Consider the following 227,851-nt stretch of genomic DNA (forward strand, 5'->3'; position numbering starts at 1 on the left):
TCCGCACTCACCGGGACGAGGTCCGTCAGCCCGCCGAGGATGGCGGTACCCGCCAGGAGCGTCCCGAGCAGCATCAGGCGGAACCAGAGCTTCGTCGTCCACTCGCTGGCGACGGGCGTATCGAGGCTGTCGGTCACCGCCCAGAGGAACAACCCGGCGATGAAGAACGTCGTGAACACCAGCACCAGGAGCACGCCGTGGCCGGTGAGGATGGTGTAGTAGTCCTGGTTGGCGATGAAGCCGCGGTAGATGCCGGTCCGGTGGAGCGCCTGGATGACGCCGAACAGACCGCCCGCGCCGAGTGCGAGGAACGCCACCGCGAAGCAGTAGCGGACCATCCGCGACTCGAAGGGGTAGCGCTCGACGAACGCCAGTCGCCCCTCGGTGTCCGTGGCGGTCTCGGTCCCGGTTCGCGTCGGAGTCTCGTCGGCGTACGCCATCAGTTCTCACCCCCGTCGGCGTCGGCGTCCTCGTCGGTCAGGTCCGCGACGCCGCTATCGGTCCCCTCGATGGAGAACTCGGACTGGGGCACCACCTCGATGGTGCCGGCCATCTCGTGGTGGGCGGCCCCGCAGTACTCGTGACAGACCAGCCCGTAGGTCTGCGGGTCGTCGAACTCGACGGTGATCTTCGAGACCTGTCCGGGGATGGCCATCGTGTTCACGTTCGTCCCGGTGATGCTGAACCCGTGGATGACGTCGGCCGAGGCGACGTGGAACGTCACGGTGCTGTCGGCCGGGAGCGTGATGGGTTCGTTCGTCCCCGGTCGGAAGATGAACTGCTGGGCGACGACGTAGACGTCGTACTCGTTCTCTCCGACCTGGCGGACGCCGGGGTCGGAGAACTGTTCGTGCTCGCCGAGCGCGCTCGAGTCGATGGTGCCGCCACTGTCGCTGATCATCGCCACACCGGGGCCGACGGCGCCGTAGGTGATGGTGGCGATGAGGCCGACGATGAGCAGCAGTGCGAAGCCGAGCCACGCTTTCTCGAATCTGTGTATCTCCATTGTATATCAGCCGATGACGGTAGGACCGTTGTTCAGGAACTCGACGAAGTACATGAACACCCACATCACCACGAGGATGAGGAAGTACCCCGCGATGAGCGTCGCCGTGCCCACCGGGTCGTACTCGTCGTGCGTCAGTTCGTGTGCCGACGTCTCGAAGCCGGTCTCGGTCGCCGGGTCCGCCTCCGGGGCCCGGTAGGACCGGCGGTTGGCGTAGACGTAGAGCAGACCGGCGACGACCGGGAGGGTCATCAGTCCGAGGACCGCGCCGAACGCGCCGAACACGCGGTTGGCGAACGCCTCGTCGACACCTCCCTCCTCGGCCGCGGGGCCACCGACGTTCCCGACGGCGACGGCACCCTTCATGCCGAGCGCGCGGTGTGGTTGGCAGTAGTAGGTCGTCACACCCTCCTCCTCGAAGGTGTGTTCGAAGGTGAAGCCGGCCTCGGCGGTCAGTTCCGAGCCGAGTTCCTCACCCTCCTCGGTGAGGACGTTGTGTTGACCGCCCTCGCCGGTCCACTCGAAGACGACGGTGGTGCCGGGGTCGACGCGGATGGCGGCCGGGCCGAACGCGAACGCGCCACCGTTGCCCTGCGCGCCGACGTCGACGGTGACCTCGCTCTGTCCCCGCAGGTCGACGGTCCCGTCGTAGTTGTCGACGTCCGAGAACCAGTCGCCGTAGTCGGGTTCACCCAGCTGGACGGGACCGGCTCCCTGGTCGCCGACGACGACGGCACCCTTCATCCCGAGCGAGCGGTGGGGTGCGCAGTAGTACGTCGTGATACCCTCCTCCTCGAAGGTGTGTTCGAAGGTGAAGCCAGCCTCGGCGGTCAGCTCCGATTCGAGCGAGACGCCCTCCTCGGTGAGGACGTTGTGTTGACCGCCCTCGCCGGTCCACTCGAAGACGACGGTGGTGCCGGGGTCGACGCGGATGGCGGCCGGGCCGAACGCGAACGCGCCACCGTTGCCCTGCGCGCCGACGTCGACGGTGACCTCGCTCTGGCCGCGCGCGTCGACGACGCCGTCGTAGTTGTCGACGTCGTCGAACCAGCCGCCGAAGTCGACGCCGTCCTCCTGTGCGCTCGCGGTTCCCGCGGCGGCCAGCCCCGCTGCAGCCACGGTGCCGCCGAGGAAGGCCCGCCTCGTCGGGCCGGTCCGTCCGGTCGGTTCGCCCGACCGGCGCTCCGTCACGGTCGCCACCTCCGCCAGTGAGCGGTGGCAATCACCGTCACGGCTCCGGATTTTCGAGAGTCCATGTCCGGTCACCCGGAACAAGAGGAGAAAAAATGGGCAACACGTTCCCAGTTACTGGGAATGAACGCTGTAGTCGTCCCACCCGGTGACAGAGTTCTCCCATGGACTCCCTCGAGACGACACTCGTCCAGGAGGAGGGGGCCGTCGAGGAGTTCGACGGCGACCCGACCGTGGTGTTCGACGCGCTCGCCGACGACACCTGTCGGCGACTGCTGATCGCCACGGAGTCACCACGGACGGCCGCCGAACTCCGCGACGACCTGTCCCTGCCCTCCTCGACCCTGTACCGGAAGTTGAACCGACTGCTCGACGCCGGCCTCGTCCGCGAGGTGGAGCAGACCCCGACCGGCGGGAACCCCGCCCACCGGTACCAGCGGACCGTCGCCAGCGTCGACGTCCGCCTCTCGCCCGGTGACCTGCCGAAACTCTGGGTCCGGTACGGCTAGCCCGCCGCTCGTTCCCAGACTCTGGGACGAAGTGCGCGCTCTTTAGTCGGTCAGGTCACACCGTTCACGTATGCGCATTAGTCCGGCCGCCCTCGCCGTCGTCTCGCTGCTCGCGCTCCCCTCGGCGGCGGTGTTCCTGCTCGATCGCATGGAACTGTTCGTCGCCGTGGCGCTCCTGAACGTCGTGCTCATCACCGCCAGCGTCTACCTGATGTTCGGCGGCCGCGAGGCGGAGACGGAGACCCACTCGCACGCCGAGCACGCCTGAACACGCGATGGTCACCGGCATCGCGAGTGATCCCGGACTCATCGTCTTCCTCGCCATCGGCGTCCTCGGCGGTGCCCACTGTCTCGGGATGTGTGGGCCACTGGTGACGCTCTACGCCGACCGGATGGGTGGGGCGGCGACCGACGGGGGCCACCCGACCGCCACCCGGACCGCCGACCGGGGGATGACGTTCCGCGAACTCCGCCAGCACCTGCTGTTCAACCTCGGGCGCACCCTCTCGTACGCCACCATCGGCGCCCTGCTCGGGGCCGTCGGGATGGTGGTCTACGACGCGGCCGCCCTCGCGGCCGTCGCCCGTCCCGTCCGCGGCGTCGCGGGCGTCCTCACCGGCGTCGCTATCGCCGTCGCCGGCGTCGCCTACGTCCGGGGCGGCACCGCCGCCGGCCACCTCCCCGTCGGCAGCGTGTTCGGTCGCGTGACCGGTGCCCTGACCGAGCGGGTCGACCGCTGGGTCCGTGGCCCCCGTATCCTCGCGCTGGGCGCCGTCCACGGCCTGCTCCCGTGTCCCATCCTCTACCCCGCGTTCCTCTACGCGCTGGCGGTGGGGTCGCCGCTCCGCGGTGGCCTCTCGCTCGCCGTGCTCGGGCTCGGCACCGTGCCCACCCTGCTGGCCTACGGGACGGTGTTCCAGTCGCTCGACGCGGGGACCCGCCAGTCGCTCCACCGCGTCCTCGGCGCCCTGTTCCTCGTCCTCGCGTACGTCCCGCTCTCGATGGGACTGAACCACCTCGGGATCCCCGCGCCGATGTTCGGCATCCCGGTCTACCAGCCGCTATGACCGCGACGCCCGCCACCGCCGACCCGGCGACCGACCCGGACGAGGGGTGTTCGCTCTGTGGCCTCCCCACGCCGGACCCGCCCGTCACCGAAGCCGACGTGGACGGGGCGTTCTGCTGCCGGGGCTGTCTGGAGGTGGCCCGGACCCTCGACGACGCCGAGTCAGTCGAGGACGTGGACCGCGGCCCGGACGCCGAGTCCGTCGAGGGCGACGAGGCGTTCCTCGCCGTCGACGGGATGCACTGTGCCACCTGCGAGGCGTTCGTCGAGCACCGCGCGACCCGCCACGAGGGGGTCCGGGCGGTCGAGGCCTCCTACGCCTCCGGCCTCGTGCGGGTGGTCTACGACGAGGCCGAGCTCGCGGCCGACGCGCTCACCGACCTGCTCTCGGGGACGGGCTACACCGCCCGTTCCGTGGAGGACGGCCCCGGTACCGACCGGACCGAGGAGGTGGGCCGCCTGCTCGTCGGCGGCTTCTTCGGGATGATGGTGATGTGCTGGTACGTGCTGTTCCTCTACCCGACGTACCTCGGCTTCGACTCGGTGCTGTTCGACGTCCGGAGCACCTCCGGGCAGTACCTGCTCTGGAACGTCGCGGTGTTCGCGGGGGTCGTCTTCGGCTACACCGGCTACCCCATCCTGCGCGGGGCGTACGTCTCGCTCAGCGCCGGCCGACCGAACATGGACCTGCTCGTCGCGCTCGCGGCGACGACGGCGTTCGTCTACTCGACGGGCGTCCTGCTGACCGGGGGCGCCGACGTCTACTACGACGTGACCGTCGCCATCGTGCTGGTCGTCTCCATCGGGGGCTACTACGAGTCGAAGGTGCGCGAGCGCGCGGCGGGCCACCTCACCGACCTGACCGAGGAACGGGTGCGCGAGGCGCGCCGCCGGACCGCCTCGGGGGTGGAGACGGTCGACGTCGACGCCCTCGAACCGGGTGACGAGGTGCTCGTCCGCGCCGGCGAACGGGTCCCCGTCGACGGCACCGTGGTGGAGGGGCCGGCGGCCGTCGACGAGTCGCTCGTCACCGGCGAGTCGCTCCCGGTCCGCAAGCGCCCGGGCGACGACGTGGTCGGCGGCGGACGGGTCAGCGACGGTGCGCTCGTCGTCGCGGTCGGTCCCGAGGCCACCTCGACGGCCGACCGGCTCGTCTCGACGCTCTGGTCGGTCCAGTCCTCACGGCCGGGCGCCCAGCGCCTCGCCGACCGCCTCGCGGCCGTGTTCGTCCCCCTCGTCCTCGTGGTGGCCGCGGGGACGTTCGCCGGTGGCCTCCTCCTCGGTGCCGGGCCGACCGAGGCGTTCCTCTCGGCGCTCGCCGTGCTGGTCGTCTCCTGTCCGTGTGCGCTCGGGCTCGCCACGCCGCTCGCCGTCGCCAGCGGCGTCCGCGAGGCGCTCGAACGCGGGGTCGTCGTCACGAACGGCGAGGTGTTCGAGCGGGCGGCCGAGACGGACACGGTGGTCCTCGACAAGACGGGGACGCTCACGACGGGCGCGATGGCTGTCACCGACGTGGTGGCTCCCGACACGCCCCGCGAGGCGGTACTGGCCCGCGCGGCGGCCGTCGAGCAGTTCGCCGACCACCCCGTCGCCGGGGCCGTCCTCGCCGCTGCGCCCGCCCCCGAGACTGCCGGGGCGGCGAGCGAGTTCGAGACCCACCCCGGCCGCGGCGTGAGCGCGACCGTCGACGGCGAGCGGATCGTCGTCGGTCGCGGCTCCCTGTTCGACGAGCGGGGCTGGTCGGTCCCCGACGCGCTCGCCCGGCGGGCCGCGGCCGCGAGCGAGGCGGGACAGGTCCCCTCGCTCGTCGGCTGGGACGGCACCGCCCGCGGCCTCGTCGTCGCTGGCGACCGGGCCCGTGAGGGGTGGGGGTCGACCGTCTCGGAACTCGCCAGCGAGGGCCGGCGCGTCGTGGTCCTGACCGGCGACGGCGAGGCGGCCGCCCGCCCCTTCCGCGAGCACCCCGACGTGAGCGAGGTGTTCGCGGGCGTCCCGCCCGAGGGGAAGGCCGCCGTGGTCGAGCGTCTCCGGGCCGACGGGACCGTGGCGATGGTCGGCGACGGGTCGAACGACGCGCCTGCGCTCGCGGCGGCGGACCTCGGTATCGCGCTGGAGTCGGGCACCCGGCTCGCCGCGGACGCGGCCGACGTGGTGGTGACGACGGGCGACCTCGGGACGGTCCCCTCGGTGTTCGAGTTGACCCGAGCGGCCCGGCGCCGGGTCCGTGAGAACCTCGCGTGGGCGTTCGTCTACAACGCGGTCGCGGTGCCGCTGGCGGTGCTCGGTCTCATCAACCCCCTGTTCGCCGCCGTCGCGATGGCGGCCTCGTCGCTGCTCGTGGTGGCGAACTCGGCCCGGTCGATGGGTGACGGCGAGCGACCGGCCCCCGTGGGGCGCCCGGAGGTGACCGGCGCGTGACGACGACCGAACCGGTCCGCGTCGGTCCCCTCTCGCTCCCCCGGCGCGCGGTGCTGGTGGTCGGGGTGCTCCTCGCGCTCGAACTCCTCCTCCTCGCGTGGTACCTCGGGACGACGACGGCGACGGTGTTCGCGCCGCGTTACCTGCTCTACCCGTTCGTCTGGGTGAACGTCGGGGTGCTGGCGGTGCTCGGCACGGCGCCCGTGACCGGCCCCTCACGCCGACGACTGCTCGCGGGCGTCGCCGCGACCGGCTACGCCGGCCTCCTGTTCGTCATCGACGGGAGTCTGGCGCTCGCGGCACGACCCCCCGCGACCGGGTTCCACGTGATGCCGCTCCCGCCGGGGTGGGGCCCGGCGCTGGCCTACGACGGGGCGACGCTCACGGTGACGCTGTTCCCCTACCGGGTGGTGGGGTACGCCGCGCTGGCGTACCTGCTCTACGCGACGCTCGTCGAGGCCTCGCGCGCGGCGCTCGGTGGCCTCCTCGGCCTCGCCTCCTGTGTCTCCTGTACGCTCCCCGTCCTCGCGGCGTTCGTCTCGGGCGTCGCCGGCGGGTCGGTGACGGCCGTCGCCACCGGTCTCTCCTACGACCTCTCGACGCTCGTGTTCGTCGCGAGCGTGGCGCTGCTGTCCTGGCGGCCGTTCGGACGGTAGAGGCAGTGAGGGGGCCGAGAAGCGGGGTCAGTCCTCGGTCGCGGTCGGTGCGCGCTCGCGGTCCGGGTCCCACTCGAACGCGGGGAGCGCCGCCTCGATCTCCGCGCGCTCGTCCTCGAGCCACTCGGGCAGCGTCAGGCGCTCGCCAAGCGACTCGGGGTCCTCGTCGACCGTGAAGCCGGGTTCCGGGGTGGCGAACTCGAACAGCACCCCGCCGGGTTCGCGGGCGTAGATGGCGGTGAAGTACTTTCGGTCGATGGGGTCGGTGGCGTTCAGCCCCGCTTCGCGCAGTTCGTCACGCAGGGCTTCCTGCTCGTCCGTGGCCACCTCGAACGCGACGTGGTGGACGGTGCCGACGCCCATCTGTCCGCGCGGGAGCGACGTCTCGACGAGGTCGACGACGGTGCCGAGGCGGTCGGCGCCGGTGTCGTAGCGGGTCCGGTCGCCCTCGCTGTCGACGCGGTCGAAGCCGACCAGTTCCAGTATCTCGGCGGTCGGGGCGGCGCCGGAGACGGCCAGCGTGACGCCGTAGAACCCACGGATCTGGTGTTCCATCGGGACCGGCCCCTCCATCCACGGCTCGCCGGGGCGCTCCCCGTCGTGGAAGACCAGTTCGGGACCGATGCCGTCTGGGTCGGCGAACTGGAGGACCGGCTGGGAGAACCGCTCGTGCTCGGAGTAGCGCACGCTCCGCGATTCGAGGCGGTCGCGCCAGTAGTCGTAGGAACTCTCGGGGACCGAGAAGGCCGTGAACTGGGTCTGGCCCGCCCCGAACTCGCCCCGTCGGCCGGTGTCGGTCCACGGGAAGAACGTCACGTTCGTCCCCGGCGTCCCGACGCCGTCGCCGTAGTAGAGGTGGTAGGTGTCCGTGTCGTCGTGGTTGACGGTCCGCTTGACGAGTCGCAAGCCGAGCGTGTCGACGTAGAACCCCGCGTTCCGCTCCGGGTCGCCACCGATGGCCGTGACGTGGTGGAGACCGGGTGTCGTGGTCATACTGGCACTGTACGCTACCCGACGGGATATACGTTCGGCGCGACCCACGACGGTGAAGCGGCTCGAGGCGGCCTACGAGAGCCCCAGTATCTCGCGGGCCTCCGCCGTCGTCGCCACCGGCCGGCCCAGCTCCTCGGCGACGCGGACGGTCCGCTCGACCAGCTGGGCGTTCGACTCGGCCGGCTCCCCGGACCGGTAGTAGACGTTGTCCTCCAGCCCCACGCGGACGTGCCCGCCCAGCAGGACGGCCATCGTCGTCAGCGGGAGCTGGTGGGGCCCGAACCCGAGGACGTTCCACGGGCTCCCCTCGGGCAACTGGTCCACGAGGTTCAGGAGGTTCCGGGGGTCCGGCGGGGTGAGCGTTCCGCCCCCGAAGATGAGGTTGACGTACGGCGCCTCGCTCACGAGGCCCGCCTCCACCAGCCGGAACGTCTCGTTGAGGTGGCCGTTGTTGAACACCTCCAGTTCTGGGACGATGCCCCGTTCGTCCATCTCGCGGGCGAGTTCGTCGATGGTGTGGCGGGTGTTCTCGCTCGTGAGGCGGTCGTACCGGTTGAGCGGACCCATATCGAGACTCGCCATCTCCGGGGCGGGGTCGGTCCGCAGCGAGTTCCGGCGCACCTCGAGCGGCGCGCCCGTCCCGCCCGTCGAGTTCTGGAGTATCACGTCGTCGGTGGCCTCGCGCACCGCGTCGTTGACCGCCTGGAAGCGGGCGGTGTCGAACGATCGCTCGCCGTTCGGCCGGCGCGCGTGGAGGTGCAGGACGCTCGCGCCCGCCGCCTCGCACGCGGCGGCCTGCTCGGCGATCTCCGCGGGCGACTCGGGGATGGCGGGGTTCGCCTCCTTCCCGTGGACGCCGCCGGTGAGCGCCGCCGTGACGACCACCGGGTCGCCCGCGAGGTACGACTCGTAGCCCGTGGCGCTCATTCGTACCACTCGCAGTCGCGTTCCGGGTCGAGGCCGTAGCGCGCGTTGCAGACGTCTGCCCGCATCGGCTGGACGAACGCGTCGACCACCGTGCAGTAGGCTCGCGCCGTCTCGAAGGCCCGCTCGCCCGCCTCGGTCCGGTACTCGAGGTGGCGGCAGGTGTCCCCGCCATCGGCGTCGTCGGTGTCGTCGGTCACACGCCCGCTTCGACGCGCGGTGTCGTAAGGCTAGCCCGCCGGCGTCGGCTCAGGGCGCCGGGAACGCCCGCTGGAGCGCCACCTCGGCGACGTTGCCCCCGTAGTCGGCGACCCGGGAGAGCGAGTCGACGGCGAGGCCGAGCGGCCCCGCGAGGTCGGGGTCGACGTCGCGAACCGCCGCGTCGAGGTCGCGCGCGAGTTCGCCGGTCCGGTCGTTGGCCGCACGGGCCTCGTTGGCGAGGCGGACCGCCCGGTCGGCGTCCGTCTCGAAGAACGCCCCCGTCGCCCCGTCAACGACGCCAGCGGCCGACTCGTGGAGTGCGGCCAGCGACTCGTCCACGGCGTCGGGCACCCACGTCGCGTCCTCGGTCAGGTGGGCCAGTTTCTCGGCGTGGTCGGCCACCCGCTCGTACTGGCGGACACACCGATGGTGGTCGAAACACGCCGTCTGGGTGAGGCCGGCCTCGGCGGCCACCTGCGGGTCGCGAAGCGAGGTGCGGAACGCCCGCTCGACCAGCGCCCGCAGGCGGTCCACGTCGTCGTCACGCTCTATCACGTCCTCGGCCAGCGGTCGGTCGCCCTCGCGGAGCGCCTCGACGGCGTCCGCGAGCATCGCCGTCGAGAGCCGGTGTGCCCGGACGGTGGCGTCCCGGACCGAGAGTTCGGACTGGTCGAGCAGGTCACGCAGGCGGATGGCCCCGCCCGTCTCCTCGACCACCTCGAACCCGACGAGGCGACGGGTCGCCCGGCGCACCGTCCGCCGGCGTTCGGCGGTCACGCGCGGCGCCTCGAGTGTCACCACGTCGAACCCGCCCACGTAGAGGGTGGTCACCGCCCGGACGAGCGCCTCGCCCTCCAGCCCCCGGACGTCGAGGACCACCTCGCTCGGGTCCCCCCCGGTCCGTGGCCGGACCAGGAGCGTGTCGTCCTCCTCGAACAGGGCCACGACGGTGCCGCCGCTCACGCCGTGCTCCGTCGCCCACCCCTTCGGTATCGACACCGTGTACGTGGACCCACCGGTCACCTGCACCTTCCGCGTCTCCATACGCGGCGTGGCGCGGGAGAGGCCCATAAAACGCGATACGAGGCGGTACGGAGCCGTCTCTCCGGCTCCCCACCTCTCCGGAGCGCTACCCGTGGCTCGTGTCCGCGGCCGGGGCACACCGGGAGTCTACGCGGCTCCAGCGCAGTGGAGCGAGGATCGTTTCGGCCCGAGCGCGGCCGCGTCGCTACCGCGCGAACTGCAAAAAGTGACGGGGCGAAGCGTGGTCGTCAGTGCGCGTACAGCCCGTGGACCTCCCGCGCGTGGGCGAGAAGCTCCTCCGTGGTGTCGAAACTCTCGCCGCAACTGCACTGGTGATGCGCCGATGGCGCGGGTTGGCGTGTCGCCATATCGATACCGTACAATTCATAGAATATAAGGATTTCCCGTCGTGGTTCGGACGGCTCTGTTCTGCTACGGACGTAGGCATGATCTCAGTTTTCGAGACGAGTGTTCACACGGATGGTGGGTGGGTGTGACGAACGTCCACACGGGTCAGATGTCGGCGAGGGCCGCCATCGTCTTGCGCTTGTCCGACTCGTCCATCCCCGAGACGAACCCGGCGCGCACCGCGTCTACCCCCTCCACGTCGAGGAACGAGCGGACCGTCTCGCGGACGTCCGCCGGCGTGCCGTAGGCGGCGACGGCGTCCAGCAGCTCGTCCGGGCAGGCGGCCGCCATCGCTGCGGTGTCGCGGTCCGCCCACGCGGCCCGGATGTCGTCGACGGCCTCCTCGAACCCCTGCTCGGCCACGTTCTTCCCGTAGAACGGGCCGTACGCGCCGACGAGGAACGCTACCATCGCGCGCGTGCTCTCTCTCGCTCGCGCCGGGTCGTCGCTGGCGAAACACCGGACGAGCGGCGACACGCGGATCTCGCTCGGGTCGCGACCACCCAGCTCCGCGCCGCGTTCGAGGTCGGTGAGGCGGTCACGCAGCCCGTCGGCGGTGAACAGCTGCGGGACCCAGCCGTCGGCGAACCGGCCGGTCATCTCCACCGCCTTCGGCCCGAGCGTGGCGAGGTCGATGCCCGGCGGGTCGTCCGGGACTGGACGGTCGTACGAGAGGCCGCCGTCGAACTGGAAGAACTCGCCGTTGTACTCGAGTCGCTCCCCGGTGAACACCTGTCGGATCACGTCGATGGTCTCGCGCGTCCGGCGCAGGGGGCGCTCGAACGGGAAGCCGTGCCAGTCCTCCGTGATGGCGGGCGAACTCGGGCCGAGGCCGAGGCGGTAGCGCCCGCCCGAGAGGTCGTGGAGCGTGAGCGCGGTCTGTGCGAGCAGGGCGGGCGAGCGCCCCCACGGCGAGAACACGTCGTTGGCGATGCCGACGGTGTCGGTGCGCTCGGCCACGACCGACAGGAGGCTGGCGACGTTCCAGCCGGTCGCCTCGCCCATCGAGACGTAGGCGAAGCCGTGGTCCTCGGCCTGCACGGCCCGGTCGGCGACGCCGCCGGGGTGGTCGTGTTCGCGCGTCTGGACGACGACGTCGAGGGGGAGCGTCATACCTCGGTGCTGGCGGGGCCGGGGCTTGAGTCTTGGCCGCAGTTTCGGGCACTGGAGCGCCGATTAGCAAGTGCGATACTCACGTCAGTGTATGCATAACGAAAACCGTCTGTCCCCTCGTCGTGAGCATGATTTGTGTCCACGGGCTGGGGTACGTCGGCCTCGCGACGGCTTCGCTGTTCGCCAACGCCGGCCACGAGGTGGTCGGCTACGACCCCAGTGACTGCGTCCGAGCCGCCCTCGAGGCGCGCCGTCCCCGCGTCACCGAGCCCGAACTCCGGGAGTTCGTCTGCCGCGCCCTCGACGCCGAGGAGGAGGGCCGGCTCACGGTGAGCGACACGCCCGTCGCCGCCGACTTCCACCTCGTCTGCGTCCCCACGCCGTTCGACGAGTCGACCGGCCACGCCGACCTCCGGTTCGTGGACAGCGCCGCGCGCAACGTCGGCCGCGTCCTCCGCGCGGGTGACGTGGTCGTCCTCGAGTCGACCGTCCCGCCGGGGACCACGGAGGGCACCTTCCGCGAGACGCTCGAGGCCGAGTCCGGCCTCGTCGCCGGCACCGACTTCGGCCTCGCGTTCACGCCCGAGACGGTCCTGCCGGGCAACACCGTGGCCGAACTCCGGACGAACGCCCGCATCGTCGGTGGCATCGACGCCGGCTCCCGGGAGGCGGTCCGCGCGCTCTACGGCACCGCCATCGAGGCCGAGCGGCTCTCGGCACCCGACTGCACCACCGCGGAGTTCGTCAAACTCGCACAGAACGCCTCCCGTGACGTGCAGATCGCGTTCGCCAACGAGATGGCCCGCATCGCCGGCGACTACGGCGTCGACGCTCGTGCCGCCATCGGCCTCGCGAACCACCACCCCCGCGTGAACATCCTCTCGCCCGGCCCCGGCGTCGGTGGCCACTGCCTCCCGGTCGACCCGCACTTCCTCAAGGAGGCCTCCGACAGCGTCCACCTCGTCGAGACGGCCCGCCGGGTCAACGACTCGATGCCCGAGTACGTCATCGAACTGCTGGAGGGGACCGTCGGCTCCCTGGAGGGGAAGACGGTGGCCGTCCTCGGCGTCGCCTACAAGGGGAACGTCGACGACGCGCGCAACAGCCCCGGCCTCGCCATCGCCGACCTCCTCGGGGTGGCGCTCCCCGAGGGTATCGAACTCCACGGCCGGGCGATGACGCTGGCCTCCGACGGTGGCGGCACCGTCACCCACGGCGAGGGCGTCACCGTCCGCCTGACGGACCCGTACGTCACCGACGACTCGCTGGACCTCGTCCCGCTGACGGCGGCGCTCGACGGTGCCGACGCCGCCATCCTCGCCTCGCCTCACGCCGAGTACGCCGACCTCGACCCGGCCCGCGTGGCCGCGCTCGGCCCGGACGTCGTGGTCGACCCGTTCGGCATCCTCGTGCCCGAGCGGTGGGCCGAGGCGGGCATCGAGGTCGTGACGTACTGAGCGGTCGAGCGCGCACTGTCGGTTCTCGCTGGTCTGGTCTCCGCCCCGTAGCCCACGGCTCGCCTCGCTCGCCGTCCGCCATCCCTCGTGCTACTCGAACGCCGCCACCAGCACGTCCACGATCCGCTCGGCCGCCTTCCCGTCCCCGAACGGCACGTCCCAGTCCCCCGTCTTCCCGTCCATCGTCTCCGCCCCCTCCAGTATCTCCTCGGGGGCGACCCCGGCGACGCAGTTCGCGCCGACGAACGCCGTCTCCGGGCGCTCCGTGTTGTACCGCAGGGTGACACAGGGGGTCCCGAGGATGCACGTCTCCTCCTGTACGCCGCCCGAGTCCGTGAACACGAGCGCCGCCTCGCTCTCCAGCCGGAGGAAGTCGAGGAAGTCGGTGGGTTCGACCAGTCGGACGCCGTCGGGCACCTCGATGCCGGCCTCGTCGAGGGCGGCCTCGGCCCGCGGGTGGATGGGATAGACGACCGGGCGCCCGGAGCGCTCGGCCCACTCGCCGACGCCCCGCAGGAGACCGGCGAACCGCTCGTGGTCGTCGGTGTTCTCCGCGCGGTGGGCCGTCAGCAGGTCGAACGCGCCGGGTTCGAGGCCGAACTCGTCGAGCACCGTCGAGTGCTCGGCCGCGAGGTCACGGAACGCGTACACCGAGTCGACGATGGTGTTCCCGGTGACGTGGCTCCGGTCGTCGAGGCCCTCGCGGGCGAGTTCCGCGGCCGCGTCCTCGGTCGGGGCGAACAGGAACTCGGCGGCGTGGTCGGTGAGGACGCGGTTGACCTCCTCGGGCATCGACCGATCGTAGCTCCGGAGCCCGGCCTCGACGTGGCCCAGCAGGGGGGCCAGTTTCGCCGTCGCCAGCGCCCCCCCGAGCGTGGAGTTCGTGTCGCCGTGGACCAGCACCACGTCCGGCGACTCGGCCTCGAGGACGTCCTCCACACCCTCGAGGATGGCCGCGGTCTGCTCGCCGTGGCTGGCGCTCCCGACGCCGAGCTGGTGGTCCGGCTCGCGGACCGACAGCTGGTCGAAGAAGACGGCGTCGAGCTCCTCCGAGTAGTGCTGGCCGGTGTGGACGAGCGTCACGGGGAGGGCACGCCGCTCGAGTTCGGCGAGCACCGGTGCCATCTTGATTATCTCCGGGCGGGTGCCGAGGACGACGGCGACGTGTGGTGCCTCGCTCACCGTCCCTCGCCGGGATCAGGGGCCGGTGACGTGGTCGACTCAGTGGGCATCTCTGTCGGAGCGTCGCCCCCGTGGCTCTTGTAACTTCGCGACGTGACTGGTATCGTCGTGCCCTCGTCGCCGCCCTCGGAGCCGGGGAGCGAGAGCGACTCCCACCACGCGTCGTGGGCGTGGAGCCGCGGGATGCGGTGTGGGTCGACGTTCGAGCCGAGCGGCTCGTCCTCGGCGGTGACGGCCAGCGAGTGGGTCTCGCGGACGAGCGCGAGCGCGGCCGCCGAGTACCGGCCGTACGGGTAACAGAAGCGGTCGACCGTCACGCCGAACTCGCGTTCGAGCCGCCGTCTCGCCTCCCTGACCTCCGTCGCGAGCGCCTCGGGCGCGACGGTGGCGAGGTCCGGGTGCGTCATCGTGTGGTTGCCCAGCGTCACCAGGCCCGTCTCCAGGGCGGCCCGGACCTGCTCGCTCGTCATCAGCGGGGCGGGCGTCGTCTCGCCGTGGTCGGGGTCGTTGAACCGGGGGTCGCCGTCGGGCGACCGCTCCAGCCGCGAGGCGAACTCCGGGTGCTCGCCGTCGAGCAGCCCGACGGGCACGAACAGCGTCACCGGGACGCCGAACTCCTCGACGATCGGGAGTGCGTGGTCGTGGAAGTTGGCGTACGCGTCGTCGACGGTGATGGCGACACGCGGGCGGTCACCGTCGCCCTCGTCCGCGAGCAGGGCCGCGAGGTCGACCACCTCGTAGGCGTCGACGAGTCGCGCGAGGTCCTCGCGGAACCGTTCGACGGAGACGTTGCCGTACCGCTCGCGCTCGCCGACGGAGTGGTACATCAACACCGCGTCACGGCTCCGCGGCGTGTCGCCCACGAGGGCGCTTGCGACCTCTCCGACCCGGAGCGCCGCCGCCGTCAGGCGGTCGATGGTCTCGCCCAGCACGTACAGGAGGACGTCGGTCAGCCGGACCTGGAGCGTCGGGTTCGCGGGGAGCGTGTACTCCCGGTAGAGGTCGAGCGCCGACTCGTGGTCGCCGAGTTCGCGGGCGGCGCGTGCGTGTCTGACCCGGATGTCGACCAGTTCGGCGAGGCTGCACGCGTAGTCGTGGTAGACGACGGGCCGCGGGTCGTACCGGACCACCTCGCGGTCGACCAGTTCGAGCAACCGCTCCGTGAGAACCAGCCCCTCGTGACCCCACGGCACGTCGCCGAACCCGCCCACGTCGAGGTACGTCTCGCGGTCGATGGCGGTGTTCCCCTCGATGTCCAGCAGGTAGGGGAGGTCGTCGTCGCCGAGGTCGTAGTTCGTCGCCAGCCGGTTGTAGACGCTCCGGGTCAGCGGCAGGACCCGCCCCCGGACCGCCATCGCCCCCTCGCGGTAGGCCTCGAGGTGCGAGGCGACGAAGTCGTCGGCCGGGACGGCGTCGTCGTCGAGGAAGACGAGGAGGTCACCGTCGGCACGCTCGGCGGCGAAGTCCCGTGCGAGGTTCGGCCCGACGTTCCGCTCCAGCCCGTACCACGTCCCCGAGAGGCCGGTCCGTCGCAGGAGCGGCTCGGGGTCGTGGCCCGTGCCGTTGTCGACAACCAGCAGCTCGAAGGCGGGGTCGGTCTGTCGGCCGAGCGCCGCGAAGGTCCGCGCGAGTTCCGCCGCTGGCGTCTCGTAGGTGACCACGACGACGCTGGCGGCGGGTGCCCCAGTCCGTGCCCCGAACACGTCGGTCGTGGCGAGGCTGGGGCGAGCGCGATTCATCACCCTGATATCCACCGTCACGGTGGAAAGTTATTGACGAGGTTACCCGCACGGGTGGCCGCATTCGACCGTTTGGGAGGGTTAGCCGACCCATACTGATACTCTCGGAAGCCGGAGCGTCACCGATGACTCACACCACCCGCGTCGGCTTCATCGGTACCGGGCCGGACCCGGACCGTCCGGACACGACCGGCTACGCGATGGCGTACCGCCACGCCAGCGGCTACGAACGACTCGATGACTGCGAACTCGTCGCCTGTGCCGACATCGTCCCGGAGAACGCCGCCGCGTTCGCCGAAAAGCACGGTATCGACGACGAGCACGTCTACACCGACTACCGCGAGATGCTCGCCGAGTGCGACCTCGACGTCGTGAGCGTCTGCACGCCGCCGGGGACCCACCACGAACTCGTCCTCGGGGCGGCCCGGTCGGGGCAGGTCGGCGCCATCCACTGCGAGAAACCGCTCGCGAAGACGCTGCCCGACGCCCGCGAGATGGTCGAGGTCTGCGAGGCCGAGGGCGTCCAGCTGACCGTCAACCACCAGTACCGCTACGGCAAGCCGTTCGCGAAGGCGAAGACGCTCCTCGACGGCGGCGCTATCGGCGAGTTACGACGGTTCGAGTTCGGCCACACCACCCTCTACGACACCGGGTCGCACTACTTCGACCTCTGTAACTGGTACAACGACTACGCCGACGTGGAGTGGGTCCTCGCCGGCCTCGACTACCGCGAGGAGAACCGGATGTTCGGCGCGCACAACGAGAACCAGGGGCTGGCCCAGTGGCGCTACGAGAACGGCGTCTTCGGCCTCGCCTCGACGGGGTGGGGCGACGAGTTCGTCGACTGCCTCCTCCGCATCCGCGGCAGCGAGGGCGAGATCGAGATCGGGTCGTCCAGTGGCGACCTGCGCTACCGGAACGCCCACACGGACGGCCGCTGGAAGGTCGTCGACACCGACGGTGACACGGTCTGGGGGCCGACCGCCGGCCGCGTCGGGGCCGGCCTGAAACGCGTCCTCCCGCGCATCGCCGACCGCCTCGTCGCCCGGCTGGAAGGGCCTTCGTTCATCGACCGGGCCATCGAGGGCGTCGTGACGGCGTACCGCGAGGGGCGGACCCCGGAGCTCGACGCACGGCGGGCGCTGGCCTCGCAGGAACTCGCGTTCGCGGCGTGGGAGTCGGTGCGCCGCCGTGGCCGCGTCGACCTGCCGCTCGACGTCGAGGACAACCCCCTCGAGGCGATGGTCGAGGCCGGCGAGCTGGACCCGGCGCCCGCCGAAGACCCCGAGACACAGCGGTCGCCATCGAGCTGAGTCGGGGGTCTTCCCCGTCCCGTCAGTCGTTCGTACAGCGCTGAACAGTCTGGTATTCGGACCATAACTTACTCCTTTGATTGCGTACGCGACGGCGTGAACGCTCCAAACTCGAACGGTGGCGACGACCCCCAAGTGGGAACGCCGTCCGGTGGCACCTCCGACACCGGGTCCGGCGTCGGCCGCCGTGATGTTCTCACTCTCCTCGGCGCGGTCGGTCTCGGGTCGCTCGCTGGCTGTAACCAGTTGACCGGTGAGAACCCCGCCGTCGACACGCCGAACGGTGGTGGGCCCGAGATCCCCGACCTCTCCGACGTGGGGTCGGTCTACGTCGGCGAGCGCGCGAGCGACCTCCCGACGCCCGAGAGGACGCCCGCGGTCGGCATCACCGGCGAGGGGAACTACGTCAACGACGGGCGCGACTGGCTCGGCCCCATCGGGATGGGCACGAGCGAGCACCCGGCGAACCCGAGCCACTTCGAGGGCGCCACGGTCCACGGCCAGCTGGCCGCACAGTCGCTCCTGCTCGACGGCGACGTGTTCGACATCCGGGCCTACGGTGCGGCTGTCGACGGCGAGACAGACGACCTCGAGGCCGTCCAGACGGCCCTCGAGAAGGCCGCCGAGGTGGGTGGGACCGTCCTCGTGCCGAAGGGGACGACGGTCATCTCGAACGCCATCGACCTCGGGCCGCGACACTCGGGCGTGACCCTGCGTGGCGTGGGCTACGACTCGCACGTCCGCCTCGCCGGCGGCCACCGAGACAACCACTACGGCATCCTCGTCGACAGCGAGGGCGGCGACTCCATCGTCAACCTCACCATCGAGGGGCTACGCCTCGACGGCAACCGCGACAACCAGGTCCGCGAACACGGGCTGGGCATCCAGATCGCCCGCGGCAACGGCAACGAGGTCGACCGAGGTATCGTCGTCCGGAACGTCTGGTCGCACGACTGGATGCTCGAGGGGCTCGGCGTGCGCCGTGGCGGCGTGATGGTCCGCGACGTGCGGGTCTGGAACAACCGCCTGCACGGCATCGGCGTCAACCACGAGAGCGAGGCGACGAACGTCATCAGCGGCGTATACGCCTGGAACAACGGCCTCTACGGCATCGACGTGGGCGGGAGCGGTCGGAACATCGTCACCGACTTCGTCCTCGTCAACAACGGCTGGGGGTTCAAGACCGGGGGTGGGAAGCCGGACATGACCATCTTCGCCAACGGGTCGGCCGTCGGCAACAAGCACTTCGGCTTCCAGATGACCGACGACGTCGGTGTCCTCGTCCTCGACAACATCGAGTGTCGGGCGAACGGCAACAGCGGTTTCCGATTCGACAAGAGCGGCGTCGTCGTCGCGGGCACGCTCGTCGCCACCGACAACGGCGGCCGCGCCAACGTCCACGTCGCCGACGGCCAGCTCGACGTCGACACGCTCGTCCTCCAGGATGCCAAGAGCGACGGCCTCGTCGTCGAGGGCGTGGCCAACGTGGGTCGGGTGGTCACCTCCGGCAACGGCGGCGTCGACGTCCGGGTGCCGTCGTGGGGTCGCCTCCACGTCGACCACCTCCGGGACGCCTCCAGGGCCATCGAGGGCACGCTCGTGGAGGGCCGGGTCGCCAGCACGGCGCTCGGCGGGAGCAGCCCCGACGCCCGCCAGTACGAGACGGGCACGTTCGTCCACGACACCGACCGCGACGGCCGGGTGTGGCTGGTCGTCGACGCCTCGAAACGCGACGGCGTGGTGAAGATGTCGTGACCGACGCGACCGGACGGAACGGCGCGAACCACCGCGGCCGGCCGCTGGTGAGCGTCGTCATCCCGAGCTACGACCGGCCGGCGTTCGTCCGCCGTGCGGTCCAGTGCGTGCTTGACCAGACGTACCCGAACGTGGAGTGCATCGTCGTCGACGACCACTCGCCGTACCCGGTCGAACCGATGGTCGCGGACCTCCCGACCCACCGGCTGTCGCGGTTCCGCGTCCTCCGGCACGCGGAGAACCGGGGGGGAAACGCCGCGCGGAACACCGGTATCGAGGCAGCACGCGGCGAGTTCGTCGCGTTCCTCGACGACGACGACCGCTGGCTCCCCGAGAAACTCGAGAAGCAGGTCGCCGCCTTCGACCGGGCCGGGCCCGGGGTCGGCGTGGTCTACACCGGGGCGGTGGTGGTCGACGGCGACGACGAGGTGGTGGCGACGTACGTCCGGCAGGCTCGCGGCGACGTCCTCCCGGCGCTCGTCCGCGGCCTCACCGTCGGGTCGTTCTCGCGGGTGCTGGTGCGTCGCGATGCCATCGAGGCGGCCGGCCTCCCCGACGAGCGGTTCCCCAACTGGCAGGACCGGGAGTGGTACATCCGCCTCGCCGCGGTCTCCGACTTCGAACCGGTCCCCGAACTGCTGACGGTACACACCGCCGCCGACCACGTCCAGATCACCGACGGGTTCGAGCAGAAACGCGACGTGGCGCTCCCCCTCTTCCTCGAGAAACACCGCGAGACGGCGGCGGCGCACGGCACCATCGCCGAGCGACAGTTCGTCTCGGTCCTCCTGTGGTCGACGGCGTGGACGGGGTTCACGAGCGGCCAGCGCTGGGCGGCCGTGAAGATGCTGCTCCGTTCGCTCCGGGTGTGGCCGCTCTCGACGACGGCGTACCTCCTGCTGGGGCTGGCGCTGGCCGGTCCGCGTGTGTACCAGACGCTCCGGGGGCTGAAGGGGAACCGGGCGGTCGCCAGGGAGGGGCTGCACCCCGAGATAGAGCGGCTCCCCGACCTGACCACGCCGCCGGAACTGGAGCGCGAGTCCGTGGCGGCCGACGGGGGGAGCGAGAGCGAGGACGAGGACTGACGGACCGCCCCGACTGGAGGGGCCGTGAGGACTGTGCGGAGAGCGCGAACGAGGAGAGGGACCGAGACGAGACTGACCTACGGAGGACTACGCGTCGCTCTGTTTGTTGCGGCGCCGCTGGAAGTAGCCGGCCATGAGGTTGCCGAGCTGTTCGGTGATGCGGTTGGCGACGTAGACGAGCCGTCCCTCCCAGCGCCCGCCTGTGTAGGCCCCCTCGGGGAGCGGGAACTCGCTGTAGACGGCGAACGTCTCGGGGTCGCGCTCCCGCAGGACGCGCTTGGCCCGCTGGTGGCGCGCCTTCTTCTCCAGCACCTCCCAGAAACTGACGGCGTAGTCGTGGTAGACGACCGGGCCGGGGACGTAGCGTATCTCCTCGCGGTCGGCCACCTCGAGCAGGCGTTTCGTGAGTTCGGCGCCCTCGTGGCCCCAGATGTCCTCGTCGAAGCCGCCCACCTCGAGGTAGGTCTCGCGGTCCACGCTCGCGTTGGCCTCGTGGTCGAGCAGGTAGGGGAACGACCGCTCGCCGAAGTCGTAGATGGCCTGCAGGCGGTTGTAGACGCTCGCTGTCTTCACGAACAGGCGACCACGGACGGCGACCACGTCGCGTTCCTCGTGGGCGAGCAGGTGCTCCTCGACGAACGTCTCGGCTGGGATGGCGTCGTGGTCGAGGAAGACGACGACGTCGCCACGGCCGAGCGCGGCGCCGATGTTGCGGGCGGCGTTCGCGCCGTAGTCGACGGTCATCTCGACGAACCGGCAGGTGATACCCACGTCACGGAGGAGCCGTCGGAGGTCCTCGGAGCGGGTGCTCACCACGACCAGCTCGAACTCGTCGGTGGTCTGTGCTTTCAGGCCCTCGAACGTGTCCCGGAGGTCGGCCTCGCCGACGGGCGTGTGTGTGACGACGTCGTGGGTGACGACGACGACGGTGGCTTTCGGGTCGGCCGGTTGCTCGCCGAGCCACTCGTCCGTGCGGAGGCGCGTCTCGTCGAGAACGAATCTATCCATCGTAAGATGAGTCGACGTATCCAGTAATAATTATACGGCGACTATCCGTCCCGTAGGAGGCTAAACCGGCCGTTTCGCCGTCACCGGGCCACCCCCACCGCCCGAGCCGTCGGCCGCCCCCGACGCCCCCCGACGGGCGAACGGTCGACGCCGTCACACCCCCGGGCGTGGGGGATAGCGGCGGAATAACTTAGTCCGCCAGCCGTGTGTCTCGGGACGGATGTACGCCGTTCTCGCCGCCGCGGTCAATCACCCCAACGCCGTCGCGCCGCAGAACTCGCTGTTCAACGAGCGGATCTGTCGGGCGCTGGCCGACACCGGGGCGCTCTCGGACGCGGTGTCCCCCCGGCCGGTGGCCCCCCCGGTCGGTCCCTTCTCGGAGTACAGTGACCTGCCCCGCGTCGAGCCGTGGGGCCCCTACACGGTCCACCGCCCGTCGTTCTACTACCTCCTGCCCAAGCGGCTGTTCTACGCGGCCTCGGGCGACAGCTACGCCCGCCGGGTGCCGGCCTACGTCGAGGAACACCTCGAGGTGCCGGACGTGGTCCACGCCTGCCACGCCTACATGGACGGCTACGGGATGCTCCCCTACTGCCGCGAGCACGAGGTGCCGCTGTTCTCGGTGGTCCACGGCACCGTCGTCAACGGCTACGAGTCGCTCCCGCCCGGGGTCGCCCCGAAGGTGAAGGAGACGCTCGAGGCGAGCACGGTCTGCTGCGTGAGCGACGCGCTGAACGAGAAGGTCCGGAGCATCGTCGACCACGACCGGGTCCACACCGTGGCGCTGGGGGCCGACCCGGCCCGGTTCCCGACCGACCGGCGCGAGGAACTCCGGACCGGGTTCGGCGTCCCCGCGGACGCCCCCCTCCTCCTGTTCGTCGGCGCGTACACGGAGGCGAAGGGGGTCGACGACCTGCTGGCGGCGCTCTCCGGCCTCCCCGAGACGGACGGCCCGGACCCGTACGTCGCCTTCGTCGGCCACGGCGGCGACCGGCGCGAGCGACTGGAGCGCTGGCTGGCCGACAGCCGGTTCGAGGGCCGCGTGCACTGGAAACTCGACCCGGAGACGGTGGCCGAGTGGTTCGCCGCGGCGGATCTGCTCGTCCTGCCGAGTCATGGCGAGGGGCGCCCGACCGTCGTCTACGAGGCGATGGCCTCGGAGACGGCCGTCCTCGCCACGACGGTGGGTGGGATCCCGGAACAGGTGGCCGACCACGAGACGGGTCGGCTGGTCCCACCCCGCGACCCGCGGACGCTCCGTGACACGCTGGCGGCGATGCTGGCCGACCCCGAGGCGCTCGCAGAGATGGGTCACGAGGGGCGTGCACGGCTCGAACGCGAGGGGTGGACGTGGGCCGGTCACGCCGCCCGACTCCGAGAACTCCACGAGGCGGTGTTGTGAGCGTGCTGCGCGACCGCGAGACGGACCGGGACCGCGCCCCCGAGAGCCTGCCGCGGGTCCTCGCCGTGACGACGACGTTCCGGGCCGCCGAGGTGACCGGGCCGATGGCGTACGTCCCCGGCGAGACGGTGGTGCTCGACGCCGACGCCTCGGCGCTCGACCGGGTCGTGGAGGCCGCTCGCGAGACCAGGCGGGCGATACGGCGGACCGACCCGGACGTCCTCCTGCTGAACGGGGCGGGGTTGAGCGGACTCGTCGTGGCGCTGGTGGCGTGGCGCTACGGCGTCCCGCTGGTCGCCCGGCTCGTGGGTGACCCGGCCGCCGTCTCCGACGCCGAGGGGGTCGCTCGCGCCCAGCGCCGGGGGCCACTCGCCGTCGCCGTCGAGTACGCCTACGTCTACCTGAGCCGGGCCGTGTTCGCGCTGGCGACGGGGTTCGTCGCCGTCTCCACGGACCTCGCGGCGCGGACCCGCGAGCGAACCGGCCTCGCCGCCGACCGGGTCCAGGCGGTACCGGTGCCCCTGAACCGCGACCCGAGTGGCGACCCCGGGTGGGTCCGTGACTCGTTCGGCGTCGACGACCCGACGGTGGTGCTGACGGTGACGAACCTGGACTTCCGGGGGAAGTACCGCGGCGTCCTCGACACGCTGGCCGGCCTCGAACCGCTGCTCTCGGCCCGAGACGACCTCGTCTACGTCGTCGCGGGCGACGGCGCGTATCGCGACGACCTCGCGGCAGCCGTCGACGAGCGGTTCGGTGACTCGCCGGCTCGCGACCGGGTCCACCTGCTCGGCTACGTCGACCGGGTGTTCGACTACGTCGCCGCCGCCGACGTGTTCTGCTACGTCTCGTACATCGACGGCTACCCGAACGCCGTCCTCGAGGCCCAGTCGATGGGTCGGCCCGTGGTCGCCAACCCCGCGTTCGGGATGCTCGACATGGTGCGCGACGGCGAGACGGGCCTGCTCGTCGACCCCGCGGACCCGACGAGCGTCCACGACGCCGTCGCGCGACTGCTCGACGACCCGGCCGAGCGCCGGCGCCTCGGGCGGGCCGCCCGCCGGCGCGTCGCCGAGGAGAACACCCCCGAGGTGGTGGGCCGGCGCCTCCACGACGCGCTGGGGACCGTCCTCGCGGCCGCCGCGCGCGACCGCTGAACGCCCGCCGGGACGGCCCTCGACCGGGTATCCGGCGACTAACTATGCCTTATTCCCACCATCTCCCGGCAATGCAAGAGAGTATCCAGACGGACGTGCAGACGACCGAACAGACGTACCTGACCGTCCAGGGGGCCGAGGTGCCGGCGCTCGGCTTCGGTACCTACCACCTCCCCGACGACCAGGTGTACGACGCCGTCTCCACCGCCCTCGACGTGGGCTACCGCCACATCGACACCGCGATGGGGTACGACAACGAGATCGACGTCGGCCGGGCCATCCGCGACTCCGGCGTCCCCCGCGAGGACCTCTGGGTCACGACGAAGCTCCTCGGCTACCGCGAGGTCCTGTTCCACGACAACATGATGGACGCGACCCGGAACCGCCTCGAACAGCTCGACCTCGAGTACCTCGACCTCCTGCTCATCCACTGGTGGGACGGCGCCAGCGACATGGCGACGGTGCTCGAGTACATGAGCGAGCTCGTCGAGGAGGGGCTCGTCCGCCACATCGGCGTGAGCAACTTCTCGCTGGAGGAGCTCCAGGAGGCGGTCCGGGTCTCCCCGGTCCCGATCTTCACGAACCAGATCGAGTACCACGCGTACCTCGACCGCTCGGAGATGCTGGCGTTCTGCCGCGCCAACGACGTGCTCCTCACCGCGTACAGCCCGCTCGGACAGGGGCTGGTCGTGGGCGACGCCGTGCTGAGCGAGATCGGGGCGCGCTACGGCAAGACCGCCGCGCAGGTCGCCATCCGCTGGCTGCTCCAGCAGGAGGGCGTCTCGACCATCCCGAGGTCGGCGAACCCGAAGCATATCCGTGCGAACTTCGACGTGATGGACTTCGAGCTGACCCGCGACGAGATACGCCGCATCGACGAGCTGGAGGGGCCGCTCATGTACCGCCTCAACCGCGAGGGTGGCGCCATCTACGAGCTCCGCGGCGCGCTCGGCCCGGTCGTCCCGGACTTCCTCCGCGAGCGCCTCGTCTCCGTCGGCGGCCGCGTGGCGCGACTCGTCGGCTGACGGCGCCGCCGCTCCCCGTCGCGTGTCACACGTCGCGCCGAGAGAACCCCGCCCCCCACCGTGGTGCATCCGCCACCGCCCCCCGCCGCCGATTCGACCCGACGTTACTCTTTGACGATGTTGTCGAGGAACGTCGTCGCACCCGAACCGAAGCGGTTCGTGTGCATCCCGACGCCGACGGCGTCGGCGTGGGTGGCGTCGTTGAAACTGTAGGACCAGAGCGTGCTGTCGGCCGCCGGGTCCCGCAGTTCGAGGCGGATGTCGTCGTCCGCCCCGCCCAGCGTCCCGTCGTCGCGGACGACACGGAGCTGGTACCAGCGGTTCGTGTCGCCGACGCCCGAGAGCCAGCTCTCCTGCTGGACGTTGGTGAAGCTCCCGCCGGACTTGTTGTAGACGACCACACCGTCCAGGTCCCAGACGATGTTGAACGAGTAGAAGTTCCGGTCGTCCGCCGCGCCGAAGATGGCGCCCGTGTAGCCGACCTTGGTGTCGGCCCGGACGTAGTAGTTCGCCACCTCCCCCTTCTCGAAGAACTGCGGGAGGGGGTCGCTAGCGCTCGGCGTGGCGACGATCTCGTCGTAGCCGCCGTCGGAGCCGCCGACGGCGAGCGACTGGCTGCCGCCGTCCTCGTAGTTGGCGGCGGTGCTGAGGAACGCGCGGTCGCCGTAGTCGAACGTCGCCCCGAGGTCCGCGATGGACTCGAAGTCGGTGACGAGGTTCCCGGCACTGCCGCCGGTCCCCGGAGTGACCGAGGCGCCGGCGGTGACGGCGTACCCGCTCGCCGTGACGGCGTACCCACCGGTCGTGGTGAGCGCCATCGGCGAGGCGGGTTCGACGTCGCTCGTCGTGGTGTCGTCGGTCGTGTCGGTGGTGTCGGAGCCCCACGCCTCGGCCCCGACCTCGGAGAGCGCGGGGTAGCTGACCGCGCCGACGGACGAGACCTGCCGCGCGGACTCGATGTTCGTCCCGCTTGAGGTGTTCTCGCGGACGGGCGTGCCCACGTTCGCGTACTCGACGAGGTCGACACTGCCGGAACTGCTGTCGTTGACGGCGACACCGGTGTTGCCGTTGGTGTCCTCGACACGCATCACCGCGGTGGTGCCGGACTCGTCGACCACGTTGACGCCGTTCTGACCGCCGATGCGGATGCCGCCCTCGCTGCCGCGCGTGAGGCCGGTGTTGACGGTCTTGATGCCGTTACCGCGGATGTAGTAGTTCCCGCCCTCCGAGAGCCGGAACCCCCAGCCGCCGCCGTCGGCCACCTCGACGTCCTCGAGGTAGAGCTCCTCGACGGGGTGGGTGAGCTGGAAGCCGAAGATGTCCCAGCCCTCGAACTTCGAGTTGCGGCAGGTGTGGACGTGGCCGGTGCCGGCGCCGTAGACGTCGAAGTCGTTCGAGGACTTGAACCCGTAGCCGTCGTTCTCGCCACGGTGGTTCGATACCTCGGCCTTCCCGTGCATGTCGACGCCGTAGTACGTGTTCCCGTAGGTGTGACAGTGGTCGATGCGGTTGACCTCGCCACTCGCCATGTTCCGGGCGTACGTCGTCGAGATGCCGTGCTTGTCGCCGTTGGCGACGGTACAGTAGCTGACCGTCGTCGCGCGGGCGACCTGGATGCCGGCGGTCAGGGCGTCCTCGACCCAGCAGCCACGGACCTGGATGTTGCGGTCCTGCGGCTGGGAGGCGTCGGACTTCATGACGATGATGCCCCAGCCGTTGTTGGCGCCGCCGTTGTTGCGGGCGTTGCCGTCGACCCGCAGGTTCTCGATGGTCAGGTCGGTGATGGCGCTGGAGCCGGCGTCCACACGGACGGTGAACATGTTGCCCGACCGCCCGCCGGCCTGCCGGAGGACGGAGTCGTACCCCTCGCCGGCGAGGGTGACGCCGCTCTCGCTGGCGCCGAGACTGACACCGACCTCGCTACCGGGGTCGATGCTGTAGTAGTCCGTGTCCGGGTTCGGGACTGCCGGAATCAGGACCGTGTCGCCGCTGGACGCGTCGTCCAGCGCCGCGTTGATGGCGCCGGAGTCGTCACCGCCGCTGGTGGGGTCCGCGCCGTAGTCCTGGACGTTGAGCGTCGCCATGTTACCAGCGCTCGTACTCGAGCGAGAGGGCCAGTGTGACGTCCTCGCTCGCCCCCGAGGTGTCGAGGGTGAGGACGAGGTCCTGCCCGCTGTCGAGTGTGGTGTAGACGTCGTAGTCGGCCTCGTTGCCGTTCACCTTCGAGACGGGGCTGTTGCTCGTCGAGTCGGCGTACACCCGCGCGGTGACCGACGAGTCGGCCGAGCCGCCGCCGAGCATCGCCGCGCTCAGGCCGGTCACGCGGTAGGTGGAGCCGTCGCCGGGCAGGCGGAAGAGCTCGTACTCCGCGAGGCCGCCGCCGTAGGTGGTCATCTGCGTGCTGAACGCGTCCGAGTCGGCGATGGAACCGGCCAGTTGCCAGTTCGAGCCGTCGCCGATGTAGACGGTGCCGGTGTCGGTCGCGAGGAACTTCGCGCCCGCGGCGGGGTCGTAGTTGCCGCGGTTCGCGTCGAGGTCGCGCAGTTCCACGTCGCGTTCGAGCGCGAGGAAGTTCTCGTTCAGCGGGACGTGCCAGTCGAGTGTGCCCTGGTCGGGCGTGTCGTATCGTGCCATGTGTGCCAGTTGGTTGTATCGTGTTCGGGGAGGTGGTCGTCAGGCGGTGCCGCCGTAGCCGAGCTCGCCGTAGCCCTGCTCGCCGTAGTCGTCCTCGGGGAGCGGGGTGCCGGTCGGCGTCGGCGTGGCCGTCGGCGTCGGTGTGGCCGTCTCCGTGGGAGTCGGGGTCGCCGTGTCGCCGCCATCCGGCGGCGAGCCACCCTCTGCGAGGAGGGTGTAGCTTCCCTCGGCGTCGCCGATGTCGACGGTCTGGACGAAGTACGTCCCGTCGGTCGGGGCGGTCTTCTCGACCGTGATCGGCTTGCCCTTGCCCACGTACTCGACGTGGAGGTTCGACCCGTCGGGGGCGTAGATGACCAGCGCTGCCGTCCCCTTCCCCGTCTTCCGGTCGAAGGTGACGGTCATGGTGTCCCCGGCCGTGTAGCCGAGCGAGAACCAGTCCACCTCGGAGGTGGTGAGTTCGGCGCTCAGTTCGACCCCGCGCGTGAGCGGCGTCGCCGTCGCGCGTTCGTCGTTCGGTTCGGACTCGGCCGTGGTGGCGACGCTGGCGCCCATCGCGAGCACCGGTGCGCCGCCGTAGCCGTACGCGGCCGACCCGGACGTGATGCCATCGCTGGGCGGCGAGTCGTCGCCGCCGATGCACCCGGCGAGCGCCGCCGCCGTGGCGGCTCCCGCGAGCCCACCGAGGTAGGCTCGACGACCGAACGGGTCCAGTCCGGACCCCTCGTCGTCGTCGGGGTCCGTCGCCCGTTCGTCTCCGGCTGCCAGTTCGCGTGCCATTGCGACCTTCCCTACCGAAGAGACGGCGATAAAACTCCCAATACTCTCGGTTATCAGAGTCGGGAGCAAGCCTTTAGTAAAGAACGTCTTGGAACCCAGAACGTCTTGATAACCTTTCTGGCCGGCTCGGAGTTAAGCCGGCCGCTGTCTGGCGATTTCGCCGTCGAAACCGAGCGACTGCGGCTCAGTTCTCGATAGCTCCGACACCCGAAAATTCACGAATTCGTGAGTGTCTCGAACCTATGACTGTCACAAATAACCAACGGACGGAGGCGGGTGTGGGGGGCCGAAGTTGTCACTCGGCAATCGTGTCAGGCGCTGCACGGTCGAGGCGGGCCGCGCCGGTAGGTGGCGCGAGGTCGGCGTCGGCGTCAGCGTCGGCGTCGAGCGTCCCGGTCACCCGGTACGTGTCGAGCTCGCCGTTGTCGTAGACGTGCGCGACGGTGGGGTCGTGTTCGAGTCGGGCGAAGTCCTCCGGGGTGTAGCGCCACTGGCTCCGGTAGTCCGGGAACTTCTCGGGGTAGGAGATACGCCCGAGTTCGCTGACGACGAAGTACCGGTCGGCCTCGAGGCTGGCACCGAACGTCGGGCGTTCGGTGTAGTTGAAGTGAGCGGGGATGCCCGGGTCCTCGAACGCTCCGACCGGGAGGTCGGTCCAGACGCCGAACTGGGCGTGGTGGTGTCGCTCCATGCCCACGCCGAGCGTGCTGATGGCGAGGTCGGGGTCCCGGTGTTCGAACACCCACCCGGTGCCCTCGAGCTCCTGCTGGGTCACCTGGTGGTTCTCCAGCGACGCCAGCGGGGAGTAGAACAGGGCGAACACGGTGACGAACGTCAGCGAGACGACGGCGACGACCACCACGACCCGACCGACCGTCGGCCGGAGCCAGTCCGACTCGGGCGGCTGCGGCCTCCCCCGCCGACCCCACCCCTGGCGGTCGTCCCGGCCCAGTCGGTCAGTCCAGTCCGCGCCGTGCCAGAGGTGGCCCACCACGATCCCGGCCGGCACCAGTCCGAGGTAGACCCCGAACAGCAGCGGGCGGCTGTAGTCGAGCGGGAGGCTGAACACGAACAGCAGGGCCGAGAGCCCGGTGAACAGCACCGTCCCGGCGACGAGCGTGAGTCCCGCGCGGGTGAACCCCCGGCGCCCACGGAGCTCCCCGACCAGCAGGTAGAGCACGTAGAGTCCCGTCAGCCCGACGACGACGAGCGGGATGACGTACCTGAGCGCGGCGACCCGGAGCAGGTCGAGTAGCGCCGGCTGGCTCGACTCCACCGTGGAGGTGTACGAGTCGAGCGTCGAGGGACCGCCGCCGACGCCCAGCAGGCGGTTCACCGTGTCGCGGAACTTGAAGACGATGCCGGCGAACTGGAGGTACCAGGTGGCGAACGCGCTGACCGTGACGTAGCCGGCGAGGGCGGGACTCCGCGCGTCGGCCGCGAACCCGAGGCTTCCGGTGACCGCGTACGCTCCGAAGACGAACAGGACGAAGAACGCCGTCAGCGGGTGGTAGAGCACCAGCGAGACGAGCGCGACGACGAGCGCTATGCGCGGGCCGATGGAGCCGGTCCGCTGGCCGTAGAAGAACAGGTACAGCACCAGCGGCACCAGCAACAGGCTCTGGGCGTACGGCGAGGTGTTGACGTGGGCGGTGGTGCCGATCGGGACGGCGAGGATGGCCGTCGCGGCGATGGCCTGCCGACGGTCCCCGGACACCTCCGCCAGCAGCAGGTAGAGCCCGGCGATGGAGGTGAACGTCACGAACGGCGTGATGCCGTTGATGACGTGCATCGGGTCGACGCCGGTTGCGTAGGCGAACGCCAGCACCAGCATGTGGATGTTCGGGTAGATGTTCGTCGGGTAGAACTCCCGGTTGCTGGCGGTCCCGAAGATGTCGATGCTGCGGACGAACCCGACGTGGCTGAGCACGTCTGCCCGGCCGTAGACGGGGTAGCCCCGGACGTACGGCAGCACCAGCAGCGTCACGATGGTGAGCAACAGGACGGCCAGCAGGACGACCCAGGCCCCGGTGCGGGCCTCGGGGTCGAACGCACGGGCGAGGAGGCCGGCCTGCGCGACGAGGATGGCGCCCACCACGAAGACCCAGAAGGCCGTCGGGAGGGCCTCGTAGAGCGATATCTCGTAGCCGGGCGCGGGACCGACGAACAGCAGCGTGAGGACGGCGGCCACGAGGAGCCAGAGGCTCACGGCCGCCAGCACCTTCACCCGTCGGTCACCGGTCACGTCCATCTCGCACCACCGTAGATTCGGATACTGCATAGTAAACTCCAGGCTAAACGGGGGTGAAACGCGGCCACGCGAGCCCCGTCGCTCGGGACGCGCCCACCCACCCCCCAGCTCGGCCGACAACCACAAATCACGGGGGTGTGTACCCCCCGGACGTGTCCACCGACCTCGACACCGTCCGGAGCCCGCGTGAGCAGACGCTCCGCTGGTCCGGGGTCTGGGTGCTGTTCGCCGTCGTGTTGCTCGCCGCGTTGCAACTGCTGACGCTCGAACTGTTCTTCGTCGTCGCGTACATCGGCGTCCTCGCCATCAGCGGCGTCTACGCCCCACGGCCCCCTGCGCCGCGCTGGTGGCGACGGCTCAGGCTCCTGCTGGCGGCGGGGTTCGTCGTCCTCGCGTACGTCGTCGTCGAACAGGCCCTGCAGTTCCTCTGACCGGGAGACGGCGCTCACGTCGCCACTCCGTCGTCCCCGTCTACGTCCACCCAGATGTGGGCCGCGCGATGCGCGGTCTCCGTCGACGGTGACGGGGGCGCGTCCCCGACGTACAGGAGGTACGTCAGCCGGAGGTCCTCGCCGGTCAGCGCGCCGGTCGGTGTCACGTCGTGGGGGCCCTGCCAGTCCTCGCCGGCGGCGAGCGACCGCTGGAACCGGTCGAGTTCGGCCGACTCGACGACGCGGCCGTCGTCGTCCAGCCGCTGGAGTTCGACGACCACGGTGTACTCGGCGGCGCGCTCCTCGTGGTTCGCGATCTCGACGTAGAGCGTCTCTGACTCCTCGGCGACCAGCGTCTCGGGGTAGTCACGTGCCACCAGGTCGCCGTCCGGGCTCTGGGTCAGCAGGCCGAAGCCGGTGAAGCGCTCGCCGTTCGTGGGGACGCCCACCGCGGCGGCCAGCCCCACTGTCGCCACCACCAACCCGGCCACGAGGGCGACGTTCAGGGCGATGTCGAAGCGGTCCGTGCCGTCCACGGCCGTCGGGTCGTCGCTCGCCCGGCCGTCGGTCCGGAGCCACGTCCAGAGGGTCCCGAGCCAGGTGCCGACTCGGAGCCCGAACCGGCGGGCAGCCGGTCGCTGCAGGCGACGGTACGCGGCCACTGCGGCCGCGAGGACGGTGAAAGCGGCGAGCGTCGGCAGCACAGTCCCGACCTGGATGCCCGCGGGCGAGAAACTGTGGAGGATGCCGGCCAGCGGCGTGACGAACAGGCTCAATCCGACCGTCAGTACGAGGCGTGCCCCCGGCTCGATGTTGTACAGCCCGTCGACGGCCCCCTCGGTGTGGTCCTCGAGGGACCGCTCGGGGAACAGCGCCGCGACGAGGGCGTACCCGGGGAGGACGAAGACGAACAGGGCACCGAGGACCACCCGGAGCGGCGAGGGAGCCCCCCCGCCGAGCGCGAGGGTCAGGAGCGCGAGGGCAACCACCGCCACGAGGTCGACGGGCAGTCGCTGGGAGAGCGTCGCGTCCACCGCTGTGTTCGTCGTTCGGGTCACTGGAATCAGTACGGAGGTGATGCACATAAGGTCGGAGTTGGTGTGCGCTCACGGGAGAAGGTATATGTCCGCCACCGCTCAAAAAGGAGGAGAAGCAGTCCGTGTCACCGACGAGAAAGGGTGTACAAGAGTGAGTGGGAACGATACCGAGACAGACCCGGTCGACGAGCGCGCGACGGCGGCGACGCAACTCCTCGCCGGTGAGGCAGTGAAGACGAGCGGTCCCGACACCGAGCGGTCCCGGCGCCGTGGCCAGCGACGCGAGCGGGAATCCGGACGGACCGTCGCGGGTCAGGACCGCCGGTCGGTCGGCTGGGCCGTCGCGTTCGCCGTCCTCGGCCTCGCGGCGGCCGCCGTGTCGGCCGCCGGCCTCGTCGCTCCCGAGACGCAGGGTATCGTCGCCGCGCTGGGTGGGGCCGGCGTGTTCCTCTCGTTGCTGACGCTCGCGCTCTCGCCGACGACACACGACGGCCGCGAGACGGCGCTGTTCGAGCGTGTCGCAGGCAACTACGAACGGGCCGCGGCCGACCTCGGCCTCGCCACGGCGCACTACTACGTCCCGACCGGCGGCGAGCCGCCGGTCAGGCTGTTCCGTCCGCGCGAGGCCGACGCGCCGGTCCCGTCGGTCGACAAACTGTCCGCGACGTTCGTGGGCCGGCGCGACGCGGGTGGGCTGCTCGGGCTGGCGCTGGACCCGAGCGGGCTCGCCCTGCTGGATGAGGTGGACGCGGACCTGCCCGACGAGCCACTGACGCTCGCCGGCGAGCTCTGCGGGGCGGCGGTCGACCGGATGGAGGTTGCCGAGATCGCCCAGCCGAACGTGGACGTCGACACCGGCCGGGCGACGGTGGCGTTCCGCGGGACGGCCTACGGCTCCATCGAGCGGTTCGACCACCCCGTCCGCTCGTTCGTCGGCGTCGGTCTCGCACTCGGGTTGGACCGGCCGGTCCGGACGGAGGTCGTCGAGACGCCGGACGGGGAGTTCCGCATCCGGTACACCTGGCAGACGAGGTGAGGTGAGCGCGCTCGCTGCGCTCGACGGTACTCAGACCCCCAGCGACTGCACCCGGCGTGCGAGCCGGTGGGTGGTCGTCCCGCCCGCGGCCGCGAAGAGGTACGGGTAGAACCGCGACTCCAGCGGGTAGGCCAGCACCGCCCGGAGGAAGTAACGCCGGGCCTCGGGGTAGTGACCGGTGGCGAACGCGTCGGTGCCGGCGCGGAACGCGGCCCAGCCCCGGAGGCGCCGGGCGGCCCGCCCCGAGAACTCGGGGGCGTGTTTCTCGACGAACCGCCGGTGGCTCTCGTCGGTCCGGTCGAAGCTCTCCGAGAGGCGGTCTGCCGAGGTGAAGTCGTACTCGACGAGCGGCTCAGGTAGGCGGACGAACCTGGTCACCCGCGAGAGCCGCAGGAACCAGTCGAGGTCCTCCCACGCCGGCATCGCTGCGTCGAACGGGTGCTCGCGGGCGAGGGCGGTCCGCACGCAGACGACCGACATCGAGCCGACGACGTTCCGGCAGGCGAGTTCACCCGTCAGGTCCGCGTCGGCCACGTCGGGCGGGACGTGCTCGCGCCGGCCGTCGGGCCGGAGTTCGACCGTGCCGGTGTAACAGAGGCCGGCGTCCGGGGCGGCCTCGAGAGCCGTGACCTGCCGGCCCACCTTCTCGGGGCGCCACGCGTCGTCGTCGTCGAGGAAGGCGACGTACGCCCCGCGGGCCGCCTCGACCCCCGTGTTCCGGGCCGCGCCGGCCCCCGAGTGGCCCCCCTCGCGGCGGTAGACGACTCGCTCGAGGGTGTCGGTGTCGAGGTGGGCGAGCAGGTCCACCGCGCGCTCGGCGGGGTTGTCGTCCACGACGACGAGTTCGAGCGGGCGGTAGGTCTGCGCGAGGACGCTCTCGACGGCTCGGACCAGCCCCTCGGGGCGGGAGTGGGTGGGGACGACGCAGGTGACGAGCGGTCGCTCGCCGCCGTCTCCGTCTCCGGCCCCGCTCTCGCCGTCCCGAGCGGCCCCGACCATCTCAGCGCGCCTCGTTGTACCAGACGTCGACGTGCTGGTCCGGCTCGTAGGACTTGCCGAGGATGTCGAGTCGGCCGTCGCCGTCGACGTCGACCAGTTTCGCCTCGTGGGTGGCGACACCACGGGCGACCGTCCGCTCGTCGAACGTCCCGTCGCCGTTGCCGAAGAAGACGACGTGCTCGGGGTCCGCGTTCGTCCCCAGACCCATCTCCGCGACGTAGATGTCGAGGTTGCCGTCGCCGTCCACGTCGGCGACCTGGACCGTGTGGGGACAGAACATCTCCTCGCGCAGCGTGTGCATCTCCCACTCGCCGTCGACCCGGTCGAACCACGCGACACGGCCGGGGCGGTGCGGTTCGAGGTGCGGGCTGTCGCCCTCCGTGAGGACGATCTCCGGTTCGTCGTCGCCGTCGACGTCACCGACGGCGACGCGGGCCCAGTACCACTCCTCGACGAGGGTCTCGCGCTCCCAGTGGCCGTCGACCTGCTGGTAGACGTGCGGGCCGGCGACGAGCTCGTTCTCGCCGTCGCCGTCGAGGTCGGCGATGGCGAGGCCCTCCAGTCGCTCGCCCTCGTCGATGACGTGGCGGCACTCGGCGGGCCAGGGTTGCTGGGTCGGGTCCTCCGGGAGGTCGAGGTAGAACAGGATCTTCGACTCCTGTGAGGCGGCGACCAGCTCCATTTCGCCGTCGTTGTCGACGTCACCGAACGCGATGTCGTGGTAGACCATGAACTCGTCGTGGATGGTGCGCCGAGTCCAGGTGTCGCGGGGGTCGGCCGGCTGTTCGTACCAGTAGAGGTTCCGGCCCCCCCAGCCCTGCGCGACGACGAGGTCGAGTCGGCCGTCGCCGTTCACGTCGAACAGGGCGTTGGCGAACACGCGCTCGTCGAGGCCACGGGAGATGGTGTGGCGCTTCCACTCGCCTCCGGTCGGGCCGGGGTTCTCGTACCAGAAGACGTAGTCCTCGAGGAACCAGAGCGCCCGCTGGAGGACGGGGAGGTTCCGCGAGACGCGGTCGCCGATGCCGGGGAGCGAGACGGGCAACCGGACCTCCTCGGCACCCATCCCGCCGACGACGAGGTCGGGGTAGCCGTTGCCGGTGAGGTCGGCCGGGAGACAGACCGACAGCCGACCGGAGGGCGGCGCGTCGTCGATGGTCTCGTGTCGGAACCGGAGGGGTATCTCCACGCTCGGTTCGGTGGGTGTCTGCATCATCGGTTTCAGGTTCCCCGTGTACGGACATTAGTAGGCACCGACAAACGGGGGTCGGACGCGGACGCGATCTCCGCCGGTGTCGACCGTCTCGGGGCCGTTACCCTCTGGATTCCGTGATTATTCGGCCTATATCTAATACCCTCGGTGCCCCTCTGTAGAGCGTGAACTCCCCGTCCCGTCGTCAGCCCACCGCCCCGTCCAGCGGAGACCGGCGATGAGTCCCCGTCGGTGGCTCCGAGCGCTACGGTCCGCGCTCACCCCCGGCGGGAGCGTGACCCGGCTCTCGCTGACGAGCGGCGTCTGGATGGGGCTGACGAAGTTCGGCACCCGCGGCGTCCAGCTGGCGATGGTCGTCATCCTCGCGAACCTGCTGACGCCGACGGCGTTCGGTATCGCGGGCGTGGCGTTCATCGTCGCCAGCCTGCTGAACCGGTTCTCGCAACTCGGCATCGACGCCGCGCTCGTCCAGAACGTCGAGGAAGACGTCGACCGCTACCTCGATACGGTGTTCGCGCTGAACGTGGCCCGCGGCGTGGTGCTCGCGGGCCTGCTCGTACTGGTGGCGCCGCTGGCCGCCCGCCTGTTCGACACGCCGATGGTCGCCGCCCTGCTGCCCGTGATGGCCATCAGTCCGCTCGCGGCCGGCCTGCGCAACCCCGGCCTGGTCTACTTCACGAAGGACCTGCAGTACCACAAGCGGTTCCTCTACGAGACGAGTTCCAGCGTGATGCAGTTCGTCGTCGCCGTCGGCGTCGCGCTATACGAGCCGACGGTGTGGGCGCTCATCTACGGGTTCGTCACCACGGGCGTCGTCTCGATGGTCGCCTCGTACCTCCTGCACGACTACCGGCCGAGCCTCGGTTTCGAGCGCGACCTCGCGGTCGAACTCGTCGGCTACGGCAAGTGGATGCTCGGCGCGCACGTCCTCAACTTCCTGATGGACGAGGGCGACGACGCACTCGTCGGCATCCTGCTGGCGCCGGCGGCGCTGGGGTTCTACCAGATGGCCCACCGCATCGGCAACACGCCCGCCACCGAGGTAACCCACGTCGTCTCCGACGTGACCTTCCCGGTCTACTCGAAGATACAGTCGGACCTCTCGGCGATCCGGACGGGACTGATGCGGGCGGTGCAGGTGTCGATGCTCGTGGCCGCGCCGCTCGCGCTCGGGATGGTCGCCATCGCGCCGACGTTCGTCGAGGCGTTCCTCGGCGAGTCGTGGCTGCCGATGATCGTGCCGATGCAACTGCTGGCGCTCTATGGACTGCTCCACGCCTACTCCGCCTCGTTCGGCTCGGTCTGGAAGGCGCTCGCCCGGCCCGACTTCCTCACCAAGGTCCCGCTGGTCGTCCTCGTGTTCACGTTCGCCGGCATCTGGCCGGTGACGGAGGCCTACGGCATCGCCGGGACCGCGGCGTGGGTGCTCCTCGTCCGACTGCTGGTGGCGACGCCGCTCGACACCTACGTCACGGTTCGGATGCTCGACATGGGCGTGTTCCCGCTGCTCCGGGCCGCGGCGTACCCGACGACGGCGGCGGGGACGATGGCCGCGGCCGTCCTGCTCGTGCAGGACCGACTCGTGCTCGGGTCGTCGATGCTCGAGTTCGCCGTCCTCCTCGCGGTGGGCGTCCTGACGTACGCGGCGGCGGTCGCGCTACTGGAGACGCAACTCGGCTGGGGGCTCCGCGCGGAGGTACGCGAGGTCCGCCGGGCCATCTGAGTGACGTGCTCTCGCCCCGTCGTGTCGGCTTTCCCTCGGCTAACCGCTCCATAACTTTACTCGGTTCTCGCCTCTCGAATCACGATGATCACCGACGCCACCACGGAGCGAGCGCGGAACGTCGTCCTCGTCACGTTCGACAGCGTCCGCGCCGACCACTGTGGGTTCGTCGACCCGGCGTCGTCGCTGACGCCGGAACTCGACGCCATGGCCGAGCAGGGCACCGCTTTCAGTCGGGCGGTGGCCTCCTCCTCACGGACCCCGACCTCCGTCCCGGAGCTGCTGACGGGCGTCCCGATGCCCCACCGCGACGCCGACTCGCAGACCGGCGAGATGGCCCGCATCCGCGAGCACGTCACCAGTTACGAGACGGTGGCAGCCCGGTTCGCCGAGCGCGGCTACACCACCGCCGGCTTCTCCGCGAACCCGTGGACCGGCGACGGGACGGGCTTTCCCGACGCGTTCGAGCGGTTCGACCAACTCGACCAGGGTGGCGAGTACACCCGCCTCTACCGGACGCTGATGCCGTTCGTCACCGGCACCGCCGCGGGCGTCGTCGTCTACTACCTCGACTCGTGGCTCCGCAAGACCGGGAGCTTCTCGCAGTGGGAGGCGTTCGCCGAGGACCTGTTCGCCACCATCGACCGCCTGCCCGAACCGTACTTCGTCTGGGTGTTCCTGATGGACGCGCACAACCCCTACATCGTCCCGAAGCGCGACCGGGTGGAGAACTCCACGCTCGACATGTACTACGGGATGCTGCGCGGGAACTCGCAGTTGCGTCACTCCTCGGGCGAGAGCTACCTCGCCGACGACCTCCCGCCGAGCGTCGAGAAGCGCGTGGTCCGGGCCTACCGTGACTCGGTCCGGTCGGTCGACCGCTTCGCCGGGGAACTCCGCCAGCGGGTCGACACGAGCGACACGAGCGTCGTCTTCCACGCCGACCACGGCGAGGCGTTCAAGGAACACGGCACCTACGGCCACCAGAACGCCCTCTATCAGGAGAACGTCCACGTCCCGCTGCTGGTCTACGGGGCCGACGCCGAGGCGGGTCGGGTCGTCGAGGACCCCGTCTCGCTCCGGTCGATGCCGGACCTCCTGCTCTCGCTCGGGGCCGGCGAGGGGGTCCCCGTCGACGAACTGACGGCGGGGCCCGTCGTCTCGCGGACCGCCTCGGGCGACACGCTCGCGGTGTCGACGCGCCGCTGGAAGTACATCGTCGGCCCCGACGGCGCCGAACTGTACGACCTCGAGGCGGACCCCGAGGAGCGACGGAACGTCGCGGACGAGCACCCCGAGGTGTGTGCCGACCTCGACCGCGACCTCGGGGCGTACCGCGCGACGGTGCCGGAACTCGACGCGGCGGCCGAGGCGGCGGCCGCGCGCGAGGACGACGACATCGGCGACGAACTCCGGAGCCACCTCCAGACGCTCGGATACGTCGACTGACGGCCGCCCCGGGCCGCCGAGCCGGGTGGCCGCGCTCGCCGGAACGTCGCGGATTTATGAGGGCCGGGCCTCGCATTGACGGTATGACTGAGGACACGGACCCGGTCGTGGTCGAGGCCATCCGGACACCGCAGGGCAAGCGCGACGGCGTGTTCGCCGACGTGACCAGCGAGCAGCTGTCGGTGCCGCTCGTGGACGAGATACTGGCCCGGACCGGGTTGACCGGCGAGGACGTCGACGACGTGAAGTGGGGCTGTGCGCGCCCCGAGGGCGAGCAGGGCTCGAACATCGCCCGCGTCATCGCGCTCACCTCCGAACTCGGCGAGACCGTGCCGGGGACGACCGTCGACCGACTCTGTGCCTCCTCCGCGGAGGCCATCATGAGCGCGGCCGACTCCATCCGCGCCGGCTCGCGCGACTGCATCGTCGCCGGCGGCGTCGAGAACATGACCCGCGTCCAGCGGAAGGAGGAGATCGACGTCTACGAGGGCGTCCAGGCGCGCTACGACGTGGACGACCTCTGGATGGGGTCGACGGCCGAGGCCGTCGCCGAGCGCTACGACATCAGCCGCGAGGAGCAGGACGCCTACGGGGCACGCTCCCAGCAGCGTGCCGTCGCCGCCACCGAGGAGGAGAGGTTCGACGACGAGATACTCCCCATCCACAACGGCGAGGAACTCGTCGAGGTCGACGAGGGCCTGCGCCCCGGCACGACGAAGGAGTCAATCTCGGGGCTCCCGCCCGCGTTCCAGGAGGACGGCACGGTCACGGCGGCCACGTCGTCGCAGATAAGCGACGGCGCGAGCGCCCTGCTGGTCACCTCGCGGGCGTTCGCCGACGAGCACGACCTCGACGTGCTCGCCGAGATCGGTGCGCACAACGTCGCCGGCGTGGACCCCGAGGTCATGGGTATCGGACCGGTTCCGGCCGTGGAGGGACTGATGGAACGCGCCGGCACCACCATCGAGGACTACGACCTCGTCGAGCTGAACGAGGCGTTCGCCTCGCAGACGCTCTACTGCCAGCGCGAACTCGGCATCCCGGACGACATCTTCAACGTGAACGGCGGGGCCATCGCCATCGGGCACCCGCTGGGCGCGAGCGGCGCGCGCCTGCCCGTGACGCTCGTCCACGAGATGCACGAGCGCGGCGCGGAACGTGGCCTCTCGACGCAGTGTGTCGGCTACGGACAGGGCGGCGCTATCGAGTTCTTCCTGCCGTAACGCCCCGGCCGTCAGGCCGCGTCGGCGCCGAACGCCGCCCGCGTCTCGTCGACGGCGTCCCGCTCGACGGCGACGGTCACGCGCCGCCCCGGCTCGAGGGTGGTCTCGCCGTCGGCCCGGTGGGTCCCGTCGACGGTGACGACCAGACACCCCTGCGGGAGCGCCGCGTCCGCGAGCGACCGGCCGACGACGGGGGCCTCCTCGCCCACGACGAGTTCGAGGACGTCCATCCCGCCGACGTGCTCGCGGACGGCGCTCCCCACGTCCGCCCCGAGCGCGTTCGCCGAGGCGGCGACGCTGGACGCGGTGACCAGTCGGACGTTCTCGAAGGACTCGCGGAACCCCTCGGGTTCGGTGCGCACCCGCGCGGCGAACCGGGCCTCCGGGACGAGCTCGCGGGCGACCACGAGCGCCTGCATGTTCGCCTCCCCGTCGGCGGTCAGCGCGCCGAACGCCGCCACGTCGCCCTCCAGCGCCCGCTCCAGTACCGGCGGGCTGGTCCCGTCGCCAGCCACCACCGTCAGTTCCACGTCCGACCGCTCGCGCAACCGCTCGCACTTCTCGGCGTCGCGTTCGACCAGTCGGACCTCGCGGCCCCGTGCGGCGAACAGTTCCGCCGTCCGGAAGCCGACCCGTCCGGCACCCACGATGACTATGGCTCCATCCATGTGTGGGGGTAACACGCGCAGGTGACTAATAGGTAACACGTCCGAAACCGGGCGGAGCGGGCCGGTGAGGAGCGAGTCGGGGGAGCGGGTCCAGACGCCGCCGCGGTCACTCGGTGAGGACGAGTTCGAGCGGGTGGTTCTGCTCGACGTCGAAGGCGATTCCGACCGAGAGGACGGTGCCGGCGGCGACGAACAGCACCGTCGTCAGCACGGCCGCGAAGAACCCCTCCACCAGCGTGAGCGGCAGGGCGACCGCGGCCACCGTCGCCAGCAGCGTCGCCAGCAGGCCGACGGTCCCGAACAGGTAACAGAGGACGGCGGGGTGGAAGTCGAGCACGAGGTAGCGGGCCTTCAGCCGGCGGACGAAGTTCCGCGCCAGCAGTGCCGACACCCGGGGGACGAACCGACGCAGGCGGATGCTGCTGCGTTCCTCGCCGTACACCGCCCGGTGGGGGACGTTCGCGACGCGCATCCCGTGGATGTTGAGCGTCGTGAGCGTGTCGTTGAGGAAGCCGTACTCGTCGTACAGCGACTCGTAGGGGATGCGCTCCAGCGTCTCCAGCGAGACGGCGGTGTAGCCGTTCTGCGAGTCGTTCATCTTCCAGTAGCCGCTGGCGAACTTCGTCATGATGGTGAGCGCGGCGTTGCCGACGAAGCGGAACCCGCTCATCCCCTCGCGGGTGTCGCGGGTGCGCATCCGGTCGCCCTTCGCGTAGTCCGCCCGGCCGTCGACGACCGGGTCGATGATACGGTGGAGCTCCTCGGGCGCCATCTGCCCGTCACCGTTCATGACGGCGACGACGTCCATGCGGTCGCCGTGGGCGTGTCGGTAGCCGGTCTTGACCGTCGCGCCGTAGCCGCGGTTCCGGGCGTGCTTGATGCCGAGGACGAACGGCACGCTCGTCGCGTAGCCGCTCCCGTCGGTGACCATCCCCTCGCCCGTGGTGGGGACGGGGACGGGGTCGTCTGTGGAGGGGGTCTCCACCCCCTCGACCTCCACGTCGTCGGCGTGTTCGAGGATCTCGTTCCAGGTCCCGTCGGTCGACCCGTCGTCGATGGCGTACACCCGGTCGACGAACTCGGGCATCGTCTCGATGACCCGCCCGACGAGACCCTCCTCGTTGTACGCCGTCACGACGACCCCGACTGTCTGGCCCTCGTACATCGCTCACCGACCTCCCGCCCGTGCCGGGCGGCGCGCACCGGCGTGGGCACTCGCTCCGCCCGCCCCGACCCCGTCGTCGCTCCTGTACGTGTTCATGATTGGAACCTTTCCCGACGACGTAGAGGTCGTCTCGGGGTTTCGTTATGGAGTGTCTGCCGCCCGGTCCCCCACACGGCGGCGGGCGTCACCGAACGCGACCAGATGCAACCACCGCGTCGCCCCGCTCACCGTCGCTGCGTACCGACGACGGCGTCTCCGTGTAGTTAACGCCGCGTTTAGTCCCGAACTAACAAACTCTGCTCCCGCGCATCTCCGTAACCAATGAGCGTCCCCCTGACGAGTCGGAACGAGACCGGCGGTGTGCACGCGGGTGAGCCGCGCGGAGCGACGCGATGACCGACGGCCGCCGGCTGGTCGTCGTCTCGCAGCACTTCCCTCCGGACAACAGCGGCCACGCCTCCCGCGTCGGCGACACGACGACGTATCTGGCCGAGGCTGGCTGGGACGTGGAGGTACTGGCACCGCCGCCGAGTTTCCCACACGGCGAGCACGAGCGCCGCTGGTACCGGACCGAACGCGACAGCCACGGCGACGTCGGCGTCCGACGGCTCTGGGCGTGGCAACCGGCCGAGGCCGACCCGTCGACGCTGTCGCGGCTGGCCTACTACCTCACGTTCGCCGTCCACGCGGCGCTCTGGCTCGCGCTCAACTTCCGCCGGTACGACGTGGTGCTGACGACCGACCCGCCCATCTTCACCGGGCTGGCGGGGTTCGTCCCCTCGTGGTTCGGCCGCAAGTGGGTCGTCGAGGTGCGCGACCTCTGGATCGACGCCTCCGTCTCGCTGGGGTTCCTCCGCGAGGGGAGCGTCTTCGAGCGGCTGAGCCGCGCCTTCCAGCGGGCGACGCTCCACCGCGCCGACCTCGTCGGGGTGACGACCGAGACGCTCGGTGAACGGCTGGCCGAGACGTACGGCGAGGGACTGGCGGCGAAGACCCGCGTCGTCCCGAACGGTGCCGACGTCGCCCGCCTCGGGACGCCGACCGAGCCGCGCCCCCACGACGACGGCTCGCGGCCGACCCTCGTCTACGTCGGCAACATCGGCCACGCGCAGGACCTCGAGTCGTGCATCAGGGCGATGGCCCACCTCGAACACGACGCCGTCCTGCGGCTGGTCGGCGGCGGCGACGCGGTCCCGCACCTCCGCGAGGTGGTCGCCGAGACGGGGCTCGAGGACCGCGTGGAGTTCGTCGGGCAGGTCCCCCGCGAGGCGGTGCCGGACATCGTCCGGTCGGCGGACGTGGGGCTGGCCCCGCTCGTGAAGGACGAGGGACTCGCCTACGCGATGCCGACGAAGGTGTACGAGTACCTCGGTTGCGCCCGGCCGGCCGTCGTCACCGGCTGTGGCGAACTCGAGCGGTTCGTCGAGGCCTCGGGCGGGGGCCTGCTGGCCGAGAACACCCCAGAGGACATCGCGCGGGCCGTCGACGAACTGCTCGGTGACCACGAACGCCGGGTCCGGATGGGTCGCGAGGGGTACGCGTACGTCTGGGAGCACTACGACCGGCGCAACATCGCGCTGAACTTCGACCGCCACCTCTCGGCGCTCGTCGGGGTGGAGCCCTCCGCACCCGTCTCCGAGCGGTCGGCCCCGGAGGTACTGCCGGCGGCGACGGCCGACGAGACGGCGACCGAGAGCACGGCGTCGGAACTCCGGGCTCGATGAGTCGCCAGTCACCCTCGCACGCCCGGAACGGCTATCCGCGTCGCTCGTGTCGACACGCGGTAGTGAGATGACCGACGACGCACGCCTCTCGGGGCTCGTCGACCCGGCGAAACTCCCCCTGCTCTACCACACGGCCCGGAACATGCACGTCCGGCAGTTGACCGGGGTCGCCGAGCGCAAGCTCAGACACGCCGTCGTCCCGCGCCTCCCCGTGGACTTCGACGCCCGCTACGAGCGGCAGGTGCCGGCCGAGACGACGGCGACGCCGGCGCCGCTCGCGGCGAACACGGCCACGCTCCGTGCGGCGCTCCCCGACTCGCTCCGCGCGACGTACCGCGAGCGGGCGACCGAGGTGGCCGCTGGCGCGGTGACGTTCGCCGGGCACACGGTCCAGGTCGAGGACGACGCGGGGGGCGTCGACTGGTTCGGCTCCGGCGTGACCGAGCCACCGGCGCTCTACGCGCTGAAACTCAGGGGCTTCGAGTTCCTCCGGTACCTGTACCTCGGTCACGACGCCCCCGACGAGTGCCCCGACGCCGTCGAGGCGGCCCGGCGCTGGACCGAGTCGTGGGCCGAGAGCGAGGCCACCCGCGTCGGCGAACCGGGCTACCTCCGGGGAGCGTGGACACCCCACTCGGTGTCGTTGCGTCTGCTGAACTGGGCGCGGTTCTACGCGTGGGCCGACCTCGAGACGCACGACCGGGAGTTCGCGGCGCTCGTCCGCCACCAGCTGTGGAAGAACGCCCGCGTGCTCGAGAACCACGTCGAGTACGACCTCGGGGGGAACCACCTGATAGAGAACGGCGCCGGCCTCGCCGTGGCAGGCGCGTTCCTCGACGACGACGACCTGTGGGACCACGGGGTCCGCGTGCTCGTCGACGCCGCCGACCAGTTCCTCGCGGACGGCGGCCACTTCGAACTGAGTCCGATGTACCACGTCCTGACGCTGACGCGGTACCTCACCGTCCTCGACCTGTGTCGCGAGACGGGCCGCGAGGTCACCGGTGCGGTCCGGCGCGTCGCCACCGAGGGGACCCGCTTCCTCGCGGCCGTCGCCGGCCCGGACGGCCGCATCCCGCTGCTGAACGACTCGGTGTACGGGGAGGCGCTGCCGGCCGACGCCTGCCGCCGGTACGCCGAGGCGGTCGGCGTCGACCCGGACGTGGTCGCCGGCCGCGAGAGCGACCCCGCCGCGCTGGAGCCGTCGGGGCTCTACTGGCTCGGCTCGGACGAGGACCGCCTGCTGTTCGACGGGGGTCCCGTCGGCCCGCCGCACCTCCCCGCCCACTCGCACGACGACCTCCTCGCCGTGTCGCTCTGGGTCGACGGCCGGCCCGTCCTCACCGACACCGGGACGAAGTCGTACGTCGCGGGGCCGGCCCGGCAGCACGCCCGGAGCGTCGCGGCGCACAACACCGTCCAGTACGGCGACGTCGAACCCATCCCGGTCGGGGGGTCGTTCCTGATGGGCCGACGGGTCACGCCGACGGTCCGGGCGGGGGGTGACGAGGGTGTGGACTGGGTCGAGGGGACCTACCGGCGCGAAGGGGACGCTGGCGAGGGCTACCGGCACCGCCGGCGGGTGTTCTGCGGCGGCGAGTCCGACGCGTCGTGGTGGCTCGTCTGGGACCGCGTGACCGCCGAGGCGGCCCGGCCGGTCCGGAGTCGCCTCCACGTCGCGCCCGGTCTCGAGGTCTCGGCCGACACGGCCGGAGACGCACCCGAGGGGGCGCTGGTGGTCCGCCCGGTGGACGCGGCCGCGGACACGGCGCTGGCACACCTCGTCCCGGTCGGGGCCGAGGACGTACACGTCGGGTGGAGCCCCTCCTACCCCGCGTTCGGCCGGGAGCGCGAGCGGCCGTCGGTCACGCTCCGGGCCGACGGGCGGGACGTCTCGATGGGCGTCCTCGTCTCGACGCGGCCGCTCCACTCGGTCGGCGTCGGCCGCGAGCGGGGGACGGCGAGCGAACTCCGCGTGGACGGGTCGGTCACCCGACTCCCGCGGGTGGGGCCGGCCGGCGAGTGAGTCCGGATTACCGAGCACACAGTCACCTGAAGTTTCAAGACCGTCTCTCCCCGAGTGCCACTAGACATGGGGGGCCACGAACCGGACGTAGGGCCACGTTCGTGGCCGGCGGGCCCCCTCGACGAGCGACGGGCGTGGTGGGAACTCGACGTGGAGGCGTCGTCGCTCGAACTCCAGCAGGACACGAGTGCACCGACGCTGCTCGGCTACGACGTCGGCCGGTTCGACGCCGACAGTCCGTACCTCGAGCTGGTCCACCCCGACGACCGGACGCTCGTCGAGGAGGCCATCGCCGCGCACATCCGGGGGGAACGCGAGAACTACGAGGCACGCTACCGGGTCCGGGCCGCCGACGGAGAGTACCGACACGTCCACGCGGTCGGCCGGGCGACCGGCTGGGACGCTGACGGCCGGGTGACCCGCGTGGCCGGCGTCCTCACGGACGTGACACCGCGGGTCGAGCACGAGCGGAAACTGGAGTTGCTCCGCGAGCGCTCGCAGAGGCTGATGCGGACGCGGTCGCGGGAGGAGGCGGCGAAGGTGGCCGTCGACACCGCCGACGAGGTCATCGGCGCGCCGCTGAGCAGCGTCCACCTGCGGTCGGCGTCCGGCGACCGACTGGCTGCGACGGCCGTCGTCGACGCCGTCGACGAGATATTCGGCGAACCTCCCGTCTACGAGCGCGACGCCCCGTCGGGGAGCCGGAGCCGGGTCGTCTGGGACGTCTTCGAGTCCGGCGACCCGCTGTTCCTCCCGGACGTCTCGGCCCACGAGCCGCTGGAGGAGGGCACGCCCGCCGGCTGTGTCCTCATCCACCCGCTCGGTGACCACGGGGTGTTCATCGTCTCCGCGCCGGAGCCCGATGCGTTCGACGAGACCGAGCGGACGCTCGTGGACCTGCTGGCCTCCTCGCTCACGACGTCGCTCGACCGGGCGGAACGCGAGGAGCGGCTCCGCGACCGCGAGCGGCGCCTCGAACGCCTCCACGAGGCCACGCGCGACCTGATACGCGCGGAGTCGAGCGACGCCGTCGCCGAGCGGGTGGCGATGGCGGCCCGCGACGTCATCGGGTTCGAGATCGCGATGGTCCGGTTCTACGACGAGTCGGCGGGCGGCCTGGTCCCCGTCGCGGGCACGGCGTCGGTCGCGGAGCTACTCCCGGAGCGGCCGGTGTTCACCCCCGAGAGCGGGAGCCTCAACTGGGAGGCCTACGAGAGCGGTGAGACGCGGGTCCACGACGACATCAGCGACCTCGACGTCGCCGTGGACTCGGAGACGGGCATCCGGAGTCTCGTCATCGTCCCGCTCGGAGAGTACGGGACGCTCGCGGCGGCCGACCCGGCCCCGGCGGCGTTCGACGAGACCGACCTGTTCCTCGCACGGATCCTCGCCACGTCGGGCGAGGCGGCGCTCGAGGCGGCCGAGCGAGCGGGTGAACTCCGCGCCCGACGCGACGAACTGGAGCGACAGAACGAGCGTCTGGACGAGTTCGCGAGCGTCGTCAGCCACGACCTGCGCAACCCGCTGTCCGTGCTGAAGGGGTCGCTCGAGATCGCCGCCGAGACGGGGGGGCAGGCTCACGTCGACCGGGCGCTGGACGCCGTCGGCCGGATGGAGGGCCTCATCGACGACCTGCTGACGCTCTCGCGGGCGGGCGAGAGCGTCGACGAGCGCGAACGCGTCGCCCTCGCGCCGCTCGTCGAGCGCTCCATCGAGTCGGTCCCCGGCCCGCTGACGGCCGACGTGACCGTCGACGAGGACCGCGTGTTGCTGGCCGACACCGGCCGGCTCGGGCAGTTGCTGGAGAACCTCCTCCGCAACGCCGCGGAGCACGGCTCGACGAACGCTGCCGGCGCCGACCCCGTCCGGGTCACGGTCGGTCTCCTGCCCGGCGGCGACGGGTTCTACGTCGCCGACGACGGTCCCGGTATCCAGCCCCGCGAGCGAGACCTCGTGTTCGAACACGGCTACTCGACGACCGACGGCGGGACCGGGTTCGGCCTCCACATCGTCCAGCGCATCGCCGAGGCCCACGGCTGGACCGTCTCGGTCACCGAGAGCGAGCCCGGGGGCGCCCGCTTCGAGGTGCGTGGCGTCGACTCGCTGGAGTGACGTGACGACGCGACCGTCGACTCGGGTTCAGAACGCCGCGTCGGGGTCCCCGCCCTCCAGCATCGCCATCGTCACCGCGTGGAACCCCTCGGCGTCGGCCGCCTCTATCACCGTCGTCCGCGCGCGGCCGTCGGTCACCCCCTCCACGTCCACGCTCGTGTAGCCACGGGTGAGCCCCTCGCGTTCGTCCACGTCGACGTGGTAGGTGCCGGTCGCCTCGCGGAGTTCGGGGTACGCGAGCAGGGCGGCCGCCAGCGAGTCGGGCTGAGTGACCCCCTCGAGCCCCTGCTGGTCGCGGGTGAACTCGAGCACGGACTCGCTCATCGTCGTGAAGAACTCGGCGAGGTCGGTGTCCACCGTCGCGACCCGCTCGACCGTCTCGTGGTCCAGTACCGAGGCCTCCAGACACAGCCCCCAGTCGACGAGCGTCAGGTCGAACGCGTCGAACACGCGTTTCGCGGCGTCCGGGTCGACCCAGATGTTGTACTCCGCAGCGGGCGTGACGTTCCCACGGCAGTTCACGGCGCCACCCATCACCCACACCTCGTCGACGAGGTCGGGGAGGTCCGGTTCGCGGGCGTGCGCCAGCGCGAGGTTCGTCAGGGGGCCGATACAGAGCAGGGTGAGTTCGCCGGGGGACGCCCGACAGCGCCGCGCTATCTCGTCCGGCCCGAAGCCGTCGGCGCTCTCGATACCGGTGTCGGGGAACAGCTCGCCGCCGAGGCCGCCCTCGCCGTGGACGTAGGTGGCGTACTCCCACTCCTTGAGCAGGGGTTCGCGGGCGCCCTCGTAGACGGGGACGTCCTCGCTGTCGGCCAGCGACAGGGTGTACTTCGCGTTCTCTACCTCGTACTCGAACGGGACGTTCCCGGCGACGACGGTGACGGCCTCGACGTCGAGGCGGTCGGTGAGGCAGGCCAGCAGGAGGGCCTGCGTGTCGTCGCCCGCTGTGTCGGTGTCGACGATGACGCGACGGGTCATACCGGGGGGTCGGTGGGGGCGGGGTAAGCCGTTCGGGTCGCGGCTGGCGCGGCGAGCGACAACGGAGGGTTCAGGGCGTGGGGTCTCGAAGCCCGGGCGATGACCGAACCGCGGGTCGCCAGTTTCGGGAGCGTGAACGTCGACCGGGTGTGCCGGGTCGACGAGGAGACGCTCGCGGCGCTCGCGGCGCGTTACGACTGGTTCCCGGCGGCCGGGGAGACGCGACCCGTCGACGCGGTGCCGGCCGCCCTCGACGCCCACGTCACGCGCACCCTGCTCGGGGGGAAGGGGGCCAACCAGGCCGTGGCCGCGGCCCGTGCCGAGACCGACGCGGTGTTCTACGGCAAGGTCGGCGACGGAGACGCGACGGACCCGCGCGCGGAACTGGCCGACCGGGGGGTGGGGACGGCCGCCGTCGAGGCCGTCGACGGGCCGACCGGGACTGCCTACGTGTTCGTCGGGCCCGACGGCGAGAACCACATCGCACTCCTCGAGGGCGCGAACGGGACCGTCGACGCGGGCTACGCCCACGCGGCCGTGCCGGAGGTACGCGAGGCGGACGTGCTCCTCCTGCAGAACGAGGTGCCGCTCGCGGCCACCGAGGCGCTCCTGCTCGCGCTGACGGGCCAGCATGACCGACCGACCGTGGTCGTCGACCCGGCACCGGCCGAGGGCGCCGCGGCGCTGCTCGACTACGCCTGCGTGGACGTGGTCACGCCGAACGAGGCCGAGGCGGCCGCACTCGCCGACGAACTCGCGGCGTTCGACGGCGTCGTCTGCTACAAGCACGGCCCGGCCCCCGTCGAGGTGGTCGCCCCCGGAGACGAGCGGTTCACCGTCGCGCCACCGCCCGCCGACCCGGTGGACACGACGGGGGCCGGCGACGTGTTCGCGGGCTACCTCGGGGCCGAACTCGCCCGCGGCACCGACCTCCACGGGGCTGTCGAACTGGCCTGCGTCGCGGCCGCCTGCTCCGTCGAGCGCGAGGGCGTCCAGCGGGCGGTACCGGCCCGCGAGGCGGTGGTGGCCCGGCACCGCGAGACGGCTGGCGACCGGGGGTAGACTGCTCGCCCGTCGTCCGTGACCCGCCGGGTGGACCCGGCCGACCGTGGTGGCGCTTCCCGCTGGCCGTCGAGGGCTACGACCCGTCCTCGCCGTCGTACTCGTACTCTCGCAGCGTCTCGACCGAGAGCGAGTCGAGGACGGCCTCGCTCGTCGCCTCGAGGACCACCGGGGGCGCGACCCCCGCCCCGCGGGCCTCCTCCCAGCGGGGGAGACAGAGACACCAGCGGTCGCCCGCCTCGAGGCCGGGGAACTCGAGTTCCGGACGCGGCGTCACGAGGTCGTTCCCCCGGGCCTTCGAGAACTGCAGGAACTCGTCGGTGAGGACGGCACAGACCTCGTGACGGCCGGGGTCACGTCGGAGGTGCCGGCAGTGGCCGTCGCGCAGGTAGCCCGTCACGGGGTCGGTGCCGCACGGTTCGAGGGGGCCGCCGAGGACGTTCCGGTCGGCGTCGGTCCCGTCGGCGTCGGGCGTCTCGCTCACGATCATGTGTTCGACCGGCCGACCCAAAGGTGTGCGGGCGACCCGCCCGCGGTGCCGGCACCGAAACCCACGAGAGGCGCAGGCCCCTCCGTCCACCCATGCAGACGCTCGAACTCCCCTCCGGCGAGACGGTCACTCCCGAGGACGTCTTCATGTACGAGGGGTACCCGTACCGTTTCCGGCCCGCTGGCGACGGCGAGACGGCGGCGTTCTACCTCACGCCGCTGTACTGGGGTGGCGGGGAGATGGACGTCCCCTTCCCGGACCGCGGGGTCCTGAAGGGACAGTGGGGCGAGGAGTCACGCGGCGTCCTGACCACGGAGGAGTGGGCCGAGTGGCTCCGGGCGGTGCGCGACGACGACCGGTTCGACGCGGCGGAACTCGACGCGCTGGCCGAGGAACTCGGCGTCGAGGAACCGGGGCTCGTGACCCGTATCCGTCGTTCGCTGGGGTTCTGAACGTTCCCGAACTTTCGTTAGGATCACCATTGCTATGCCGGCTCGTGTCGTGAGACGGCCATGGAACGACGACTGACGCTCGACCGGTGCCGGCAGGTGTTCGACCTGCTCTCGTACCCTATCACCCGGGAGGACGCGGGCCGGGTCCTCGGACACGTCACGCTCCAGTACGCCGACGGCGAGGAGCCGTTCCCGGCCGCCGTCGAACGCACGCCGAGCGACCGGTTCGAGTCGGCCGACGACCTCGAACTGGAGCTGTTCATGAGCCTGCCCATCGCCGCGGTGGGCGAACCGGGGCAGTCCGAAGGGGACGCCTGACCCCGGCGACCGTCAGGCACGGGTGAGCCTCTGGGTCGGGGGAGGGCGTCAGACGCCTGCCTGACGCGGCTTTTTGTAGCAGGACGACCGACCTGACGTCCTGAAGCGACACCCACGAACCATGTCCGACCGCCACGTCCCCATCGAGATAAGCGTCGCCGAGGAGGGCGACGAACGCCCCGCCGTCGAGTCGGGTACCCGGCTGGACGTCGCGGTGCGCGGGGGGCTGTACCCCACCGCTCGCCTCGACGACGGCCGCTACGCCGCCTGGTGGTTCGAGGCCGAGAACAACCCCGCGCTGGACGACGAGGCCACGACCGAGTGGGTGGCGGCGCCCACCCGGTTCCTCGCGGCGGCCACGCTCTCCGAACTCTGGGACGACCCCACCGCCTTCGACCGGGTGGTGACGGACGGGGGCGAGGGGAACGCGGACGCGCGACCGGCGGCCCCGGACGGTCCGGAGACGCCGGACGGTCCGGAGACGCCGGACGGCCCGGATGTATAAACGGCCTTCCACGGGCGACCGGAACCGGACGATGGCGGCGCGGTGCCCGGACTGATAACGGGCGACTTCTTATATCCGGTCGGCTGTTATCCGGTACCATGGACGGGAACGTCGAGGCGGGCCGTCGCCCCCCGCGGCCGGGACCGGACGCCCTCTACGGGGAGAACCCGACCCCTCCGCAGCTCGAGAACGGGCCGGGGTGGGACGCCGACCCCCTGCTCGTCGCGGGCAGCGCGGCCTACGTGGAGGGAGAGTACCTCTACCAGGACTACGTCTACGACGACCACGGCGCGGACACGCGGTCGCTGCTGAGCCTCGCCCCCAGCGGTGCCGAGGGCATCTGGGGGCCGTTCGCCCAGCCGACGGGTGACCTCCACTACCCGAACGACCCGGAGCGGTACGGCTACAACGCGGCGGACCTGCTGGAGTTCCGCGCCCGCCCGACCGAGGACGGGGTGGCCTACCGGGTCACGCTGAACACGATGCTCGAGTCGGACGCCGCGGCCGTGGCCATCGGCATCGACACCACCGCTGGCGACCCCGGGCCGGACCACCGCACGGACTGGGGGTACGGCCTCGGCGAGTTGGGCGCGCCGGCCGACCACGTCCTCGTGACGTGGGGGACGGGCGCGGAACTGGACGGTGAACCGCTGGACGACGACCGAGTGTCGGTGGACCTCGAGCGGAACCAGCTGGAGGTGGAGGTGCCGCTCGCCCCCGCCGGTGAGACGTGGCGCCACTACCTCGCCGTCGGCCTCTGGAACCCCGAGTGGAGGTCGTTCAAGGCGGTCGCCGTCGAGCCGACCGAGAACGTCCCCGGCGGTCGCGGCCGGCAGGAGGACGTCCCGCCGGTGTTCAACGTCGGCTTCCGCTTCGACGAGCCGTGCGAGTGGGACCGCGGCGACCTCGTCACCGGGGCCCTCGACGTGCTCACCGGGCACGCGCCGAGTTCGATCGGCGAGGGGAACTGGCGCGAACACGGCCAGGCGATGGCGCTCGCGGCGCGGGACATCTCTGGGTTCTACGCCGACGTGGCGTTCGCGAGACTCGAGTCGGGCGAGACGGACCACTCGGGGGTGCCGGAGACCGGCTACCTCAACTTCCTCTACCCGTCGCGCTACGACTTCGGCGAGGGCGTCGACCCCGTGGAGAACGTGCTCCGCGGGACCATCCAGCCCTACGCCGCGTACGTCCCCGAGACGTACGAGGGTGACCCGGTCCCGCTCACCGTCCTCCTGCACTCGCTGGGCAACTGCTACAACCAGTACGCCGTCTACACGCCCGGGCTCCTCTCGTCGCTCGCGGAGACGACGGGCGGTATCGTCCTGATACCGCAGTCCCGCGGGCCGGGGCGCTGGTACCAGCGCGAGGGGGAGATCGACGTGTTCGAGGCGTGGCGCGACCTCGAGTCCCGGTACGAGATCGACCGGGACCGGGTCTCGGTCGCCGGGTACTCGATGGGCGGGTTCGGCACGCTGATGCTCGCCGGGCAGTACCCCGACCTGTTCGCCCGCGGCTTCTCCGTCGTCGGGCCGCCGACCGAGGACCCCATCGAGGGCGCGACGGCGGGCCTGTGCAGCGCCCCCGACCTGCTGACCGGGACGCTGCTCGGCGGTCAGAACGGCGGCTGGCTCCTCAGCATCTTCAACGAGAACCCCGAGAGCGCGCTCCACGTCACCGACAACCTCCGGCACGTCCCGCTGCTGGTGTGGAACGGTGCGGCGGACGTCCTCGTGCCGGTCCAGGGGCCGCTGAGCTTCGCCCGCTACCTCCGGCGACACGGCTACCGCCACGAGATCGACGTGTTCCCGGTGGACACGCACCTCTCGTTCGCGATCCGGGACAAGTGGCACCGGGGGCCGGAGTTCCTCGCCTCGGGCCGCGTCGAGCGCATGCCCGACCGGGTCACCTACCGGCACGTCCCCGAACTCGACCACCCGGACGTCGACCTGATCCACGACGGGGCCTACTGGGTCCACGACGTCCACACCCGCGGCTGTCAGAGCGGGCGCATCGACGTCACCTCCTACGCCCGGGGGTACGTCGAACCGGAGCGCCGGCGCTACCGGCGGGTCGGGCGCCGCCCGCGACAGCACTACGCGAAGGGTGTCGAGTGGGTGACGCCAGCGACGGACGGGAGCGGCGACCCCGAGGGGCGCAACGCCATCGGCGTCCGGATGGACTGCGTCGAGCACGCCACGCTCTACGTCGAGGAGGTGGGTATCCGGCCGGACGAGCCGCTCACGGTGCGTGTCGCGAGCGACGGCCCGGCGACGCTGACGCTGGTGGGGTCGTTCGGCGCCTACGAACTCGCGGTGGAGGGGGGCGACCACACGGTTCGAGTCGACTCCATCGCGGCCGGTGCGGTCACCGACTGAGCGCGCTCAGACCGCCGTGGGTGCCTCCACGTCGGCGAGGTAGGCCGCGAGGTCCGTCGTCGTCACCATCCCGATGAGCCCCTCCGTCTCGTCGACGATGGGGAGGTGGTGGATGCCGTAGGTGACGAGTCGGTCGGCCACCTCGCGGATGGAGTCCTGCGCGGAGCCGGTGAGCACGCTCTCGCTCATGTACGCGGAGACGGGGGTCTCGTCCTTCGGTTTGCGCTCGGCGACGATGCGGACGAAGTCCGTCGTCGTCAGGATACCCTGTGGCTGGTGCTCCTCGTCGACGACCACGACCGACCCGATCTCGTTGGCGAGCATCTCGTTGGCGGCGTCCTCGACCAGCGTCTCCGGCGAGACGGTGTGGAGGTCGGTCGTCATGATCCGGGCTGCGAAGATATCCTGCATGTGTCCAGTTCGCGTGCTACGGCCTCTTATATCCGCCGCCCGTTCGTCACTCTCCGCCGAGCGCCCGCGAGACGTACTGCTCGCGGGTCAACTCGCCGTCGACGAACCGCTGGGCGAGCGACCGCTCGACGACGACGCGGGCGCCCCGGCCGTCCTCGCGGACGGCAGTGATCTGCAGGCGGGCGGCGTCACCACCCTGCTCGACGTACTCGGCGTAGGTCACCGCGATGTCGCCGAGTTCCGCGCCGAGCGCGCCGCCCGAGTCGGCGCTCGTCGCGTACCGGAGTTCGAGTGTGCGCCCCGACCACGAGACGCCCTGCACGTCGTGGTCCTCGGCGACGAGGCCGGCGAACTCCCCGGCCGTGAGGGTGCCGTCGCCGTCCGGCTGGACCGCCTCGACCGCCCCGTACCGGAACCCGAGGCCGAACGGGTCCGCGAGGACGAACACGCCCGCGTTCGCGAGGACGGCCAGCGCCGCGACGGAGACGACGAGGAAGGCGACGACGGCGAGCGCGGCGTTCTCGCGCAGGATGTCGAGGTAGGACGCGCCGCTGCCGGGAGCGAACTCGTCCGGGTCCGTCTCGACCAGTTCGAACTGCATGTTCCCGCAGCGGTCACAGGGGGGGTTGTTCTTCGGGTGGCCGTGGCCACACTCCGTGCAGCGCCACTCCGAGAACTTCGTCCCGACCTCGCCGGGACCCGTCACCTCTCCCGACCCCGCCCCCGACGACTCGCTCATTGTCCCCCGTAGGCCGTGCCCCCCAATCAGGTTTCGGAAGGCGGCGCGCCCGTAGCCCGCTGGATTTAGGGTGGTCACCCGAGACGAGCGACCGATGGCGACGCTGCGACGCGAACTCGGCCTGCGCGAGACGGTGGTGTACGGCGTCGGGCTCATCCTCGGGGCCGGTATCTACGCCATCCTCGGGGAGGCCGCCGGCCTCACCGGCGAGTCCGTGGTCGTCTCGTTCCTGCTGGCCGCGCTGGTCGCCTCGCTCACGGGGCTGAGCTACGCCGAACTCGCCTCGATGTACCCGAAGGGGGAGGGCGACTACGTCTACGTCCGGGCGGCGTTCGGCCCGGCGCCGGCGGCGTTCACGGCGCTCTGTCGGCTGCTCGTGGGCGCCGTCTCCGCCGCGGCCGTCGCCCTCGCGTTCTCGGGCTACCTCGCCGGCGTGTTCGCGGTCCCAGCGGTCCCCGTCGCCGTCGGCCTCGTCGCTCTGCTCACGCTGGTCAACTACTTGGGCATCGACCTCTCCGTCCGGGTGAACGTGCTGTTCACCGCGCTGGAGGTGCTCGGCCTCCTGATCGTCGTCGTCATCGGCGTCGGGTCGTGGGGGCAGGTGGACCCGACGGCGACGACGAACGGCGCGTTCGGCGTCGTCGAAGCCATCTTCCTCGTGTTCTTCGCCTACCTCGGGTTCGGCTCCATCGTCAACGTGGCCGAGGAGACGCGCGACCCCGAGCGGACCATCCCGCGGGCCGTCGTCCTCGCCATCGTCGTGACGACGGTGCTCTACGTGGCCGTCGCCCTGTCGGCCGTCGCACTCGTCGACCCCGCCGCCCTCGGTGCCTCGGGGTCACCGCTCGCGGACGTGGCGCTCGTCGGGTGGGGACCGCTCGGCGCGCAGGTGGTCGGCGCCATCGCGCTGTTCTCGACGACCAACACCGTCCTCATCCTGCTGGTGTCCACCTCACGGCTGTTCTACGGCGTCTCGAAGACGGAGTACCGGGCGTTCCCGTCGGTGTTCTCGCGGGTCCACCCGACGCGACGGACGCCACACTACGCGGTGTTCGCGGTCGGCGCCCTGACGGTGCCGTTCGTCCTCCTCGGCGACGTGGGCCGGGTGGCCGGGGTGGCGAACCTGCTGCTGCTCGTCGTCTTCTTCCTCGTCAACGCCGCGCAGCTGCGCCTGCGCTACACGGCACCCGACGCCGAACGGGGGTTCCGTGTCCCGCTCGACGTCGGGCGACTCTCGCTGCCGGCGCTCGGCGGCCTGCTCTCGTCGGTGCTGCTCGTTGCGTTCTACCTGAACACGCTGGTGTCCTGAGTCGGTCGCCGCGACTCAGACGGTCACCTCGAACGGGCGGAGCGCACGGGCGATCTCGCGGGCCCGTCGCGTCGGCGTCGCCGCCGGCGGAGCGGTCCGGTAGTGGAAGTCGACGGCCGCGGTCCCGGTCCCCGACGGCCGGAGGATGGCGACCAGCGTGCCGTCGGTGGTCCGGAACTTCCGCCCCTCGGGGGTGTCCGTGGCGGTGACGTTACCGACGGTGTCGTGGACGAGCGCAGTCGCTCGCTCGGCGTCGATGGCGAGGTGTTCGCAGGCGAACTCGGGGTGGACGGGGCGCTCGGCCGGGACGAGCGCGTCGTCTGTCTGGTGCATGGCGGTGGCCTCCACTCCGAGTCGGCGTCCGGGGGAGGTAGACCCCGGTGGCGGTTCCCGCGCCGTGAGAACGAGTGTCGTGGTCGGGGGCGGTGTGGCCCCGTCTCCGGTTCAGGAGACGACGGTGACCGGGACGGGGGACTGTTCGACGAGCCGCTTGGCGGTGCTGCCGAGTAGCCGCTCCATGCGCTCGCTGAGGCCACGGTGGCCGACGAACAGGCCGTCGAACTCGCCCGCCTCGGCGAACTCGGCGATGCTCTCGGCCGGGTCGCCGTACAGCAACTCGGCGTCGACCTCGTGGCCACGGTCGGCCGCGAACTCCACCGCCCGGTCCAGCAGTTTCTGTCCGCGATCCTCGGCGTCTTCCGGTCCCTCGATGACGAGGAGGCGGTCGGCGTCGGTCACGTCGGCGTCCGCCGGGACGCCCGCCTCGCTCTCGACCTCGGGGTCCACGGAGTGGACGACGGTCACCGACGCGGGCGTCTCCATCGCCCCGGCCAGCTCCAGCGCGTGTTCGAGTGCCGACTCGCTCTCCGACGAACCGTCGACTGCGACTAGATAGTTCATACTCGGGAGTGTGTCGAGGAGAAAGATATACCGTCACTCTCGGTGCCACGAGGTGGGAATCAGGCGGCGGCTTCGTCCGCGTGCCGCCGGTCGGCTCAGTCGTCGCCCGGGATGGGGGACGAGGCCGTCCGGACGTTCGGTTCCACGTCGTGTGGGAGTCGGAACAGGTTCCACACTGGCGAACGCCGTGCCCCCGCCTCCAGGAGTTCCCGTTCCGCCTCGCCGAGGCCGTCGCCGGACACCTCTATCTCGATGTCGACGTTCTCGAACGTGTGCTCCGAGTTCTCGACCTCGTCGAGGAACAGGACGATGCGAGGGTCGAAGTCGAGTCGGACCGTCGTCTCCAGCCCCTCCACGTCGATCCCCTCGTGGAGCGCGGTGAACGAGACGGCCACGTTCAGACACCCCGTGAGCGCCGCGAGCGCCACCTCTACCGGCTCCGGTCGGTCCGTGGGGCCGACGAATCCAGCGGCCTCCTCGACCTCGCGCCACGCCCCCATCGGGAACGTGTACTCCCTGGTCTCCCGGTCGATCTCCTCGCCGCCCAGGGAGAACTGTTCGACCTTGGTCAGCGAGTGGCCCGCACGCCCCTCGTAGACGCCACGCGCCTCCAGCTCGAACTGTATCTCCTCCGGGTGCTCGGCCGCGTGCTCCGAGAACGCGCCGAACGCCTCCAGATCTACGCCGTGCTTGACAGGCATGACAGCCCCCAGTCTGTGTGTACGATAGGTATAGTTATTCGATGATCATCTCTCGGGCCGTGGACCTCGTCCGGACCGTGGACGGCGTTCACACCGCGAACGTCCCCGGTGGGGGTCGGGTGGCCTCCGTCCGGAACGCCTCGGCCGTGGTCCGCGCCCACGACCGGACGGCGTCGTCCTCGCTGGTGACCGCGGCGTGTGGAGCGCCCTCGTCGTCCGAGAGGATGATGGTGACCCGGTCGTCCGTGACGAGGAGCGGGTACGGGACCGTCCCGTCGTAGCGGAACAGTTCGGTCCGGCCCGCCGTCAGCATCTCGTGGAGCGTCGCGGAGAGGGCGGCATCCGCGCGCAGGGCGTCGACGACGGCCGCCGTGACGATGGCCACGATGTGCTGGTCGCCGTCGACCGTCGGGTCCCGGCACGCCTCGATGGCGCTCGGGAGGACGGCGGGCGAGACGACGGTCACCTCGGTGGCCTGCCGGAGCTCGCGCACCGCGTGTGTGGTCGGCGCGACGGCGTTCGTCGGCGTCGCCGTCACCACCTCCGCCGTGGCGAGTCGGTCCAGTTCGAACTCGAACCCCTCGCGGGGGAACCAGCGAGCGACGTCGTCGAGGAGCGCCACGGGCCGCACCCGCTCGACGAACGCCTCGAACTCGCTGGCGAGGAACCGCCCCAGCGCGGTGGCGTGGTACGTTCGGCCGTCGCGGGTGACCCACCCTCGCTCGACGAGTTCGTCGAGGATCCGGCTCAGCGTCGGCCGGGTGATGCCCGTCTCCTCGGCGAGTTCCCGCCGCTCCCGCGGCGACTCCGAGAGCCCACTGAGCACCCGGACCCGGTTCGGTGACCGAGTGAGGTAGTCCACGTCGGCCAGCGCGGACCCGTATCGGTCGAGCGAGAACATGGTCGCCGAGACGGTTGTGTGTCCTCGGTTATAGTCGCAGTCGTCGGTCTCAAGCCGGTATCCCCCGGATTTTTGTCGTTCGCGTGGTTCCGACCCGCATGAGCGACGACCGCGACCCGGAGGCGACCCTGTGGGAGTGGAAAGAGGGGATGCAGGCCGAGCACGAGCGGGCCATCGCGGACCCGGACCCGGCCGATGACCACCGAATCGAGGCCGTCTCGCAGGTGAGTTTCCGACTCGCCTACGCGTACGAGGACGGCGAACTCGTCCAGACCGAGCGGGCGCAGGTGGACGAACCCACCCAGCCCGAACTGTTCTCCTGTGTCTGTGGCGTGCGCGGGATGACCCGCGAGGAGGCCGAACGGCACGCCGAGGCGGCGGCCGAGACGCCGAGCGACGGCGCCTGAGCGGGGCCGAACGGTGCCGCCTCGGAAAGCGCTAAACGACTCGCGACCCTAGTACCGACGATGTCCACGTCGCTCCCGACGGGGCTGGGGCCGGACGCGCTGGACGAGGCGTTCCACGTCTACGAGGTCGAGGTCGCGGACGGCGACGTCCGCTACTACGGCGAGCCGCTCGTCGAGCGCGAGAACGTCGTCCAGCGACTCGCCCCACAGTTCCGCGAGCGGGGCTACCGCGTGATGCTCAACTACGAGACGGGCGAGTACGTCCTCGTCGCCACCGAGCGGTCGGTGGGCGTCGACGGGGTGCCGTGGACGAACGTCGCCCTGTTCCTCGCCACCGTCCTGACGACGCTGTTCGCCGGGTCGCGCTGGTACGGTGTCGACCCGCTGGCCGACCCGGCCCGGCTCGTCGAGGCGTGGCCGTTCGCGGCAGCCGTCCTCGGCGTGCTGGCGGTCCACGAGTTCGGCCACTACGCGCTCTCACGGCACCACGACGTGGCCGCGAGTCTGCCGTACTTCATCCCGCTGCCGAACCTGCTCGGGACGCTCGGGGCCGTCATCTCGATGAACGACCACATCCCGGACCGGGACGCCCTGTTCGACATCGGCGTGGCCGGGCCGCTCGCCGGGCTGGTCGCCACCGTCGTCGTCACGGCCATCGGCGTCTCGCTCCCGCCCGTCGAGGTGGCGCAGGTCGCGGGCGGGGTGACGCTCGGCTACCCGCTCCTGATACAGGGCGTGGCCGCGCTCCTCGGTGAGCCACTCGTCTACGGCGAGGGCCTCTCGGTCAACCCCGTCGTCGTCGGCGGCTGGGTGGGGGCGTTCGTCACGTTCCTGAACCTCCTCCCCGTGGGCCAGCTCGACGGAGCCCACGTCACGAAGGCGCTCGTCGGCGACTACCTCGGGGCGGTCCAGCGTGCCGTCCCGGTGGCCCTGTTCGGCCTCGCGGGCTACCTCTACCTGTTCGAGGGCGGCCGCTCGGCCGGCGTCTGGGCGGTCTGGGGGTTCCTCACGCTCCTGCTCGGGCGTGCCGGGAGCGCCGAACCGCTCGACGACACGCCGGTCGGCACCGGCCGGAAGCTCGTGGGAGCGCTGACGCTCGTCCTCGGCGTGCTCTGCTTCACGCCGATGCCCGTCGTGCTCGGCTGACGGCGGGCGAACGGCAGCCGCCTGCCTCGCACACGCCCGCCGCCTCGGCCGCCCGACCCGTCGCCGTTGGGGCGACCCGGACCGCCGGCCGGCGTCCGGGTTGCCCCCTCCGAAACCTTGTGGTTCGTGCGCCCGCAACGTGCGGTATGGTCTGGCACGTGTACACGGAGGACTGGGAAGAGACGCGCGCGGCATTCCTCGAGTTCGTCGAGGAGCGTCGGGCGGCCGAGGCCGGTGAGACGACGCCCGGGCACCTCTCCGACGAGCCGACGGACGACGACGACTACGACCTCGTCACCGACGGCGGCGAGGCGAGCGGCGCGAGGTGAGTCTCGCCGGGGCCGTGCCCCGACGGCAGTGAGGGCGCGGCCAGCCCCGGCCGCAGTCCTACTCCGGCCGGCTCTCTCGGCCGTGTGAGTGTTCCACCGAAACCTTGTCGTCTGTCGAGGCCCATGTCGTGGTGTACCATGTGCCACGGACATCGCGCCGACTGGGAACAGGCGTACGAGGACCGACTCGCGGAGCACGAGGAGTCGGACGAGGACGAGGCCCCGTCGTTCCTGCGGGAGGAGGACGCCGAGGACGAGGTGGAACTGCTGACCGACGGCGGGGACGAGTAGCGACGAGTCATCCCCCGCGCACGATCCTCCGGGACGACTGGCTAGCGCGCTCAACCGACCACCGGCACCAGGAAGGTGAACTCGCGGCGCCCCTCCTCGCTCGTCACGGTCACGTCGTAGGCGACGGTCAGCACCGTCGTCTCGCCGGCGCGCTCCTGGACGACGACGCCGTCCACCGCCCGACAGGTCCCGAACGCTCGGCCCGCCCCGCGCGGACACTCGTTCGCCGCCCACTCGGCCGCCACCTCGGGCGCGTACGCCACCCGGAAGACGGTCCCCCATTCGACTCGGGAGGTCTCCAGCGTCCGGAGTCGGGGGGCGAGCGACTCGCGCACCTCGGCCACGGCCAGTCGTCGGTCCGACCACGCGTCCCCCGTCACCTCGCTCCCCGCCTCGTGGGTCGCGCGCTCGAGGAACCGCTCGGCCGACGCGCCCGGCTCCGGTGCCGGCGCCCGCACGTCCGGGTGGGCGCCGAGCTGGAGGTACGCCAGCACCACCGGCGCGAGCGCGACGGCGACGACCGCGGCGGCGGCCAACACGAGTTGCGCCCGCTCCCGTCGCTCGCCGCCGCCTCCCGTCCGGTCCGCCCCACCGAGTCGCATAGTTACGCTGGCCACGCTACCGAATTTAAATCTACCGTCGTCGCCACGCAAGAATGCCCCCACTGTTGCGGGTGGGGGGCGAGGAGCGTCCCGTCCGTATCGACGAGTATGCAGGACACGACACTCGACTCGGAATCCGTGGTCGTGGTTGGTGCGGGGTTCGGCGGCCTCTCGGCTGCCTGTCACCTCGCCGACGCCGGCGCCGACGTGACCGTCCTCGAGCGGCGCGAGCAACTCGGTGGTGTCGCCGGCCGCATCGAACGCGACGGGTTCCGGTTCGACACCGGCCCCTCGTGGTACCTGATGCCAGATACGTTCGAGCGGTTCTTCGCTCGCTTCGGCCGCCGGCCGGAGACGTACTACTCGCTGGAGCGACTCGACCCGAACTACCGCGTGTTCTGGAAGGACGGCGACAGCGCCAGCGTTCCGGCGGACCGACAGGGTCAGCGGGACCTGTTCGAGTCGTACGAGACAGGTGCGGCCGACGCCCTCGACGAGTATCTCGCGGGTGCCAGCGAGGCATACGAGGTCGGGATGGAGGAGTTCGTCTACGAGGACCGGCCCCGGTGGCGTGACTGGGTCGACCCGGACCTCCTGCGGGCCGCCCGTGGGCTCACGCTGCTCGGGTCGATGGACGACCACGTCTCGGCGCACGTCGACCACCCGAAACTCCGGCAGCTGCTGGAGTACACCCTCGTCTTCCTCGGCGGGTCGCCGTACAACACGCCCGCGCTCTACTCGCTGATGAGCCACGTCGACCTGAACCTCGGCGTCTACTACCCCGAGGGCGGCGTCCGGGCGGTGGTCGACGGCATCGCCCAGGTGGCGCGCGAACTCGGCGTCACGTTCGAGACGGGGTCCGAGGTGACGGGTCTCGAACGCCTGCCCGACGGCCTCCTCGTCTCGACGGCCGACGGCGAACGCGAGGCCGACCGTGTCGTGGCGAACGCCCCGCCGGCCCACGTCGAGCGGGACCTCCTCCCGCCGTCCCGCCACGACCACGGTACCGACTACTGGAACGACCGGACCTACGCGCCCAGCGCGTTCATGCTCTACCTCGGTGTCGAGGGCGAGCTGCCGGAGCTCGAGCACCACACGCTCGTCCTGCCGACGGACTGGCGTGGGCACTTCGAGTCCATCTTCGAGACCTCGGCGTGGCCCGAGGACCCGTCCTACTACGTCAACGTCCCGTCCCGGACCGACGACACCGTCGCGCCCGACGGCCACGAGACGGTGGTCGTCCTCGTGCCCGTCGCCCCCGGCCTCGACGACCCGCCCACGGTCCGGGCCCGCTTCCGCGAGCAGGTCCTCGACGACCTCGCCGAACACACCGGCGTGGACCTCCGCGACCGGATCGTCGTCGAGGAGTCGGCCTGCGTCACGGAGTTCGCCGAGTTCGGCTACCCGCAGGGGTCGGCACTCGGCCTCGCGCACACCCTCCGACAGACCGGCCCCTTCCGCCCGGACCACCGCTCTGACGCGATGCCCGGACTCTACTACACCGGGTCGTTCACCGCGCCCGGTATCGGGATGCCGATGACGCTGGTGAGCGGTGAACACGCCGCGCAGGCCGTCGTCGAGGACGCCGCGAACGAGGGCGGCGCGCTGGCGTCGCTCGGGCTGCGCTCGGACTGACTCCTCACGGCCTGCACCGTCACGCTCGGCTGACGGTTCTCGGCCCGCAGGAGTCGGCCCCCGGGGCTTTGTCCTCCCGTCGCGTCCCGGCGGCCATGCTCGACTGGACGACGACCGACGGTGCAGACACGAACCCTGCCGTCGTGTTCTTCCACCCCGCCGGGTGGACGCGACACGCGTGGACCCCACACGCCGAGCGACTGGCCCACGACTACCGGGTGGTGCGCGTGGACCTGCCGGGCCACGGTACCCACCCGGACGCGACGTTCACGATGGAGCGGGCGGTGGCCGACGTCGCCGCCGTCCTCGAAGCGGTGGACGGTGCGGTCCTCGTCGGCCACTCGCTCGGCGGGTACGTCGCCGGCCGGGTCGCCGCCGAACACGGCGACCGGGTCGAGGGACTGGTGCTCGCCGGATCGGCGTTCAACTGGCGCACGCCGGTCGGACTGGTGTTCAGCGCGATCCAGTACGTCGTCAACTACGTCTACGACGCCGCCGCACGGGTGCCTCCGCTCGCCCGCCGCCTCGAGCGCGCGCCGGTCCACGAGTCGCAGGTCCCGCCGGCAGAGGAGGCCCCCCACCCCTACCTCCCGGCGTACGCGAGCGCGCTCCGGGCGCTGGTGTTCGCCCAGTCGTGGCCGGACGTCGAGGCGTACGACGGGCCGACGCTCCTCGTCCAGGGGACCGACGACCCCCTCCCGAGTCACGCCGGGCGACTCGCCGGCCGGGCCAGGGCGGACCTCCGGTGGCTGCCCGGTGACCACTACGTCCCCGTCGACGACCCCGAGACGTTCACGGCGGTGGTGGCGCGGTTCTGCGCCGACGTGTACGGTGACCCGGCCGTCCCCGTGGAGGCGCCCGCCGAACGTCGGGAGCGGCGGCTCCGGGCGGCCGTCCAGTCGGTACGGTGACGTGAGGCCCCGGCTCGCCCGGCCCCGCTACGGGACGTGCCAGATACCCCGTCCCCGGTCCAGCACGCTCCCGACCACGACGTGTGGGAGCGCCACCACGCTGATGAAGACGCTCCAGAACGCCACGAGGCCGAGGCGGAGGTTCGGGCCGGGAATCGGGGACGGGACGAGGGTCCAGAACGCCACCGCGACGGCGGCCGTCGCCATCGCACCGGCCACCAGCACCCCCCACGCCCGGAGCGCCACGCCGCCGGCGTCGGCGTCGGGGCCACCGAGTAGATCCGCCCCGCCGAGGTCGGGTTCCTCGACGGCGAGCTCCCGGCTCACCTGCCGGAGCGAGTACCAGAGCGGGAAGTAGAGGCCGACGGCGACGACGACGGGGACGACCGCGAAGTACGTCACGAGCAGGGTCGTCTCGGCGGCGTCGGCCCCCCACGCGCCGTCCCCCGTGCGGTTCCGGAACCCCCAGCCGAGGTGCGCGAGGACGACGGCGGCGTAGCCGACGGCGACCAGCGGCCGCGTGACCGAGAAGTACGACGAGACCCCGCCGAGCCCCGCCGGGTCGACCATGCTCACCATCAGCGCGGAGAACGTGTGGAACGTGTTCGGGAACGCGACGATGGGGACGGCCATGACGGCGCCGCCGCGGGCCGCCACCGCGAGCAGTCGCTGGGGGCGCGAGCGGAGGTGGCTGGTCCCCGTCGTCGCCCGGAGGACGTGCAGGTCGCCACCGCCGCCTTTCAGCACCGCCACCCCGATGGCCAGTGCGAGGCCGGCGACGGGTGCGAGGAGGAACAGGCCGACGAACGCGCCCGCGAGCAGGAGGTAGCCGGCGACGTACGTGCCCCTGAACGTCGTCGCGCGGCGACGGAGGTTGGCGAAGTGCTCGTAGCCGCCGTGCGGGAGGTTCAGCGCGACCATCCCGAGGAGGTAGACGGCCGCCTGCGCGGTGAGCGGCACCTCGACGGCGGCGAGGTGGAGCCCGGCGAACAGGACGACCAGCCCCGCCAGCGCCGCCCGCGACGCCGTCAGCACCGTCGACTCGACACCGACCGACTCCCTGAGGTGTGTGACGCTCATCGACAGTAGATAGGGCCGGAACCGGGTTCGCACCCGACCCGAAACAGTACGGCCCTTCTTGAGGGGGGTATCGCTGATTCCCACGCCGTAGTACTGCGGGCAGGTGGTAAGGGGGGTACGGGTGGAACCGCACGGTATGTACACCCACGCGGACAGCGAGGTGGCACGGGAACTGGCCGAACGCGCCGAGCGACTGATGGAGGAGGTCGTCCTCCCGAAGGAGCGCGAACTCGCGGCGGGCACCGCCGTCTCTCGCGGGACCGTCCGGGAACTCCGCGAGGCGGCCCGCGAGTACGAGGTCTACGCGCCACAGGTGAGCGAGGAGTGGGGTGGGATGGGCTACTCGTTCCGCGACGTGCTGCCCACGTTCGAGGAGGCGGGCCGCTCGCCGCTCGGTGCCACCGCGATGCACGTCGCGGCGCCCGACGAGGGGAACATGCACCTGCTGGAACTCGTGGGGACCGAGCTCCAGAAGGAGCAGTACCTCGCGCCGCTCGTCGAGGACAAGCTCCGCTCGGGCTTCTCGATGACCGAGCCGACGCCCGGTGCCGGGTCGGACCCGAAGATGGTCCGGACCACCGCCGAGAAGGACGGCGACGAGTGGGTCATCGACGGCCACAAGTGGTGGACCACGCAGGGCGTCGAGGCGGACGTGCTGGTCGTCCTCGCGCGCACGGACCCGGACGTCCACCCCTACGAGGGGTGTTCGCTGTTCCTCGTCCCCGCCGAGGCACCGGGTGTCGACGTGGAGCGGAACATCCCGCACATCGGCGGGACCACGCGCGGCGTGAGTCACGCCGAGATCGTCTACGACGGGGTGCGGGTGCCCGAGGAGCACCTGCTCGGCGAGGAGGGAGAGGGGTTCAGCCACGTCCAGCAGCGACTCGGCCCGGCCCGCCTGACGCACTGCATGCGCTACACGGGGATGGCCCAGCGCGCGCTCGACATCGCCACCGCGTACACCAGCGAGCGCGAGGCGTTCGACTCCACCATCGCGGAGAAGCAGGGGCCGCGCTTCGCCATCGCGGAGGCTGCGACGGACCTCCGGGCGGCCCGCGCGATGGTCCGGCAGACGGCCGACCGCATCGCCGCCGGCGAGGAGGCCCGTGTCGACGTCTCGAAGTCGAAGGTGTTCACCGCGCGGGCCGTGAACGAGGCCGTCGACGCGGCGATGCAACTGGTCGGGGGTAACGGCATCGCCCACGACCTGCCGCTGGCGGAGTTCTACACCAGCGCCCGGCAGTTCCGCTACGTCGACGGGGCCGACGAGGTGCACAAGCGGGTCATCGCCCGCGACGAGTTCGCCGACCCGGCGACCGAGGAGTTGTCGCCCATCACGCGCTACCGGGGCTGAATCCGGGCCGGCCGGGGCCGTGGGTGACCGGACGACGGTCCCCGCAGTAGTGGGGGCCGGTCGGTACGGGCGTCGGCCCCCGAGTGTCTGGCATGACCGACTGGTACGAGTTCGACTGTCCGGCCTGCGAGGCCGCGTTCGAGGTGGACGCGCCGGCCCGCACGGAACTCTGTGCGGTCGGGTGTCCGGAGTGTGGGGCGGCGGTGACGGACGGGGCGTTCGACGCGCTCGGTGACCCCCCGGACCTCCTCGTCTGAGCCGGGTTCCGGAAGCATCCCCCGCCGAGCGTGGTTTTTCGGGTCGGAGAGCCGTAGGTGCGTGTATGTCGGGTGTGCGTGCCGAAATCGCCGTGAGCGGGCCGTCGAACTGTCCAGTCGCCGCGCTCTCCGCCGAGACGGCGACCCCCGTCACCGACGTGACGTGGTCCCGGGCGGACGAGACGTTCACCGAGGAGTTCCGCGTCGACAGCGACGTCGCCGCCGAGAACACGACCGCGCTGGCCGACGCCGACCCGGTGCTCGAGGTGGGCGACGAGCGCGTCTACCAGTTCAGTCGCGAGGCCGGCCCGGACGCCACCTGCGCTTGCGAGGTGGTGGAGTCACTGGGCCACCCACTGGCCGACGTCCGCGTCGAGGGGGGTGACCTCGTGTTGACGCTCCACCTGCCGGGTGTCGAGCGACTGCAGGAGGTGGTCTCGGACCTCGAGGCCGTCGCCGACGACGTCGAGATGCGCTACCTCGTCCACGCCGCCGCCGACGGCGAGGGGCGAGGCGACCGTACCGTCGTCGACCGGGGGCGGCTCACTGAACGTCAGCGTGAGGTGCTCGCGACGGCCTACGAGCTGGGGTACTTCGAGTACCCGCGTGAGGCCAACGCCACCGAGGTGGCCGAGGCGCTCGACGTGGGGCTCTCGACGTTCGCCGAACACCTCGCGGCCGCCCAGGGGAAGCTCCTGTCCGAGACGCTGGCGGTCTGACCGCCCGACCCCTACTGTTGGGGGTCGAGACGGACGGGACTCCGGTCCTTCTGTCCGGTATGGCGACTGGCCAGCACGCAGACCGAACCGGCACGGAGACACTCCCAGACGTGGTCGGCGTCCGCACGCGCGTCGTCGACCGTGGTCGCGAGACGGTGGTCGTCGAGTTCGAGAACGGCGCGGAACTCCGCTACCGCGCGCCCGCCGAGGACGGAGCGCCCGTCGAGGAGGCGTGGGTCGCCCCCGGTGCCGACCCGGCGGACCCGACGGTGGTGAACGAGCGCGGGGCCGACGCTGGCGAGGAGGCGCTGGCGCTCCGCGCCGTCGGCGAGTACCTCTCGTTCGACGACCGTCGGCGCGCCGCGTTCGTCTGGGGCGAGCGGAACCTGAGCGCACTCCTCGGGGAGTGACTCCCCCCAGACCCGCAGTGTTTCGGGTCGGGTCCTATGCACCCTCGGCCACTACCGTACGGTGTCGGCCGCGAGGGAAGGCGGCCGATGGTGTGGAAACGGAACGGAAGGGTACGAGATAGAACGGCTCACGACGAAGCGTCAGAGTACTGGTGCCTGCAGTTCGGTACGACGAGGGTGTCGGTGCCACGACCCCTCGCGACCGGCGCCGGCCGGAGGATTTAGTCTACGGCGCCCCCTCCGGCCGGTATGCGCGCTGCGCTCCTCCGCTCGTACGGCGACCCGCTGGACGTGACAGACGTGTCCGTCCCGACGCCCGACCCGGACGGGGCCGTCGTCGCCGTCGAGGCCTGCGGTATCTGCCGCTCGGACTGGCACGCCTGGAAGGGCCACGGCGAGTGGGCGGACGACCAGGTACCGCTCGACTCGGTGCTGGGCCACGAACCCGCCGGCCGGGTGGTCGCGGTGGGCGACGAGGTCGAGACGTTCGCCGAGGGCGACCGGGTCGTCGTCCCGTTCGACCTCGGCTGTGGTGCCTGCGGACGGTGCACCGCTGGTCACGGCAACGTCTGTCGCGACGGCCACGCCCTCGGCTTCGAGTCGAGCGCGCCCGGCGCGTTCGCCGAACGGGTGGCGGTCCCCCACGCGGCGTTCAACCTCCAGCGACTCCCCGACTCGGTCGGGTTCGTCGCCGCCGCCTCGATGGGATGTCGGTTCGCCACCGCGTTCCACGCCCTGTCGAACCGGGCCGCGGTCGAGGCGGGCGAGTGGGTCGCCGTCCACGGCTGCGGTGGGGTGGGCCTCTCAGCCGTCCAGGTCGCCCGCTCGCGCGGGGCCGAGGTCGTCGCGGTGGACGTGGCCGACGAACCGCTGGCGATGGCGGCCGACCTCGGGGCCCACACCGTCGACGCCTCCGAGGCGGACCCGGTCGACGAGGTCGAGGACCTGACCGACGGCGGCGCGGACGTCTCGCTCGACGCCCTGGGGCGCGCGGAGACGGCCCGGAACTCCGTGCGCTGTCTCCGCGAACTCGGCCGGCACGTGCAGGTGGGCCTCACCACGGACGCCGAACGCGGCCAGGTGAGCCTGCCGACGGACTGGATGACCCGCTGGGAGGTGGACTGGCTGGGTGCGCGCGGCTGTCCGCCGAGCCGGTACGGCGACCTGCTGGACGCGGTCGCAGGGGGGGCACTCGACCCCGGTGCGCTGGTGACGCGGGAGGTGTCGCTGGCCGAACTGCCCGAGCGACTGGCCGCGATGGACGAGTACGGGACGGTCGGGGTGGAGGTGCTGGTCCTGTAGCCCGGTTCAGACGTCCGTCTCGGCGATGGTGTAGTAGTGCCCCGAGGGCACGTCGTCCCCCTCGACGATTCGACTCTCGAGGAACCCCTCGCGTTCGAGCCGCTGCAGGATGAGTTCGGCCTTCGTCATCGTGTCGAACAGCGTCGCCAGCCTGAACGTAGCCTGCTCCCCGGTCTCGCCGAGGTCCTCCGGGCCGACGTCGCCGGCCACGAGGTCGTCGAGCAGCGCCGTCCCGAGCGCGGCGTCGCAGATCTCCTGGACGTTGTACGCCTCGCCGGGGTGTTCAGAGAGGAACGCGAGGACGAGGTTCCGTTCGGAGGCTGGCGACTCGCCGCCCGCCCACGCGTCGGAGTCGGTCGGTATCGGCATACGCCTCTCTCGCCGTCCCGAGGGGATAAGTCCCGGTCTCCCGCTCCGGGCGACCGAGGCGCCGCTCAGCGCTCCGTCTTCGCCGGAGCCTCCACCGAACCGGACGGTCCGCCGACCGTCGTCGAAACTGTCGGGGAATCGGGAGACAGGACGACCCTACCGAGGGTCGGTCCCCTCCACGTGAGCGGTACTCGGCGTCCGAGCACGGGGTTCGCTACGACGAACCTACCGTGAATGTTCGTCGACTGAGATATCAGATAGAAGAAATATAACGAAGCCCGAGCCTGTCGAGTCACCACGTGCTATGTCGACAAACCCGGTAGCGACAGTGGCGGTCGTACTCGCCGTCGTCGTCGGTTCGATCGCGCTCGTCGGGTCGACCGGCGCGCTGTTCGCGGAGCACGAACACGAGGACGAGGAACCGGCGGCCCTGACGTCACAGGAGACCACGTACGTCCGTGTGGCTCACGCGTCGCCAGACGCGCCAGCCGTGGACGTCCTCGTCGAGAACGAGACGGTGGTCGCGAACGCCTCGTTCGGTGACGTGACCGACTATCTGGAGCTGGCTGCGGGGACGTACAACGTCACCATCACCGCCGCGGACGACCCTGACACGGTCGTGTTCGACGACCAGGTGACGTTCGAGCCGCGGTCGGCGACCACCGTGGCCGCCAGCGGTGAGATCAGTGAGACTGCCAACACCACGTTCGCGCCGGTCGCGTTCAGTGACGACGCGCTCGCGGTCGGGGAGAACGAGTCGGCCCTCCGAGTCGTCCACCTCTCGCCCGACGCGCCCGCGGTCGACGTGACCGTCGGGGAGGGTAACGAGACGGTCGTGCTCGCCGACAACGTCACGTTCCAGAACGCCTCGTCGTACGTGACCGTTCCCGCCGGCAACTACACCGTGGACATCCGCGCGGCGACAGCGGCGAACAACGGCACGGTGGTCACCTCGGTTGATGTCCCGCTCGAAGGTGAGACTGTCTACTCCGCGATGGCCGTCGGCTACCTTGACCCCGCCTCGGCCCCGGCCGACACGCCGTTCGAGGTGCTGCTGACCGAGGACGCCGAGACGACGATCACCATCCCGTCGGATGAGACGCCGACGCCGACGGAGACACCGACGGCAACGGCAACGAAGACGGCGACCCCGACGGCAACGGCGACGCCGACCAGAGCCCCGACGACGGCGGCGACGCCCGTCCCGATACCACCCAGCCCGACCCCGACGGCCACGGAGAGTCCGACCCCGACGCCGACGCCGACGAGCACACCGACGCCGACGCCCTCGCCGACCGACAGTCCGACGCCGACGCCCAGCGAGAGTCCCACGCCGACGCCGACCGACAGTCCGACGCCGACCGAGACTGAGACTGAGACTGAGACCGAGACTGAGACCGGGACCGGGACTCCCTCCGAGACCACCACGGAGACTGTCGAGGTGACGTAGGCCGAGCGGACGTCGCTGGAACGGGGAGCCTACCGCTCGTCTGCCGTCGACACCTCCCCGTAAGAGCTCGGGAGTCATCAGCGGAGGCCCCCACCGCCAGCCGCACCTCCCGAGCGAGGACGCTTCGCGCCCGCTACAGCGTCAGCGCCAGTCGCTCGCCCGTCTCCAGCCCGTTCCGCAGTGCCGCGTGCATGCGGGCCTCTCCGGCCACCCAGTCGCCGATGCAGTAGAGATCCGCCTCCTCCGCACTCCGGACCGGCCCTGACCGTACGCCTCCCTCGGTGAGCGCGTAGCGCCACCCCTGGTGGTCGGTCCACTGCGGCTCGGCGAGTCGCTCGTCACCGACGACGGCGGCGGCCATCTCGGCGAGGGCGGCGACGTTCTCGGCCGGGTCGCCGTCGTAGTGCTCGACGGACCACTCGTGGTTGGCCTGCACGACGAGCAGGCTCTCGCCGTCGGGGACGTGGCCCGCCTTGCACTCTTCGCGCGATATCCAGCCCACGTCGTGGGCCTTGTCCACGTTGACGAGGCCGTAGTACGGCCGGTCGAGTTCGAACGGGTAGTGGAGGACGGCGGTCCAGATGGAGCGGTAGTCGACGGCCTCGACCGCCTCGAGCAGGGGCTCGCGGTGGTCACTCTCCCACTCGGCCGAGCGGAGCAACTCGGCCGTCTGCGGTGCGGGCGGGTTGAGCACGAGCACGTCGAACGGACCCCACTCGTCGCCGTCGGTGTCGGTGAGGTGCCACTCGTCGGCCGCGTCGTCCCGCGCGATGGTCTCGACGCGCGTGCGACGCTCCACCCGCGCGTCGGTCCCGCCGAACAGCCGCTTCGCGACCTGCGTGAGCCCGGTCTCGTAGGACCACTTGTGCTCGTCGGCCTCGCGGCCCTCGCTCACTTCGCCGTCCGCGTCGAAGACGTAGACGGGCTCGCGGGCGTCGACGAGGCCGTCCTCGCCGAGCGTCTCGCGGACGAGCTCGTTCACGCGCTCGTCGTCTGACTTCAGGTAGTTCGCGCCGTAGTCGTAGGTCAGGTCCCCGTGCCGACGGGTCGCGCCGCGGCCGTTGAGACCGCCGGACTTCTCGAGGACCGTGACGTCGGCGTCGGTCGTCCCGCAGAGGACGTGCGTCAGCGCGGCGCTGGCGGCACCGGCGCCGACGATACCGATTCGTGTCACGACCCACAGTTGGGCTCCGGTCCCCGAGAACCCTCCGACAGCGGCGATTCGGACGGCGCGCGAGATTCCAGTGAGCACACACCAACCGCAAAGTTACCGCGACCGAGGGCCGAGTCAGTCGGTGAGTAGCCATGACATCGGTGCTCGTCGCGTACGGCACAGGTGAGGGACAGACCGGGAAGATCGCCGCGTTCGTCGGGTCGGTCCTCGAGGCGTACGGTCACGACGCCACGGTCGTCGACCTGACAGCGACGCCCGAGCAGTCCGTCGAGGGGTTCGACGCCGTGCTGGTCGGGTCGCCGGTCCACAACCGTCGGCACCACCCGGCCGTCCTGGCGTTCGTGGAGCGTGAGCGGGCGGCGCTCGCCGAGCGGCCGTCCGGGTTCTTCCAGGTGTCGCTGGCCTCGATCATGCCCCTCCGGTGGGCCCAGCGGGGGGCCCAGGAGTTCGTCGACCACTTCGTCGAGGAGACCGGGTGGGAACCCGACCGGGTCGGTACGTTCGCGGGCGCGGTCAAGTACAGCCAGTACGACCGCTGGACGCGGTTCACGTTCCGCCTCGTCTCCGCGGTGACGACGGGAGACACTGACACCTCGCGGGACTACGAGTACACCGACTGGGACGAGGTGGAGGAGTTCACGCTGGCGTTCGTCGCGGACACGACCTACCGCGTCGGCCCGCCGTCGTCCGAGGTTCCCCGGCCGGCACCGGTCGCGCTACTCGGGCTCGGGTTCGCGCTGGGGTACTGGTGGGCCCGGCGGCGCGAGGCCGGGCGGACGGTGCCGACGGCCATCGGCGCCGACGACTCGACGCCGGCGGTACGGACGCTAGCCGACTGAGTCGGCGGGCGGGTCAGTCGTCGGCCATCGTCGTCGTCCCGCCCAGCGGGTCGGCCCCGCCGACGGACCGCTCGTTGGCGGCCACCCAGCGCAGGAGCAGGAACGCGAACACGTACTTCGCGAGGATGTCGAGCGCGGAGTAGCCCCACGAGGTGACGCCCACGTCGAGCAGGGCGAACCCCTCGACGCCGAGTGCCCAGAGGATGGGGTAGCCCAGCCAGAGCACGACGGTCAGGTTCCGGAGCGTGCCGAATATCTCGCTCGTCCCGGCGGCCTGCGCGTCGGCCGGCCACTCCACGAGGAGGACGTACAGCACCGCGACGAAGAACGCGCAGCTGATGACGAAGAACACCCAGCGGAGCAGGTACGACGAGGTGACGAGCGCCGCCGCCAGCCCGGTCACGCACATCCCCACGTCCATCGTCACGGCGGTGAACAGTTTCGCGCGGTCGGTGCCGGCCAGCAGGCCGAGCGCGAGCAGTATCATCGGTGTCGACAACGTCCACGTGAGGTAGCGGCCCCACGGCTGGAGCACCTCCTGGCCGGCCAGCGGGTGGCCGGGTGGCATCGTCAGGACGCCGACGGTCAGCCCGGAGACGAGGCCGACGTAACTGGCGATGGAGACGAGCGGGACGAGCAGGGTGGCGACCCAGATGAGCTTCGCCCGCTCGGACTGGAGGCTCCGGCCCATCGCGACGAACAGCAGTATCGAGAAGCCGGCGAGCGCGACGTTGGCCCAGAGCGAGGAACTGAGCACCACGTCGCTCGCGATGCGGTCGAACACCTCCGCCTGTGTCGCCTGGAGGGGAGCGAGGGACGGTACGAGCGCGGCCGCAGTCTTGTAGGGTATCATGGTGGTGTCCCGGCGACGAGCCGACCGCCCGGTCGACGACCGTCGCGCTACTGAACGTTCGTCACGAGCCGTCTTATATCCGCGTGAATATGTCCCCCTTTGCCCGCTCTTCCCACCCGGTTCTCGCTCGATGTGCGCGGAAATCTCGTGTTCAGACGAGTGGCCCGCCCCCGTCCGCCAGTTCGGTGTCGAGGAGGTCTGTTCAGGCCGCGAGCCGCCGGACCGACACCTCGCCCAGTTCACTGTACACGCGGAGGCGGTGGCCCCCACGGTTCAGGCGGCCGGCGACGAGTCGGCCGCCGCCGGTCCGACTCGTCAGCGGCAGGTCGCAGTCGACTGCGCCGTTGGCCTCCGCCAGCACGTCCACGTCGAGGTCCTCGTGGACGGCGACGGTGGCCTCGCCCCACTCCGTGCCCACCTCGGCGTCGGTGCGCAGGTCACGAACCTCCACCGTCACCTCTCCCACGTCGGTGACCGCGCGGTCGATGCCGGTCACGTCGGTGGCCTCGACGCGGCCCAGCCCGCTCGAGAGCGTGAGGAAGCCGTCGACGCGCTCGGCCAGCACCGCTCCGACGCCGGCGTGGAGGGTGGCGTCGCCGCGGGCGTCCCGGAGTGTCACCTCGCCGGCGCGGGTGGTGAGCGACTCGACGACGGGACCGGGCGCCGGGAAGGTGACCCACACGTCGACGCGCGGGGTCTCGTCGACGCTGGTGAGCCGACGGGCCGGCGTCCGCGTCCGGACGGTGAGCGAACCGTCGACCAGTTCGACGTCGGCGACGATGTCGCGGAGGGTCGCCCGCTCCTCGGCTCGCTCGACGACGGTCACCTCGACGCGGTCGGTCGCGGCCGTCCCGACGACGACGTTCCCGACCGCGCTGTCGACGGCGAGCGTCGCCACCTCGCTCGCGGGGAACGAGTGGCGCTCCTCCTCGGCGTAGTCGGCCACTCCGAACGGGAGGCCGCGGGCGGTGCAGCCGGCGAGCGCGGCGAGTGCGACGGCACCGCCGGCGGTGAGGAGTGTTCGGCGTCCGATGGTGGGGTTCTGGTCCATGCCACCGGCAGGTCGTATCCCGGCATAACTGCGCGCAGAACTGGATTTCTGTACGTCACGACGGGGCACGACACCGGCTGTCGCTCAGTCCCGCTCGAGCGACCGGACCGTCGCATCCGGACCGAGGACGGCAGTCAGCGACGAGCGCTCGTCGCCGAAGGTGACGGCGACCTCGGGTGGGTCCGTCGAGCGGAGCGTCGTCTCCGGGAGGCCGAGCGCGTCGTGACGCCACGACGGGTCGGTCCGGACGTCGTGGCCCCGCTCGTAGAGGAACCCCTGGACGGCCGGGTGGAACGTCGCGGGGCCGTGCGGGCCGACGCGGGCCACCGAGCCACACCGGGCGCACTCGTACTCGACGTGGGCGGGGAGCGACGCGATCTGCTCCTCGGGTGGATCGACGACGAGTCGGCCGTCCATCCGTCCGGCACAGAGGTGACAGAACCCGGCGACCACGCCGTCGAGGACGTGGCGCATCCAGCGGTCGAACGCGCCCGGCAGCGCGTCCGGTTCGAACTGGTCGAGCGACCCCGGCGGGAACGCGAACTCGTTTCGGAACGCGTCGCACGCCGAACAGCGGATACGGCCGACCTCGTCGGCGTACTCGGCGACGAGGCCGCCACCACAGAGCGGACACGGGTCGTCGATGGGGACGTTCTCGACGGTCGCGTCGGCCGTGAAGGTGCCGGCGTACATCGCGCCGACGACCTGCCGGCCCGCGTGCGTGAGTTCGTACCCGGCGTCCGTACGGCGGACGAACACGTCACGGAGCTTGCCGAGGTGGTAGTTGAACTGGCCGGAGTCACGCACCCCGACCCGGCGGTGGAGTTCGGCGAACGGGACGGCCTCGTCTGGCGTCTCGCCGAGCGCCCGGACGATGCCGACGCGGATGTCGTCGCCCAGTAAGGCGAACACCGCCTCTGGCGAGCGGCGCTCGACGGCGACGCCGTCGGCAGGTTGCGAGCTGTCGAACATACCCGACTCGGGGCGAGGCGTGGGGAGAAACGTAGCGTTGGCGCAGGACAGGTCGCCCCCGACTCAGAGGTCGGCGCGGGCGAACGCGCGGTAACCGAGGGCGAGCGGGCCGACCAGCCACGCCAGCAGGACGGCGACACTGGCCCAGCCGGTGAGGTAGAACGGGACCGGACCGCCGAGCGCGCCACCGAGGGCGAGCGCGGCGGCGGAGCCGTCGCCGAGGAACCAGGCCAGTGCGTTCGTGTACGCTGCCGTCGGCGTGACGACGTTGAGGAACGCCACCCAGCCGGGGAGCGTCTCGGGGCTGGCGAACGAGAAGCCGTTGACGACGAACAGCGCCGTCGTCGGGAGCAGGTCCGCGAGGAGTTCGAGCGCGACGAACGCGCCGATGCCGTAGGCCATGGCACGCCCGCCGGATCCGGTGGTGGCCGACAGCGCCACCATGATGCCGACGTACACGAGGACGAGCAGCAGCGTCACGAGCGTGAACAGTGCGTAGTCGACGGGCGAGAACGAGTCGAACAGCACGAGGACGACGACGAGCGTCGCGGCGAGCCCGACGAGCAGCGCCACGCCGAGGACGGCGGTGCGGCCGAGGAGCTTGCCGAGCACCACGTCGCGCCGGCTGTGCGGGAAGCCGAGCAGGAGCTTCGCGGACCCGCTGTCGCGCTCGCGGGCGATGGACCCCGCCGCGACGACGATGGCCGCGATGGAGACGAACAGCGAGGTGGCCGCGAGTAGCAGGGTGAGGTAGCCGAGCGTACTCGTCTCGCCGACGTCGACGCGGACCGCTGGCACCGTGGCGTACAGTAGCGCCATCCCGACCGAGAGCAGGACGAACAGCGCGGTGGTACCCCAGAGCGCCTTCGAGCGCCGGGCGTCCGCGAAGTCCTTCCGGGCGACGACGACCCAGGTCATCGGCCCACCTCCGGGGTCGCCGCCCCGGCGTCGACGGCTCCGTCCTCCTCTTCGGTCTCCGTGTAGGCCGCGAACAGCTCCTCCAGCGATACCTCCTCGGTGTCGAAGTCGACCAGCGCGACGCCGACGGCGCTGACGGCGCCGAGGACGGCCGCCTTCGTGTCGTCCTCGCAGGTGACCGAGACGGTCCGGCTGCCGTCGACCCGGACACTGGAGACGCCCTCGACGGCCTCGATGGCGTCGACCAGTCGGTCGTCCACGGCGTCGACGGTCAGGGTGAGGCGGGCCTCCGTGCCGAGCGCGCCACGGAGCGCGTCGATGGTGTCGACGGCGACGAGACGGCCCTCGCGGAGGATGCCGACGCGGTCACACACGGCCTCGACCTGCTCGAGGACGTGCGAGGAGAAGAACACCGTCGCGCCGCGGTCGCGTTCCGCGCGGATGATCTCCCGGAGTTCGCGGGCCCCGTTCGGGTCCAGCCCGGTCGTCGGTTCGTCGAGGACGAGGACGTCGGGCGTGCCGACGAGCGCCATCGCCAGCACCAGACGCTGTCGCATCCCCTTCGAGAAGCCGCCGGCCTTGCGGTCGGCGGCGTCGGCGATGCCGACCCGCTCGAGCAGGGCGTCCACGTCGTCGTCGCTCCGCTTCGAGGCGACGGCGAACTCGACGTGTTCGCGCGCCGTGAGCCGGTCGTACAGGTGGTAGCCGTCGGGGAGGACGCCGACGCGCTGGCGGACGGCCAGCGACGCCTCGCGGCAGTCGTGGCCGAGCACCGACGCCTCGCCGTCGGTGGGGCGGACGAAGTCGAGCAGGACGTCGATGGTCGTCGACTTGCCGGCGCCGTTCGGCCCGAGGAAACCGAAGATTTCCCCCTCGCGCACGTCGAGGGTCACGTCGTCGAGCGCGGTCACGTCACCGAAACGCTTCGTGAGTCCGCGGAGTTCTATCGCGTTCATCGACAGGTCGGATGACGAACGTGGAGATAAAGACTCTCAGAAGCGCGCTTCTGTCTGCTATAGCACACCCCGTGCGACGAGGTGACGAACAGAAGGACAGTTCTGCAAGCGACTATGTCCCCGTGCGGCCTCCCCGGTGGCTACGAGTCTCCAGACCGACACGACGACCCGCCTGCCCGACCGCTTCGCCGGAACCCCACTCGCCAGCCGACTCCGCGCGCTCGGCGCCGCGGCCGCACTGCTCGTGCTCGGGACGCTCGCCGCCCCGCTCGTCTCGGGTGGGGTCGGCCTGCTCGCCGACGCGCTCGGCCACGGTGACGACCTCGTCCGCACGTACGCCGTGAGCGGCACGCTCGCCACGCTCTCGCTGGCCGCAATCGCGCTCGCGTACCGGCGCGTCCGCCCCCTCCCGATGCCCGTCCGCGTCCCCGACGGCCGGGAGTGGCCGTGGGTCGTCGTCGGCATCCTCGCCCCACTCCTCGGGGCCGTCGTCCTGCAACTCGGCGCCGCCGCGCTCGGCGTGGGAGCCGGCGAGACGGCGACCAGCGGCATCGGCCGGTTCGCCGCCACGAACCCGGTGCTGTTCTACTCGCTGGCCATCCTGTCTGCGCTGTTCGTCGTCGCACCCGCCGAGGAACTGCTCTACCGGGGGGTCGTCCAGGGCCGCCTCCGCGAGGAGTTCGGCCCAGCCGTCGCCATCGGGCTGACCTCGCTCGGCTTCGGCGCCGGCCACGTCTTCAGCTACGTCGTCGGTGGCTCGGACCCGCTCTCGGGGGCCGTGGCCATCGCCCTCGCCACCATCGTCCTCGGCGGTGTCGTCCTCGGCGTGCTCTACGAGCGGACCGGGAACCTCGGCGTCACCATCGTCGCCCACGGTCTGTCCAACGCGCTGGTGCTCACGGTGTCGCTCGCCGCGGTACTCTAGTGCTCGTTCTCACTCGACTCAGAGCGCACACCCGACGTTCCCCGTCGAGACGCCCGCCTCGTGGACCGTCAGGTCGAGTCGCGTCACGTCGCCGTCGCCACAGGTCACGACGTCCCAGTCGTGGACCCGGCCGTCGACGGTGACGACGTAGACCACGTCGCTCGCCGCCGTGGGGATGCCGAGACTGAACCTGCCGCCGGTGGCGTCGTCGCCCGCCCGCACCGCTCGCTCGACGGGCACCTCGAGGACGAGCGCCACCGCGTCGACCAGTGCGCCCTCGGGGAGGTCACCCCGGGTGCTCGCCGCGTAGGTCCGTTCCGTGCCGTCCTGGTACCGGACCGTCACCCGCTCGACCGGGTCGTCGACGAACAGGACGGTCACCTCGAAGGCGGTGCCGTCCGTCGCGCCCACCTCGACCCGCAGGTCACGGCGTTCGGGGGCCGGGGTCGCGGTCGGCGTCGGTGTCGGGGACGGCGTGGGCGTCGCCGTCGGGTCCGGGGTTGGGGTCGGCGTCGCCGAAGGCGAGGGGGTGCCGCGGTCACCCGGTCCGGCGTCCAGTCCCCCACAACCGGCGAGGAGAAGGAGGAGCGCCAGCAGCGCCGAGACGAACGGTCGGGAGTGTCGATTCACGCACGCGTACAGTCCCGTTCAGCGGATAACGATTCGCTGACAGGTGTGTGCACGCAGCGTGCTACCGCGGACAGAATCCCGTTTCTGCGAGCGGTTATCTCCGAACCTGTCCTCCCGACTGGACATGGCTCAGCTACCACGCCTTCCACTGCTGGCCGTCGTCTGCCTCGTCCTGACCGCGGGGTGTTTCGGCGCGGTCGGTGACGGGAACGACGCCCCGCGAACGCCAGCCGGGACGCCCGTCCAGGGGACCACTCCGACCGGCGACTGGGACCCCGACGACTCGGTCGCCGTCCAGCGGTTCACCAGCGGAGCGGCCGTCTGCGAGCGGTCGAACGTCCCGACGCGGATGGCGCTCTCCCAGAACGCCACTGCCGAGGTGGTCACCGTCACCGTCGACGGGAACCTCTCGGTGGACGACGTGGCCCGGTTCGCGCCGCCGGCCGCACTCGTCGAGGACGCGCCCGGTCGCTACACGATCTGGGTGTCGACGCGCGAGGACACCCGCCGGACGCCACGGGCCTGTGACGGCCACGTCCCCTACGAGGCCGTCTTCGACCTGCCGCACGACGGGCTCGACGGATTCCACCTCACCGTCATGCACGACGGCGAACGGGTCGCCACCTGGGGGAACGATTCGGTGTGAGCGCCCTCGTCCGCTCCCGGACCGTCCCAGTCCGGCCCCGCCTGGCGCTCGCCGGCCTCCTCGCCCTCGTCGGCGTCTTCGCCGCCACGCTCGCGGCGGGGAACGCCGCCCGGATGGGACAGCCTCCGGCGACGGTCCTCCCGTTCGCCGGGGTCGTCGCCGCGTGGGGGCTCCCGGCACTCGTCGCCTACCGACTCGTCGCGACGGCTACCGTCTGGGCCGCCGTGGCCCGCGTCGCCCCCCGCCGTCGGACCGCCGCCCTCGCCGGCCTCGGCGTCGGCTGGCTCTGCTGGACCGCCTGGCAGCTGTGGCTGTTGCTCGCGCTGACCTGACACCCCCATCACGACCGTGACACGACACCCCCCGTCCGACCGCCTCGCCCGCAGACCGTTCCTCGCCGCCGGCGCCGCCGGGATGGCCGCGCTCGCCGGCTGTGCCGACGGCCCCGGCACCGCCAGCCTCGACTGGGTGGGCGAGGCCGTCGACGCCGACGGCCGGGAACACCACCACTGGTTCGGCCCGGCCCGCGACGTGACGGCCACCGTCCGGCAGACGGCGTCCGTCGTGGATGCCGACGCCCCGGTTCCGCTCCTCGTCCTCCTCCATCACCGCGAGGGATTGCGGACGGAGCGCCTCCGGCTCCGACTGCTGGCCCCGCCACGCTCCGGGAGCGCGTTCGTCGCCCCCATCTGGGTCCAGTCGCCCGCCAGCACCGCCGTCGCCCAGACCGTCGCCCGCGACTCCGACGGGTGGACGATGGTCGACCTCGGGCCGGCAGACGGGGCGGCGCGGCGGTTCGGCGCCGGCAACCTCGCCCTCGAGTTCGCGGTCCACCCGACGTCGGCGCCCGTCGACACCCTGTTCGTCGACGTGGTCGCGACGCTCCGCGAGACGGCCACGTTCGGGCGCCGGCTGACCTGCCGGCGGACGCTCGACTACGCGTTCGTGCGGTGACCGCCCCACGCCCGACGGTGCGGGCGTACCTGCTTCCGGCGTGGGGTATTATCACCGTGGCACCCGCGAGTCGAGGGCATGAGTGCCGACGACGTGGCGTTCCTGGTCCGCTCGCCCCACCGCGGCGCGGTGCTGGCGGCGCTGGCCGAGACGCCGGCCGACCGGAGCACGCTCCGGGAGCGCGTCGGCGCCTCACGGGTGACCATCGGCCGCATCACCACCGACCTCGAGGAGCGGGGCTGGGTCGAACGCCGGGGGAACGAGTACGCGGTGACGAACGCCGGGGAGGCGGTGGCGGGGGCGTTCGAGCGGTTCCTCGACACGGTGGAGACGACGCGCCGGCTCGAACCGCTCCTCGAGTACCTGCCAGTCGGGGCGTTCGGGTTCGACCTGGCGGCGCTCGGCGACGCGGAGGTGGTCCGCCCGACGCCGACCGACCCCGGCCGACACCTCTCGCGACTCCGCGAGCTGTTCGAGACGTCGAGCGAGGTGCTGATGGTCGTCCACGCCGTGGCGCCGCGGGTGGTCGCCTCCGCATACGAGGCCGCGATGGCCGGCGGCCACCACACCCACGGGGTGTTCACGCCGGCGGTGACCGCGGCTATCCGCGCCAACCCCGAGGTCCGGCGGAAGGTCCGAGCGATGCTCGAACGCGGGACGATGGACATCTACGAGCGACCGTCGGTGCCGTATCAGATCGCCACCTTCGACGAGACGGCCATCGTGTCGGCGGACGACGAGACGGGCGTCCCGCGCGGCATCGTCGTCAGCGAGTCGCCGGTGGTCCGCGAGTGGGTGGCCGAGGAGTTCGACCGACTCCGGGCCGACGCGACGGCCCTCTCGGCCGAGGCGTTCCGCGTGCCCGACGGGGCCGACGGGGCGGACACCGCCCCCGGCCCCTGAGGCGGCGCTCGCGGCGCTCGCGACTCGAACGTCCGTTCACGTCGTGAACTGGTGTACACGCGGTAACCTAACACCTCTCTGCTCCGGACCGTTCGTATGTACGGACTCTCTCGACGACGGGTACTTCTGGGTGCAGCAGCCGCGGCCACGACCGGGCTGGCCGGCTGTACGGGTGGCGACGAACCGGCGGGTACGGGCGACGGTGGCGGTGGGGGGAGCACGCCGACGGCCACGGCCGCGAGCGGTGGCGGCGGTGACGCCGGGACGCTCGAGGCGACACCGATGCCCAGCGCGGACCCGGACTGCTCCAGGCTGACCGGGAGTCCGACCCCATACGACGCGGCGGGGACGCCGTTCGTCTTCACGTTCGAGTACGTCGGCAGCTGGGAACTGCAGGACCCGCTCGAGGGGCCGGGTGGCATGATACAGGGCATCAGCAGCCCGGTCGTGACCGTCGACGGCGAGACGGAGAGCGCGGGACTCACCGTCGGTCAGAAGTTCGAGGCGCTGACCGAGGCCGAGGTTCAGGACGCCGTCAGCGGTGCGACGGACGGGGAGTACGCCCGGTCGGTCGTCGTCGCCGAGCCGTCGTTCGGCGGCGAGACGATACAGATAATCGGGTTCGAGGACGTGGAGTTGCCGACCTACCAGACGTGGCTGCCACACGGCGACGACGAGGCACGCTACTACGAGCTCACGATGATGCTCAACTCCAGCATCCTCCGGCAGGACGACGAGGGCGAGTCACAGACGCTCTGTCTGGAGTCGACCGTGGTGGGTGTCGAGACGGTGCGCCAGAGCCTCGCACCCAACCCGGAGACGACCATCGCGGAGGTGCGCGAGCAGTGAGCGGCGGCGACCTCTCGCGCCGGCGGGTCCTGCTCGCGTCGGCGGCCGCAGCGACCGGGTTGGCCGGGTGTACCGGCGGTGGCGCACCGAGCGGTGGGGGGACGTCGAGTCCGACGGCGACGCCGACCGCCACCGCGACGAGCACTCCCACTGCCACCGACAGCCCAACGCCCACGGAGTCGGCCACGGCCAGCCCCGGCCCCGCGGACTCGTTCTGTGCGCCGCTCGACGGGTCGCCGACGCCGTTCGACGTGGCCGGGACCCCCTACGTGTTCGCGTTCGACTACGTCGACAGCTGGTCGGTCGGCGAGCCGATCGAGCAGTCCAACGGCCGGTACGAGCGCCTCGAGAGTCCCGTACTGCGCAGCGAGAACGGGGAGTCGAGCGCGACGATCCGCGTCGGCCAGTCGTTCGACGCGCTCACGGCCGCGGAGGCCGAGTCGTTCGTCCAGGACCAGATCGACCGCGAGGACAGCACCGGCGTCGCCTACGAGGAGTCGTTCGGCGGCGAGACGGTCCGGTTCGTCGAGTTCCCGAACGTGGACGTGAACAGTTACGTCTTCGTCCTCCCGTACGGCGACGGCGAGGCGCGCTACTACCCGACCTCCATCGTGACCTTCCTCGACGGCGGGGGACCCGGACAGACGGTGAGCCGGTGTCCCGACGCGGTGGACGCCGCCACGCAGACGGTCCGCGCGAGTCTGACAGTCAACGCCGAGTCGACTACCTAGCCGGCCTGCGGCCCGACCCGGCCCGCGATGCTCGACGGCTCCGCTCGGGAACGTGATGGTTCGGCAGAAGGTTCAAGTGGGCGGCAGTGTATCGGAGAATCGATAGCCGGCTCTCGGTCGCGTGACTCGGTTTCTTCCAAAACGGTCTCGCGAGAGTTTTATTCACTAATTTCGTACCAGAACTGTTCAAATAAATATAATATCGCGTGCCACTCAGTGCGGGCTGTAATGTCCGACAGCACCCTCGCGATGTACCTCAAGGAGAACCCGCGGATGACCGGCGTCCTGTTCACGATCACGCTGCTGCTCGCGCAGGCCGGCAACGCGGCGGCCGCGGCGGGCTGCTCGAACCCCGGTCCCTGAACGGCCCCGCTACAGCGAGTCTAGGTCGAAATTCCGGCTCCAGCACAACTGCCCCCCGACGCGCATCGGCACGTCCTCGCGACCGAGGAACTCCCGACACGCCGCCTCGTCGAGGCGGAACGTCCCCACCTCCCCGGAGTTGAGGTAGGTGTCCGCGGAGTCGTCGATGAACGGCATGAACGCGGTCCCCATCCCGAACTGGCCGGTCGGGAACGCGTGCAGTTCGACGTCGTAGCCACCCGTCTCCGCCGCCCGCACCTCGTAGAGGAGCGGCGTCCCACTCTCTGCCTGCGTGATGGCGAGGCCGCCGTCGCCGACGACCGTGTACTGACTGCCGACGAGCGACTCGTCGCGCGCGACGTCGAGCGCGGCGTTCAGCGGGAACCCGCGGTTGAGGAGCCGCGCGACGGTCCGTCCGATGCGGACCGCCCCGGAGTTGACGACGTCCGAGAGGGTGACGATGCCGCCGATGCTCCCGGCGTCGACGAGCGCCATCCCCTGCTCGTACGAGGAACAGGCGTTCAGGAAGAACGCGTCGATGCCGACGTCTCCGAGGTCGCGCGCGTCGAGGTAGCCGTCCGGACAGCGGAACCCCTCGGCGTCGATGTGTCCGATGTAGTGGAGGAGGTCGCGGTCCTCCCGGAGCGTCTCCCGGAGCTCGGCCACGTCGAGGCCACGCTTCAGCGTCACGTCGAACGGGAGTTCCTCGCGGTCGCCGTACGCGTCCTCCACGACGCCCTCCTCGCTGGCCATCGCGGCGTCGTTGCAGACGACCGTGATGTCGATGTCGCCCCGCTTGGCCGAGCGGCCGAGGCGGTTCCGGTAGGCCTGCACGGTCGCCTTGCTCGCGCCGAACGGGGCGTCGTCGCCGACCCACGCCTGCTCGAGCGAGTCGGCGGCCGCCGGCGAGACGACGCTGCCGACGGTGGCGCTCTCCGTCTCGCTCCGGGTGAAGCCGTCACCCGCCCGGAGGAACTCCTCGACGGCGCGTGACTGCTCGACCGGGGCGGCGGCCGACCCCGTCTGAGGCGACCGGACGACCGCGAGGTCGTCGACGAGGAACGGGAGCGTCTCCGCGCTCGCCGGGGTCGGCGCGACGTGCGTCGTCAACTTCCACTCGGGGAGGTGCGGTTCGACGATCTCGAACGGGACCTCGAGGTAGGCGGCGACCTGCTCGGTGAGCGAGGCACCGTACAGCGCCGCGAAGTCGAGGTCGACGGTGCCCTCGAGCGCCCGGCGCTCGTGCAGGTCGGACCCGTAGCCCCCCTCCGTCCGGGTGAGACAGTCGAGGAAGAACACCTGCTTGAGCACGCGTTCGACGGTCCGCTCGAACCCGAGCGGGCGGTCGAGCGCGTAGTCGAGCGTCCCGTCGTCGGTGACGAGTCGCGGGATGGGGCCGGGTTCGACGCGCGCGCCGAGGTAGTACGCCAGCGGCGCGACGACGTAGACGGCCCCGCGTTCCGGGGGCACCTCGATGCGGAGGCCCGTCTCCGGCGGTTCGAGGCCGGCCGGCACGTCGAGTTCCTCGCCCACCTCGATGGCCGGCGGGTGGCCCCGCAGCGTGGGGTACGAACGCTCGGGGCCGGTCGTCTTGAGCGCCGACCCGAACGTCGAGACGGCCCGCATCAGGTCCTCTGGGTCACCGGTGGTCGTCACCGTCGCGGCGGGGCGCTCGTGGAACGAGCGAGCGCCGACACGGACCGTGGTCGGCGCCTCGAACGCGAGTCGCGTCGCCGCGAACCCCGTCGTGACCGTGAACGGCCCCTCGACCTGCAGGTACAGTTTGATGGGCGTGAACAGCTCGACGCTGTAGCGGCCGGGCTCGAACGCCTCGTCGGAGGTGTGGTCGAAGCCACGGGGCTCTCCCGGGCCCCCGTCGAGGGGGCGGACGTTCCCGCCGACGACCGTCGCGAGGTCGACGCCGGTCGTCTCGAACTCGACGGCGGCGTCGACGGGGTACTCGAACCCGGCGGTGTCGACACCGGCCGGCGTCACCGGGTCGTCGGTGTAGAGCGTGTAGCGGTGCCGGTCGATGGGGTCGACCACCTCGACGCCCGTGAACTCCGCGAGCGGGTCGAACCGGACGTCGACGCAGTCGGCCGGGTCCCGCTCGGGCGAGTCGACCGGGTCGGGCGCACGACCGCTCCGACTCATCGGTCACCCACCCCGATGGGGAGCCAGTCGCTGACGATGCCCGCCTCGTGGAGGAACCACCGCTGACGCGGCTTGCCACCGAACAGGTCCAGTTCGACGGTCACGTCGAACAGCGCGCCGAGAATCGCGGCCCGTTCTGCTTCGCGAGCCACAGGCAGGTGGACGTGTCCGAGCCCCTCGGCCGCCCGGACCGTCGCGTTCAACTGGTGACAGAAGCGGAACACGGAGCGCTCGGACGTGGCCTCGACGAGCGGTCCGAGGGAGTCGATACAGACCCGGAGTTCGCCCGGCGCCGTGTCCGCTGCCGCCCGGTCGACGGCCGCCGCGGTCGCCTCACCCAGCTCCGAGAGGGTGGTCGCCTCGGTCACGGTGCCGTGGTCGGTGCCAGTGTGGTCGCCGGCCGTCGTGGCCGCCCCACGGGCTCGGTCCGCCCACCGGACCGTCCGCGTGTGCGACGGGTCGCGACCCACACCGCCGCAGGTGCAGCCACCGCCCGTCTCGACGGTCACGAGTTCGCGCTCGGGGCCGCCGGCGAGTGCTGCACACGCCTCGCGGGACACCTCGGCCGGCACCTCACCGACGACGAGGATGGTACACCCCGACTCGCGGAGTGCCTGCAACTCCTCGCGGAGTCGCTCGGCCGTCTCCCGTGGGTCTCTCGGGTCGCTCCCGCGACCCGGCCTGTCGCTCGCCGCCGGTCGTGCGTCGCCGTCTCTCATGTCGTATCGTCCTCCGTCCCCGCCGCTGCTCCGGTGCCCATCGGCTCCCCGACGAACAGTCGTTCCCGGTCCTCCGTCCGGACCTCTGTGAGCGCCGCGTCCGCCGCCGCTCGCGCGGCGAGCACCGCCCCGTCGACGGCGTCGAACCCACCGTCACCCACCGGGGGTGCGGCGTCGTCGCGTCGACCCTGCCGGCGGGCCAGCTCGTACAGCCGGTCCACCCGCGTGTCGTACTCCTCCAGCGAGACCAGCCGGTCGACGGCCCGCGAGAGGGCCGCGGCCGTCACCGGTCGGTCCACGCGCACGTCGAACGTCGGGAACGCGCCCGCCGTCGGCGGCGCGAGCACGCCAGCACGGACACGCACGCCGCGCTCGCGGAGCGTCTCGAGGAGCGCCTCGCCCGAGCGGTCTGGCAGGTACGCCGCGGTCACCAGCAGGTCCACATCGTGGCCAGCGTCGTCGCTCACCCCCAGCGCGGTCAGCGCTTCGTCGGCCGAGCGCGCCGTCTCCACGCGGTACGCACCGCCCATCCCATCGGCGGCGGTGAGGGCGTCGCTCGAGTCGGCGACGACCAGCACGGTCCGCGGTCCCTCACCCCCCATGGTTCTCTCGACCTACGTTACACCCTGACGTACTTGAATACTTCGCGCGATAACGCGGCGTGAAAAAGTGAGCGGCGGCCGTGCAGCCTCACTCGCCGCCCGGCAGCGAGAGTTCGTCGACGTCTCGCAGGTGGAGCACGCTGAGCGTGGCCACGGCCAGCAGGACCCCGCCGAGAACGACCTGCGTCGCCAGCGCGCCGATACCGAGGCTGGCGACGAACAGCAGTCCACCGACCAGCACGGCGGCCGCGTAGTACCGTGGCCAGGGGCGGGTCGAGGCCGGCTCGTCCGTGGTGTCGTCTCCGTCCCCACGCCACGGCCGCGCCGTCCGGAGTTCCTTGGCGTCCTCCAGGTACCGGTTCAGTGCAGCCGCGTTCCGGCCCAGCTCGATGACGCCGCGTGGCTTGTTGAACTCGATGACCTCCACGTCGTCCATCCGCGGGAGGTGACACTGGTAGAGCGCGACGTAGACCCGCTTTCGCTCGCTCGCGGAGAGCTCCTCGACCGGTTTCCCCGTCTCCCACGACGCGAGCGCCTCCGCCAGTTCGCTCATCTCCGCGCGCCCACCGTTCTCGACGAGGAACCGGAGCGCCCGTCGCCGGCGCTCGTTGCGCAGCACGTCGAACACCTGGTCGAGCGGGAGCGGGCCGAAGCCGGCTGACTCCGGCTCCCCGGCCTCCTCGGGTGTCCCTTCGGTCGGCGGCTCCTCGATCTCTGGGACGGCGTTACTCATCCTTCGACGCCCCCAGTGGCAACCACCGCGCTGGGTGCGTGACTGTCCGTCTCGGTGCTCGACTGACCGCGTACGTGGTGTGGAATCTGCATAGACTCTCGTACCTCCACCCGCCCCACCGGTGCCACCGTCGCGCACCGGGCTACGCCGAGCGGGGATAGTGGATTATTGACAATTGGACGCATAGGTAGTTATCCATTATTTGATGAGTGTTCCGTCATCGTATCAGGTAATATCTCTGTTACGAGATGATGCCCGACAAAACCACACTACTGGGGTCCATCTTCAAGAACGGGAGAGTGTGTCAGGGTAGTGATTAAAGATGCAGAACTCGGGGGCGGAGCGCCTTTCTCCCGTCTGGTGGACGAGGATAGACTGTCGATAACTCGCGGGGTTAACGGCGGTAAGGAGAGTCTACTGTCCTCCACGAGCGGTCCACCGACCAGGCACCCGGAGACGTCGGGGGAAGTTCGAGGGTCCTAACAATAGGTGTGGGACGGGCAGTGTAGCGGAATGCGTACGACGACCCGCACCGCCGACTGGCAGGAACTGTGGTGGGACCCATGACCGACGGGCGGCCGAACGTGGTTCTCGTCTCCATCGACAGTCTCAGGGCCGACCACTGCGGCTACGTGGGTGCCAGCCCGGAGTCCGGACTGACCCAGACGCTCGACTGTCTCGCCGCCGACGGTGTCGCGTTCCGGAACGCCATCGCGCCGGGGCCACAGACCTTCTCGTCGATGCCAGCCACGTTCACCGGGGTCCCGCGAGCGCCGGCCGCGGTCGAACGCCACGGGGACGCCTACGGCTGGGAACGCCGACTCACCACCATCGCGACGCACCTCGAGCGGTACCCCTCGCTCGCCGAGCGGTTGCACGATCGGGGGTACACGACCGCGGCGCTCACCCCGAATCCGTGGACGTCGACCGCCGCTCAGTTCGAAGCCGGGTTCGACCGGTTCCTCGACCGATCGGCGACCGGCCAGCATAGCCGTCTCTCGAACTTCATATCACGAATCCCACAGGTCGACGTCGACACCAAGCCGCTGGAACTGGGGCTGAACATGTTGACCAACCAGTCGTTCTTCTCGAACTGGGAGTCGTTCTACGACGACCTGCTGGACCTTCGCGCGGGGCTCCGAGAGCCGTACTTCCTCTGGGTGTTCCTCATGGACACGCACATCCCGTATATCACCAGGCGAGCCCATCGCCAGGAGAACTCGGTGCTCGAGATGTACTACGGCGTTCTCAGGTCGGAGGGAGCGATGCGCGGCCGTGCCGAGTCGGTCCCTCCCTCCGCGGTCGGACCGCTCGAACGGAGCTACCGGGACACCGTCCGTGCCGTCGACGCGTTTCTGGCTCGCCTCCGGTCGGACCTCGCGGCGGATGACCCGGTCTGGGTCGTCCACTCAGACCATGGTGAGTCGCTCGGGGAGCACGGCAACTGGGGCCACCACCACCGAAATGTCTACGAGGAGAATCTACACGTCCCCTTCGTCGTCGCCAACGCTGGCGTCCAAGAGGTGGTGGACGAACCTGTATCGCTGACGGCTGTCCCGGACCTCGTCGAGACGCTCGCCCGCGGCCGCCAGTTCGTGCCGAGAGCGATGACGTCGCCGTTCGTGTTCGCGAGTAGCGAGTGTGGACGCTTCCGAACGGTTCGCGGGCGTCGGTTCAAGTACGTGGACGGGGACGGCGACGCGGCCCTCTACGACCTGTCGAACGACCCCGACGAACGCCGGGACGTCGCTCCCTCGTTCCCGGCAGTCGCCCGCGAACTCCGCCGTCACCTGGACGGGGTCGAGCGCCACCGGTCCGAACAGGACCGCATCGAGCGCGCGGCGGCCGTCGCGGCGGCGGAAGACCCGACCGCGTGACGCTACACGCTACCGGCGAACGGTGGTCGCGAGACGCCTAGCGGCCCGCATCAACAGCGTTCCGGACTCCATCTCGGCGTACGGCTCGAGGTGGGGGGCGAACTTGGCCTTGTATCGGCTGATGCTGCGTTCGTTCGCCCCCACGAGGTCGTAGCGGGTCAATCCCCGCTCGGCCGCGTCGCGGATGATGCGCCAGTCCACGAGGTCGTTGACCGGCAGGTCGCTCTCCGGTTTGGCACCCCCTTGCCACCGGTAGACGGTGTCGCCCGACTCCAGCGTGATCATCCCGCCGGCGAACTCGCCGTCGACGGTACAGGCGTAGGGGCGGACCGTCCCCTCGGGGAGCGCCCGCCACAGGTCCGTCACGAACGCCGTGGAGACCGGATACGGCTCGTCCTGTGCCTCGTGGCGCGCTCGCACCTGCTCGACGATGCGCTCGACGGTCTCGGCGCCGCCCTCGGAGATCTCGTACCTGTCGTCGTGGCCGTTCCGGACGTTCCGGCGCGCGTCGCTGCTGAACTCGTCGATGAGCGCGTCCGGTCCGGGCGTCAGGTCCACGACGTAGGTGTACCGCGAGCGCACGTCGAAACCGTTCCACGCGAACGCCCGTGTGTCGATGTACCGTGAGCCACATCGGACGTGGGTGTAGTTCGGCGAGAGGTCCTCCTCTAGCGTCTCCAGACAGCCGTCGACGAACCGCGTCGTCCGGCCCTCCCGCTTCCGTCGCTTCAGCTTCTCGAGGTTGACCAGCACCGGCCCCTGGTAGCTCACCTTCAGGCGCGGTGGTGGCGAGAACAGCGCGGTCAGGCCTCCCTTCGAGAGTTCGAACACCGGCAGCAAACCGACCGGTTCCTGGCCCTTGTAGCCGACGAGCGGGTGCAGGGTCGTCCCCGAGTGTTCGGCCATGACGTCCAGCGCGGCCCGCCGGTGGAACGGGGTCCCCTGCGGTGAGCGCGTCACGATGTCGTCCCAGCGTTCCATGTCGTCGTCGTCCGCGAATCTCACGTCTACCATGGTGTCACTCCAGATACCCGAGGTCGGTCAGCCGTCGCGCGACGGCGTCGGTTCCCGTCGACGCCTCTGCCGCTCCTGCCTCGAACTGACCGTAGGGGGCCGTCCCCACCGGGTCTACGACCGGGAGCGCCCGGCCGTCCATCCGCTCGGTCGCCGGGAGTCCGAGCGTCGCCAGCACGGTCGGTGCCACGTCGAAGATGTGGGCACCGTCGAGCGACGCCGTCTCGTCGACGGCCGCTCCAGCGGCGGCGACGATACCGAATCGCTTGTGCTCCCACGGTTCGGCCGGTGGGCCGAACTCCGAACCCAGCAGCGACGCCGCCGGCAGGTGGTCGAACCCGTCGGGGACCGTGACGATGTCGGGGCCGTGGTGGCGGTACGGGCCCTCGAACACCGCCTCGTTCGGGAGGACGGCCTCGAAAACGGGATCGCCGTCCGGGGTGCGGGCGGCCGAGAGCAACTCGATCAGGTCGCTCCGGACCGTCTCGTACTGGTCTCGGGGGACCACCCCGTCCGGTTCGCGGCCGGCGAGGTTCAGCCTGACACCGAGTTCCAGCCTTGAGCGCATGTAGGCCGCCGAGGCGGTGAAGTCCACCTGTTCGGTCCCGGTGCGGATGACGCTGGTCGGAACGTGGCTGACGACGAACTCGTCCAGCCCCACGTGGGCAAGGAGTCGTTCGAGGCGCTGACTCGTCAACCCGCCACGGGCCGCGAGTGCGACCACCTTCTCCAGCCACGCCGCGGACCGGCGCTCGGACGTCTCCTCGCTGCCGTTCTCGCTCCGTATCGCGGCCGTCCACGAGGGAGTCCCCCCGCCGTGCGGCGTGGTCTCGACGTAGCCGTGGTTCCGGAGGTACTCGTTCACCCGGAAGCCGTAGCCGTCGATAGGACCGATGCCGTGGTCGCTCACGAGGACGACGTTCTTGGGTCGACACTGCTCGAGAACCCGCTCGAGTTCGTCGTCGACGGCCTCGTACACCGCCCTGATGGCCGTCTCGTTCTCCGGTATCTCGTGGAACACCGTGTCCGTCTGCTGGAACTGGACGAAGCCGAAAGAGGGGTCGAACCGGTCGACGAGATAGCGGAACGCCTCGCCGCGCATCCGGATCAGTTCCCGGTACTCCGAGATGCGCTCGCGGTCGCTCGGATCCGCCGGTGTCGAACCGTAGACCCGGTACGCACCGAGTTCTGCCTCGATGTCCTCGAGCAGTCCCAGCGGGTGACAAGTCGGGCGGTCGGGGGCGACGTAGCCTGGTACGAGCGCCCCGTCGAATGGACGGGGCGGGTGTGTCACCGGTACGTTCACGACGACGCTCGACAGTCCTCGCTCCGAGAGGAGCTCCCAGAGCGCGTACTCGCGGACGTGGCTCCGGTTGACTACGTCCCAGTCGTAGCCGTCGAACATCAGAAAGTCGAACACACCGTGTTTACCGGGGTTCACGCCGGTGTAGATGGAGGGCCACGCGCTCGCGGTCCACGGCGGCAGTTGCGACTCCAGCACCCCGCCGACGCCGCCCTCGAACACATCCCTGATTGTCGGGGCGACACCGGCGTCGAACAGCGATTCTAGGAGGTCCGGACTGGTCCCGTCCAGGCCGACCAGCAGCGTCCGGAGGCCACCTGCGCTCGCGTCGTCGCTCGTCATCACGCCGATACTCTGATTGTTGGCATATTGTTATTAGTCGGTTTACACGAACGCGCCCTCGATCTCGGTTTCGGCTGTGTCCGCCGCGCGAACGTACGCCCGGACTAGCGCCGCAGTGTTACGGTGCTCGGCTCACCGGTCGTCCCTCCGAATCAGCCTCGCGAGCCAGGGGAAGAGTGACGTACGACCGACAGGACGTTCCTACTCCCTTCGAGGAGTCGAGGATTCGGTCTCCGGACCGTGGTGGTTTTCACGGGGTTCCCCCGTTCCTGTCCGAATCTCCGACGGCCGGTCGGCACCCAGGTCGAGGCGGTCGTAGAGGTCGCCCGGCGGCCCGACCCACGCGCCCATCTCGATGGCGCGCTCGACGAGTCGGCGATAGGTCTCGCCGTAGCCGGGGTAGTCCCGCTCGCTGAAGCAGCTCTGGTGCCACAGCACCGTCATTACGGCTCCGTGCTCGGCCGCTTCCGCGAGCAGGCTCTCACACTCCTCCCAGACCCGTCGCTCGTCTCGCCCTTCGACGAGCGCGTTCTCCATGACCGTCAGTGGGAAGACGAGGAACTCGTCGTCGAAGGGTCGGAGTGGCCGGTAACCGTGGTGGAATCCGTAGCGAGTCGACGAGCCGAGGCTCGTGTCGTACCGCAGTCCGATTCGTGCGTGGTAGCGCCACGTCTCCGGGATCTCTAGGTTCAGGTAGTGCTGTCGGCCCCCGACGACAGGGTGGCCGAGCACCGACTCGAGGGCCGTCTTCTCGTCGCGGAGCCGTTCGACCGAGGTGTACGACTCGAACGAGCCGTGGAGTCCGACCTCCCAGCCGCCGTCGTCGAGCGCACGCACCACGTCGACGACGGCCGGGTCGCTCAGGCGGTATCGGCCGGCGTAGCGTCGCCACGTCCGGGGGCTGAGCCACGTTCGGAGTGGCCGGTCACGGAGACGGTCCTCCCGCAGGAAGTAGAACGCCGACCGGACACCGAGCTCTTCCTCGAGGGCCATGACGTCCTCGAACCGCCAGTAGGGGTTCTGTCCGGGTAGCGCGGTGCGCAGGTGGTAGGGGCTCCGCTCGGTCACCGCGCGGTAGAGCCCACGGTAGTTCTTGTACGGCCGGTCGACGTCGTGTGTGAGACACAGCGCGAACGGGTGGCCGTCAAGCATCCTCGAGGACCCTCACGATTCGGTCGGCGGCGTCCCCGTCTCCGAAGGGGGTGGGCTTGCGGTCCGGATCGAGGTCGAACGGGCGCGACAGCGCCTCCCGAATGGCCGACCCGTCTGCGCCGACGAGCACGTTCCACCCGCAGTCGACCGTCTCCGTCCACTCCGTCTCCTCGCGCAGTGTCACGCAGGGGACGTCGAGGAAGAACGCCTCCTTCTGGACGCCGCCGGAGTCGGTCACCACCCGCTCGGCCCCGGTGAGCAGTCGGACGAAGTCGAGGTAGCCGACGGGGTCGACGAGGCTGATTGCGTCGGCCACCTTCCCGAATCGGCCCAGTTCGTGCAACCGCTCGACGGTCCGTGGGTGGGCCGGGAACACGACGGGCAGGGGACTCTCCGCGAGAGCGGAGACGATCGTCTCGAGGCGACTCCCGTCCTCCGTGTTCCGCTGGCGGTGGACCGTCGCCAGAACGTACTGCCCGTCCTCGAGCCCCAGTTCGTCGAGGATGCCGGACCGATCCGTGGCTCGCTCCCGTGCCCAGCACATCGCGTCGTACATCACGTCGCCCACGTCGTGGACGCCCGTGGTGATGCCCTCTCGCCGGAGGTTCCGGACCGCGCTCGCAGTCGGAGCGAACAGGAGGTCCGAGACGTGGTCGGTGACGATGCGGTTGACCTCCTCCGGGATGGAGCGGTCGCCGGCCCGGAGGCCGGCCTCGACGTGTGCGAGACGTGGCGGGAGTTTCGCCGTCGCCATCGCTGCCGCGACGGTCGAGTTCGTGTCGCCGTAGGTGAGCACCACGTCGGGCTCCTCAGCCGCGATGGGCTCTTCCAGCGCGGCCAGCATCCTCGCTGTCTGCTCGGCGTGTGAGTGTGAGCCCACACCGAGGTTGTAGTCGGGGGTGGGGAGGTCGAGTTCCGCGAAGAAGTGTCCCGAGAGCTCCTCGTCGTAGTGCTGGCCGGTGTGGACCAGCACCTCCTCGTGTGTCGACCGGAGCACGCGGGAGACGGTGAACCCCTTGACGAACTGCGGTCTGGCGCCGACGACTGTCAGGACCTTCACTCCACCCACCTCCCGAGCAGGTCACGGACCCACCCTGCGACGCCACGCTTCCCGGCCGGCCGCCGGCGTGCGCGCTCGCCCTCCCGTTCGAGCACAGACACGACGTGGCCGGCCACGTCTATCTTGTCGGCCAGCAACGCCTCGCGCCGGCGGCGCCACTCCGCCTTCGAGGACGGGTCAGCGGCGAGTTCGAGCGCCCGGTCGACCGCGGCGCCCTCGTCCGGGATAGAGTGGAGCAGGCCGTACTCCTCCTCGAGTTCGACGAAGTTCGACATGTCCCCGTCCCCAGCGAAGGAGTTCGAGCGGACGGCGGGGGTCCCGAGTATGGCAGCCTCCGTCGCCATCGTCTGTGAGTCGCCGACGTAGAGGTCGGCGTAGTAGAGCAGGTCCTGGAGGAGGTGTGGCGGGACGGGGAGTCGGTACTGCTCGAACTCGTCCGGGAGGTCGGCCTCGGTGGAGACGTAGACGTTCCCGCGACGCTCCAGCTCCGCGACCAGCCGCCGTTTGGCCGCTGGTGAGAATCCGGCCTGCCCGACGTCGTGGTGTGCGTTCCAGGCGACGAACCGGAGGACGAAGTACCGGTCGTCCGGGTCGACGCCGGCCGCTCTGAGGCGGTCGGGGTCCGGCTCGAACCGGTCCGGGTGGAGGTACGACAGTTCGTGGTAGCCGTCGTAGTACCGCTGGTGTGTCCCTCGGTCTGCGGCGAAGGCGCGGGGAGTCCAGACGGCGTCGAGTGACGGTAGCGTGATGCGACGGGAGGGCGTCCACTCGCTGTCGTCGAAGGCGACACTCCGGGCACCGACCAGCGGTGCCACGTGCGATATCTCGAGGCCGCCGACGGACGTCATGACGTGTGGCCGGAACCGCCAGGCCTCCCGGAGCAGGCGGTACTCGTACCGGAGCTGCATCAGCGGGAGGCCGCCGACGGAGTTCGGACTCCGGGCGAGGACCCGGTAGGGGATGTCGAACGCGTCGAGCAGGTCCGTGGTGACGTCCTTGTCCCTGACGAGGACACGTACATCGTGTCCCCGGTCACGCAACTCGCTGACGGGGTGTCTGTAGAACTGCGCCTGTGCCGGGTGCTGGATGGTGACCAGATACTTCACGGCACCCACCCCCAGTCTCTGGCCGCGGTGGCGCCGACTCGTCCGGTCCGGGTCACGCACATCGTGCCAACGCTGGTCGATGGAGTGTGTTTGTAATGTCACCTCTACTCCGGGTGGCGGCGACGGGACGGCCGCTGCTCCCGACGGATCGCGGGGACCCACCACGCCGGCCGTCGAGGAACCCGACGGCGGCCACCGGGATCAATCGACTCGGGAACGATTCACCTACCGAACGCTAGGTAGTGTCTACGGGCTGGCCCAGCCGCTCCAGCAGGTCCGGGAGGGTGGCGAGGCGGTGTATCTCGTGGTCGGGGGCGGCCGCCGCGCTCCCCGGTTCGAGGTCCGTGTACCGACCCCGCCGGACCCTGACCGTCCGCATCCCGAGGTCGTTCGGGACCCGGAAGTCGACGCGCGGGTCGTCGCCGACGTAGACGGCCCGGCCGGGCCCCACCCCGAGGTCGTCGAGCACGCGCTCGAACGGCTCGACCTCGTGTTTCGACGAGCCGATGGTCGGTGTCACGAGCACCGCGTCGAACCGCCCGTCGAGACCGAGTCTCGTCAGTTTCTGGCGCCCGTTCCGGCCGTCCGTGACGAGTCCGAGGTCGTGTGTCCGGCCGACCCGCTCGAGGACCGCGGGGGTCTCGTCGTAGGGCGAGAGGTCGGCGGTCGCACCGTGGTACGCCTCGACCAGTTCGTCGACCAGCTCGGCCGATAGGCCGTGACGCTCTAGTAGTCGGTCGAACGTCCCTTCGGTCACGTCGGCCTCGAAGTAGAGCCACTCCAGCTCGGTGTGGAGGCCACGCCCAGTCCGGGCGGCGAGGCGGTCGGCGGCCGCTCGGAGCCCGGTCCGGGCGTACTCGGCGTAGGGGTAGAGCGTGTCGTCGAGGTCGAAACACACCGCCTGCAGCGGGTCGGTCCCACTCATCGCGTCACCGGGAGCAGGTCCCGACCGTCGGGTCCGACGTGGAACGGCCGACCGTCGGGCGTCCGGAACACCTCCTGCCAGTAGCGGGTCATCCGGGTGCCCCACGCCACGTCGACCGGCGGCGGTTGCTCGCCGAGCGCGTACTTCACGCCGCGGTACGGGAGGTTCACGCCGGCGCCGACGCAGGCGACGATGGTGCCGGAGACACGGGGGTTGATCTCGATACACTTCGGTTCGCCCTCCTCGTCGTAGCGGAACTGGAGGTTGAGGTTGTACTCGAGGCCCAGTCCACGACAGATCTCGGCCGCCTCGCGGATCAGGTCCTCGCGCTCCTCTACCACCGCCTCGAAGGAGATGCCGGCACGGGTCCGAGCGCGCTCGCGCGGCACCACCGGTCCGACCTCCTCACCCATCCCCAGCACGTCCACGCTGTACTCCGGACCGGGGAGGTACTCCATCACGACGAGTTCGGGGAACTCGTCTGCCGAGGCCAGCACCGGTCGGACCTCCTCGAGGGTGGTGACGGCGTTCGTCGGCTTCTCCGAGAGCAGCCGCGTCAGGCGGTCGGTGTTCGGGTCGAGCACCCGGAACCCGCGCATCCCGCTGGCGACGGGCCGCTTGAAGCAGACCGGCACGTCCGGGTACCCCAGCGACTCGACGGCCGCGACGAACTCGTCCTCGGTCGAGACCCGCTCGAACGCGGGCGCCGAGGCGAACTCGCCGTTCGCGAGGAACTCGTACAGGCGACCCTTGTCGTTGGCGACGGCGAGCGCCGGCGCCTCCGAGACCATCACCGTGGCGTCGAACGCCTCGCGGTTCGCCGCCAGCGGTTCCAGTTCGGCGGTCGTCAGCGGGAGGACCACGTCGGCCCGCTCCCGCTCGGCGACGTCTACCATCCGAGAGAGGTAGTCGTCGTCGGTCCCGTGGGGGACCGTCTCGTGGTCGTCGACGAGCGCGAAGCCGTAGGCGTCGGGGTCGGCGTCGACGCCGACGATGTGGACCGGCCGCTCGTCGTTCGCGCGCAGGCTCTCGACGATGCCCGATGCACCGGGTGCGCCCGCGCCGGTCAACAGCACGGTCACCGCTCGATCCGTCGTCCGTCCGCGTGGGTCGTGGCTCATGTCAGTCCTCTCTAGTGGTCACGCTGTCAGTCAGTTCTGGTCGGTCACCGTTCCGCTCGACGTGCGCCCCGGTGTGCGGGGCTGTCGTGGCCTGCGCCTCGCGATCCGCCGCTCGCTCCTCGTGGCTCTCAGAGTCGACGTCCCCGGCGTCGAGGTGCGCCTCGAGGTGGCGGTTCGCGGCCGCGTCGAGGTCGACGGCCAGCATCCAGCACACCACCCCCGCGAGGACGCGCCGCAGCCACCGGTCGACGCTGTCGCCCTGCTCGCGGAGCGACGTGAGGAGTCCGAGGAGTCCCTGTCCGACCAGTGCGCTCCCCAGCAGGTAGCCCGCGGGGACCGGGTACGAGCCGTCGTGGAGGTAGGTGCCCCGGAGACGTCGCAGGAATCCACGGAGCAACATCAGCGAGACGCGCGGGACGTACTCGCCGTAGTCGATGTGGCTCTTCCACTCGCCGCTGTAGGCGTACTCGGCCGACCGGGGGACGTCTGCGATACGAATGTCGGCCTCGTTGAGACGCACGAGCAGGTCGTTGCAGTAGCCGTAGTACTCGTACATCCCCTCGACGTCGGTCCGCTCGAGCGCCGCCAGCGAGATGGCCGTGTAGCCGTTCTGCGAGTCCATCGACCCCCAGTAGCCGCTGGCGAGTTTCGTCAGCCACGACAGGAGGAGGTTGCCGAGCAGCCGGAACCGTGGCATCCCGGCGCGGTCCTCGGGCCGAGCGAAGCGGTTCCCCTTCGTGTAGTCGGCGACGCCGTCGACGACGGGGTCGAGGTACCGGGTGAGCTCGTCCGGGTCCATCTGGTTGTCGCCACCGAGAACGGCCGTCACGTCGATACGCTCCTCGCGGGCGCGGAGGTACGCCGTCTTGATGGCGCCGCCGACCCCCCGGTTCTCGTCGTGCTGGATGGGGACGACGAGGCGGTCGAACGCACCCTCGCTGTCCTCGCTCGGGTCGTGGCGCGCGTTCCGCCGCTCGGCGTGCCGCCGTATCTCGCTCCACGTCCCGTCGGTCGACCCGTCGTCGACCACGTACACCCGGTCGGCGTAGTCGGGGACGGCGTCGATTACCTCGCCGACGTACCCTTCCTCGTTGTACGCGGGGACGGCGATGGCCACCGTGTGGTCCCTATACATCGGCGCCCACCCGGCGGGGTCGCCCGTCGTCTCGCGACGCCTCGGCCACCGTGGTCATCAGCCGTCTCCCTCCTCGAGGTACTGGTCGACTGCCCACTGGCCGAGTGAGACACACGCCTCGGTGACGGCGCTCTCGACTCGCGAACGGAACGAGGCGTCCGTCTCCCCCCAGAGACCGGGGTGGACGAGGACCTGTGCGGCCGCGGTGTCGCCGTCGGCCAGCGGCGGAGCCGAGCGCCACCGCTGGCCCGAGTCCGCCGCGTAGGTGGGCGTCTCGAAGTACGCCGGTTCGTACGTGCTCGTGAGGCCGTCGAACGACTCGCCGAGCACCCAGTCGGGTGGGACGTGGAACGATACGGGCGAGAGCGGGGCCTCAGCGAGCGTCGCGAGGACGGACTGTTCCTCACGGACCCGCTCGGCCACCGCCTCGTCTCCCGGCCGCGTCGCTCCCGACCAGTACTGGTGCGTGCTGAAGTGGAGCCCGACCGCGTGGCCGAGCGACTCCAGTTCCCCTATCACCTCCCGACACGCCTCGTTCAGCGGGTTGTAGAGTGGCGACCCCAGCAGGAAGAAGTACGCCGACCGCACGTCGTGGTCGGCCTCGACGCACCCCATCCGGAGGGCCGCCGACGGAGAGAGGTCGACGTCGTGCCGGAGTATCACCTCGCCTTCGGTCGGCGGAGTCGCGATGCTCCCGAACTCGTACCCCGACGAGCGGAGTCGATTCAGGAATCCCTCGTACCACTCGTAGGTGAACTCCACCGCGTGCTGTCGGCGAGCACTCGTCTCCTCCATCTCGACCGGCAGAGGCCACCACACACCATTTGTAAATCGCCACGTACCGGGCCCTCTCCCGAAGTAGTACACGCTTACGTCCTCGAGGGCTATCGGACGCGACCACGGGATGTCCTACCGCTCGGTCCCACGCCGGGGGTAGACGACCCTCACCAGCACGCCCGGGCCTGGCGCCCCGTCGGCCACCCACAGCAGCATCGCCGGGAGCGGCACCAGCAGGTAGAGCAGTTCGGGACTCGACGGGTCGAGCGTCGCCACGTCGCCGGGGAACCGCGCGAGGTAGACCAGCACCCGGCGGAGGCCGATGTCGCTGCCGTACGGGTCGCCCTCGACGAGCGGCCAGAGCACCCGACCGAGTTCGGGCGTGTAGCCGGCACGCAGCGGGTTCAGCACGTCACCAGCGAGGTGTGACCAGTAGCCGAGGACGAACGCGCCTCCAGCGACGGGGTGCCCGGCACGACGTGCCCCCCACAGGAGGAGCGTACCGACCGGGAGCGCGACCAGCGCGCTGTGACCCACCGCGTAGCCGGTCGGGAACACGCCGAGCCCCCACGAGAGCGGCTTGTCGACGAGGTCCGGGAACTGTGTCCCGGCCCCGAGGACGATCGCTTCGGGGCCGGTCGGTGGGCGCTCGCGGAGTGCGCGGACGCCGATCGAGAGACACAGGTAGCCGACGGCGAGGTGTTCCCAGGGCCACATTCGTCCATCGGTGCGTGCTCCGGCCCCCTCGTTATGTAGCTCGTACTCGGGTTGCGGAGTGGTGGGACGGCTGCGGAGCGGCCCGCTGGCGGCACCGTCCACAGACCATCCTGTCCGGTGCACTCTCGTATCTTAGTCGGTATATTATCATTACGTTGTCCGCCCACGTTCGACTGTATGTCGGGGCGAACGACGGAGACGGAACTGGCACGCATCGGCCTCTCGGAGAGCGACCTCGACCGCATCGCGACGTTCGCGTCGACGCCGCGCTACGCGCGTGACCCAGAGATGCTGCTCCCGGACGACCACGAGAAACCGTCGAGTGAGCGCTAGACGAGCCCTTCGGACACGAGCTTCTCCCAGAGCAGCCGACCCGTGTCGGTGATGCCGTAGACGCGGCCCTTCCGCCGGTCCTCGGAGACGAGCAGGTCGACCAGTCCCCGGTCGCGGAGCTGTCGGAGCGCGCGCGAGACGTTGGCGATGGCGTGGCCGGTGTCGTCGGCGAGCTGCGAGGGGGTGGCCGGCCCGGCGTAGAGCTGGCCGAGGACCATCCGTCGGTACTGGGAGCTGATGACGTAACTGACGTCGTCCCAGTCCGGCTCCTCGGGCGTGATCGTGTCCCCGTCGGACTGGTCCTCTGGTGGTGGCATCGGTCTGGTGTGGTCAGGGCTGGTCGGTGGCTCGCGCGCTGGGGTGGGTACCGACGCCGTGGTGTCGGCTCGCCCGACGCCACGACCGGCCGTCGAAGGGGGGTACCGCACACGGCGGTTTTGTTAGAGTGTACTTGTGTACAGACAGGTGACACGTACCCTCACGTAGACGGGGCGTACTCAACTCACTATCGCTCGCCAGACGGGGCCGGCGAGTGGTCGTCGCTCTCCGCGAGTTCGACAACGAGAGGCTACCGCCGACAGACGACGTATAACAAAATTCACACGATTGGCAGGAGTCACCCATGTCCGAGACGGAAGTCCGACCGACAGACGAGGTGTCGAGCGCCGGCACCGGAGCCGGTGACCCTGTGCGGTGGTCGTGCCGATGATCGACGTCGCTTCCCCCTCGGTCGGCGAGCGGGAACTGGCCGCCGTCCGCGAGGTCCTGGAGAGCGGGTACCTCGCCGACGGCCCGGAGGTCCGTGCTTTCGAGCGTGAGTTCGCCGACACCGTCGGTGCGGGTCACGCCGTCGCGACGAGCAACGGGACGACCGCGCTCCACGCGGCGCTCCACGCCCTCGGCATCGGCGACGGTGACCGCGTCGTGACGACGCCGTTCTCGTTCGTCGCGACGGCCAACGCCATCCGCTTCTGCGGTGCCGAACCCGTGTTCGCCGACGTGGACCCGCGGACGTGTAACCTCGACCCGGCCGCGGTCGAACGGGTCGTCCAGCGCGAGCCCGTCGACGCCATCCTCGCGGTCCACCTCTACGGCCTGCCGGCCGGGATGGACCGCCTGCGTCGGCTGGCCGACCGCCACTCGCTGCTCCTCGTGGAGGACGCTGCGCAGGCCCACGGCGCGACCTACCGCGGCGAGTCGGTCGGCGCTCTGGGCGACGCAGCGGCGTTCTCGTTCTACCCCACGAAGAACATGACCACGGGCGAGGGCGGGATGGTGACGACGGACGACGAGGCGGTCGCCGAGCGGGCCGCCCGCTTCGTCAATCACGGCCGGAGCGACGCCTCGACTCACGAGGCGCTCGGGCACAACTTCCGGCTGACGAGCGTCGCGGCCGCCATCGGCCGGGTCCAGCTGGAGCGGCTCCCCGAGTTCGTCGAGGCGCGGCGTGCGAACGCCCGTCGGCTCGACGAGGCCGTCGCGGAGACGGCGCTCGTCGGTCCGCCGGACCCACCCGGAGTCCGACACGCCTACCACCAGTACACGGTCCGCTCGGACGACCGCGAGCGGCTCGAGCGGCACCTCGAAGACGCCGGCGTCGGGACGGGCGTCTACTACCCGAGGCCCATCCACGAACAGCCGGCGTACGACCACGTCGACGCCTCGCTCCCGGTCGCCGAGCGCCTCGCCGAGGAGGTGCTCTCGGTGCCGGTCCACCCGGCGCTCGACGAGCACGAACTCGAGACCGTGGCCGACGCACTCGGGGGGTACGACCATGCCTGAGCCGGTGCGTGTCGGCGTCGTCGGCGTCGGGAGCATGGGTGCCAACCACGTGCGGGTCTACCGTGAACTCCCCGAGGCCGACCTCCGGGGGGTCGCCGACGCCGACGCCGACCGGGCGGCCGAGGTGGGCGACCAGTACGGGACGAGGGCTGTGGCACGCGAGGCGCTGCTCGAGCAGGTCGACGCGGTGTCGATCGCGGCCCCAACGCGATACCACTACCCCCTGACGCGGGCGGCCATCGACGAGGGGGTCGGCGTCCTCGTCGAGAAGCCGTTCGTCGAGGACCCACACGAGGGGCAGCGACTCGTCGCGCGGGCGGCGGCCGCCGGGGTGCCCCTACAGGTGGGGCACATCGAGCGGTTCAACCCGGCCGTCGAGGTGCTCGGCGAGGTGGTCTCGGGGCGGGACCTCATCGCGGTCGAGGCCCGCAGACTCGGCCCGCCCGTGGGCCGCAACATCGGCGACGGCGTCGTCCTCGACCTGATGGTCCACGACCTCGACGTGTTGCTCTCGCTGGTCGACAGCGAGGTGTGTCACGTCGACGCCGCCGGCACCCGCGACAACCAGTACGTCGCGGCGAACGTCGGCTTCGAGGACGGCACCGTCGGCACCCTCACGGCGAGTCGTCTCACGCAGCAGAAGGTCCGCGAACTCTCGGTCACCACCGAGGACTCGCAGGTGAACCTCGACTACATCGACCAGTCGGTCCACATCCACCGGAACTCGGCGCCCGCGTACGTCGAGTCGGACGAGAGCGTCCGCTACCGGAACGAGAGCGTCGTCGAGCGGCCGATGGTCGAGAGCGGGGAGCCGCTGCGGCGTGAGCTGGCCGCGTTCGTCGAGTGTGTCCGCACCGGCGAGCGTCCGGCCGTGACCGGAGAGGACGGCCTCGCCGTGCTCGAACTCGCCCGTGAGATAGACGGCCTGGCCGCGGAGAACGCGGTCGACCCCATGGTGAGGACCGCATGAGTCACGAACGCCCACGCGAGGTGCGCTCGCTCTACGGCAGCGACGCCCCGCCGGCGGTCCAGCGGGCGTCACTCACGTCGGGGGCGGTCCCGGTCGCCGTCTACGGCCTCGGGAAGATGGGCCTGCCGCTGGCGGCCGTGCTCGCCGAGACGACCGGGAACGTCACGGGCGTCGACATCGACCCGGCCGTCGTCGAGCGCGTGTCGGCTGGTGAGTCACCAGTCGACGGGGAGCCGGGACTCCCGGAGCTCGTCTCGGAACTGGTCGCCGCGGGCGACCTCCGCGCGACGAGTGACCCGGTCGCGGCCGCCAGCGACGCGAGCGTCCACGTGGTCATCGTCCCGACGGTGCTCCGCGGGACCGACCCGGACCTCTCGAGCCTCGCGGCCGCCGTCGAGAGCATCGGCGCCGGCCTCGACCCCGGTGACCTCGTCCTCGTGGAGTCGACGGTCCCGCCCGGTACCTGTGCGGACGTGGTCGAGCCGACGCTCGCCGCGGAGAGCGGGCTGTCGACCGACGCGTTCGGCCTGGCGTTCTGCCCGGAGCGGACCAAGAGCGGGCGCGCGCTGGCCGACATCCGCGGGACCCACCCGAAGATCGTCGGCGGGCGGGACATCGAGAGCACGCGGGCCGCCCGCGTCGTCTACGAACCCGTCACGAGCAACGACGTCCTCGTGGCCCCCGACGTCACCACCGCCGAGTGCGTGAAGGTGTTCGAGGGGGTCTACCGTGACGTGAACATCGCGCTGGCGAACGAACTGGCGCGGCTCGCCGACGAACTCGCCGTGGACGTGAACCGGGCCATCGATCTCGCGAACACCCAGCCGTTCTGTGACATCCACGACCCCGGCGTCGGCGTCGGTGGGCACTGCATCCCGTACTACCCGTTCTTCCTCCTCTCGAGGCTGGAGACGCCGCTCCCCCTCACTCGGCGCGCTCGGGGCATCAACGACGCGATGCCGTCGTTCGCCGCCCGGACCCTCGTCCAGGAACTCGACGAGCGGGGCGTCCCGGCCGACGAGGCGCGTGTCCTCCTCCTCGGGCTGGCCTACCGGCCGGGCGTCGCCGAGACGCGCAAGTCGCCAGCGGGACCGCTCGCGACGGTGCTCTCGGAACTCGGCACCACGGTGTACGGGACCGACCCGGTGCTCGACGAGTCGACCGCCGGCGAGTTCGACCTCACGCCGGTCGCGCTCGAGGACGTGCCCGAACTGGACCTCGACGGCGTCGTCCTCGTCACCGCGCACCCGGAGTTCGACGGCCTCGACTGGGGGGCACTCGAGGAACTGGTCGTGGTCGACGGTCGGGACGCGCTCGACCTCTCCGGTACCGACCACTGGGTCTACACCATCGGCTCGGGCGTGACGAACGGGTAGGCACGCTCACCCTCCTCCCCGGTCCTACCGCTGGTTCGGCGCGTCGAGCGACTCCGGGAGCGGCTCGTGTCGCGCCGGCGCGCCCACCGCAAGCGTCTCGGCCGGCACGTCCGTGGTGACCACTGCTCCCGCCGCGACGAACGCCCCCTCGCCCACGGTGACACCGGGGAGGAGCGTCGCGTTCGCGCCGACGGAGACGCCGTCGGCGAGGGTCGGCCCGACGAGGTCGACCTCGCGTCGGAGCGGGTAGGGGTCGTTCGTCAGGACCGCGCGCGGCCCGACGAACACCCGGTCGCCGATGGTCGTCTCGCGCGGGACGTAGACGCCGGTCTGGAGGCTCACCTCGCTGCCGACCTCGGTGGCCCCGTCGATGACCGTCTGGGTCCCGACGAGCACGTCGTCGCCGATGGTGGTCTCCTCGCGGACGAGCACGTCGTGCCCGGTGACGAACCGGTCGCCGCCGACGACGTCCGGGTAGATGATCGTGCCCGAGCGGACGACGGCGTCGTCGCCGAGCACCGGGGGGACCTGCCCGTCTCCGGGTTCGCGGAAGGTCACGCCCGTGTCAACCGAACAGCCGTCGCCGAGTCGGGGGGTGCTCATCGGCGCCCCGCGTGTCCGTTTGATCGCATGGTCTAATCCGTAGTAGGAGGTGACCGGCTTTGTTAGAAGAGTGATAAACCCGGTCGGCATCTCCTACCGGCTGGTCGCGACTCCTCGTCGAGCCCCGTCGAGCATCACGGTAGCCACCTGTTCTCCGTGGCCAGCGTGCCCCGACGGTACTACCGTTCGGCGGTCACGTCGCTCGCGGATCCAGCAGCGAGAAGGGATACGTCGGTCTCCCGACCCGACGTTCCACTTTCGGATCCTCCCCTCGTGGCCCTCCGTCCGGGGGTACGCCGAGCCGCGGCTCCCTGGGGGCGGTACCGGCTCCAGGGTCCCCACGGCGCGACCGGTGAGTAGTAGCGGTATAACAATGTGCGGACTCCGCATGACTGCTCCCGATGCCTCTATCCACGATTCGCCCTTGTCTCGACGTGTCGGTCGGGGGGACCCGTGTCGGGCCGATCGGACGCGTGGGTCGCGGTCCAGCGATGGTGGTGGTGGCCGATGATATCTGACTCGGTCAGGTCGACACTGGCCGCGTACGTCCGGTCGCTCCTCTCCCCCCCGGCCGACCTCGCCGTGGGGCTGGTGGCGGTCTCGGTCACCGCCGCCGCGGCACTGCTGCTCGAGGGGCCGCTCGGCACCGCCGCCGGCCTCCCACTCCTGCTGTTCATTCCCGGCTACGCGGTGGTCTCTGCCCTCTTCCCCAGGTCGGCCGATGCCACCTCTCGCGTCGCGCCAGTCACGTTAGTCCAGCGGGCCGGGCTATCCTTTGGCCTGAGCGTCGCGCTGTTACCGCTGCTGGGGCTTTCGCTGTTCCTCCTCGGCCTGTCCGTCGACGCCCTGTCGGTCGTGGTACTCCTCGCTGGTGTCTCGGTCGTCGGACTGGTGATGGCCGCATACCGGCGGTGGCAACTCCCTGCAGACCAGCGGTTCGTCGTCCCGTACGACCGCTGGTGGCGGACAGCGCGGGAGTCAACGTTCGGGAGCGACTCGCACGCCGACACCGCGCTGAACCTCGGGCTTGGCCTCGCCGTGGTCGTCACTCTCTCGCTGCTCACCTACGGCGTCGTCGCCTCAGGTGCCGGACCGGCTTACACCGAGAGTTCGATCGTCGTCGAGAACGAGTCCGGAGCGCTGGTCGCGTCCGGCTATCCTGATGAACTCAACCCCGACGAGAGCGAACCGTTCGTCCTCGAACTGACGAACCACGAGGGCGTGTCTGTCCAGTACACGTACGTCGTCGAACTCCAGCGGGTCGACCAGTCTGGGACCATCGTGGAGCGGGCGCCGTTCGACCGTGGGTCCGCGCTGGTGGCCGACGGGGAGACGTGGCGAGGTGCGATTCGCGGGTCGCCGGGCCTCACTGGCGAAGACCTGCGTCTCACCGTCTACCTCTACGAAGGGTCGGTACCAGCGACGCCGCGGGCCGCGTCCGCGACGAACCACCTGTTCATCTGGGTCGACGTCCCGGTATCCCAGTGATCGACCCTCGTCGACCGACCTCCGTCCCGGCAGCCCTCCGCTCGGTCGGGCGATACGTCGCCTCGGGGCTCCTGCAGGTCGAACACTCGCTGCGGTCGGCCGGGGCCGCGTTCGTCGACCGCTGGCCCGCGCTCACGACCCTACTGGTGAGTACCTGGTACGGCTACACGCACCTCTACTGCTGGGGGACCGGCGTGAAGAACTCGCTCGTCCACCCGGCTGGGATAGACCCGTTCGAGATACAGCGGGTGCCGCTGGACCCGCCCATCCCGTGGCTCGACCTCACCCCCTCCGGTCCCGTCACGTCGCAGTTCTCGCGCTCGAAGTTCAAGTACGCTGGCCGGGTGATGGACGGCGACTGGGACCAGCACACCGTGCCCTTCCAGGAGACAGCGGTCTACCGTGGATTCAAGGCACACTTCGAGCGGAGCGTCGACTGGGCCGAGACGGAGTTCTTCGCCGACGTGATGGACCGAATCGACGACGGGAATCCGATGTGGGGGTGTCGCTCGCGGGCGGCATTCGAGCGGCGCTGCGAGCGTATCGACGAACTCTACGCGAGCATCGAGGCGCACGGTTACCGGATCCAGGCTGAACTCGCGGGAGATGAGGTGGACGACCCGCTAGCGGCCCAGCGTGTCCCGTCCGCCCGACACACCATTCACGACGAGATGACCGTGCTCATCGGTCGTGACGGCGAGTACATCTTCGTCGACGGCCGCGACCGACTGGCTATCGTTCTCCTCCTCGACCTCCCCTCGGTACCGGTCTGGGTACTTGCCCGACACGAACGGTGGCAGCGACTGCGCGACGCCGTCGCCTCCGGGCGGGTGGAGCAGTGTGACCTCCCGCCGCGACTCCGCGACCACCCCGACCTGTCGACCTGAGTCGGTCCCATCGGGTCACGTGAGGAACGACCTGAGCCGTTGGACGTCCAGCCGACCGCTGAGGACGGAGAGTGCCATCCAGACAGCGCCACCGAAGAGGACGACCGCCACGAGCGAGACCAGTCCGGAGACTAGCGGAAGCGTCACCCTCACCATCGCCGCCATCCCGAGCGCGATGCCGGTGACTACGACGAGATGCGTGAGCAGTCCCCGGATGTCGAGCGAGAGCTCCTGGTGGATGATGACGACGTTGAAAAGCGTGTACGCGGTGTACGTGACGCCGGTGGCGGCGGCGGCGCCGACGACACCGAAGACGGGGATGAGGAAGACGTTCAGCAGGGCGTTCGCCACGGCCATCGCGCTCTTGCCAGCGGCGCGGGCCTTCGCCCGGCCGAGGTAGTCCAGTGCGTCGCTAGTAATCTTGTTCACCGTGTAGACGATGAGGACTACGCAAAACACCTGTAACACCGGCGCGGCTGGGAGGTACTCGGTGCCAAAGACGAACCGGATGGCGGGTTCCGCAACGAGCGCGAGGCCGGTGGCCGCAGGGACGTACAGCAGGAGGACGTACTTCAGTGACTCCTCGTAGAGCCGGGCGGCCCGCCCGTCCGAGTCGATCGCGCGCTGTCGCCCGATGGTGGGTGAGAGCGTGAACCCGAACGAGGCAGCCGGCGTTGCGAGCACCGTGTATATCTGCCCGGCGATGACGTAGTACGAGACTGCTGCCGGGTTCAGCAGCACGCCGACGAGGATGGTGTCGACCTTGTTGTCCAGCGCCCCGGCCCCCTTCGTCAGCGTGAGGGGGAGGCTGTAGCGGAGCAGTCGCCGCGCCAGGCCGCGCTCCACCTCCTCGGTCGGTCCGAACTGCCGGTGGTAGATTCGGTAGAGGACGACCCCCCCGGCCAGTACGGCGAGGGCGTAGCCCGCGACGTAGCCACCGAGGGCGCCGATGGCGCCCGCGCCGGCCACGACGAATCCGACGGCGAAGACGAGACGACCCACCCCCGAGAGCCCGGTCAGCGCGGCGCTCATCTCCACGCGGTCGAACCCCTGGAACACCACCGACAGGTGGGTCGTGAGCGAGTAGGTCACCACGTAAACACCTCCGAGTACCAGCATGGGGGCGACCGATGGCTGACCGAGGAGTCGCGCGAGCGGGTCGCTGACGAGGGCGAGGCCGACACCCACGACTGTGGTCAAGAGGCCGAACGTGAGCAGCGAGGTGCGGAGGATGTGTCGAATCTGCGAGGGATCGCGCTCGAGGTACTCGGTCAGGTAGCGTGCGGTGGACTTCGGGAGGCCGAGCGTCCCCAGCAGCGCGGCGACCCCCAGCACGGAGAGGGTGAAGTGGAGGCTGCCGAACTGCTCCGGGGAGAGGAACGCCCGCGCGAGCAGCACCATCAGGGCGGCGTTGGAGGCGATGTAGACGATTCGCCCAGCGAACAGCGCCTTGAGGCCCGACGCGAGGTGTTCGCCCAGTGACTCCTCACCGTCAGCCATCAGCGGACGAGATAGAGCGTGAAGCCGTCACCACTCTGGACTCTGTCGATGCCGGGCGTCCACCTCAGCGAGTGGAACCCGTCCCCCGGGTACCGGAACCCGCGATAGAGGACTGTCTCACGCTCTTCGTCGGCCGCGGTGACCGGGAGGTACACGGATTCTTCATAGTAGTCTGTCAGGTTCGTGCCGAACACCGCCGTCGGCACTGGGTCCCGTACCGGAAACTCCGCTCTGGTCTCCGAGTGGGGGCCGTAGACGGCGTCGACGTACCGCTCGGTCCCACCCCTGACACCGGTGAACGCCATCTCCGCCTGTCGGTGGTCGAACGCCGTCTCGTACCCCTGGAACTGCTGCTCCGTGATCTGACCGGACCCCTGGTATATCCACGGGGACGGGTGGAATGAGAGTGCAACCAGCGGTAGCAGGAAGACGAACAGCACCACGACGACGACCCGGAACCACTGGTGCTGCCAGTGTGAGATCGGTGCCGAGAGGCCGTGGTAGAGCGCCACCGCCCCGAGGATAGTGACGATCGTCATGAGGAACCCGAGGAGTCTGAAGTAGTGGTCGCCGAAGTTGGCGAGGAAGATGACGCCCACTGCGGCGGTGAGTGGGACGAACGACACGGCGAGATACTTCGTGTACGCGTTGCGCTCGGGGAGTTCCTCGTCCAGTTTGCCCAGTACGCTCAGGAGCAGCAGTTCCCCCGCCAGTACGGAGAAGACGAGCGCGGGGAGGAAGAGTTTGACGAACAGTTCCTCGAGACTGCCCCCCAGCGCGGCCAGCGACCCCGACCGTGCGGCCACCTCCGCCCCTGGTGCCCCGCCCGCCGAGCCGCTGGAGACGAAGAGGCTCTGGTAGAGTCCCGTGATGCGACTCATCACCCGCTCGTCGCCGTACGACCACAGTGTGAACACGACCGCGAGGAACCCCGTCTGGAAGTAGAGCGAGTGGTGTTCGGCGATGCGACTCTCTGGCCTGAAACGCTGGACGACGACCTGCGTGAGGACGACGCTCCCGAACACCATGAGCACGTTCAGCGCCTGCTCCGGGTGGACGAGGACGATGGCCGCGGAGACCAGCGCGAGGGCGACACCCAGCGCCGTGAACCGTCGGGTGTCCGGGTCCGTGGGCTGACGGAGGTATCGAAACAGTAGGTAGAGGACCAGCGGCGTGAACATGACCGCCTGCGACGACGGGTGGGCGGGGAGGTGGATGGCGACGTTGTTGAGCGGGAGGAGCAGGAGCGCGGCGAACAGGCCGACGACGGCCCCTCGGTCGTCACCCGTGAGGTGACGGACACAGAGCACGACGAAGACGATGAACACGGCAGGGAACAGGAGCGCGACGAACACGAGTGCCCGCTCGAACGGGAGACCCCCCGCCCGACTCACCAGTATCGACGTGAGGTGGACGCCGGGGTGGATGAGGTCGAACGGACTCGCTGCGCCGCTGGCGAACGACTCGACGAACCCGAGGTGGCTCAGTGCGTCCCCGCCGCCGTAGAAGTAGTAGCTCCGGAGGAGTGGGAGCGCCAAGATGGACCACACGGCGGTCCCAGCCAGCAGGACTCCACCCTCTCGGACCGGGCGGGCGACTCTCGGCCAGAGTGTGACGACGAGCGACGCGAGCACCGCGAGGGCCGTCCCGACCCAGAACGCGGCCGGAGTCGCGCGGTAGATGGAGAGTTCGAACCCGGTCGCCGGGGCGCGGATGGCGGCGACCAGCGCGCCTGCCATCGCGCAGAAGCCGACCAGCAGGAGTAGTCGCTGCCATCGGTTCTGACTCGCCCGCTCGACCGACTGTGTCTGGTGCGTCATGCTGGATGCTCACTCCCTCGAATCCGTAGGGCTACTACCCACACGTGGTGCCGCTCAGTAGTTTTGTTATACGCTATCGAACGGGGAGTAGGCGGCTATTACGGCGGTCTGGCGCCGACGTCATCGGTCGGCCACGCGCCCGTAGACGCCGCGTATCTGCTCGCCCATCCGTTCCAGACTGAGCGACTGGACGCTCGCGCGCCCATCCGAGCGTCGGGGGGTCCCGAGCACGTCCACCAGTCCGTCGACGAGTTCCTCGTCGGTCTCGCCGACTGCCGAGGGATCGACGCCGTCGAGGCGCAGCGACACGTCGCCGACGTCCGTGGCGACGATGGGGAGGTTACAGCCGAGGGCTTCCTTCACCACGTTCGGCGAGCCCTCGTGTCTCGAGGTGAGCAACAGGGCGTCGGCCGCGTTCATGTACAGCGGCATCCGGTCGTGGGGGACACCGGAGACCGTCTGCAACTCGACGTCACTGTCGAGCCGCTCTCTGGCGGCCGCCACGACCCGCTCGGCTCTGGGGTAGTCCTTCACGTCGGCGTCGGGCGGGTAGGGAAACAGTACGTGGCGGGCGTCGGGTCGCCAGTCGAGGGGCTCGCGGGCTTCTGCCGTCGGGATGGGGTGGAACAACGACAGGTCGACCCCGTGGGGGATGACCTCGCAGTCGTCGTCCAGCGCCGCCGCCATCTCGTCGCTCATCACGATGACGGCGTCGGCGTGGTGTGCGCATAACCTGCTGAGGCGTCCGAACGTGCCGAGGAGGTCGGACCCCCAGAGCGAGACGACGACGGGGTGGTTCGGCTGTGCCAGCGCCGCCGGCGCGGTCAGGCCGTAGTTGGCGTGTACGAGGTCGTACCTGCCGAAGGAGTGGCGAAGCGCTCGGGGATAGAGCCGGAGGTAGTCGACCAGCGACCGAGTGTCGTCCCCGGAACGCCACGGCAGGCTTTCGGTCGGGACGGCGAGCGTCGTGGTCTCGACACCCTGTCGCTCGAGAACGTCGACCTGCTGTCTGTAGAACCTCGCCTCGTCGTTGGTGACAAGATTCAGGACCCGGTGCGCGCTCATCGTTTGACGAACTCGTAGGCTCGCTTGGCCAGTCGCATCCTCGCACCGCCCGACTCGACGGTGTAGTAGGGCACGAGGCTCGCACCGAACTTGCTCTTGTACCGGCAGAGCCGCTCCGTGTTCGCGCCGACGAGGTCGTACCGCGTGACGCTCTCGCGGGGCGGGTCCTCTACGAGATCCTCGACGACCCGCCAGTGCAGGAGGCTGTTGATGCTCACGTTCTCGTGCGTCGTGCGCGTCCCACCCTGCCAGAAGTAGGCCGCGTCGTTCGAGTAGAGTACGGTGATGCCGCCGAGGAACGCCCCGTCCTCGTCGCGTGCGACGTAGATCCGACAGCGGTCGTCGGCCCCCAGCGCGCGGGTCAGGTCACGAACGTACTCCCACGGCAGTGGATAGCCCCGGCCTTGCTCCTGGTAGCGTGTCCGGGTCTCCTCGTGGACGCTGGCGGCGGCCGATACGTCACTACCGTCCAAGACTTCGACAGTCAGGTCCAGTTCCTCGCCGTCGCGTATCTCCCGGCGGAGGCTCTTGCTGAACGACGCGAGGAGGTCGTCCGTCGAGCGCCCCTCGACGCCGAGCGAGTAGGTAAACGAGGCGTTCACGTCCAGCCCCTTCCAGCTGTAGGGGCGTGGGTCGGCGTAACTCGGCGAGCAGACGACGCGAAACATCGTGCTGGCTCTGTCGACATCCAGTCGCTCGAGGACGCCCTCGGTGAACGTCCGATTGAGGCGCTCGTGTTTCCGTCGCTTCGGACTCGCCGGCATCAGGAGCGGTCCCAGTCGCGGGACGCCCATCGAGGGGGGCGGCGAGAGCAGGACCGTCCCCACCGCCGGTCGACGGACCACCACCGGGAGCAGGGCCGCAGGTCGTTCACCTTTGTAGCCCGCGAGGAGGTGCAGTTCGCCGGATGTGTGCGCGTCGAGCACATCGAGGGCCGCCGGTGTGTGGAACACCTCGAACCCCTCGGCCGGGAGTGCACGCTCCCACGCCGTCCGATCGATCCGTTGTATCTCCATCTGTCTCTGGGGGAGTGGCCCCGCCCGGTGATTTTGTTATCTCGCTCCTACGCGCAGTTCCACCCGTAGTTCCGGGCCATTTCGTCGACCCGGCGTCCACCGTCCGGTCGCGGTAGTAGCCGTTTAGGCGGACGACTGCGACTGGATACGGTCCGGTACCGCACGGCTCGCCGTCAGAGGTAGCCCAGCGACTCCAGTCGGTCGCGAACCTCCTCGTCCGAGGGAGCCGTCTCCCCCATCGGGGGCCCCGCCTCCTCGCGCTCCAGTTCGCGCAGGAGCCGCGTCATGCAGAACGTGACGTAGGCGTCCGTCGATTCGAACTGGGTCGCGGCCAGACGCCGCTCGACGCTGGCGGCGAGCGACGCCGGAATCTCGACCGTCTGTGTCTCCTCCTCGTCGGCCATCTCGTGTCGACTGGTCGGCGCTGTCATGGTTGTCGTGGGTGTTGGTCAGGTCGGCTTCCGAGCGAGTATCGTCGGCGACTCGGTGCTGCGCTCCCCGGCGAGTGTGACGTGGTCGACACGGAAGCCGAGGTCGCGGATTCGTTCGACGAGCGTCTCGTGGTTGCCGTGGGGCTCGACACAGAGCACGCGGCAGTCCTCGTAGGCCAGCGTCGCCTCCAGTCCGTCGATGACCGACGGTCCTGCTCCCTCGACGTCGATCTTGACGACGTTCGGCGGTGGAATCCGCCCCTCCTCGACGAGGCTGTCGCCGGTGACGGCGTCGACGTCGACGACGCTCACCGAGCGGTCGGTGTCCGCGTACGCCGGGTCGATGGAGGACTCCTGTGTCCCCGGCGCGGTCGAGTCCAGCACGTGCAGCTGGACGCGGCCTGCCGTCGACGAGAGCGCGACGGGGAGGACGTCCACGTCGACGCGGTTCAACTCGGCGTTCCGCCGGATGCGTTGTCGGTTCGGACCGTACGGTTCGAAGGCGACCACTTGGCCGCCGTCGATAGCCTTCCCTACCACGCAGGTGTAGGTCCCGACGTTGGCCCCGACGTCGTAGAACACGTCGCCGGGCTCCAGTTCCTCGCGAAGCGCCTCGATGACGGGGCGTTCGGCCCCGCCCGCGACGTTCACCACGTGGTACTCCTCGTAGCTGGTGACCTCGAACGTCGCGCTTTCGTCCCCGAACTCGACCGTCTCGGTGCCCCCGGACAGGGCGAAGTAGAGCCGGAAGTACGCTCGTTTGAGGTGGGCACTGAGTCCCGTCGCTACGAGCGCCCGCTTGAGGGAGCCCCGGTAGAGGTACCGGGGGAGCCGTTTCAACAGCGCGGCCGGACTCTCGCTCATCGGTCCATCACCCCGCGGTACCGTCTTTGTTATGCATGAGTTGTGCCACCACATCGGGTACCGGCGGCCCCGTCGCGGTCCGGGCGCGCCGGTCGGTATGATGTTCCTGTCCCGGGGGCGGGCGTCGTATGTGCCAACTAACAACGTGGTTCAACCGGCTTTACCATGGTACCGGCACTGGAAATCATGAATCGAAGAGGATTCGTCTCGTCGCTCTGTGTGGGCGGGGCGGCGTTGCTCGGTGGCTGTTCCGGGCTTCGCCAGGGGACACGCGGGAAACCGGGCACCGACGACGAGGAGGGGCCGGTGCAGGACCCGGTCCCCTCGCCGTCGCCGACGCCCGGACCACCGTACGCCGACCAGTTCGACCGGGTCGTGAACGTGGTTCGCGCGGGCGCCGATCCGGAGGGTGGCGAGAGCATCGTCTCGCTGGTGAAGGAGGAACTCCGTGACGACACGCTCCTCTACTTCCCGGCGGGCGAGTATCTGGTAGACGACCGTATCCACCAGCTGGAGTTCTCGAACGTCGGCCTCGTCGGGCGGGACGCGACGTTCGTCCCGGAACCGGGGATGGAGGTGGCTATGTTCGATTTCGGGCGGGCGAACCGGGCGTCGGATATCCTCCTCGACGGCCTGACGTTCGACTTCACGGCACCGAACACCGGGCCGCGACCGTTGAACGTGCAGGCGGGCGGGCAGATGGTCGTCCGCGACGTCTGGGTCCGCGGCACGCAGGACATCGGGGAGGGGATGATGCGCTTCGACGTGACCCACCCCGACGGTACCGGTGTCGTGGAGCGACTGCGACTCCCCGACGGGTCGACACGGGAGGTGGACTCGGCCGGCTGTCTGGTCGGTGACAACCACCGGGGGCGGATACAGTTCCTCGACTGCCACGTCGAGGGGTTCTCCAACAACGGCCTCTACGCTGGTCCGGAGCGGGGGACGGTGCAGGTCCACGGTGGCTACTTCGCCAACTGTCGCATCGCCAGCCTCCGGGTCGGCTCGAACAGTTACGTCAGCGGCGCTCACGTCCGGTGTGATCGGAGTCCCGACGACTTCGGGAACATGCGGGGGCTCCGGCTCCGGCAGGGCCGGAACATCCTGATAGAGGACACGCTCATCGAGATGGTGAACGTGAGCGGCAGTGAGGGGGGGTTGGTCCTCGCGCCGTGGCTGGAGGAGGCGACCATCCGGAACACGAGCATCAAGGTGGAGTACGACGACATTCCTGCAATCAGGCTGAAAGGTCCTGCCGACGCCATTGGCCTTCCCGGTGGTCGAGTACGGTTCGAGGACATCTCCATCGTAGGCGCGGCCGCAGGGGGAGCGGCTGTCAACGTGACCCGCCGGGATGGGGTGCAGTTCGAGGGGATCCTCGTCGAGCAGTCCGGGTCGAACCGGGACGGGTTCGTGTTCGACCAGACGAACGGCGCCACCGTCAGCGACGCCACCATCCGGGTCACGGGGGAGCCGATCGTGCGGCGGAACTCGACGGTCAGGACGGTGAACGTCCGCTACCCCGGCCCGCGGGACCAGCCACCACTGCCCTGACAGGTCGTATCCCTTGAGTGACCCGTCGGTGAGTAGTGACTGGATAGCTTTGACTCAGCCCCCAGGCCAACGAAGTCGGAGTGGATTGGGCGCGCGCCGCCACGACGGGGGTAGAACGGGGATAAATTAACAGCGAGTAATAACTTTTTTCTGGTACAATTAATATAATAGGATTGATACTGGGGAATGCAATACGAAATGGTAAGTATCTGATAACCAAAAGATGAACAAACATCCGGAAAGTTATGTAGTTATTTGTGTTTAGCGTTTTATCAGCCACTGATTCCATCGAGAGCATTAATGTACCGGCGACGAGCGGTCGGGTATGGTTGGAAGCCATGACGGTAGAGATGACCGAACCGAAAATGATTCTGACACAGATACTGTCGGAATCGATGAAGTAAACGAGGCTGACGAAACGGAGGGATCCCCGCAGTTCACGCGGCGGTCCATGCTCCGGACGGCGGCGGCGGCCGCGACGGCCGTGGGCCTCGGGTCCGTCTCCGGCTCGACGCTGGCGACGGCTGCGCCGGGGAACCGCGTCGACCTCGGTGACGTGGGGCTCAGCCCCGGCGACGACATCACGCCGTACTTGGAGGACTACTGCGTCGGCGGGAACGAGGTCCACATTCCAGAGGGAAAGTACCGGTGGGACGGGCGGAGCGGCCTCGGCGGTACCTACGACGGCAGCATGTTCCTCATCGGCGACGGGAATGGTGCCGTACTAGACATCGGCGACGGGAACGCCTGCGACTTCGACATCCGGACGGGGTCCTCGGCCGGTGCCATCCACGTCAAGTTCCAGAACATCACGCAGGTCGGCCGCATCGGCGCCGACGGCTCTCGAATGAGTGTCGCCGCGGAGGCGGACGACTCCCTCATCGAGTTCAACCGGTTCGACCGTCCGGACGGGTGTGAGTTCGACACCGACGCCACGGGTGCGTACGTCCCCTCGGGCCACGCAGGCACGATCCGATTCCTCAACTGCCACTTCGAGCACTTCTCGAACAACGGTCTGTACGCCTCCTCGCCCGGGCAGGGCGACGGCGGCGACGGCGACGGTACGATCGAAGTCCTCGGTGGGCTCTGGAAGAACAACAACATCGGGAACATCCGCATCGGGACGACGGACAGTATCATCGAGGGTGTCACCATCTACAACGACGGGTCCGGTCCCGGGATCTCGGGCGGGAGCAGCAACGAGATGTCGGTCTACATCCGCGAACCGGGCGTCAACATGCGCATCAACGACTGCGACATCACCACCGTCGGGTCCGCGGCGAACTGCGTCCGCATCGCCGACTCGCGGTTCAACAACTCGCGGGACGGCGACCTCACGGTCACGAACACCCGTATCCGCCACGACCAGTCCCCGTCCGTGGTCAACGTCTCAGGCTCGTTCGGCGTGGGCGGCGACACCATCGACCTGACGGGCGACGGTGACCTCTCGCTCGACGGGGAGGGGCCGTGGGACGGCGTCTGTCGGAACTCCGGCTGTGCAGCGCCGACGACGGAGCGACGCTGGTACGACTCCGACGGCAGTGACTCCGGTGGCTCGACGGGCGGGTCGAGCACCGCAGTCGAGACGGCCCCCGCGACGGACGTGGGTGAGTCGGGGGCCACGCTCGAGGGAAATCTGAACGACCTCGGTGACGCGGCGTCAGCCGAGGTGGGCTTCGAGTACCGCGAGAGCGGCGCGAGTTCGTGGACGGCGACGGCGACGGAGAGTCTCACGTCCACGGGCGCGTTCAGCCAGTCGGTGACCGACCTCACGTCCGAGACCGAGTACGAGTACCGTGCGGTGGCGACGACCGGCGACGGCACCACGGTCACCGGCTCGGCGGTGACGTTCAGCACGCTGATGGCGAGTCTCGAGAACCACCTCGTCGTCCGGACGTTCGACGACTCGGGGCTGTCCTACGCGTTCACGACGACCGGCCTCGCACGGGCCGGCCCGGAGTCGGAGATCGGGAACAACGACTCCGTCACGGACAACGGCGACGGGACGTACACCGTCGAGGGTGCCACCGGGAGCGGCTTCACGGACGACTGGTACTTCGACGGCGGGGTCACCGCGTGGGCCGACGAACCGGACCCCGACAAGGCGACGGGGGACTTCGAACTCGTCCTCAACGGGACCGTCGTCAGCGTCGACGAACTCCTCGGCGACACGGAGGCCGTGGTCGAGACGGGTGCAGCGACGGACGTGGGCGAGGCCAGCGCCACGCTCGAGGGGTCGCTCACCGACCTCGGCGACGCGGCGTCGGCCGACGTCGGCTTCGAGTACCGCGAGAGCGGCGCGAGTTCGTGGACTGCCACGGCCACCGAGAGCCTCACGTCCACGGGGACGTTCAGCCGGTCTGTGAGCGACCTCGCCTCTGAGACCGACTACGAGTACCGCGCAGTGGCGACGGCCAGCGACGGCGACACCGGCACCGGGTCGGTGGCAACGTTCGCCACGGGAGCGGCCGCGGACCCGAGCACCGGGCCGGTCGTCGACCGATTCTCGGTCACCGAGGGAGGGTCGCCGAACCCCCACGCCGACATCACCGCTCGGTGGGCCGTCTCCGACAGCGATGCGGACCTGCACTGGGTCCTCGTTCAGGTCCTCGATCAGAACGACAACGTCCTCGACGCCTCGCGGACCGTCGTCTCCGGGGACAGCGCTTCGGACTTCGACTACTTCCGAATCAAGCGCGCGGACGGCCAGACGTTCCAGGTCCGTATCTACGCCGTGGACATGGCGGGCAACTGGACGGAGGACGGCGACACCGTGACCGAGTGAGGCCGACCGGGTAGCCGTCACTTCCGCGTCCCGTCGTTCGGGGCACCGTCCCTGGAGGTTCGGACGCCGCCACGCCAAAGCCCCTCCACCCGGTAGCAGCATCGTGCGAACTCGTGGCATCCGCCGACACCCCAGCCCCGTCCTCACTCGTCGCTCGCTTCACCGACCGGCTGGGAGGCCGGCGTCGAGGGGCTGACCCCCGGACACGGACCCCGGTGGGCTGTACCTCCAGAAGCGGCTGTTCGGCAACTTCGGGACGCTCGATCGACTCGGGAGTGCGACCGTGCCGGTGTCGAACCTGCTCGCGGGGACGGCCCTAGTGCGGGGGCTGCTCGAACGGGCGTTCGGGGTGGACCGCCGCCGGGCGCTCCCCGAGTTCCGGCGCGAGACGTTCCGCCAGTGGTTCGCCGACCGAGGCTCGCGAGTCGCTACCCCCGACCGCGAGGCCGTCCTGTTCCCCGGCCTCTACACGAACCACGTCCACGTCGAGCGGGGGCAGGCGGCGGTCCGGGTGCTGGAGGCGCTCGGCGTCGGGGTGACCGTCGCGGACGTGAGCGCGAGCGGTCGCGTCCCGCTCTCGCAGGGGATGGTCGCCACCGCGCGCGATTCGGCCGAGCGGGTGGCCGACACGTTGCTCGGGCACGTCGACGCGGGCCGCGACGTGGTCGTGGTCGAGCCGAGCGACCACGCGGTGTTCCAGCGCGAGTACGAGCGCCTCCTCCCCGAGGCTAAGTACGAGCGACTCGCGGCGAACAGCTACGAGGTCCTCGAGTACGTCTACGGCCTGCTGGAGAACGGCGCCGACCCGTCGGCGCTCGCGGCCCCGGCGGATAGGACCGGCGACGGGCGGCTCGCCTACCACGGCCACTGCCAGCAGCGGACACTCGGCGTCGACCGCTACACCGAAGCCGTCCTCACGGACCTCGGGTACGACGTCGAGACGTCCGACGCCGAGTGCTGCGGGATGGCCGGAAGCTTCGGCTACAAGCGGGAGTACTACGACGTGAGCCGCGCCGTCGGCGAGGACCTGACCGACGGGTTCGCGGCCGACGGCCGGCCCGTCGTCGCCAGCGGCACCTCCTGTCTGGAACAGCTCTCGGACCTGCTGGCGCGGCCGACCCGGCACCCCGTCGAGGTGGTCGACCCGGCCCAGCGGCGGGGGTAGTGACTCACCGACGGGACTGTCTCCCAACCCTGATTCATAACTCTGTGTGTAGTATTTCGATTCTCGTGCGAGGTTGAACAACAAACCCCGCGTCGGGTGCGGTGATGGCACACGACGACATCGCCTCGTACCTGGCAGCGCATCCGAAGATGGCCGGCGTCCTGTTCACGGCGCTCCTGTTGCTCACCCAGACCGGCTCCGCGATGGCGGCGGTCGGGTCGACTTGCCCCGGCCCCTGACCGCGGCAGCACGCCCGACACCCAGACGACTCACTCCTCGGCCGCGAGCAGGTCCGACAGGTCCGCGGCCGTGAGTTCGTCGCTCCACGCCAGCCCGGTCCGTCCGGGCACGCGGACCGGGATGTCCTCCAGCGCGAGCACCTCGTCCAGTTCCGCCGCGGTCACGCGGAACGTGTCGAGGCGCCCCGTGTTGAGGTAGGCCCGCCGGTTCGACCCGACGTAGGGGACGTAGAACGATCCCATCCCGAGCCGGTGGGTGGGGTAGGCGCTCATGGTGGCGTCGAACGACTCGTTCGGGCTCGACTCGACCTCGAGCAGGACGGGCGTCCCGGAGGCCGCGGTGACGAGTTCGGCGTTCCCGTCGCCGAGGACGACGTAGTTGCTGGCGGAGAACAGGTCCTCGCCGAGGACGTCGACGGCGAGCTGGAGCGGGTAGCCGGCGTTGAGGATGCGCGCGAGCGTCCGTCCCACGACCGTCGCGGAGCGACTCACCACGTCCGAGAGCGTGACGACGCCCGCGAGCGCCCCCTTGTCCACGAGCGTCTGGCCCGGTCGGTACGACCGGCAGGCGTTGAGGAAGAACGACTCGACGCCCACGCGGCCGATGCTGTCGGCGGCGAGGAAGCCGTCGGCACACTGCAGGCCGCGCTCCTCGACGTGGCCGATGTAGTGGACGAAGTCGAGGTCGGACTCGAACACCGAGGCGAGCGTCTCGCGGTCGGTCAGTTCGTACCGCTCCACGTCGAACGTCACGAGGTCGCGCGCGCCGTAGATGTCGCCCACGACGAGTTCCTCGCGCATCTCGGCGTCGTTACAGACCACCGCCATCGAGATGCGGCTGTCGCGCTCTCCGCCGACCCGCGTGGCCCGCTCTAGGTGCCGGGCGTACGACCGGAGGGTGGCCTTCGAGGCCCCGCGCGGGATGCCCTCGCCGAGCCACGCCTGACTCAGGCTCTCCGGCGCGGGCGGGACGTCGACCACGTCGGCGTCCGCCCAGCCGTCGACCCCCGACCGGGTGCCCGACCTCGCGGTCGCGCTCGACTCGCCGCCCCCCTCGGCCTGCACGAGCGCCGGCTCCGGGCCGCCCGTCACCGCCGGCGTGGGCGAGGTCCGGACCAGCGCGAGGTCCGCCGCGAGGAACGGGAGGTGTCGAGCCGTCTCCGGCACCGCGGGGGCCGTCGCGGTGAGTCGCCAGCGAGGCCACGCCGGCGCGGTCACGGAGAGCGGCACCGCGAGGTACGCGGCGGTCCGCTCGGCCAGCGGCGCGTCGTAGGCCGCGCGGAGCGACAGCGGGAGGTGCCGCTCGATGGCCTCGCGCTCGGCCAGCGCCACGTCGTAGTAGCCGACCGTCCGGACCACCGTATCGAGCAGGAACAGGTGCCTGAAGACGTCCCTGACGGCCGTCTCGTACCGGCCCAGCGGGTCGGCCGGGGTCGACTCCGGCCGGTGGGCCGTGACCCGCGGCGACTCGTCGACGGCGTCGAGCGGGTAGGTCCGGCCCGCCGCGTGGAGCGCCGGGTCGCCGGGTTCGACGCGCGCGCCGAGGTACGACGCGAGCGACGCCAGCGGGTAGACGTACTCGTAGGCCGGCGGACAGGTGAGCGTCGGCGCGTCCCCGACCGGCTCGAGGTCGGCAGGCACGTCGAACGCGTCGCCGAACGCGAGTAAGGGTGGGTGCCCCCGCAGCGTCGGGAACGACCGCTCCGGTGACCGGGTCTTGAGCGCCGACCCGAACACGGAGAGGCCGTCCATCACCCCCGTGGGCGTGCGGGGGACGGTGACGATACCGGCCGGTCGGGAGTGGTGTGACCGGACGCCGACCGCGACGTCGACGGGGTCGTCGTCGGCCGTCTCGGCCGCCCCGTCCGTGCCAGTAGTGCCGAACGTGATGGTCGTCTCGTGGGTGGCCGGCGTCACCGTCACGGGGGCGTCGACGGCGAGGTAGAGTTTCAGGCCGGTGACGTCGAGTTCGAGGTTCCAGCGCCCAGCCGGGACCGTTGCGCCGTCGCGGTTCGACGACTCGGCGACGAGCGTGGCCTCGGGGTCGCGGACCCGGACGTTCACCCGGCGTGGGACGGTCAGCGAGGGGGTCCGGACGGTGACGGCGGTGGTGACCGGGAAGGTGAACCGGGCGTCGCGCGCGGCCTCGTCGAGCGCGGTCGGGTCGAGTGCCACCGGGGCGCGGAACACCGCCGCCCCGCCCTCGATGGGGTCGTGGACGCGGACGCCACGGCCGCCGGGGAGCGCCGTCACGGTCGGCGTCGCGGCGTCGGCCGCGAGGGTCTCCGGGTCGAACACGAACGGCTCGTCGGACCCGCCCATGCCACGTGGAGTCACGGGCCGGTTATGTCGTTGTCGCTCGCGGGGTCGGCGGCGCTGTTTCTCGGAGACGGCGGGGAGGAACGGTCAGTCCTCGGAGACTCGCTGGACCGGGCGTTCGCGTCGGCTGTCGACGGTCCGGACGAGCCGGGCGGCCAGCACCCGGTAGTGGTCGGTCCCCGTGCGCTTGCGATAGCAGTCGACCGCGCCACACTCGATGGCCTCGATAGCGACGCTCGCGTCGTCGACGCCCGTGAACAGGACGACCGGGAGGTCGGGGCGGGTCTGGCGGATACGCTCGAGGAGTTCGATGCCGTTCATCCCCGGCATCTCGTAGTCAGAGAGTACGCAGTCGAACGACTCCGTCTCGACGCGCCTGAGCGCCGCGTCCGGGTCTGACTCGGTGGCCACGCGGAGCCGGTCGTTCGACCGCTCGAGGAAGGTCGCCACGATGTCGAGGAGGGCTTCGTCGTCGTCGACGTGGAGGACGTCGATGGGCCCGTCCATCACCGGGGTGTGAGCGACTCGCCCGTCTCGGCCTCGATGGCCTCGCGGCACTCGTCGCAGAGCGGGACCGACTCGTGTTTCGTGCTCCGGAGCAGGAGCTCGTAGCGCTCCTCCGCCTCCCCCCGGCAGTTCACGCACCTGTCGTGGCTCATACATCACCGTAGGAGAAGGGGGTACAAAAGTCTGCAGTTCGGATTCTCGAACTGTGGAACCGGGCCGGTCGCCCGTCTACGCTGACTCGATGGCCTCGCGCCACGCGTCCGGAATCGGCTTCGACTCGCCCGCCTCGCGGTCGTAGACCACCTGCACCGTCTCGGCCGTCGCGGCCACGGTCCCGTCCTCGCGTCGGATCTCGTAGTGCATCGGAATCGAGGCGGTGCCAAGTTCCGGTATCGTCAGCGCCACGGTCACCACGTCGTCACCCTCGACGGGTGCGCGGAACTCAATGGCGATGGACGCGAGCACGCTCCCCACCTCGCTGAGCGACTCGCCGACGACCTCCCGGAAGTAGTCGGCCCGCGCCTGTTCGAGGTAGGTCGCGTAGACGGCGTTGTTGACGTGGCCCATCGCGTCGATGTCGCGGAACCGGACCCTGAACTCGGTCTCGAACTCGTACTCCGTCTCGGCTTCGTCGGTCATACGCCCGGTCCACACCGACCCGGGATGTACCCTGCGGAGACGGGTCGACCCGCCGCGGGTGGCAGGGTCAAGAGCCCGGACCCCGTAGGTGGGGTATGGACACCGCCGACCGGTTCATGCTCGTGGGACTGGCCATCGTCTTCGCCCTCATCGCCGTGGGGCTGGTGGTCGCGTACGTGGTGGGCTGAGGCGTCCCGTACCGCGAGACTCGTCGGTGCCGGCCCGAATGCGCGTCCGGGGGTGCCTGCGCGTGCCGGCAACGGAGTCAGGGCCGGCGCGCCACTGACTCCCGACGCTATGCGAGCCACACCGACTCCGAGGTACGGTCGACCGGGCACGGTCGACACGACGAGCGGGACCGAGACGACGACCGAGCGCGGCCGCGGGGGTCGCCCGTGACGCTCCCGCTGCAGGCGCCGCTCGTCCCCCTGCTGTTCTCGGGGGACTTCCTGTACGCGGCGGTGGTGCTGTTCGTCGTCGCGCTGGTGGCGGGCCTGTTCGGGTTCCGCGGCATCGCGGGCATCTCGATGGAGGTGGCGCGGCTGTTCGTCGTCATCTTCCTCGTGCTCGCCGTGGTCGCGCTGATACTCTGAACGGCCCTCCCGCTTCGCTCCGCTTCCCGACCGGTACTGGCGAGTGCAGGCGAAAGCGGTGGTCCCCTGCGGGGTGTATCGGGAGGTGTCGTATGACGGAACTCGACGCGGTTCAGGAGTCGACGCGGAACGAAGTCGCACAGTACCTCCGCGAGTTCGCGGACCAGCTCGAGACCACCGACCGGCCGATGGGGACTCCCCTGCCCGAGGGTGGTGACACCACCGAGGCGTCCACCGACGGTGAGCGTCGGGTCGGCCCCGACGGGAAGGTGACCCTCGTGGTCGGCAACGATAGCGCGACCATCAACCCACCCGAGACGGTCGGCTTCACCGTCCGGGTGGACGACGACGACCCGCTGGTCGGCGGGGAGTCCGAGCGCCGGCTCGAGTTCACCCTCGAGTGGGCCGCCGAGGCCGTCGAAGCGGACGGCTCGCTGGAGATCGAGTGACACGGTCGGCGGCATCGTACGGGCCGACCTTCTCTGCGCAGTTCACGCCGGGCGAGCGGCTGCTGTGGACGCTGCGGCCGCTCACGAGACGGTCGCGTAGCGGGTCGGTCCCGTCGGTGACGGGTCGAGGAGGGCGGTGCGGACTGGCCGGCCGCTAACCGCTGGTGTCCGTGGTGAAGACGGCTTCGCCCTGACTCTCGGCGCCGGCGACCGCGGTCGTGTCCGAGCCCGAGGCCCCGCGCTCGCGGCGGTACTGGACGAACGCCGCCAGTGCCGCGAGCGAGACGAGCGCGGCCAGCCCGAGCAGGCCGCGACGGCGCCGACTGCGCGAGTCGCCGTCCTCCGGACTGACCGACCCGTCCCCGCCCTCGCCCTCGGCGTCCGTCGCCGTGTCTCCGTCGTCCGATGCCACCCCGTCGGCGTCACGCCACGACTCCGCGCCCGGATCGTCCGTGACGACCGTCACCGAGGCCTCCGCGAGCGCCTCGTGGACGGCCTCCTTGACCGGCCGCTCGACGACTGCGGCAACGGCGTTCGGGAGTCTGCGCTTCTCCGACACCGACCGTGTCGATGGTGATTCACTCACGACTGGAACTGTGGGCCACGTCGTCCCGGGCGTTCTGCCTTCGCTCGCAAGGCCCCATCCCCAGCGCTACCCGCTGCCCGCCTCCGAGACCGGCCCGACGAGGAGTGTGTCCTCGACGAGCGACCCCGTCGCCCGGCGGAGCCGCTCCGAGAGCGCCTGGTGGGAGATGTCGAGTTCGCTGGCGAGTTCCTCCATCGTCGTCTCGCGCGGGATCTCGAAGAAGCCCCGGCGGGTCGCCAGCACGAGCGCCTCGTACTGGTCCTCGCTCAGCCCGAAGCGGCCCGCCGGCTCGCCCTCCAGCTCGCGGATGGACTCGACGTCGAACGTCAGGCCGTGGGCCTCGGCGAACTCGTGGGTCCGCGAGAAGTGGTCGCGGTCGGGGTAGAACACCCTGAGCTGCCACCGGTTGCCCTGGCCGTAGGCGTCGAGGACGGTCGCCTCCGCGTTCGTCAACAGCTGCAACAGGAGGTCGACGTGGTCGACCCAGTTCATCCGGTAGAGCGTCTCGTCCTCGAACTCCGAGAGGCAGGTCACGTCGTCGACCGTCGGGTCCGCCTCGAACGACCGCTCGACGGCCTCGCGGTCGACGTGGCGCATCCACAGGAGCGGCATCACCGACGACTCGCCGCTCCGGATGATGCGCTCACACTCCACCTCGGCGTCGGGGTACGCCCCGAGCGTGCGTGCCAGCGCGAACTCCTCGGCGGGTACCGTCCCCCGCACGATGGTAGCCATATCCGGGGTCGTCGCCTCTCGTTGAAGAATCTATGTGAGCCACGCGAGAAGGTGGGCGGCGGCTGGACGAACCCCGACCGTGCCGCGCCGGTCGTCGTCGCCCGCCGCCCGTCGGGACGTGTTCGTGCCGGATGAGCGCACGTTATGTGCCCACTTAACCAAATATGTGGTCTTTTAGGCGCTCCAAACACTCGTGTGTTTGGTTTAGGGGTGCCAAACAGGACAAGTATATGGTCGTAGCGACCGAAGCGGGAGGTGTATGAGTGCCGAAAGCCTCGAACGACGGACCCGGAACTACCTGAGCAGCAGCGTCCCGCAGATTCAGGACCACGGCGGCAACTTCCAGATAGAGGACGTGGACGAGGAGTCCGGCGAGATCACCGTCGCCATCGGCGGGGCCTGCTCGGGCTGTGGTATCGCGCCGATGACGATGCGGGCCATCGAACGACGGCTCCCCGAGGAGGTCGACGAGGTGACCAGGGTGACGGTCCGACGGACGAGTGGGCCGCGCGCGGCCGTGATGCCCGACAAGACCGAAGAGATGGAGACGATGGAGGAGTACCAGGACTACGAGCCGCCGTTCTGAGCGGGCCAACGAGGCCTCCCTAGCCCTCTGCGCCCTCCGACGGTGACACCTCGCCGTCGGGTGGGTCGTATGGAAGTAGCGCCACCAGTCGCTCGGCCACCACCGGGCTGAGCACCCCCGCCATCTCCATCGCCTCGCGTTCGTACTCGTCGAGGTCAAGGACGCTCCGGAAGAACCACGAGAGGGTCACGTACGTCTCGTGGAGCGCCGCGGCGCGCTCGCGGCCCGCCTCGGTGAGTTCGACACCCTGGTACGGCTCGTACTCCACGAGCCCTTCGTCGTCGAACCGGTGGAACACCTCGACGGCCGTCCCTGGCGTCCGGTCGAGCAACTCGGCGACGACGCCGGGTGAGACCGGCGGGGACTCCCGGTGCTGGGCGACGTAGAGCGCGAGCAGGTACTGCGCTCGGTCGGTCATCGCCGTGGCGTCCGCCGGCCGGCCCGCCGCCGTCTCCGCCCTCCATCGCGATCACGCATACTCTGTAGTGTTTAGGCAAGCCTAAAAAATTCCCGGGTCGCCGTCGTCCGTCGCCGCTCGCCGTTCGCCGCGACGCCCACGCTTTTGCCCACCTCGGGACAACGACGCGTATGGTATCGGACCGCGCCGACGAGACGACGCCGTTCCTGGCGATGGAGGTGTTCAGGCGGGCCAGCGAACGCGCCGACGCCGTCCACCTCGAGGTGGGCGAACCGGACTTCGAGCCACCGGGGTACGTCGTCGACGCGGCCGTCGACGCGCTCCGACGTGGTGACACCGGCTACACCGCCGCGGCCGGGAAACTCGGCCTCAGGGAAGCCATCGCCGACTACTACGACCGGACCTACGGGGTGGACGTCTCGCCGGAGCGGATCCTGGTGACGCCGGGGTCCTCGCCCGGGCTGTTGCTGGCCTGTCTGGCGACGCTCGACCCCGGCGACGAGGCGGTGCTGACCGACCCGCACTACGCGTGCTACCCGAACTTCGTCCGGCAGACCGGCGCCACGGTACGGACGGTCGAACTCGACGCGACCGAGGGGTTCGCGCTCCGGCCCGACCGGTTCGCCGCCGCGCTGGAACGCGACCCCGAGGTGCTCCTGCTCAACTCGCCCGCCAACCCCACCGGCGCGGTGATGGACGGTGACACGCTCCGCGAGGTCGTGGAGCTCGCCGAGACCAGGGGGACGACCGTCGTCGCCGACGAGATCTACCACGGGCTGGACTACGACGTGGAGGCCCGCTCCGTCCTCGAGTTCACCGACGAGGCGTTCGTCACCGACGGCTTCTCGAAGCGCTACGCAATGACCGGCTGGCGGCTCGGCTGGGTCGTCGTCCCCGAGTCCTACGCCGACGTGGTGAACCGCCTCGTGCAGAATCTGTTCATCTGTGCGCCCTCGTTCGTCCAGGAAGCCGGGCGGGTGGCGCTCGAACGCGAGGACGACCACCTCGACCGCGTCAGGGAGACCTACCGCGAGCGCCGGGACCTCCTCGTCGACGCCGTCGCCGACTGGGGTCACGGCCTCGACCTCGGCTACACCCCCGGTGGCGCGTACTACCTCCTCGTGGATGTCTCCGAACTCGGTGACGCGTTCGACGTGGCCGACCGCCTGCTCGACGAGGCGGGCGTGGCGACGACACCCGGCGTCGACTTCGGCCCCGCGGCCGCGGACTACCTCCGGCTCTCCTACGCGACCTCGATGGACCGGCTCCGCGAGGCCGACCGCAGAATCTCGGTGTGGCTGGCGGACGTCTGAGTCGCCACGGGCGTCTCCGGCTCGTACACCCACATTGCGGGTGCTGGTCTACCAGCTCACCGCGTCGTTGACGATCCCACCGAGAACTAGACCCCTGAACAACGGGCGAGTCGATATGAGCAACCCGAATGGGGCGCACCGGTAACAGTGAGGGTACCCGTGGCAGGGGACGAAGAACGAAGTAGAACGCCTCGCATACCCCTGCATGCGCCGATCAGTAGCCGTCCGGATTGCGGTACTTCTGGTGCTCTTGGGCGCGTACGTCTCACTCCCCGTCTTTTACGATACGGTAAGGAGCACGGAGCCCGTACTCTCGGGACAGCAGGTACTCTTTGCCAACCCACAGGCGTTCGTCGGAGAGGAAGTCGTCGTCAGCGGCTCTGTCGTCGACGAAGAGCCCGTTCGTGTCCGTGTCACTGGGCCGGGAGACAGCACGGTGACCGTGACCCTCGTCGGCGGGACCTGCTGTCCTGAGACCGGGAGCCTCAGCCACTCGTACGGCGTCTTGGTCGACGAGCGAACGGTCGACGTGATACGCATGATCGTGGTCCCGTGGTGGGGCCTGTTCTACACGTACGCCGTCTCGCTCGTGGCTGGCGTGTGGGTCCTGCTTCTGGGGATGCGTACGTGGAGTTTCGACGTCTCGAATCTGGAACTGGTTCCTCGTAGTGCACCCCGGTGGGCCAAGCAGGATACGGATTCCGGGCTCGTGGACAAAACGGAGGAGGATTCGGATGCCTGACTGGCTCACCCACGTCCTGATCGTATATTCGGTATGTCTGATTCTCTCCCGAAGATGTGTCTGGCTCTCGCCACCGTACGTAGCCGTCGCCATGGGAGGTGCACTCCTCCCGGACGTCTCTAAACTGAATCTCCTCGTCTCCCCGTACGCAATCCGACAGACGCTTGATATTCCGTTCTCGTGGACTGGACTTCACACGACCGGTGGGGTGGTACTCGGCAGCCTCGTCGGAGGCGTACTGACGAGTGCGGAGCATCGCTCGCGAGTGGTCGCGCTCCTCTTGCTCGGCGGAGCCTCGCATCTCGTGGCCGACGCATTCCTCAGAACGCCCACAGGCGGTTCCTACCCGCTGCTCTGGCCCATCACTGACTACGCGCCTCAGACTCCGGGGTTGTACCTAAGTACGGACCCTGCCCCCACGGCAGTGGCTCTCGGTATCGCGGTGGCTCTGACTCTGCTCGGTCGAGACGACAGCGATGGCACGGACGACCGGTGAGTCGAGGATGTGGCCTGTATCGTCGCACTAGGGTGGATCGACGGGACCTCGATACTGACCGATCAGATTCTCCGCCGGGCCGAAGCTGAACTTCGAGAGGAGCTTCTCCAGTTTGGTAGCCATCCCTCCGATTCCCCGATACGAGATGAACCGCTTGTGGAAGGGGATGTCCTGCCGGACGACGTCCTCGTTGAACTCCCAGGGGTGGAAGTAGATGGTGGCTGGGATGTGACGGGCGTTCAGATTCCTGATACCCTGGTGGACGATCGAACTGGGGAGCAAACGCGCGTAGAACCCGCCAGCTATTGGGACCGGGAACCGTGGGTGGAACACTGCGGGCGGCAGTTCGAGTATCGTCCCGTGTCTCGCCATCGGTTCCGGTGACATCAGCCGCACCGGACCCACACCATCGGCTACCGAGACTTCTCGTACGTGTCCGTTCGACCGCGGGCTGTCAAATCTCGATTCGACCGGCTGGTCGACGAACGGGGTGTCCGAGCAGGCGAGATACGGCCGCTTCGGCGCGTTCGACACCCCGTACATCGGCGTCCGGACGGGGAAGATACTCGAATCGTACGCGAACCCGTACTCGACGAGCGTCTCTATCGCCCAACGGGTCTTCGGCGTTATCGAGAAGTTCGGGGCTCGGAATCCAACGACCTGCTCACCGGTGGCTGCCTCTATCGCCTCTACGCTCCGACAGATCTCCTCACTGAACGTCTCCCGCGTCAGGTCGAAGAGCGGCGTGTGAGTGTGGCCGTGCGACGCGACCTCGTGTCCCTCGTCCGCGATACGTCCGACGAGACCAGGGTGTTCTTGGGCAACCTCTCCGACGACGAAGAACGTCGATTTCGCGTCGTAACGTGCGAGTATCTCCAGCACCGTCTCCACCGACTGCTGGATGTGTGTCGTCGGGTCAGTGACCGCATCCGTCAGGAGCGTCGCGGAGTACCAGTGCTCGGTGTCGAACGTGAGGACGTTTTGGATTTCCTCTTCGGTTGTCTCTTTCACTGTCTCCTCCCTCGATTCGGGCTCTGTGGAGTCGGGTTCAGTACGGGTGACTCCTCCCAGCCCGCCGATCACGAAGTCGGTCACCCGTGGTGCCGGTCCCCTCGACGAGACTCCCCGTCGCCGTTTACGGGTCGGCCTCTGACAGTTGCCCGTCCTCTCCTCGCCTCCGGGTCGCACTAGACATCTGTAGTTACTATAGTATATGATAAGGGTTTTTCATTTTTGCATGTATTTCTATTGGTAAATGAATGGGGAAGAATATGTCTGCTATCCTCGCTCCCCGGAGTAGGATATCCAACACTCGTAGCGCAGAGGATGCGCCAGACTGCCACGAGACACTGTATCTCCACCGAGCAGGTGAGTCGTCGTCAGCTACTGGTGTCGAGGTAGGTATCTTGGAGGTACTGTTGGACCTGTTGGCGTTCGGTGTCGGTGAGAGCGCGGTCATAGACCAGCACCGCGGCGACTTGCATGTCGAGGTATGGGGGTGCGTCGAGTTCCGCGCCGAGGACAGCCTGACCGGTACCGGTGTCGAAGGTGTGGGTTCCGGTGCCGATTTGGGTGCCGTCTTTGTAGTGGGTGAACTGGTCGTTCGCGAGGACGACCGATTGAGTCAGCCACCCGGCATCGGTCCCCGTGACGCCTGCGGGGTAGTCGTTGGGGCCGCCCCAGCCCTGGAGCATCAACTCGCCGTTGTCGTCGACGGTGGTGCCGAAGGCGCGGTTCGGTGAGTGGTCACCCCAGGCGAAGCCGCCGAAGCCGACCGACTGGTAGCTCGTGACGAGGAAGACGGTCCGATTCTGGTTGCTGGTCGGGAAGCCGTTGAGGCTGGTCCGATTCAGGGTGTCGTCGGTGCCGTCGAAGCTCACCGCCGCCGCTCCCGAAGGCGTCGCACCGGTCACCAAGGTGGGGGCGCCCTCGGCCGAGAGGTCGTTGTCCTGGCCGGACTGGTCGGCCCAGCTCGTCACTGCTCCGTCGGTGGTCGAGAGGCCGGTGTCGGACTCGAGGTGCAACACCAGCCCATTCGTCACGGGGAGGTCCGTCGTGCCGCTCGCGGTGACGTCGATGGAGACTGTGGCCTCGTTGGACGTCGCTCCGTCGTCGTCGTCGACGGTGTAGGTAAACGAGTCGGTCGTGGTGGTCGAGCCGTCGTGAGTGTAGGTGACGATGCCGGTCGACGTATTCACCGAGGCCGAGCCGTTCGACGGGGCGGTGACGATAGTGACTGAGGACGGTCCGAGGGTTCCGTCGCTATCCGAGTCGTTCGCCAGGACGTCCACCTCCGCTGATTCACCTTGGGGAACGGACGCGGAGTCGTCGTTGGCTGTTGGCGCCGTATTCGAGGAGGTCACATCGATGGAGACGGTGGCTTCGTTCGAAGTCGCTCCGTCGTCGTCGTCGACGGTGTAGGTGAACGAGTCGGTCGTGGTGGTCGAGCCGTCGTGAGTGTAGGTGACGATGCCGGTCGACGTATTCACCGAGACTGAGCCGTTCGAAGGTTGGCTCACGATGGTGACCGAGGAGGGGTCGAGCGTGCCGTCTGAATCGGAGTCGTTGGCGAGGACGTCCACGTCGACCGAGTCACCTTGTGTGACCGAGGCGGCGTCGTCCAGTGCGGTCGGCGCCGTGTTGCTGGTCGTGTCGAGGTAGGTGTCTTGGAGGTACTGTTGGACCTGTTGGCGTTCGGTGTCGGTGAGAGCGCGGTCGTAGACGAGGACGGAAGCGACTTGCATGTCGAGGTATGGGGGTGCGTCGAGTTCCGCGCCGAGGACAGCCTGACCGGTGCCGGTGTCGAAGGTGTGGGTTCCGGTGCCGATTTGGGTGCCGTCTTTGTAGTGGGTGAACTGGTCGTTCGCGAGTGTGACGGACTGGGTGAGCCACCCGGCATCGGTCCCCGTGACGCCTGCGGGGTAGTCGTTGGGGCCGCCCCAGCCCTGGAGCATCAACTCGCCGTTGTCGTCGACGGTGGTGCCGAAGGCGCGGTTCGGTGAGTGGTCACCCCAGGCGAAGCCGCCGAAGCCGACCGACTGGTAGCTCGTGACGAGGAAGACGGTCCGATTCTGGTTACCGGTCGGGAAGCCGTTGAGGCTGGTCCGACTCAGGGTGTCGTCGGTGCCGTCGAAGCTCACCGCCGCCGCTCCCGAAGGCGTCGCACCGGTCAGTAGCGTCGGAGCTCCTTCCGCAGCGAGGTCGTTGTCCTGGCCGGACTGGTCGGCCCAGCTCGCGACGGTTCCGTCGGTGGTCGAGAGGCCGGTGTCGGACTCGAGGTGCAACACCAGCCCATTCGTCACGGGGAGGTCTCCCGTCGTGTTGCTCGAGGTGATGTCGATGGAGACCGTGGCCTCGTTCGATGTCGCGCCATCGTCGTCGTCGACCGTGTAGGTGAACGAGTCGGTCGTGGTGGTCGAGCCGTCGTGGGTGTAGGTGACGACGCCAGTCGTGGTATTGACCGAGGTCGAGCCGCTCGACGGGGCGGTGACGATCGTCACGGAGGATGCGTCGAGGGTACCGTCGCTATCCGAGTCGTTGGCCAGGACGTCGATGTCGACGGATTCTCCCTGCGTAACGGACGCCGAGTCGTCCAGTGCGGTCGGCGCCGTGTTGCTACTCGTGTTTAGGTAGGTGTCCTGGAGGTACGTTTCGACCTGTTGGCGTTCGGTGTCGGTCAGGGCGCGGTCGTAGACGAGGACGGCGGCGACTTCCATGTCGAGGTACGGCGAGCGGTTCAATTCTGCTCCCAGCACCGCCTCGTTGGTGCCCGTATTGAACGTGTGAGTCTGGGCGTCGATTTGAGTGCCGTCCTTGTAGTGGGTGAACTGGTCGTTGGCCAGCACGACGGACTGGCTGAGCCAGCCGGCACCCGTTCCGGTGACGCCTGCGGGGTAGTCGTTGGGGCCCCCCCAGCCCTGAATCATCAAGACGCCCTCGTCGTCGACGGTGGTGCCGAAGGCTTCGTTTCCGTTCACGTCGCCCCAGGTGAACCCACCGAAGCCGGTCGATTGATAGCTCGTGACGAGGAAGACAGTCCGGTTCTGGTTGCCAGTCGGGAAGGCGTTGAGTGTCGACCGTGAGAGTGCGTCGTCGGTGCCGTCGAAGCTCACCGCGGCGGCTCCCGACGGCGTCGCGCCGGTGATGAGGGTGGGGTCTCCCTCGGCCGAGAGGTCGTTGTCCTGGCCGGACTGGTCGGCCCAGCTCGCGACGGTTCCGTCGGTGGTCGAGAGGCCGGTGTCGGACTCGAGGTGCAACACCAGCCCATTCGTCACCAGCTGGTCGCAGGCACCGACGGCTTCGTACGTCGCGGTGTAAGTGGTGTCCGTCTCGGGGACGGTGATATCGTGTACACGAGCGCCGCCGTCGGACCAACTCTGGAATGCGTACTCCGTCCCGTCGACACACTGCGTCTCCGGTGCTTCGATAGTGTGTGTGAAGTTGATGGCGGTGTCGTGGGTGTACGGCGTGTCTCGAGTGATCGAGTCGAGTTTGAACGACAGCCCTGACGGTTCGGTGTCGAACGTGAGGTTGACCTTGTCTGGGAAGACGAACACCGAATCCGTAGCGGTCAGTCCGTCGGAGTCCGTCACCGTGACCGTCGCCTCGTAGCCAGTGTCGCTGCTGTAATCGTGGCCTTCCGTCGGAACCGTGTAGTTCGCCGTGTCTCCGTTAACGTCGTCGAAGCCAGGGTGGGTGTGCTCGTCGTGCAGGAATGTCAGCGTCCAGTCGTACTGCGAGTCGGAGAGGGTTCCGTCCTCGGGGTCCGAGGCGTTAGCGACGAAGTTGATCGTCTCGCCCGCCCGGAACAGGGACTCGTTGGCCGGGGCCGTGATGTTCACGCTCGGTGGACTCCCGACCTGAATCGTGATACGTGCGGACGTGACCGTATTAGACCCGTCCGTCACCTCCAGGTACGCGTCGTAGCTTCCCGGCGAGCCGTACGTGTGAGTCGCGTCCTTCCCGCTCGCCTGTGTCCCGTCGCCGAACACCCAGGTGTACGAGAGGGCATCGCCGTCGGGGTCGGTCGCGTTCCCGGTGAACGCGACTGTCTGGGGCGAGGGCCCCGACGTCGTATTCGCGGTCGCCTCCGTTATCTCGGGTGGCTGATTGTCGGTGTAGCTGATTCGATAGACGTTACCGTCGACGATACCAGTGTAGTAAAGCGACCCGTCCGGTCCCTGTCCGACGAATACGATGGCGTCGCTCGAGCTGTAGAAGTCCTCGCTCGTCTGGACGTCACCAGTACTGTCGAACGTCAGGTACTTGATCCAGCCCCGTACGTAGTCGCTGTAGAACAGTGTCTCGTTGTACGTCGACGGGAACTGTTGTCCCCGATACAGCGGACCGACGGTCACCGACGCCCCGGTCCCGTCGTGCGGGTAGGCGTAGATGGGGTCGGTGTAGTCCGGGTTGTCACAGTAACCTTCACACTCGGGCCAGCCGTAGTTCGCGGCGCTCTCACCTAGGTTGATGTCCTCGTAGGCGGTGCTGTCGTTGTTTCCCCCGACCTCGCCGATGAAGAAGCGCGAGGTCGGTTGGTCGAAGTTCGCACGGTAAGGGTTCCGGAGCCCGTAGGCGTAGATGGAATCCAGGGCGTCCGGGTCGTCGACGAACGGATTGGTGCTCGGGATGGAACCGTCGCGGTTCACCCGGATGATCTTGCCGTTGGCGTTCGAGAGGTCCTGCGCGGCCGAGCCGTTGAACTGTTCACCGGTCGTGAGGTAGATCCGTCCGTCAGGGCCGACGTCGAGGCCACCACCGAAGTGACAGCACCGAGAGACGTTCGTCTGCTCGTTCTGCCAGACGACTGCCTCGCTAGCTGGGTCCCCCGCACTCTCGATGCCACCGCTGTTCTCGACGTGCTGGAACCGGGAGATGCGGTTCTTGTCGACCGTGTCGTTCGTGTAGTAGACGTAGAAGTACCCGTTCTGACCGAAGTCGGGGTCCAGCGCGATGTCGAGGAGACCCTGCTCACCCCTCGTCCGGACGTTCGACACCGTCATGTACGGCTCGGCCACCGCGGGCGACTCGGTGGCGTTGGCGATGAACATCTCGCCGTTCTTCTGGAGAAGTATCATCCGTCCGTCTGGAAGGAACGTGAAGGCGACTGGTTGGTTGTACCCCGTGAGTATCCTGACCGCCGAGAAGTTCGAACTGGTGGAGAAGCTAGCGGTGGACGTGTCCTGGGTCGTGCTCAGACTCTTGGTCTGGGTGTCGTCACCGATCGTGCTCGTCGACGACGGATCGACGACGCCTCTACGGCCTCGAGGAGCGTCCTTCGTGACCTCGAAGGTGACCGTGGCGATATTGGAGAGGTTCCCGTCGTCGTCGGCCACACGGTACGTCAGCGTGTCCTCGTACCCGGCGAACAATCCGTGAGCGTACCGTATCCTCCCGGAGTTGCCGAGGACTTGCAGCGTGCCGTTGGACGGCCGCTCTACGATATCGAGACTCGACTGGTCGAGGGTTCCGTCGGGGTCAGCATCGTTCGCCAGAACGTCGACGACCACGGTCGTTCCGGGATACAGCGCGACCGCATCGTCGCTCGCTGTCGGCGGTTCGCTCGTCTCGATGCCCGTCACGTCGATGGAGACGGTGGCCTCGTCGGAGGTAGCGCCGTCGTCGTCGTCGACGGTGTAGGTGAACGAATCGGTAGCGGCCGTCGAGCCGTCGTGGGTGTAGGTGACGGCTCCCGTTGTCTCGTTCACGGTCAGTGTCCCGTTCGATGGTCCGCTCACGACAGCGACCGTCGAAGCGTCGACGGTCCCCTCCGTGTCGGAGTCGTTGGCCAGCACGTCGACGGCGACCGACTCACCCTGCGGAACGGACGCGGAGTCGTCGTTGGCTGTCGGCGCCGTATTCGAGGACGTCACATCCATGGAGACAGTCGTCTCGTTTGAGGTGGCGCCATCGTCGTCAGCGACGGTGTAGGTGAACGAGTCGGTCGTGGCGGTCGAGCCGTCGTGGGTGTAGGTGACGACGCCGGTCGTCCCGTTGACTGTCACCGTGCCGTTCTCGGCCCCACTCGCAACGGTGACCGACGAGGGGTCCAGCGTCCCGTCGAAATCGGAGTCGTTGGCCAGCACGTCGACAGTAACAGACTCACCCACTGGCACGCTGGCTGAGTCGCCGTTGGTGTTCGGAGGCTGATTCGGTTCCGCTGTGGACCCGATGTAGGTGGTGTCCAGGTCCTGCTGTAGCTCCTCGCGTTCGGCGTCCGAGAGTGCCCGGTCGTACACTAGGACCGCTGCGACGTCCATCTCGGTATAGGGTGGTGCGTTCGGGTTCGCCCCCAGTACGATCTCGTCGGCCGCTGTATCGAAGGTGTGCGTCGCGACGTCGATCTCGCTCCCGTCGGAGTAGTGAGACAGCCGACCGTCGTTCAGGACGGCGGTCTGCGTCAGCCAGCCGGCCCCCGTCCCGGGAGTCTCGGAGACGAAGTCGCTGGAGCCACCCCACCCCTGGATTGCCAGTAGTCCGTCTCTGTCGACCACCAGTCCGAACGCCTGGTTCCCCCGGGGAGCACCGTAGCTGAACCCCCCCGTCCCAGTAGAGCGGTATCGAGCGACAAGAACGACAGTCCGGTCTTCGCTCCCCGTCGGAAGGCCACTCGTCCCGTCGCGGCGTAGCGCGTCATCGTCACCGTCGAATCGGAGTGCCGGCATATCGGTCGGAGTTCCGGACCTGAGTAGCGCTGGTCGACCGGTCGCGGAGAGGTCGTTCCCCCCCGACGTCTGGTCCTGCCACGCCGTAGCCGTCTGACCGTCGGTGACGACGCCCTCGTCGGCCGTCAGCGCGAGGACGAGACCATCGGTCACCGGCACGGACATCGATTCGCTCTCCGTCGGTGTTGGTGTTGGCGTTGGAGATGGTGTTGGTGTTGGCGTTGGAGATGGTGTTGGTGTTGGCGTTGGAGATGGTGTTGGTGTTGGCGTTGGAGATGGTGTTGGTGTTGGCGTTGGAGATGGTGTTGGTGTTGGCGTTGGAGATGGTGTTGGTGTTGGCGTTGGAGATGGTGTTGGTGTTGGCGTTGGAGATGGTGTTGGTGTTGGCGTTGGAGATGGTGTTGGTGTTGGCGGGACGTTCGTCGGGGTCGGCGTCGAGGTAGATTCTGGCGTCGAAATCGGTTGGGAAGAGGGGGTCGGTGTCTGCGTCTCAGAGACGTTTGGGGTAGTGCGTTCGAGCCCGTCGCTCACGGAGACGAGGTCGGTGCCGTCCCCACCGGCCTCTGTGGGCTTCGGGGTGATCGCTGTCACCCCCGATAGGCTCGCCGCGATGACCAGAAAGAACGCAACCAGGACCGTGGAGAGTTGGTGAAACGACATTCACCTGTCTACCCCATGGCAAATAAGATTGTTAGATACATGCTAGACATTGTCGTGATCGGAGATGTCTCGTGCTTAGAAACATCAATAATCAATGACTGTCTTATCTCGACTACTGTCGCCGAGTAGACGGCCCAGTCTCAAGATGAACGTGCGGAATCCGCTTCCGATAGTGACACAGTAACCTATACGACCACGAGAAGAATACGACTGTGAAATCACAACCCTCACCGGAACGTGGCCGACAGAGCGGCAGACCTCACGAGAGCCCCCCGGAACGAGACCACGAGAACTCGGCATCTTCAGAGGAGAAACAAGGCGTGCTCGACCGAGCTCTCAAGATCGCACGTGAGGACGGTATCCTTCAGCTGCTCCGCAGCACGGAACGCGTCGTTCGTGCGCGACTGCTCTACGAACTCCAGAAGCACGAGATGACTCGTCAGTTGTACGAGTCGGCGTTTGCCTACACCGATTACTGGGAAAGTCGGTATGCGGCGGGTCGCCCCTCCGGCCCCGGGTCTGTGGGTGCTCACGCCCGATTCAAGGCCGACGTTGTCAACGAACTCGTGGCCGAGAACGATGTCGAGTCCGTCCTGGAGTTCGGCTGTGGGGACGGTTCCCAACTCGAACTCGCCGAGTATCCGGAGTACATCGGGCTCGAGGTGTCCGAGTCCGCCGTCCAACAGTGCGCCGAGCGATTCGCCGACGACCCAAGGAAGAGTTTCTTCCTGTACCGGCCGAGCTCGTTCGTCAACCGGGGTCCGTTCGACTCGGACGTGGTCGTCTCCCTCGAGGTGCTCTTTCACGTAGTGGATCGCGAGACGTGGGAGAAGACGCTCTCGGACATGTTCAACGCGGCTCGCAGATACGTCGTTGTATTCTCGAGCAACCGTGACGACCCCGCGACCGACAAGATGCACATCCGACATCGGCGATTCACCGAGCACGTCGAACGGGAGTTCCCGGAGTTCGAACTGATCGAGGTCGTCGAGAACCCGTTCGAAGAGCGACACTCCGATTTCTACATATACGAACGGACCGCCCCAGAGGAGTGACCTCCCCTTGGTGATTCGACCGAGACAGCTTTCGCCCCGAGCTAGCGTCCACGCTCGACTTACTGAGAGGCCGACGTTCGCCGCTGGTCGGCTACCGCCCTCGCCTTCTGTGAGTCGTCTGGCGCACAGTCGAACGGTCCGTCGAGCAGGTTCGTCAGGGCCATCAGGTACGAGCCGACCTCGTAGGCGCCCTTGAACATCTGGTCGGACACGTCCATCCGTCCGTCGACGGTGAGGAACCGCATCGGAACCCCGATATCCGATTTCGTGTGTAGGTTCTCTCCAAGGACGTTGGCCCCGTAGATCCACTCCATCGCCCGCCGGACGACGTCGGAGTAGCGTCGGTCGCCGCCCGCACGATAGTACTCCCCGACGGCGTTGACGAAGAACGTCTGATGACACGAGTAGAGGAAGTCCCAGTGCGGCGGTCGGCGACCGAGTCGTTTCTCGATATCGTGGCGGAGTCTGACCCGGACCGGGAGGTCCTCCCAGACGAACGCCCCGCTCTCGAGCAGTCGTTCACGAATCGTGTAGTCGAGGACGCGTTCGGCAGTGGCGAGGTACCCATCCGCACCGAGGGCCCCTGCCGCCCGGCAGACTCCCCACAGCGTGTACATCTGGTTCTGGTGGCGTAGCGTCGTGTGGTTGTCGAACTCGAAGAGGTCGTCGTCGTTCAGCCGCTTGTTGACCGTCCAGAGCCCATCGGCCAGTGCGCCTCTGACCTCGTCGTCGCCGGTCTGCTCGTACAGGTGTGCCCAGCCGAAGAGGAGAAGCGAATCCTCCGCGTGCTCGAACTGGTAGGTGGCCTGCGAGTGCTCGAACAGTTCCCGGGCGGTCCGGACGTACACCTCCTCGTCGAAGGCGGTGGCCGCGAGCGAGAACGAGGCGACGAGTGGGCCGACACCGTAACTCGGCATCTCCGCACGGATGGTACCGTCCTCGACCCGATCCCTGAAGTACTCCAGCTCTCTCCGTAGCTTCTCGTCGTACGTCGTGGTTCCCAGCCCGGACGTCCGCCATCGCAGCGCACCCACGAGCGCGAACGGTGCGTATCGCCACTGCAACTCGTTATCGACCCGCCAGATCGGCGACCCGTCGTCGTCGAACCGGTATCCGAGGCCCCTGGCGATTTTCCGTCCCCCTTCGTCCCAGAACCCGTTCTCCGCAGTCGGCCGGAAAAGCGCCTCTAGTGCGTCTGAGAGATACGACCGGTACGGGAGTGGTCGAACCGACAGGACGACCTGCGAGGCGCACTCCCAGCGTCCTCGGTCGGTAATCTGTTCGGTGCGCCGCGCCGCGAGCGACGCTGCAGTCTCCTGAATGTCCGTGGGAAGTCGGGTGAGGTACCGGTGCACTCGGTGAGGGAACTGATAGATGAGCGTCCGGTCGTGGAGCCACCAGTCCGGCGAGACGAGATCGAGTACCTCGTCGGGTTCGTAGTAGCGCATCCGCCCGCCGTCCATCGGGTAGTACGGAGAGCGGGTCGTCGGGACGGTCAGGACGACCGGGCCGGCACAGACCCGGTGAAGTTCGTCGGTCAGCGTCTCGATGTCGAGGAACAGCCAGTCGTAAGGACCGACAGAGAGACCGCCGTCGAACCGCCCAGAGTCGAACTCGAGGACGGGGGCCGTCGGGTCTGTCACCACGTACTCGTCGACCGAGTCCCCGAGAATCTCCTCCGCGCGAGCAGACGCGTCCCGGGAGAAGTCGAGTCGGGTGATCCGTTCCGCCTGAACGTCGGCAGTGACGTTCACCTCCGAGGCGACGTCGAGTAGGTGAGCGTCTCGACCGGTCAGTCCGGCGAGGCACTGCCGGGTCGCTCGTCTCTCCGCGTCCCGGAGGTACTGTACTGTCGGGTTGGCTGGTGGCTGCTTCACCCAATCGACGAGTGTTGTTTCGTCCATGGCTGTTGATTCTCGGTTCTGTTCGTGGGAACCGGAGCACGTGAAGTACCCCGGTCCCCACCGATACCGACAGCGGTCGTCGCCGCTGGCGGTCCCCACGACCGTCACCTCGCGGGAGTCGTAGCGACCCAAACGCGACTATGGGTAAAGTATTTATTCCTCGACATCTCGCTGGTAGAGGTGTCGATGCACGTCTGTATGCTCTTGGAGGGGGGCTACCCACCCGACATCCGGGTGACCAAGGAGGCGACCGCTCTCGTGGCCGCCGGTCACAGGGTCACCGTCCTCTGCGAACGGGACGCGGCGGAGCCGGCGGACGAGTCACGCGACGGCATCGAGATTCGCCGTCGTCGGCTCCGGGAGGCACCAGACGGTGTCGCTGGTATCGTTCGCGGAGCCAAATTCCTCGCGTCCTACGTGAGACGGCCCTGTGTCTCGGGGATTGAGGACCTTCACGTGACAGACCCTATCGACGTCCTCCACGTCCACGACCTCCCGCTTGGCCGGTCGGCACTCGAGGCGAGCGAGCGACTCGACCTCCCCGTCGTTCTCGACCTCCACGAGAACTGGCCGGAAGCGGTCAGACAGTACCGCGGTACGGATACGTGGCGCAGATACGTGGAGACACCGAGCTACCTCGCGGGACGGATTGCCATGCCGATCGCTCGCTGGAAGCGGATCGAACGAGACTGCGTGCAGCGTGCGGACCGAGTGATCACGGTCGCAGAGGAGGCGAAGCGACACTACGTCGAGGACTGCGGTGCAGACCCCAGTGACGTCGTCGTCGTCTCGAACGTCGTGGACCTCGAACGGTTCGACCGAGATGTCGAACCGGCCACCGTCGATGGTGAGTTCGTCCTCTCGTACGTGGGCACGCTCGGTGGACGGCACCGCGGTATCGAGACGGTGCTTCGAGCGATGCCGTCTCTCCTCGAGACGATTCCTGAGGCACACTTCCTCGTCGTCGGTGCCGGTGCGGCGTACGAAGACGAGTGCCGTGCGCTCGTGAGTGAACTCGGTCTTGAAGAACAGGTGGCCTTCACGGGTTGGGTCGACTTCGAGCAGATACCGGGCTACGTCGCCGCGAGCGACGTGTGCTTGGTTACCCACCGCTCGACGGGTCACACCGAGACGACAGTTCCGCACAAGCTCTCGCAGTACATGGCGATGGGCAAGCCAGTAATCGTCACGGACGTCGGCCCGCTCGAGCGGATTATCTCCGAGTCGAATGCAGGGTTGGTCGTTCCAGACGGTGACTCAGATGCTCTGGCCCGGGAGGCGATCGAGCTCCACCAGCGCCCCAATTTTGCGGCAGAACTTGGCTCGAACGGTCGACAGGCCGTCGAGGAGAGGTACAACTGGGAACGTGGCTCTGCATCCCTGACGGCGATGTACGACGAGTTGGCCCGCGCCGAGTGCGACTCGACTGGATACAGGGACGCGGAACACTACCGCTCTCCGGAAGCTTCGATGTAGGACCGACCCTCTCTTCTGGTGGTCGACCCGTGTGACGAACACCTCCTCGACTGGAGATTCTAGTGCAGCGGCCCCGTCGCCTGCGCGTCCCTCGGATGCGACCTAACCGCGGACGGTGCTGATCAAGGTGCGGACGTTGCGGGTGATCCCCCAGTCGAACAGGCTGTCGAGCAACGTCACCAGAACGAGGTACGCAATGCCTCCCAGGACGATGAGTGCGACGAGCTCGAGGCCGCGAAGAGCCGGTTGGAACTCCTGGCGTACCGTGAGGACGAGCGCTCCCATCAACAGACTGGCGACGATCGGGTAGACCAGCTCCCGAGCGACCTCGAAATAGCTGAGCTGGAGCAACGAAGCCGTGATGTACAGGCGGACCGGGATGGTGACGACGGTGACTCCTGCGACGACCGCAGCGACGCCTTCGATGCCGAACTGTACCGCAGCAGGATAGATGGCGGCAGCGAGGAGCGCGAGTTGGAGGATGCTCACCTTGCTCACGAGTTCGGGGCGTCCGACGGCCTTCCAGACCTGTTCGAACAGGACGGTTAAGGCCGTCACCCCACCGTATACGGTGAGAATCTGCATGGTTGTGATTGCCGGCGTCCAGTCGTCGCCGAGGACCACATCGACGAACACTGGTGCGACGGCGACGATTCCAATCACCATCGGGAAGGACAGGACACCGACCAGCCTGAGTGTCTGTAGAAACGCATTACGTAACCGGTCGCGGTCGTCCTGGAGCTTCGAATACATCGAGAATACGACGTTGGAGATGGTCCGAGTGACCTCTGTCGCGGGAGCGGTTCCGACCCGGTAGGCGATCTTGTAGAACCCGAGCGCCTGCGCCGAGAGGAACACACCGACAGCCGCGTCGTCACCTTCCTCGAGGAAGAAGTTGACCACGTTGTTCGCGGTTATCCACTTTCCGTACCCCAGCAGCTGGCCGGCTTTCTCGAGGTCGAAGGAGACACTCGGGCGATATCCCTGCAGCCAGTACGAGAGGAGAAGCCGCGTCGCATCGGCCGCCAGATACCCGTACACCAGCGCCAGAACGTCCGGCGAGACGAGTGCATATCCGATCGCGACGACCGCCTCGACGATGCTCCCTCCCATCCGGAAGAGAAACTTCAGGTGGAAGTCGAGACGTTTTTCGAAGTAGACGACTCCTGGGTTCCTCACCGCCAGCAGGAGCGGTGAAACGGCGATCAGATGGAGCAGGGGGACGACACGACTCTCCCCGAAGATGCCCGCAACCAGCGGTGCCCCAAGGAACAAGAGAGTCGCGATGAGCGCTCCTCGAACGAGCTGAAGGACCCACGCGGTGTCCAGGTAGTGATCGACGTCGTCCTCGTGGCGGTGGATGAGCGCCTGGTTGACCCCGAGCCGCGAGAACCGGTCCAGTCCCGCGACCACCAACAGGACGATTCCCATGAGCCCGAAGTCCCGCGGCGACAGTAACCGCGCGAGGACGAGGAGCACCAGCAACTGGAGGAGGCGACCGCCGACGTTCTGGAACGTCTCCCAGAGCCCGGAGTGGACCGTGCGGCTGTAGATGTTCCCACTCGGTGTGATGCGCCGAACGAGATCCCTCAGCTTCTGGAGCAGGCGCGAGATCACTCCCTTCCGTCCTCCAGCGCGTCGATCGCGGTCACGACCGGTATCCGAGGGCCCTCAGATGCTCCCCGAGGTCCTGTTCGCCCAGCCCCGTGGCGACGTGCTCCGGTTCGCGAACCTCGAAATCGTCTCGTCCGGCCCCCTCGGCCAGAACCCACGGGACCCGCTTGACCGCTGGGACCGGATTGTGTTTCGGGTGGCCGTAGACGAACCACTCACCCATCGCGTTGCCGTGGTCGGAGGTCACGACCACGGTTCCCTCGACGTTCCGGATGACGGTCTCGACCTCGTCGAGCACTCCCAAGAGGTTCTGGCCGTAGTCCTGCCAGATCTCGTCGCGTTCGTACCGGCCTTCTTGGAGGCCACGCCACACGTTCTGTGTTCCTCCCTCCCCACCGTTCCCGACCGAGTCGTACTTGCCGGGGCAGTGCAGGAAGGGGGCGTGTGGCTGTACGTAATGAATCACGTATCGGTCGGCGTCAGTCTCTCTGTACGACTTGATGGCCGCGTTCGTCACCGCGCCGGGACGGGTGACACCGTACTCCGGATCGACCGCGTAGCTCCACACCTCCTCGATTCCGTACAGCCGAGTGGCGTCGATCTCCGTGACGAATCCCGTGGAGGATATGTAGAACGTTCCCGAGACGAGCTCGTCCGGACCCCGGTCGAACGTCTTCACGAGCCACTCTGGTGTCGCACTGGCACACGAGTAGATGGGGACCACCGACTCGAACCGCTCGTACACGTCGTGTCGTGGCGCGAATTCCTCGAATAGGTCGTAGCGACAGGCGTCCAGTATGATGAGTACGTCCCACTCCTCGTCGTAGATGTTACGGCCGTAGCTGATTCGACGACCGAGTGCTGACAGCCCGATGTCGTAGAAGTTCCGGGGGGCGTTGACCGGATCGGAGGCCAGCACTCGTCCGAACTCTACTATGTGACCCAACCTCATCCCGTTCTGAGGGTCGGTAGCTATCCAGTGATGAAATATTTTCCGGTGAGATGACCAATCTCTCCGACACTCGTGGGGTCGACCGCGACTGCCACTTGGTTACGTTTGGAGCGCCAGAGAGCTTATGACCTTCCCGGAGCCTCGGGACCCTATGCAGTCGTCTGCCTCCGGTATCAGCGCTGTGGGTATCACGGGTGTCGGACAACACGCTGGTAGTGACGCCCCTGACACGTTCAGCGAGCCCGAGTGCTGGGCGCTCGAACCAGGGATGTGGAGACACCACCGGCGGACGTCGTGGGGCGAGCCCCGTCTATGAGCGATGGGGGGACGGAGAGTAGCCCGTCGGTCAGCGTCGTCCTACCGACGTACAACCGCCCTGCACGGCTCGTCGAGGCCGCAGAGAGCGTCGCCTCGCAAACCTACGACGATGTCGAACTGCTCGTCGTGGACGACCACTCCGACCGACCAGCCAGTGACGTCCTCCCCGCTGACTCGCTCGGGGGGTCAGTCACGGTCCGCCACCTCCGTCACGAAGAGAACCGCGGCGCGAACGCCGCACGGAACACCGGGATCGAGGCCGCGAACGGCGAGTTCGTCGCGTTTCTCGACGACGACGACCGGTGGGACCCGGAGAAGCTCGAGCGACAGGTCGACCGTTTCCGGACGGCCCCCCCGGACGTCGGCCTCGTCTACACCGGGACCCGATACGTCGGTCCCGATGGGGAGGAGCTGCTGGTGGAACCCGCGACTGAACACGACGACGCGACCCGTGCCATCCTCGTGGGCAAGCCCATCGGGGAGTTCTCGACCGTCCTCGTCAGGCGATCCGTGGTGGAGGCCGCGGGACTCCCGGACGAGCGGTTCCCGTCCTGGCAGGACCGCGAGTGGTACCTCCGTGTCTCTGAGCACTGCTCGTTCGCCGCGGTACCCGATGCGCTGATGTACCGGGGGATGGGATACGACGATCAGATCCACCAGAACTTCGAGGCCAAACGGGACGTGTCGTACCCGTTGTTCCTCGAGAAACACCGTCCGCTGGCGGCCGAGTACGGCCCCCTCGTGGAGCGACGCTTCGTCGCCACGCTCTCTCGGTCGCTCGGGATGTCGGCTGTCTCGACGGGTAACTACGCCGACGCACGGCGCTACCTCCTCCGGGCGATTCGCTACTGGCCGGGGGAGACCAGAGCGTATCCGTACCTCCTCGCCTCGCTCGGCGGGGAGTACACGTACCGGGCTGGAAAGCGAGTGGCGGGTCTGGCCCGGGCGGCCCGGGAGACGCTCGGCGTCTGACGAGCCCCGGTTTCCGGCCCGTGCTCGCGAAACGCTCGGTCTAGAGCCGGAGCCTACGGACGAGGCCCAGCAGTCGTTGGCGTGGTGCGGTGCGGTGGACGCTCCCCGTCTCGGCCGTCGCCTCGATGTCCTGGGTCGCGTGCCAGTCGTAGGCCCGCTCGAACATCTCGAAGTTGCTGTCCTCTGGCTCCCAGCCGAGGACGTCTCTCGTCTTCGAGACGTCGAAGTAGTAGTCGCGAAAGACGCTCTTGTAGTGCCAGGGTGCCAGCGGCGACAGTTCGAGTCGGTCGAGGATACCGAGCCCGAAACTCGCCGGGGCCGCGGGGACGTAGACCACCGAAGAGTCCGAGTCGGCGTACTCGATGACGTGGTCTAGGTCCTCACCCAGCGTGTTGTACTCGAGGTTCCCGACGTTGAACACCTCCCCTCGAACGTCCGTGACGGCCGCCCGGTGTGACGCCGACGCGAGGTCGCGTGCGCTCACGAGCTGGAACTGGTTTGTTCCGTCACCGAGCATGAACACGAGGCTGTCGCGGTCCATCCAGTCGAAGAGGATCTCGTAGATGCCCGCCCGGCGCTCGTCGAGGACGGTTCGCGGCCGCAAGACGTTGACCGGAAGACCCCGTTCGGCGTAGTCGAGCGCCACCTTGTCCCCGGCGAGCTTCGACCGGCCGTACGCGCCGATGGGGTCGAGTCGTGTCTCCTCGGTGACCGGCATCTCGTCGAGGCTGTAGACCGCGCTAGAGGAGATGTGTGAGACTCCCTCGACGCCGTGCTCTAGCGCGGCCTCCATGACGTTCTCGGTCCCGTCGACGTTCACCTCCCAGAACTCCGTGCCTGCCTTCGTCAGCGGTACGAGCGCGACCGTGTGGTGGACGTAGTCGACCCCCTCCATCGCCTCGGCGATGCGGCGTGGCTCGCGCACGTCACCTTCGACGAACGTGACGGCCTCGGCAAGGTCAGTCCCGGAGATGTCGGGTTCGACGCGGTCGAACACCCGGACCTCCGCTCCTCGCTCGAGGAGGTGTTCTGCGATGTGACTGCCGACGAACCCGGAGCCGCCTGTCACGAGATGGGTTCCCATAGCTAAGCGTCGATTGGTTGAACAATCAAGTTTGCGTCGGCGAGACGGATAGCCAGCGCGGGCCCCCGGCAGCCTACCGCCTCCCTGGCTCAGTCACTCCCGCCCGGCATCTGTCGCCGGTAGACGTAGTAGCTCGGGAGGGCCGCCAGCGCCAGCCCCGCAGAGAACCACAGGGTCACCGCCCGCGTGAGGAGTGTCGCACCTACGGCCACACTCCGGGACACGTCGAGTTCGACGAGTAGCAGCGTCATCGAGCCCTCTGTCGCACCAATCCCCCCTGGCAGGAGACTCAGTGCGCCGAGGATACTGGACAGCGCGAAGACGAAGGCCGACGCGAGGATGCCCGGGTCGACGCCGAACCCCGACAGGATGAGCCACAGTCCCAAGCACTCACAGAACCACGATACCACGCTCAATCCGATGGTCACGGTGAGCACGTCCGCACGTAGCAGTTCGTACGAGTTCTCGTACGTCCGCCGAACGCTCCCGACGTGGTCTCCTACCCTGGGGATCCGACCCAGCAGGTCGAAGAGGCGTTCACATGTCGGCCGGTGACGGAGCAGTGCGACGCCGACGAAGAGCGTCCCGAGCAACCCGACCGTGAGAACCACCGATCGCCCGAACGTGTACACGCCCAACAGTGCGAGACAAATCACCCCGACGAGGTCGGTCAGTCGCTCCACCGCGACGACTGGACTCGACCGGCTGATCGGCACGCCGTGGTCGTCCCGGAGTAACCACGACTTCCAGAAGTCGCCGAGCTTCCCGGGTGTGAGTATCATCACGAGGGCACTCGTGAAGACGCCGAGACTGCCGAGGAGCGGGACGTCGATGTCGAGTTCGCGGAGCAGGTACTCCCACTTCACGAACCGGAGTGCCTGGTTCGTCAGCGTGAGGCCCATGGCCAGTGGAAGCAACCACCACTGGTACCGACCGAGCACCCGTACGACCTCACCGACATCGGCGTACACCGTGAGCGCCAGCGAAACTACCATGACCAGCGCGACCGCGTACCAGACGTTCGAGGGGATCGACCACCTCATCGGAGCGATCTCGCGAGTTTGACTACTTTCGTTCCCGCGTGGTTCACGAGCGACCCCCTCGTGCCGACCGCTCGGACCCGTCCATCACGTATCGCCGTCTTCACACGGGGGAGGCGCTCTGCGACGGGTACGTCGTCGATGTCGACGTCGACCACCGTGTACGCGTTTCCAACTTCGCGGGCGAAGTGCGCGTCGCTCCCCCCGACGCCAGGGAGGCCCCACTCCCGAGCGAACGAGCGTGCGCGGTCGTTGTAGCTCGGACGGACACACCGGGCGTTGAAGACCTCGAACGCGTCGAGCGCGTCGGCGTACGCCGCCGGGTTCTCGAGTCCCTGTCGCAGTCGGTCGAACGGGTGGGGCGCGAACGCGAGTCCTCCTTGGTCGTGTATCGCGTCGATGACCGCTTCGGGTGGTTGCCACGGCCGTATCTCCTCCTCGACGAAGAGTCCGATGATCTGCCCTGCGGGGGTGTCGACCTCCTCCGCCGGGACGATCAGCATACCGTCGTCGGCGAGGCCGAGCGCCTCGTGCACACCTGCGACGGTGTTGTGGTCGGTCACGGCAACGCCGTCGAGGCCACGACGGCGTGCCATCGCGACGAGCGTCTCGACGGGCATCCACCCGCACGAGGGGGAGTAGCGGGTGTGCGTCTGCAGGTCCAGTCGGATCAGAGCGACCACCCCGGCGGAACGACGTACAGCAGCACCAGCGTGGTGATACCCCACAGAAGGAAGTTGACCATCGTCGTGCGGTCCAGCAGCATCTCCTTCGGGTCGCTGATGTGGCCCTCGATAGCGAGGTAGACGTACCGGAAGACCGCCAGATACGCGAACGGGATCGTGAGCATCATCGCCAGGTCGCGGGCGAAGAACGTGTACAGTGAGTACGCGAACAGGAGCATCGCCGCGACGCTGAGGAAGACGAACTCCAGAAAGTCGGTGGAGTACTTCGCGAGCGTCGTTCGGGCTTCGGCGGGGTCGTCGAGTCGTTCGAGTTCGGCCCAGCGTTTGCCACTTCCGAGCATGAGTGCCGCGAGGAAGGTCGAGAGGAGCAGCCAGGGGCTTATGGGCGACCCGATGAGCAGTATCCCACCGATGGCCCGGAGGACGAAGCCGCTGCTGATGACCAGCAGGTCGACGATGAGCACGTCCCTGAGCGCGTAGTCGTAGAGGAGGTTCTGTGCGACGTAGGCGACCAGTATGGCCGCGAACGTCGGTTCGACCACCCAGGCGGTCGCGAGACTCGAGACCGAGAGGACCACCGCCGTGACCGCCGCGGTCGTGATTCCCACTTGGCCGCTCGCGATGGGGCGGTGTCGCTTGGTCGGGTGTCTGCGGTCCTCCTCGACGTCCGCGATGTCGTTGGCGATGTAGATGCTCCCTGCGACCGCGGAGAACAGGACGGCACCCATGGTCGCGTCGACCCACGCGTCGAGGTTGAGTGCGTTCATCGAGAAGACGACCGGGATGAACAGGATGACCTGTTTGTACCACTGGCCCGGACGGACTTCGCGGACGAGCCCATCGAGCGAACTCCAGTAGTCGCTCAGTCGCTCCCGTGTCCCGAAGCTCATAGGTGGCCCTGTTGACGTGCCCACTCGACGCTCTCCTCGATTCCACTGTAGAGGTCTGTGGGCGGTTCCCAGTCGAGTTCGTCCATGGCCTTCGACGGGTCGCACGCGATGTGCCGCGACATCTCGCCGGCGACGTGGACGTTCTGCTCGTACATCCCGAGGTTCCCGAGCGTCACGTCGACGATCTCCATCACCCGTGACACCGGCGTCGGGATGTAGATCGGTCGTAGCGTGTCGGCGCCGAGACAGTCCGCGATCGTGTGGTAGATGTAGTCCGTCGTGTACGGCTGTCGGTCCGCGATCCAGTACGTCTCGCCCGCAGCTATGTCGCGACGGTCCTGGATGGTCAGCAACGCCTCGACGAGCTTGGGCACGTACGTCATGCTCCGGAGGTTCCGCCCGTTACCGAAGACGAGCGGGTTCCCGCTCTGAATCATCCGCATCAGTCGGTTCATGCGGGCCGGCTGGCGAGGGCCGTAGTACCAGCATGGACGGACGATCGTGTAGTCGAGTCCGGTCTCCTCACCGTACCGACGCACCGCCTGTTCTGCCCGGTATTTCGAGAGCCCGTAGTCGCTCTCGGGTCGGCAGGGCATCTCCTCGGTCATCAGTGTACTCGGACTGTCGTTGAACCCCTGCGCGGCGTTCGAGGAGACGAAGACGAAGTGTTCGGCACCGGCGTCGCTGGCTGCGGCGAGCATGTGTTCCGTTCCATGTGTGTTGACGTCGTAGAAGAGGTCGGCACCGAAGAGGTCGGGAGAGTGGACGAGGCCGGCACAGTGAAACACCGTCTGGACGTCGCCGTCGAACAGTCCCTCGAGCGAGTCGGGGTCACGCACGTCCCCCGTGTGAAACTCGACGTCGAAGGGATCGAGCGGGGCGGTGTCCTCGCCTTCGAGGACGAGACATCTCGTCGCCTGATCGGTACGGTCGAGTTCCTCGACCAGTCTGGTCCCCAGCCATCCAGGTGCCCCTGTGACGACGACCGGCATGTCAACAGAGTCCCGACCTATCGGTCTTAGTTGTATGCGAATTAACAGGTGGTCGGCCACGAGGGATAGTATCCACTCGAGACCGGCTGGCGGACGCCACCGGTCGTCACCGCGCCACGGGACGTGTACGGTCGATAGACAATGAATAACTATTACCGTAGGTTCGCCTCCTCTTCACCGATGGCTCTCGGCCCCCGGCTCCGCTCGGTGATGGTCGGGCACAGACGCTTTCTCTCGGTTCTGATTGTCGGGTCACTGCTCCTCTTCACCGGCATCTGGAAACTTGACCCCCATCTGATGCTGGTCGACGAGTACGCCGCGGTCGGACGGAGTCTCCAGATGGGTGTTCAGCGCGACCCGTTTCCCGAGGCTGCTGTCAAGGGGGGGAACTTCCACCTGTACCTCCTCGCGTTCGCGTTCGCTGTGGGGTTCGTCTATCTCTTCCTGACGGGGAAGTTGGCCGACGTGGACCCTGGTGAAGTGGGCGGGACCGACGCCTGGAACCAGGTACTCGCCCGGCTCAACGAATCCCCCGCGTTCGCGGAGGTGTTCTACACCTTCGTGTTCGCCGGACGGCTCGTCTCGGTCCTCCTCGGAATCGGTACTATCGTCGCCGTCTATCTGGCTGCCGACTGGGCCTACAACCGGCGGACCGCGCTGTTCGCCGCGGCACTGTTGGCGACCAGCGAGGGATTCGTCATGGCGGGTCACTTCGCGACCGAAGACGTCCTCATTACGCTACTCGTCGCGCTGTACTTTCTGACGTTGGTAGCCTACCACCGGAGCGAAGACGAGCGCCTCCTCCTCGGGCAGGCGTTCGTGATTGGACTCGCCGTCTCCGCCAAGGCCATCGGTGGGATACTCACTCTTCCGTTCGCGGCCGTACTCCTCTCGCGGTGGCGGCGGTCGGAGAGGTCCGTGCCCGGACTCGTGCGACTCGGGATGGTCCACGGGGCCGTCGCCGCCGTCGGGTACGCGCTGACGACTCCGACCGTCGTCGTCCATCCCCGGGGGTGGTGGGACAGCATGATCGGGTCGTTCACCAGCTCGGTCTCGGGCTACACGAGTTTCGACCCCGAGACCGGTCCGGTACTGGCGGTCGGCCTCCTGATGGAGCAACTCGGACTGGCGACGTTCACGCTGGCCGCGCTCGGGTTCGGGTACGTCGCGTACCGGCTCCGCCGGAACCGGTCCCCGCCACTGGACTACTACCTCGTCGCGTTCGTTCCAGTCTACCTCCTCTTCGTGAGTTCCGTCTCGGGTATCCTCTCGTGGCGCCTGATTCCACTCATCCCGCTCCTCGCGATACTGGGCGGCCGTGTAGCCGACGCCGTGCTCGAGCGGGCGGCCATCGGGGTGACGGCCAGACGGGCCGTCGTCGGAGCACTCGCGGTCGTGCTGGTCTTCTCGTTGGCCAACGCCGCCGGTTCGGTCGCGCTCTTCTTCGACGACCCCCGGGAGAACGCGACGGAGTGGGCCGACGACGAGGTACCCTCATCGGCGACAGTGGACGTCTACTCGCCCCGGATTCACCTGCCGGAGTTCACCCCCGAGACGACGGTGAACCGTCATCTCCTGACGGTCGCGACGGAGACGGAGCGCGAGCGGGCGGTCGAGCGTGTCTACTGCGCGGCGCCGGAGTTCGTGGTGGTCAGTAGCTACCAGTACGAGAGCTATCTCCGTGACCCGGGGGTCCAACCGGCGGTGACGGAGATGTACCGACGACTACTCGATGGACGGACCGCCTACGAAGTTGTGGCGCGCTTCGGTCGCTCGCGGGGTGCCGACCTCCCCGACGATCCGCTGGTCAGGGGAGCCGTCCTCGGAACGACCGTCGTCGAGACGCCGGGCCAGACGATACTCGTCTACCGCCGGTCGAACGAGGCGGCCGTCTCTTGCTAAGCCGGGACAGGTCGCGCAGCGCCGGTACACTCGAGCGGACCGGGGCCTGTCCGCTCTCACATCTTGTAGCCGAGGTCGCGCAGGCGCTGTTCGAGTTGCTCGAGGTCCACGTCGTCGTCGTCCCCCCCCGGTTCATCGGCGACGATGCGCTTCCGGTCCCCGTTGTCGATGACGTGCCACGGGACCTTCGTCAGCGGTTCGTTGTAGAGGCCGTTCTGGTGACCGAAGTCCCGTATCGGGACGAACTGGTGGCGGTCACCGAGCATCTCACCGTGGTCAGCTGTGACGACGGTCTTTCCCGGGAGAGACGGAAGGAGGTCGCCGACCGCGTCGAGGGCGATGTCGAGGTTCTCACGGTACGCCTTCACGACCCGTTCCGGGGTCGCCTCCGGAGAATCTCGGAGTATCTCCTCGAGCGAACTCGAGTTCGCCCGGAAGTGCTCGCGACCGGTCGGTCCGATGAACGGGTGGTGGGGCTGGATGTAGTGGACGATCAGTCGCTTGTCGGGGTACTTCTTGCTCACCTGGCGGGCTTGCTCGGTGACGACCTCCGGCACGACGACCCTGAACTCCTCGCTGTGGTAGGTCCCGTCCTCGTCCCCCATGTGGAGGTCGATGTAGTCGTGGACCGACGCGTCGATATCGTCCCGGAGCCGACGGTACCAGCTGTTGGCCGTCAGGTAGACGGTGTCGTGCTCGTGCCGGCCGCTGAAGTTCGCCCGGACGAACTCGGAGGTCGCGGCACCCCTCGAGATTCGAAACTCGAGCTGACCGGGGAGGTCGGACTGCTCCGCGAAGGTGTCGTGCCGGCACGCATCGAGGATGACGAGGTTGTCCCAGTCGGCTTCGAAGATGTCTATCCCCGCAGGGTTGAACTCTCGAGTGCCGAGCCGTGTGTGACACAGGCGATTCAACTCCCTGGCGACTGCTCGTGGTGACCGAACCGCCCGCCCGAGATCCTCGAGGGTGTACATCGCTCGAACCTGTCGTCAACTGTACGATACGTCCAGATAATAAACCCTCGGCCGGATGACCCGTCACCCGTGAGACGGGGACCTGACTTCTAGGGGTCAGCAAGCGTCAACGAGCTAGCGGCGGGACGTCGCGAGCGGTTCGCCCAGCGTCCGGTGTTCGGTTCAGGACGGCGCACCCGAACTCGTCCCGTTCTGGACGAGCCACCCCTCGAACCCACCGTTCGTGTACACGTGGTTCACCGTCGGGTCTCGTCCCATCCGTGCCACGTCGGATTCGTCGTACAGGAATAGGGTCTCTCGCTGCCTGGGGGTGAAGTAGTCCGCCTGGTAGAACGTCGTGTCGTGTTCGTTCGTCACGACGTAGGCTTCACCGTAGGTCGCACTCGCCCGGTCGTGTTCGAGATAGCCCAACCGTTCCGGTATCTGGTAGTCGGGCCCCATCGGGAAGGGGAAGTGGTGGGTCCGGTCACCGTAGATGTACCACTGCATCTTGACCGAGATGTGGTGTGTCCAGACGTGCAGGCCTGGGTCGTGATTGTCGAGCACGAACTCCGTGCCCTGATACTCGGGTTCGGTCATGTGCATGTTCACCCAGTAGGTCGTCCCCACGAACGTTCCGAGTAGTGCCGCGGCGACGATACCGAGGACGACCACTACCGTGACGGCCCGTCCGACGGGCCGACCGGAGACCCTGATCTCCCCCTCGTTAGCCCGATAGGCGAGCATCCCGACTGCGATGACCGCCATCGTGATCATGTAGCGCGAGACGCGTATCGGATCGAACGCGACGAGATACATGAAGAGGAAGGCGATGGTGACGCCGACCCCGACGACGAACTGTGTCGAGACGTACGTATCGGCGTAGCTCGTCCGTCTGCGACGGTACTGGAGGAGGACGTGGAGGACGAACAGCCCGGCGAGCACACAGACGAGCAGGACGACGCCGTACTTCTGAAAGAGTCTGACGAGGAGTTGGGCGAGCGAGAGCCCTCCCTCCTGTGCCTGCTGGAGCTGGTCACGAGCGAGCCCTCTATCACCGGAACCGAAGAGATTGAACAAGACCCCCTGCACGGCGACCTTCGTCCGGTTGAACCCGAGGTACCAGGTCACCGCCGTCGGGACGACGACTAGCGGGAGGTACGGGCTGATGGGTCGAGGCGTCTCGGTAGTCAGTCGTCGGTAGACACGCTGGAACACAACCACGGTGGCCAGCACGAGACAGAGCAACACCGTCGTCATCGGATGGAAGAACACGACGGCGGCGGCCACGAGGAGGAGGGCGCCGACGTCCGAGAGGTCGTGGTCGTCCCTGATGCGCTCGACCAGATAGAGCACTACCGGGACGAGCATGAACGAGAAGATGGCTGGGTGAATCCGGACCTGGAACTCCGCGAAGACGAGCGGCGTTGCCCCGAGGAGACCGAACCCGACGGCCCGCGACTGGCCGGTCAGCCGTCGGAGCAGGATCCCGACGCTGGCGATGAAGAGGAGAGTGAAGAGGAACGAGAACAGGTACCTCGAGGGCGCGAGCTCGAATCCTGTCATCGAGAACTCCGCGATGAGCAGATGTTCGAGGGGGTAGAACACCACGGGGGCGCTTCCCTCGATCAGGACCTCCTTGACCATCCCCAGGTGGCCGAGCGAGTCGGCGCGGCTGCGATCGTAGAGGTGGTATCCCCGGTGGAGTGGGAGGAAGAAGAACACACCGTAGTTGGCGGCGAGCAACAGGAAACCAGCCCGCCAACCGCTCCCGAACGCTCCGGCCGCGACGAACAGCAGGGTCGCGGTCACCAGTACGACGGTGAACACGGCCCAGAAGACCGGCGGATAGGCCGCAATCAGTGACGATTCGAAGCCGGTGGCGGGCGGAATTACTACCAGCAGGACGGACTCTACTGCGAACGCGAGGACGCCGACAGTCACGAGGAACCGACGGGATGTAGGTGAACGCAACGGCCGCAACAGGCCGTCCCCGGACTCGTGCTGCGCTGCCGTCTGCCGGGGACTCGTCTCGTCCATCGGACACGAACGTGGAGTGTCCCCGTCGTAATAGCGATTGTGGCGACTGTGCGTTCCGCCCCGCGGCCTGGTCGTCGGTGGAGAGCGGTCGACCGTGATTATCCGACCCCTTACTTTGAGGGGTGGTGCCCCATCTCCCCCAGCGTATGCAGTCCCGGCACGGCCGTCGACACGGCTCTCAGACCGACGTCCGAACGAAGACGACCGAGCGCGTCCGCGGTCGGCGTACCAGAGGGTCGACTGGTGACTGGAACCGACCGACTGACCGCGCCGCCCGTTGTCGGGGGCGAGTGCGTCGATGACGGCGGCGACCAGCAGCCCGGTCCCGACTCGGACCTTCGTTCGAGGCCTGTTCGCTGTCCTGGTGGTCGTCTCCGCGGGGTTCCTCGTCGTCGCCAACAGCAGCGCAGCCGTGGCAGACCCGTACGCGGAACTGCGGGCGCAGGCAGCTCTCCCCCCCGAAGAGCGGACCCCCGTCGCCCCGCCCGCCGACGGAACGACCGTCGTCACGTCCCACCAGGACGGAGACCTGTTCGTCCTGGCTCCGGACGGGACCGTCACGTTCCACACCGGCCGTCACGACGGCTACTGGGACGTCGATCCGGTTCCCGGGGGAGACCGGACGCTCCTGTACGCGGCGACCGACAAGCTGGACTCGAGCGACGCGGCGTGCGAACCCGTCGAACCCGACGGACACTGTGCTCGACAACTGGTCGAACGCGTCGACCTGACTACCGGTGAGGTGACGGTGCTGTACTCCCGCATCGACCCACGGTACCGGGCCTCCGAGTGGCACGACGTCGACCGGCTCGACGACGACCACGTCGTCATCGCGGACATGTACCGGAACGCGGTGACCGTCGTCAACGTGACGAGCGACACCGTCTCTTGGGCCTGGAACCTCCAGTCGTACGCACCGCTGTCGAGCGGCGGTCCGTTCCCCGACGACTGGGCTCACCTCAACGACGTGGAGGTACTCGACGACGGCAGGATCGTGGTCAGTCTCCGGAACCACGATCAGGTCGTCTTCCTCGACCCGCCCGAGGGTGTCCAGGACGAGTGGACGCTCGGGGCCGACGGCGACCACTCGATCCTCTACGAGCAACACAACCCGGACTACATCCCCCGAGAGAACGGCGGCCCGGCCCTCCTCGTCGCGGACTCGGAGCGGAACCTCGTCGTCGAGTACCAGCGACAGGACGGGCGGTGGAACCAGTCGTGGGCCTGGACCGACTCGACGCTCCAGTGGCCCCGCGACGCCGACCGGCTCCCGAACGGGCACACGCTCGTGACCGACACCCACGGCGGCCGAGTCGTCGAGGTCGACCGAGAGGGGCGGGTGACGTGGACCTTCGACCTCCCACGGCCGTACGAGGCGGAGCGACTGGAGACCGGGGACGAGAGTGCCGGTGGGCCGTCGGCAGTCGAGGCGGGCCTCCGTTCGTCGACGGATCTCGATGGGGCGGGTTCGAGCGCTGACGCCCGGTCCACTTCACTACTCGAACAGGCGAAGATTGGCCTCAAGGGGCTGGTCCCGACGAAGGTCGCGAACGGCATCACCAGTGTCGCACCGGTCTGGATGGGTGTGTTCGACCTCCTCGCCGTGCTGGTCGGTGTCCTCGCAGCCGTCTGCTGGGGAGCCGCGGAAAGCTGGTGGGCCGGGTACCGACTCAGGTCGCCGGTCGGGAGGCGATCGTGACCCTGTCCACGCGGGTCACCGTTGGCTTGCGAAATCGCTCATCAGCCGTGGACCCCCCGTCGCCGGGGCGAGACGAACGATCACGTACCGATCTGCTGTCACGGAACCCCCTCGAGTCGGTGTGCGAGGGCGGGAGACTCGGGAGCGGCCCGACCACGTTTCGACTGAAGTGGCGACCGAGAGGTGAGGGTGATGAGTGAACCGGGCCAACAGCCCCGGACAACCACGAGAGAAGCGACGAGTCGACCGGAGTCGGTGGTTGACGGACGCCGTGTGGCGAGTGTCGTCGGCACCCCCGACAGAGGGGACTCGCAGATACGTGTCCAACCGGTGTCGCCGGCCGACGAGCCCGAGTACGAGTCGTTCCTGTCCGACCACCCGTCCACGACCGCCTTCCACACGCTCGAGTGGAGACGGGCCGTCGAGGCGGCCTTCGACTACGATCCTGCCTACCGGATGGTACTCGACCGAGGCCGGCGCGTACTGGCGGCGATTCCGGGATTCCGCGTTCCGGAACTCCTCGGGAGGAGCGTCGTGAACCCCTTCTGTGAGTACGGCTATCCGCTGCTGGCCGAAGGTGTCGACCCGGTCGTGGTACTGGAGGCGCTGGGAGCTTCGCGTGGCCGACTCGACTCGGTCGTCGTGAAAGACTGTCCCTTCTCGGGCGTCCGTGGGTACAGTACGGCGGGGTACGGCGGTATCGAGACCGGGTGTGCGGTCCGGTTGTCGGTCGAACTTCCCTTCGACCGTCTCTGGGAGCGCGTGTTCGACGGAGAGCTCAGACGCAACGTCCGGCGGGCGAGAGACCACGGGATATCGATCGAGGAGAGCGTCGACCTCAGTACGTTCTACGAACTCTACAGGGGCACGATGGAACGGATGGGGAGCCCACAGTTCCCCCGCTCGTTCGTCCGGGAACTCTCCGAGGCGTTCGGTGAGGACTTCAGCCTCCACACAGCCCGAAAGGGTGACGAACACGTAGCGGGCCTCCTGTCGCTGGTCCACGGCGACACCCGCCACCTCCTCCTCAACGGGACGGGCGGGCGTATCGACGACGCCCGGCCGAACCACCTGCTGTACGTCGACTGCATCGAGCGGGCGTGTGCGTCCGATCTCTCGGTGGTCGACTTCGGCCGGACCGAGCCAGGCACGGGGGTACACGAGTTCAAGAAGCAGTTTGGCGGGACGGAGATACCGCTGGCAAGCTTCGTTACCCCTGCGCACAGGGCCTCCCGCGCGGACGTCTCGTCGCTCAAGAGCCTGGAACCGGTGGCCCGGATGCTGAGTCCGGTCGTCACCCATCCTTCGGTTGGACCTCGACTGAAGCGGTTCATCCACGAATGACCGACCACTACCCATCGACACGGAGGCCGGGCCACGTGCTGCTTCACCGTGCACACGGTGCCCACGCATCCAGAGGCTACAGCAACGAGTCCAAGCGACTGGGTCCGCGACAACTGATCACTTCGAAACATGAGTCCAACTGATACTGACCCCGGAGACGGGCGAGCGTCACGCGCGTCAACGGACGCAAACCGTGACGACGTCGGAGTGCACGACGAACGTCGAGCGAGCCGGACGGACCCCCGGGGCCGACGGGTGCCGTGGAGAGCGGCCGCCGAACTGCTGGTCCTCCTCGGGACGAACCTCTACTGGTATCTCAGACACCGAGCCACGAGACGAGCCTTGACCACGAGTCGTGACTGGGATGCGGGGGCGTTCGAGACGGACGCCGACGACTCGGCGGATACTGCACGGCGAGCGTTACTGAACTCGACGACGGACGTGGCGAACGTCCCGCTCGAGGAGGTTCCAGAACAGTTCGGGCGACTCCAGGACCGGGTCGCAGAGCAGGAGAAACTGAACGCCGAACTCCGCGCCACCGCCGCACGCGCGTGGTGGAGGGGCCTAGAGGCTGGAAGGAAACGCGCCGAGGACGGACACGATTCCCCGATCTATCTCGCCGATCCCCCGGAGGCCGACCACGAGATCGCTCGACAGGTCGCCATCCAGGCGGTCGAACACGACCGAGGGGTCGTGGTCGCAGTCGGCCGTGAGGACGGCTCGGTCTCCGTTGGCGTCGGTGGTAATCTGTCGGACACGGTCTCGGCCATCGAAGTCGCGCGCGAGGTGCTGGCGCCTCTGGATGGTTCGGCCGGTGGGTCCGACGAACTGGCGAACGGCGGCGGGAGTGACCCGGAAGCGATACTCGCCTCGGCCCGGGAGGTCGTCGACCGACTTCGGGTGGAACACGGAGCCGGCCAGGTCTGACCGCCACAGCCACGGCACCGGAGAGGACGGCGGTGGCGGGTCGCTACAGGCTAGTGGCATCCCCCGCTTCAGATCCCGTTCGAGCTTGTATATCGCGGAGGTGTGTACTGACTCGCGGAACTGTCGATGCCAGGCCCGTACTTCGACGGAGGAGCCGACGAGCGCTCGCTCGTTGAGAGGACTGTCTCACACACCCATCGCTGGCCGTGACGTTCGCCGTCCACTCTCGTAGTCCAGTACCGGTGAGCACCCGGACGGAGTCGGTGATGGCCGGGGAGTCAGTTGTCGCCGGTGAGTCGTTACGGCCCTCCCTGTCAGTCCTTCCGGTCGGGAGCCGACACGGTCGGGTCGCCCGCGCGCTCGGCGTCGGCGGCTGTTTCGTCGGACGTCGTGACGGCCAGTGGTGAGCGGACGCGGACCACGTACTGGGACCAGCGGACTTCCGTGGCCGCCCAGACCGCTACCACGCCGAGCTGTCCGACGAGGGCGAAGAGCGCGGGCGCGCTCATCCAGTCGGGGAGCCAGAACAGCAGCCCGTTGACCACGGGACTCGGCAACAGGTCCTTGATGAACACGACGAGCCGTGCGGCCGGGCCGATTGTCCCTCCGCCGTCGCCTTTCCCGCGGACGCCCCCGTCCGTCGACCGGGACTCCAGCCCGAGTGCTGCGGCGCTCCGTCCGCCGGCACTCTCGTCACCGGTACCGAGCCGCTCGACGTCGTACGGTCCCGGGAACGGGTGTGACCAGACGATCTGCCCGCTCCGGTCGACCTCGAGCACTCGATCGCCGTTCGTGTCCGCGATCAGCGTGTGGCCATTCGGCAACCGGTCGGCGTCGCGGGGCCACTGCATCTGGGCGTCGCGCCAGACCCAGGACCGCCGCCAGCTGTCGCCCTCACGCTGGTACTCGACGACCCGACCGTTCTCGGAATCGCCGATCAGCACCGCCGGACCACCCTGCTCCGCCGGGATGTAGTCGGGGTTGTGCTGTTCGTAAAGGGTGGCGTGGTCGTCGTCCTCGCCGAGGGTCCACTCGCGGTCGAGGCCCGTCTCCAGGTCGACGAAGACGACTTGGTCCTGGTTGCGGAGGCTGACCATCACCCGCCCGTCGGCCAGGTACTCCACGTCGTTCAGGTGCGTCCAGTCGCTGGGGAACCGACCGCCGCTGTCGTGGTCGTACGCCGACCGGACCGGCCAGGCCCACTCGACGATCCCGGTCGTCGTGTTGACGATGTAGACCCGGTCAGGTTGGGCGATCTCCGCCACGAGCAGCCGTGACTCGCCGACCCGGTCCACGTCGTGGATGGCGCCACCGCTCGCGGTACTGGTCCGCGAGTAGAGCCGCGTCACATCGCCCGTCGTGAGGTTCAGCCGCTCGACGACGCTCCGGACACACGATAACTCCGAGTGACACGCCGAGGCGTTCAGTTCGTAGGAGCCGACGTACATGACGGTCCTCTCGCCGGGCGGGTCGGGATCGACGTCGTGGTAGTACTTGTAGGTGTCATTGTAGTACAGCACGCTCCCGTTCGGCGCGTACGCGGCGATGCGACCGGACCCGAACGCGTCGGCCGTGACGACGGTCACGTCGTCCCGGGGCGGCGCGGTGCGTTCGGCTACCGGATCGCCACCGTCACTGGTGGTACCGAGCGACCCGTACGCGCTCCCGATCGGGATCGCCAGGACGGCCAGTACGAGGACGAAGCCCACCCTGACTACGGTTCTGCGATCCACCACGCTCGTGCATCTCCGTTCCACGACATGTAATTATTGTTATATTGATAATACATTCCGGTCGACAGAAATGGGTCCGAGAGCACACCGGTGTCGGGCGGCTGGCGAACTGTCCAGCGGCGGGAGGTGGGACGACAAGCAGGGTCTTCCCCGTCCGGGATCACGGGCCCAGCCATAGCAGTCCTCGGAGAATCCGACCGCGCCGTCCCGAGACGAACGAGAGACTGCGCGTCGTCGAGGACGACTACCGGTCTTCGGGACTCGCGGGACACGTGAGCTCCTCGTAGAGGATTTCGAAACGGTCGACCATGTGCGCCAGCGTGTACCGCTCGAAGGCCTCGGCCTGCGCCCGCTCGCCCAGCTCCGATGCGAGCTGTGAGTCCCGGCAGAGCCGTTCCACGGCGTCTCCGAGCGAGACCGGGTCTCTGGGTGGCACCATGAGGCCGGTCTCTCTGTCGGAGACGAGTTCGTCGCTTCCGGGGACGGTGGTGGCGACGATTGGGAGCCCGGCAGCCATCGCCTCCAGCAACGCCCCTGGGTGCCCTTCCCAGTGGGACGGGAACACGAACAGGTCCATCGTGCCGAGCAGTTCGGGGACGTCGTCGCGTGCGCCGGTGAAGTGGACCGTCGACCCGACGCCGAGATCGTCCGCGAGCGCCTCGAGCGCGTCCCGTTCGGGGCCGTACCCGACGACTACCAGGTGGGCGTCGGGAACGGCATCGCTCACCCGTGCCCACGCACGGAGGAGGTCGAAGTGTCCCTTCCGCTCGACGAGTCGCCCGACAGTCCCCACGACGAGTGCGTCCGGAGGTACACCGAGGGCGGCACGGAGGCCGCCCCCCGACGCGTCCCTGTATTCGTCCAGCCGCCGCCCGTTCGGGATTACCCGGAGGTTCGACCACTCCACCCCCCGTTCGAGGTAGTGCTCCGCACCGGCCCTGGAGTTCGAGACGACGACGTCAGCGAACGGCAACGTGACTCGGTCCAGCACGTGGAGAAGCGTCCTCGTGGAGTTGTGGAACCCGCGCTCGCCGTTGACGACGACGGTCCCCGGCGAGACGAGGCCGGCGAGGCGACAGATGATGTTCTCGTAGAAGAGAAACGAGTGGACGATGTCTGGTCGGTCGAGGCGGACGGCCCGCACAAACTGGAGGGGTGCCGCGATGTACATACGTGGGTCGACCGCCCCCGTAATCTCGTGCGGGTCGTCCCCGCGTGTGGCTTCGACCCCGAGCGTTCGGTAGGTGACAGCGTCGTCGAGTCGGCTGGCGAGCGGGCAGACGTCGAAGACAGTCCAGACAACGACCTCGAACTGCTGGCCAGCGAGTCCGTTCGCGAGATCGACGATGGTCCGCTCGGCACCGCCGAACGAGAGGGACATGACGAGGATCCAGATGGTCCTCGGTTCGCTCTCTTCGGCCACCCCGCGGGAGAGCTTGCTGTGGTCGGGGGTACTGTCGCCCGTCGCCGACATGGAGACTCTGAATAGTCCGTTTTTCCGAGCGTTACATGATTATATATTGGCTAACGCGGCGTTCACCGATATCCGGACGACGGGGGACATCCCATCGGCCCACGGACCCGTGGGTACCCAGCGTATACTATTGCCCTCGGTACGTGATTGGCTCGCCAAGACGACGGAGCGTGCGATGAATAGGATTCTGATACTCAACAGTGCAGACGTGATACGCAAGACGACGGACGCACTGGCCAGCGGGCTCTCCGCCCGAGGGTACGAGGTCAGCGTCATGACAGCGGAGCACCCGAAGACGACCGGCTACTTCGATTCGGACGAGAACGTCGAGTTGCTCCACTACCGGTCGAACTTCATCCCCAAGATTCGGTACTCCGTCCCCGGCCTCGACTTCTTCGAGACGATGCGTCGGGAAGCCAAGCGTGCGGATGCCGTCGTCGTCACGTCGGCAGTCTACCTCCCCTCGCTCGTCGGGACGCTCGTCTCGAACTGGTACGAGACACCGACGGTGATCACTATCGACGCGCTGCCCGGAATCAACTGGACGTACGGGAACCGGCTGATCGACCTGTTCGGCAAAGCGTTCGTCCTGACCCTCTCACGTGTAGCGTTCCACCAGGCGGACAGGGTCGTCGGGTTGACCAGGAGTCTCGAGGAGCACCTGCCGAAACTGGTCGACGAGTCGAAGGTGCGCATCATCCCGAACGGCATCGACACCGACCACTTCCGCCCGTCGGACGAACGGGCGGACGGATGTGGAGAGCGAGTCGAACTGCTGTTCGTCGGTCGGTTGAGTCCCGTCAAAGGCGTCGAGCATCTCCTCTCGGCACTCGGTGCGTTACAGCCTGAGGACCGTGAGTTCCACCTGACGCTCGTCGGCGACGGCGAAGAGATGGACGCGTACGTCGAGGAGGCCGAGCGTCTCGGGCTCGGCGACTCCGTCACGTGGACTGGGTGGGTCGACGACGTCAGACCGTACTACGACCTGGCGGACGTGTTGATCCTGCCGTCCATCGCCGAAGGACAGCCGTCGGTACTTCTGGAGGCACAGGCCTGTGGCGTGCCCGTCGTCGCGACGGAAGTAGGGGGCGTCCCCAATCTCGTCGGTGCGGGGGTGGTCGTCCCGCCAAGAGATCCCGACGCGATCCGGGACGCGGTGGTGGAACTCGTTCGGGAGCCGCCGGAGAACCTCCGGTCACGTGCCAGGGCGTTCGTCCTGGAACACTACTCGAGCGAGGCGATGATCGAAGGTTACGAGGCGCTGTTCTCGGAGATATCTTCATGGCCGTCCCTGCAGGCACCCAGAGCCGAGGAAGGACCCGCCCGATGACCGACTGGTCACCCCTCGACGAACTGTTCGTACCACTCGTCCAGCATCATGAGGTCCCAGAGGCGATAGCCGGCGTCGACGGTACGGTCGGTGTGAGCCGAGAGCAACGCGGTCAGTCCGTCAGAGTCGAACGGGGGGCGGGTACCGAGCCGTTCGAGTCGGTCCCGCATCTCGTCCCGTAACTCCCCTCTGAACCACTCGTTCACCGGCACCCCGAACCCCTGCTTCGAACGGTCGAGGACGGCCTCCGGGAGATCGGGTTCGAAGGCTCGCTTGAGCAACCACTTGCCGTCCCGCCCGCGCCGCTTGAGGTCGGCCGGTATCGAACTCGTGAACTCCATCACGTCGTGGTCTAGGAACGGGGAGCGGACCTCGATCGAGTGGGCCATGCTCGCACGGTCGACCTTCGTGAGGAGGACGTCGGGGAGGTAGGTCTCGACGTCCACCTGCATGAGCCGGTCGAGGCGCGTCGGCCCGTCGGCCGCGTCGAAGGCTCGACGGAGGTGGGCGAGTTCGTCGCTCGGTTCGGGTCCCGTCCAGAACTCTTCGGACGGTTGCTCGTCTCGGATGACGAAGTTCGCGTACCGCTCGACGTCGTCACCGTTCACGCTCTCCAGGAACCGCCGTGCGTGTTTCACGAGAGTGGCGCGTCTCGCCGGCTCCGGAAGCGCATCGATGATCGGCGGGACCGCGGTACGGACCTCCGACGGCAGTCGGTTGGCGTAGCCCGCCAGCGCGTCGAGGTAGTACCGGTCGTAGCCGGCGAAGTTCTCGTCCCCCGCGTCACCGGTGAGGACGACCGTGACGTCGTCGGCGGCGGCCTGTGAGACGTAGTAGGTCGGCAGGGCCGAGGGGTCGCCGAACGGCATCTCGTAGTGGGAGACGAGGTCGGCCAGCACGGCCGTTGAGTCGGGCGTCACGGTGTACTCCGTGTGGTCGGTCCCGTACTGCTCTGCCACTGTCCGGGCAAACTCGAGTTCGGTGAACGCGTCCTCGTCGAACCCGATCGAGTACGTCTTGACCGGTGTCTCTGAGACCGCGTCCATCAGCGCCGTCACGATCGAGGAATCGATTCCGCCCGAGAGAAAGACGCCGACCGGGACGTCACTCCGCATCCGGAGCCGGGTCGCTTCGAGTAGCTTCGCCCGGAGCCGTGTCGCCAGCTTCGTGGCGTCGGGGCGGAACTGTCGCTCGAACGAGAGCGACCAGTAGGGCCGTCTCGTCACCTCCCCGTCGGACACGAGCATGTACTCACCGGGGTTCAGCTGGGAGATGCCGTCGAAGCCCGTCCTCGGTCTCGGCACGTACTGGTACGTCAGGTACGAGCGGATGGCAGCGAGGTCGGGGACGGCCTCGACGGCATCGTCGGTCAGGATGGCACTGATCGTCGACCCGAACCGGAACGCATCGTCGGTGTGGTGGTAGAACAGCGGTTTCTGGCCGACCCTGTCACGGGCGAGGAACAGCCGCTCTCTCGACTCGTCCCAGATGGCGAACGCGAACATACCACGCAGAAGCCGGAGACACTCGACGCCGTACTCCTCGTAGAGGTGCAACAGGACCTCTGTGTCGGTCTCCGACCGGAACGTGTAGTGCGAGACCCGATCGCGCAACTCCCGGTAGTTGTAGATCTCGCCGTTGAACACGATGCGGACCGTCCCGTCTCGGTTCTTCATCGGTTGCCGCCCCGCGTCGCTCAGGTCGAGGATACTGAGCCGACGGTGGGCGAGGAGCACCCTCCCCGACTCGTAGATACCGCTCGCGTCCGGTCCTCGGTGGCCCATGACCGAGTTCATCCGCTCGCCGACGTCAGGAGGCGACGACTCGAAGGAGAGTATCCCACCGATTCCGCACATGTTAGTCACCAGAAAACTGGCTGGAGGGTACTTAGTTAGTCAGCCAGAACACGACTCGGGATACTTATACTCCCGTGGACGGAGCGGGCTGAGGCGCGGCCGGGAACCGCGGAGGGTCAGGTGTGGCGACTGTCGAGTCAGCGGGGACGAACCGTTCAGTCGAGACCCGACCACCGAGGGTAGTGTCTCCCCGTGTCCGTTCGCTGGCTACCGGCCAGCGATGAGCGCCTCGTAGTTGTCTATCGCCGACTCGGGAGCGAAGTCGTCGGCCCGAGAACGGAGTCTGGACGCCTGCGGCGGGTTCGACAGGGTCTCTTCGACTGCTGTAGCGAGGGCTTCCGGGTCACCCACCGGAACGAGCTGGCCGAGCGCCCCGTCCTCGAGAATCTCACGCGGTCCGCTGGGGCAGTCGGTGGCGACCACCGGTGTCCCGCAGGCCAGCGCCTCGATGAGCACCGTCGGGAGCCCCTCGCGGATGGAGGAGAGCGCGAAGAGGTCCGCGTTGCCGAGGTACGCGTACACGTTCTCGACGTAGCCTGGCAGATCGACGACGTCCTCGAGCCCGAGACGGGCGACCAGGTCCCGGAGATCCTCGAGCGCGGGGCCCTTCCCGACGATCACCAACCGCACGTCGTCGCGGCGGTCGTGCAGACGGTCCATCGCGCGCACCAGGGTCGGGAAGTCCTTCTGTCTCGCCATCCGCCCGACCCCGAGGACTACGGAGCGGTCCTCGGCTTCGAACCACGGGTGGTCGACGGGGGTGGCAGCCTCGACGCGGATCGCTTCGACGTCGATGGGGTTGTGGAAGACGGAGACGTCCGACGCGTGACTCCGGGTGCCGGCGACGACGCTCTCGGCGACCCCCTCGGAGACGGCGACGACTTGGTCTGCACGCGAATAGAGGTGACGAGCGAGGAACTGCGTCAGCCGCACCTTCGGGCCGTGGGGCATCCCGAACGTATCGTGCTCCGCGAGGACGATTCTGGTGCCGCCCGCGTCACCGAGCGTCGACAGGAGCGTCACGACGTTGACGAATGTCATGGTGGAGACGAAGACGTTCGGACGGACCCGTCGAACGTACGACCGGACCGACGGGAGTCCCGCCAGTAGGCCGACACCGGGCACTATCGGGATGTCGAGGTCGACGACCTCCACGCGCTCGTCGACCTCGGAGCGGAGGTCGCCACCCGGGTAGGCGACCAGGAGATCGATATCGTATCCCCGTTCCGCGAGCCCGCCGGTGATGGTGAGTGTGACTCGCTGGGCGCCCCCCATCGAGAGACTCGGAAGGAAGAACGAGGCGTCCGGTGCGCGGCTCATCGTCGTTCCGATGTGTGCCAGAGATATTGAATGTACTCCTGAGACACACGAACGGGCTCTCGCCCGAGCGTCCCCGTCGGGGAAAGTTTCATTGCATCTTCACGCTCCCATCTCGCAGGGTAGAGAATGCAACCACCGAAGCACCTGTCGAGGATAGTCGAGCAGATACGGAACGACGGCTTCGAGGGCGTGAGCGACGTTCTCTACGAGCTCTACGCCGGATTCCTCTGGAGCAAGGTCAGCCGTCGTGTCGGGGGACGACATCCGTTCGACCACGACTGGGACCTGCTCGTCGTCCTCGACGCCTGCCGCGCGGACGTGCTGCGGGAGGTCGCTGGTGAGTACCCGTTCGTCGGCGACCTCGGCGAGACCCGCTCGGTCGGCTCGACGTCCGAGGAGTGGCTGCTGAAGACGTTCAGCCCCCAGTACCGGGAAGAGATGCGGCGAACGACGTACGTCACGGGGAACCCGTTCAGCGACTCGATGCTCGAAGCGGACGAGTTCGCCGCCCTCGACGAGGTCTGGCGGTACGCCTGGGACGAGGAACTGGGTACGATTCCGGCCGAGCCGATAACCGCACAGGCCGTGGCCCGGGGGCGAGCCGACGACGCCGACCGCATGATCGTCCACTATATGCAACCACATTTTCCTTCCGTGCTGGACCCGGGGTTCGGTTCGGCTATCGACCTCGACACCGTGGGCGAACGATGGGAGTCCGTCTGGGATCAGCTGCGCAAGGGCCGTGTTTCACGGGAGGATGTCTGGACGGCCTACCGGCGGAACCTCGAATACGTCCTAGAGCACGTCGCGGTGCTACTGTCGAACGTCGAGGCCGAGACGGCCGTCGTCACTGCCGACCACGGCAACTCGTTCGGTTCGTGGGGAGTGTACGGCCACCCGCCGGCGGCGATTCCCGCGGTACGGACGGTTCCCTGGTGTGTGACGACGGCCGAAGACACGGGGACGTACGACCTGGCCGGCGACCTCGACTCGCGAGGCGTCGGTGAGGGACCCAGGGGACCTGGTCAGAGCCCCCTCGAGGCCGACGTCGAGGACAAACTACGCGACCTCGGCTATCTGTAGCGGCGTCTCCTCCAGCCGTCGCGTGGTGATGTCTGGCTGTACCCGACTGGCTCCTGAGAGGGTATTCCTGGCACCGTGGCTGGTGCTCGGTACACCACTGGCAACGACGCCTACACTGTTCCACCGGCGTCACCGTCGTCCGAGACCCTCCGACGAGGCAGTTCACTCGAACCCGAACACGACGAGCCTCTTTCTGTCCGGTGACTGCGTGAACATCATCCGGACATCGCCGTTCGAACGGACGTATCGGTAGAACGGCGTCCCCTGCAGTCGGCGATTCTGTCGCAGGTCGACGACGAACGCGACCTCACCCGATTCGATTCGTTCCCGGTAGGAACTGTACCTCGCCGCGTTCCCCTGCGGGTCTTTCGGGGTAAACGCGACGATCTCGATGTCGTCCTGCAGGTAGTAATCCAGGGTGGTGCCGTGATAGCTGATTACGACTATAGTCTCGTCCTCGTGTTGTGCCTGATACTCCTCTATGAACCGGGCGACTTCGTCGTACCCGGTATCGGTGTTGATGGGGCTCACGGCGGAGTTGGCGACCGGCGATGGGGGGACGATCAGCAACAGTGCGACCACCGACAGCATCACTACTCGGTCGATATCTGGTCTCGATATCGACCAGGAGTTCAGGTCCCTCAGGCGGCTGGACATGTCTGCCGCGTAGTAGATGCCCGTCACGGCCAAGACGGGGACCAGCGGGAGGATGTACCGGGGGAACTTGACCGTGAGTAGACTGACGAACAGCAGCGGTAGGACGACCACCCACGCCAGAAAGGCTCGGTCCCGCTGTCCGTCGTTTCGCAGCCCCAGCACTCCACCGCCGAGGGTCACGATGAGGGAGAGGAGATAGAACAGTCCTACTTCGGTCGTGAGCCAGTACACGTACGTCCAGATGGGTGGCTCTCGATAGACGGTCGAACCCACCTCGATAGCGTGCCCCCCGCCGACGTGCTTTAGATTGTGACCGAGCGTCGCGCCGACAACGTACGCGACGTTTCCGACGATCGGGATATTGAACACCAGTTGGACGAACGCCCCGACCGACTCGGGAAGGCCGAGGAACTGCTTGATCAGTTCCCCAAAGTCCCGCTCGACCGGTGGGTGAGCAACAACGTAGTACGGCAGATAGACGACGGCGACGAAGGCTACCGCACTCCCGACGAAGTACTTGGCCTGTCTAAAGCGTTGTTGCCCACCGAAATCCTGCCAGAGGAACCAGAGAACACCGAGGACGATCGGGAGTGCGTATATGAAGCCGTACGCCTTGGACGTCAGGACCCCTCCGATTGCGAGGCCGGTCCAGACGACCCATCTCGTTTCGCCGGTCCGGCCGAAACAGAGGAGCGCGTAGATGCCACCGACGAAGAAGAACGTTAGCGGCACGTCCAGAATGGCCAGTACCGATCTGGTGGCGAAGAAGTACGTCGCCCCAAGTAGAGCCCCTGCCAGCAGTCCCACCAGTCGGTCGGCGAGCAGTACACCCAGCCGGTAGGTGACGTGGACCGTCGCGAGACCGAACAGCACGACCGGAAGTCTGGCTCCGAAGGTCCCCTCCCCAAAGACGAGTTGCCCGACCCCGATGAAATATTTCGCCGTGGGTGCGATCATGTGGGTCGGGTTCACGTACGGGTCGCCCGTGACCGCCGAGTACCCGTACTGAGCGTAGAGAACCTCTCCCACATTCATCGCTCCGCGGAGATTCAGGAGATACCAGGAACAGAGAACGATCAGGAGTACGACCTCGCCGAGATGGGGGAACGCTCCGAGTGTTCGCCTGACCCGTCCCTTCATGGATTGACAGGTGTCAATCCGAGTCATATTAAGTATGCTCTGCAAAATCGGGCGCCTCGGACGGAGATGGCGCAGCTAGTGACCGCTCAGATCACGGTCGGCGGGGTCTCTGTAGCCGGTGGGAGACATCGTCCCCGACCGGTCAGGTTCCGTCGAACACGGTCTGCCACGTATTGCCGTCCCACATCTTCACCCGGTACGTGCCGAACGACCCTCCGTCATGCCAGCCGACGTCGGTGGGCCGTACCCACGATGACCCGTCGTAGTACTTCAGAACGGCCGACGAGGAACTGTCGGTGCTAGTCTCGAACGCCCCGAGGTCTGGCGCCGAGCCGTTGTACGGGATACTGACGTCCGTCCCTGCGTCGATGTACGGACTCCCGTCGGGGAGGCGAAGGAAATCCGGACTCGAGACGTCGACGCTGCGGAAATCGACGGGGTCGGCGTTGAAGTTCCCGCTCTCGGACGAGTTCCAGTTGCAGGTGACGACCTCTGCCTCCGAACCGATCTTGAGGTCCCATCCACCGCCACCCTTCCCGAGGGTGTTCACGATTCGGTGGACACCCCCCGAGCTGAGGTAGAGATTCTGACTCCCGTTGTTGTAGGCGGTGCAGTTGATTACCTCTACGCCGATGTCGATGCCGGGGTTGCCGATGCCACGAGTCTCGTTTTCGAACGCGACACACTGCTCCAGACGGTGCCCACCGGTCGATTTGTCGAGGTCGCCCATCTTGAACCCGTTACCATCGCCGACGATCGACCCGCTGAGGTCACGCCCGTTCCGATAGCAGACGACCCGACGGAGGAGCGCCGGTTGATCCGGATTACTTCCGCCGTCCGACGAGCCCTTGAGGTCGATCCCATCGTCGGAGTTGTGGTGGATGAGACAGTCCTCTATCACCGTGTTGGCGATGTTGTCGGCGGCCCGGATTCCGTCGCTATTCCCGCCGGAGACGCCGTCGTACACCTCGCACCCTCGGACGGTGAAGCGGTCTACTCCGAGGGCACACGAGATACCGGCGCCGAAACTGTCGCCAGCTCCGTGACCGTGAATCTCACAGTCCTCGACCACGACGTTCACACACGACGACCCGTGGGCGCGGACGTTGTGGGTATCGGCGTGCATCACCTCGAACCCACGGAAGGTGGTGTACTGTGAGTTGCTGAGGTCGACCCCTTGGCCGGAGTTCTGTGTGAAGTCGAGCGTCGGGACCTCGTCCTGGTAGGCTTCGACGACGATCCGGTTCGACTCCTGCCCGGGAAGGCCCTGCAGTCTGACCGCCGTCGAGGAGGGATAGGTTCCCCCCCTGACCTTCACGACGTCGCCTGCCTGGAGGTCGACGCTCCCGTTACTGGTGTCGATGGGGCCGAAGTCAGCCCAGGGATCGCTCAGCGACGAACCGCTGTTCACGTTGTCGCCGTTCGCGGCATCGATGTAGTACGTGGTCATGTATCTCAGGACGTATCTACCCAGAGATCACCCTCTGAGGGGCTGGACGGCGCACTCGACTGTACGTCGATACGCGAGACGTCGTCCGAGACGACCTCACGACCGCTCGCCAGCTGTCCGATGTACTGCCAGTTGTTTCCATCGCCCACGAACACCGCGCCAGTGTCCGTGGCCAGGAACTTCGCCCCGCTCTTTGGTTCGTAGTTCCCCCGCTTCGTCGCTTGGTCTCGTATCTCAACGTCCGTGTCGAGCCTGGTGAAGTTATCATTCAGGGGGAGGTGCCAGTCGGTGGAACCCTTCTCTGGTGTCGCGTATCTGTGGTCGGTCATGGTCGTTCTATGTCGGTGTTGAGGTCGTGAGTCGGTCCTTCCGGCCGGTGGTGACGGGGCCCGAACGCTGTCGGTCGACGAGTGGTCGTGGCGCCCTGTTGGGGGAGTGGACTGTCGTCAGACGATTTCATAGTTGTCGTAGACCGCTCTCTGGGTCGTCGGGTTCTTGTACGACTCGTTGTACATGAACCCGATTCCGCCGGACGTCCACGTCGTGTCGGCCGTCGGGTTCTGGTCTTCGACGAACACCGACCCGTCAGAGTTGTAGATAGTGTACGGCATCGTGCCGTCGGAGTTCCACGTCACTTCGAGGGTGTACACCTGCCCGGTCGAGACCTCCGTTTCGATCGCCGAGAGGGAACTCAAGCTGTCGATGTTGTGCTGGTGTCGGGTTTCTGTCACTCTTTCCATCTCGACACCCGGCGAAGCACCGGCGTCGATTCTGATCCTGTACCCCTGCTCCGGGTTCGACACGCTCCCGGTGTTCTGGACGCCCCACAGCACCCCCCCGTAGGTGTTGGCGGTGTCGATTCGCACGTCACACCTGAACGTGTCGCCGACACTCGGATAGACGGGAAGCCCACTCACGCTCGCTATCGTCCGATAGTTGTCGTCACGGTTGTCGCCGTTCGTCCGCTCTCGCATCAGCGACCTGCTTCCGTCGATTGTCAGACTGGAATCGGACGTGAGCTCGAACAGGGTCAGGTCCTCACCGCCGAACGCCGACAGGTCGTTCGTCTCCGCATCGAACACCGTCCCCGTCGACGTCGTTACGTCGTCGCCACTGGAACCGCCACTGTCTGGCCCAGTCCCCGCGATTGTGAGCCAGCCGGAGGAGGTCCACACGTTCAGCCCAGCGTTTCCGGTATCGATCCAGACGTCTTTGACGCTCGGGGACTGTGGCTCTGTGTCCTGTACGAGGAGGTCCCCGTCGGACCGGTTGATGTTCCCGAAGAACTCCCACTGCGACCCGTCCCCGACGTACACGCGTCCCGTGTCGGTTGCCAGGAATTTCGCTCCAGATTTCGGAGTGTACGAACCCTTGTTCGCGTCCGAATCCCGTATCTCGACGTCACTGTCGATGAGCTTGAAATTCTCGTTGAGCGGGATGTGCCAATCGGTCGATCCTTTCTTCGGCGTGTTGTACTGGTGGTTCTCTGTCATGGTTCGTTCTGAATCTGGTGTTCGTGTGCGTCAGTTCGCGTGCCGGTCCTCGCGCCGCCCACCCTCCGTGGGTGTCCGCGGTCGCCATCCGTGGGGAGCCGCGGAGTTCCCGTGCTGTCGGGTTCGGGGCGTGCTCGGTCGCTCACGCGGTCGGTCGCGCTCACTCGGTCCCTCCGAAGCCGTAGAACCCGTAATCTTGATCGCCGTAGTCGTCGTCCACTATCGGCGTCGCTGTCGCCGTCGGGGTCGGCGTGGCAGTGGCGGTTGGCGTCGGCGTGGCCGTCGCGGTCTCCTGCGTTCCGTCAGTAACGGTGAGCGTGTACGATCCCGTCCCGCCGTTGAGGTCGACGAGTGCGACGAAGTACGTCCCTGTCGTGGAGACGAGTTCGGTCACCCGTGCCGTGTCCCCACCGACATACACCTGGTCGCGGAACCCGTCCGGACCATACAGTGAGAGCGCGGCCACACCGTCACCGGTATCTCGGGTGACTTCGACCGTCAGGTCGGTCTCGCTGTCGACGTCGAATCCGAACCAGTCCACGTCACCGCTGGTCAGTTCACCCGTGGCCTCCGTGTTGAGGGAGACCAGCGTCGCGTCCGGGCGGCTGTCGTTCGTCTCTGTCTCGGTGGCGGTCGCCAGACTGGTGACCGCGGCGTCCAGGACCGCGAGTTTGGATTCGTCCGTGACCACCGGCGGACCACCGTACCCGTACGCGCTCTCGAGGTCGTCTGCCTCTGTCGTCGCGTTTGACTGCTGGCCGGGTCGGGAACCAGCCACGTATCCACCTGACCCAACCGCCGCGACCGCAGTGAGTTTGAGCCAGAATCGACGGGTTGCGTACCGTTCATCTCCGTGGTTCGTGTCGCTTCTCTCGGAGGGCGGTTCACCCTCGTGTTCTGTGCGTTCGTTCGTGTGCCTCGACATCCGTCTATGAAATTTCTCGATATGTAGATATACTCTATTATAGTTTCATAGATATATTAAATATATTTATTATTGAGGTTTGACGAGGGGTCGTGAGTAACCATTCGGCGGAAGGCGTACTAAATGGGAATTTCGAGTCCGCAATTGAGTCGAGTGACACATTGAACGCCGGTGAGCGATCCCCGAGCGCTGACAGAACTGGCGGTGGACTACTACTGGTGACCAGTGTCTCACTGTCTCGAAGGGGTCGCGTAGCAGGGACCGGCCGTCGGGTACCGCGCCCCAGAGCGCGGCCGCCAGTCTCGCCTACGACTCCGTGGCGGCGACGTCGATCCAGATGTGCGTCGATCTATCGGCGTTGTCCAGCGTCGGTTCGGGTGGTGGAGCACCGCGATAGAGCAGGTACACGACCCGGAGGTCCTCGCCGGTCACGGATGGCCGGATCTCGTGCGCTTGACGCCACTCCTGTCCGTGTTCGAGCTGGACGTCCTCGAACCGACGCAGTTCCTCGCGCTCCAGCACCTCGAGCGGCTCGTCGCCGGGTGGAGTCCCGTCTCCGGGGCCAACACTCGTCCGCTGGAGCACCACTACGACGTTATACGTCACCGCTCGGTGCTCGCGGTTGGTGATTCCCACCACGAGCGGTTTCGATTCGCCGCGCACGAAGGATGTCGGGTAATCGGCAGTGACGTAGTCGTCGTCACTGGTCTCGGTCAGGAGGTAGAACTCCGAGAACTGTTCACCATGACGGGGGGTAGCCGCGAGGTACGACACCGAGACCACCGAGACGACGACGCCAGCGGCGATGACGACGACGAGCACGGTGTCGAGCGTTCCACCCTGTGAGACCCGTGTCCGTGCCGCTGTCAGCCACTGGTCTCCCCGGACCTGGAACCGCCGGTCCGGTCCGAGTTGCTGTCGGCGATACCACGCCACCACGGCAGCCGTGCAGGTGAGTAGCGCCAGTCCGACGAACACGGGAACCGGACGGACACCCCAGAGCGTGTAGTTCAGGACGAGTGCCAGCAGGGGACTCGTCACCAGACTCAGACCGACCGACAGTACGAGCCGTTCGAGGCCGCCGGACTCCCCCACGACGTCGTCGAACGCGTCGTGTGCGGGATAGAGCGCCGCGACGAGAGCGTACCCCGGCCAGAGGACGACGAGCGGCAGGGCGAGTATCGGACGGACAGCGACGAGCGACGGGAGGACCACCGCGACCGCACCGACGCAGGCGAGCAGGACGACGACTCCGAGGTCCCCGTAGCTCCAGACGAGCGAGCGGATCCGCGACCCATCACCGGTGGTCGATCTCCGCAGACCGTCTCCCGGAACCGTGGAATCCTCGTCCATCTGTCCTCTCACCTCTCGGGCACGAGTACATAAATCGGTTCGCCTCGGCCATCTCCGGAGGCGAACCGGCGTCAGCGCTCCCGGCCCACGAGCTCCCCGAGAGCACGACTCACATCACGTCTCTGACGGTGAACTCGCGACTACCGCGTCGCGTATCGCGGACTGGGCGACCTCGTGGTCGACCGGCCGTAGCCCGAACGCGGCGCGTTCGTAACTGTCGACGAGTCGACGGAGTGCCGCGACCCGTTCCTCGGCGAGGTCCGTCCCCTCACAGGCCACGAGGAACTGCCTCGGGGTACCACTGACCTCGGGGAGGAGGCGCTCCGTCAGTTCGCTCCGGGCCTGGAAGTACGCGGCCACGACGGCCTCGTCCGTCTCACCCGCACGAAGCCGTTCGTGGGCCTCGGCGAACGATGGGGCCGGCTGCCGAGGGCCTTCGGTCTCACTCACCGCGGGAGGCGAAGGGATACCTGCTGAACCGCCACCACCCCCCTCGTCCCCCTCGACGGACTCGGCGTCGTCAGTCTCGAGACTCGACACTCGTTGTCCTTCTGGCGACGGCTGCCTGCCAGAGCGACGCCGATACTCGTACAGTACCAGTCCAGCGAACGCCACGAGCGAGAGTGCGACGACCAGTCGACCGACGAACGTCGACGGGACCGAGACCCCGAAGAAGGGGTTCATGCTACCGATCCCGGTGTCGATGTCGAGCAAGTCGGAGACACTGGCGATGTCTCGACTCTCCGGCAGCGAGACGGTCGTCGAGGCTCGGTCGCCCACGAGGTTCGTGGCGGTCCCGTCGTAGACGGCCGTGACGTTCAGCGTCCTCGCCTGGCGTTCGACCAGACCACTTCGAGGTTCGAGCGTCACGTCGTACGCACCGGAGCCGTTCGTCCGGACACTCTCCACCCCCGTGCCGTTGACGAGGATTCGGACTGTCTGTCCCCCGACGGCTCGACCCTCGCTGGTCTGGAGTCGCCCGTCGACGACGAGGTTCCCCGAGTCGAACCCTGCCGAGGTGGTGAGGTCGGTCCCGGTCTCTTCGACCGTGACCGTCCGGACGGTCTCGACAGCCCCAACAGCCGCCCTCTCGGTCGAGACGTTTATCGAGAGGCTCTGGGTGCCAGCCGGTACTCTCGCGGGGAGCGGATCGGAGACGGCGAAGGAACCGTTTTCTGCCGTCCGCACTCGCCCGAGTTCGGTGTCTCCGACGGTGACGGTCACCGGGAGTCCCCCGACGGTGACATTGTCGACGGCGACACGGCCCGAGACCCGGACAGGCTCTCCGAAACTGACGTTCGACGACACCGGGTCGACGGACATCTGGGGTCTCACCTGCTCGACGACGACCGTGACGTTGGTCGTCGACCCGAGGTACGGGGAGGCCTCGCGTGGTCGGTACCGGACCGAGACGACCTGTCTGCCAACGTCGACCAGTACGGGTCTGATCGACACGTCGAACGTGCCGTTCCGGGTCGTCCGCACCGTCAGCGTTTCGTTCCCGAGGCGGACCCTCACGGTCGCGTTCGAGACCGACGTCCCGTTCGAGGTGGCGAGCTGGCCACTGAGGTTCAGGGGATTCACGAACGAGGCCGACTCCGACGTCACACTCGCCTGCAGTAGCGTCGGGTCGAACTCGCTCCGAATAACCGCAGTACGCTCCTCGGAGACACGGTCGGTTACGTTTCCGATGCGCCGGATCGACGGTGACAGGTCGGTGTCTGTCACCCGACCGACGGCCTGGTACACCTCGGCGAGGTCGCCCCCCTCGCGGACGACTCTCTCGGCTGTCGAGTTGAGTTCGCGCGCGAGGCGGTCGGCGCGTTCGTCTTCGCCCTCGGCTCTCGCCTCGCGATACTCGTCGAGCGTCCGCTGGTAGTCGGAGACCGCGTCGACGAACTCGTCCTGCTCCTCGGCGGTCCGGTCGAGCGTCTCCGCGACTCGGTCGTCCGAGCGGTCACGGGTCACATCAGTGATCTCGACGTACCGCTCGAGGGTGGAGTCGTACTCGTCCCCGAAGAGTTCCCGTGCCGCCTCGTACTCCCCCTCCTCGAGACGGACCGTCCCGAGATCTATCCGGGAGAGAGCCTGCGCGAGTGCCCAAGCCCGCAGAGCTGGCAACTCCGAGTCCCCTCGATAGACCGCTGGGTCTTCGTGCTGGAGGTTCGACCTGTTCGCACCCTCCGCTCCCTCGGGCGTGGGAGTAGGTGTCTCTTGCTCCTGAACCAGCGAGTCTTCGGCACTGGAGTGTCGAGCGGTCGGATCACCAGAATCGGCCGTGACCTCCAAACCGGACGGTGTCGACGGGTCCAACACGGTCCCCTCGACCGTCGACAAGGCGTCACCACTCGGTGTCGCCATTGCCACCGGGACCGCGACTGCGGCTACCACGGGGACGAGTGTTACGAGAACGACGAGGAGCAGTCCTAGTCGCTCTCGTTCTGATGATCGCACGGTACGAAAAGGTCCGCCGACGATAATAACGTCTTCCCCGACAGGAGGCGAGGATCTCGCAGCAGCCCCTCTATGCCCCGTTGCGTGCGGATGCGCCTCCCGAAACCGGGCCGGACCCAGCCTCGGTCGACTGCCCCGTCTGGTGGGGTCGCTGTACTGTCTGTTCGACCAATATATTGAACTACACAGAAAACGACCGTATTGCCGATGTGGACGATGCCGCGGGGGTGGGCAGTCGTCGCGGGAGGAGTCCTCGCGGTAGCGCTCGGCGTGGCGCTGGGGCGACCCGTGCTCCTCCTCGGCGCGGCTGGCGCCTGGTCGTGGGTGTTCGCTCGACGTATGGCCTTCGCCCGAACGGCCGCTGATGTCGCCACACGACTGAGCGTCAGCAGCACCGTAGTCAGCGAGGCTCCGCGGGCGACGGTCGAGACGGCACTGGAGACGAAGGTTGACCTGGAGCCTCCGAGCAGGATGCGGGTCGACGTCATCCAGACGCTGCCCGCGAAGGTGGTCGCGGAGAGTGGCGTCTTCGCAGCCACGCTCGTGCCCGGGGAGACGTCGACGACCGAACGACTCCCGATTCGGTTCCCGACGGGTGGCGTCGAACGGTTCGACCTCCCCGTCGCTATCGTCTCCGACGAACGAGCTGTCTGGACGGCCTTCCACGTCGGTGACGAGTACACTGTCGACGTCTCTCCGCGTAGGCCGGAGGCCATGTTCGACGTATCGACCCCCCCGTTCAGGACGCCCCTCACGACCGACCCTTCCTCGCTCCGTCGGTACACCCCGATTGACCCGGCGAACCGGATCGACTGGAAGGTGACGAGCCGACTCCGCGAGGCGCACGTCAAGGAGTACGAGTCCGAGGGGTTCGGCCACACGGTGCTGTTAATCGAACACGGGAGGGCGACGGCTCGGGGCGTCCCACCGGCCGGCGTCACGCTCCTCCGACACCTGCAGGACGCCGGGCTGGGGCTCGTCGAAGCGCTCTCCGAGACCACGCAGGGAGTCGGTCTGGTCGCGATCGACGACGAGGGTCCGACGACCGTCATCGAGCCGCGCGCCTCGAGGCGGAACTACGCGGACGTGCGCCGGGCCCTGAGTTCACTCGAGCCGAGCGGTGATGGCAGCCCCGAGACGAACGGCCCTGTTCCGGACCTCGACGCCATCGGCCGCGCCAGGTCGTCGCTTGAGGGCGAGGCCTCACAGTTCGCATCCCTGATTCGGCCGTTCTTCGCGGACGGAATCGCCCACGGCGAGCGGCTGGCGGCACACCCCCTGTTGCGCGCGGTCCAGACCCACGCGACGACCAGCACCGGACGGACTCGATACGTACTACTCACCGCGGGGGTCGACCGGGGTGTCATCCGAGCGGCCGTCGAGCAGCTCCAGCGGAGCGGCGCTCCCGTCTTCGTCCTGCTCCCGCCGGACGCCGCCTTCGATAGTGTCGAGACGGACGTCCACGTTGCCGTGCGAGAGGGGTCGACAGCTGTCGTCGACCAAGCGACCGTACGCGCTCGGCGCGAGGCAGCACGACAGTTCCGACAGTCACTCGGCGCGATGAACCGCGTCACAGCGGTGACGGTCGCCCCGACAGATGTCGAGTCTGCGACGGTCCAGTCTATCGAAACCCACGGGGTGGGAGACCGATGAGTGTGCCGTCGCCCGACCAGCGTTCGAGCGGCTGGCCCCCGACTCCACGACTCACGGTTCTCGAACTGGCCGGAGCAGGCGTCTTTTCTCTGACACTTGCTGTCACGGTCGATCAGGTGTGGCTCGCCGCGGGTGTCGGTGTCCTCCTCCTCACGGAACTCTACGGCGGAGAGTTCGGGTTCCTGTTCGGCAGCGTCGTCCTCGGCGCCGCCGGCGTGGCCGACCGGCCGTGGGTGCTCCTTCTGACCGCGGTCGGTCTCCTGAGCATCCTCGTCGAGCCTGCAGTCCTGTTCGACGAACCGCGGGTATCACTCCCGGCGTTCGTGGGCGGGTTCCTCGCTATCGCCTCGACTGGGGTCGTCTGGACCGTCCTCCCTTGGAACTCGTCTCCAACGCTGTCGATCGCAACCGTCGTCGGATACGTTGCCCTCGTCGGTGCCATCCTCGTGGCGATCGGTCGATGGTACGAGATTCGCGTCCTCCCGGCTCGTACGACCTTCGGGACAGGTGATGGCTGGCGGTTCCGTGGTCCGATTCCCGATTCGGAAGAGCGCGCTGTGGACGCGCTCTCGTCGTCCCCCACGGCGGCTCATGTCGACGACACGTCCGGGGGTGAAGGCCGGTGAGTTCGAACCGGATCGGCGACGAGCGACAGGACGAAGATGAACAGGCGGGCGCCGAAGAGACCGAGGCCGGAGACACGGCCGTCGGAGAGACTGGGGGCAACGAGAGCAGCGCCCCGGACGGGGCGACGTCCCTCGATAGGCGCGTCGGTACCGTGGCCGTCGCGGGAGACGGCGACAGCGCGGCGTGGCTTTCGGCGAGCGAGCTTCGAGCCGGTGTCTCCCAGACCACGGCCTCGATGGCCACGCATCGTCGACGAATCGTCCTCGGCTTCGTCTCGTTCGGTGTCCTCGCGCTCGTCGTGGGGCTCATCTTCCCAGGGGTCAGGGTGGTGATGCTCGCACTCGGCGGGATCGGGCTATCTGGGGCGCTGCTCACGACGACACTCGTCCCCGGGTCACCGGTTCCGACCGGCGTCGGCAGCGCGACGTACAGCGCCCTCGCCGACTCGGGTGGGGCACTGGTCGCGGAACTCGGACTGTCTGATCTGCGGGTATACGTCCGGACCGAGCGTGGGAGCAGCGCGGTTCGTCTGTTCGTTCCACAGACGACCGACTACGTGGTCCCCAGCGACGAGGCACTCGAACACACGCTCGTCGTCACCGACGACGAACGGGAACGCGGAGTGTCTGTCCAGCCGACGGGCGAGTCACTGTTCAACGCGTACGCGGGGATGCTGGCCGAATTCGGGACCGACTCGCCGGATGCCACTATCGAACAGCTGATGGATGCCCTCACGGAACAGTTCGGCTTGGCCGACTCGATCACGGTGTCCGAACGGACCGATCAGGGCATCACCCTTCGAGTCTCGGGAAGTGCGTACGGTTCACTCGAGCAGTTCGATCACCCGGTCCCGTCGTTCATCGCCACTGGACTCGCGCGACGTCTGGACCGACCGGTCCGACTGACCGTTCGGACTGGTCGTCTCGGAGAAGGCACCAGCGAGGTCGTCTGTGAGTGGGACGGCGACGCTACCTGAGCTCGGGTCGTCCCCACCCGGAACGCCGGAGCCGGGTCAGTCGCCCGCGCTGGTCCCGTCCCCGAACCAGCGGTCCATGGCTGACCCCTCGAGGTCGAAGTCGGATCCGGGCGGTTCGACGGTGTCGACCACGTCCTCGACGATATCTGCGGCCGACAGGTCGGACATGTTCACTTCCGGTGCTAGCACGAGTCGGTGGACCAGGACCGCGTGTGCGAGGGCGAGGACGTCATCCGGGGTGACGAAGTCGCGTCCGTCGATCGCTGCGAGTGCCCTCGCGCCGTTGAAGAAAGCGAACAGCGCTCTGGGGGAGGCGCCGTACGTGACCTGTGGGTGGGCGCGGGATTCTTCGACCAGATCGACGATGTACTCCTTGACCGACGGTTCGACGTGTACCTCACGAACTGCCTCGCTGGCCTTCGCGATGTCGGCCGCCGTGACGACCTTCTCGACGGTTCCGGGTTCGAACTGGTGACGCTCGCCGAGACGGTCGAGGAGCGCCCGCTCGATGTCCCGGCCCGGGACCCCCATCTCCAGCTGGAACTCGAAGCGGTCACGCTGCGCGACGGGGAGGTCGAACGTCCCCGAGGTTTCGATGGGGTTCTGCGTCGCGACGACCATGAACGGGGTCGGGACCGGGAGGGTCTCCCCCTCTAGAGTCACCTGCTGCTCCTCCATCGCCTCCAGCAGGGCACTCTGTGTCTGCGGGGACCCGCGGTTGATCTCGTCCGCGATGACCACGTTCGCGAACACCGGCCCCCGCCTGAGTTCGAACTCCCCCGTCCCCTCTCGGTACACGTACGTTCCGGTGATGTCCGCGGGTCGGTGGTCGGGGGTGTACTGGATACGTCGTACGTCTAGATCGGACGCCTGGGCTAGAAGCTTCGCCGCCGTCGTCTTCCCAACTCCGGGGAGCCCCTCGATGAGGACGTGCCCCTGCACGAGAAGGGCCACGGTGAGGAGCTCGACGACGTCGGGACGACCGACGAGAACCGACTCCATCTCCTCACGGAGCGCCTCGTAGACGGCTTTGGCCTCTTCCATGTAATGTTCATCAATCCAACCAGATATATATCTCTCGCCGAGGTGCCGCTGTCTCTCCTCTCACGCCCGCCAGCGGGCTATCGCACCCAGTACGGCGACGGCGACGAATCCCGATATCGCGAGCAGTGGGTCCGACTGCCGGAGGAGTGATAGGCCGATACGGAGCGGTGGAAGATCTCCCCGAGTCGAGTAGTCGACGACCACTCTGTCGTGCGGTTCGAGAAGTCCGAGTGCCAGTCGCCGGTTCCCAGGTTGGTCGATCATCGCGTTGATGAACACGCTCGGATCTCCCAGCACGACCACCCGTCCGTTCCCGATTTGTTCGACCGTGGCGACGGGGAACGAGCGTGGCTCTTCGGCCGTGTTCGTCTCTCCGTCGAACTGGTCGTTCCCGTTCACGTCGAGGTAGGCGAATCGCGAACTCGCGACGAGCACCGTCGCGTTTCCAGGGTCGACGACGGTTCCGTAGTTCAGCGTCACCTCGCTGACGCGTCGTGTTAGCGGGTGGTCGGTGACGTTCGTCGCCCTCGGCATCGCTGGCCCCTCGGAGTTGCGGACCTCGTCGCGGAGTGGTCTCCCGTCGACTCGTGCCTCGGTTCCGAGGTTCGACAGGAGTTCGTTCGCCGGGATGGCTCCCGCACCCGCATCGGACGCGACCACGAGTGTCCCGCCTCGCTGTACGAACTGCGATATCCGTTCGGTCTCGGATTCGTCATACCCGGTCCTGGGGGCGAAGACCACCGCGACAGTTCTGCTGGGGTCCCCTGTCGGGTACCTCGCGACGTCACTGGTCACGAGGGTCTCGGTCCCGGTCCGCTCGGCCAGTCCCACGAATTCGGACGTCCCGTCCCAGCTGGGATTGTACGCTCCGAACGTTGCCGTGGAGAAGCCCGCACCGACGACGAGACCGAGGAGGACAGCGACCACCAGCGCGGCGAGTCCGACACTCGAGAGGAAGGGTCCCCTCTCCGATGTCGGCCCCCACTCCAACAGTCGATTCCGTCGACTCACGGGAGCCCTCCCGGCGGCAGGAGCGACAGTACCTCGCTAGCGATCAGGACTGCGACACTGGCCAGCGCGAGCGCGACGAGCCAGCGGAGCTGGCGGTGCCAGGCCGGCGACAAACGCGCCGGGCGGGTCAGTTCGGTCACCACGAGGACCCCCGTCGCGGCCGCTACGACGAACGATTCGATAGACAGCAGACCCAGTAGCGATAACCCGATAACTGCGGTCAGTAGCCAGGCAAGCAGCCACCTGATGTACTGCCAGCGGTGTGCCACCGTCACCCCGGCTCACCCCAAACTTTCGGCCCCGGACGCTGAGTCCCCTCTATGGGTCTCCGTCGACCGACACGCGAACTCGACCGCATACGTCCACGAGGGTTGTCGCAGAGACGCATAACTTCACGGGCTAGAGGTGAGCGAGGTCGGCCGCGTGCTCTCGTTCATCGTCCCTCTGTCGGGCGGTTCCCAGCCCGGTCGGGGCACGTACCACAGGTCGTCGACCTCGCCCACGAACCCGCCCGAACTGCTCGCGGCAGCCCCGATCGTGAGCGGAACCGGCGCCACCGGCGGTGCCGTGACGGCCTGCGAGTCGACCTGTTGACCGTCGAGATAGAGCTGTGCTCGGGTCCCGTTCCACGTCAGCGTCGACCGGTGCCACCGACCGTCCCTGACGGACGGACCACGGAGGATTGCAACCTCGGTCCCGTCTCCGACAGTCGCCAGCAGCCGCCCTCGCATGAGGGCGATCTGGTAGCCAGCCGCGGTCTCGAACCTGCCACCGCTGGTCTTGGCTACGATACGTGGGAACGGTCTCGAGTCGTTCTGCGGAACTCGAAACCGGACCGACAGCGTGAATCCATCCGAGCCGTTCAGTCCCTCCGACTCGTGGACCACACCTCTCACCGAGCCGTCGGTGGCCAGTGCGGTTCCGGCAGCGGTTCCGGTCCAGAGGGCGTCTGCTTCCCTGTGTGGCCCCACGACCTCGCCGTGTCGACCCTCTATGGGGTCGAAGAAGAAGTCGCCGCTGCCGGCGTCCAGCCGCCAGTGACTACTTCCATCCGCTTGGGCTTCTCGTCTGTCCCCGTCGACCGTTCCCGACCAGTTATCGGTCTGCCCCCCCGAGACGAAGGCTCCGGACTCGACGTCCGCTTCTGTCACCGCGAGAGAGCGGTTCCCGATTCGATACGTACCTGGATTGGCCACACGAACCGCGAACCACCCATTCGCGGTCGCCACGGTCTGGCGCCGATACGTGAACTGCTCCGCTGTCGACGGGAGGCGAACCTCGGCATCGAGTCGAACCGTGGCGTTCGGCGGGGCGTGGCCGAAGACGACGGCCCCGGGAACGAGTCGGAACGCTTTGACACCCCCGCCGGGACTCGTGTCCACGACCCGGTAGTGACCGACGCCCGGGACGCCCGCGCCACGGCTGCCGTACCGCTCGTGCAGACGCGTCCACATCGACGCCTCGCCGGGTGACTCGCGGTCACTCCGTGTGACGACGTATCCGACGGGTCGCTCGCGCATCCGTTCGTACCAGGTCTCCGGCTTCGAGGAATGGAGGAAGGACGGATACGAGCGCTGGGCGTACGTGTACGACTTCGAGTGGTCGTTCACCAGCGAGTTGTACATCCGGACGCGGTCCCACCGACTCAGAACGTAGCTCTCTGGATACGTGAGCCCCGCGCTCGCCGCGTCCTGTTCTATGGCTCGAGCTGTGCCGTAGGTCTCGTCGTCGATGCTCGCCCCTGCCAGCATCGTGGGAGTCGGGAGGGCACTGACGAGCAACACCAGAACGAGCAGGACCGATACGACGATCCTCCCGCTCGCGGGGGGGCTGCCCCCGTCTTCGCGAGGCTGGCACTGACGAGCCCGGTGCCAGAGCGAGGCGAACGGACGACGCTCGTGTGTCCCGTCCAGGGCAGCCGTCTCGACACCGAACGGGTGGACGGTCGTTGGACGCAGCCCGACCCGTGAGGCCACGGCGACGACCGTCGCTCCCACGAGCAGCGCGACGAGTACCGACAGCTCCCCCGCGAAGCGGCGCTGAAAGAGTGCCAGCGCCAGGCACCACCAGCCGTAGGTGGCGACGACGAGCCAGTCGCGTCTTCCCTTCAGTAGAGCCGCACCGGTAGCGTACACCAGACCTGGGAGCGCGAGGAGGGGAAGCGCCCCGAAGAGTGTGAGCGGGCCGAGGACGAGCCCAAAGCGCCCCGCGAGGAGTGAACTGGCCTCGTCGATGCCGGACCCTCCCGTCGTCTGGAAGTACTCCAGTCCGGTCTCGAAGAGGCTTCGGGTGAGCGAACCATGCAGCGATGCGACGACCGACACGGCGACGAGGACCAGACCACCCCCCCAGAGGACACTTGCCTCGGTCACCTCTTGCCGCCGAGTCAGGGCCTCTGCACCGAGAGCGACCCCGGTCATCCCCGAGGCGAGTATCGCGGGCTGGAGGACGACCGTCTGCGAGTGCCAGCCGCAGAACACGTGCGCGGCCACGACGAGTATCGATGCGAGCCAGGTGGCAACGACGAGCGGCGCGACCGCCACCGCCGGTGAGGTTGCACGCCGAACCGAATCGGCGCAGATTCCGATTGCGACGAGGCCGAGTGGGACGAGCAGCAGTAACGCACCACGCCAGGCGAGTATCTGGACTGCAATCGCCACACTGAGTCCGAACGTCGTCGTCGCACGCACGAGTCGAGGTGGCTCGGTCGTCCGCTCGTCACCGACGGTCAGCAGGAGGCCGAGCAGCACAGCCGCGAGCCAGACGAAGTCGAAGGCGTGGTGGTCGGCGTATCCGAGGGCGGTCCGGAACACGTTGGCGGGCGTCAGAGCCAGTGCTGCCGGGGCCACGACTCCGCCCCAGTGATCACCGACGAGCCGAGTACCGACGATGCCGACGAGGAGTGCCGTCGTCGCCCCGGCGGCCACCGGGTACCACGCGAGGACGTGTCCGAGGGCGGTGGGGCTTCCACCGAGGAGCGACGTCACCCACGCCAGCGTGACGACGAACAGCGGCGTCTGTCCCTGGTACTGTACGAGCGTCCCGACATCGAAGGGTCCGGCGACGTCGGCCACCAACTGCCCGACGATGTGGCGGTAGCCGTACGGGTCGTTACCGAGGAGGACGACGCGTCCGTCTCTGAAGACCGATTCGAACACCTGCACTCGGAGGAGTAGCAACAGTACACCGACCCCGAGGAGGGCTACCGAGAGCGCACCCACCGCCGTAACAGAACCGCTGCTCGCCTCGGTCGACCCACGTTTCATGTTCTCTCTCGGCCCGAGATACCACCGTCGGATTGCTCGCCAGTAACACGTATCGCTCGCACACTACGTGTCCGTTTAGACTGCTTAGTCGTGGTCACAACACCTCGTTCCCACCCTCGCTCTCGAAGGTGTCGCCGTTCCAATCGAACTTGGCGAGTTCCTCTCCGTCACCACAGTAGTTGCTGGGACTGATGGTCGGGTCGAACTCCGCTGCGGGCACGCCGTCACCGACCTCGAAATCCCCGCTCTTCACGGCGGGGTCGTACTCGATCACGTACAGGTCCGTCCCGGCTTTGTACGTGATATAGTCGACCGCTGGCTCTGAACTCCAACTCGCCGCGATTGGCTCGCTGGTGTCGCCGTCCTTGTACTCGTCCGCAGTCACGCTCCCACTACCGAAGTCCGCGGACTCGTCGGTACAGAAGCCGACGAAGCTGATGGCCTTCACTCCGTTGCCCCCCTGATTCCCGTTGGCCGGTGCGTCGCCAGGACCATCGCTCGGTACTATACTTGGAACGCTTCCAACCGAGACGCCGATGATCAAGATGGTTGTGAGTAACACTCCACCGACGGCAAACAGTCTCCTGGCCATGGCTCTGATCAGAACTGGGTATCTCCCAGCACAACTCGCAATGTTGTGGATATGTCATATGAATCTTTGTATTGATTGACATTATATTCGGGTTGGAAGTTAAGATTTTCAAGATAATCTTGATGCTGTAACTATGTTGTAATCGAAATCCTCTTCAGCTCGGTATTGATCCCCGGCTCCCCTGGTGGCGAGTCGTGCGAAGACTCGTCGTCAGAGGCCGGGAACAGTCGGGGGTTGGTAGCACGATCATGTCCGCAAACGGGTCCGTACCGCTGGTCACCATCGCCCGCTACATAGTGGGCCTACCAGCCCACCGCGTCGTTGACGACCCCACCGAGCACCAGCACCGTGGCCGCCAGATACAGCGCCGTGACGAACAGGAGGACTGCCCCGAGGAAGCTGAACGCGGCGTATCGGCCCGCGTGCTGCGCGTAGGCGTAGAACCCGAGCTGGACGAGGACCCAGCCGACGGCCGCGAGCACCGCGCCCGGTAGGACGTGCCGGACCGTGGTGTCGACCGGCGACAGCAGGTAGTACACCGGGACGAACGCCACGGCGAGGACGACCAGCGCGGCCAGACTCCCGAGCAGTCTCGGGTACGGGACCCGGAACTCGACGTAGGCGAACGCCAGCCCCGTCGCCGACAGGAGGACGACGGCCCCGAGCAACACGCCCACGACCAGCAGGCTCCGGGCCACCCGGGCGGGGAGCGAGAGGCCGACGTCGTCACCGTATATCTCGCTGAACGCGACCGCGATGCCCTGGAACACCTTGCTCCCCGCCCACACCGTGACCAGCAGGCCGAGCACGCCCGCGGTGCGGTAGCCGGCCGCGTCGGCGAGGACGTGTTCGACGACCCGCTCACCGCTATCGGAGAGCGCGGTCTGCACCACGTCCACCAGCGCCCCGGTCGCCCCCAGCGCCGAGACGACGGCGAGGGAGACGATGAGCAACGGCACGAGCGACGTGATGGCGTAGTAGGCGATGCTCGCGCCCATGAACAGCACGTGCTCCTCCCGGACCGTGCGGACGACCTCGCGGCCGGTCGAGAGCGCACTCATCGTGGGCGCCTCGACAGCTGCGAGTGTATCGCCGGGTCGCTCCCGAAGCCGGGCGAGTCGGTCATGTCGTGGTGAGGGCCGGGAGCGGCCAAGGGTGGTTCCCCTGCACTGGCAAGCAGAGATGTCCTCCTGGAGCGGTCCGTCAGTGGGTCCCACGTTCGCCCCGCCGTCCTCCCGGCTCCCGAGCAGGTAGCCGAGTCCGGTCGTCTCACACCGTGATGATAGTTGTGCGGTGGTCGAGGAGCCGACCCTCGTGGTGGCGAAGCGCGTCACGGATACCAGACTCGGGTCGTCACCCGCTCCACTTGTGGACCGGGAGCTTTCGTACCGCCTTCGCCACCCCGCTGACGAAGGGGCTCGGGTCGTCGAGATGGAGCACGTCGAAGTGTGGGTCGGTGACGCACGATACCAGCACCGACAGCGCGGCACGGCTCAACGACGGCCGAGTCACGAGCAGTGAGTCGTCGTGTCGGATGCTGTCGAGGTACCCCAGTTCGCCGTAGAGCTGGTGGGTCCCCACACCCAGCTCGTATCCCTGTCTCACCTCCTCGGGCCGTCCCGTCGCGAGGAGCCAGTAGTAGTACGGGAAGTCCGCGCCGGCCAGGACGGCCGTCGGGAGTGACTGCCACATCCGTGGATTGATCTCGGTGAGAACGTACTCGCCCGTCTCCTCCTCGCGCATGTACTCGATGCAGGCGGGGCCGTGCCACTCCAGATGGTCGAGTAGCCTCCGGCCCACGGCCTCGAGTTCGGGGTTCGACACGGACTCACGGTAGACGCCGCCACCGCCGGTGTAGGATTTCCCCCGGATCTGCCGGTGCTGGAACGTCACGAGCGGTTCGCCTCGGTCGTACAGCGCACCGAACACGTACATGTCGTCGTGGCGGACGAAATCCTGCACGATCGGCGTGTGCCGCATCTCCCGCCGGATGGACACCCAGTCGATCTGCTCTTCGGGAGACACGTGCCAGAACCTCTTGACCACGTCCAGTTCGCTCGGCCCGAACGTTGCGACGTGTTCGTCGACGAGGATGTTGTAGCGGGACTTGACGATGGAGGGGCGGTCGATGTCGACATCGTCGGTGAGCAGTCGGGTCCGCGGAACAGGGACGCCTGCCTCCTGGGCAGCGTCGACGAGTCGCATCCGGTCGCAACTGCCCTGCAGCCGGTCGAACGGGAGGAGCGGGAGCGAGACGTGTTCGGTGAACTGTCCACGGAACTTCGACAGGACGTACACGTCGTCCGGCCGAACCGGAACGACGGTTCGGACACTCGGTCGGGCCGCCAGTTCGAGCAGTGCATCGCGGTACGCCAGTATGTCGTCTCTCGGTGGGGGTAGCGTGGCCTCCTCACCGCAGAATCGCGATGCAGCTGCTGGCGGGTGCTTCTCCGAGGCGACGATCGTGTGGATGCCACGCTTCGCGAGCGAACGCACGCACGTGTAACTCGCCGGGTCGTGGCCCGTCGGAACGACGACTCCCGGCCGGTCGCTCCGCGACTCACGCATCGTTCCGTTCTGATGAACGCACTGTGAGCGTACTCGACCTCATCGTTGGGACAGCAACCAAAGGACCACATAGTTATTCGCAGTTTTCGCCGGGATGGTCTCTCGGGCAGCACTGGACGGCCCGAGAGGGTCGACTGCGAGACTGCCGGACCCTCCGTGCCGAGCCCGATGCCTGTCGTTCCACGACCCGCGTCCGGTCGTAACCCCAACTGTGAACACGATACCCGCCCGAGGGTAATACCGTCTTACTCCCCGGTCCGTGCTGTGTCGCCAGACGCCTGGGCCTCCGGCACACCCCTCGCCTACACCAGGCCCGCGTCCCGCATGTACGCGTCCAGTCGCTCGGCCATCGCCCGGGCGAACGCCTCGTCGTTCACGTCGGTCTCCATCTCGACCAGTTCGACGCCCTCGTCGAGCCCTTCGCGGATGGCGTCGAACAGCGCCCGGTCCGCCTCGGGGTCGTGGAAGTCCTCGCCCTCGACGTCGAGCATCGAGACCCCTCCGAGCGGGAGGTAGAGCGCCGTCGGGCCTGTCGCAGCGTTCAGTTTCTCGGCGACGATGCGGCCGAGTTCGGCACACTCCTCCGGCGTGGTCCGCATCAGCGTCACCTGCGGGTTGTGGACGTGGAACTGCCGGCCCTCGAACGACTCGGGCACGGAGTCACGCGGGCCGAAGTTGACCATGTCGAGTGCGCCGACGGAGACGACCTGTGGCGTCCCCGTCTCGGCCGCCGCATCCAGTCGGTCCGGCCCGGCGTTGAGCACGCCGCCGACGAGTTCGTCGGCCCACTCCGTCGTCGTCACGTCGAGCACGCCGTCGATGACGCCCTGCCTGACGAGGTTCTCCATCGCCCGCCCGCCGGTGCCGGTGGCGTGGAAGACGATGGTCTCGTAGCCCCGGTCCTCGAGGTACTCGCGGGCGGTCTGGACGCAGGGCGTGGTGACGCCGAACATCGTGATGCCGACCGTGGGGCGGTCCTCGGTCTCAACGTCGGGTTCGTTCGCGACCATCCCGACCATCGCCAGCGCCGCGTTCGAGATGACCGCCCGCGAGAGCTGGTTCAGCCCCTCGATATCCGCGACGGAGTACATCATCGTCACGTCCGTCGCGTCGACGTACGGCTCGACGTCGCCGGAGGCCATCGTCGAGACCATCAGTTTCGGGACCCCGACGGGGAGCGCCCGCATCGCCTGCGTGGCCACCGAGGTGTTCCCCGACCCGCCGAGGCCGAGGACGCCGTCGAGGTCGCCCGCCTCGTGGAGACGGGTGACCACCGCGGCAGCGCCCTCGCCCATCGCGGTCATCGCCTCGCCGCGGTCGCCCGCCTCGCGGAGGGCCTCGAGCGTCGTGCCGGCGGCCTCGGCAACCTCGCTCGCGCTCGTGTCCGGCTCGAACTCGGGGTCGCCGAGGACGCCCGTGTCGACGACGTGGACGTCGATACCCTGCGCTTCGACGACGTCACGGGCGAACGCGAACTCCTCGCCCTTCGTGTCGAGGGTTCCGACGAGGACGACCGCCATCACTTCGCCTCCCTGTCCACGTTCTCCTGGGTCGGGAGCTTCCCGGCCGGGACGATCTCACACTCGGGCAGGTCACGTAACACGTCCTCCGGACCGGGTGGGGCGTACACCGCCAGCAACACCAGCGGCTCCCACCCCGTGTTGACCGTGCCGTGTTCGACCCCCTCGGGGACGAACACCATGTCGCCCGTCTCGATGGCGTGTGTCTCGTCGGCCACCTCCTGCTCGCCCTCGCCCCGGACCACGTAGAGTATCTCGTCGCTCTCCGGGTGGGTGTGTCGTTCGTGGCCCTTGCCCGGCTCCAGTTTCACGACACCGGCGCTGAACCGCTCGCCGCCCGTCACGCTCGGCGTGCTCATCCACTTCAGCGCCCCCCAGTCGAACAGCTGGCTCTCCACGTCGTCCGGTTCGACGACGTACTCCGAGTCGCGCTCGGCGGGCATCAGAACTCCACCTCCTTGAACTCGCGGGCCTGCTCCTCGATGGCCGTCTCGGTGGGGAGACGCTCGATGCTCGACGCGCCGAAGAACCCGACCACGTCCTCGGTGTTGTTGAGGACGTACTCTGCGTCGTCGGGCCACGCGATCGGCCCGCCGTGGCAGATGACCATCACGTCCTCGTCGACCGACTTCGCCGCGTCGCAGTGGGCCTGCACCCGCTCGGCGGCCGCCTCGAGGTCCAGCGCCGTCTCCGCGCCGATGTCGCCGGAGGTGGTCAGCCCCATGTGCGAGACCACGACGTCCGCGCCCGCCTCGGTCATCTCGCGGGCGTCCTGCTCGCTGAAGACGTACGGACAGGTGAGCATCCCCTGGTCGCTCGCCTCCCCGATCATCTCGACCTCCCTGTCGTAGCCCATCCCCGTCTCCTCGAGGTTCTGGCGGAACCCCGAGTCCTCGTCGATGAGCCCCACCGTCGGGAAGTTCTGCACGCCCGAGAACCCCCTCCGGCGAAGGTCCTCGACGAACACGCTCATGTCCCGGAACGGGTCGGTGCCGTTGACGCCGGCGAGGACCGGGGTATCCTCGACCACCGGGAGCACCTCCTGTCCCATCTCGAGGACGATCTCGTTGGCGTCGCCGTACGGCAGCAGACCGGCCAGCGACCCCCGGCCGTTCATCCGGTACCGCCCCGAGTTGTAGATGATGAGCAGGTCGACGCCGCCGCGCTCGGCGAACTTCGCCGAGATGCCCGTCCCAGCGCCCGCCCCGATGATCGGTTCGCCCGCCTCGACCGTCGCTCGGAGTCGCGCTCGTGACTCCTCCCGTGTGTACTTCATGGTGCGTGTTGACTCTTGTCAATAGGCTATTGAGTGTTTCCCAGGGGGCGGCCTCGGGGGCGCTGGTGACGGTGGCGAGCCGGTCGGGCGACCGAGCGGGGGTGCGGATGGCCCCCCGCCGTCCGATTCAACCGTACCAGACCCGCACGGTCACCGGCCCGTGCTGGGTCGTCACGCTCGCCTTCCCAACCGCCACGCCTGCCGGCTTGCGGAAGCCGACGCTCCCGTGTGGTGTCGTCACCCGATACAGCAGGTTGTCGGGGAGGATGCGGTCCACTCGCCGCTCCAGTGCTCCGGACTCGCGCTCGAACGCCCCGGGCGACCAGGCGACTTCCGAGAGCCGGGTGGCACCCTGGTGACGCGGCGCCTCCCCGGCGAGCACCGTCACCGCGTCCTCGGCGTACGTCTCCAGTTGCGCGTCGCGGGTGTCGGGCTGTGGGAGGCCGAACGCGAACCCCACCGCGACGGCCAGCACGAGCACGACGCCGACCGCGGCCTCGGCCACCGAGAGCGAGAGCTGGCCTCTGTCGCGGTCACGCATCCACGGTCACCGCCAGTGTGGCCTTCGTCGTCCGCGTGGGGTAGTAGGTGAGTTCGACGCTGCCCGGTGGGAGCGGTCCCGTCGTCCCGAACGTGAGGCGGACCGTCTCGAACCGCGAGACGTCCACGTCGTACGTCCCCGTGAGTCCGTCGGGGTCGTGGAGGACGACGCGGTCGTTCGCCCGGACGGTGCGGACCGTCGCGGCCGCCGGGGGGTCGATCTTGAGTCGAACCCGGTCGGTCCGTCGGGGGAGCGTGGTCACGTTCCCGGTCAGGCGTGGGGTGACCGTCACCGACTGCTCCTCGGCGACGAGGACGACCCGACGGACCGTGGCGCCGCCGCTCGGCCGACCTCGTTCGAGGAGCGTCCGGTCACCCAGCCGGACCCGGAGCGCGTGTCCCTCGACGACCGGGAACCGTGAGTCGAGGCGGGCGGCCGGAAGCGGCGAGACGGCGTCGGCGTCCAGGACGTTCGCGCGTCGCGTGAGCGGTCCGTCGGCCGCCACCATCCGGTCGGCCAGCGCCGTCGCCGCGCGCCGGTCGGCCGGGTCGCGGTCCGCGGCGGCGAACGCGCCGTCGGCGAGCGTCAGCGCGAGGCCCGTCGTCGCCGTCAGCAGGAGCAACGCGACGGCGACGGCCGGGAGGTTCGCCTGCGCCCGACCGGGGTCGGGCGCCGTGGCGGGTCCGGGTACACTCACGCCAGCACCACCTCCACGCCCGCCTCGACGCTCCGAACGCTGACCACGGGGTCGGCGGTGCTCTCCCACGCTCCCCGGACCCCGACCACGTGGTCGGGGAGCGAGAGCGGCGTCCGGCCACCGACCGCGGGGTCCGGGTGGTCGAGGACGAGCGCCTCCGCGTCGGCCCGGACGGCGTAGCGGTCCCCCGCGATGGTCCGGGGGAGGTCGACGCGAACCTCGACGACGACGGACTCGGCCGGCGGTGGGACCGCTCGCTCCAGCTCCGTCGCCGCCGCGGCGAGCGTCCGGTCACCTACCTCTGCCCCCGCCGTCGCGCGGTAATCCGGGACGACACCGCCGTAGAGCGTCGTCGTCACCAGCCCGAGGTAGAGGACGACCAGCGCGGCCTCGAGTGCCTTCCCGACGACCGGACTGACCGCCCGGTCGTCGCGCGGAACCTGCATCAGCCGTCCACCTCCAGCGAGAGGTCGTGGACGACGAGGTAGGCCCGGCGCTCGCCGTCGAACGACGCGACGACGCTCGGGAGGCCGTCGCCGTCGAGGTCGCGGGTGGTGACGGTCGCGCCCCGCTCGCGGAACGACTCGGCCAGCGGGACCGGGGTCCGCGTCTCGACGGCGACCCGGTATGCGCCCGTCCCGAGGTCGGTCCGATGGTGACGTACGTCGGTCCGGAGCGTGACGGTGCCGCCGCCGGAGACGCTCGCGGCCGTCGGGCCGAGGCGGGCCGCACCGACGACGAGGACGCCAGCGTCACCCCCACCATCCCCGTCGTCGCCGTCCTCACTGTCTCCTTCCGCGCTGCCCCGCGACGCGGTCATCGGGAGCGGCGTGACGAGGCTCGCCGTCCGCCCCCGGCCGGAGACGAGTGCGCCGCCGAGGAACGCCACGCGGCCGCCGCCCGGTCGTTCGTACACCAGCGCTCCCACCCGGACGCGTTCGACGACGCCGTCGCCGTCGAGGACGCGGAGGTCACGCTCGACGGTCCGGAGCGTCCCCTCGGCGAAGGAGACCCGGCCACGGTTGCGGCCGGTCGTCGTCACGGGGCCCAGCGCCGCGTCGAGGTCGGTCGCGACACGGGCCGTGTCGGTCCGGGCGGTGTGGTCCTCGACGACGGTGCCGACGGCCGCCGTGAGTGTCCCGAGCGAGACGACGGCGACGCCCAGGAGGAGGGCCACGCCGACGACGTTGGCCTGCGCGCGGTGGCCGTCGCGCCCGGTCATATCATCCCCGCCCCCGCGAAGACGACGTAACAGACGAGCGCCAGCGCCGCGGAGTGGAGCAACGCCTCGTAGCGCCCTCGTGAGGCCGTACCCGCGAACCAGCCGCAGGCCAGCATCGTCGCCTGCGTGACGAGGTAGAACCGGAACCGGTCACGTTCGGGCTGGACCGCGTCGGGCGCGATGGCGATGGAGCGACTCGACTCGGCGACGGCCGAGAGCTGCGCGAAGCCGTCGAGGACGTGGAGGTTCACCGCGACGACGATGCCGACGACGAGGAGCGCGGTGGTCCACCCGACGGCGACGTAGACCAGCATGGCCGAGCGGAGCGCCTTGCGTTCGTGGTAGAGCCGACCGATCTCCGCTTGCAGTGTCTCGAACGCGGCGTCCGCGTCCGCACCCACGTCGAGCGCGCCTGTGACGAGACCGACGGTCTGCTCGGCCAGCGGGGTCCCGACGCGGTCGACGAACCGTTCCAACGCGGCCGCCCGGACGTCCCGGTCGTCCGGTCCGGTGACGAGGCCGAGGTTGACCGCGAGGTCGGCCACGTCCGCCTCGAGCGGGCCGAGGTCGCTCCCCGTCGCCACCTTCTCGACCGCCTCACCGAACGGTATCCCGAGGCCGACGTGCCCGGCGACGGCGTGGACGAAGTCACGCATCTCCCGGTCCTTCGCGTCGTCGCGTCTCGCCCGCTGCACGGCGACGAGGCCGACCGGGAGGCCGTAGGCGACGTAGCCGACGACGAGGACGTTCGCGGGGTGGTAGTCGAGCCACCAGCCGAGGGCCGCGACGCCTGCCGCGACGGGAAGACAGACGAGTGCGGCACTGGCCGGGTTCGCCGTGGCCGCACGGAGCGTCCCGAGGCCTCCCGGCCGGTCGTACGACGGCGACCGCTGTCCGGGCGGACGGAGCTGCTCGACGAGCAGTGCCGCACCAGCCCCGACGGCGAGGACGAACCCGGCGCTGGCGTAGACGAGGAGCGCGCGGGCCGTGGTCGTCCCGAGTGGGGTCGGTATCGGGCGACCCAGTCTGGGCGCCAGCACGGAGAGGACGGTGACGATGACTACCAGCAGCGCGGGGAGGACCAGCAGGACGACGAACAGTTCCGCGAGGAGTTCGAGGAAGTCGCCCGCACGCTGTCGCTCGCGCTCCTGTCTGTGGCTCAGCATCCGCGACTCCATGCTGAGGTAACCCTCCAGCGCGTCCGAGCCGCGACTGCCGTGTTCGCGGAACTTGAGCAGGAACGGCGAGAGCACGCCACGGGAGGGGGTGTCACGGGCGGTCCGTCGCAACCCCTCGTTCAGGCTGCCGGTGAGCGCGGCCGTGTTGAGGACGCGCCGGAAGGCGACGGCCGTCTCGCCGTAGGCGTCGCGTTCGGCCACCTTCCGGAGCATCGCCCGTCGGTCGTCGCTCCCCGTCGCCAGCGCGCGGCAGTACCTGACCGCGCCGGGGAGCGACCGCTCGATGCCCGCCCGGCGCGCACTCGCTCGCCACGCGAGGTAGCGCCCACCTGTCCGGACCACGAGATGTTTCGCGGTCGCGAACGCGAGGAGACCGGTCACGACCGCGACCGGGCGCCGTGGGGCCGACGGGAGGTCGACGCGGTTGAGGACGGGCAGTCCGTCGTGGGCGAACCTGGCGACGGTCGCCGTCACCTCTGCCGGGAGCGCGAGCGCCAGCACCGCGACGGCGACGCCCGAGAGCAGTCCCACGAGCCACGACACCCCGTAGACGCGGGCGAGGTAGCGGTCGAACCCGAGCGAGAGCGCGGCCTCGCGGTAGCGCCGCCGGTCGGTCTCGTGACGCGACCGGTCGGCGTGCCGGGAGAACAGCGCGTAGAGACTCCGGTCGAGGGCTGCGAGCCCACCGCTCGGGCCGGCGCGTGACCGGGACCGGTCCGTCTCAGTCGCCATCCGGACCTCCTTCCTCCGTGCTGGACGCACCACCGTCCGCGGCGACCCCCCGACGGTGGACTCGCTCGACCGTCGCCGCCTCCTCGGTCCGGAGATCCGCGAGGAAGCCGAACAGGTCGTCGAAGTCCGTGCGGCCGTCGCGGACGAGGTACTCGACGTAGCCGTGTTTCCGACGGAACTCCCGGCGGACCGCCTCGGGCGAGCGGTCGGTGCGCCCGGCGAGTCGCTCGAACGCGAGGGTCCGGACGGACTCCGTGCTCGCGCCGAGGTCCGGGTGGTCGTAGGCGAAGCGGAACCCGTCGTCCGCCCGTCCGGCCCCACGCTCGCGCCGACAGACCCGGTTCCAGCAGACGACGGTCCCGTCCTTCTCGATGCGGCCGGCGCGCTCGCCGTCGGCGTGGTGCTCGAGTCGCTCGAACTCACGCTCCGAGAGCAGTTCGACGGCCTCGCCGACGTAGCGCTCGCCGTCGACGTGCCGCGGGAAGACGACGAGGTCGATCTCCCGCAGGAGGTACGCCGGGAGGCCCTGTTCGACCACCCGGTTCACGAGTTTCTCGACGTCCTCGGCGTGGGTGGTGCCGACGAGACCGTGGCCCGTGTTCAGCGACTCCGCGAACGTCCGGAAGGAGGCGGGCGTGTTCACCTCCGCGATGACCTCCACGTCCGGGTTCAGGTAGTTTGCCTCGGTCATCAGGTCGGCCATCGACACCCGCTTGTGTGCGTCCTCGTGGTCTCGCGTGGTGAGCGAGACGCCCGTCTCGTGTGGGAGGCGGACCTCGCGGCTCCCCTCGTCGATGGAGACGGGCCGGTCCGAGAACGGGACGAACGGCATGTGGGCGTTCATCAGCGTGGTCTTCCCCACCCCGGTCGGTCCGGAGAACAGCACCACGCCGCGGGACTCGTAGAGCATCCAGAGGAGCGTCACGAGTTCGGTCGGCAGCGCGTCACGCTGGACGAGGTCGACCGGCGTCATCGCGTCGGGCGCCTGCTTGCGGATGGAGATGTGCGGGCCCCCCTCGCTGACGACGGGCAGGGCGACGGCACACCGGATGGTCTCGTCGACGCCCGGCGGGTCGAGGTTCACCTTGGCGGAGGGCGTCGAGGCGTTCAACTCGACGCCGTCCTCGGCCGCCAGCTGCGTGACGAGGTTGACGAAGGTGGTCTCGTCCTCGAACGTGAGGTTGGTCGGGACGCGCCCGTCGTGGACGTCGCTCCGGGGGATGACCTTCACCCGCTCGCCGACGCGGTTTGCCTCCACGTCTTCGAGGTTCGGGTCCCGGATGGGGACGGTGAGCTGGCCGTACCCCACGAAGTCACGGAGAACGTAGTAGACGAGGTCGTCCAGCCGGTCGCGGGCGTAGCGCGAGTCGACCGGCGGTAACGCGAGGCCGTGTTCCGCGAGCGCCGCGCGCACCCGGTGGCGGGTCGACTCCAGCCATGCTCCCGCGTTCCGTGCCGTGAGTCGCCGCGAGAGCAGGTCCTCGGCCCGTTCGCGGACGAACGTGGCCCGGTCGCCGGTCCCCAGCACGTCGTCGGCGCTGGCCTCCCAGATGCGCTCCTTGCACTCGGCGAGCAGTCGGTCGTCCCCCGGGAGGAGGTCGGGTTCGAGCACCGCGTACCTGACGGCGAACGGGTCGCCGCCGAGCACGTTCGAGCGGTAGACCACCACGGGGACCGAGAACCCCTCGAACGACACCTCGTAGCGGGCCAGCCGTTCGCCGGCGAAGCGGTCGAGGTAGGCTTCTGGTGGGTCCACCGCGGTCCGACAGGGCGCGAAGTCGGTGGTGTGGACGGTCGTCTCACCCCCATCACTGTCGGCGACCTCGATGGTCTCGTCCAGCGCGTGTGGCGTCACCCGTCCGAGACACCGGTGGTCGGCCAGCGCGTGGTACTCGACCCGCCGGCGAGCGCTGGGCGAGCAGTCGGTCAGGCGGTCGATGGCCCGCCCGTACTTCGGCTCGAACCCGCGGTCCATCCGCTCGCGGACGCCCTCCCGCGTTCGGGGTCGGCGCAACTCCGCGCTCGCGAGGTAGTCGTCCACCAGCGCCCGTGCCCGCTCGCCGGCGGCCGTCAGCCCGGGCGTGCGTGTCTCGTAGACGAACCCGTCCGGGCCGTCCCGTATCGTCGTCACGACGCCCGCGTGGACGGCCCGCTGGTCGAGCACTCGCGGCGCGTACCACCCCTCGGCCGGCGGTTCCGGCGGCGGCACCGTCGGCACTTTTCCTTCCATGGTTTGTAGTAGAGTAATTTTCCGCTTTAAAATTACGGCGGTGATAGGCGGCACAATAAGTGGTCGGTCGCCGGCCGGCGGGCGTACCGGGCCGAGCGGTCGTCGCGCCCGCGACACTACGGCTGCTCCGATCGCCCACGTCTCGTCCGCCGCCGCAGCCCCAGCAGTCCGAGCAGGAGCCCGAGGAGCGCCGTCCACGGCCCGAACCCGGGGCCATCGGCCGCCGACGTGGCCGTGGTGGGTGCCGTCGGTGACCCAGTCTCGGTCGTCGTGACGGTCGCGGTCGCCGCCGTCGGTGACGCCGTGGACGACGCCGTCGGCGTGACGGCCGTGGTCGGCGTCGGGGTCGTGGTTACGGTCACCGTGACGGTCGGTGTGGCCGTGGGCGTCACCGCCGGTGTCGGCGTCGGTGTCGGTTCAGGTGCCGGAGTCCGCGCTGGCGTCGGGGTGGGGGTCGGCGTGGGCTCCGGGTCCCGCCCGTCGCTGTCGCTCCCGTCCGGCGTCGTGTCGTCCCCCGTCGTGGGCGACCCCGTGTCACCGGATTCGGAGCCGACGGTGAACGTCAGCGTCTCGGTGTGGGTGTTGTCCGCCCGGTCGACGACGACGACCTCCAGCGTGTGTGTGGAACCGTCCGTCAGCCCGGTCGCCTCGAACTCGGTGAACGTGCTCGTGACGGTGGTCGCGGGGTCGGTCGTGACCAGCGCGCCGTCGAACAGCACCCCGACCCGACCCGTTTCCACGCCGCTGAGTGCGTCCGCGTACTCGACCCGGAGCGTCGCGGCCGTGGTCCCGGCCGGCAGCTCCTCACCGTCCGACGGTATCGTCGCCGTGACGGTCGGCGGCGCGCGGTCGCTCGCGACCGCCCCGTAGGTCGAGAAGTGGGTCACGGTCGCGACCCAGTACTCGTCGGTCGTCCCGTCGACGGTGACGTTCTCGACGGTCGTCGGCACGTCCGACCACCGGCCGGTCGTCTCGTTGTAGAAGCGGACGGTCACGTCCTCAACGTCGGTGCCGGACGCGAGTCGCGACCGGTTCACGGGGACACCGACGAGGGCGTGGTCGAGGTTCGCCGAGAGCTGACTCCCGATCTCCGCGTCGAGGAACGCCACGCCCGAGGGCTCACTTGCGAGCGGGGCGAGTGGCGAGTCGCTCTCGGTCACCGTGACGAACGTGTCGGTCACCGTCTGGCTCGCGGTGAACCTGACGAACAGGCCCGAGGGCACGAGCCGGACGGTGATGGTACCGTTCGCGTCCGTGCTGGCGGTCGTGACGAGTGCCGTCGCGGTGTCGTTGCCGCGGTTCCCCGCGAGGTCGGCGCCCGCCGAGACGAGGCCGTACTGCCCCTCGCCGGCGAGCGTGACGGTCCCGTTCCAGTGGCCCCCCTCGTCGGTCAGGGCGACCGGGACGACTGTGCCGTCTGGTCGCTCGACATCGAGGGTGAGCGATCCCGGTCGGACCGGTTCGTCCGGCGCGACGGTCACCGCCGCGGCGGTCGCGTTCAGCCGGGTGACCGTCGCCGGCACGTTCGGGACCGCACGGTCGACGACGACCCGGTCGGCAGCCGCGACGGTCCGGCGGTTGCCCCGGTCGTCGACGGCCGTGACGACCACGTCGTACGCGCCGTCGTCGGGGAGTCGACTGGTTGGAATCGAGGCCGTCCAGTCGCCGGTCGCCGAGTCGTACTCGACGCTGCCGGACTCGGTGCCGCCGTCGAGAGACCCGATGGGTTTCGAGGCCGTCCCGTCGTCGGTCCCCGCGTCGTACGTCGCGTCAACCGTCTCCTCGAAGGTGGTGAACCGGGCGTCGAGTGTCACGCGCACGGCGTCGACTGTCCCGGTCGCGTCGGTGGCGTCGACGGTGAAGTCGACGCTCTCGTTCGCGTAGACGGTCGACCCGTCACGTGCGGCGCCCGTCACCGCGACGTCGTGGACGGTCGGGGCGTCGGCGTCTTCACCGGTGCCGCCGAGGGTGACCTCGACTTCGGGCTCGTCCGGGTCGTCCGAGAGCACCGTAAGCGTGGCCTCGGCCGGGCCGGTGGCTGTCGGCGCGTACGCCACGGTGAGTTCGTGGGTGCCGCCGTAGCCGAGCACCGCCGATCCAGTACCCGAAACCACTTCGAACGCACTGGCGTTCGGGCCCGAGAGCGCCGTGCCCGAGACGGTCAGATTCCGGTCGCCGACGTTGGCGACGGTGACTGTCTTCGTGGCGTTCCCGCCGGCGGGAACGGTCCCGAACTCGAGGTCGGTCGGGGTGACCACGACGTCGGCGACCCCGGAGCTGGAGGCGTCGACGACGGTGACGGTCACCGGGACGAACGTGGAGTACTCGCCCTCGGCGTCGCGGATGCGGTAGACGTAGGAGTCGACGCCGACGAAACCGGGATCGGGCGTGTAGCTGAAACTCCCGTCCTGCGCGGAGCGATGGAGCGTACCGTTGTTGGGGTCGCTGTGATGGCTCGCGTCGAAAGTGTGGCCGTCGACGTCGTAGTCGTTCGCCAGCCGACCGGGGGCGTCCACCGTGAGCGTCTCACCCTGAACGACGACGTACTCGTCCGAGACCGCGGTCGGGGCGCGGTTCGTCGGGGGGAGCACCTCGATGGTGACGGTGGCGAACGAGGAGTACTCGCCCTCGGCGTCGCGGATGCGGTAGACGTAGGAGTCGGTGCCGACGAAGCCGGGGTCCGGCAGGTACTGGAAGCTCCCGTCCTGCGCCGAGCGGTGGAGCGTGCCGTTGTCGGTGTCGCCGTGGTGGCTCGCGCCGAACGAATCGCCGTCCGGGTCGCGGTCGTTGGCCAGGCGACCGGGGCCGCTCACGTTCAGCCACTCGCCCGCGTGGACCGAGTAGGAGTCGTCGACGGCCTGCGGCGGCCGGTTCGGGTCCGGGAGTACCTCGATGGTGACCGTCTCGAAAGCCGAGTACGTGCCGTGCTCGTCGCGGACGCGGTAGACGTAGGAGTCGATGCCGACGAAGCCGTCGTCCGGGAGATATTCGAAACTCCCGTCCTGTGCCGAGCGGTAGAGCGTGCCGTCGTCGGTGTCGCCGTGGTGGCTCGCGTCGAACGAATCGCCGTCCGGGTCACGGTCGTTGGCCAGGCGACCGGGGCCGCTCACGTTCAGCCACTCGCCCTCGTAGACCGTGTAGCGGTCGGCCGTAGCGACCGGCGCCCGGTTCGCCGTCGCGTTCGGGTCCGGGAGCACCTCGATGGTGACGGTGGCGAACGAGGAGTACTCACTGTCTTCGTCCCGAACACGGTAGACGTAGGAGTCGGTGCCGACGAAGCCGTCGTCGGGCCGGTACTGGAAGCTGCCGTCCTGTGCGGAGCGATGGAGTGTGCCGTTGTCGGTGTCGCCGTGGTGACTCGCGCTGAAGACGTCCCCGTTCGGATCGAGGTCGTTCGCCAGCCGACCGGGCCCGCTCACGTTCAGCCACCGGCCTTCGTAGACCGTGTAGTGGTCGGGGACCGCGACCGGTGCGGTCGTGGCCGGGTCGACGACCTCGATAGCGACTGCCCCGAACGTGGAGTACTCGCCGTCGTCGTCGCGGACACGGTAGACGTAGGAGTCGGTGCCGACGAAGCCGTCGTCGGGGAGATACTGGAAGCTGCCGTCCTGTGCGGAGCGATGCAGCGTGCCGTTGTCGGTGTCTCCGTGGTGGCTCGCGTCGAAGTCGTCGCCGTCGACGTCGTAGTCGTTCGCCAGCCGACCGGGGCCGCTCACGTTCAGCCACTCGCCGGCGAGGGTGGCGTAGTGGTCCGGGCCGACCGTCGGCGCCCGGTTCGACGGGAGCACCTCGATGGTGACGGTTGCGAACGAGGAGTACTCGCCCTCGGCGTCGCGGATGCGGTAGACGTAGGAGTCGGTGCCGACGAAGCCGTCGTCCGGGAGATATTCGAAACTCCCGTCCTGTGCCGAGCGGTGGAGCGTACCGTGGCTCGGCGAGCCGTGGTGGCTCGCGCCGAACGTGTCGCCGTCGACGTCGTAGTCGTTGGTGAGGCGACCGGGACCACTCACATTCAGCCAGGTGCCCTGCCGCACGGTGTACGTGTCCGGGACCGCGGTCGGGGCGCGGTTCGTCGGGGGGAGTACCTCGATGGTGACGGTGGCGAACGAGGAGTACTCGCCGGCTTCGTCCTGAACGCGGTAGACGTAGGAGTCGGTGCCGACGAAGCCGTCGTCCGGGAGGTACTGGAAACTCCCGTCCTGCGCCGAGCGGTGGAGTGTGCCGTTGTCGGTGTCGCCGTGGTGACTCGCGTCGAACGAGTCACCGTCCGGGTCGTGGTCGTTCGCCAGCCGACCGGGCCCGCTCACGTTGAGCCACTGGCCGGCGTGGACCGAGTAGGAATCGTCGACGGCCTCGGGCGCCCGGTTCGGGTCCGGGAGCACCTCGATGGTGACCGTGGTGTACGCCGAGTACTCCCCCTCGCTGTCCTGCGTGCGATAGACGAACGAGTCGGTGCCGGTGAAACCGGGGTCCGGGCGGTACTCGAAGCCGCCGCTGGCGTAGAACGACTCGAGCGTCCCGTTGTCGGGAGCGCTGTGGTGGCTCGCGTCGAACGAATCCCCGTCCGGGTCGGCGTCGTTCGTGAGGACGTCGGGGGCACTGACGTTCAGCCACTCGCCCGCGTAGACCGTATAGCGGTCGGTGGCCACGGTCGGCGGTCGGTTCTGGCCGACGAGCGTTCCGGTACCGGACAGCGCGACGTTCACCGTCGGTTCGTCGGTGTCGTTCGTCGAGAGGGTGAGTGTCGCGTCGGCCGCCCCGGTGAACTCGGGGGCGAACTCGACAGTGACGTCGTGTGCCCCGCCGGCCGGGATGGTCGTCGTGCCGCCCCCGTCCGTGACGCCGTAGGCGGTCGCGGCGGTCCCCGAGAGACTGGCCCCGTCGAACGAGAGCGACGAGCCACCGACGTTCGAGACGGTCACGATCGTCGTCGTGCTGTTACCGACCTCGACGTCGCCGAACTCGTGACTCGCCGGCGAGACGTCGACCTCGGCGGGGCCGACGCCGACGCCGGTGAGCGTCGCCGTGACGGTCCCCGAGAACAGGGTGTCGACGTCGAGGCTCGCGGTCTTCGTCCCGCTCGCGGTCGGCGCGAACCGCAGCCAGACGGTCGCGCTGTCCCCCGGATACACGTTCGTCTGCGGGCCGCTCAGGATGCGGTAGTCGGCGTCATCCGTCCCGCCGACCGTCGCGCCGTCGATGTAGAGCGTCTCCGTCCCCTCGTTCGTTATCTGGACGTACCGGTCGACCGTCTCTCCGACGGCGACGTCACCGAAGTCGCGGGTCGTGGGCGAGACGACCGGATCAGCCGAGGGCTCCGAGACGTCCACCTGGACCGGCGGCAGGTCCGCGACGGTCACGTCGTACGTGCCCGTGTTCGCGAACGCGTGCGTGAACGTCACCGTCGCCTCGTCGTCGTAGCCCGTCCCAACCGTGCCGTTCGTGGTGTCGACGACGCTCCCGTCGACCGAGAGGTTCGTGGTGTAGGGGCAGGCGGCGGCACCGAGGTTCCGGACGGTCGCTTCGACGGTGACCGACTCGCCAGTCGAGGCGTTCCGGTCGGAGACGGTGAGTCCGGTGTACTCGAAGAGCGCCGACGGCTGGTCGGTCGTCCCACCACGGAGCGCCGCGAGCGAGTAGGTGTCGTCGGCGTTCTCCAGCCCCGTCGTGTAGAGGACGCCGTCCGCGACGGCCGGCGTGAACGACGCCTCGCCGTACGCACCGTAGCGCCACACCAACTCGCCCGTGTCGGCGTCGTAGGCCCGGATGGTGCTGTCGGCCATCGGGACGTACACCACGCCGCCGGCGGCGGCGAGCGAGTGTTCGGCGGCCGCACACACCGTCGTGTTCCAGCGCGCGTCGCCGGTCGACGCGTCGAGGGCCCGGACCGCCCCGTCGGCGGTGAGGTACAGCGTCCCGTTCGCCAGCGCGGGGGAGGCCCCGGTGTAGCCGTCGACGTTCGCCGGGACGCGCCAGACCGTGCTCCCGTCCGCCGCGTCGAGCGCGTAGATACTCCCGTCAGTACTGCCGTACGCGGCATCGTCGACGTAGACGACGCCGTCCTTCACGACCGGTGCGTGGAGCCGCGACCCTGCGCCGGCGATGCTCCGGTTCCACCGTTCGGTGCCGGTCGCTGCGTCGAGCGCGTACGTGTGGCCGTCGTCGCTCGTGAGGTACACCGACCCACCCACGACGGCAGGCGTGGTCATCCCGTACCCCGAGTCGGGCGTGGCGAACGTCCAGAGACGTTCTCGCGTCGTCGCGTTCAGCGCGTAGAGCCGGTCCTCACTGGGGCCTTCTCCGGCGACGTAGAGCACGTCGTCGACCACGGCGAGGCCGCCGTCGTCGCCCACGTCGAACGTCCAGAGACGCTCGCCGGTCGTGGCGTCCAGCTGGTAGAGCGTGCCGTAGGCGGTGACCGCGTAGAGGTGTCCCCCAGCGTACGCGGGCGGGACCTCGACGTCGTCGAGGGTCTGGTACTGCCAGCGGAGCGACCCGTCGGTGGCGTCGTAGGCGAACACCGACTCGGTACCGCTGTCGTCGCGCCCGCCGACGAAGACGGTGTCTGCGGCCACCGTCGGCCCGCTGGACCACTCGTTGGAGTGGTCGACGGTCCAGTCCACGACGTTCGCACCGACCGCCGTCGGCGCGGTGGTGCTGGAGCCGCCGGCGTTCCCTGCGTCGAAGCCCTCGGTCGGCCAGGAACCGGCGTCGGGGGCGAGCGAACGCGGGCCGCCGAGGTCGACGACCGCCCCGTCCGCAGCGTCTCCGACGGCGACGGTAGCGCTCCCGGCCCGGTCGTACATGAACCGCTCCAGTGAGTCTTCACCCTCGTTCGGCTGGAGCGTGAACACGAAGTCGCCCCGGTGCTGGACCTTCACGGTCCAGCTGACCGTCGTGTGCTCGCCCGGCGCGAGCGTCCCCGTCCGGCCGACGTAGTCGTAGACGTAGTGGCTCTCGTCCGGGGCGACCGCGAGGTTCACGTCGTACTCTCGGGCGAGCGTCCCGACGTTGGTCGCCGTCGCGGTGACGGTGACGTTCTCGCCGACGCCAGCCACGCCCGAGTCGACCGAGAGGTCGGTGAACTCGATGGCGCCGCCCTCGACGAGCGCACGGAACCGTCCCGACCAGTCGTCGTAGGCGTAGACGGTCCCGTCGACGACCGACAGCGAGAGGCCCTGGCCACTGTGACCGAGCCGCTCGCCGTCCTCGGCGCTGTAGAGACGCGTGTAGCCGGGGTCGAAGGTGGTCTCGGCTCCGTAGACGACGCCGTCGACGACCTGGATGCGCGAGAGGAAGTTCGTGCTCGCGTTCCAGTTCGGGGTCCCGGTCGCCGCGTCGAGCCGGTGGAGGCGGTTCGCGTCGCGGTCCGAGTAGGCGGTCTGTCGGACGTAGAGCGTACCATCGTGGACCGCGGGCTTTCGGAGTCGCCAGCCGTCGTCGCCACCGCCGTAGTAGTTCTGGACGCTCGAGGGGGTGAAACGCCACTGCTCGGCCCCGGTCGCGACGTCGAGGGCGACCAGTTCCTCGGCCGGCTCGCCCGCCGCGTTCGTCGACTCGTCGACGACGAACACGAGGCCGTCGGTGACGACGGGCGTCTCGTCCTGATCGACGCCGAGACCCAGCGAGTCCGTCGTCCAGGCCAGCGAGCCCGTCGCCGCGTCGAAGACGTGGAGTTCGTCCTCGTACGTCGCTGTCTCGATCTCGTCCATGGCAGTCACGAACACGTACCCCTCGCCGGCGGCGTAGGTGCGGTAGGAGTCCTGCAGCCGGAATTCGGCGTTCGAGTACGACCAGACCGGGGTCCCGGTCGCCGCGTCCAGCGCGACGACCGACGCGTTCTCGTAGTAGTCGTTCTGCTCGTAGACGTTGCCGGCGACGTAGACCCGTCCGTCGGCGACGATTGGGCCGTGGTCGTCGCCCGTGCTGACGTTGATCGACACCGACTGCTTCCACGTCCGGGTCCCGGTCGCCGCGTCGAAGGCGTACACGGAGCCGTGCTCGATGGCGCCGGCTCCCTCCGCGAACAGGTAGGGCGTCGTGGCGACGTAGACCGTGCCGTCGACGACCGCCGGCGACCCCGAGGGGACCCGGTTCTCTGCCGTGAAGTTGTACTCCCACTGGACCGTGCCCGCCGCTGTGTCGTACGCGGTGACGGTGTGGACGTCCGCCCCGCCGCTGTATCGGTTCTCGTGGCGGACGACGAAGACGGAGCCGTCGGCGACGACGGGCGTGGTGTCCTCGTCGGTGTTGCTGACGTTCCAGGCCTCCTGGAAGTGCCGTGACGGCCCGTCGGTGTCCGGGTTGGCGTCGGTCCGATTCGCGGCGAAGCCACCCATCGGCCACGCGTCGGCGGGACCGGCGTGGACGACGTCCACGGTGACCGGGCCGGCCGCGAGGTCGGATTCGAGTCGCCGCTGGACGGAGAGGTTCCAGGCGGCCGCGCTCGGGAGTGCCGCCGTGAACGTCAGCGTGGTGGTGGCACCGGGTGCGAGCGTGCCGTTCGTGCGGTCCAGCGTCCACCGGTCGCCCGGGAACGGCGCGTCCGCCACCAGCGAGAGGTCGTAACTCCGGCTCTCGCTGTCGACGTTCTCCACCGTCACGTCGACCGTGAACTGCTCACCCGGTGCGACGGTCGTCGCGGAGGCACCGACCCCGGAGAACCGGAACGGCGAGTCCTCCAGAGCGTAGACACGGGTCCGGTCCCCGTCGAGGACGTGGGCGTACACCCGGTCGTCGGCGACCGCCAACTCGGTCGCGGCGCCGTCGAGACGGTACTGCCACAGCCGCGTCCCGGTCGCCCCGTCCAGCCCGACCACGTGGCCACGGTTGTTCACCGCGTAGACGGTCCCGTCGGCGACGGCCGGCGACCGGGCGTCCGTCCTGACGTAGCTGAGGCCGTGGTCGAGGCTCGCGGGGAGCCGGTGGCGCCACGCCCGCTGGCCCGCCGACGCGTCGAGCGCGTGGACGGTGTTCCCCGACGCGAGGTAGACGGACCCGTCCGCGACGGCAGCCCCGGTCGGTCGCGTGTTCAGGTCGAACATCCACTCGACGTGACCGTCGGTGGCGTTCAGGCGGTAGAACTTCGGGTCGTGGTCCGTAGTCGACTGGTCGCGGAGCGCAGAGCCGGCCCCAACGTACACCGACCCGTCGCCGACGACTGGCGGCATCGTGACTGGGCCCTCCATCTCGAACTGCCAGCGTTCGCGGCCGTCGCTCGCGTTCAGCGCGTAGACTGCGTAGTCGCGGTCGTTCACCCGTCCCGTGGCGTAGACCGTCCCGTCGGCCGCCGACAGGCCGAGCGAGACGTCATCGTTCACGTCGACGGACCAGCCCGCCGCGCCCGTCTGGAGGTCGTACGTGTACAGGTACTCCCCACGAGCGGCGTAGAGCGTGCCGTCGCTGATCACCGTCGCGTCGGCCTCGAAGGCGGTGACGTTCCACAGCTCGGTGCCGTCGGTCGCGCGGTACGCGCGGATCTCGTCGCCGGAGTAGTCGACCTCGGTCGTGACCACCACGCCCTCCGAGACGGCCACGCTGTCGACGTCGAGGCCACTGAGGTTCCAGACCTGCGCACCGGTGTTACTGTCCACCGTCCGCAGTGTCTCCTGTCCGGGGACGAACACGAGGCCATCCGCGACGACGGGGGGGACGTCGCTGGTGTCGCCGTCGAAGGCGTAGACCCAGCGGGCGTCCGGGTCGCTCTGCGGCCCGGAGGCGTTCGGGTTGGCTCCGGTTCGCCCCGGGTCGCGGCCGGCGGTGCCCCAGTCGTCGGCGTCGAGCGTCGGCCCCGTCGTAGAGGACCCGGCTACGGTCGCCGTGTCGAGCGAGACGGCCGTCTCCTCGACGGTCCGGGAGTCACCGGTCGGCGTGTGGACGGCGTCACCGCCGACCGGCCCCCGTTTGTCGGCCGCAAGTGCAGGGGTGCCGAGTGCGGCTCCCGCCGGCCCGACGACGACGGAGAGTACGACGAGCGCGGCGAGCGTGACCGGAGCGAGTGTGTCGAACGCGCCACCGAGAAACGACAGCAAGGAGGTGCGAACCGATAGTTCAGGCATTAGGATACTCTCCCTTCCTCGGTCGATATATGCAGCCACCGGGTGTCGTTCGGGACCCGGACGCGTTCCGGAAGCCGAAACAGGCCCGGAGTACGAACAGTTATCGTAACTCTCGTCCAGTTGAGGTTAATGGACGTTGCCGGACCGGACGACGGCGGGCTGCCCTTGGCGGGCATCAAGCGCGGAGACGCGCTGACGGCGCTCCGGGACGGCCCCATGGACCGGGCCGCGCTGATGGAGAGACTCGACGTCTCTCGAACGACCATCCACCGTATCGTCAGGGCACTCGAAGCCCGTGACATCGTCGAGCAGCGCGGGAACGAGTTCGAGCTCACCACGTTCGGACAGACGGTCGCCGACGAGGTGGCGGCGTACCGGCGTCGTGTCCGTGCCGCCGGACACCTCAAGCCGTTCCTCGAGACGACTCCCGACCTCCCGGTCGAACTCGACGTCGGCCTGTTCCAGCGGGCGCAGGTGACGGAGACGGAGCCGACGAATCCCTACGGCCCGGTCGCACGGTTCATGGAACTGCTCGTGGACTCGGAGACGTTGTACGGCTTCGACACCACCACGATCGCGCCCATCTACGTCGACGAGATCCGGGACGAGATCCTCGGGGGGATGGAGACCGACGTCGTGTACCTCCCGTCGGTCGTCGAGGACATCGTCGACACCTACGCGGCGGAGATCGCGGCGGCCGTCGAGAGTGGGCATCTCACCCTCTCGACCCACGAGGACCTCCCCTTCGGCCTCGCCGTCTTCGACGACCGGGTCGGCCTGGGTGGGTACGACCCCGAGACCGGGATGTTACGCGCGTTCGTCGACACGGCCGACCCCGGGGCCCGCGAGTGGGCCCTCGACCTGTACGAGCGGTATCGCGAGGCAGCTACCCCGATGGAACTCTCGTCGGGCACGAGCGACTGACGTCGTGGCCCGGTCGTTCCGTCTCGTCGCCTCCAGCGGTTCACTGTCGTCCGCCTCGAGCCGGTGTAGCGCTCCTCGGCAGGCGGTTCCGGCGGCGGCACCGTCGAGCGCATCTCGTACGTGTGACCGAAGGAGATGCTCTGGGTTCGATTCTCGGAGCCAGTCGTGAAATCTGGCCGCAACAGTCGTTCTCGTGGTCGGCCTGCCCGCGTGTGACTGGGTCCAGTTTCGGCCATCGATTAATTCCGCCCTCTAATTATCTGGCTAAAGATACAGTATTTTTCTCTCAGAAACTATCAGATAAATTCATTCAAGCGCCGCCGAATTGTGGTCATGTATGTCGCAGACCCAGACCCAGACGGCCGAACTGGATTCCGAGAGCACCGTTTCCGAGTTCCTCCGTGACCACCCCCGCTTCATGGGCGCGCTGTTCACGCTGCTGCTGCTCCTCTCGCAGAGTGGCAGTGCTATCGCGAGTCAGGCCTCGACCGTCGCCGGCCCCTGAACACTACCGCCAGTCACGCCCGACGAGCGCCGTGTGTCGTACCGTCGTGTTCGCGAACACACTTGCCGTGCGCAGACCGGTCTCTTCGCTCCTGTCCGAGTCATCGATTCGCCGAGCGGCCGCCATCGGCCGTGGCAAGACGGGCTCCTCTACCGGCTACTCCGCTTCCCAGTCACCAGCCTGTTCTGCCTCGCTGCGGAGGTCGGCGGCGCTGACTTCATCCGACCACCCGTAGGTGCCGCTCCGCGTCTCCCTGACCGGCATCGGGTCGAGATTGAGGAACCAATCGAGCGTCGGCTCGTCGACACGGAACGTGTCGAGGTCGCCTGAGTTGAGGTAACTCACATCCTGTGGACCGAGGTGTACTGTCGTATGGCTCCCCAACCCGTACCGTCGCGTCCCGTAACCCTCCAGCGCCACGTCGAACTCGCCGTCCTCACGCGGCGTCACCCGTGCGACGAGCGGCGTCCCGCCCCCGTGCTGGACCAGCGAGAGCGACCCGTTCCCGAACGTCATGTAGAGCTGGCCGCTCAGCGGGTACTGCTCCTCGATCCACTCGACGGCAACCTCGAACGGGAACCCGCCGTTGAGCAGGCGGGCCATCTCCCGGCCGATCTCCGTCGCGGCCGTGTTGAACACCTCCGTCCGGGTCCCGACGCCGGCGAGCGCGCCGGCCTCGACGAGGGCCTGTGCCGGGGCGTAGGAGGCACACGCGTTCAGGACGAACGCGTTGCACCCCACGTCGAGCGTGGCGATGTCCTCGGGCGAGAGGTGGCCGTCCGCACACTCCAGCCCCTCGGGCCGGACGTGGCCGATGTAGTGCAGGAAGTCGGTCTCCTCGGTCAGCAGGTCCCGCATCTCCGCGACCTCGAGCGACTCGTGGATGTCGATGTCGAACGCGAGGTGGTCGCGAGTCCCGTAGATGTCGGTGACGTCCTGTTCGGCGCGCATCTCGTCGTCGTTGCAGACGACGACCACGCGGGTGCGTGGCCGGTCGCTGACGCTCCGGTCCAGGTAGGTCATGAAACTCCCGGCGCTGACCGTCCCGGCGTTCTCCGGGAGGCCCTCGCCCGCCCACGCCTGCGCGACGCTGTCGCTGTCGGGGAGGCGGATGCGGTCGGGAGCGGCCGTGTCGGTGTCGCCACCTCTGACTCCGCCGCGGACCCCGTCTCGAACCGACGCGTCGGCTCGCAGGAAGTCCTCGATGGCGTCTCGCTGTGTCGAATCGCCCGCCGGGACCGACCGTCTGACCCACCGGCGACCCCAGCCCTCGTCCTCGCCCTCCCAGTCCGCCACGTCGAACTCGCCGGGAGACTGCGTCTCGGGGTCGAAGACACGTATCTGTGCCAGTTCGTTCGCGAGGAACGGCAGGAGCGGGGCGTACTCGAAACTCGGCGGTACGTCGACCGTGAGCCGCCAGCGGGGCCACGCCGGCTCGGTCACCGCTGGCGGGATGGTCAGGTAGGCCCGCGTCCGGGCCGTGAACGAGGCCCCGTAGAGGAGGTTCCGGTCGAACCAGTCGGGGAGGGCCGACTCGATGCGCTCGTACTCGGCCAGCTGGTCCGGGTAGAACCCCGCCGACCCGGTCCGGACCAGACAGTCGAGCGTGAACAGGTGCCGGAGCAGGTCGTGGACGCGGTGCTGGAAGTCGACCGGGTCGTCCTGGCCCCCGAGCCGGACCGAGACCGGCGGTTCGTCCCCGACAGCCCGGATCCGGTCGAGGAGCACCCCGCTCGTCGGGTCCTGCTCTGGCGGCGGACACAGGGTGAGCGACGGGTCGTCCCCGGTTCGCTCCGGCACCACCTCGGCGTCGAGGTAGTACGCGAGCGACGTGACTGGGTACACCCACGTCGGCTCCGGCGGCACCCGGAGCCGCGCCCGACGGTCGCTCGACCGGGCCTGCGTGCGCCCGTCGACGGACGGCCGTCGCTCTGGCCGGACGCTCGCGCTCCCCGTGGTCCGGCCCTGCTCGCGCTCCGCGAGCACGTCCGCCAGTCGAGTGACCGGCTCGACCGGGTCGTGGCCGTCGATGGTGCCCCCGTCGTCGGGGTCGGTGAACGTCAACAGGGCCGGCATCCCGCGGAGCGTCGGGAACGTCCGCTCCGGCGAGCGGGTCTTGAGCGCCTGCCCGAACCGGGAGATGCCCTGCAGGACGCTCTCGGCCGTCTGGTCGATGGCGAAGGTGCCGGCCGGCCGCTCGTGGAACGAGCGCACGCCGAGCCGCACCAGCGGCGGGTCGGCGGCCGTGTCCGTCTCGTCCGTCGCGGCCGGGTCGAACTGGACGACCGTCGCGCGGTCGTCGCTGAGGACACGGACGGGGGCGTCGGTCCGGAGGTAGACCTTGCAGCCGACGCTCGGGACCTCGAGCGAGTACTCGTCGTCGGGCGCGGGGAGTCCGGCCGACTCGCCCGCGGCGACCTTCCGGACGACGTCGCCGGAAGCGTCGCGGACGAACACCTGGACGAGTTTCGTCGTCTCCACGCGGAACGCGTGGAAGGCCGCGGCCGTCGTGACCGGGAAGTAGAACGCGTCGGTCGACGCCTCACGCAGCGCGACCGGCGCACCGGGCAGCAGGGTGAACACCGTCTCCTCGATGGGGTCGTAGACGCGGAGCCGGCGGCCCTCGTTGTCGGCGAAGATCTGTGGGCCGGTCTCCGGTGTCAGGCGCTCCTGCGCGAAGGCGGCCTCGGTCGGTGTGGGCTCTTCTCTGGACACGGGTCGGTGGGTGCTGGGTCGGTCTCGACGGCTCGGCGCTCAGGCCCACGAGTCTCGGAGGGCCCACCCCGCCTGCCGGTACAGGCGGCGTGAACGGTGCCCCACGTTCCCCCGTGGCGAGCGACCCGAGCCGCGTCGTTACCCGAGTCGTCGGGGCCCTACCCTAAAAGGTCTTCAGCCGGTTCGTGGTCCCACAGCGGTGGAAGGCTTATGTCTCTGGTCCGCCACGTCCCGCCCGTGTCCCCTACGCGACGTGCCCTCCTCCGCACGGTAGCCACCGCGTCGAGCGCCGGATCTCTGGCCGCGCTGGCCGGGTGTCTCGGCGAGACGATACCCACGGGCGACGACGAGTCACCCACGCCCACACCGACGCCCGACCCGGGTCAGGTCTCCGCTCGTGACGTCCGGTTCCTGCGCTGGCTCCCCGACCCCGCCGCGACGCCGCTCCGTGACGGCTACGGCGTCCAAGTGTACGACACGCTGACCCTCCGCGCACGCCGTGACGACCTCCACCCGAACGCCTCCGACCGGCTCCAGTCCGAGGCGCGCTACGCCGGCCCGGACGAGCGCTACGTGGACTACGAGCGGGTCGACGCGACCGTGGAGGTCGGCTTCGACGCCGCCGTCGCCCTCGGGTCGTTCGACCCGGACGCGTTCCGCGAGCGGTGGACCGACGACCGGACCGAGAGTCGCACCGACCGCCCGAAGACGGCGACCCGCACCCCGACCGACCAACCCGAGTCCTACGGCGAGTTCACGCTGTTCGGGACCGACCGCGTCTTCGCCGTCTCCGAGGACGCCGTCGTGGAGGTCGAGCGTCACCGCGAGGGTGACGCCCTCACGTACGTCAAGGCCATCCTCGACGCCCGGACGGACGAGACCGACTACACCGACGGGAACGCGTACGCCGACGCCCTGCTCGGCCTCGTGGACGGCCCGCACGCGATGCAGTGCTACGTGGAGGCGATGGACGGCTCGACCTCGCGTGGCTTCCGCGAGGACGTCATCACGGGTGGGCTGAAGTCGTGGCGCTTCGGCCGCGAGACGACGCAGTTCACGTTCGGGAACACCTACTCCGACGCGGACGCCGCCGCCGACGCAGACGTGGCCGGCCACCTCGACGCCGACCGGTTCGACGTCTACGAGGGCCTCGGCGTGACGACGGAGGACCGACTGATCTGGGCCGACGGCGAGGTCTCGACTGATCAGTTCGACTTCCTCTCACCGGGTGGGCCGGGCGACGGCGTCCACACGCCGAACGGGTAGGTCGTCCGGGCCGTCGGTCGACCGAACCGTAGCGCGCTCTCGTTCGAGCCCAGCTCCCCGACTCGTGAGCGGCTTCGGTAGTTCGGAGTAGGTGAAAATAAGTGTAGGCGGTTGAGATCCGCCTACGAAATCAAGCGAGAACGGTTGCGAGAAGTTGTTGTGGGCCGAACGACGCTCTCGGCATGTGGTTCCCCGACGCGTCGGACACGTCGACCTCCTCTACCGGGTCGCTCCCGTTCGACACTCGTCGCCTCCCACGAGCGTCCCCTCGTGCGGGGGCCGTCACCGCCGAAAAGTTAACGTACCACAAGGTAGATTACACGTGTGGGTACCGAGCTCGCCGGCTGTCTCACGGTCTCACCAGTGACCGTCCAACCATAGCGCAACGGACCGGCTCAGCCCGGCCCCCGGTTTTTGACCGACTCGCACCGACAGCGACGCCACGGGCTGCGTGCGGGCCGGGCGGGACGCGTCACGACCGGTTGACTCCGGGTCGTGGTCCTCGGGGACTCGCCCAGCGAATCGTGGAACGCCCAGTTCGTCGTCGAGGAACGCGGCCTCGCCGTCCACGTCCCTCGGCGGGCGAGAGGCACACCGGCGAGTCCACCGTGGCGTCCCTCCACTCGGAACGGGTCGAGGACAGCAGGGTGACACGTGCGAACAGGTCGTCCAGAACCTGCTCTGCGGGACGGCCGACAGACGGAACGACGCGCGCGTCCGAACGCGACAGACGTGTTCGCTGCTTGCCTCGCTCTCACGGACGGCACCGTCGCGTTCCGTGAATCGGGACAGGGTGGGCCCGCTCGTGTCCGGGGTGGTCCGTCTCGACCACACGAATCCCCCGACGCGGCGGTACGTGACCGGGCTGGGCGTTCCTCGAACTCGAACGCGTCGGACGGGCTGCCCCGCGAGGGTGAGGGGCGGGCGGCCCTCAGATCTCGGTCAGCCGTTCGTACTCCGCCGGGAGCGCACTCGCATCCTCCGGCAGGAGGGCGACGAGCAGGTAGTCGGCGAACTCGGCGAAGTAGTCCACGAGGGTAGCGATGCGCTCCGAGTCGATGGCCTCCAGCGAGTCGAGCAGGATGAACGGCACCGACTCGTGGACCTCGTGGGCGAGGTAGCCCGCAAGCGCGAAGACGAGGCCCGTCACCTCCCGCTCGGACTCGCTCAGGTTCGAGACGGTGTCCTCGTAGACGGTCCCGGACGCGGTGGACCGGACGACGTGGAGTTCGAACGCGTTCCGGGTCACTTTGCGCCGCCCCTCCCGGACCTCGCGCTCGACACGCTCGATCCAGATCCGGTCGATGTTGTCGTAGTGGAGGAGGCCGAGGATGGTGTCCATGTGTTCGTTGAACTGCTCGACAGCCTCCTGCTCGATGCGCTCGATGCGCGTCCGGAGGTCGGCTATCTCGTCGGATAGCTCCTCGCGCTTGCGCTCGACCTCGGACTCCGTCTCGATGCGGCGTTCGAGCGAGGCGATGTTCTCCTCGACCCGCTCCAGGTCGTTCTCGTGACGGCCGAGTTCGTACTCCAGCTGGTTGGCCTCCTTGTGCAGGTCGAGTACCTCGCCGTAGGAGTCGCTCTCCATCTCGTCGACCTCCGCCTCGACCTGCTCGATGGTCTCGGTGAGTTCCGCACGGCGCTCCTGTAGCCGCTCGACCGACGACTCGCTGCGTTCGACCTCCTCCTCGATGCCCTCGAGACGTCGCTCGATACGCTCGCGGTCGCGCTGTGACTGCTGGAGCTCGGTGCGTTCCTGCTGGAGGTCAGCGATCTCGGTGTCGATGTCGTTCACCTCGCTCAGGTGTTGCTGGCTGAGCTTGCGGAGCTGGTCGACCGTCCGCTCTATCTGCTCGGCGTCGACCTCGCTCCCACACGTCCAGCACGAGACGGTGTCGTCCGCGAGGAGCTGGTCCGTTATCTGCCCGCCGTCCGTGTCGGCGGTCCCCAGCGCCTCGAACACCTCGTCGGCCGCCCCGTTCAGCATCTCCTCGTTGAACCCGATCACGTTCTGGAGCTCGTTCACCTCCGTCTCGAGTCGCTGCTTCCGATCGCGGAGCCGACCGATCTCCGTGTCGAGTTCGGCGATCTCGCCAGCGGGTGTCTCCGGCAGTTCCTCGTACTCGGACTCGAGTTCACGCCGCTCGGCCTCCAGCGCCTCGAGACTCTCGCGCTCCGTCTCGAGGTCGTACCGGACGTCGTCGAGCGTCGACCGCTTCTCGCGCAGCTCGGCCAGTCGGTCCTCCAGTTCGGCCTCCTCCTCGCGCGTCTCCTCGACGTCCGCGTCGGCGGCCTCCAGTTCGGCCTCCTTGGCCTCCAGTTCCTCCTGTGTCTCCGTTATCTTCGACTCGAGCCGGGTCCGCTCCTCCTCCAGCCCCGGGAGCTTCCCCTTCAGCGACTCGATCTCCTCGAGTTCTGCCTCCAGTTCCTTGCGCTCGTCGACGAGGCGTGATATCTCCGCCTCGATGGACTCGGTGTCGACCGGACGCATGATGAGTTCCCTGAGGTCGTCGCCACGGGCCACCGTCCGCCGGGCCTCGTTGGACTCGAGGAGGAAGGCGAACAGGTCCGCCAGCGTGGCGTCCTCGAGGTACGGCTCCCCGTCCGTGACGACCGACTGCGACCGGCGGTACAGCTCCTGGGTGTACGTCGTGCCGTCGACCGTTATGTCGACGCCCCCCTCGTCTGCGTCCGCCTTCATGGAGACGTCGTCGCTTCCCAGCCCCGCCATGACTGCCTGGAGCAACGAGGTCCGGTTCGTCGCGTTCCGGCCGACCAGGATGGTCACCCCGGGCGAGAACTCGACCGACGTCTCCTCGATTCCCCCGATGTTCCTGACGTCTACTGTTACGTTGTTCGACATGATTGGTGAGTTTCCCTTGTCCCCTACCATGGCCCACTCGTATCATAAGTGTTGTCTCTCTTCCGTTTGGAATCTGTTTGGAATAACGCGGGTGGGTGCGGAATCTTCGCGGTCACTCGCAGTCGCAACCACCCCGGTCGAGGAGCTCGACCACCTCGTACTGGCCGCCGCAGTCCTCGCAGACGACGCTGGTGCTCACGATGGTCCGGAACTCGCCGAGGGTGAGGTGGTCACCCGCGCGGAGCTGTTCCAGTTTGCTCTCGGTCACCGCGCTCGTCCGCCCTCTGAGTCGCTGGAGACTCTCCTTCTCCGCCTCGACCCGGTCCCGCTCCGAACGGGTGTACTCCGCGTCGCGGTACTCGGTGAGGTAGGTCCGGATCGCCTGGTAGGAGACGAAGTCGTCGAGCAGCGTGTCGACGTCGATGCCCTCGCGCTCCAGCCGACGCCGAGTCCGGGTGGCGTCGGCTCCGCTCGGGTCGTCCTCGGTGAGCACCCGGTAGATGCTGTCGGCGTCCCCGTCCAGTGCCCGCACGCCGGCGCGCGAGATGGTGTCGGAGAGGAGTCGTCTGTTGAAGTGGTTCGCGAGCGCCCGCAGACTCAGCCGCGAGTCGTCCTCCGCGGTCCACCGGCGTTCGAGTTCGCCGCCGAGTCCCTCGAGGCCGTACTCGTCGATGAGTCGTGCGACCTTGACCCGTCTCCCCCCGGCGTCGGACTCTGACGTGTTTTCGGTAGTCATACCCGTTCCTACCCCAGTGTGCTACAAAAACGTTGGCCACGCCCACCGCGAGGGATTCGGTGGCGACCACGAACAGGTGGCCGAGACGATGACCAGTCAGCCCCGGGCCGTCACACAGGCTCACCGACGCACGACGCGGTGGACCCGTCAGCGACGGCGACCGACCCCAGAAGGGATAACAAATGTACGTTTGTTATTCGGAGAACGTGTACTCCGTCGTCTCGAGGTCGGCCGCGTAGTAGGTCGTCGTGAGGTCCCGTTCGTCCGCGTACTCGCGGGCAGGGATGGTCCGCTCGCGGACGGAGACGACGAGCGGCTCGACGTCGAACGGGTAGGGGTCGAGCGCGAGCGTGGTGTCGTCGACCGCCGTCACGTCGAGGTCGGTCCAGCCCGTCGTGGCCGGCACCGGGCCGAGCGTGGTCGACTCGAGCGTGGGGTAGAGACAGCAGTGGAGCGCGAGTCGGTCCCAGAGCTGCAACAGACAGTAGCTCCGCCACAGCGGCGTGTCGCCGTCGTAGCTGCCCGTCTCGTGGAGCGTCTCGAGCATCGCCACGGCGTCGTCGGTGACGTACGCGCCGTAGTGCTCCGAGTCGTTGAGCGCGTCCGCGAGCCGGCGCTGTCGCTCCTCCTCGTGGTCGACGAACGCCGCGTACTCATCGCTCCGGTCGGGCATCGAGGGGACCGTCCCGTAGCGCCGCCGACGGACGCCCGCACCGTGCATCGAGACGAGCAGGCCCACGTACGGGTCGAGCCTGACGGCGTTCTCGATACCTGCTGCATAGAACTCCTCCCAGCGCGCGCTCGGCACCTCGAAGAGGTTGATCGGCGCGCCGTCGGCGTCGAGATGCGGGTAGAGGTCCCAGGGCCACCAGCCGTTGTCGTGAGTGTAGCCCGCCGCTCGCATCGCCGCATCCGGTTCTGGGTCGGCGACGCGGTCGGCCCCCCAGCCGTCGGCGAACTGCCCGGCCATCGTCGCGTGTTCGTTCTGCCCGACGATGCGATAGCCCTCCTCGCGGGCCGCGACTAGCATCCGCCGACACCCGTGTTCGCGGTCATAGCTGCCGTCTCGGAGGCAGCGTGCTTTGCTCTTGTGGCGGTGTCCCGAGACTCCATCGGTCCCGGCCCGCACCGGCGGTCGTCCTCGTCCGCGGGGCCGGGCAGCCGGTCCGAGTCGCTCTCCTCGAACCACTCGCGCTTCGGCCGGAAGGTCGCCACGGGTCCCCGGGTTCTGCCCACCTCTTCGCCTTTCCTCCGTGTGCCGTCTCCCTCGTCGTGCGCCGTGCTGTTCCGTAACAGGGAACGACAGGTGCCGGGTCGAACGGCCGACGAGCCGTCGGCAGCTCCGGATGGGTGGGCGTGGACTGCTCTGCCGGTCGTCTGCTGCTGTCCGTCTGTGGGTGCGTCTCCGCTTCGTGCCGGCCCGGCGGCGCGTACTACCACACCGAGTGGTCGACGGGGTCCTTCGTGCTCGTCAAGCAGTGGGTTCCGCATCGCGGAACGACTGGAATGACAGACGATGGCGTCCGTCACACTAGCGAGGACGGGCACGTCGGGTGTCAGCACGGCGGCTCCGTCGCCTGACACCCCTCGGCTGTCCCGGATGGACGAGTTCGAAGACGACGAATCGGGTCGGGATGGTAGTCCAGCCGACCGTTCCCCGCCACCGGGTCAACCCACCGTTGTGCTTAATATCCGTGCTAGGCATCTACTGCCCATGCTTCGTTCCAAAGGCCCACTCCTCAGCGTCGACCTCGAGACCCATTCGGCCAGCGAGGAGAACGTAGACGCTGTCCTCGAGTCGTTCATCGGCGGTCGAGGGGTCGGGACGAAACTCGCGTTCGACCGTATCCCGTTCGACGCCGACCCGTTCGGGCCGGAGAATCGACTCGTGTTCGCCACCGGGCCGCTGCAGACCTCCCAGATGAGCTTCACCGGCCGGACGAGCGTCACGGGGCTCTCACCGCTCACGAACGGGCTTCTCTCTTCGAACGCCGGCGGTTTCGTCTCCCGGCACCTCGCCGACACCGGCTACAGCGCCGTCGAGCTCGCGGGCGAGAGCGACGACCTCGTCGCCGTCCACGTCCGCGACGACGGCGTGGACGTCGAACCGGTGCCCGAGCTCGCGGGCGCGACCGTCCCCGAGGTCGACGCCGCGATGGCCGAACGCCACGACATCGGCGAGGACCAGCTCGTCGTCGTCGGGCCGGCCGGCGAGAATCGGGTCCGGTTCGCCTCGCTCATGACGAGTGAGACTCGTGCGTTCGGTCGTGGCGGCCTCGGGGCCGTCCTCGGTGCGAAGAACGTCAAGTGCGTCTCGTTCGGTGGCGACTCCGCTCCCGACATCGACATCGCCCCCGTCCAGTCCGAGGTCCACCGCGACGCGGCGACCTCCGACAGCATCATGAAGGAGCAGGGGACGACGAGCGTCACCGACCTCGCGAACGAGATCGGGGCGCTTCCCACGCGGTACTTCGAACGCCTCCAGTTCGACGGTGCCGAGGGGATCAACGGCGACACCGTCGCGACGAAGAAGTACAAGAAGGGGACCTGTTCGCAGTGCGCGTTCGCGTGCAAGCTCCCGACGCGTGACGAGGCGACGGGACTGGAGACCGAAGGCCCCGAGTACGAGACGGTGATGGCGTTCGGTTCGAACCCGATGGTCGACGACGTGGTGTCGGTGATGAAGTCGAACAAGCTCTGTGACGACTTCGGGATGGACACCATCTCCTGTGGCGACGTGATCTCGGCGTATCTCGCGTCGGAAGACGAGTTCGGCAACAGCGAGTTGATCCACGAACTCGTCGAGCAGATCGCCCACCGCGAGGGTGTCGGCGACCTGCTCGCCGAGGGGGTCCACCGCGTGCACGAAGCGCTGGGTGTCGAGGACTGGTCGGTGAAGGGGATGGAGTTCTCCGCGCACGACGGCCGCAAACTCAACGGGCAGGGCCTCGGCTTCGCCACCGCCAACCGTGGCGCCGACCACATGTACTCGACGTTCTACGCCTACGAGTATCCGCTCGTCAGCGGTGACCTCGCGTTCCCGCCCGAGGGGCTCGAGGACAAACCGGCGAAGTTGGTCGAACTGGAGAACAAGCGCGCGCTCGAAGACTGCGGCGTCGTCTGTCGGTTCTCCCGCGGCATCATGACCGACGAGCGGTTCGAGCAGCTGTTCGACGACGACTTCGAATCCCTGCTGGCCGTCGGCGGTCGCGTCGTCGAACTCGAACGGTACTTCAACAACGAACGCGGCTTCGACCGGAGCGACGACCGGCTCCCGTACGACCTGCCCGGCTTCGACGCCGCCCTCGACGCCTACTACGACGCACGGGGGTGGAACCGCGACGGCACGGTCCCCTCGGATGTCGCCGGCGGGACCGCAGACTGACAGACGGTCGGAGCGCCCGACTCAGGGGGCGCTCGCCGCGGCCGTCTCGGCGATGGCCTCGACGGCGCGGTCGAGGTACGCGTCGATGGTCGACGCGCCGACGATGGGGTTGCCGTGGACCGGCGCCCACACCTCGACGTCGTACGTGTCGACCAGTTCCTCGAACGCCCCGCGCATCTTCTCCGCGTCGAGGTACTTCACGAACGGGAGTGCGTCCTCGTTGTACGCGCGGATGTCGTCGACGCTCGGGAGGTCGTCGACCGAGCGGCAGACCACCCGACAGTCGCCGGGCCAGTGGTAGTGCCCCATGTCCGCGACGAACATCGTCTTCGAGCCGTGGTCGTACACCCACATCGAGTGGGCGGCGTCGACGAGCGGCGGCCACGGGAACGAGAGTGTCCGGCCGCAGATCTCCCGCGTCTCGTCGTGCATCACGCCCGTCGAGGGGCCCATCCCCAGCGCCTCGGGCGACGCGGAGGTACCGCTGAAGGAGGTGTAGAGGTCGAAGTCCCAGCCCTCACGGAACGCCCGCGCGTTGGCGACGTGCGGGAGGTCGTAGTGACTGAACACGGCCGCGGCGACACCGGCGTCGCCCACCACCTCGCCGATACGCTCCCGGAGCACGTCCTGGTGTTCGATCGCCCCCGTCTCCACGAGCACGTACCCCTCCGGGGCGTCGACGAGGTACGGCGAGATGTGGTGGTGGCGCTCGGTCATCTCGTAACACTGGTCGACCCAGTAGACGCCATCGGGAAGCTCGATGGCTGGCGTCTCGGACATGGTCACTTCAACTCCGCGAGCCGGCCGCCGGTCGTGATCATCTCGACGACGGTCTTGCTCAGCTCCAGGTGTTCGACGGCGTCCTCTCGGATGACGACACCGTGTGCGGGCGCGAGTATCTGTGGGTCGTGGTCCTCGATGAGTGCGTCGATGGCCCGGTACACCGCCTCCGGGTCGCAGTACTGCAGCCACCGGAGCGCGCGGGCCTGCATCTCGATGATGCGTTCGGCGGTCACGGGGACGTCGAGTTCGTCGTTGAACCGTAGACACTCGCCCTCGACGTGGAGCGACCCCATCCAGTCGGCGGTGAACAGCGCGCCGGACTCGCGTTCTTTCATCCAGATGTGGAACGCCGTGTCCGGGAACGCCGCCTCGACGAACTCGACGACGTAGCCGCCGAGGTCGACGGTGTCCCCGACCTCGACCTTGCGGCCCCGGTCGAGGTAGTAGAGTTCCTCGCCCCGGCCGTACGCCGAGGAGAGGAGTTCCGCGTCCGGGTACGCTCGGAGGATGGCGTTCGTGTTCCCCGCGTGCGGTGCCTCGGGGTGCGAGGGGACGACGTAGTCGAGGCCGTCCTCACCGACCAACTCCTCCAGTTCCGACAGGAGGAGGTCACGGGCGCCCGGCGAGACGGTGTCGTACAGCAGCGTCCGCTCGCCCTTCACGAGATAGGCGTTGTTGCAGACGTGTATCGAGCGGTCGGGGTCGTACCACGTCGGCGGTTCGTCGCGGTCGCGGAACTCCGCGTCCATGACGGGCTTGTCGATACACTGCTGTATCTGGTATATCTCGGGACCGATTCGTCGTGCCATCTGATTCTCGTCGTCCCTTTCGGCCACCACTACTTGAATCTGTGCGCCAGCCGGGAGCCGACACCGACAGAACTACGCGACGGAGCGTCCTACCGCGGCCATGGCACGTGTCAGCTACGTCGACCGGGAGTCGGTCCCCGAGGAGTACCGCGAGCAGTTCGACACCCACCTCGAGATCTCGCTGCCGGACGTCGCCGCGTACGAGAACGTCCAGGAGACGAACGTCGCCGGTGGCTCGCGGAACATCTACCGGCTGTTCGGCCACCACCCGGAGTTCCTCCGGTCGCACCGCGAGCACCTGTCGCTCATGTGGGAGACGTTCGACTTCGACCCCCGCGAGCGGGAACTGGCACTGATGGCTGGCGCCAGCGAGATGCGGAGCGAGTACGAGTGGCAACACCACGTCCCGGTCGCCCTCGACGAGGGGCTGACCGTCGAGGAACTCCGGGCGATATCGGCGGGCACGTTCGACGTGTTCGACCCCGAGGAGGCGCTCCTGCTGGAGTACGCGACCCGATTCGTCCGCCGCGACGTCGACGACGACCTCCATCAGCGGATGGCGGAGCACTACGACGACGCGGCCCTCGTGGCACTGAGCACACTCCTCGGTTTCTACGTGTTCCTCGGATTCACCCTCGACGCGCTGGACGTGGACCTCGAGGACCCGTTCGTCGGTTGGGACCTCTCGGTGTTCTGAGCGGCTGGGGACTGGCCGGCCGACCGGGGGTCCCAGCGCGCCACGCACGATAGTGTGTCTCGACGTACCACGAGTCGTTCGAGGGAGCGGAACGTCGTTCCGTCGGTGGCCGTCGGGCTCTCGGATTCCGTTTCTGGCGCCCCACCGCCAGTCCCACTACCCGGCCACGCGCCGTCTTCCGGGGCACTCGTCGGCCGCCTGCTCTCGGTTCTCGTCGGCCATCCAGCGCAGCCACACGTCCGCACTGGTGCTCGAACCGTGGTTCCGCGTGGCGGAACGACCGTCCCGAACGGTCGACGCCTCTCCGACCCAAATGTTCATACCTCCGTCACGGTACGGGACGGTATGGCTACGGACGGACCTACCAGCGACACGACGCCGACCGAACGGCTCGTGGAGGCGTGCTACACCGTCGACTGGGGAGACGTTCCCCAGCGGGAGCGTGCCCACGCCGTCTCGCTGTTCACCGACCTCGTCGGCGTCGTCCTCGGGAGCGCCGACAGCGTCGAGTCGAGCCGTATCGTTCGTGACTACGCTCGCTCGTACGGCGGTGGTCCGGCGAGCATCGTCGGCGTCCCCGAGGGCGGCCCGCCGGCGGTGGCGGCGTTCGCGAACGGGACGGTCGCACACGGTATCGAGCTGGACGACACCCACAGCGGCTCGTCGGCTCACCCGGGCGCGGTGGTCTTCCCGACGGCACTCGCCGTCGCCGAGACCGAGGGTGCGACCGGCCGAGAGTTCGTGAGCGCCGTCGTCGCCGGTTACGAACTCGCGATTCGAATCGGGCGGGCGGCCGACCCCGCGGCACTGTACGACCGCGGGTTCCACCCGACGGCGGTGTGTGGCGTCTTCGGCGCCGCGTTGACGGCGGCTCGGCTGCAGGGTCTCGACCTCGAGGCGGCGGTGAACGCCGTCGGCATCGCGGGGAGCTTCGCGGCGGGGAATCTGGAGTACCTCGCCGACGGCACGCTCTCGAAACGCATCCAGCCCGGTGTCGCCGCCCGCTCGGGCGTGACCGCGGCGGCACTGGCAGCCCGTGGCTACACCGGCCCGCGGACGATCCTGGAGGGCGAGAACGGCTTCCTCGACGGCTACTCCGACCGCGCCTCGCTCGACCCCCTGTTCGACGAGTTCGACGACGGCTACACGTTCGAGATCGCCCGGACGGGCGTCAAACCCCACGCCTGTTGCCGGTACAACCAGACGCCCATCGACGCCGTGCTCTCGCTCCGCGACGAACACGGGCTCGCCCCGGCAGACGTCGAATCGATCACGGTCGGTGTCGTCGACGCGGCGTTCGGGCTCGTCGCCGAGCCGTGGGAGGCGAAGCTCGCCCCCCGGACACCCACAGACGCACAGTTCAGTCTCCCCTACAGCGTCGCTGTCGCACTCACCGAGGGGCGGGCGTTCTTCGAGCAGTATCGCGAACCGTACCTCACGGACGACCGCGTGCTCTCGCTGGCCGAGCGGGTGTCCGTCGAACACGCCCCCGAACTCGAGGCCGCGTTCCCCGACCAGTGGGGCGCGCGCGTGACCGTCACCAGGACGGACGGGACGGAGCTGACCGCACGACTCGAGACGTGCAAGGGCGACCCGTCGAACATGCTGACCGCGGCGGAGTTAGACGAAAAGTTCCGGTCGCTGGCCGGCCGTCAGCTCGACGACGAGGCGCTGGACCGGCTGGCAGCGGCGACCCGAGACATCGCGGCGGCCGAGTCGGTCACGGCCGTGACGGACGCCTTCAGTTGAACCGGGTGCCGTGGGCGAGGTTGAGTTCGAGTTCGTTCACGAACCCCAAGAGGAGGTCCGGGATCTCGTCTTCGAACCACTCGCCCTGCAGCCGGTTGGCTGGCCCGGAGACGCTGAGTGCTCCCACGACGCTCGACCCGTTCGTGACCGGGACGGCGACGGCGTTGAGCCCCTCGATGGCCTCCGCACGATTGTACGCGACGCCCTGTTCGCGGATGGCGTCGAGTTCCTCGTACAGCACCTCGCGGGACGTGATCGTCGACTTGGTCAGCGCCTCTAGTCCCCACTTCTCGATGATGGCCTCGACACGTTCTTCGGGGAGCTGTGAGAGTATCGCCTTCCCCCCGGCGATGGTGTGGATCGGTCGACGAGTCCCGACCGTCGAGTCGGTGGTGACCGCGCGGGGGCCGATGCCGCGGTAGAGGTACACCGCCTCGCCGTGCTCTTCGACCATGAACACCGACCGCTCTTCCGTCTCCTGAGCGATCTCGTCCACGATTCGCTTCGTCAGGTTGTAGCCGGGGCGGGTGTGCCGCGAGTACTCGCCCAGCTGGAGGAACTTCAACCCGATGTTGTAGGCGTTCCCCTCCCTGACGAGATAGCCGCTCTGTTCGAGGGTCGTCAGGTGTCTGTGGGCCGTACTCTTGGCGATGCCCAGGTGTTCCGCCAGCTCCGACACCCCGGCCCCGTCGAGCGCAACCAGTCCCTCGACGACGGCGAACAGGGTTCCGGCACTCTTCACTCGTCCAGAACTCATACTCGCTACTGCACATACTCCATCATAAGTGTCTCCTCGAGGATGGGGGTAGTCCCGACTCCTATCGACCACGCGCTCTGGGGGGCGAGCCCACCGCCCGGATTTATACGCTCGCTCGCCGAGGCAGGACCATGGCAGTCCGCTACAACGACCTCGTCATCGACCTGCTCGGCCACGCGAGCATGCACATCGAGACGGCCGCCGGTGCACACGTCTACATCGACCCGTGGGCGGAGTACCTGACGGGCGACGAGCCGGTCGCGACCCTCGTCGTCTCGACGCACGACGACTACGACCACTACGACCCGGAGGCCATCACGGCGCTCGCGGACGAGGAGACGACCGTCGTCACGTTCGAGGCCATCGACACCGCCGACCTCGGGCTGGAGACGACCCCGCTCGCCATCGGCGAGACGGTGACCGTCGACGGCTTCGAGGTGGCCGCCGTCCCGGCACACAACGACCCTGCGGGCGACCACGTCGACGACGACGGCACGCCCTTCCACCAGCAGGGCGAGGTGATGGGTGTCGTCCTCACCGTCGACGGGACGACCGTCTACTACCCGAGTGACACCGACTTCCTCGACGAGCTCGGTGACGTTCGGGCCGACGTGTTCATCCCACCCATCGGTGGCCACTACACGATGGACCGCCACGAGGCCGCGGCGTTCACGGAGAGCGTCGACCCCGACCTCGTCCTCCCGGTGCACTACGACACGTTCGAGGCCATCGAGACCGACGTCGACGCCTTCGTCGCGGACGTCGAGGCGATGGGCTACCGCGTCGAGGTGCTCTGACGCCGCGGGCGACCACTCAGCCCAGTGCGAGTCGTGCGGTGAGGACGGCGGCGACGGCGAGGACGACGACGAGGCCGGCGAACGCCGTCGTGTACCCGGCCACCTCGGCGATGAACCCGACGTACATCGGACCGAGGCTCCCGAACGCGATGTAGAGCATCCGGAGCGCGCCGAAGTCGCCGCCCATGCTCGCTTCCGGGAACTGTCCCATCAGGTGTACCTGCATGACGGGCGGGAACGCCCAGATGCCGACCGAGAAGAGGAGGATGCTCCCCAGGACGAGCGGGACACTCGGCGCGACGAGGATTGCGACGAAGCCGACGACGGCGACGCCGAGCGCCGCAGCCGCGACCGGGACGCGTGCGATTCGGTCGCCGAACCGACCGGCCAACGGCATCACCACGATGGCGACGACGAACATCGCCGCGAACCCGCCGCTCGCGAGTCCCTCCGAGAACGCCCGCTCGAACTGGAGGAACGACGGGAGGAAGTTGAGCATCCCCTGGACGACGAACGAGAAGAGGCCGAACACGAGCGCCACCTCGACGGCGGCCCGGTTCGAGCGTAGCCGTGCGCCCGTGCTCCGGAGCTCGAGACCGACCCCCGAGACGACGTACGGCTCGCGGAGCACCAGGTGGACGCTCACGACCACGACGAGCAACAGCAGGACCACGGGGAGGAACGCGACCTGCCAGACGGTGACCGCGACCACGACGAGCGTGGTGCCGGCGGCCAGCGTCGACCCCACGTTGCCGGCGCCCGAGTGCAGGCCGAACGCCTGTGACCGCCGCCGCGTGAACGTGTCCGACAGGAGTGCCCGAGCGGAGACGAAGTAGAGTCCCGTCCCGACCCCAGTGAGCATCAGTCCCGCGGTGAGCAACTGGAACGAGGTGGCGAACGCGAGGACGGTGAACCCGGCCACCGACACCGCGAGCGCGGCGACGATGACCGTCTTGCG

At 68.8% G+C, this 227,851-nt stretch carries 198 protein-coding genes and 1 pseudogene (2 of these 199 cut by a window edge); 84 read left to right on the forward strand and 115 right to left on the reverse strand.

Going from position 1 to position 227,851, the window contains the following annotated elements:
* From N0B31_RS19195 to N0B31_RS19205, 3 genes are all read right to left on the reverse strand, one after another.
* Positions 1-338, reverse strand: partial view of a b(o/a)3-type cytochrome-c oxidase subunit 1 gene (locus N0B31_RS19195; RefSeq protein WP_368389257.1) — the start only. 1,324 nt of this gene lie to the left of the window's left edge; 338 of the gene's 1,662 nt are visible here — the first part of the coding sequence; it begins with the start codon at positions 336-338; its stop codon lies beyond the left edge, outside the window.
* Positions 339-439: 101 nt separating this feature from the next.
* Entirely contained in the window at positions 440-1,006 is a 567-nt protein-coding gene (locus N0B31_RS19200; RefSeq protein WP_260593223.1) for a cytochrome c oxidase subunit II, read from the reverse strand.
* 6 nt (positions 1,007-1,012) lie between these two features.
* Positions 1,013-2,197 (reverse strand): halocyanin domain-containing protein, encoded by a 1,185-nt coding sequence (locus N0B31_RS19205; RefSeq protein ID WP_260593224.1) that lies wholly within the window; start codon positions 2,195-2,197, stop codon positions 1,013-1,015.
* 164 nt (positions 2,198-2,361) lie between these two features.
* Here N0B31_RS19205 and N0B31_RS19210 point away from each other — a divergent pair, with 164 nt between their 5' ends.
* From N0B31_RS19210 to N0B31_RS19230, 5 genes are all read left to right on the forward strand, one after another.
* On the forward strand, positions 2,362-2,706 hold the full coding sequence (locus tag N0B31_RS19210; protein ID WP_260593225.1) for a winged helix-turn-helix domain-containing protein: 345 nt from the start codon (positions 2,362-2,364) through the stop codon (positions 2,704-2,706).
* Positions 2,707-2,776: 70 nt separating this feature from the next.
* Positions 2,777-2,974 carry a DUF8131 family protein gene (locus tag N0B31_RS19215; RefSeq protein ID WP_260593226.1) on the forward strand — a complete coding sequence of 66 codons (198 nt, stop codon included), beginning with the start codon at positions 2,777-2,779 and terminating at the stop codon, positions 2,972-2,974.
* A gap of 7 nt (positions 2,975-2,981) precedes the next feature.
* Positions 2,982-3,773, forward strand: a complete 792-nt coding sequence (locus N0B31_RS19220) for a sulfite exporter TauE/SafE family protein (RefSeq protein ID WP_260593227.1) — start codon at positions 2,982-2,984, stop codon at positions 3,771-3,773.
* The gene (locus N0B31_RS19225) at positions 3,770-6,190 is read left to right on the forward strand and encodes a heavy metal translocating P-type ATPase (protein ID WP_260593228.1); all 2,421 of its coding nucleotides are present in this window, start codon (positions 3,770-3,772) and stop codon (positions 6,188-6,190) included. The genes N0B31_RS19220 and N0B31_RS19225 overlap by 4 nt, the downstream gene beginning before the upstream one ends.
* Positions 6,187-6,846: a DUF7546 family protein gene (locus tag N0B31_RS19230; RefSeq protein ID WP_260593229.1), complete on the forward strand. Its 660-nt coding sequence runs from the start codon at positions 6,187-6,189 to the stop codon at positions 6,844-6,846. The genes N0B31_RS19225 and N0B31_RS19230 overlap by 4 nt, the downstream gene beginning before the upstream one ends.
* 27 nt (positions 6,847-6,873) lie before the next feature.
* Here N0B31_RS19230 and N0B31_RS19235 read toward each other — a convergent pair whose 3' ends face one another.
* The 5 genes from N0B31_RS19235 to N0B31_RS19255 all read right to left on the reverse strand — a co-directional run bounded on the left by N0B31_RS19235 (position 6,874) and on the right by N0B31_RS19255 (position 11,508).
* Positions 6,874-7,839, reverse strand: coding sequence for a ring-cleaving dioxygenase (locus N0B31_RS19235; protein WP_260593230.1), 966 nt, complete (start codon positions 7,837-7,839; stop codon positions 6,874-6,876).
* Positions 7,840-7,911: 72 nt separating this feature from the next.
* Positions 7,912-8,766, reverse strand: coding sequence for a beta-keto acid cleavage family enzyme (locus tag N0B31_RS19240; RefSeq protein WP_260593231.1), 855 nt, complete (start codon positions 8,764-8,766; stop codon positions 7,912-7,914).
* A complete protein-coding gene (locus tag N0B31_RS19245) occupies positions 8,763-8,963 on the reverse strand; it encodes a hypothetical protein (protein WP_260593232.1) in 201 nt (66 codons plus the stop codon). Before N0B31_RS19245 ends, N0B31_RS19240 begins: the two co-directional genes overlap by 4 nt.
* Positions 8,964-9,012: 49 nt before the next feature.
* On the reverse strand, positions 9,013-10,008 hold the full coding sequence (locus N0B31_RS19250; protein WP_260593233.1) for a phosphate uptake regulator PhoU: 996 nt from the start codon (positions 10,006-10,008) through the stop codon (positions 9,013-9,015).
* A gap of 492 nt (positions 10,009-10,500) precedes the next feature.
* Complete coding sequence (locus tag N0B31_RS19255) at positions 10,501-11,508, reverse strand: TIGR04024 family LLM class F420-dependent oxidoreductase (protein ID WP_260593234.1); 1,008 nt, start codon at positions 11,506-11,508, stop codon at positions 10,501-10,503.
* 128 nt (positions 11,509-11,636) lie between these two features.
* Here N0B31_RS19255 and N0B31_RS19260 point away from each other — a divergent pair, with 128 nt between their 5' ends.
* Entirely contained in the window at positions 11,637-12,965 is a 1,329-nt protein-coding gene (locus tag N0B31_RS19260) for a nucleotide sugar dehydrogenase (protein WP_368389258.1), read from the forward strand.
* Between the two features lie 90 nt (positions 12,966-13,055).
* On the opposite strand, the gene wecB (N0B31_RS19265) is transcribed toward N0B31_RS19260, so the two are convergent.
* Both wecB (N0B31_RS19265) and N0B31_RS19270 read right to left on the reverse strand, forming a co-directional pair.
* Complete coding sequence (wecB, locus tag N0B31_RS19265) at positions 13,056-14,147, reverse strand: non-hydrolyzing UDP-N-acetylglucosamine 2-epimerase (protein ID WP_260593236.1); 1,092 nt, start codon at positions 14,145-14,147, stop codon at positions 13,056-13,058.
* Positions 14,144-15,886 carry a polysaccharide deacetylase family protein gene (locus N0B31_RS19270; protein ID WP_260593237.1) on the reverse strand — a complete coding sequence of 581 codons (1,743 nt, stop codon included), beginning with the start codon at positions 15,884-15,886 and terminating at the stop codon, positions 14,144-14,146. The genes wecB (N0B31_RS19265) and N0B31_RS19270 overlap by 4 nt, the downstream gene beginning before the upstream one ends.
* Before the next feature lie 125 nt (positions 15,887-16,011).
* Between N0B31_RS19270 and N0B31_RS19275 the strand changes: the two genes are divergently transcribed.
* From N0B31_RS19275 to N0B31_RS19285, 3 genes are all read left to right on the forward strand, one after another.
* Complete coding sequence (locus N0B31_RS19275; protein WP_260593238.1) at positions 16,012-17,199, forward strand: Gfo/Idh/MocA family protein; 1,188 nt, start codon at positions 16,012-16,014, stop codon at positions 17,197-17,199.
* Positions 17,200-17,334: 135 nt separating this feature from the next.
* A complete protein-coding gene (locus N0B31_RS19280; RefSeq protein WP_260593239.1) occupies positions 17,335-18,954 on the forward strand; it encodes a glycosyl hydrolase family 28-related protein in 1,620 nt (539 codons plus the stop codon).
* Positions 18,951-20,039 (forward strand): glycosyltransferase family 2 protein, encoded by a 1,089-nt coding sequence (locus N0B31_RS19285; RefSeq protein WP_260593240.1) that lies wholly within the window; start codon positions 18,951-18,953, stop codon positions 20,037-20,039. The genes N0B31_RS19280 and N0B31_RS19285 overlap by 4 nt, the downstream gene beginning before the upstream one ends.
* An 87-nt stretch (positions 20,040-20,126) precedes the next feature.
* On the opposite strand, the gene N0B31_RS19290 is transcribed toward N0B31_RS19285, so the two are convergent.
* Complete coding sequence (locus tag N0B31_RS19290) at positions 20,127-21,047, reverse strand: glycosyltransferase family 2 protein (protein ID WP_260593241.1); 921 nt, start codon at positions 21,045-21,047, stop codon at positions 20,127-20,129.
* A 220-nt stretch (positions 21,048-21,267) separates the two neighbouring features.
* Here N0B31_RS19290 and N0B31_RS19295 point away from each other — a divergent pair, with 220 nt between their 5' ends.
* The 3 genes from N0B31_RS19295 (at position 21,268) to N0B31_RS19305 (ending at position 24,631) form a co-directional block, all read left to right on the forward strand.
* Entirely contained in the window at positions 21,268-22,449 is a 1,182-nt protein-coding gene (locus N0B31_RS19295) for a glycosyltransferase family 4 protein (protein ID WP_260593242.1), read from the forward strand.
* On the forward strand, positions 22,446-23,606 hold the full coding sequence (locus tag N0B31_RS19300) for a glycosyltransferase family 4 protein (RefSeq protein ID WP_260593243.1): 1,161 nt from the start codon (positions 22,446-22,448) through the stop codon (positions 23,604-23,606). The genes N0B31_RS19295 and N0B31_RS19300 overlap by 4 nt, the downstream gene beginning before the upstream one ends.
* 71 nt (positions 23,607-23,677) lie before the next feature.
* Entirely contained in the window at positions 23,678-24,631 is a 954-nt protein-coding gene (locus tag N0B31_RS19305; RefSeq protein WP_260593244.1) for an aldo/keto reductase, read from the forward strand.
* Positions 24,632-24,735: 104 nt separating this feature from the next.
* Here N0B31_RS19305 and N0B31_RS19310 read toward each other — a convergent pair whose 3' ends face one another.
* The 4 genes from N0B31_RS19310 to N0B31_RS19325 form a co-directional block, all read right to left on the reverse strand.
* Positions 24,736-26,715, reverse strand: a complete 1,980-nt coding sequence (locus N0B31_RS19310; RefSeq protein WP_260593245.1) for a right-handed parallel beta-helix repeat-containing protein — start codon at positions 26,713-26,715, stop codon at positions 24,736-24,738.
* Position 26,716: 1 nt separating this feature from the next.
* Positions 26,717-27,265, reverse strand: a complete 549-nt coding sequence (locus N0B31_RS19315; RefSeq protein ID WP_260593246.1) for a hypothetical protein — start codon at positions 27,263-27,265, stop codon at positions 26,717-26,719.
* A 39-nt stretch (positions 27,266-27,304) separates the two neighbouring features.
* On the reverse strand, positions 27,305-28,045 hold the full coding sequence (locus N0B31_RS19320) for a hypothetical protein (RefSeq protein ID WP_260593247.1): 741 nt from the start codon (positions 28,043-28,045) through the stop codon (positions 27,305-27,307).
* A 295-nt stretch (positions 28,046-28,340) separates the two neighbouring features.
* Complete coding sequence (locus N0B31_RS19325) at positions 28,341-30,296, reverse strand: DUF6541 family protein (protein ID WP_260593248.1); 1,956 nt, start codon at positions 30,294-30,296, stop codon at positions 28,341-28,343.
* A 152-nt stretch (positions 30,297-30,448) separates the two neighbouring features.
* Here N0B31_RS19325 and N0B31_RS19330 point away from each other — a divergent pair, with 152 nt between their 5' ends.
* Entirely contained in the window at positions 30,449-30,727 is a 279-nt protein-coding gene (locus N0B31_RS19330) for a DUF8044 family membrane protein (protein ID WP_260593249.1), read from the forward strand.
* Between the two features lie 14 nt (positions 30,728-30,741).
* Here N0B31_RS19330 and N0B31_RS19335 read toward each other — a convergent pair whose 3' ends face one another.
* On the reverse strand, positions 30,742-31,785 hold the full coding sequence (locus N0B31_RS19335) for a DUF1616 domain-containing protein (protein WP_260593250.1): 1,044 nt from the start codon (positions 31,783-31,785) through the stop codon (positions 30,742-30,744).
* Positions 31,786-31,915: 130 nt separating this feature from the next.
* On the opposite strand from N0B31_RS19335, the gene N0B31_RS19340 reads away from it, so the two are divergent.
* Complete coding sequence (locus N0B31_RS19340; protein WP_260593251.1) at positions 31,916-32,800, forward strand: DUF7982 domain-containing protein; 885 nt, start codon at positions 31,916-31,918, stop codon at positions 32,798-32,800.
* A gap of 30 nt (positions 32,801-32,830) precedes the next feature.
* On the opposite strand, the gene N0B31_RS19345 is transcribed toward N0B31_RS19340, so the two are convergent.
* Positions 32,831-33,799, reverse strand: coding sequence for a glycosyltransferase family 2 protein (locus tag N0B31_RS19345; protein WP_260593252.1), 969 nt, complete (start codon positions 33,797-33,799; stop codon positions 32,831-32,833).
* A gap of 1 nt (position 33,800) precedes the next feature.
* Positions 33,801-35,015: an FG-GAP repeat domain-containing protein gene (locus tag N0B31_RS19350; RefSeq protein WP_260593254.1), complete on the reverse strand. Its 1,215-nt coding sequence runs from the start codon at positions 35,013-35,015 to the stop codon at positions 33,801-33,803.
* A 214-nt stretch (positions 35,016-35,229) separates the two neighbouring features.
* Between N0B31_RS19350 and N0B31_RS19355 the strand changes: the two genes are divergently transcribed.
* The 3 genes from N0B31_RS19355 to N0B31_RS19365 all read left to right on the forward strand — a co-directional run bounded on the left by N0B31_RS19355 (position 35,230) and on the right by N0B31_RS19365 (position 39,407).
* Positions 35,230-36,735 (forward strand): lipopolysaccharide biosynthesis protein, encoded by a 1,506-nt coding sequence (locus N0B31_RS19355; RefSeq protein ID WP_260593256.1) that lies wholly within the window; start codon positions 35,230-35,232, stop codon positions 36,733-36,735.
* A gap of 84 nt (positions 36,736-36,819) precedes the next feature.
* A complete protein-coding gene (locus N0B31_RS19360; RefSeq protein ID WP_260593258.1) occupies positions 36,820-38,184 on the forward strand; it encodes a sulfatase-like hydrolase/transferase in 1,365 nt (454 codons plus the stop codon).
* 83 nt (positions 38,185-38,267) lie between these two features.
* Positions 38,268-39,407, forward strand: coding sequence for a thiolase family protein (locus N0B31_RS19365; protein ID WP_260593260.1), 1,140 nt, complete (start codon positions 38,268-38,270; stop codon positions 39,405-39,407).
* An 11-nt stretch (positions 39,408-39,418) separates the two neighbouring features.
* Here the strand turns inward: N0B31_RS19365 and N0B31_RS19370 are convergent, their stop codons facing one another.
* Both N0B31_RS19370 and N0B31_RS19375 read right to left on the reverse strand, forming a co-directional pair.
* Entirely contained in the window at positions 39,419-40,075 is a 657-nt protein-coding gene (locus N0B31_RS19370; RefSeq protein ID WP_260593261.1) for an NAD-binding protein, read from the reverse strand.
* Between the two features lie 106 nt (positions 40,076-40,181).
* Positions 40,182-41,240 carry a glycosyltransferase family 2 protein gene (locus N0B31_RS19375; RefSeq protein WP_260593262.1) on the reverse strand — a complete coding sequence of 353 codons (1,059 nt, stop codon included), beginning with the start codon at positions 41,238-41,240 and terminating at the stop codon, positions 40,182-40,184.
* A gap of 392 nt (positions 41,241-41,632) precedes the next feature.
* Here N0B31_RS19375 and N0B31_RS19380 point away from each other — a divergent pair, with 392 nt between their 5' ends.
* The 3 genes from N0B31_RS19380 to N0B31_RS19390 all read left to right on the forward strand — a co-directional run bounded on the left by N0B31_RS19380 (position 41,633) and on the right by N0B31_RS19390 (position 47,102).
* Positions 41,633-42,964 (forward strand): glycosyltransferase family 4 protein, encoded by a 1,332-nt coding sequence (locus N0B31_RS19380; protein ID WP_260593263.1) that lies wholly within the window; start codon positions 41,633-41,635, stop codon positions 42,962-42,964.
* A 67-nt stretch (positions 42,965-43,031) separates the two neighbouring features.
* Entirely contained in the window at positions 43,032-44,990 is a 1,959-nt protein-coding gene (locus N0B31_RS19385; RefSeq protein WP_260593265.1) for an alginate lyase family protein, read from the forward strand.
* A gap of 66 nt (positions 44,991-45,056) precedes the next feature.
* Positions 45,057-47,102, forward strand: a complete 2,046-nt coding sequence (locus N0B31_RS19390; RefSeq protein ID WP_260593267.1) for a sensor histidine kinase — start codon at positions 45,057-45,059, stop codon at positions 47,100-47,102.
* 27 nt (positions 47,103-47,129) lie between these two features.
* Here N0B31_RS19390 and N0B31_RS19395 read toward each other — a convergent pair whose 3' ends face one another.
* Positions 47,130-48,083 carry a nucleoside hydrolase gene (locus tag N0B31_RS19395; RefSeq protein WP_260593268.1) on the reverse strand — a complete coding sequence of 318 codons (954 nt, stop codon included), beginning with the start codon at positions 48,081-48,083 and terminating at the stop codon, positions 47,130-47,132.
* Positions 48,084-48,182: 99 nt separating this feature from the next.
* On the opposite strand from N0B31_RS19395, the gene N0B31_RS19400 reads away from it, so the two are divergent.
* Positions 48,183-49,145, forward strand: coding sequence for a PfkB family carbohydrate kinase (locus N0B31_RS19400; protein WP_260593269.1), 963 nt, complete (start codon positions 48,183-48,185; stop codon positions 49,143-49,145).
* A gap of 76 nt (positions 49,146-49,221) precedes the next feature.
* Here the strand turns inward: N0B31_RS19400 and N0B31_RS19405 are convergent, their stop codons facing one another.
* On the reverse strand, positions 49,222-49,629 hold the full coding sequence (locus tag N0B31_RS19405) for a DUF2237 family protein (protein WP_260593270.1): 408 nt from the start codon (positions 49,627-49,629) through the stop codon (positions 49,222-49,224).
* Between the two features lie 98 nt (positions 49,630-49,727).
* Between N0B31_RS19405 and N0B31_RS19410 the strand changes: the two genes are divergently transcribed.
* The 4 genes from N0B31_RS19410 to N0B31_RS19425 all read left to right on the forward strand — a co-directional run bounded on the left by N0B31_RS19410 (position 49,728) and on the right by N0B31_RS19425 (position 53,288).
* On the forward strand, positions 49,728-50,087 hold the full coding sequence (locus tag N0B31_RS19410) for a hypothetical protein (protein ID WP_260593271.1): 360 nt from the start codon (positions 49,728-49,730) through the stop codon (positions 50,085-50,087).
* Positions 50,088-50,147: 60 nt separating this feature from the next.
* Positions 50,148-50,405 carry a DUF5789 family protein gene (locus N0B31_RS19415; protein WP_260593272.1) on the forward strand — a complete coding sequence of 86 codons (258 nt, stop codon included), beginning with the start codon at positions 50,148-50,150 and terminating at the stop codon, positions 50,403-50,405.
* Positions 50,406-50,526: 121 nt separating this feature from the next.
* Positions 50,527-50,910 carry a hypothetical protein gene (locus N0B31_RS19420; RefSeq protein ID WP_260593273.1) on the forward strand — a complete coding sequence of 128 codons (384 nt, stop codon included), beginning with the start codon at positions 50,527-50,529 and terminating at the stop codon, positions 50,908-50,910.
* A 98-nt stretch (positions 50,911-51,008) separates the two neighbouring features.
* Positions 51,009-53,288 carry a prolyl oligopeptidase family serine peptidase gene (locus N0B31_RS19425; protein ID WP_260593274.1) on the forward strand — a complete coding sequence of 760 codons (2,280 nt, stop codon included), beginning with the start codon at positions 51,009-51,011 and terminating at the stop codon, positions 53,286-53,288.
* Positions 53,289-53,294: 6 nt separating this feature from the next.
* Here the strand turns inward: N0B31_RS19425 and N0B31_RS19430 are convergent, their stop codons facing one another.
* Both N0B31_RS19430 and N0B31_RS19435 read right to left on the reverse strand, forming a co-directional pair.
* Entirely contained in the window at positions 53,295-53,699 is a 405-nt protein-coding gene (locus tag N0B31_RS19430; RefSeq protein WP_260593276.1) for a CBS domain-containing protein, read from the reverse strand.
* Between the two features lie 46 nt (positions 53,700-53,745).
* Positions 53,746-54,438 (reverse strand): DUF8159 domain-containing protein, encoded by a 693-nt coding sequence (locus N0B31_RS19435; RefSeq protein WP_260593277.1) that lies wholly within the window; start codon positions 54,436-54,438, stop codon positions 53,746-53,748.
* A 94-nt stretch (positions 54,439-54,532) separates the two neighbouring features.
* Here N0B31_RS19435 and N0B31_RS19440 point away from each other — a divergent pair, with 94 nt between their 5' ends.
* Entirely contained in the window at positions 54,533-55,747 is a 1,215-nt protein-coding gene (locus N0B31_RS19440; RefSeq protein WP_260593278.1) for an APC family permease, read from the forward strand.
* A 15-nt stretch (positions 55,748-55,762) separates the two neighbouring features.
* Here the strand turns inward: N0B31_RS19440 and N0B31_RS19445 are convergent, their stop codons facing one another.
* The 4 genes from N0B31_RS19445 to N0B31_RS19460 all read right to left on the reverse strand — a co-directional run bounded on the left by N0B31_RS19445 (position 55,763) and on the right by N0B31_RS19460 (position 58,249).
* Positions 55,763-56,080, reverse strand: a complete 318-nt coding sequence (locus N0B31_RS19445) for a hypothetical protein (RefSeq protein WP_260593280.1) — start codon at positions 56,078-56,080, stop codon at positions 55,763-55,765.
* 111 nt (positions 56,081-56,191) lie between these two features.
* Complete coding sequence (locus N0B31_RS19450) at positions 56,192-56,647, reverse strand: universal stress protein (protein WP_260593281.1); 456 nt, start codon at positions 56,645-56,647, stop codon at positions 56,192-56,194.
* A 95-nt stretch (positions 56,648-56,742) separates the two neighbouring features.
* On the reverse strand, positions 56,743-57,348 hold the full coding sequence (locus N0B31_RS19455) for an OsmC family protein (RefSeq protein WP_260593283.1): 606 nt from the start codon (positions 57,346-57,348) through the stop codon (positions 56,743-56,745).
* A gap of 88 nt (positions 57,349-57,436) precedes the next feature.
* Positions 57,437-58,249, reverse strand: a complete 813-nt coding sequence (locus N0B31_RS19460; protein ID WP_260593285.1) for a helix-turn-helix transcriptional regulator — start codon at positions 58,247-58,249, stop codon at positions 57,437-57,439.
* Positions 58,250-58,347: 98 nt separating this feature from the next.
* Here N0B31_RS19460 and N0B31_RS19465 point away from each other — a divergent pair, with 98 nt between their 5' ends.
* The 4 genes from N0B31_RS19465 (at position 58,348) to N0B31_RS19480 (ending at position 60,422) form a co-directional block, all read left to right on the forward strand.
* On the forward strand, positions 58,348-58,656 hold the full coding sequence (locus tag N0B31_RS19465) for a hypothetical protein (RefSeq protein WP_260593287.1): 309 nt from the start codon (positions 58,348-58,350) through the stop codon (positions 58,654-58,656).
* Between the two features lie 60 nt (positions 58,657-58,716).
* The gene (locus tag N0B31_RS19470; RefSeq protein ID WP_260593288.1) at positions 58,717-59,802 is read left to right on the forward strand and encodes a site-2 protease family protein; all 1,086 of its coding nucleotides are present in this window, start codon (positions 58,717-58,719) and stop codon (positions 59,800-59,802) included.
* 146 nt (positions 59,803-59,948) lie between these two features.
* Positions 59,949-60,131: a hypothetical protein gene (locus N0B31_RS19475; RefSeq protein WP_260593289.1), complete on the forward strand. Its 183-nt coding sequence runs from the start codon at positions 59,949-59,951 to the stop codon at positions 60,129-60,131.
* Positions 60,132-60,269: 138 nt separating this feature from the next.
* Positions 60,270-60,422, forward strand: a complete 153-nt coding sequence (locus N0B31_RS19480; RefSeq protein WP_260593291.1) for a hypothetical protein — start codon at positions 60,270-60,272, stop codon at positions 60,420-60,422.
* A 50-nt stretch (positions 60,423-60,472) separates the two neighbouring features.
* On the opposite strand, the gene N0B31_RS19485 is transcribed toward N0B31_RS19480, so the two are convergent.
* Complete coding sequence (locus N0B31_RS19485) at positions 60,473-61,024, reverse strand: DUF7261 family protein (RefSeq protein WP_260593292.1); 552 nt, start codon at positions 61,022-61,024, stop codon at positions 60,473-60,475.
* Between the two features lie 108 nt (positions 61,025-61,132).
* Between N0B31_RS19485 and crtID the strand changes: the two genes are divergently transcribed.
* Positions 61,133-62,659, forward strand: coding sequence for a bifunctional phytoene desaturase/3,4-desaturase (gene crtID / locus N0B31_RS19490; RefSeq protein ID WP_260593294.1), 1,527 nt, complete (start codon positions 61,133-61,135; stop codon positions 62,657-62,659).
* 95 nt (positions 62,660-62,754) lie between these two features.
* Complete coding sequence (locus tag N0B31_RS19495; protein WP_260593295.1) at positions 62,755-63,570, forward strand: alpha/beta fold hydrolase; 816 nt, start codon at positions 62,755-62,757, stop codon at positions 63,568-63,570.
* Between the two features lie 27 nt (positions 63,571-63,597).
* On the opposite strand, the gene N0B31_RS19500 is transcribed toward N0B31_RS19495, so the two are convergent.
* On the reverse strand, positions 63,598-64,650 hold the full coding sequence (locus tag N0B31_RS19500; protein WP_260593297.1) for a Brp/Blh family beta-carotene 15,15'-dioxygenase: 1,053 nt from the start codon (positions 64,648-64,650) through the stop codon (positions 63,598-63,600).
* A gap of 136 nt (positions 64,651-64,786) precedes the next feature.
* Here N0B31_RS19500 and N0B31_RS19505 point away from each other — a divergent pair, with 136 nt between their 5' ends.
* The 5 genes from N0B31_RS19505 (at position 64,787) to N0B31_RS19525 (ending at position 68,692) form a co-directional block, all read left to right on the forward strand.
* Positions 64,787-66,004 carry an acyl-CoA dehydrogenase family protein gene (locus tag N0B31_RS19505; protein ID WP_260593298.1) on the forward strand — a complete coding sequence of 406 codons (1,218 nt, stop codon included), beginning with the start codon at positions 64,787-64,789 and terminating at the stop codon, positions 66,002-66,004.
* Positions 66,005-66,096: 92 nt separating this feature from the next.
* Complete coding sequence (locus N0B31_RS19510) at positions 66,097-66,261, forward strand: DUF7560 family zinc ribbon protein (RefSeq protein ID WP_260593300.1); 165 nt, start codon at positions 66,097-66,099, stop codon at positions 66,259-66,261.
* Positions 66,262-66,326: 65 nt separating this feature from the next.
* Positions 66,327-66,980 (forward strand): helix-turn-helix domain-containing protein, encoded by a 654-nt coding sequence (locus N0B31_RS19515; protein ID WP_438271175.1) that lies wholly within the window; start codon positions 66,327-66,329, stop codon positions 66,978-66,980.
* A gap of 59 nt (positions 66,981-67,039) precedes the next feature.
* On the forward strand, positions 67,040-67,390 hold the full coding sequence (locus tag N0B31_RS19520; protein WP_260593304.1) for a hypothetical protein: 351 nt from the start codon (positions 67,040-67,042) through the stop codon (positions 67,388-67,390).
* A 249-nt stretch (positions 67,391-67,639) separates the two neighbouring features.
* Positions 67,640-68,692, forward strand: coding sequence for an alcohol dehydrogenase catalytic domain-containing protein (locus N0B31_RS19525; RefSeq protein ID WP_260593305.1), 1,053 nt, complete (start codon positions 67,640-67,642; stop codon positions 68,690-68,692).
* 6 nt (positions 68,693-68,698) lie between these two features.
* Here N0B31_RS19525 and N0B31_RS19530 read toward each other — a convergent pair whose 3' ends face one another.
* Positions 68,699-69,061, reverse strand: a complete 363-nt coding sequence (locus N0B31_RS19530; RefSeq protein ID WP_260593306.1) for a hypothetical protein — start codon at positions 69,059-69,061, stop codon at positions 68,699-68,701.
* A 328-nt stretch (positions 69,062-69,389) separates the two neighbouring features.
* Between N0B31_RS19530 and N0B31_RS19535 the strand changes: the two genes are divergently transcribed.
* A complete protein-coding gene (locus tag N0B31_RS19535) occupies positions 69,390-70,511 on the forward strand; it encodes a DUF4397 domain-containing protein (protein WP_260593308.1) in 1,122 nt (373 codons plus the stop codon).
* 133 nt (positions 70,512-70,644) lie between these two features.
* Here the strand turns inward: N0B31_RS19535 and N0B31_RS19540 are convergent, their stop codons facing one another.
* Positions 70,645-71,685 (reverse strand): NAD(P)/FAD-dependent oxidoreductase, encoded by a 1,041-nt coding sequence (locus N0B31_RS19540; protein WP_260593310.1) that lies wholly within the window; start codon positions 71,683-71,685, stop codon positions 70,645-70,647.
* 131 nt (positions 71,686-71,816) lie between these two features.
* Here N0B31_RS19540 and N0B31_RS19545 point away from each other — a divergent pair, with 131 nt between their 5' ends.
* Positions 71,817-72,524 (forward strand): flavodoxin domain-containing protein, encoded by a 708-nt coding sequence (locus tag N0B31_RS19545; protein ID WP_260593311.1) that lies wholly within the window; start codon positions 71,817-71,819, stop codon positions 72,522-72,524.
* A gap of 13 nt (positions 72,525-72,537) precedes the next feature.
* Here N0B31_RS19545 and N0B31_RS19550 read toward each other — a convergent pair whose 3' ends face one another.
* The 5 genes from N0B31_RS19550 to N0B31_RS19570 all read right to left on the reverse strand — a co-directional run bounded on the left by N0B31_RS19550 (position 72,538) and on the right by N0B31_RS19570 (position 77,274).
* Positions 72,538-73,377 carry a bacteriorhodopsin gene (locus N0B31_RS19550; RefSeq protein ID WP_260593313.1) on the reverse strand — a complete coding sequence of 280 codons (840 nt, stop codon included), beginning with the start codon at positions 73,375-73,377 and terminating at the stop codon, positions 72,538-72,540.
* 202 nt (positions 73,378-73,579) lie between these two features.
* On the reverse strand, positions 73,580-74,428 hold the full coding sequence (locus tag N0B31_RS19555) for a DUF4097 family beta strand repeat-containing protein (protein WP_260593314.1): 849 nt from the start codon (positions 74,426-74,428) through the stop codon (positions 73,580-73,582).
* An 84-nt stretch (positions 74,429-74,512) separates the two neighbouring features.
* Positions 74,513-75,400 carry a winged helix-turn-helix domain-containing protein gene (locus N0B31_RS19560; RefSeq protein ID WP_260593315.1) on the reverse strand — a complete coding sequence of 296 codons (888 nt, stop codon included), beginning with the start codon at positions 75,398-75,400 and terminating at the stop codon, positions 74,513-74,515.
* Positions 75,401-75,463: 63 nt separating this feature from the next.
* Positions 75,464-76,318: an ABC transporter permease subunit gene (locus N0B31_RS19565; protein WP_260593316.1), complete on the reverse strand. Its 855-nt coding sequence runs from the start codon at positions 76,316-76,318 to the stop codon at positions 75,464-75,466.
* Positions 76,315-77,274 (reverse strand): ABC transporter ATP-binding protein, encoded by a 960-nt coding sequence (locus N0B31_RS19570; protein ID WP_260593318.1) that lies wholly within the window; start codon positions 77,272-77,274, stop codon positions 76,315-76,317. Before N0B31_RS19570 ends, N0B31_RS19565 begins: the two co-directional genes overlap by 4 nt.
* 136 nt (positions 77,275-77,410) lie before the next feature.
* On the opposite strand from N0B31_RS19570, the gene N0B31_RS19575 reads away from it, so the two are divergent.
* Positions 77,411-78,199 (forward strand): CPBP family intramembrane glutamic endopeptidase, encoded by a 789-nt coding sequence (locus tag N0B31_RS19575; protein WP_260593320.1) that lies wholly within the window; start codon positions 77,411-77,413, stop codon positions 78,197-78,199.
* Positions 78,200-78,217: 18 nt separating this feature from the next.
* Here N0B31_RS19575 and N0B31_RS19580 read toward each other — a convergent pair whose 3' ends face one another.
* Positions 78,218-78,829, reverse strand: coding sequence for a hypothetical protein (locus N0B31_RS19580; protein WP_260593321.1), 612 nt, complete (start codon positions 78,827-78,829; stop codon positions 78,218-78,220).
* A 124-nt stretch (positions 78,830-78,953) separates the two neighbouring features.
* Between N0B31_RS19580 and N0B31_RS19585 the strand changes: the two genes are divergently transcribed.
* From N0B31_RS19585 to N0B31_RS19615, 7 genes are all read left to right on the forward strand, one after another.
* Positions 78,954-79,475 carry a hypothetical protein gene (locus N0B31_RS19585; protein ID WP_260593323.1) on the forward strand — a complete coding sequence of 174 codons (522 nt, stop codon included), beginning with the start codon at positions 78,954-78,956 and terminating at the stop codon, positions 79,473-79,475.
* Positions 79,472-79,807 (forward strand): hypothetical protein, encoded by a 336-nt coding sequence (locus N0B31_RS19590; protein WP_260593325.1) that lies wholly within the window; start codon positions 79,472-79,474, stop codon positions 79,805-79,807. Before N0B31_RS19585 ends, N0B31_RS19590 begins: the two co-directional genes overlap by 4 nt.
* A 16-nt stretch (positions 79,808-79,823) precedes the next feature.
* Complete coding sequence (locus N0B31_RS19595; protein WP_260593326.1) at positions 79,824-80,429, forward strand: DUF8121 family protein; 606 nt, start codon at positions 79,824-79,826, stop codon at positions 80,427-80,429.
* A 78-nt stretch (positions 80,430-80,507) separates the two neighbouring features.
* Positions 80,508-81,332: a helix-turn-helix transcriptional regulator gene (locus N0B31_RS19600; RefSeq protein ID WP_260593327.1), complete on the forward strand. Its 825-nt coding sequence runs from the start codon at positions 80,508-80,510 to the stop codon at positions 81,330-81,332.
* Positions 81,333-81,428: 96 nt separating this feature from the next.
* On the forward strand, positions 81,429-82,181 hold the full coding sequence (locus N0B31_RS19605) for a hypothetical protein (protein WP_260593328.1): 753 nt from the start codon (positions 81,429-81,431) through the stop codon (positions 82,179-82,181).
* Complete coding sequence (locus tag N0B31_RS19610; protein ID WP_260593329.1) at positions 82,178-82,912, forward strand: hypothetical protein; 735 nt, start codon at positions 82,178-82,180, stop codon at positions 82,910-82,912. Before N0B31_RS19605 ends, N0B31_RS19610 begins: the two co-directional genes overlap by 4 nt.
* A 228-nt stretch (positions 82,913-83,140) precedes the next feature.
* On the forward strand, positions 83,141-83,275 hold the full coding sequence (locus N0B31_RS19615) for a DUF7503 family protein (RefSeq protein ID WP_260593331.1): 135 nt from the start codon (positions 83,141-83,143) through the stop codon (positions 83,273-83,275).
* A gap of 9 nt (positions 83,276-83,284) precedes the next feature.
* Here the strand turns inward: N0B31_RS19615 and N0B31_RS19620 are convergent, their stop codons facing one another.
* The 4 genes from N0B31_RS19620 to N0B31_RS19635 form a co-directional block, all read right to left on the reverse strand.
* A complete protein-coding gene (locus N0B31_RS19620; protein WP_260593332.1) occupies positions 83,285-85,429 on the reverse strand; it encodes a hypothetical protein in 2,145 nt (714 codons plus the stop codon).
* Positions 85,426-86,148, reverse strand: a complete 723-nt coding sequence (locus N0B31_RS19625; RefSeq protein WP_260593334.1) for a DUF7504 family protein — start codon at positions 86,146-86,148, stop codon at positions 85,426-85,428. Before N0B31_RS19625 ends, N0B31_RS19620 begins: the two co-directional genes overlap by 4 nt.
* Positions 86,145-86,750 carry a response regulator gene (locus tag N0B31_RS19630; protein WP_260593335.1) on the reverse strand — a complete coding sequence of 202 codons (606 nt, stop codon included), beginning with the start codon at positions 86,748-86,750 and terminating at the stop codon, positions 86,145-86,147. The genes N0B31_RS19625 and N0B31_RS19630 overlap by 4 nt, the downstream gene beginning before the upstream one ends.
* 88 nt (positions 86,751-86,838) lie before the next feature.
* Complete coding sequence (locus N0B31_RS19635; protein ID WP_260593336.1) at positions 86,839-87,483, reverse strand: DUF7344 domain-containing protein; 645 nt, start codon at positions 87,481-87,483, stop codon at positions 86,839-86,841.
* Between the two features lie 563 nt (positions 87,484-88,046).
* On the opposite strand from N0B31_RS19635, the gene N0B31_RS19640 reads away from it, so the two are divergent.
* Entirely contained in the window at positions 88,047-89,360 is a 1,314-nt protein-coding gene (locus tag N0B31_RS19640; protein ID WP_260593337.1) for a sulfatase-like hydrolase/transferase, read from the forward strand.
* Positions 89,361-89,369: 9 nt separating this feature from the next.
* On the opposite strand, the gene N0B31_RS19645 is transcribed toward N0B31_RS19640, so the two are convergent.
* The 10 genes from N0B31_RS19645 to N0B31_RS19690 all read right to left on the reverse strand — a co-directional run bounded on the left by N0B31_RS19645 (position 89,370) and on the right by N0B31_RS19690 (position 100,012).
* Positions 89,370-90,374, reverse strand: coding sequence for a lipid II:glycine glycyltransferase FemX (locus tag N0B31_RS19645; protein WP_260593338.1), 1,005 nt, complete (start codon positions 90,372-90,374; stop codon positions 89,370-89,372).
* Between the two features lie 4 nt (positions 90,375-90,378).
* The gene (locus tag N0B31_RS19650) at positions 90,379-92,019 is read right to left on the reverse strand and encodes an alkaline phosphatase family protein (protein ID WP_260593339.1); all 1,641 of its coding nucleotides are present in this window, start codon (positions 92,017-92,019) and stop codon (positions 90,379-90,381) included.
* A gap of 201 nt (positions 92,020-92,220) precedes the next feature.
* Positions 92,221-93,171: a polysaccharide deacetylase family protein gene (locus tag N0B31_RS19655; protein ID WP_260593340.1), complete on the reverse strand. Its 951-nt coding sequence runs from the start codon at positions 93,169-93,171 to the stop codon at positions 92,221-92,223.
* Positions 93,164-94,240 carry a non-hydrolyzing UDP-N-acetylglucosamine 2-epimerase gene (wecB, locus tag N0B31_RS19660; RefSeq protein WP_368389203.1) on the reverse strand — a complete coding sequence of 359 codons (1,077 nt, stop codon included), beginning with the start codon at positions 94,238-94,240 and terminating at the stop codon, positions 93,164-93,166. Before wecB (N0B31_RS19660) ends, N0B31_RS19655 begins: the two co-directional genes overlap by 8 nt.
* Complete coding sequence (locus N0B31_RS19665) at positions 94,228-95,337, reverse strand: DUF354 domain-containing protein (RefSeq protein WP_260593342.1); 1,110 nt, start codon at positions 95,335-95,337, stop codon at positions 94,228-94,230. Before N0B31_RS19665 ends, wecB (N0B31_RS19660) begins: the two co-directional genes overlap by 13 nt.
* 235 nt (positions 95,338-95,572) lie before the next feature.
* The gene (locus N0B31_RS19670) at positions 95,573-96,262 is read right to left on the reverse strand and encodes an HAD family hydrolase (protein ID WP_260593343.1); all 690 of its coding nucleotides are present in this window, start codon (positions 96,260-96,262) and stop codon (positions 95,573-95,575) included.
* The gene (locus N0B31_RS19675) at positions 96,259-97,383 is read right to left on the reverse strand and encodes an ATP-grasp domain-containing protein (protein WP_260593344.1); all 1,125 of its coding nucleotides are present in this window, start codon (positions 97,381-97,383) and stop codon (positions 96,259-96,261) included. Before N0B31_RS19675 ends, N0B31_RS19670 begins: the two co-directional genes overlap by 4 nt.
* Position 97,384: 1 nt before the next feature.
* Positions 97,385-98,518 (reverse strand): glycosyltransferase family 2 protein, encoded by a 1,134-nt coding sequence (locus N0B31_RS19680; RefSeq protein WP_260593345.1) that lies wholly within the window; start codon positions 98,516-98,518, stop codon positions 97,385-97,387.
* Positions 98,519-98,575: 57 nt separating this feature from the next.
* The gene (locus N0B31_RS19685) at positions 98,576-99,313 is read right to left on the reverse strand and encodes a polysaccharide deacetylase family protein (RefSeq protein ID WP_260593346.1); all 738 of its coding nucleotides are present in this window, start codon (positions 99,311-99,313) and stop codon (positions 98,576-98,578) included.
* A 114-nt stretch (positions 99,314-99,427) separates the two neighbouring features.
* On the reverse strand, positions 99,428-100,012 hold the full coding sequence (locus N0B31_RS19690; RefSeq protein ID WP_260593347.1) for a metal-dependent hydrolase: 585 nt from the start codon (positions 100,010-100,012) through the stop codon (positions 99,428-99,430).
* 177 nt (positions 100,013-100,189) lie between these two features.
* Between N0B31_RS19690 and N0B31_RS19695 the strand changes: the two genes are divergently transcribed.
* Positions 100,190-100,345 carry a hypothetical protein gene (locus N0B31_RS19695; protein ID WP_260593348.1) on the forward strand — a complete coding sequence of 52 codons (156 nt, stop codon included), beginning with the start codon at positions 100,190-100,192 and terminating at the stop codon, positions 100,343-100,345.
* Here the strand turns inward: N0B31_RS19695 and N0B31_RS19700 are convergent.
* Complete coding sequence (locus tag N0B31_RS19700) at positions 100,342-100,662, reverse strand: winged helix-turn-helix domain-containing protein (RefSeq protein WP_260593349.1); 321 nt, start codon at positions 100,660-100,662, stop codon at positions 100,342-100,344. The genes N0B31_RS19695 and N0B31_RS19700 overlap by 4 nt on opposite strands.
* A gap of 388 nt (positions 100,663-101,050) precedes the next feature.
* Between N0B31_RS19700 and N0B31_RS19705 the strand changes: the two genes are divergently transcribed.
* The 3 genes from N0B31_RS19705 to N0B31_RS19715 are packed head-to-tail and all read left to right on the forward strand — an operon-like array spanning position 101,051 to position 104,473.
* Positions 101,051-102,127 carry a DegT/DnrJ/EryC1/StrS family aminotransferase gene (locus N0B31_RS19705; protein WP_260593350.1) on the forward strand — a complete coding sequence of 359 codons (1,077 nt, stop codon included), beginning with the start codon at positions 101,051-101,053 and terminating at the stop codon, positions 102,125-102,127.
* The gene (locus N0B31_RS19710; RefSeq protein ID WP_260593351.1) at positions 102,120-103,097 is read left to right on the forward strand and encodes a Gfo/Idh/MocA family protein; all 978 of its coding nucleotides are present in this window, start codon (positions 102,120-102,122) and stop codon (positions 103,095-103,097) included. The genes N0B31_RS19705 and N0B31_RS19710 overlap by 8 nt, the downstream gene beginning before the upstream one ends.
* Complete coding sequence (locus N0B31_RS19715; protein WP_260593352.1) at positions 103,094-104,473, forward strand: nucleotide sugar dehydrogenase; 1,380 nt, start codon at positions 103,094-103,096, stop codon at positions 104,471-104,473. Before N0B31_RS19710 ends, N0B31_RS19715 begins: the two co-directional genes overlap by 4 nt.
* 24 nt (positions 104,474-104,497) lie before the next feature.
* Here N0B31_RS19715 and N0B31_RS19720 read toward each other — a convergent pair whose 3' ends face one another.
* Positions 104,498-105,076, reverse strand: coding sequence for an acyltransferase (locus N0B31_RS19720; RefSeq protein WP_260593353.1), 579 nt, complete (start codon positions 105,074-105,076; stop codon positions 104,498-104,500).
* 507 nt (positions 105,077-105,583) lie between these two features.
* On the opposite strand from N0B31_RS19720, the gene N0B31_RS19725 reads away from it, so the two are divergent.
* Both N0B31_RS19725 and N0B31_RS19730 read left to right on the forward strand, forming a co-directional pair.
* Positions 105,584-106,564, forward strand: coding sequence for a DUF1616 domain-containing protein (locus tag N0B31_RS19725; RefSeq protein ID WP_260593354.1), 981 nt, complete (start codon positions 105,584-105,586; stop codon positions 106,562-106,564).
* Complete coding sequence (locus tag N0B31_RS19730) at positions 106,561-107,451, forward strand: hypothetical protein (RefSeq protein WP_260593355.1); 891 nt, start codon at positions 106,561-106,563, stop codon at positions 107,449-107,451. The genes N0B31_RS19725 and N0B31_RS19730 overlap by 4 nt, the downstream gene beginning before the upstream one ends.
* A 15-nt stretch (positions 107,452-107,466) precedes the next feature.
* On the opposite strand, the gene N0B31_RS19735 is transcribed toward N0B31_RS19730, so the two are convergent.
* The 6 genes from N0B31_RS19735 to N0B31_RS19760 all read right to left on the reverse strand — a co-directional run bounded on the left by N0B31_RS19735 (position 107,467) and on the right by N0B31_RS19760 (position 114,147).
* The gene (locus N0B31_RS19735) at positions 107,467-108,951 is read right to left on the reverse strand and encodes a flippase (protein ID WP_260593356.1); all 1,485 of its coding nucleotides are present in this window, start codon (positions 108,949-108,951) and stop codon (positions 107,467-107,469) included.
* A complete protein-coding gene (locus N0B31_RS19740; RefSeq protein WP_260593357.1) occupies positions 108,951-110,771 on the reverse strand; it encodes a putative glycosyltransferase family protein in 1,821 nt (606 codons plus the stop codon). Before N0B31_RS19740 ends, N0B31_RS19735 begins: the two co-directional genes overlap by 1 nt.
* Before the next feature lie 120 nt (positions 110,772-110,891).
* The gene (locus N0B31_RS19745; protein ID WP_260593358.1) at positions 110,892-111,836 is read right to left on the reverse strand and encodes a glycosyltransferase; all 945 of its coding nucleotides are present in this window, start codon (positions 111,834-111,836) and stop codon (positions 110,892-110,894) included.
* Positions 111,833-112,852, reverse strand: coding sequence for a lipid II:glycine glycyltransferase FemX (locus N0B31_RS19750; RefSeq protein ID WP_260593359.1), 1,020 nt, complete (start codon positions 112,850-112,852; stop codon positions 111,833-111,835). Before N0B31_RS19750 ends, N0B31_RS19745 begins: the two co-directional genes overlap by 4 nt.
* A gap of 173 nt (positions 112,853-113,025) precedes the next feature.
* The gene (locus N0B31_RS19755; RefSeq protein ID WP_260593360.1) at positions 113,026-113,283 is read right to left on the reverse strand and encodes a hypothetical protein; all 258 of its coding nucleotides are present in this window, start codon (positions 113,281-113,283) and stop codon (positions 113,026-113,028) included.
* Positions 113,284-113,301: 18 nt separating this feature from the next.
* Positions 113,302-114,147 carry an FkbM family methyltransferase gene (locus tag N0B31_RS19760; protein WP_260593361.1) on the reverse strand — a complete coding sequence of 282 codons (846 nt, stop codon included), beginning with the start codon at positions 114,145-114,147 and terminating at the stop codon, positions 113,302-113,304.
* Between the two features lie 186 nt (positions 114,148-114,333).
* On the opposite strand from N0B31_RS19760, the gene N0B31_RS19765 reads away from it, so the two are divergent.
* The 4 genes and pseudogenes from N0B31_RS19765 (at position 114,334) to N0B31_RS19780 (ending at position 119,890) form a co-directional block, all read left to right on the forward strand.
* Positions 114,334-115,701 (forward strand): hypothetical protein, encoded by a 1,368-nt coding sequence (locus N0B31_RS19765; RefSeq protein WP_260593362.1) that lies wholly within the window; start codon positions 114,334-114,336, stop codon positions 115,699-115,701.
* A gap of 451 nt (positions 115,702-116,152) precedes the next feature.
* Positions 116,153-118,486, forward strand: a complete 2,334-nt coding sequence (locus tag N0B31_RS19770) for a hypothetical protein (RefSeq protein WP_260593363.1) — start codon at positions 116,153-116,155, stop codon at positions 118,484-118,486.
* A gap of 183 nt (positions 118,487-118,669) precedes the next feature.
* Positions 118,670-119,651, forward strand: a pseudogene (locus N0B31_RS19775) (heterodisulfide reductase-related iron-sulfur binding cluster); the annotation flags it as partial.
* Positions 119,652-119,755: 104 nt separating this feature from the next.
* Positions 119,756-119,890: a DUF7503 family protein gene (locus N0B31_RS19780; protein ID WP_260593364.1), complete on the forward strand. Its 135-nt coding sequence runs from the start codon at positions 119,756-119,758 to the stop codon at positions 119,888-119,890.
* A 30-nt stretch (positions 119,891-119,920) separates the two neighbouring features.
* Here N0B31_RS19780 and N0B31_RS19785 read toward each other — a convergent pair whose 3' ends face one another.
* The 4 genes from N0B31_RS19785 to N0B31_RS19800 all read right to left on the reverse strand — a co-directional run bounded on the left by N0B31_RS19785 (position 119,921) and on the right by N0B31_RS19800 (position 123,355).
* Positions 119,921-122,212: a hypothetical protein gene (locus N0B31_RS19785; protein WP_260593365.1), complete on the reverse strand. Its 2,292-nt coding sequence runs from the start codon at positions 122,210-122,212 to the stop codon at positions 119,921-119,923.
* Between the two features lie 84 nt (positions 122,213-122,296).
* Positions 122,297-122,716 carry a response regulator gene (locus tag N0B31_RS19790; RefSeq protein ID WP_260593366.1) on the reverse strand — a complete coding sequence of 140 codons (420 nt, stop codon included), beginning with the start codon at positions 122,714-122,716 and terminating at the stop codon, positions 122,297-122,299.
* On the reverse strand, positions 122,716-122,868 hold the full coding sequence (locus N0B31_RS19795; RefSeq protein ID WP_260593367.1) for a hypothetical protein: 153 nt from the start codon (positions 122,866-122,868) through the stop codon (positions 122,716-122,718). The genes N0B31_RS19790 and N0B31_RS19795 overlap by 1 nt, the downstream gene beginning before the upstream one ends.
* A gap of 76 nt (positions 122,869-122,944) precedes the next feature.
* The gene (locus N0B31_RS19800) at positions 122,945-123,355 is read right to left on the reverse strand and encodes an acyl-CoA thioesterase (RefSeq protein ID WP_260593368.1); all 411 of its coding nucleotides are present in this window, start codon (positions 123,353-123,355) and stop codon (positions 122,945-122,947) included.
* Positions 123,356-123,750: 395 nt separating this feature from the next.
* Between N0B31_RS19800 and N0B31_RS19805 the strand changes: the two genes are divergently transcribed.
* Positions 123,751-123,948 (forward strand): DUF1328 family protein, encoded by a 198-nt coding sequence (locus tag N0B31_RS19805; protein WP_260593369.1) that lies wholly within the window; start codon positions 123,751-123,753, stop codon positions 123,946-123,948.
* A gap of 92 nt (positions 123,949-124,040) precedes the next feature.
* The gene (locus N0B31_RS19810; RefSeq protein ID WP_260593370.1) at positions 124,041-124,397 is read left to right on the forward strand and encodes an amphi-Trp domain-containing protein; all 357 of its coding nucleotides are present in this window, start codon (positions 124,041-124,043) and stop codon (positions 124,395-124,397) included.
* A 154-nt stretch (positions 124,398-124,551) separates the two neighbouring features.
* On the opposite strand, the gene N0B31_RS19815 is transcribed toward N0B31_RS19810, so the two are convergent.
* Entirely contained in the window at positions 124,552-124,956 is a 405-nt protein-coding gene (locus N0B31_RS19815) for a hypothetical protein (RefSeq protein ID WP_260593371.1), read from the reverse strand.
* Positions 124,957-125,049: 93 nt separating this feature from the next.
* A complete protein-coding gene (locus N0B31_RS19820; protein ID WP_260593372.1) occupies positions 125,050-125,718 on the reverse strand; it encodes a helix-turn-helix domain-containing protein in 669 nt (222 codons plus the stop codon).
* A 259-nt stretch (positions 125,719-125,977) separates the two neighbouring features.
* On the opposite strand from N0B31_RS19820, the gene N0B31_RS19825 reads away from it, so the two are divergent.
* Complete coding sequence (locus N0B31_RS19825; protein WP_260593373.1) at positions 125,978-126,304, forward strand: NifU family protein; 327 nt, start codon at positions 125,978-125,980, stop codon at positions 126,302-126,304.
* 19 nt (positions 126,305-126,323) lie between these two features.
* Here N0B31_RS19825 and N0B31_RS19830 read toward each other — a convergent pair whose 3' ends face one another.
* On the reverse strand, positions 126,324-126,722 hold the full coding sequence (locus N0B31_RS19830; protein ID WP_260593374.1) for a metal-dependent transcriptional regulator: 399 nt from the start codon (positions 126,720-126,722) through the stop codon (positions 126,324-126,326).
* A gap of 170 nt (positions 126,723-126,892) precedes the next feature.
* On the opposite strand from N0B31_RS19830, the gene N0B31_RS19835 reads away from it, so the two are divergent.
* From N0B31_RS19835 to N0B31_RS19845, 3 genes are all read left to right on the forward strand, one after another.
* On the forward strand, positions 126,893-128,035 hold the full coding sequence (locus tag N0B31_RS19835) for a pyridoxal phosphate-dependent aminotransferase (protein ID WP_260593375.1): 1,143 nt from the start codon (positions 126,893-126,895) through the stop codon (positions 128,033-128,035).
* A gap of 205 nt (positions 128,036-128,240) precedes the next feature.
* Positions 128,241-128,777, forward strand: a complete 537-nt coding sequence (locus N0B31_RS19840; RefSeq protein ID WP_260593376.1) for an OB-like fold-containing membrane protein — start codon at positions 128,241-128,243, stop codon at positions 128,775-128,777.
* Positions 128,770-129,273: a metal-dependent hydrolase gene (locus tag N0B31_RS19845; RefSeq protein ID WP_260593377.1), complete on the forward strand. Its 504-nt coding sequence runs from the start codon at positions 128,770-128,772 to the stop codon at positions 129,271-129,273. The genes N0B31_RS19840 and N0B31_RS19845 overlap by 8 nt, the downstream gene beginning before the upstream one ends.
* Positions 129,274-129,300: 27 nt before the next feature.
* Here N0B31_RS19845 and N0B31_RS19850 read toward each other — a convergent pair whose 3' ends face one another.
* The gene (locus tag N0B31_RS19850; protein WP_260593378.1) at positions 129,301-130,368 is read right to left on the reverse strand and encodes a polysaccharide deacetylase family protein; all 1,068 of its coding nucleotides are present in this window, start codon (positions 130,366-130,368) and stop codon (positions 129,301-129,303) included.
* A gap of 284 nt (positions 130,369-130,652) precedes the next feature.
* Positions 130,653-137,093, reverse strand: coding sequence for an Ig-like domain-containing protein (locus N0B31_RS19855; protein ID WP_260593379.1), 6,441 nt, complete (start codon positions 137,091-137,093; stop codon positions 130,653-130,655).
* 35 nt (positions 137,094-137,128) lie between these two features.
* Here N0B31_RS19855 and N0B31_RS19860 point away from each other — a divergent pair, with 35 nt between their 5' ends.
* Both N0B31_RS19860 and N0B31_RS19865 read left to right on the forward strand, forming a co-directional pair.
* Positions 137,129-137,383, forward strand: a complete 255-nt coding sequence (locus N0B31_RS19860; protein WP_260593380.1) for a hypothetical protein — start codon at positions 137,129-137,131, stop codon at positions 137,381-137,383.
* A gap of 537 nt (positions 137,384-137,920) precedes the next feature.
* Complete coding sequence (locus N0B31_RS19865; RefSeq protein WP_260593381.1) at positions 137,921-138,655, forward strand: class I SAM-dependent methyltransferase; 735 nt, start codon at positions 137,921-137,923, stop codon at positions 138,653-138,655.
* A 59-nt stretch (positions 138,656-138,714) separates the two neighbouring features.
* Here the strand turns inward: N0B31_RS19865 and N0B31_RS19870 are convergent, their stop codons facing one another.
* Positions 138,715-140,559 carry a methyltransferase gene (locus tag N0B31_RS19870; RefSeq protein ID WP_260593382.1) on the reverse strand — a complete coding sequence of 615 codons (1,845 nt, stop codon included), beginning with the start codon at positions 140,557-140,559 and terminating at the stop codon, positions 138,715-138,717.
* A 24-nt stretch (positions 140,560-140,583) separates the two neighbouring features.
* Between N0B31_RS19870 and N0B31_RS19875 the strand changes: the two genes are divergently transcribed.
* Entirely contained in the window at positions 140,584-142,035 is a 1,452-nt protein-coding gene (locus N0B31_RS19875) for a glycosyltransferase family 4 protein (protein WP_260593383.1), read from the forward strand.
* 102 nt (positions 142,036-142,137) lie between these two features.
* Here the strand turns inward: N0B31_RS19875 and N0B31_RS19880 are convergent, their stop codons facing one another.
* Both N0B31_RS19880 and N0B31_RS19885 read right to left on the reverse strand, forming a co-directional pair.
* Complete coding sequence (locus N0B31_RS19880) at positions 142,138-143,652, reverse strand: lipopolysaccharide biosynthesis protein (protein ID WP_260593384.1); 1,515 nt, start codon at positions 143,650-143,652, stop codon at positions 142,138-142,140.
* A 31-nt stretch (positions 143,653-143,683) separates the two neighbouring features.
* A complete protein-coding gene (locus tag N0B31_RS19885) occupies positions 143,684-144,568 on the reverse strand; it encodes an alkaline phosphatase family protein (protein ID WP_260593385.1) in 885 nt (294 codons plus the stop codon).
* A gap of 345 nt (positions 144,569-144,913) precedes the next feature.
* On the opposite strand from N0B31_RS19885, the gene N0B31_RS19890 reads away from it, so the two are divergent.
* Positions 144,914-145,891 carry a glycosyltransferase family 2 protein gene (locus N0B31_RS19890; protein ID WP_260593386.1) on the forward strand — a complete coding sequence of 326 codons (978 nt, stop codon included), beginning with the start codon at positions 144,914-144,916 and terminating at the stop codon, positions 145,889-145,891.
* A 40-nt stretch (positions 145,892-145,931) separates the two neighbouring features.
* On the opposite strand, the gene N0B31_RS19895 is transcribed toward N0B31_RS19890, so the two are convergent.
* The 5 genes from N0B31_RS19895 to N0B31_RS19915 form a co-directional block, all read right to left on the reverse strand.
* Complete coding sequence (locus N0B31_RS19895) at positions 145,932-146,975, reverse strand: NAD-dependent epimerase/dehydratase family protein (RefSeq protein WP_260593387.1); 1,044 nt, start codon at positions 146,973-146,975, stop codon at positions 145,932-145,934.
* Between the two features lie 89 nt (positions 146,976-147,064).
* A complete protein-coding gene (locus N0B31_RS19900) occupies positions 147,065-148,018 on the reverse strand; it encodes a lysylphosphatidylglycerol synthase transmembrane domain-containing protein (RefSeq protein ID WP_260593388.1) in 954 nt (317 codons plus the stop codon).
* A complete protein-coding gene (locus N0B31_RS19905; RefSeq protein ID WP_260593389.1) occupies positions 148,015-148,698 on the reverse strand; it encodes a PHP domain-containing protein in 684 nt (227 codons plus the stop codon). Before N0B31_RS19905 ends, N0B31_RS19900 begins: the two co-directional genes overlap by 4 nt.
* Complete coding sequence (locus N0B31_RS19910; RefSeq protein ID WP_260593390.1) at positions 148,686-149,591, reverse strand: decaprenyl-phosphate phosphoribosyltransferase; 906 nt, start codon at positions 149,589-149,591, stop codon at positions 148,686-148,688. Before N0B31_RS19910 ends, N0B31_RS19905 begins: the two co-directional genes overlap by 13 nt.
* Complete coding sequence (locus tag N0B31_RS19915) at positions 149,588-150,583, reverse strand: NAD-dependent epimerase/dehydratase family protein (protein WP_260593391.1); 996 nt, start codon at positions 150,581-150,583, stop codon at positions 149,588-149,590. Before N0B31_RS19915 ends, N0B31_RS19910 begins: the two co-directional genes overlap by 4 nt.
* A gap of 180 nt (positions 150,584-150,763) precedes the next feature.
* On the opposite strand from N0B31_RS19915, the gene N0B31_RS19920 reads away from it, so the two are divergent.
* On the forward strand, positions 150,764-152,485 hold the full coding sequence (locus N0B31_RS19920) for an ArnT family glycosyltransferase (RefSeq protein WP_260593392.1): 1,722 nt from the start codon (positions 150,764-150,766) through the stop codon (positions 152,483-152,485).
* Positions 152,486-152,541: 56 nt separating this feature from the next.
* Here the strand turns inward: N0B31_RS19920 and N0B31_RS19925 are convergent, their stop codons facing one another.
* Entirely contained in the window at positions 152,542-153,459 is a 918-nt protein-coding gene (locus N0B31_RS19925; RefSeq protein WP_260593393.1) for a hypothetical protein, read from the reverse strand.
* 162 nt (positions 153,460-153,621) lie between these two features.
* Entirely contained in the window at positions 153,622-155,478 is a 1,857-nt protein-coding gene (locus N0B31_RS19930; protein WP_260593394.1) for a hypothetical protein, read from the reverse strand.
* Between the two features lie 298 nt (positions 155,479-155,776).
* Between N0B31_RS19930 and N0B31_RS19935 the strand changes: the two genes are divergently transcribed.
* From N0B31_RS19935 to N0B31_RS19945, 3 genes are all read left to right on the forward strand, one after another.
* Entirely contained in the window at positions 155,777-157,177 is a 1,401-nt protein-coding gene (locus tag N0B31_RS19935) for an arylsulfotransferase family protein (protein ID WP_260593395.1), read from the forward strand.
* Between the two features lie 330 nt (positions 157,178-157,507).
* Positions 157,508-158,521 (forward strand): lipid II:glycine glycyltransferase FemX, encoded by a 1,014-nt coding sequence (locus N0B31_RS19940; RefSeq protein WP_260593396.1) that lies wholly within the window; start codon positions 157,508-157,510, stop codon positions 158,519-158,521.
* 342 nt (positions 158,522-158,863) lie between these two features.
* Positions 158,864-159,448, forward strand: coding sequence for a DHH family phosphoesterase (locus tag N0B31_RS19945; RefSeq protein ID WP_260593397.1), 585 nt, complete (start codon positions 158,864-158,866; stop codon positions 159,446-159,448).
* A 314-nt stretch (positions 159,449-159,762) separates the two neighbouring features.
* Here the strand turns inward: N0B31_RS19945 and N0B31_RS19950 are convergent, their stop codons facing one another.
* Together N0B31_RS19950 and N0B31_RS19955 are read right to left on the reverse strand one after the other, a co-directional pair.
* On the reverse strand, positions 159,763-161,181 hold the full coding sequence (locus tag N0B31_RS19950; RefSeq protein ID WP_260593398.1) for an aryl-sulfate sulfotransferase: 1,419 nt from the start codon (positions 161,179-161,181) through the stop codon (positions 159,763-159,765).
* Between the two features lie 244 nt (positions 161,182-161,425).
* The gene (locus tag N0B31_RS19955) at positions 161,426-162,655 is read right to left on the reverse strand and encodes a glycosyltransferase (RefSeq protein WP_260593399.1); all 1,230 of its coding nucleotides are present in this window, start codon (positions 162,653-162,655) and stop codon (positions 161,426-161,428) included.
* Positions 162,656-162,830: 175 nt separating this feature from the next.
* Between N0B31_RS19955 and N0B31_RS19960 the strand changes: the two genes are divergently transcribed.
* Positions 162,831-163,985 carry a glycosyltransferase family 4 protein gene (locus tag N0B31_RS19960; RefSeq protein WP_260593400.1) on the forward strand — a complete coding sequence of 385 codons (1,155 nt, stop codon included), beginning with the start codon at positions 162,831-162,833 and terminating at the stop codon, positions 163,983-163,985.
* Positions 163,986-163,993: 8 nt separating this feature from the next.
* On the opposite strand, the gene asnB is transcribed toward N0B31_RS19960, so the two are convergent.
* Both asnB and N0B31_RS19970 read right to left on the reverse strand, forming a co-directional pair.
* Complete coding sequence (gene asnB, locus N0B31_RS19965; RefSeq protein WP_260593401.1) at positions 163,994-165,841, reverse strand: asparagine synthase (glutamine-hydrolyzing); 1,848 nt, start codon at positions 165,839-165,841, stop codon at positions 163,994-163,996.
* A gap of 207 nt (positions 165,842-166,048) precedes the next feature.
* On the reverse strand, positions 166,049-167,161 hold the full coding sequence (locus N0B31_RS19970; protein WP_260593402.1) for a glycosyltransferase: 1,113 nt from the start codon (positions 167,159-167,161) through the stop codon (positions 166,049-166,051).
* A gap of 126 nt (positions 167,162-167,287) precedes the next feature.
* On the opposite strand from N0B31_RS19970, the gene N0B31_RS19975 reads away from it, so the two are divergent.
* Positions 167,288-168,244 (forward strand): hypothetical protein, encoded by a 957-nt coding sequence (locus N0B31_RS19975; RefSeq protein WP_260593403.1) that lies wholly within the window; start codon positions 167,288-167,290, stop codon positions 168,242-168,244.
* Between the two features lie 162 nt (positions 168,245-168,406).
* Here the strand turns inward: N0B31_RS19975 and N0B31_RS19980 are convergent, their stop codons facing one another.
* The 7 genes from N0B31_RS19980 to N0B31_RS20010 form a co-directional block, all read right to left on the reverse strand.
* On the reverse strand, positions 168,407-170,041 hold the full coding sequence (locus tag N0B31_RS19980; RefSeq protein ID WP_260593404.1) for a glycosyltransferase family 39 protein: 1,635 nt from the start codon (positions 170,039-170,041) through the stop codon (positions 168,407-168,409).
* Positions 170,042-170,183: 142 nt separating this feature from the next.
* Positions 170,184-171,491, reverse strand: a complete 1,308-nt coding sequence (locus N0B31_RS19985) for a right-handed parallel beta-helix repeat-containing protein (protein ID WP_260593405.1) — start codon at positions 171,489-171,491, stop codon at positions 170,184-170,186.
* Positions 171,492-171,496: 5 nt separating this feature from the next.
* Positions 171,497-171,820, reverse strand: coding sequence for a hypothetical protein (locus N0B31_RS19990; protein ID WP_260593406.1), 324 nt, complete (start codon positions 171,818-171,820; stop codon positions 171,497-171,499).
* Between the two features lie 117 nt (positions 171,821-171,937).
* On the reverse strand, positions 171,938-172,984 hold the full coding sequence (locus N0B31_RS19995; protein WP_260593407.1) for a hypothetical protein: 1,047 nt from the start codon (positions 172,982-172,984) through the stop codon (positions 171,938-171,940).
* A 160-nt stretch (positions 172,985-173,144) separates the two neighbouring features.
* The gene (locus tag N0B31_RS20000; protein WP_260593408.1) at positions 173,145-173,675 is read right to left on the reverse strand and encodes a hypothetical protein; all 531 of its coding nucleotides are present in this window, start codon (positions 173,673-173,675) and stop codon (positions 173,145-173,147) included.
* A 540-nt stretch (positions 173,676-174,215) separates the two neighbouring features.
* Positions 174,216-175,262, reverse strand: coding sequence for a DUF1616 domain-containing protein (locus N0B31_RS20005; RefSeq protein WP_260593409.1), 1,047 nt, complete (start codon positions 175,260-175,262; stop codon positions 174,216-174,218).
* Positions 175,263-175,376: 114 nt separating this feature from the next.
* A complete protein-coding gene (locus N0B31_RS20010) occupies positions 175,377-177,716 on the reverse strand; it encodes a DUF4129 domain-containing protein (RefSeq protein ID WP_260593410.1) in 2,340 nt (779 codons plus the stop codon).
* Positions 177,717-177,923: 207 nt separating this feature from the next.
* Between N0B31_RS20010 and N0B31_RS20015 the strand changes: the two genes are divergently transcribed.
* From N0B31_RS20015 to N0B31_RS20025, 3 genes are read left to right on the forward strand one after another with little or no spacing between them, the layout of a single operon-like run.
* The gene (locus N0B31_RS20015; RefSeq protein WP_260593411.1) at positions 177,924-179,369 is read left to right on the forward strand and encodes a DUF58 domain-containing protein; all 1,446 of its coding nucleotides are present in this window, start codon (positions 177,924-177,926) and stop codon (positions 179,367-179,369) included.
* Complete coding sequence (locus N0B31_RS20020; protein WP_260593412.1) at positions 179,366-179,995, forward strand: DUF8163 family membrane protein; 630 nt, start codon at positions 179,366-179,368, stop codon at positions 179,993-179,995. Before N0B31_RS20015 ends, N0B31_RS20020 begins: the two co-directional genes overlap by 4 nt.
* Positions 179,992-180,972 carry a DUF7982 domain-containing protein gene (locus tag N0B31_RS20025; protein ID WP_260593413.1) on the forward strand — a complete coding sequence of 327 codons (981 nt, stop codon included), beginning with the start codon at positions 179,992-179,994 and terminating at the stop codon, positions 180,970-180,972. The genes N0B31_RS20020 and N0B31_RS20025 overlap by 4 nt, the downstream gene beginning before the upstream one ends.
* A 36-nt stretch (positions 180,973-181,008) precedes the next feature.
* Here the strand turns inward: N0B31_RS20025 and N0B31_RS20030 are convergent, their stop codons facing one another.
* The 17 genes from N0B31_RS20030 to N0B31_RS20110 form a co-directional block, all read right to left on the reverse strand.
* Positions 181,009-182,016 carry an AAA family ATPase gene (locus N0B31_RS20030; protein ID WP_260593414.1) on the reverse strand — a complete coding sequence of 336 codons (1,008 nt, stop codon included), beginning with the start codon at positions 182,014-182,016 and terminating at the stop codon, positions 181,009-181,011.
* 60 nt (positions 182,017-182,076) lie between these two features.
* Positions 182,077-183,027 (reverse strand): DUF4350 domain-containing protein, encoded by a 951-nt coding sequence (locus N0B31_RS20035; RefSeq protein ID WP_260593415.1) that lies wholly within the window; start codon positions 183,025-183,027, stop codon positions 182,077-182,079.
* Positions 183,024-183,296 (reverse strand): DUF8044 family membrane protein, encoded by a 273-nt coding sequence (locus N0B31_RS20040; RefSeq protein WP_260593416.1) that lies wholly within the window; start codon positions 183,294-183,296, stop codon positions 183,024-183,026. Before N0B31_RS20040 ends, N0B31_RS20035 begins: the two co-directional genes overlap by 4 nt.
* A 123-nt stretch (positions 183,297-183,419) precedes the next feature.
* The gene (locus N0B31_RS20045; RefSeq protein WP_260593417.1) at positions 183,420-186,293 is read right to left on the reverse strand and encodes a LamG-like jellyroll fold domain-containing protein; all 2,874 of its coding nucleotides are present in this window, start codon (positions 186,291-186,293) and stop codon (positions 183,420-183,422) included.
* A gap of 94 nt (positions 186,294-186,387) precedes the next feature.
* Complete coding sequence (locus tag N0B31_RS20050) at positions 186,388-186,885, reverse strand: hypothetical protein (protein WP_260593418.1); 498 nt, start codon at positions 186,883-186,885, stop codon at positions 186,388-186,390.
* Between the two features lie 302 nt (positions 186,886-187,187).
* Entirely contained in the window at positions 187,188-187,946 is a 759-nt protein-coding gene (locus N0B31_RS20055; RefSeq protein ID WP_260593419.1) for a YihY/virulence factor BrkB family protein, read from the reverse strand.
* Positions 187,947-188,238: 292 nt separating this feature from the next.
* Positions 188,239-189,453, reverse strand: a complete 1,215-nt coding sequence (locus N0B31_RS20060) for a carboxylate--amine ligase (protein WP_260593420.1) — start codon at positions 189,451-189,453, stop codon at positions 188,239-188,241.
* Positions 189,454-189,755: 302 nt separating this feature from the next.
* Positions 189,756-190,973: a Tm-1-like ATP-binding domain-containing protein gene (locus N0B31_RS20065; RefSeq protein WP_260593421.1), complete on the reverse strand. Its 1,218-nt coding sequence runs from the start codon at positions 190,971-190,973 to the stop codon at positions 189,756-189,758.
* Entirely contained in the window at positions 190,973-191,416 is a 444-nt protein-coding gene (locus N0B31_RS20070; RefSeq protein ID WP_260593422.1) for a cupin domain-containing protein, read from the reverse strand. The genes N0B31_RS20065 and N0B31_RS20070 overlap by 1 nt, the downstream gene beginning before the upstream one ends.
* Complete coding sequence (locus tag N0B31_RS20075; RefSeq protein WP_260593423.1) at positions 191,416-192,249, reverse strand: phosphoenolpyruvate hydrolase family protein; 834 nt, start codon at positions 192,247-192,249, stop codon at positions 191,416-191,418. Before N0B31_RS20075 ends, N0B31_RS20070 begins: the two co-directional genes overlap by 1 nt.
* Positions 192,250-192,376: 127 nt before the next feature.
* Complete coding sequence (locus N0B31_RS20080; protein WP_260593424.1) at positions 192,377-192,790, reverse strand: DUF7262 family protein; 414 nt, start codon at positions 192,788-192,790, stop codon at positions 192,377-192,379.
* Positions 192,783-193,487 carry a DUF7263 family protein gene (locus N0B31_RS20085; protein ID WP_260593425.1) on the reverse strand — a complete coding sequence of 235 codons (705 nt, stop codon included), beginning with the start codon at positions 193,485-193,487 and terminating at the stop codon, positions 192,783-192,785. The genes N0B31_RS20080 and N0B31_RS20085 overlap by 8 nt, the downstream gene beginning before the upstream one ends.
* Positions 193,484-193,933: a DUF7266 family protein gene (locus N0B31_RS20090; RefSeq protein WP_260593426.1), complete on the reverse strand. Its 450-nt coding sequence runs from the start codon at positions 193,931-193,933 to the stop codon at positions 193,484-193,486. The genes N0B31_RS20085 and N0B31_RS20090 overlap by 4 nt, the downstream gene beginning before the upstream one ends.
* A complete protein-coding gene (locus N0B31_RS20095) occupies positions 193,933-194,709 on the reverse strand; it encodes a DUF7289 family protein (RefSeq protein ID WP_260593427.1) in 777 nt (258 codons plus the stop codon). The genes N0B31_RS20090 and N0B31_RS20095 overlap by 1 nt, the downstream gene beginning before the upstream one ends.
* Positions 194,706-196,619, reverse strand: coding sequence for a type II secretion system F family protein (locus N0B31_RS20100; protein ID WP_260593428.1), 1,914 nt, complete (start codon positions 196,617-196,619; stop codon positions 194,706-194,708). The genes N0B31_RS20095 and N0B31_RS20100 overlap by 4 nt, the downstream gene beginning before the upstream one ends.
* Positions 196,609-198,849 carry a type II/IV secretion system ATPase subunit gene (locus N0B31_RS20105; RefSeq protein WP_260593429.1) on the reverse strand — a complete coding sequence of 747 codons (2,241 nt, stop codon included), beginning with the start codon at positions 198,847-198,849 and terminating at the stop codon, positions 196,609-196,611. The genes N0B31_RS20100 and N0B31_RS20105 overlap by 11 nt, the downstream gene beginning before the upstream one ends.
* A 116-nt stretch (positions 198,850-198,965) precedes the next feature.
* The gene (locus N0B31_RS20110) at positions 198,966-208,907 is read right to left on the reverse strand and encodes an outer membrane protein assembly factor BamB family protein (RefSeq protein WP_260593430.1); all 9,942 of its coding nucleotides are present in this window, start codon (positions 208,905-208,907) and stop codon (positions 198,966-198,968) included.
* Positions 208,908-209,036: 129 nt separating this feature from the next.
* Between N0B31_RS20110 and N0B31_RS20115 the strand changes: the two genes are divergently transcribed.
* On the forward strand, positions 209,037-209,831 hold the full coding sequence (locus tag N0B31_RS20115; RefSeq protein WP_260593431.1) for a helix-turn-helix transcriptional regulator: 795 nt from the start codon (positions 209,037-209,039) through the stop codon (positions 209,829-209,831).
* A gap of 337 nt (positions 209,832-210,168) precedes the next feature.
* Entirely contained in the window at positions 210,169-210,336 is a 168-nt protein-coding gene (locus N0B31_RS20120; RefSeq protein WP_260593432.1) for a DUF7503 family protein, read from the forward strand.
* Between the two features lie 156 nt (positions 210,337-210,492).
* Here N0B31_RS20120 and N0B31_RS20125 read toward each other — a convergent pair whose 3' ends face one another.
* Entirely contained in the window at positions 210,493-213,051 is a 2,559-nt protein-coding gene (locus N0B31_RS20125) for a hypothetical protein (protein WP_260593433.1), read from the reverse strand.
* 237 nt (positions 213,052-213,288) lie between these two features.
* Here N0B31_RS20125 and N0B31_RS20130 point away from each other — a divergent pair, with 237 nt between their 5' ends.
* Complete coding sequence (locus tag N0B31_RS20130; RefSeq protein WP_260593434.1) at positions 213,289-214,317, forward strand: hypothetical protein; 1,029 nt, start codon at positions 213,289-213,291, stop codon at positions 214,315-214,317.
* A 931-nt stretch (positions 214,318-215,248) separates the two neighbouring features.
* On the opposite strand, the gene N0B31_RS20135 is transcribed toward N0B31_RS20130, so the two are convergent.
* The 3 genes from N0B31_RS20135 to N0B31_RS20145 all read right to left on the reverse strand — a co-directional run bounded on the left by N0B31_RS20135 (position 215,249) and on the right by N0B31_RS20145 (position 218,946).
* Positions 215,249-217,180 (reverse strand): archaea-specific SMC-related protein, encoded by a 1,932-nt coding sequence (locus tag N0B31_RS20135; protein WP_260593435.1) that lies wholly within the window; start codon positions 217,178-217,180, stop codon positions 215,249-215,251.
* Between the two features lie 112 nt (positions 217,181-217,292).
* On the reverse strand, positions 217,293-217,916 hold the full coding sequence (gene rdfA, locus N0B31_RS20140; protein ID WP_260593436.1) for a rod-determining factor RdfA: 624 nt from the start codon (positions 217,914-217,916) through the stop codon (positions 217,293-217,295).
* Between the two features lie 193 nt (positions 217,917-218,109).
* Positions 218,110-218,946, reverse strand: a complete 837-nt coding sequence (locus N0B31_RS20145) for a DUF3891 family protein (protein WP_260593437.1) — start codon at positions 218,944-218,946, stop codon at positions 218,110-218,112.
* A gap of 684 nt (positions 218,947-219,630) precedes the next feature.
* Here N0B31_RS20145 and N0B31_RS20150 point away from each other — a divergent pair.
* Positions 219,631-221,301, forward strand: coding sequence for an aldehyde ferredoxin oxidoreductase family protein (locus N0B31_RS20150; protein ID WP_260593438.1), 1,671 nt, complete (start codon positions 219,631-219,633; stop codon positions 221,299-221,301).
* A gap of 21 nt (positions 221,302-221,322) precedes the next feature.
* On the opposite strand, the gene N0B31_RS20155 is transcribed toward N0B31_RS20150, so the two are convergent.
* Positions 221,323-222,081: an MBL fold metallo-hydrolase gene (locus tag N0B31_RS20155; RefSeq protein WP_260593439.1), complete on the reverse strand. Its 759-nt coding sequence runs from the start codon at positions 222,079-222,081 to the stop codon at positions 221,323-221,325.
* Positions 222,082-222,083: 2 nt separating this feature from the next.
* Positions 222,084-222,893, reverse strand: coding sequence for an MBL fold metallo-hydrolase (locus N0B31_RS20160; protein WP_260593440.1), 810 nt, complete (start codon positions 222,891-222,893; stop codon positions 222,084-222,086).
* Between the two features lie 100 nt (positions 222,894-222,993).
* On the opposite strand from N0B31_RS20160, the gene N0B31_RS20165 reads away from it, so the two are divergent.
* Together N0B31_RS20165 and N0B31_RS20170 are read left to right on the forward strand one after the other, a co-directional pair.
* A complete protein-coding gene (locus N0B31_RS20165; RefSeq protein ID WP_260593441.1) occupies positions 222,994-223,590 on the forward strand; it encodes a carboxymuconolactone decarboxylase family protein in 597 nt (198 codons plus the stop codon).
* A gap of 345 nt (positions 223,591-223,935) precedes the next feature.
* Positions 223,936-225,339, forward strand: a complete 1,404-nt coding sequence (locus tag N0B31_RS20170) for an MmgE/PrpD family protein (RefSeq protein ID WP_260593442.1) — start codon at positions 223,936-223,938, stop codon at positions 225,337-225,339.
* Here N0B31_RS20170 and N0B31_RS20175 read toward each other — a convergent pair.
* Positions 225,332-226,096, reverse strand: coding sequence for an IclR family transcriptional regulator (locus tag N0B31_RS20175; protein WP_260593443.1), 765 nt, complete (start codon positions 226,094-226,096; stop codon positions 225,332-225,334). The genes N0B31_RS20170 and N0B31_RS20175 overlap by 8 nt on opposite strands.
* Before the next feature lie 131 nt (positions 226,097-226,227).
* Between N0B31_RS20175 and N0B31_RS20180 the strand changes: the two genes are divergently transcribed.
* Complete coding sequence (locus N0B31_RS20180; protein WP_260593444.1) at positions 226,228-226,893, forward strand: MBL fold metallo-hydrolase; 666 nt, start codon at positions 226,228-226,230, stop codon at positions 226,891-226,893.
* Positions 226,894-226,909: 16 nt separating this feature from the next.
* Here the strand turns inward: N0B31_RS20180 and N0B31_RS20185 are convergent, their stop codons facing one another.
* Positions 226,910-227,851, reverse strand: partial view of an MFS transporter gene (locus N0B31_RS20185; protein ID WP_260593445.1) — the 3' portion only. The gene runs 270 nt beyond the window's last position; the window shows 942 of its 1,212 coding nt (coding positions 271-1,212); its start codon lies off the right edge, out of view; its stop codon occupies positions 226,910-226,912.

Origin of the sequence: Salinirubellus salinus (assembly GCF_025231485.1) — an archaeon.
Taxonomy (GTDB): Archaea; Halobacteriota; Halobacteria; order Halobacteriales; family Haloarculaceae; genus Salinirubellus; species Salinirubellus salinus.

Excerpts from the sequence above, each read along its gene's own strand:
- N0B31_RS19200 (WP_260593223.1), bottom strand. The coding sequence starts at position 1,006 with ATGGAGATACACAGATTCGAGAAAGCGTGGCTCGGCTTCGCACTGCTG.
- N0B31_RS19210 (WP_260593225.1), top strand. The coding sequence starts at position 2,362 with ATGGACTCCCTCGAGACGACACTCGTCCAGGAGGAGGGGGCCGTCGAG.
- N0B31_RS19215 (WP_260593226.1), top strand. The coding sequence starts at position 2,777 with ATGCGCATTAGTCCGGCCGCCCTCGCCGTCGTCTCGCTGCTCGCGCTC.
- N0B31_RS19220 (WP_260593227.1), top strand. The coding sequence starts at position 2,982 with ATGGTCACCGGCATCGCGAGTGATCCCGGACTCATCGTCTTCCTCGCC.
- N0B31_RS19225 (WP_260593228.1), top strand. The coding sequence starts at position 3,770 with ATGACCGCGACGCCCGCCACCGCCGACCCGGCGACCGACCCGGACGAG.
- N0B31_RS19235 (WP_260593230.1), bottom strand. The coding sequence starts at position 7,839 with ATGACCACGACACCCGGTCTCCACCACGTCACGGCCATCGGTGGCGAC.
- N0B31_RS19240 (WP_260593231.1), bottom strand. The coding sequence starts at position 8,766 with ATGAGCGCCACGGGCTACGAGTCGTACCTCGCGGGCGACCCGGTGGTC.
- N0B31_RS19250 (WP_260593233.1), bottom strand. The coding sequence starts at position 10,008 with ATGGAGACGCGGAAGGTGCAGGTGACCGGTGGGTCCACGTACACGGTG.
- N0B31_RS19255 (WP_260593234.1), bottom strand. The coding sequence starts at position 11,508 with ATGACGCTCCCCCTCGACGTCGTCGTCCAGACGCGCGAACACGACCAC.
- N0B31_RS19260 (WP_368389258.1), top strand. The coding sequence starts at position 11,637 with ATGATTTGTGTCCACGGGCTGGGGTACGTCGGCCTCGCGACGGCTTCG.
- N0B31_RS19270 (WP_260593237.1), bottom strand. The coding sequence starts at position 15,886 with ATGAATCGCGCTCGCCCCAGCCTCGCCACGACCGACGTGTTCGGGGCA.
- N0B31_RS19275 (WP_260593238.1), top strand. The coding sequence starts at position 16,012 with ATGACTCACACCACCCGCGTCGGCTTCATCGGTACCGGGCCGGACCCG.
- N0B31_RS19290 (WP_260593241.1), bottom strand. The coding sequence starts at position 21,047 with ATGGATAGATTCGTTCTCGACGAGACGCGCCTCCGCACGGACGAGTGG.
- N0B31_RS19295 (WP_260593242.1), top strand. The coding sequence starts at position 21,268 with ATGTACGCCGTTCTCGCCGCCGCGGTCAATCACCCCAACGCCGTCGCG.
- N0B31_RS19305 (WP_260593244.1), top strand. The coding sequence starts at position 23,678 with ATGCAAGAGAGTATCCAGACGGACGTGCAGACGACCGAACAGACGTAC.
- N0B31_RS19310 (WP_260593245.1), bottom strand. The coding sequence starts at position 26,715 with ATGGCGACGCTCAACGTCCAGGACTACGGCGCGGACCCCACCAGCGGC.
- N0B31_RS19315 (WP_260593246.1), bottom strand. The coding sequence starts at position 27,265 with ATGGCACGATACGACACGCCCGACCAGGGCACACTCGACTGGCACGTC.
- N0B31_RS19320 (WP_260593247.1), bottom strand. The coding sequence starts at position 28,045 with ATGGCACGCGAACTGGCAGCCGGAGACGAACGGGCGACGGACCCCGAC.
- N0B31_RS19325 (WP_260593248.1), bottom strand. The coding sequence starts at position 30,296 with ATGGACGTGACCGGTGACCGACGGGTGAAGGTGCTGGCGGCCGTGAGC.
- N0B31_RS19345 (WP_260593252.1), bottom strand. The coding sequence starts at position 33,799 with ATGGTCGGGGCCGCTCGGGACGGCGAGAGCGGGGCCGGAGACGGAGAC.
- N0B31_RS19350 (WP_260593254.1), bottom strand. The coding sequence starts at position 35,015 with ATGATGCAGACACCCACCGAACCGAGCGTGGAGATACCCCTCCGGTTC.
- N0B31_RS19355 (WP_260593256.1), top strand. The coding sequence starts at position 35,230 with ATGAGTCCCCGTCGGTGGCTCCGAGCGCTACGGTCCGCGCTCACCCCC.
- N0B31_RS19360 (WP_260593258.1), top strand. The coding sequence starts at position 36,820 with ATGATCACCGACGCCACCACGGAGCGAGCGCGGAACGTCGTCCTCGTC.
- N0B31_RS19365 (WP_260593260.1), top strand. The coding sequence starts at position 38,268 with ATGACTGAGGACACGGACCCGGTCGTGGTCGAGGCCATCCGGACACCG.
- N0B31_RS19370 (WP_260593261.1), bottom strand. The coding sequence starts at position 40,075 with ATGGATGGAGCCATAGTCATCGTGGGTGCCGGACGGGTCGGCTTCCGG.
- N0B31_RS19375 (WP_260593262.1), bottom strand. The coding sequence starts at position 41,240 with ATGTACGAGGGCCAGACAGTCGGGGTCGTCGTGACGGCGTACAACGAG.
- N0B31_RS19380 (WP_260593263.1), top strand. The coding sequence starts at position 41,633 with ATGACCGACGGCCGCCGGCTGGTCGTCGTCTCGCAGCACTTCCCTCCG.
- N0B31_RS19385 (WP_260593265.1), top strand. The coding sequence starts at position 43,032 with ATGACCGACGACGCACGCCTCTCGGGGCTCGTCGACCCGGCGAAACTC.
- N0B31_RS19390 (WP_260593267.1), top strand. The coding sequence starts at position 45,057 with ATGGGGGGCCACGAACCGGACGTAGGGCCACGTTCGTGGCCGGCGGGC.
- N0B31_RS19395 (WP_260593268.1), bottom strand. The coding sequence starts at position 48,083 with ATGACCCGTCGCGTCATCGTCGACACCGACACAGCGGGCGACGACACG.
- N0B31_RS19400 (WP_260593269.1), top strand. The coding sequence starts at position 48,183 with ATGACCGAACCGCGGGTCGCCAGTTTCGGGAGCGTGAACGTCGACCGG.
- N0B31_RS19410 (WP_260593271.1), top strand. The coding sequence starts at position 49,728 with ATGCAGACGCTCGAACTCCCCTCCGGCGAGACGGTCACTCCCGAGGAC.
- N0B31_RS19415 (WP_260593272.1), top strand. The coding sequence starts at position 50,148 with ATGGAACGACGACTGACGCTCGACCGGTGCCGGCAGGTGTTCGACCTG.
- N0B31_RS19420 (WP_260593273.1), top strand. The coding sequence starts at position 50,527 with ATGTCCGACCGCCACGTCCCCATCGAGATAAGCGTCGCCGAGGAGGGC.
- N0B31_RS19425 (WP_260593274.1), top strand. The coding sequence starts at position 51,009 with ATGGACGGGAACGTCGAGGCGGGCCGTCGCCCCCCGCGGCCGGGACCG.
- N0B31_RS19430 (WP_260593276.1), bottom strand. The coding sequence starts at position 53,699 with ATGCAGGATATCTTCGCAGCCCGGATCATGACGACCGACCTCCACACC.
- N0B31_RS19435 (WP_260593277.1), bottom strand. The coding sequence starts at position 54,438 with ATGAGCGAGTCGTCGGGGGCGGGGTCGGGAGAGGTGACGGGTCCCGGC.
- N0B31_RS19440 (WP_260593278.1), top strand. The coding sequence starts at position 54,533 with ATGGCGACGCTGCGACGCGAACTCGGCCTGCGCGAGACGGTGGTGTAC.
- N0B31_RS19445 (WP_260593280.1), bottom strand. The coding sequence starts at position 56,080 with ATGCACCAGACAGACGACGCGCTCGTCCCGGCCGAGCGCCCCGTCCAC.
- N0B31_RS19450 (WP_260593281.1), bottom strand. The coding sequence starts at position 56,647 with ATGAACTATCTAGTCGCAGTCGACGGTTCGTCGGAGAGCGAGTCGGCA.
- N0B31_RS19455 (WP_260593283.1), bottom strand. The coding sequence starts at position 57,348 with ATGCCTGTCAAGCACGGCGTAGATCTGGAGGCGTTCGGCGCGTTCTCG.
- N0B31_RS19460 (WP_260593285.1), bottom strand. The coding sequence starts at position 58,249 with ATGTTCTCGCTCGACCGATACGGGTCCGCGCTGGCCGACGTGGACTAC.
- N0B31_RS19465 (WP_260593287.1), top strand. The coding sequence starts at position 58,348 with ATGAGCGACGACCGCGACCCGGAGGCGACCCTGTGGGAGTGGAAAGAG.
- N0B31_RS19470 (WP_260593288.1), top strand. The coding sequence starts at position 58,717 with ATGTCCACGTCGCTCCCGACGGGGCTGGGGCCGGACGCGCTGGACGAG.
- N0B31_RS19475 (WP_260593289.1), top strand. The coding sequence starts at position 59,949 with ATGGTCTGGCACGTGTACACGGAGGACTGGGAAGAGACGCGCGCGGCA.
- N0B31_RS19480 (WP_260593291.1), top strand. The coding sequence starts at position 60,270 with ATGTGCCACGGACATCGCGCCGACTGGGAACAGGCGTACGAGGACCGA.
- N0B31_RS19485 (WP_260593292.1), bottom strand. The coding sequence starts at position 61,024 with ATGCGACTCGGTGGGGCGGACCGGACGGGAGGCGGCGGCGAGCGACGG.
- crtID (WP_260593294.1), top strand. The coding sequence starts at position 61,133 with ATGCAGGACACGACACTCGACTCGGAATCCGTGGTCGTGGTTGGTGCG.
- N0B31_RS19495 (WP_260593295.1), top strand. The coding sequence starts at position 62,755 with ATGCTCGACTGGACGACGACCGACGGTGCAGACACGAACCCTGCCGTC.
- N0B31_RS19500 (WP_260593297.1), bottom strand. The coding sequence starts at position 64,650 with ATGAGCGTCACACACCTCAGGGAGTCGGTCGGTGTCGAGTCGACGGTG.
- N0B31_RS19505 (WP_260593298.1), top strand. The coding sequence starts at position 64,787 with ATGTACACCCACGCGGACAGCGAGGTGGCACGGGAACTGGCCGAACGC.
- N0B31_RS19510 (WP_260593300.1), top strand. The coding sequence starts at position 66,097 with ATGACCGACTGGTACGAGTTCGACTGTCCGGCCTGCGAGGCCGCGTTC.
- N0B31_RS19515 (WP_438271175.1), top strand. The coding sequence starts at position 66,327 with ATGTCGGGTGTGCGTGCCGAAATCGCCGTGAGCGGGCCGTCGAACTGT.
- N0B31_RS19520 (WP_260593304.1), top strand. The coding sequence starts at position 67,040 with ATGGCGACTGGCCAGCACGCAGACCGAACCGGCACGGAGACACTCCCA.
- N0B31_RS19525 (WP_260593305.1), top strand. The coding sequence starts at position 67,640 with ATGCGCGCTGCGCTCCTCCGCTCGTACGGCGACCCGCTGGACGTGACA.
- N0B31_RS19530 (WP_260593306.1), bottom strand. The coding sequence starts at position 69,061 with ATGCCGATACCGACCGACTCCGACGCGTGGGCGGGCGGCGAGTCGCCA.
- N0B31_RS19545 (WP_260593311.1), top strand. The coding sequence starts at position 71,817 with ATGACATCGGTGCTCGTCGCGTACGGCACAGGTGAGGGACAGACCGGG.
- N0B31_RS19550 (WP_260593313.1), bottom strand. The coding sequence starts at position 73,377 with ATGATACCCTACAAGACTGCGGCCGCGCTCGTACCGTCCCTCGCTCCC.
- N0B31_RS19555 (WP_260593314.1), bottom strand. The coding sequence starts at position 74,428 with ATGGACCAGAACCCCACCATCGGACGCCGAACACTCCTCACCGCCGGC.
- N0B31_RS19560 (WP_260593315.1), bottom strand. The coding sequence starts at position 75,400 with ATGTTCGACAGCTCGCAACCTGCCGACGGCGTCGCCGTCGAGCGCCGC.
- N0B31_RS19565 (WP_260593316.1), bottom strand. The coding sequence starts at position 76,318 with ATGACCTGGGTCGTCGTCGCCCGGAAGGACTTCGCGGACGCCCGGCGC.
- N0B31_RS19570 (WP_260593318.1), bottom strand. The coding sequence starts at position 77,274 with ATGAACGCGATAGAACTCCGCGGACTCACGAAGCGTTTCGGTGACGTG.
- N0B31_RS19585 (WP_260593323.1), top strand. The coding sequence starts at position 78,954 with ATGGCTCAGCTACCACGCCTTCCACTGCTGGCCGTCGTCTGCCTCGTC.
- N0B31_RS19600 (WP_260593327.1), top strand. The coding sequence starts at position 80,508 with ATGAGTGCCGACGACGTGGCGTTCCTGGTCCGCTCGCCCCACCGCGGC.
- N0B31_RS19605 (WP_260593328.1), top strand. The coding sequence starts at position 81,429 with ATGTACGGACTCTCTCGACGACGGGTACTTCTGGGTGCAGCAGCCGCG.
- N0B31_RS19615 (WP_260593331.1), top strand. The coding sequence starts at position 83,141 with ATGTCCGACAGCACCCTCGCGATGTACCTCAAGGAGAACCCGCGGATG.
- N0B31_RS19620 (WP_260593332.1), bottom strand. The coding sequence starts at position 85,429 with ATGAGTCGGAGCGGTCGTGCGCCCGACCCGGTCGACTCGCCCGAGCGG.
- N0B31_RS19625 (WP_260593334.1), bottom strand. The coding sequence starts at position 86,148 with ATGAGAGACGGCGACGCACGACCGGCGGCGAGCGACAGGCCGGGTCGC.
- N0B31_RS19630 (WP_260593335.1), bottom strand. The coding sequence starts at position 86,750 with ATGGGGGGTGAGGGACCGCGGACCGTGCTGGTCGTCGCCGACTCGAGC.
- N0B31_RS19635 (WP_260593336.1), bottom strand. The coding sequence starts at position 87,483 with ATGAGTAACGCCGTCCCAGAGATCGAGGAGCCGCCGACCGAAGGGACA.
- N0B31_RS19640 (WP_260593337.1), top strand. The coding sequence starts at position 88,047 with ATGACCGACGGGCGGCCGAACGTGGTTCTCGTCTCCATCGACAGTCTC.
- N0B31_RS19645 (WP_260593338.1), bottom strand. The coding sequence starts at position 90,374 with ATGGTAGACGTGAGATTCGCGGACGACGACGACATGGAACGCTGGGAC.
- N0B31_RS19650 (WP_260593339.1), bottom strand. The coding sequence starts at position 92,019 with ATGACGAGCGACGACGCGAGCGCAGGTGGCCTCCGGACGCTGCTGGTC.
- N0B31_RS19655 (WP_260593340.1), bottom strand. The coding sequence starts at position 93,171 with ATGCTTGACGGCCACCCGTTCGCGCTGTGTCTCACACACGACGTCGAC.
- N0B31_RS19670 (WP_260593343.1), bottom strand. The coding sequence starts at position 96,262 with ATGAGTGGGACCGACCCGCTGCAGGCGGTGTGTTTCGACCTCGACGAC.
- N0B31_RS19675 (WP_260593344.1), bottom strand. The coding sequence starts at position 97,383 with ATGAGCCACGACCCACGCGGACGGACGACGGATCGAGCGGTGACCGTG.
- N0B31_RS19680 (WP_260593345.1), bottom strand. The coding sequence starts at position 98,518 with ATGTATAGGGACCACACGGTGGCCATCGCCGTCCCCGCGTACAACGAG.
- N0B31_RS19685 (WP_260593346.1), bottom strand. The coding sequence starts at position 99,313 with ATGGAGGAGACGAGTGCTCGCCGACAGCACGCGGTGGAGTTCACCTAC.
- N0B31_RS19690 (WP_260593347.1), bottom strand. The coding sequence starts at position 100,012 with ATGTGGCCCTGGGAACACCTCGCCGTCGGCTACCTGTGTCTCTCGATC.
- N0B31_RS19695 (WP_260593348.1), top strand. The coding sequence starts at position 100,190 with ATGTCGGGGCGAACGACGGAGACGGAACTGGCACGCATCGGCCTCTCG.
- N0B31_RS19700 (WP_260593349.1), bottom strand. The coding sequence starts at position 100,662 with ATGCCACCACCAGAGGACCAGTCCGACGGGGACACGATCACGCCCGAG.
- N0B31_RS19705 (WP_260593350.1), top strand. The coding sequence starts at position 101,051 with ATGATCGACGTCGCTTCCCCCTCGGTCGGCGAGCGGGAACTGGCCGCC.
- N0B31_RS19710 (WP_260593351.1), top strand. The coding sequence starts at position 102,120 with ATGCCTGAGCCGGTGCGTGTCGGCGTCGTCGGCGTCGGGAGCATGGGT.
- N0B31_RS19715 (WP_260593352.1), top strand. The coding sequence starts at position 103,094 with ATGAGTCACGAACGCCCACGCGAGGTGCGCTCGCTCTACGGCAGCGAC.
- N0B31_RS19720 (WP_260593353.1), bottom strand. The coding sequence starts at position 105,076 with ATGAGCACCCCCCGACTCGGCGACGGCTGTTCGGTTGACACGGGCGTG.
- N0B31_RS19725 (WP_260593354.1), top strand. The coding sequence starts at position 105,584 with ATGATATCTGACTCGGTCAGGTCGACACTGGCCGCGTACGTCCGGTCG.
- N0B31_RS19735 (WP_260593356.1), bottom strand. The coding sequence starts at position 108,951 with ATGGCTGACGGTGAGGAGTCACTGGGCGAACACCTCGCGTCGGGCCTC.
- N0B31_RS19740 (WP_260593357.1), bottom strand. The coding sequence starts at position 110,771 with ATGACGCACCAGACACAGTCGGTCGAGCGGGCGAGTCAGAACCGATGG.
- N0B31_RS19745 (WP_260593358.1), bottom strand. The coding sequence starts at position 111,836 with ATGAGCGCGCACCGGGTCCTGAATCTTGTCACCAACGACGAGGCGAGG.
- N0B31_RS19750 (WP_260593359.1), bottom strand. The coding sequence starts at position 112,852 with ATGGAGATACAACGGATCGATCGGACGGCGTGGGAGCGTGCACTCCCG.
- N0B31_RS19755 (WP_260593360.1), bottom strand. The coding sequence starts at position 113,283 with ATGACAGCGCCGACCAGTCGACACGAGATGGCCGACGAGGAGGAGACA.
- N0B31_RS19760 (WP_260593361.1), bottom strand. The coding sequence starts at position 114,147 with ATGAGCGAGAGTCCGGCCGCGCTGTTGAAACGGCTCCCCCGGTACCTC.
- N0B31_RS19765 (WP_260593362.1), top strand. The coding sequence starts at position 114,334 with ATGAATCGAAGAGGATTCGTCTCGTCGCTCTGTGTGGGCGGGGCGGCG.
- N0B31_RS19770 (WP_260593363.1), top strand. The coding sequence starts at position 116,153 with ATGCTCCGGACGGCGGCGGCGGCCGCGACGGCCGTGGGCCTCGGGTCC.
- N0B31_RS19780 (WP_260593364.1), top strand. The coding sequence starts at position 119,756 with ATGGCACACGACGACATCGCCTCGTACCTGGCAGCGCATCCGAAGATG.
- N0B31_RS19785 (WP_260593365.1), bottom strand. The coding sequence starts at position 122,212 with ATGGGCGGGTCCGACGAGCCGTTCGTGTTCGACCCGGAGACCCTCGCG.
- N0B31_RS19790 (WP_260593366.1), bottom strand. The coding sequence starts at position 122,716 with ATGGACGGGCCCATCGACGTCCTCCACGTCGACGACGACGAAGCCCTC.
- N0B31_RS19795 (WP_260593367.1), bottom strand. The coding sequence starts at position 122,868 with ATGAGCCACGACAGGTGCGTGAACTGCCGGGGGGAGGCGGAGGAGCGC.
- N0B31_RS19800 (WP_260593368.1), bottom strand. The coding sequence starts at position 123,355 with ATGACCGACGAAGCCGAGACGGAGTACGAGTTCGAGACCGAGTTCAGG.
- N0B31_RS19810 (WP_260593370.1), top strand. The coding sequence starts at position 124,041 with ATGACGGAACTCGACGCGGTTCAGGAGTCGACGCGGAACGAAGTCGCA.
- N0B31_RS19820 (WP_260593372.1), bottom strand. The coding sequence starts at position 125,718 with ATGGCTACCATCGTGCGGGGGACGGTACCCGCCGAGGAGTTCGCGCTG.
- N0B31_RS19825 (WP_260593373.1), top strand. The coding sequence starts at position 125,978 with ATGAGTGCCGAAAGCCTCGAACGACGGACCCGGAACTACCTGAGCAGC.
- N0B31_RS19830 (WP_260593374.1), bottom strand. The coding sequence starts at position 126,722 with ATGACCGACCGAGCGCAGTACCTGCTCGCGCTCTACGTCGCCCAGCAC.
- N0B31_RS19835 (WP_260593375.1), top strand. The coding sequence starts at position 126,893 with ATGGTATCGGACCGCGCCGACGAGACGACGCCGTTCCTGGCGATGGAG.
- N0B31_RS19840 (WP_260593376.1), top strand. The coding sequence starts at position 128,241 with ATGCGCCGATCAGTAGCCGTCCGGATTGCGGTACTTCTGGTGCTCTTG.
- N0B31_RS19845 (WP_260593377.1), top strand. The coding sequence starts at position 128,770 with ATGCCTGACTGGCTCACCCACGTCCTGATCGTATATTCGGTATGTCTG.
- N0B31_RS19870 (WP_260593382.1), bottom strand. The coding sequence starts at position 140,559 with ATGGACGAAACAACACTCGTCGATTGGGTGAAGCAGCCACCAGCCAAC.
- N0B31_RS19890 (WP_260593386.1), top strand. The coding sequence starts at position 144,914 with ATGAGCGATGGGGGGACGGAGAGTAGCCCGTCGGTCAGCGTCGTCCTA.
- N0B31_RS19895 (WP_260593387.1), bottom strand. The coding sequence starts at position 146,975 with ATGGGAACCCATCTCGTGACAGGCGGCTCCGGGTTCGTCGGCAGTCAC.
- N0B31_RS19900 (WP_260593388.1), bottom strand. The coding sequence starts at position 148,018 with ATGAGGTGGTCGATCCCCTCGAACGTCTGGTACGCGGTCGCGCTGGTC.
- N0B31_RS19910 (WP_260593390.1), bottom strand. The coding sequence starts at position 149,591 with ATGAGCTTCGGGACACGGGAGCGACTGAGCGACTACTGGAGTTCGCTC.
- N0B31_RS19915 (WP_260593391.1), bottom strand. The coding sequence starts at position 150,583 with ATGCCGGTCGTCGTCACAGGGGCACCTGGATGGCTGGGGACCAGACTG.
- N0B31_RS19920 (WP_260593392.1), top strand. The coding sequence starts at position 150,764 with ATGGCTCTCGGCCCCCGGCTCCGCTCGGTGATGGTCGGGCACAGACGC.
- N0B31_RS19925 (WP_260593393.1), bottom strand. The coding sequence starts at position 153,459 with ATGTACACCCTCGAGGATCTCGGGCGGGCGGTTCGGTCACCACGAGCA.
- N0B31_RS19930 (WP_260593394.1), bottom strand. The coding sequence starts at position 155,478 with ATGGACGAGACGAGTCCCCGGCAGACGGCAGCGCAGCACGAGTCCGGG.
- N0B31_RS19935 (WP_260593395.1), top strand. The coding sequence starts at position 155,777 with ATGACGGCGGCGACCAGCAGCCCGGTCCCGACTCGGACCTTCGTTCGA.
- N0B31_RS19955 (WP_260593399.1), bottom strand. The coding sequence starts at position 162,655 with ATGTCGGCGACGGGCGACAGTACCCCCGACCACAGCAAGCTCTCCCGC.
- N0B31_RS19960 (WP_260593400.1), top strand. The coding sequence starts at position 162,831 with ATGAATAGGATTCTGATACTCAACAGTGCAGACGTGATACGCAAGACG.
- asnB (WP_260593401.1), bottom strand. The coding sequence starts at position 165,841 with ATGTGCGGAATCGGTGGGATACTCTCCTTCGAGTCGTCGCCTCCTGAC.
- N0B31_RS19970 (WP_260593402.1), bottom strand. The coding sequence starts at position 167,161 with ATGAGCCGCGCACCGGACGCCTCGTTCTTCCTTCCGAGTCTCTCGATG.
- N0B31_RS19975 (WP_260593403.1), top strand. The coding sequence starts at position 167,288 with ATGCAACCACCGAAGCACCTGTCGAGGATAGTCGAGCAGATACGGAAC.
- N0B31_RS19980 (WP_260593404.1), bottom strand. The coding sequence starts at position 170,041 with ATGAAGGGACGGGTCAGGCGAACACTCGGAGCGTTCCCCCATCTCGGC.
- N0B31_RS19985 (WP_260593405.1), bottom strand. The coding sequence starts at position 171,491 with ATGACCACGTACTACATCGATGCCGCGAACGGCGACAACGTGAACAGC.
- N0B31_RS19990 (WP_260593406.1), bottom strand. The coding sequence starts at position 171,820 with ATGACCGACCACAGATACGCGACACCAGAGAAGGGTTCCACCGACTGG.
- N0B31_RS19995 (WP_260593407.1), bottom strand. The coding sequence starts at position 172,984 with ATGACAGAGAACCACCAGTACAACACGCCGAAGAAAGGATCGACCGAT.
- N0B31_RS20005 (WP_260593409.1), bottom strand. The coding sequence starts at position 175,262 with ATGGACGAGGATTCCACGGTTCCGGGAGACGGTCTGCGGAGATCGACC.
- N0B31_RS20015 (WP_260593411.1), top strand. The coding sequence starts at position 177,924 with ATGTGGACGATGCCGCGGGGGTGGGCAGTCGTCGCGGGAGGAGTCCTC.
- N0B31_RS20020 (WP_260593412.1), top strand. The coding sequence starts at position 179,366 with ATGAGTGTGCCGTCGCCCGACCAGCGTTCGAGCGGCTGGCCCCCGACT.
- N0B31_RS20030 (WP_260593414.1), bottom strand. The coding sequence starts at position 182,016 with ATGGAAGAGGCCAAAGCCGTCTACGAGGCGCTCCGTGAGGAGATGGAG.
- N0B31_RS20045 (WP_260593417.1), bottom strand. The coding sequence starts at position 186,293 with ATGAAACGTGGGTCGACCGAGGCGAGCAGCGGTTCTGTTACGGCGGTG.
- N0B31_RS20050 (WP_260593418.1), bottom strand. The coding sequence starts at position 186,885 with ATGGCCAGGAGACTGTTTGCCGTCGGTGGAGTGTTACTCACAACCATC.
- N0B31_RS20055 (WP_260593419.1), bottom strand. The coding sequence starts at position 187,946 with ATGAGTGCGCTCTCGACCGGCCGCGAGGTCGTCCGCACGGTCCGGGAG.
- N0B31_RS20060 (WP_260593420.1), bottom strand. The coding sequence starts at position 189,453 with ATGCGTGAGTCGCGGAGCGACCGGCCGGGAGTCGTCGTTCCGACGGGC.
- N0B31_RS20065 (WP_260593421.1), bottom strand. The coding sequence starts at position 190,973 with ATGGCGGTCGTCCTCGTCGGAACCCTCGACACGAAGGGCGAGGAGTTC.
- N0B31_RS20070 (WP_260593422.1), bottom strand. The coding sequence starts at position 191,416 with ATGCCCGCCGAGCGCGACTCGGAGTACGTCGTCGAACCGGACGACGTG.
- N0B31_RS20075 (WP_260593423.1), bottom strand. The coding sequence starts at position 192,249 with ATGAAGTACACACGGGAGGAGTCACGAGCGCGACTCCGAGCGACGGTC.
- N0B31_RS20080 (WP_260593424.1), bottom strand. The coding sequence starts at position 192,790 with ATGCGTGACCGCGACAGAGGCCAGCTCTCGCTCTCGGTGGCCGAGGCC.
- N0B31_RS20090 (WP_260593426.1), bottom strand. The coding sequence starts at position 193,933 with ATGCAGGTTCCGCGCGACGACCGGGCGGTCAGTCCGGTCGTCGGGAAG.
- N0B31_RS20095 (WP_260593427.1), bottom strand. The coding sequence starts at position 194,709 with ATGACCGGGCGCGACGGCCACCGCGCGCAGGCCAACGTCGTCGGCGTG.
- N0B31_RS20100 (WP_260593428.1), bottom strand. The coding sequence starts at position 196,619 with ATGGCGACTGAGACGGACCGGTCCCGGTCACGCGCCGGCCCGAGCGGT.
- N0B31_RS20105 (WP_260593429.1), bottom strand. The coding sequence starts at position 198,849 with ATGGAAGGAAAAGTGCCGACGGTGCCGCCGCCGGAACCGCCGGCCGAG.
- N0B31_RS20110 (WP_260593430.1), bottom strand. The coding sequence starts at position 208,907 with ATGCCTGAACTATCGGTTCGCACCTCCTTGCTGTCGTTTCTCGGTGGC.
- N0B31_RS20115 (WP_260593431.1), top strand. The coding sequence starts at position 209,037 with ATGGACGTTGCCGGACCGGACGACGGCGGGCTGCCCTTGGCGGGCATC.
- N0B31_RS20120 (WP_260593432.1), top strand. The coding sequence starts at position 210,169 with ATGTCGCAGACCCAGACCCAGACGGCCGAACTGGATTCCGAGAGCACC.
- N0B31_RS20135 (WP_260593435.1), bottom strand. The coding sequence starts at position 217,180 with ATGTCGAACAACGTAACAGTAGACGTCAGGAACATCGGGGGAATCGAG.
- rdfA (WP_260593436.1), bottom strand. The coding sequence starts at position 217,916 with ATGACTACCGAAAACACGTCAGAGTCCGACGCCGGGGGGAGACGGGTC.
- N0B31_RS20145 (WP_260593437.1), bottom strand. The coding sequence starts at position 218,946 with ATGCTAGTCGCGGCCCGCGAGGAGGGCTATCGCATCGTCGGGCAGAAC.
- N0B31_RS20150 (WP_260593438.1), top strand. The coding sequence starts at position 219,631 with ATGCTTCGTTCCAAAGGCCCACTCCTCAGCGTCGACCTCGAGACCCAT.
- N0B31_RS20155 (WP_260593439.1), bottom strand. The coding sequence starts at position 222,081 with ATGTCCGAGACGCCAGCCATCGAGCTTCCCGATGGCGTCTACTGGGTC.
- N0B31_RS20160 (WP_260593440.1), bottom strand. The coding sequence starts at position 222,893 with ATGGCACGACGAATCGGTCCCGAGATATACCAGATACAGCAGTGTATC.
- N0B31_RS20165 (WP_260593441.1), top strand. The coding sequence starts at position 222,994 with ATGGCACGTGTCAGCTACGTCGACCGGGAGTCGGTCCCCGAGGAGTAC.
- N0B31_RS20170 (WP_260593442.1), top strand. The coding sequence starts at position 223,936 with ATGGCTACGGACGGACCTACCAGCGACACGACGCCGACCGAACGGCTC.
- N0B31_RS20175 (WP_260593443.1), bottom strand. The coding sequence starts at position 226,096 with ATGAGTTCTGGACGAGTGAAGAGTGCCGGAACCCTGTTCGCCGTCGTC.
- N0B31_RS20180 (WP_260593444.1), top strand. The coding sequence starts at position 226,228 with ATGGCAGTCCGCTACAACGACCTCGTCATCGACCTGCTCGGCCACGCG.